Origin of the sequence: Enterococcus sp. DIV1224 (assembly GCF_050555455.1) — a bacterium.
GTDB lineage: Bacteria > Bacillota > Bacilli > Lactobacillales > Enterococcaceae > Enterococcus_B > Enterococcus_B lactis.
Genome location: NZ_CP187859.1, coordinates 2,402,501 through 2,567,500 on the forward strand (window position 1 = coordinate 2,402,501; position 165,000 = coordinate 2,567,500).

The window sequence follows — 165,000 nt, forward strand, 5'->3', positions numbered from 1 at the left end:
ATTCGACTATCTGAAAGAACGACCATATTGGAGTCCTACAACCCCAACAAGCAAGCTTGTTGGTTTGGGCTTTTCCCGTTTCGCTCGCCGCTACTCAGGGAATCGAATTTTCTTTCTCTTCCTGCAGGTACTTAGATGTTTCAGTTCTCTGCGTCTACCTCGAATGTGCTATGTATTCACACAATCGTAACATCCTATTAAAGATGCTGGGTTCCCCCATTCGGAAATCTCTGGATCATAGCTTACGTACAGCTCCCCAAAGCATATCGGTGTTAGTCCCGTCCTTCATCGGCTCCTAGTGCCAAGGCATCCACCGTGCGCCCTTATTCACTTAACCTTATCAACCTTACGGTTGGGTTTTGATCCTTCTTCTAGCGATAGAAGTTAGATCAAGAAAATAAGCAATTGAACTTATTAAAAAACTCATTCAACGCGGTGTTCTCGGTTTGTATTACTTACATTTACTTCAAATATCCAGTTTTCAATGAACAAATTTAACAACTAATGTTGTTAATGGAGCCTAGCGGGATCGAACCGCTGACCTCCTGCGTGCAAAGCAGGCGCTCTCCCAGCTGAGCTAAGGCCCCGTTTTAAATTGAGAGTAAACCTCTCAAAACTGAACAAAGTAAAAACAAATTGTGTAGTCTCCGTAATATTCCTTAGAAAGGAGGTGATCCAGCCGCACCTTCCGATACGGCTACCTTGTTACGACTTCACCCCAATCATCTATCCCACCTTAGGCGGCTGGCTCCAAAAAGGTTACCTCACCGACTTCGGGTGTTACAAACTCTCGTGGTGTGACGGGCGGTGTGTACAAGGCCCGGGAACGTATTCACCGCGGCGTGCTGATCCGCGATTACTAGCGATTCCGGCTTCATGCAGGCGAGTTGCAGCCTGCAATCCGAACTGAGAGAAGCTTTAAGAGATTAGCTTAGCCTCGCGACTTCGCAACTCGTTGTACTTCCCATTGTAGCACGTGTGTAGCCCAGGTCATAAGGGGCATGATGATTTGACGTCATCCCCACCTTCCTCCGGTTTGTCACCGGCAGTCTTGCTAGAGTGCCCAACTGAATGATGGCAACTAACAATAAGGGTTGCGCTCGTTGCGGGACTTAACCCAACATCTCACGACACGAGCTGACGACAACCATGCACCACCTGTCACTTTGCCCCCGAAGGGGAAGCTCTATCTCTAGAGTGGTCAAAGGATGTCAAGACCTGGTAAGGTTCTTCGCGTTGCTTCGAATTAAACCACATGCTCCACCGCTTGTGCGGGCCCCCGTCAATTCCTTTGAGTTTCAACCTTGCGGTCGTACTCCCCAGGCGGAGTGCTTAATGCGTTAGCTGCAGCACTGAAGGGCGGAAACCCTCCAACACTTAGCACTCATCGTTTACGGCGTGGACTACCAGGGTATCTAATCCTGTTTGCTCCCCACGCTTTCGAGCCTCAGCGTCAGTTACAGACCAGAGAGCCGCCTTCGCCACTGGTGTTCCTCCATATATCTACGCATTTCACCGCTACACATGGAATTCCACTCTCCTCTTCTGCACTCAAGTCTCCCAGTTTCCAATGACCCTCCCCGGTTGAGCCGGGGGCTTTCACATCAGACTTAAGAAACCGCCTGCGCTCGCTTTACGCCCAATAAATCCGGACAACGCTTGCCACCTACGTATTACCGCGGCTGCTGGCACGTAGTTAGCCGTGGCTTTCTGGTTAGATACCGTCAAGGGATGAACAGTTACTCTCATCCTTGTTCTTCTCTAACAACAGAGTTTTACGATCCGAAAACCTTCTTCACTCACGCGGCGTTGCTCGGTCAGACTTTCGTCCATTGCCGAAGATTCCCTACTGCTGCCTCCCGTAGGAGTTTGGGCCGTGTCTCAGTCCCAATGTGGCCGATCACCCTCTCAGGTCGGCTATGCATCGTGGCCTTGGTGAGCCGTTACCTCACCAACTAGCTAATGCACCGCGGGTCCATCCATCAGCGACACCCGAAAGCGCCTTTCAAATCAAAACCATGCGGTTTCGATTGTTATACGGTATTAGCACCTGTTTCCAAGTGTTATCCCCTTCTGATGGGCAGGTTACCCACGTGTTACTCACCCGTTCGCCACTCTTCTTTTTCCGGTGGAGCAAGCTCCGGTGGAAAAAGAAGCGTACGACTTGCATGTATTAGGCACGCCGCCAGCGTTCGTCCTGAGCCAGGATCAAACTCTCATAAAAAGTTCGAACAATCTTGCGATTGTTAAGCTCAATTTGTTTGCTAGCATATTGCTTGCTTGTTAAAAATGCTTGTTGTCTTGAATTGAATCAAGACGCCCTACACATTTGGTTTGTCTTACTTTGTTCAGTTTTCAAAGGTCTACTTCATCGGAAGTGTTTTTCCGATTTATTTTCGGCTGCCGTAGCAACTTTTATATCATACCAGAGCGACAAGTGATTGTCAACTCTTTTTTAAAAGTTTTTTTCGATTTCGTTTTTCAAAATCTTTCAGCAACTCATTTATCATAACTCATCGTTTGTTATTTGTCAAGAACTTTTTTGAAGTTTTTTTCGATAGAATCAAGCTTCGCAAGCTATTCTTTTTTAACGACTCAGTTATCTTATCATGTCGTTAGCAACATGTCAATAACTTTTTTGTTATGTTTTTGAAGAAATATTTCCTTCTGTCTTTTGGACAAGTAATAATATACCAACTAAATTTATCTTGGTCAACGAATTTTTTGTATTTTTTCAAGTTTTTTTCAATAAGCGATTATTCACTACTTTTCTTTCTTCATCGTTCGCTTTCGGCTCCATTAATGTCTGCAATATTTGATAACAGCTTTTGAACATTCGTTATTGTTTGTTGCTTTCTACATAGCAAAAGCTGCCTAAGGAGTCCCCTAGACAGCTTTTATTTGATTATCTCATTGTTGGGAATAGTAGAACGTCCCGAATGGATTGAGCGTCAGTTAGCAGCATCACTAATCTGTCAATCCCGATACCTAGACCACCAGTTGGTGGCATACCGTATTCTAATGCTTCCAAGAAGTCTTCGTCTACACCGTGAGCTTCATCGTTCCCTAGTTCACGTTCTTTTTCTTGTGCTTCAAATCGTTCTCTTTGATCAATTGGATCGTTTAGTTCTGTAAAGGCATTAGCAAATTCGCGTCCTACGATAAACAGTTCGAATCGGTCTGTGAATCGAGGATCTTCTGGATTTTTCTTCGCTAACGGCGAAACTTCGACTGGATGTCCGTAAACAAATGTCGGTTGTGTCAACGTTTCTTCAACAAACGTTTCAAAGAATTCATTGATAACATGTCCGACTCCCATCGCTTCTGTTACTTCTACGTTATGCTTTTCAGCTAAGGCTAATGCTTCTTCCAATGTCATTTCTTTCCAGAAATCTACACCAGTTTGTTCTTTGATTGCATCTACCATATGGATACGTTTAAAGTCGCTTTCTAAGTCAACAGCTTGTCCATCATATGTGATTTTCGCTGTCCCTAGTACTTTTTGAGCTGCGTTACGGATAATACCTTCTGTCAGATTCATTACATCATTGAAATCAGTATATGCTGTGTATGCTTCTAACATCGTAAATTCTGGATTATGCGTAGTGTCAATCCCTTCATTACGGAAAACACGACCGATTTCATAAACTTTTTCCATTCCGCCGACAATTAGTCGTTTCAAATGAAGCTCCAACGCGATACGCAAATATAAATCAATATCCAGTGCATTATGGTGCGTGATGAACGGACGAGCAGCGGCTCCACCTGCCTCATTATGCAATACTGGCGTTTCTACTTCGATATAGCCATTGCCATCTAAATAACGACGGATCTCGCTGATAATTTGGCTTCGTTTCATAAATCGGTCAAAGCTTTCGCGATTACTGATCAAATCCAAGTAGCGTTGTCTGTAGCGTTGTTCAATATTCGTCAAGCCATGGTATTTATCTGGCAGTGGACGAAGTGCTTTTGACAAAATCGTGATTTCTGAAGCTTTGATAGAAACTTCGCCTGTGTCTGTTTTCATGATTTGTCCAGTTACACCAAAGAAATCTCCAAGGTCTGCATGTTTGAATACTTCATAGGCTTCATCACCTACTTGGTCTTTTCTCACATAAATTTGAATTTGGCCTTCACGATCTTGTAGATGCGCAAATCCAGCTTTTCCTTTTCCTCGGCGAGTCATCATACGACCAGCTACACTAGCGGTCAATCCCATCTCTGCTAGTTCTTCTTTTGTTCTTGGATCAAATAGTTCATGCAATTCTTCTGAGTTGTGTGTGCGTTCAAATCTTTTTCCAAATGGATCGATTCCATCTTCACGCAATTGTTCCATTTTTTGACGACGTACAAGCATTTGATCATTTAAATCTTCTACTTGATGTTGTTGTTCCTGTGTCACAAAAGTTCCTCCATTCTCATGTTAATCTCTTTCCTATAATGCCAATGAAACACAAAAAAAGCAAGCCGAACTTGGAATTTCGGCTTGAAAATTCACGAAAAACTTAGAAATCACAACGTTTGTTTCAATAGTACTTTTTCCGTTTTTTCTACAAATTGATCCAGCAGATCATTGATTTCTTGCTGATTTTCTGTCTGATTGATTGCTACTTTCACTTTTGCTGCTCGAGGAATCCCTTTTAAATAATAAGCCGCATGTGTTCTGAATTCTCTACATGCTACTTTTTCTCCTTTGAGATCTGCTAAGCGTTGTAAATGAAGTTTAGCTGTAGCAATCTTTTCGGCTGGTGTTGGCTCAGGAATCAATTCTCCTGTTTCTAGATAATGCTGTGTACGATGAATCATCCATGGGTTTCCCAAAGCTGCCCGGCCAATCATCACACCGTCTGCACCAACATAATCAAGCATCCGTTTTGCATCTTCGGGTGTTTTGACATCCCCGTTCCCCATAAATGGGATGGTGAGATGTTTTTTTACTTCTTTTAATATTTCCCAATCTGCTTTTCCCTCATACATCTGAACCCGTGTACGCCCGTGCATAGCGATGGCACTTGCTCCAGCTGATTGTGCTGCTAATGCATTTTCTACAGCAAAGACGTGTTCTTCATCCCAACCGATACGCATCTTGACCGTTACAGGGATATCCACTGCTGAAGAAACAGCTTGGACCATTTCGTATACTTTCTCAGGATCTAAAAGCCACTTTGCCCCTGCTTCTGCTTTGATCACTTTGTTTACTGGACAGCCCATATTGATGTCTATTATATCTGCAGCTGTGTTTTCTTCGACAAATTGAGCAGCTTCAACTAGGCTGTCTTTGTTCCCGCCAAATATCTGTAAACTTAATGGATGTTCTGTTTCTTCAATGTGGAGCATCTCTAAAGTTTTTTTGTTTCTGAAATGGATACCTTGGTCACTGATCATTTCACATACGACTAAGCCTGCACCAAATTCTTTGACAGTGACTCGAAATGCTGAATTTGTTATTCCAGCCATCGGCGCAACAACGACACGATTAGGGATTTCAACATTGCCGATTTTCCATTTGTGTTCCACTTAAATTCCTCCTAAGGCTTCTTTCTTCAATCCAGCTAATTCTTCTTCACTATACTTGTATTTATTGTTACAGAAAGAGCATACCGCTTCTGCTCCATGATCTTCATCTATCATTGCTTGGATTTCTTCTGCACCTAGCGCGATAATTGCTTCTGCAAATTTTTCTTTCGAACAGTCACATTTGAATTGAATAGGCATTTTTTCTAAAACGTTCAGCTCTTCTGTATCAAGCAATCCCTTCAATATTTCTTCTGGTGTCTGTCCTTCATCTAAGAGAGTAGAGATTCTTGGTGTTGTTTTTAATTGTTCCTCAATCTTGCTGATTGTTTCTTCATCGGCACCTGGCATGATTTGAATCATGAATCCACCCGCTGTCTTGATACTGTCATCAGTATTGACCAGTACACTTAGTCCAACAGCTGAAGGGATTTGTTCTGAGATAGCGAGATAGTAAGTAAAATCTTCAGCGATTTCTCCAGAAACAATTGGCGTTTGTCCAGAAAAAGGTTCTTTTAATCCTAAATCTTTTGTGACAGTAAACATCCCTTGTGTCCCAACTGCTCCTCGCACATCGATTTTACCTTCACTATTCAAAGGAAGACTGAGATGCGGATTTTTGATGTAGCCTTTCACATCTCCCTTCCCATTTGCATCTACTACGATTCCCGCTGCTGGACCATCGCCTTGGATTCGAACAGTTAGTTTATCTTCTCCTTTAAGTGTTGCACCAAGCAGCAGACTGCCCACTAATGTTCGTCCTAAAGCAGCTGAGGACGTATGCCAAGTATCATGACGTCTTTGTGCTTCCGCTACGGTATTTGTTGCTTGAACGGCGTATGCTCGTACGAATCCGTCGTGAGCAAGTGCCTTAACCAGATAATCTTTCATTTGTTATGTACTCCTTTTTCCGTTTTTAAACTCATAGTGAATCATACTAGCAACTCCTGCTTTTTTCAACTTTGGAATGCTTCTTTTAAAAATAATTCAGAATCATCTAGAAAACAGGACATCATTCTATTTACATCTTAAATAAAGAAATCTCCCGAAAACCGGTTTTTGTTCCGGTTTTCGGGAGTCCTATCAGATCAATTGACCTATATTTTTTTATTTGTATCGATCGTCTGAATGATCATCTTCTGATTGTTGAGAATCTGAATCATGCTCTGCTTTATTTTCCTCATGCAGTTCATGTTTTGCTTCTTCAAAATCACGTTTTTCTTCTGCTTGTTTTTCAGCGTCTTTTTCTTCCAAAGCACGTTTTGCTTCTTCAAAAGTTTTCGCTTCTTTTTCGCTTGGATAATCATTTGACTCAGTACCTTCAGGCATCACACCGTGTTCGAATAACGATTTGATTGCTTTGGCATCCAATGTTTCGAATTCCAGAAGTTTTTCAGCAATCAATTTATGCTGTGCACGATGCGCTTCGATGATTTCATGAGCTTTGGCATGAGCTTCCATCAAAATCTTGCGTACTTCTTGATCAATTTCGAAAGCAACTTGTTCAGAGTAAGCTTTTGTTTGACCGTAGTCGCGGCCAACGAACACTTGATGATTGCCTTCATATTGAACGGGACCTAAACGATCGCTCATTCCATATTCTGTTACCATGCTTCGTGCTAAAGCTGTCGCTTGTTCAAAGTCATTGGAGGCACCAGTTGATTGGACATTGAAGATGATTTCTTCAGCTGTACGTCCACCAAGCAAGCCTACGATTTGTTCAAACATATCTTCTTTTGTCATCAAGAACTGATCTTCTTTTGGCAAAGCGATCATATATCCACCGGCGCGTCCGCGAGGGATAATCGTTACTTTGTGGACGACCCGAGCGCGACTTAACACTAATCCGACAATCGTATGACCAGCTTCGTGATAAGCAACCATTTCGCGTTCTTTTTTGCTGATTACACGATCTTTTTTAGCTGGACCTGCAATCACGCGATCTTCCGCTTCATCGATATCAGAAGCATCGATTTTCTTTTTATTTCTTCTAGCAGCTACTAGCGCCGCTTCGTTCAAGACGTTTTCCAAATCTGCTCCGGCAAACCCTGGAGTCTGTTGAGCAACAACTTTCAAGTCAACATCATCGGCCATCGGTTTATTCCGTGCATGGACACGTAAGATTGCTTCACGTCCTTTTACATCTGGACGGCCAACTAAAATTTGACGGTCAAAACGTCCGGGACGTAGTAACGCTGGATCTAGTACGTCAGAACGGTTAGTTGCAGCAATGACGATTACTCCTTCATTTCCGTCGAAACCATCCATTTCTACAAGCAATTGGTTCAATGTTTGTTCGCGTTCATCATGTCCGCCGCCCATACCGGCACCACGTTGACGACCTACTGCATCAATTTCATCGATGAAAATGATAGCCGGTGCGTTTTTCTTCGCTGTTTCAAACAAATCACGAACACGGCTTGCCCCGACACCGACAAACATTTCTACGAAATCAGAACCTGAGATCGAATAAAATGGTACGCCAGCTTCTCCGGCAACAGCTTTTGCTAACAAGGTTTTACCTGTTCCTGGAGGTCCTTCTAAAAGTACACCTGCCGGGATACGGGCACCTAATTCAACAAATCGGCGAGGATCTTTCAGAAATTCAACAACTTCAACTAGTTCTTGTTTTTCTTCTTCCGCACCCGCTACATCAGAAAAACGTACGCGATTAGCTTTTTTGTCTGCTTCTTTGGCTTTTGATTTACCAAAGTTCATGACACGGCCGCCACCGCCACCGCCGCCGCCTTGTTGTCCCATCATCATGTAGAAGAAAAAGATGATGATCACGATCGGCAAGAAGCTAAGCAATAACGAAACCCATACGCCGCTGCTTGATTCTTCTTTTACTGTTGTAGCAACTTTGTTTTCTTTTGCCAGTTCTGTTACTTGGCTCAATGTTGTATCATTTGGCAAAATGATTGTTGTGAAATGGGTAGTAGTCGTATCTGTTGAACCCAAGATAGCTAACCCGCCGCTGTTAGCGACTGTCTGCTGTTCCTTGTATTCACCAGTGATCTTATATACACCATTTGCAGGCTGCACTTCAAACTCTTTGATTTTGCCTGCTTGTAGTTGTTCTGTGAATTTTGAGTACTCGATATCTGACGATCGCTGGCCGTTATTACCAAAAATGAAATAAACGACCATTACCATCGCTAAGATTACGAGGACATAATACAAGGCATTTTTCATCATGCCATTGTTCTTTTTGTTCATAGTTGCCCTCCCTAAGCGTCAATTTAATTTAACAGTTTTTTATCAATCCTGACCATTCTATTGTACCATAATTTAATTGAGATACAGCATTAATTTGATTGATAAACACTAGGTTTCAATACACCGATGTACGGAAGGTTACGATATGCTTCTGCATAATCCAGGCCATAACCGACAACAAATTCATTTGGTACGTTGAACCCAACATAATCTGCTTCGATGTTTACTACTCTTCCTTCGGGTTTGTCAAGTAGTGTAACGATTTTGACTGATTTAGCTTTGCGGTATTTGAAAAGATCCACTAAATAAGCGAGTGTTCTTCCGCTGTCAATGATATCTTCAACGATCAACAGATCGCGACCTTCTACATTTGTATCCAAGTCTTTGACGATTTTTACTTCCCCTGACGAGACTGTTGCATTCCCGTAGCTTGAAACATCCATGAAATCCAATTCCAAATACGTATCGATAGAACGAACGATATCTGCCATGAATGGTACCGCTCCTTTTAAGACACCTACTACTAGGGGATTGGTGTTTTGGTAAATTTCTGTTAACTCTTTGCCTAGTTCTTTGCAACGAATTTTTATCTCTTCTTGTGAGATCAAAATTCTCTCAATATCCTTTTCCAACATCAGGTTCTCCTTCCAATTGCTTCTTTTTGATATTTGTAAAGAAGTATGTAGTGTATTTTATCAGTTTCTTCACGAATACTCAAATATGAAAAGGCAAAAGGTATCAAGCTATATATATTTCTTTTGGCATCTGTAATGATCCAAGCATGCTGCCTTTGTGAATTAGGTACTTTCTGATCGATAAAATATCTAGATACTTTTTTTGTAAGTTTCTCCGTTAATTGAATACGGTCTCCTGCTTTTCTTTTTTCGACATATAGTTGCACATCGGCGGGAACCCAAATGTCATGAGAAAACAGAGACCATGAATCTGTTGCTTTGATGTCCTCTGAATGTTCAGGTTTGAGCAGACCAATCCATTCTGTTTCGTTCAACTGTATCCCTTGTTCTGGAATAAGCAACAAGCGCTGATCTTCTGTCTGAGCAGTGGCTTGTTTTTCTTTTTTAGCGAGTACAACAAAATGGTACTCTCTTTTCAGTACCCAGTTGCTGCCGATGCTAAGCTGCCATTGACTTTTTTTCTGTTGCCACTGCTCTAAAATCGATGTCATTTGCTGCTCTTTCAAAATGACCCCTGTTTCTGAGAATACTTTGTCGAAGAAGGAGTGGAAAAAATAGTATCGTTCCGCTTCTTCCATTTTTTCTATCATTTCTGCTGAAAATTGAAATCGATCCTTTAACTGTTCGACTTCCTTTTCGATTAACTGCCCCATACATTTTTGAATGACTTGGTCTGCCCATTGAATCTGTTGCGAAAACTGCTGAAAATGTCTCATCACCTGGGTGTTTTCTTGTTTTAACTGAGGAACAACCAAATGGCGAAGCCGATTTCTTTGGACATCTAATAATTGGTTCGTCTGATCCTCAAAGTAAACAAGCTGTGATTCTGCTGCATAAGCATATAATTCTTCTTTACTGAAACTCAGCAATGGACGAACAAGCCTGCCCGTAGCAAATGGTTGTACTTCTTTGATTCCAGAAAAAGTACTTAACTGTCCTCCACGAATGATTTTCATCAACACCGTCTCGATTTGATCATCTCCATGATGAGCAGTCATCAACGTATCATATTGTTCTTCTTCCATCACGCGAGTGAATGCTTGATAACGAAAGTTACGGGCTGCTGTTTCTATGGCCGTTTTGGCCGGATCTTCCCAAACACTTACATATAAAGGGAGATTCTTCTTTTCACAATATGAGCGAAGATAAGCAGCTTCTTCTGCTGATTCTTCTCTCAATTGGTGATTGATATGGACGACGCCCAAAGAAAAACCGATTTGGCGTTGCGCTTGCAAAAGCAAATGGAGCAAAACCATCGAATCAACCCCACCTGATACCGCTGCTAAAATCCTTGATTCTTTTTGCCAGAATCTTTGTTCATTCCCGTGCCGAATAAATGACTGCTGCAATAGCGGTACTTTTTTACCGTCTTTTTCAACGCTCATTCTTTCCACACCCTTTCTTCCTAAAAAAAGAGAGCGGGAAAACGTCTAAAACGACAATTAACCTGCCCTCTGTTGATACTCTGACTAAAATAGTCGCATCATCATTATTTTCAGCTTTATTAGCTGCGGCGTCCGCCACGACCACCGCGTTTTCCTTCTGTGTTTCGCTTCAATGAAGATAAGCGGTCATCGCTATCTTTCAAAAATGAACTCATCAATGAATCGAAGTCTTCTTTTTGAGCTGAAGGCTGACTGCGAGAAAAAGATTTTTTCTGTGCTGGACGATTGCGGTTGTCACGGGAATCTTTTTGTTGAAATTTTTTAGGACGGCTTTCTTCTCCAGATTCTACAGGTTGTTCCTGCGCTTTGCGGATAGATAGTCCGATTTTCCCATCATCATTTACTGAAATAACTTTGACTGTTACTTCATCTCCTACACTTAAAACATCATGGATGTCTTTTACATATCCATTTGACACTTCGCTAATATGAACTAGACCCGTTTTTCCAGCACCTAGATCAATAAACGCACCAAAATTTGTAATTCCTGATACTTTTCCTTGCAGTTTTGCTCCTACCTCGATTGACATAAAAAAAATGTTCCTCCTAATTATTTCCCTTTTTTATATTCCTGCTTATTTTGCAGTTGTAGAACTAGTTGATTGATCTGTTTCATTTGTCGAGCTGTCTGTATTTGATTCTAATATAGGATAAACTTTTTCACCGTCTTTTGAGTAAAAGAATTTGCTTCTGGCAAGTTTAGCTACATATTCATCATCTTTCAGCAATGAAACATCTTGGTGCAGCTGATCAACGTCTGCGTTGACTTCTTTCATTTCAGCATTTGCTTCGACTCTCAATTCGTTCAATTGATGCATCCTTTGCATATCATGGAAAATCTGCACACCTATTATCGCGAAAATGACCAAAGCACCAACAAAAATTGCAGCCAGTCTGCGTCTTCGAAAAATCAGTTGTCGTTGTTGTTGCTGAAATTCAGCATACTTTTTCTTTGCATATTCCGTATCTAGCGCAGCGATTTTATTGCTTTTTTTCGTCACTTGGATTCGCTCCAATCTTTTTTGATTGTCTTTCTCATTATACCAATATCATGAAAGCTTGTCTAATCTATTTCTCTAGTGTTTCTGTGCGATTTTCAGAAATAATTTCGTACATTTTTTGTGCATCTTCTTTTTTGGTCGATTCATGTAATTCCGTAATTTTCACTTCCAATGTTTTGTTGCCGAACTGGACTTTCAAAATGTCGCCTACTTTGACGTCACTGGAAGATTTTGCCAATTTTCCGTTGATTTGGATCCTTCCTTTATCAGCCACTTCTTTTGCTACTGATCGTCTTTTGATGATTCGGGATATTTTTAAAAATTTGTCTAATCGCATATCTTATTCCTCACTTTTTGATTTTTTTGTTTAATCGTAGAATTTTCTTACCAAATGGCAACATGAGCCACTCTCTTACTGTAAACAGACGGAGACGAATCACTGCATAAATGAACACAGATGCGCCAACCCCAACGCCTATCACACTGACAAAAAAAGCAGTGGAACGATGAGTTACAGGACCAAACACTATATTCAATACACCATAATACAGCAGCAGGACTGCTGTCATACAAAGAAGGCTGATAATCAACTTCCGCCCAAAATGTCGTTCTTTCCAAAAAGCATTTAGCTCTTTCGTTTCGATTCGGACAAAATACCAAAGCGTCACACCTAATCCTAAAAGGGTAGACAGGCTTGCTCCGGCTGTTCCTAATAAACCAGTTAGAAAAGAAGTAGTCAATCCTTTTACCAAGAGCCCCCATCCTGCTCCTTTTAAAGAAGGGCGAAAAGAGTTCTTGCTTTGAGCAATACTTTGATAGGCTTGGATGACTGCAGTAAAAGCAATGGAAAAAACAAACAATACAAGCGCTGCATTTCCTGCATAATCTTTAAACAACGCATAATTGATATAAGGAAGCAGTAAGGCTAATCCTAAAGATGCAGCTAATGCCAAAGCGGTCGTCAATCTAAGATAGATTTTGGCTGTCTGCAAAAACTGACGATAGATCCGATTGGTCAAATGACGGGTCAATGCAGGCAGAAATGTCGCACTTAATGCGGTGGCAATCACTAAACCTAATTGAACCAAAGGCTGCCCTCGGTCATAGACCCCTTTTGCTATCTTCGCACCATATTCCGATAGACCGTAAACTTCCAAAGCATTTTTTACAAAGAAAGAGTCGATCAGCTGAAAAAAGATGAGTAATCCGCTATAAATCGAAACCAGACCGCCTTCTACTAGAAAGCGTCGGATCAAAGATTTTGGTGGCTGTTTGAATAATGGGAACCGGCGGAAGCTTAATACTCCTCCATGAATCTTTTGTTCATAGTAGTGAAGGATTCCATATGCGCATAACCCGCCAAAAACGGCTCCACTCATCGCTGCCGTCCCTGTTTGGTACACCGTCCATCCGAGCTTTCTAAAAGCAAATGCACTACAGACGATTACAGAAACACGAACGAACTGCTCAACTACTTGAGAAACTGCCGTTGGTTCCATCAAAAATCTTCCTTGAAAATTCCCTCGATAAAAAGATAAACCAGGCATCAGCAAAAAGGTAAAAGAAACTACTTGGATCAGTGGTTTCAATTGTATATCCCCCATCATCCAAGCAATCCAACTGCTAAATGAAAAGACAAACAGCCACAGAAAGACGCCTGTCCAAAACACCAAGGGATAAAGACTTTGCAAAGCTTGCTTTCGTTCGAAAGGATTCTTTCTTTCTGCAACGTACTTTGATATGAACTGCGGAAGACCTGATAAAGCTAAAGTCATTGCTATACCATAAATTGGATAAACTTGCTGATAAACATAAAAACCTTCGTCGCCGACTAAGTTTTGGAGGGGAATTCGGTAAAGGGCACTTAATACTTTTGCTATGAAAGAAGCAATCGTCAGTACAAATGCTCCTTGCATGACGCGCCGCATTTCTTTATGATCCAAATCGTTGCTCCTTCCTACGCTGACAGATATTTTTGCTCACGCAATGCTTTGACAAACTTTTGGATTTCCTGAAGCCACACTGCTTCTTCCATTTGGTTTGGAATCGTCAAGCGTATCACCATCTGTTCTTTTTCAACGCCTAGACTGGCTTTTAGTTTCGTCGCCGTTAGCGCTTCGAATAATTGTTCCACGCTGTAGCGTTTCGTTCCAACTTTGCTTAGAGTAAAGACGATATGCGGCTCCTGTTTCCTTATCGTTTCCAAGAGCGCTCGATCGCCATCCATTTTAATCTGTCCGATTGTCAGGAGGTGTGCTACTTCTTCTGGGTATTCTCCAAAACGGTCGAGCAGATCATCTTCCAGTTCATCTAGCATTTCTTGCGAATCAAGTTCACGAATTCGTTTATAGATCTCGATTTTCTGCCGCTGATCTGCCACGTATGTTTCAGGTAGATATGCGTCAACACCGAGGTCGATCTCAACAGTGGTCTTCTCCACTTGACTATTCTTTCCTTGTTTACGAGACACTGCTTCGCTCAGCATTTGAGAATACATATCGAAACCGACTGCATCAATAAATCCATGTTGCTGAGCACCTAAGAGATTACCTGCACCGCGAATGGAAAGATCACGCATCGCAATTTTGAATCCAGATCCCAGTTCTGTAAAATCTTTGATTGCCTGAAGACGCTTTTCACTGACTTCATTAAGGATCTTCTGCTGCTCATACATAAAGTAAGCATATGCGACGCGGCTACTTCTTCCTACCCGTCCGCGTAATTGATATAACGTGGATAAACCCATATAATCAGCGTTCTCAACAAACAATGTATTTGCGTTCGGGATATCCACTCCTGTTTCAATGATGGTCGTAGTGACAAGAACATCATACTGACCTTCAATAAATTCAAAGAGCGTATTTTCTAATTGCGCCTCTGTCATTTGTCCATGAGCATAGCCGATCCGCGCTTCCGGAACGAGTTCTTGGATTTCTTCTACTTTTTGTTCGATCGTTTCTACTCGATTATATAAATAGAATACTTGTCCACCTCGTCCCATTTCTCGATGGATTGCTTCGCGGATAGCCCCAGGATTTTTTTCCATAACATATGTTTGGATCGGATAACGATTCGCAGGCGGTGTTTCGATTACTGAAAGATCTCGCACGCCTAGCATCGACATATGCAAAGTTCTCGGAATCGGTGTTGCTGTCAGAGTCAAAACATCCACTTGTGCACGTAACTGTTTCAATCGTTCTTTATGTTTTACACCAAAACGTTGTTCTTCGTCAATGATCAATAGACCCAAATCGCTAAATTCAATATCTTTTGACAAGATTCGATGGGTTCCTACAACAATATCAACTTGACCTGTGCGCAGTTGTTCGATGGTTTCTTTTTGTTGCTTTCTTGTTCTGAAACGACTTAATAGCCCGATATTTACGGGGAAACCTTCAAATCTTTCCAGCATCGTTTCATAGTGCTGCTGTGCCAAGATCGTTGTTGGAACTAAAAAGGCTACTTGTTTGCTTTCCTTTATCGCTTTAAAGGCCGCTCGAAGCGCTACTTCTGTTTTCCCATAACCAACATCACCTACGAGTAGTCGATCCATTGGTTTTTCTTTTTCCATATCCCGCTTGATCTCCGCTGCACTTCTCAACTGGTCGTCTGTTTCAGAATAAGGGAAAGCATTTTCAAATTCTTTTTGGTAGGCGTCATCAGGACCAAAAGCATATCCTTTTTCTGATTCTCTTGCTGCGTATAGTTTGATTAAATCGTCAGCGATATCTTCGATTTTCGAAGATACTTTTCGTTTAGTTTTCGTCCATTCACTTCCGCCTAACTTATTGATGCGAGGTGCTTTGGCTTCCGAGGCGACATATTTTTGGATCAGATTCAGTTGAGTAACAGGAATAAACAGTTTGTCGTCGTTTTGATACAAAATAGTCATATAGTCTTGGTGAACGCCATCTACTTCTAGCGTTTCCATCCCAATGTATTTCCCGATACCATGATTGGCATGGACAACGTAATCTCCTGCTTTTAACTCATTATAGCTTTTCAATCGCTCTGCGTTTGTTACTGTTTGTCGTCTCGTTTGTTTTTTCGTCGTTTTTTGGAAAATTTCTTTTTCTGTGATAGCTACTATTTTTTCTTGAGGAAGTTCAAAACCAGCCTGCAAAGCTCCTTCAACTAATTGTACCTGTCCTCTGATCAATGCATTTTTTTCTGTTTCTACTACTAATATATCTTCATCTCGAAGCATTTGTTCTGCTTTACGTATTCTGTCCTTTGTCGGAATAAAGATCACAACAGTCTGTTTTTGCTTGCGCCAACGATCCATTTCTGTTTTCAGCAATGGCATTTGTCCGAAGAACTGTTGCATCGTCCGATAGTGAAAATTATGGATTGCTTGGAAACGAAGATTTCCCATCCCTTTTTGGAAGAGTGAGAAAAAGGTTGTAGTAAATTTTTCCTTTTGAACGATTCTTTGTACATCTGCTGAAAATGACTGCTCAGAAAAAACCCGCAATTCGCTGATTTTTTGAGTATGCCATTCTGCCGCTTCCCTTTCGATTTCCCGATTTGTTTCCATGATCCGCTGGTAATCATCAACGACTAGTAAACTATTTGAAGGAAAATAATCCAAGATCGTTACAAATTCTTGGTAAAGAAGATCTGAGTAGAATTTTGCTTCTTCTGTCGGGATACCTGCTTGCCAACTTGAAGTCATCTGACCGAAGTAATCTTGTAAAAACTCGCGGTCTGCTTCTTCTGTGGTCGCAGCAAGCCGTTTTTCTAGCATTTTTTGCATTTGCTCTATTCCATGTTCCAGATCCTCTGGTCCATAGACTTGTTCACTCGTTGGAGAAACCCAGATTTCTTCCGTTTTTTCGATTGAACGTTGTGTTTCTGCTTCAAAATACCGCATAGAATCTATCTCTACATCAAATAATTCTACACGAATAGGATAGTTTGTTGTTAATGGGTAAATATCGACGATGCTTCCTCGAATACTGAATTCTCCGGGTTTTGCGACCATTTCTTCTCGTACATAGCCCATCAAAGTCAATTGGCGAGGAAGATTTTCCACATCTATCTCATCACCAACATGCCAATTCAATTGCGCCTGTAGCCAAGTTTTCTTATTCGGCAGCCGCTTGTGCAAAGCTGCGACTGGCAACAAATAGATACCTGCTTTTTTTTCTTGAAGTGCGTTGAGCGTTGCGACTCTCTCGCCTCGCGCTTCTGGAGAAGAAAAGGCCATTTCAGCAGAAAGCACTTCATCCACTGGAAATAAATGGATCTGATCCTGCGGAATCACATGTTGCAGATCTTCTGCTAACTGATTGGCATAATACAAATTTGGCATCAGAATGATCATATTTTTATTTGTTTTCTTAAATGCTCGAGCAAATAGAAGCGTCTTCGCTGAGCCAGCTAATCCTGTGATTAGTTGTCTAGGCATTTTTTCTTCTAAATTGCTGATCCATTCTTTTACTTGCGGATCTTTTCCGACTAATTGAATGATATCCATTCCTTTTCCTCCTTTCTCAATTGAATTGATTCATCGCATCCACGAACGAATGCCCTTCTATGAGATATTCGACTGCTTTAACAGATTGAAATATGCTTTCTTCTATCAAAGGCTGATTTTCTTTGCTGAAAGGACTAAGCACATGCTGGACCACTGTTTTTTTTCCTTCTGGTCTGCCGATTCCCACCTTGATTCGATCAAAGACATTCGTATTCAAATGGGAAATGATACTTTTGATACCATTATGCCCGCCGGCACTCCCCTTTTGACGGAGCCGGATCTTTCCTACTGCCAGATCCAAATCATCGTAGATGACGACTAATTCTTCTGGATAAATCCCAAAATAAGTCATTAACGGTCCGACTGCACGACCAGATTCATTCATAAATGTCTGTGGTTTGACTAGAAGGATCTTTTCTCCATTATGAAAAAATTCGGCAACTTCTGCTTCGAATGGATTTTTTTTGAAAGTAGCTTGATGTTCGCGTGCAATTTGATCCACGACCATAAAGCCGATATTGTGTTTAGTATATTGGTATTTGGTACCTGGGTTTCCTAACCCGACGATCATTTTCATTTTTGTTTTTCCACCTAATTCTAAAAACAGCACAAAAGGCTGGACTGCTAATTAGCGGTCCAGTCCATCGAGCTTTTTTTCTTTTTTATACTGTCAATGTATAGTATACCACAAAACAAAGCGTTTCGGCTAAAAGAGAATCGTTAATAAATGATAAAGAAATTAAAAATTTCTTCAAAGTTTAATGAAATAATTGATTTATAAAAATAGTGAAATAACGCACATGTAAGCTTTTACATATAATACAACCTTGTTATCTGTTATATTTTATAGCCAAATAGCGTGACATGGGGCTTGAGAAATGTTAGCATAAGCATGGGAAAAAACAAATCAATGGAAGGATTGATACTAAATGACTGCAGCTGCAGAAAAAAAAGATCATCAAAAAGTTATTCTTGTTGGAGACGGCGCCGTAGGTTCTAGCTATGCCTTTGCTCTAGTTACTCAAAATATTGCTCAAGAAGTAGGTATCGTGGATATCAATACTGCTAAAACTGAAGGAGACGCAATTGACTTGTCTCACGCTTTGGCATTTACTTCACCTAAAAAAATCTACTCTGCTACTTACGCAGACGCACATGATGCTGACTTAGTTGTTATTACAGCTGGCGCACCACAAAAACCAGGTGAAACTCGTTTAGACTTAGTAAACAAAAACTTAAAAATCAACCGCGATGTTGTCACACAAATCGTTGAATCAGGATTTAACGGTATCTTTTTAGTTGCCGCTAACCCAGTAGATATTTTGACTTACTCAACTTGGAAATTCTCAGGTTTCCCTAAAGAACGCGTTATCGGTTCAGGTACGTCTCTTGACTCTGCTCGTTTCCGTCAAGCACTTGCGGAATTAGTTGACGTTGATGCACGTAACGTCCATGCTTACATCTTAGGTGAACACGGAGATTCAGAATTCCCAGTTTGGTCACATGCAAATGTTGCCGGCTTGCAAATCTATGAATGGGTGAAAAACAACCCTGAAATCGATGAAGAAGCTATGGTTAACCTATTCTTCGGCGTACGTGACGCTGCTTACACAATTATCGAGAAAAAAGGCGCTACTTTCTATGGTATCGCAGTAGCATTAGCACGTATCACTCGTGCCATCTTAGATGATGAAAATGCTGTTCTTCCTTTATCAGTCTTCATGAATGGCGAATATGGATTGAACGACATCTACATTGGTGCACCTGCTGTTATCAACCGTCAAGGTATCCAAAAAGTAATCGAAATTCCTTTAAGCGACAGCGAACAAGACCGCATGGCTGCTTCTGCTAAACAATTAAAAGAAATTCTAGATGAAGCTTTTGCTAAACTAGACGCTGAATAATTTTTGAATATGACGGAAAACATCTAAACGGTGTTTTCCGTTTTTTTATTTTATCACTCTTCTGGTTTCTAAATTTTTTCATAAAGAAGAGATAACCTTCGTCTTTTCGTCTAAATTATGCTATCATGAGACCGTTCCACCCTAAACTTTTACTTAAGGAGTTGTCGATATGACAAGATCTTCGCATCGAAAAAAATCGAAACATGTTGCTTTGCTTTCAGCTCTTGGTGTTCTCTTAGTGCTGATTAGCTTTTATACCTATCGCAGTACATACTACACAAAACATTTTTTGCCGAATACGGAAATCAACGGAATAAATGTCAGCGATCTAACAGTCGAAAAAGCAAATGAAAAATTAAAAGAAGCTTATTCCGATAAAAAATTAGCTATTAAAGAAGATGGAAAAGTCTGGCAGGAAGTACCAAAATCTGAGCTCGGCTATAAAGATGATTTCACTTCTGAGCTTTCTCCGATCCTAAATGAACAAAACGGATGGACTTGGGGAATGACTTATGTTTCAGCAGCGGAAAAACAAGAAATCGATCCTATCAGTCAAGACCACCAGAAACTGGATACTACCGTTCAGACATTGACAACTAAACTGACTGATCTGAATAAAGACCGGACACCTACAACTGATGCAACAATTGAAAAATCAGGCGACTCTTTTGTTATCAAGCCTGAAGTCAATGGAAATACCATCAACGTCGATGCTGCGGTCAAACAAATAAAAAGTGCAGTAAATTCCGGTAAAGATACGATTGAATTAACTGAGTTCAAAGAAAAACCAAAAGTAACCTCCGGAGACAGTTCACTGAAAGAACAGCTCGAATCCATGAATGCTATCGCAAAAGTAAAAGCTACTTACAGTATAAACGGTGAGACTTTCCAGATTCCATCAAGTGATATCATGAGCTGGCTGACCTACGACGGAAAAGTCGATTTAGATACAGAACAAGTACGTCAATATGTAACAGATTTAGGCACAAAGTATAACACAAGTACGAATGACACAAAATTTAAAAGTACAAAAAGAGGAGAAGTTACGGTCCCAGTTGGCACTTACAGCTGGACGATCCAAACAGATAGCGAGACAGAAGCGTTGAAAAAAGCTATTCTGACAGGCCAAGACTTTACTCGTTCTCCGATTGTGCAAGGTGGCACAACCGCTGATCATCCATTGATCGAAGATACGTATATCGAAGTTGATTTAGAGAACCAGCATATGTGGTATTATAAAGACGGAAAAGTAGCCCTTGAAACAGATATCGTTTCCGGAAAGCCATCTACACCTACACCTGCTGGGGTCTTCTATGTTTGGAATAAAGAAGAAGATGCAACTTTAAAAGGAACAAATGACGACGGAACGCCTTACGAGAGTCCAGTAAATTACTGGATGCCGATTGACTGGACAGGTGTTGGTATCCATGATTCTGACTGGCAACCTGAATACGGCGGAGATTTATGGAAAACCCGCGGTTCACATGGCTGTATCAACACTCCGCCAAGTGTAATGAAGGAATTATTCGGGATGGTCGAAAAAGGAACACCTGTATTGGTCTTCTAACAAAAAAGAATTGATAAAAAGAACGCACCAGTACGAATCGTACAGGTGCGTTCTTACTTATTATCTCAACTATGCGCTTGCTTACATTTCAGCAGCAGTAAAGACTTCTGAGACATCATCATCGTCTTCTAGCTTATCTACTAGACGTTCCAATTGCTCCCGTTGTTCCTCATTTAAATCGATCGTCGTTTGTGGGATCATCGTCAATTCTGCTTGCGCTAAAGTGAACTCTTTTTCCAGCTCATCTCGTACAGCAGCAAAATCTTCTGGTGCAGTATAAATCTCGAACACTTCAGGAGAAGTTTGCAGATCTTCTGCCCCCGCCTCTAATACATCTTCAAACATCGTCTCTTCATCCACAGCCAACCCATCGCGTTCAATGACGATATACCCTTTACGATCAAACAAGTAACTGACTGAACCCGTTTCTCCCAGTGACCCGCCGTTTCGAGTAAAAGCTACTCGGACATTTGTCGCTGTCCGATTACGATTATCCGTCAATGCATGGACTAAGATTCCTACTCCACCCGGACCATATCCTTCATACGTGATTTCATCGTAATTTGTTTCATCTACGGCACTGGTAGCCTTTTTAATCGCCCGTTCTACATTGTCGTTTGGCATATTTGCAGCTTTTGCTTTGTCCACAACAAGCCGCAGAGCTGGGTTCATGGATGGATCAGGACCGCCTGCTTTAGCTGCCATATAGATTTCACGAGAAAGTTTCTGAAAGACTTTTCCTCGTTTCGCATCTTGGGCATTTTTTCTTCCTTGGATATTATGCCACTTACTATGTCCTGACATGATTTTTCCTCCCTTGTTCTTTTGAGAATACACTTCTATTCTAGTACTATTTCACAAAAAAACAAAGCCACAGCCAATCTATAAACGCTTCTTGAATGCCGCAAAAAGCACACATAATACCACAGCAGTCAGAGCACCGATCGAATCCAACATGACATCTTGGAACATAGGTGTTCGTCCACCGGTCATCATTTGATGGAATTCGTCCAAACCTGCGTATCCTGTTGCTGAAAGCCAAGCAAGGATCGCTGTCAGCCACCAAATTTTTAGTTTAGGGAAAACACCTAAAAACAAGCTACCACCCAAAACAAAATAAGTACCAAAATGTGCGCCTTTTCTTAAAAAGAACTCTACAAATTTGGCGTAGCCCAGATGGTCGATACTCACGATACTTCCACCATAATTAAAATGTATACCTGCTAATGTGTCCTTAAATGGCTGATTAGGAAGCCAGCTTTCTAATCGCGAAACTTGTGATTGCTGTCCGTAAGTTTGAGAAGAACTGTAAAATAAGATGGCAACGACTATAAGTGCGATCACTAAATAAATATTTCCGTTTTTCAGTTGTTTTTTTGAAGAATTCATAAGTCACCTCTGTATTTATCTTAGACTTTTTTTGAAGAAACAACAATCATTTTCATAGAGACTTCTTCTATAAAAAAGTGCTATACTTAATTTTGTATTACAATATGAAGGGAGTTTTTTCATGAGTTATTCATTAAATTGGGATCTAGAATCTATTTTCCCCGGAGGAAGTCATTCTGATGCTTTGAACCAACGGATGAAGCAATTGGAAGACCAAACGAACGAATATTATCAACGTGTAACAAAATGGTCACCTAGTTCTGACAATGCAGAGCAGCTAAAAGCGGTTCTTCAATTGCAAGAAATGATTACGAACGGCTTTACCCAATGCAACAGCTATATTACTGCATTGCTTTCTGCCAATGTCAATGATTCAGATGCAAAGATCTTATCAGGTAAGCTTTACGCCTTGCTTCCTCGTCTACAATCAGCCGAAACAGTATTGTCGAAGAAATTTGCAGAAATATCTGACAATGATTGGAATCAGATGCTTTCCCATGGTTCGTTTGAAACAATCGCGTTTCGTTTAAACGAGATCCGTCGTGACGGTTCACAATTATTATCAGAAGCTGAAGAGAACATTATCAACACGCTCTCATTAGATGGTCTAAATGCCTGGAGCAGTCATTATGATACGATTGTAGCCAGCATTTCGATTCCCTTCGAACAAGATGGTCAAGTTGTCGAATTATCTGCTGGCCAAGCCTTCAATAAGATGATGGGCGATCCAGATCCAAAAGTCAGAGAAACACTTTTCGCAGCATGGGAAAAAGCATGGAAAGAAAAGGCTCCCCTCTTCACAGATACTTTGAATCATTTAGATGGTTTCAGACTTTCTAACTATGAACTTCATGGCATCACAGATTTTCTGCAAAAACCATTAGAATACAACCGTTTGAAAAAAGAAACATTGTCTGTCATGTGGGAGACGATCCAAAAAAACAAACAACCCCTTGTTGATTACTTGACTAGAAAAGCCAATCTTTTCGGTAAAGAAAAAATGGAATGGCAGGATCAAGATGCACCTATTATTTTAGGCGATTTGAAAGAAAAAACCTTTAGTTTTGACGAAGCAGCTGCATTTATTATCGAAAACTTTAATAAATTCAGTCCAAAAATGGCTAAATTCGCACAATCTGCTTTTGAAAAGAGCTGGATCGAAGCAGAAGATCGTCCTGGAAAACGTCCTGGTGGCTATTGTACTGAGTTACCAGAAACAAAAGAATCAAGGATCTTTATGACCTACAGCAATTCTGTTAATGAGGTTGCGACACTTGCTCATGAATTGGGTCATGCTTTCCATAGCAGCACGATGTGGGACTTGCCTTCTTTAAATCGCGAATACGCAATGAATGTCGCAGAAACAGCAAGTACATTCGCAGAACTGATCGTAGCCGATGCTACATTAAAAGCCGCAAAAACAAAAGAAGAAAAAATCAATTTGCTAGATACAAAACTGCAAAATGCTTTAGCTATGTTCATGAATATCCATTCTCGATTCATTTTTGAAAATCGATTCTATGAAGCACGGCAAGAAGGATTAGTCTCAGAAGATAAGATCACAGAGATGATGGTTGAAGCACAAAAAGAAGGCTACCAAGGAGCTTTAGCCACTTATCATCCATATTTCTGGGCTGCAAAATTACATTTCTTTATTGATGACGTACCGTTTTATAACTTCCCATACACCTTTGGCTACCTGTTTAGTTTAGGCATTTATGCTTACGCTAATCAAAAAGGGGCAAATTTCGAAGAAGAATATATCCATTTACTACGTGATACTGCTTCAATGACGACGGAAGAGCTTGCAAAGAAACATTTGAATGTCGATCTCACTCAACCAGATTTTTGGCAAGCAGGTATCGATATGGTGATTGAAGATATCCAAACGTTCATGGAATTGACAGAAGAATTCATCTGATTTCTATTTTCTCTCAATAAAAAAAGAGTTAGTCCAGAAAAGGGCTAACTCTTTTTGATTAATCATTCTTACATGCTGACAGCAAAGTCAGGTGCAAACCATTGAACTGAACCAACTTTTACGCTTTCGCCTGGTTGAGGAGCATGGATATATTGTCCTCCGCCTAAAGCAATCGCTACGTGGTAAGTTCCGCCTGGTGAACCCCAGAATAATAAGTCTCCAGCTTTTGCTTGAGAAACTGAGATTTTTGTTCCAGCTGATTCTTGAGGAACTGTCCAACCACCAATGTCACGACCAGTTACTTGCAAGTAAACATAGCGTGTGAATCCTGAGCAGTCAAATCCACTTGGATCTTTACCGCCCCAAACATATGGAGTACCGATATATTTGTAAGCTTCTGCTACGATTGCTGCACCATTCACACTTCCAGAAGGCGTTGGCGTTGGTGTTGGTGTTGGTGTTGTATTAGTTGTGTTATTAGTTGCATTACTACCAGTACCGTTCCCAGGATCAACACTTTGATCTGTTGATGGTGTTGTAGGCGCAGGTGTTGTTGATTCTTCTGTTGAAGATTCAGGTACAGTTGTTGACTCTTCTGTTGTTGAAGATTCAGGCACTGTTGTTGATTCTTCTGTTGTTGAAGATTCAGGCGCTGTTGTTGATTCTTCTGTTGTTGAAGATTCAGGCGCTGTTGTTGATTCTTCTGTTGTTGAAGATTCAGGCGCTGTTGTTGATTCTTCTGTTGTTGAAGATTGAGCAGCTGATGATGATTCTTCAGTCGTTGAAGATTGAGCAGCTGATGATTCTTCTGTTGCTGAGCTTTGTGCAGCTGATGAAGCTTGAGTAGCTTGTGCTTCAGCTTCTGCTTGTTCGCGTGCTTCTTTTTCAGCATTTTCTTGTGCTGCTTGTTGACGTGCTTGTTCTGCTAGACGTTGTTGTTCACGAATGCGTGCTTGTTCTGCTTCAGCTTCTGCTTTTTGGCGGTTCAAGTCAGCTTTCTTGTCTTCAGCAGTTGCTTGTTCAGCAGCTAATGAAGTTTTCAGTACGTTCAAATCAGCTTGTTTAGATAAAAGATCGCCTTTTTGAGATTCCAAAGCAGCTTGGTTTTCAGCTAATTCTTTTAGTTTAGCATCGTTTTCAGCTTTTTTGTCTTCTACAGCTTTTTTATCTTGTTTTTGTTGTTCCATCAAGTCGTTGTTTGCTTTTACCATCGTTGTCATTGCTTGAACGCGTCCGATAGCATCTGCTAATGAATCAGCATTCAATACAGCGTCAATATAGTTTGAGCTTGTATTGCTTACTTGTGCTTCACGTGCTTGTTTTTGGATTGTATCTTCACGTTTTTCAATACGTTCTTGTAAATCTGCAATATCTTTTACTAATTGTGCAGATTCTTGACGCAATGTGTCTTGTTTTGCTAATAGATCTTGTGCTTGTGTGTTGATTTCAGAAACTTGGCTTTCTAGGGCATCGATTTGTGATTGTGCATCTGCTTGTTGGTTTTTCAAGTCTGCAATCTTTTGATCTTGTTGTTGTATCTGAGAATCAAAATCGTCCGCCGCGGCAGCGATCGGTGATGCTACGGCAGTCAAGGTCATTGAACATACCATTACTGCTGATATTAAACTCTTTTTCACTCTTCATTCCTCCGACTGGCTTAATTTAATAAATATCTAAATATATTTAAGTCTTTCTTAACGATATAAAAATTGTACCATAGCAGTATGTCAGCGATATAATAGTTATGTTACAAAAATGTTTCAAAACAACCTCTAAAAATGACAAAACTGTTCGTTTCAGAAAATGATCATGAAAAAGGCATGCTAAGACGGGCTTTTTTTAAGATAACAACAATTCTTTTTTACTTTCAGAGGAAAAACAAAAAAAGAAATTATTCATCACTGAATAATTTCTTAAATGGAAAAATGAATAATACAAAAATAATCATGTTCAACAGCAGTGTAGGCCCTAAGAACCTTGTAATAAAATACGTGTTATTTACTACTGCTAGTTTAAAAATCAATTGGACCACCATCGTAAACAGTTCATACCCCGTGACAAAGATAATCATACTGAAAAATTCAGTAAAGATGTTGACGTGGATGACATCTTTCATTACATACATCAACCATACGATCAAAGGGAGAGCTACGGCATAGATACCGATAACACCGATATAGTAAACATCATAGACTGCACCGAGAACAATCGTGGTGATTAGCAAATAGCGTTTTTCAAATGCCATACTGCAACATAACAATGCCAAGATCAGAAAGTGGGCATTTGACATATAACTGCCTTTCGACCACTCTCCTAGCATTCTTGTTAAATGGCCATCTATCAACATCAAAAAGAAAAGAACGATTGGCAGATAGTACTTCATTGTTTCTTTTTTCAACATGGACTAATCCTCCGCTAGCCGTTGGACAATCGTCACAACTGACACATCATACATTTCTGCATAAGGTTTCACATAAACTTCCCGATCCAGGCCATAACTGTCTGGTTTCGTTTTGATAACCGTACCGATCGGCAAGTTAGCTGGAGAATTTCCTCCAAGACCGGATGTCTGAACAACATCCCCTTCTTTGATATCCGTATCACCAGTCAATTGGGTCACCACTAATGCATGGAGTTTTTCATCATAGTTTTTAAGCAAACCGAATGCTTCGCCATTAGCCGAAGATACCCGTACTGGAAAATGATTGGAGCTTTCGTTAGAGGATGACAGTAATTCGATTTTAGACGAAGCTGTATTGACTTCGATCACTCGGCCGATCAATCCTTTTTGCGACATGACTGCCATATTTGCTTCGATACCGTCTTTAGAACCCTTGTCTACGATCAGCATGTCCTGCCAGCTATCTGGTGAACGAGTAATGACATTTGCCGTTACTTTTTCGTAACTCGTCAGCGTCTGGTTCAAATCAAGTTCTTTTTTCAAAGATTCGATTTCTCTCTCGTAATTCTTGTTTTGCTGTGCAACGTCATCATAGCTATCGATTTTTTCTTTTAGCCGCTCATTTTCGGCATAAGTTGAAAAAAGATTATGGACAGAATCTACTCCGTTTCGCACCCACCGTACTGGGGCAGAGATTGTTTTATCAACCATTGCAACACTGTCATTAACGATGGATTGGAAGAAATTAGGCTTTCCTTCATTCGCTCGCTGTGCAGCGGTCACACTTAGTATCGTCACCACGATGATAACAATAACCAAGGTAATAATAATATTTTTATTAGGATTGAACTTCTTCACAAAGACACCTCGAATTAATTAGACTCTTGTGTTCAATTTTATCACTAAATGCTGGGAAACAAAAGGCAAGTTGCTCCTCTTAAGCTTTTTTTTAGTAAATAATAGATTCTGTCATTTTTAGCCTGAAAGACAAAACTTTTCCTTTTGTTCATTGGTCAGTCTTTGCTTTGAATAACTGCAATCATACCATCTGAAAAAGAAAATTCAGCGGTATCTGAAAGAAACTCGTTACTTGCATAAGATGTCGGGTATTCAACTGCTTTATTTTCCAATACATACTTACTGCCTTTCAATGTAAGAGCCGAGACGGGCGTCAAACAGCAATAAGCTAGATACTTCATACTTGGAACCTGTCTTACTATATGCTTTCCAGGCAAATAATAAGCCAAATAATTTTGACGATCTCTAATAATAAGCTGATGGGCAAACGGTTTGAATCGAGGTTCCAGACCTAACCAGAGATTGGCTAAAAGATGATCCAATCTTCCGCCTGTGGCGCCGATCAAAGTGACTTCAGCTTGCGGATAACGTTCAAATGTCTTTAAGATCCCCAATTGTGTATCTGTATCGTCTTTTTCTGCGGGTGAACGGGCATACTCTTTGGCTTTTGCAAATACTTCCTCCTGCTCTTCGTTCGACAATGAATCAAAATCACCTACTGCCAGATCTACTGGGTAGCCTGCTTGAAGCAGATACAGCGCACCACGATCTATTCCGACATAGGCATCGTATTTGGTCAGTAGAGGCTGCGGCCAGTTTTCCGGATTACCTCCAGCAGCTAATAAAATTTTCATTTAATTTAATGCCTCTTTTAACCGTTCGATTTGTCCGACTGGATTTTCGGCTCCATAGATATATGATCCTGCAACAAAGACATCCGCCCCTGCATCTTTACAGATTTTTGCTGTTTCTGGAACGATTCCGCCATCTACTTCGATTGCATAAGACCAATTGTTCTCTTTACGTAGATCAGCGAGTTCTGTGATTTTTTCTACCGTTTCTTCAATAAAGCTTTGTCCGCCAAACCCAGGATTGACAGTCATGACCAGCACTTGATCAGCCAAAGGCAAAACATGTTTGATCATGGAGACTGGTGTCCCCGGATTAATAACTACTCCAGCTTTGACACCTAAGCTTTTTGTCATTTGGAGTGCCCGATGGATATGAGGAGTTGCTTCTACATGAACAGTAATGATATCTGCTCCAGCTTTCGCAAATGCTGGAATGTAATTTTCCGGATCAACGATCATCAGATGGACGTCTAGCGGTAATTTAGTGACAGGTCGGATTGCCTGAACAATATTTGGCCCTAACGTGATATTTGGGACAAATTGGCCATCCATGACATCTACGTGGATGTAATCTGCGCCTCCTTTTTCTACTAACTCAATATCTCTTTGCAAATTGGCAAAATCTGCGCTCAAAATGGATGGTGCTATTTTCATTCTTGGTTCCTCCTATTTTCGTTTACCTTCTTTTTTCGTATACATGGGTTTTCTTTTCTCGATTTCTTGTAAGAATTGCAAATAATTATCGTAACGTGTCTGTGCGATACCACCTGTTTCTACTCTATGTTTCACTTCACAGCCAGGTTCTTTGGCATGCATGCACTCTCTAAATTTGCAATGGGCAGAAGCTTCCACAAATTCCGGAAATTGTCTTGGCAATTCTCCTGCTTCGATAGTCAAAAAGTCAATCGAGCTGAATCCTGGTGTGTCTGCTACTAACCCACCGTAGATAGGGAGCAGCTCCACATGCCGTGTTGTATGCCGCCCTCTTCCAAGTGCATCAGAAATCTCTCCTGTTGCTAAATTCAGTTCTGGAGATATTTGATTCAGTAGTGTTGATTTTCCTGCTCCAGACTGTCCCATGAAGACCGATAGCCGTTCTGGAAAATAACGGATCAATTCTGTCGTGTCACCCGCATGATTGGGTACAATCACTGGGTAGCCTATTTTAGTATAGATTTGCTTGATTTCTTCGATTTTTTTCGGGTCGTCTGACAAGTCGGTCTTCGTCAAAAAAATAAGCGGTTCGATTGATTCATATTCCAAGGTAACTAGAAAGCGGTCAAGCAGATTATAAGAAAATGCAGGTTCCACGATACTTGTGACAATGATTCCAAGATCAACATTTGTGACTGGCGGGCGAACTAATTGATTTTTTCTCGGCAAGATTTCCAGAAGATAGCCGTCTGTTTGATTTTCACTCTCAAAGATTACCTGATCTCCGACAAGCGGCGTGATTTTCCGATTCCGGAAATTCCCTCTTCCTCTTGTTTGATAGGTCTCTCCGTCTGCGTATACATAGTAAAAACCGCTGATTGCTTTTCTGATTTGTCCTTTGATAAGTGCCACCTCCGTTTTTGTTTATTTTACCATATGAAGAGGAAAGTAGGTGTCGTTCCACGCAAACTTCTCAAAGTAAAAGGCTTGAAAACTAATCAAAAGGGATAGAAAACACAAAAAAGGGACTGCGGCACAGTCCCTTCGAATAAACGGTGTTCCAGAAGTAGCTTCTGTCACAACCTCTTTGTTCTATTTTATTAAAAACTTATTTTGAGCTTTCTGAGGTACTATCTGATGAACTTGTAGTGCTGGAAGATTCTTCTTTGGAAGAGCTGCTCGTACTGCTAGAGCTACTTGAGCTGCTAGAACTGTCTGAAGAATCTTTCTCAGAACTAGAAGACGCTGGGTCTGGTCCTTTAGAGTAAATCACGTTTACAACCATTCCTTTGGTAATCGTCGTACCTGCCCCTGGCACTGTACGGATTACTTTGTCCTTATCCACCGTGCTTGAATATTCAGAAGTCTCATGACCGATATATTCTGCACCAATACTAGCCAAATAACTTTGTGCTTCGCTTTTTGTATAGCCGGAGATGTCATTCAGTTTAGGTTCTGTTCCTTGGCTTACGACAAAACTGATGTAAGTTTCTTCTGCTACAACTTCACCTGAGGCTGGATCCTGACTAATGATCGAACCCGATGGCACAGTGTCGCTATAGTCATAAGTAGCACTAATGTTATTGATATTGAATCCTTGTGTAACAAGCCAATTACGGACAGTTTCGTAGTTTTCTCCTACATGACTACTCAAAGTCACTGTTTCTGGTCCTTTGCTGACTGTGAAAGTAATCGTGTCTGTTTTAGGATCGACTTCTGTATCTTCTGATGGAGATTGCGAAATGATCATTCCGCTTTCTACCTCTGAACTGAATTCCTCTTCTTTTTGAATCAAATCAGCAGAAAATCCTAATTCTTTCAAACTTGCTTCAGCATCTTCATAACTTTTACCACTGTAATCATCTAATTTGATTTTTTTCGTGCCACTGCTGATATAAAGAGTGACTTCGCGTTTTTGCTTGACTGTCGTTCCCGCTGCCGGGTCTGTCTTCACCACATTGCCTTCTTCGATTTTGTCATCTGCAATTTCTTCTGTTTTTGTTGCTACTTCTAATTTCGCTTTTGCGAGTGTTTCTCTGGCAGAAGCTTCAGAAAGATCAGAAACATCAGGAACAACAACTTCTCCTCGTCCGCCAGAAGCAAAGAATACAGCTGTTCCGATTCCTAAAACAGCGAGGACAGCTAACAGAATCAGCCACCATTTTTTCTGTCCTTTCTTTTTAGGGTCAGGCAGAACTTCTTCCTCTTCCGGCAATGTTTCGTTTCTCGGTTCGTCTTTTGGCAGAGGCATAGATTTGAATGAATCCGGCATTGGTGTATCTGCCGCAAGCGGTGTGATAACTTTTGTTTCGTTATCCATCGCATGAGGTTGCCATTTTTCTTCGTTTGCACGAGCTGGTGATAATACTGTAGAAAGATCATCAGACATTTCTTCGGCTGACTTGTAACGGTCTGCAGGTTCTTTAGCCGTCGCCCGTAAAATCACATTTTCCAGTGCTTGCGGTACATTTGGATCAAGTGCCTTTATGGATGGAAGATCATCTTGGAAATGTTTTAAAGCAATCGTCACAGCAGATTCACCGTCAAACGGCACGCTACCTGTCAGCATCTCATAAAGAATGATCCCTAAAGCATAAATATCTGACTGCTTCGTTGCCATACTCCCTCTTGCTTGCTCAGGAGATAGGTAATGAACAGATCCCAACATCGTATTCGTCTGTGTGATCGATGTTTCAGATAAAGCAATAGCAATCCCGAAATCCGTGATTTTTACTACACCTTCGTTATCGATCAATACGTTTTGGGGTTTCAAATCTCGGTGGATGATTTGATGGTTATGAGCTAAAGAAATAGCAGAAAGAATCTGCTGCATAATATTTACTGCTGTTTCATAAGGAACAGGATAATGTGTTTGGATATATCGTTTCAAGTCCATTCCTTTGACGTATTCCATCACTAGGTACTGCATATTGTCTTCTTCACCAACATCGTAAACACTGACAATATTTGGATGAACGAGTTCTGTTGCTGCTAAAGCTTCTCGCTGAAATCGTCGAATCGCGGTTTGATCATTTTGAAAGTCGAATCGTAAGACTTTGACTGCTACATCTCGATCCAAGATCAAATCGTGCGCCAAAAATACATTAGCCATACCACCACTACCGATATTCCCCGTGATCTGATAACGGCCATTTAATTTTTTTCCCAACTCGATCATACACTGTCCTCCTTATATTCGATAAGAAGAACGGTGATATTATCCGCTCCGCCTGCTTCATTGGCACGATCAATCAGCTCAGTTACTTTATGGGATAACGGGCCTTCTTGATTAATGATCGTTCCTATTTCTTCTTCAGATAGCATATTCGTCAAGCCATCTGAACATAACAGCAAGCGATCTTTTAGCTGCCAAAGATGAGTAGAAACATCTACTTCGACTGTTCCTGGCATGCCGACAGAACGTGTTAAAATATTCTTTCTTGGATGGTTCACTGCCATTTCTTCGCTGATTTCCCCTGATTTGACTAGTTCGTTAACTAAAGAATGATCCTCTGTCAATTGCATGATTTTATCTTCGCGAATCAAATACGCTCTGCTGTCGCCAACATTCGCAATCGTGAACCAGTCATCTGACAGAGCTGCCGCTACGATTGTTGTTCCCATACCATTATATTCCGGCTGTTCTTGTCCTCGCTGATAAATCAGCATATTTTCCTCTTGAATCGATTGAATGAACCACTGGGCGATTTTTTCATCGTCGGCAGCTTCTTGTTCTTCCCAAGCTTCGCCTAGATTTGTTACCGCCATTTGACTAGCAATGTCTCCAGCACGGTGGCCACCCATCCCATCTGCTAATACAGCAAGCTTGAGACCTGAACGGCTAGTAAATACACTGGCATAGTCTTGATTGGTGTTACGTCGTCTTCCTACATCTGATTGATATTCAATCTGCATTTTTTCACCTCATTACTTTTTGCGCAAACAACAAATGAAAAATCCATCTGTGTAAAACTGATGCGGATACAAAGTCAACATTTTCTCTACGATTGATGATTGTAGCATAGGATCGGTCAAAACATCAATCCTCTCAAAATCAGGGTGTGTTTCCAAGAAAGCAGAAACAACGTCTTGGTTTTCTTCTTTTAAGATCGTACAAGTACTATAAGTCAGAATACCGGAAGACTTTAAAGCTGGTGCGCAGCTTTCTAAAATTTCCAATTGGATTTTTGGTAAATTCGCTAATTCATCCGGCTGTTTTTTATAACGGATATCTGGTTTTCGCCGAAGGAGCCCTAGACCTGAACAAGGCGCGTCTACTAAAATCCGATCGAACTGCTCTGGTTCAAACTGCTTGCTGACTTCTCTAGCATCCATCTTTTGAGCGTAAACAGCAGAAGAGACACCCAGACGTGTTGCATTTTCTTCAATGAGTTTGACTTTGTGTTCATGTACATCTAAAGCAATCACTTCCCCACCACATGAAGGATCCAAAAAAGAAGCAATATGTGTCGTCTTACCTCCGGGTGCTGCACAGGCATCTAAGACATGATGTTCAGGCTCGATTTGCATAGACGGCGCTACAAGCATCGAACTTTCATCTTGGATCGTCATGACGCCATCGTGGAACAATGAGCTAGAAGCTAAATGCCCTTTTTTCGCTACTATACCGTATGGACTGACTTGGCTTTTTTCAGCTGTGATCTCTTCTTCTTGCAAAACAGTGATGGCCTGATCTCTGGAAAGTCGGCGTGTATCTACTCGGGCACTAGCATGGCTAGGCTGATATAGCGATAAACCGAGCTTTTCAGTTTCTTCGTAACCGATTTGATCCACCAACCGCTTCGTCATCCATAGAGGCAGGCTGATTTTGACAGAAAGTCTTTCGATAGGATCAGTAATGCCTTGCAGATCTGGTGCTCCTTGACGCTGATAATTCCTCAAAACACCATTTACAAATTTTCCTGTCCCAGGATTTCCTTTTACTTTCGCGATTTCGACCGCCTCGTTTAAAATAGCATGTGCAGGGACTTTATCTAAAAATTCTAATTGATATACAGAAAGATAAAGAAGCGTCTTGACCCAGTCATCCACTTTTTTTGCTTTAGCGATCAATGGTGCAACGTAAAATTCCAATAGTCGCTGATGGCTAATCGTACCGTAGATCAATTCTGTAAATAGACCCACATCTTTTTGATTTAGCTCGCTTTGTTTGATCATCTCATTCAACAAAAGATTCGAGTAGGCGCCGCCCTTGTTCACTCGCTCTAATGTCAGTAATGCCATATATCGTACAGATTTTTTCATTTTTTTAGGGATTTTTTTCATTATTTCACCTGCTGACCAATCTGAACTTGCTGACCGCTTCCGTTAAGAAAATCGTGTACGGCTTGTTTTCCTTTACCAGCTGGCTGTAATTCATTGATGGCTAATACGGTCTGTTTACCGCAAGCAATCCATAGATTTTTTTTGTCTTTTCGGATGATCGTGCCTGGTGCTTCGTCTGTACTTTCTGCCAGTACTTCAACCGATAATAATTTCCAGCGTGTACCTTCATAGGTCGTGAATGCAATCGGCCAAGGACGCATCCCGCGTACTTGGTTGTCAATTTCTTCTGCAGTTTTATGCCAATCGACCGCTTCTTGTTCACGTGTGATGTTTGGCGAAAAAGTGGCTTTTGACTCGTCTTGAGGAACTGGTTTTTGTCCATTCAAAATATTAGGCAATGTTTCTAGCAATAGCTTTCTTCCTAAAAGGCTGAGCTTTTCAAACATCGTCCCCACATCATCTTGTTTAGTGATTGGCATGCTTTCTTGCGCATAGATTCCGCCTGCATCCATTTTTTTGATCATTTCCATGATCGTTACACCAGTTTCTTTCTCCCCGTTCATGATGGCATAATGAACAGGCGCACCTCCCCGATATTTAGGAAGTAAAGAAGCATGGACATTGATTGCCCCTAATTTTGGCACTTGCAATAACTTTTCAGGCAAGAATTGACCAAACGCCGCAGTGACGATCAAATCAGGCGCCAATTCAATGATTTCTTCCATTTCTGGCGAACCGGAGATTTTCTCTGGCTGCAACACACGGATACCGTGCTTTAGAGCAGCTTCTTTTACCGGTGTCGGCGTAATTACTCGTTTCCGCCCAACTGGACGGTCGGGCTGTGTGACTACTGCCTGGATCTCGTAGCCTGATTCTATCAGCCCTTCAAGAATTGGCACAGAAAAAGCAGGTGTGCCCATAAATACTAACTTAGTCATCAAGATGTTCCTCCATATATTCTTCAAGTTCTTCTTCCGGGATCTGCTGTACCATTTTCTCAATGAACAGAATACCGTCTAAGTGATCGATTTCATGCTGGAAGGCACGGGCTAAATAGCCGAAAGCTGTCACTTCTATCTCTTCTCCATCGCGGTCATAATAGCGTACAGTCACTTCATCTGCTCGCTTGACTGTTCCATAGACATGCGGAATACTGAGACAGCCTTCTACGTCCATGCTTTCACCTTTTGCTTCAATGATTTCTGGGTTTATCAGTTCGAATTTTTCGCCTTCATCTACTTCGATCAAAGCGATTCTCTTGTTTTGTCCTACTTGAGGAGCAGCAATCCCTATTCCGTCATTCGCAATCATCGTCTCATATAAGTTGTCTAACAAAGCAATCGTTTCATCCGTGATCACGTCGATTGGCTGAGCAGGTCTTTTTAATTTATCATTAGGGTGGATCAATATAGGATAGCGCATAAGTTGGTCCTTTCTTAAATAAAGTTTAATGGTTCGTTGTCAATTGCCACAAAAAGACCTTGCCGCTGTTCTTTCTGGCTTCCATTCAAGATTTCATCCAAAACATGAGGAAGATTCGGCTCATGTTTATATTTGATAATCAGTTGATAATAGTATCGATTTTTCACTCTCAAAATCATGCTGGGTGTTGGTCCTAGTAACAAACTTTGAGGACTTAATACTTCTTTTAGCTGATTGGCAATCTGAAAGATTTTCTTTGCCGCCACTTGTTCTTCAGGATGGCTGGCAGTTATTTTCACAGTAAAGTAATAAGGAGGGTAGCCTCCACGATGCCGTACATGCATTTCCTGCTGATAAAACTGTTCATAGTTTTGTTTTTTAGCCAATTCTATGGCGTAATGCTGAGGATTGAACGTTTGGATCACGACTTCGCCTGGTTTTTCCGCTCGTCCTGCTCGTCCTGAGACTTGGGTCAGCAATTGGAATGTATGCTCGCTAGAACGAAAATCCGGTAAATTCAGGGAGGTATCGGCATTCAACACGCCAACTAATGTGACTTCTGGAAAATCCAAGCCTTTAGCGATCATTTGTGTCCCTAATAAAATATCTGCTTCTTTTGCACCGAATTTTTGTAAAATCTGTTCGTGTGCCCCTTTTCTTCGGGTGGTATCTACATCCATACGCAAAATCCTAGCTTGCGGATAAAGTTCTCGGAGTTCCTCTTCTACTTTTTGGGTGCCTGTCCCATAGTAGCGGATTTTGTTGCCCCCACAATTGGGACAGCGATTAGGAATAGGTTCTTCGTGTCCGCAATAATGACAGCGCATCGAACGTGTATCCATATGCAAGGTAAGAGAGATATCGCAATTAGGGCATGGGAGAACAAATCCGCAGTCTCTGCACATCACAAAAGACGAATATCCTCGACGATTGAGCAGTAGGACAGTTTGTTCTTTTTTGTCTAACCGATCTTGTATCTTTTCCTGCAAATTAGCAGAAAAAGTAGAGGTCCGATGATTCTGAAACTCTTCACGCATGTCTACGATCTCAATAGCTGGAAGTTGTGCAGCTGCTTTGGCTCGGTGGTTCAACTGCAATAACTGATACACGCCTTTTTGAGCTCGTGCTCTTGATTCCAAAGAGGGGGTCGCACTTCCAAGGACTATTGGGCAATGATGGTATTTACTGCGCCAAATAGCTAAATCTCTCGCATGGTAACGCGGCGTCTCATCTTGTTTATAACTTGATTCATGTTCTTCATCGATAATGATCAATCCTATATTTTTCAGCGGAGCAAAAATAGCAGAGCGTGCGCCTACTACTACTTGTGCTTCTTCCCGCTCGATCTTGCGCCATTCATCATATTTTTCACCTTGGGAAAGTCCGCTATGTAAGACCGCAACTGATTCACCGAAGCGTCCTTTGAATCGCTCGACCATTTGCGGAGTCAATGCGATTTCAGGCACTAACATAATAGCCGTTTTATTTTCTGACAAAACATCAGCGATTGATTGAAGATATACTTCTGTTTTTCCGCTACCGGTGATTCCCTCTAGCAAAAAGACCTGATCTTTTTGTTGCTGACCTGCTGTGATGATTTGTTCGACAGCATTTTTTTGTTCTGCATTCAGTTCCAATGCCGTCGTTTGGTCAAATACTCGGTCTTGATAAGGGTCGCGATAACGTTCTGATTCTACAAACTCCAGCCAGCCCTTTTCTTTTCCTTGATTCAAGACAGCAGTACTGATTTCTTTATCTTTGAAATAAGCGATTGATTCTTCTTGGCTCAGTTCAGATAAACACAAAAGAAGCTCTTTTTGTTTCTTGGCATTTTGCCGTAATTTTGCCCATTCTTCTTCGATTTGTTTTTCAGTTAATAGGGAACGGACCAAACGAATCGTTTTTACTTTATTTCGTGTATGGACTTCGTATTTGATATCTACTAACTGCTCTTGGCGCCAACGAATCAACTGAGAAAGGCTGCCTTCTTCTTCTGCTTCTTTCCAGGAAATCACTTCCCGTTGACCAAACAATGCCTGAATTTCTGGTGTATCTGCCAAAGGATAGATCAATTTATCATATTCTGCTTTCATCACACTCGGAAGCATCGTTTGTAGACAAGTGATTTTGAATGCATAAGTGATCTTTTTCATATAATCAGCTAATGAAAGTAATTCTTCATTGACCACTGGGGCAAGGTCCAGCAAACGGATCACTGCCTTCAACGATGGGTTAGCTGATTCTTCTGATTTTTGGATAGCCATAACAAATCCTTGGACATGACGATTGCCATTACCAAAAGGGACCTCTACCCGCATCCCGACTTGCAAAGCTGTTTCCATTTCAGAGGGAACCAGATAGGTGAATGGCTGATCGGTCTGCATAGTAGGTACGTCCACAATGACTTCAGCTGTTAATGTCATGGTTCGTTTCCTCCTTTTTTTGTCTTTTCATATCAAGCGACAAAAAGTTCCTTGCCTATTTTACTAGAGATCGCTGGATTTGTCTTATTTTCTGCCAAATCCTAACAAAAAATTAACAGCGGATAAGAAAAAAAAGAACTGTGTCAAAAAGTTCAGACACAGCCTTTTCTACCAGACAATAAGAGGCGAATGTTTGAAAAGGAAACAGCTGGGTTTGCTTTTCTTTTTAGATGCTCGCTCTACTTTTCTTTATTACATTTTTTGCTCTTCGCGGATACGTGATTCCAATTCGTGTTGTTCACGCTCTTTTTGAGCTTGACGTTCCTCTTCTTCCATCTTCAAACGTTCACGTTTCAATTCAGGATGGGGATCATTGACTACATTCCCTGCATCGATTTCTTCTAAAGCTTGACCAACGCTTTTTACTGAATCAAAAGAATCTAGTGTAGGTTGTGCACTTGCATCCAACTCATGCGCGCGTTTGCTTGCTAAAATTACTAGAGAATATTTTGAATTTACACGATCTAATAGTGAGTCAATTGAAGGTTTTAACATCATAAGACTACATCTCCTTTAACATTTTAATATATTTACCGATTACGCGATCTACTCGAAAATGTTCACTGGCAATAATGTGTTTGATTCGTTCAACTGCTAGCGGCACTTCATCATTTACAACAGCATAGTCGTAAAGAGCCATCATTTCGATTTCTTCTTTTGCAACTTTCATTCGTTCTTCGATTACTTCATCTGCATCTGTTCCTCGGCCTACGATCCGTGATTTTAATTCCGCTAAATCTGGCGGAGTCAAAAAAATGAATACACCATCGGGCACTTTTTCTTTGACTTGTTTTGCTCCTTGGACTTCAATCTCCAAGAAAACATCTTTTCCTTCATCCAATGTCTTGTTGACATATGACAAAGGCGTTCCATAATAATTCCCGACATATTCTGCGTATTCCAGCATCTCTCCAGCTTCGATCATTGATTCAAACTCTTCTTTGCTTCGGAAAAAATAATCAACGCCTTCGACCTCCCCTTCACGCATTTTACGGGTAGTCATTGAGATTGAATACTGAAAATCATTATCCTCACTCTCAAAAATTGCTTTTCGTACTGTGCCTTTTCCTACACCGGATGGACCAGACAACACGATTAATAATCCACGCTCTGACATGACGACGTCCTTTCAACTAGTCTTTTTGTACTTATCGTTTATTTTGCACTTTTTTTCTGCAACTTTCAAGGTTATCTTTAATTATAGCTAGAAATTGGCAAAAAAGCTACCCTGCATCAAGTAATAAGAACAGCCAAATAAAAATGGCTTCTCACATTTTTGCATAAATTTGGCTTCATACCGAAAAAATGTTTTTTGAACATCACTTATTCAAAATAAAAAAAGGTTGTGACACGAATTTTGTCACAACCTTTAAATGTATTCCTAGAGCAAAGAAGCTAAGCGTAGAAATGCAATCCTGATTATTTATTGTATTTCTTTGTTCAGCATCCTTGCTAAAAGCCCATATTGGACAAAGTATTCACTACACCCATGATCTCATCTTTTCGAGAACGTGCTTTTTCTGTCGGATCTTCTACCTCTTCTGTGTCGATTCGAACAATAAATTTCCGATTCATCGTCACGTAAGCACCGTCGTTGATCAAAATAAACAGTTCGTTCTCATTATAGTCTGCACAGGCATCTTTCCATACGTCAAAGCCGTTTTTTTCAGAAGGGATATCCCGTTTAACAACAGTTTTTCCACTTAATTCGTGGAACGTTACGTCATAGTATTTCATTGTCTCTACCTCTTTCGTCATTCAATATTTTGGACCTGTTCTCTGATTTTTTCTAAGATCGTCTTGGATTGGACGACTTGATTTTTAATTTCGATTGCATTAGATTTGGAACCGATCGTGTTGATTTCCCGATTCATTTCCTGGATCAAAAAATCTAATTCTCGCCCTACAGGACATTGCGCCTCGATAAGTTCATCTAGTTTTTGGACATGGATTGCCAAACGGTCCAGTTCCTCGTGGATATCTCCACGTTCCAGCAAGATAGCCAACTCCGTCAGCAACCGTTGCTCATCCACTTTCGCTCCAAGAAATTCCTCCAGCTTTTTTTGATACCTTAATTGAAATTCCTGTTCATAGACGTCTACAAAACTATTGAGTTTTTTTAGTACTTGTTTGAATTCTTCCGTGTTCTTTTTCAGCACTGAAGCTAAGGCTTGTCCTTCTTTTTCTCGACTGGCTTCAATAGAATCAAGTGCACTTTTCAATGTATCTAGAGCTAACTGTGCCAATTCTTCCATGCTCTCTTCCGGTTTTTCTTCTACCGTTACGAAGTTTTCATCCAGCGCGAAGCGTTCCGCCAGCCGACGAATTGACACTTGATTTTGACTCCCGTATCGTTGTTGAATCCCGTCTGTCAATTGGGTGATAAGTGAATCAATCAATTCCCAGTTGATGACGATCTGCTTTTCGTTTTTGCCAATATAAGCTAGATTCACAAATACCTCGATCCGTCCGCGGCTTAACTGCTGTTTGATAAGCTGACGAAAATCGTTTTCAATAAAGTTCAGGATTTTAGGACTTCGTATTTGGACATCTAGAAAACGCTGATTGACACTTTTTATTTCGATATCCAGCTGATATGCTTTTGTTTCGCGGATGGCTTTGCCAAAACCAGTCATACTTTTCATTCGACAGGGTCCTTCCTCATTACATATTTTCTATTGCTTTTTGCAGTTGTTCAAACTCTTCGTTCGTCAGTGTCAGCCCTTTCCCCATCTTTTCATGGTCGGGTGCCCAATCTCGAAGATCGAATTTCGGCGGACGACCATTCCAGCTGACTAAGTTCAGCTCTTTACGCCATCCTTTGTTGTTTTCTGATAAAACAGCGATTTCTTCTACGATTTCATATGAAAATTCTTGTGCCATGGTTGTTCCTCCTTGAGATAATATAAATATAGGATCAGTAATGTGTCAACTGGCTGTTCAAGCAGTTCACGCTGCAAACGATCCTTACATTTTTCTTGCAGCAGTTTTTCAAAATAAACGGCTTTCGTGCGTTCATTTTGTATTTTCTGCTGATATTTTCGATACCTCCGCCATTCTTCTGTACTTAATTGACCAACTTGTGCCAATAAATCGTCTGGCATACTTTTTTTATCTTGTCGGCAGATCATTTGAAACATCCAATCTACTTCATAGACTTTGTTTGGCAATAAAAAATGTTTTTTTGCTAAAAGTTCCAGCATCGCCAGTCCGCATGTTTCTGGTTCGACCCTGTTCTTATATATATTACGCAGTTTTTGCCAAAATTTTATGGTTTTGAAAAAAGATAGCTCTAACTGAAGTTCTTTTATTAAGTAAGATAAAAATCCACGCCAGCATGTTCCTGCTTGTTTGACAGAATCAAATGTATACCAATTCCCGTAGTAACAGCCTAATCGTTTTTTCATTTCCAGATAGCCTAATTGTAAATTTAATTGGTTTCTTTGGCTATCAAAAAGCAGAAAGCTGCCAAGCGTCCACAATGTTTGACATTTCCAATGGATAAACGTATCTGGCACACGGATTCTTTTCGCTGGCCCTGGTCCTTGCACATCCACGACAAACGCCTCTGTTGCGCCTTCGTTAATCGCGATGTCAATAGGAATTTTGTTACGATATCCACCATCTGCATATTTATTTTTTCCGATCTTTCGGTAAGCCATAGCAGGATAAAATGAAGCAGAGGCAAGTATCCAATCTGGTATTTCTTCTGTTTTTGTTTGTTGGATAGCAGTCACTACTTCCGCTAGTTCTGGCAATTTAGTAGACACCGTGTATAAACGTATTTTGGAATTGTATTTGAGCAAAGACAAATCTAAATTTTCCTTGACCAGCTTTTCCAATGGCGCAGACGAAACCCCACCTTCAACTAGTGCCGTTTTCGTCATTTGGCGTCTTTCTTGATAGAAACGTTCACGCAAGTCTTCTACGTCAGCCATTTCTGGTAACGCAAGCACTTGTCTGGTTGATAGCTTTTTCCATAAACCCACAGCTTTTTCCATGTCTCCTTGTAAAATCAATGCGCCGTTCAGCGCACCTACCGAGGTCCCAGTGATGATTTCAAATTGGATGTTATGTTCCTTCAGCGCCTGCCATACACCAATCTGATAGGCACCGTGTGCTCCCCCTCCTCCTAATACAAGTGCTGTGTGATAGACCAGCTTTTTATTTAGTTGCATGGTTCCTTGATAGCCGTTTTTATGAAAAATACGCAACCATTCTTCTGATAGAGGAGATTGAAATAAAAAACAACAGTTTTCTTTAATAAAAAAACGAGCGCAAGCTTCCATATGCTGAAAAAGTTTTTGCCATTCAAAAGTTTCGCCTTCGATCAGCAAGTTATTAAAAATAACATCTTCTCTACTTTTATCAATAGTAAAATAGATGGTATATTTTTTTGATACTGCTTCAAAGGCACATTGCTTTTTTGCAGAATGCCAAAATGCTTCTCTACTTTCTTGATGGCTTTGAAAAAACGGAAGAGGTTGTTTTGCTTGGTTGATACGCGAATACAGCGACATTTTCTGTGAAAAGTAAACTTTTTTTATCTCCATCGCTTTCTCCTTTTTCTTCAAGTATACCAGTACGTCGAAAAAAGTTCATGAGTATCGTATTCGACTTTGGATATTCCATAAGAAAACAATTCATAAAACCACCTTTAAATAAAAAATACAAAAATTAATTGAAAATGAGAGTATTTTTAATGAAAACGTGATTTTGTAATGGAATTTTAAAATAAAAGAAACAAGCTTTTTTTATGCAAATGTTGTAAAATAAAAGAGATTAAGAGGAAATAAGAGGAGGAACATGATGACTGAGTCAGTTTATGTACATATTGATACCACAAGTAATGCTGTTTTAACAAAAGGACTGACTGCTACTGATTTTGCAAACAGTATCGTGCATTTTCCTCAAAACTTGCTCTTGCTTGATCCATCTGCTTCTGCTGGAGAATACGAATCTCATACAGGGCTGAAAGTAATCCGTGGTACAGAAAATATCCAGCGTTTCTTTTCCTCTTCTCGAAACAGGCGTGGATTCGATGAATTGAAGTGGATCGACTTTACTGATTTAACGATGCTGAAAGAATTGACACCTTTAGAAATTTCAGAATTGTTATATTTTGGCCATATGAAAACACACCTCCACTCACCATTTTTTTATAAGCTACAAAATAATTTCGTGTACTTCGATCTGAACGATCAATTGAACCGAATTTATTATCGCTATTTAGATGAATTTTACAGGATTTTTGCTAGTAAATTAAGTTCTATCCTGTCAGATAAGATCAATGTAAAAAAATCCTTTTTTAAAAAGGAAACACCTGTTGAAAAAATCAGTGTGGAATTATTGAAAGAAATGCGTAATTTAATGCAGGAAGGGATCATTTTTTCTTTTGATCAAGTTGGTTTGATCGATGACGAATACCGTATTCCTATTTATGTGATTGAGGACTATATTTGGAAATTGAAAGGTACTCGGTATCGGGAAGAAGAAGTCGTCGCTACTTTAATCTACTCTGTCAACGATCGGCGCTGGCAATTGGTAGAAGATGCCGGTCTTTCTTATCTGCCATTGAAGTGAATCTATTTCTTACCGAAAAACAAAAAGGAAACAAGAAACTAGGACATGATTTTGTCTCAAGCTTTTTGTTTCCTTTTTTATTTAAAGATTCTGTCGTTTATCTGGCACAAAAAGCGATGGAATCGTTTGTTGGATCCCTAATAAAACGATCATCGTCACAATCGCTGTGCTCAACCCACTAGCACCATTCATTACGAAAGAAAAGAGCCAAGGATTCATCCCCCATAGTGCATAGGCTCCCCAGAAAACAACTCCCGCAATAAAATGCCAAAAATATCTGGAAAGTGCGCCAATCAATGCACCAAACACTATGTTTTTTCTGATTTGTTTCGTATTTCCATCTGCATAGCTTTTTTGGACATTTGAAGCCATGAGCCCTGCTGCACCTGCAAAAGTATAAGCAATCGGATACTCAATCAACACTTGAACGACACTTAAATAATAAACTTGTCCCAACGGAAAGTGTAAGATCCCCCAAATGAAACCTGCCAGCATCCCTGCCTTTGTCCCTCTTCTTAACGCAAAAAGCGTCAACGGAATCTGCCCTAATGAAATAGAAAAGCTGCTGCCGATCTGGATTGGTATCAATGACAGCACCATCGCTAACGCTGCAACAATCGTTCCTTCTACCCAAACTCTATTTTTTCCCATAAAAAAACTTCCTCCTTTGAATAAAAAAGTCACAAAGGATGGAGCAGCTTTCGAAAAATTTCAAACAGCTGTTTTTTCACAATTCCTACGCTCGCATAACCGAAACAGGTACGAAGGGTTTAGAAATAGATTCAATCTCAGCCCAATTGGACTCCCCTTTGTGAGTTTATTTATTATTTATTTTTTGTTTCAAATAATGGACTAACTGGTTTGTTTTCATGGATACGTTTGATTGCATCTCCCATTAGTCCGCCAACACTTACTTCATCGATTTTATCGATTTTACGATCTTCTGGAAGATAGATCGAGTCTGTGACAACTAGTCGCTCGATAGCTGAATCTTCTATTCTTTGTAAAGCAGGACCAGATAATACTGGATGGGTACATGAAGCATACACACTTGTTGCACCAGCTTCTTTCAAAGCATTGGCAGCCAATGTGATCGTACCTGCTGTATCGATCATATCGTCGATCAGTACACAAGTTTTGCCTTTGACTTGTCCAATGATGTTCATTACTTCTGCAACATTTGCTTTTGGACGGCGTTTGTCGATGATCGCAATCGGAGATTTCAAGAATTCCGCTAATTTACGTGCTCGTGTAACGCCACCGTGGTCTGGTGAAACAACGACAACATCGTCGCCTTTGATTCCTTTTTCCAAGAAATAATTAGCAATAAGTGGCGCACCCATCAAATGATCGACGGGAATATCAAAGAAACCTTGGATTTGGACTGCATGAAGGTCCAAAGTCAGCATTCGTGTTGCACCGGCTTTTTGAATCATGTTTGCTACTAATTTCGCTGTGATTGGTTCCCGTGCACGTGCTTTACGATCTTGACGCGCATAACCATAATAAGGCATGACTACGTTGATTGTTTTTGCACTTGCTCGTTTCAGTGCATCAATCATGATCAGCAACTCCATCAAGTTATCATTGACTGGGCTGCTCGTTGATTGGATCACATAGACATGCGATCCACGAATACTTTCTTCAATGTTTACTTGAATTTCTCCATCACTAAATTGAGTAACAGATGATTTTCCTAACTCGACACCGACTGCTGCTGCAATTTTCTCTGCTAATGGGCGATTGGAATTTAACGCAAAAATTTTTAATCTTGGGTCAAAGTAATGTTTTGACATGGGGACCTCCACTTTCTTTTTCACAACTCTAGAATTCTACCTAATAAATAGTAGTCATATTTTTTAAATAAATCAAGTGATTTTGCAAAAGTCTTAGTTTAGATAAGGGAGTTTTTTGGCATATCCTTCTTTATTGACTTGTCTTGCTCTCGCAATTGCCAGCGCATATTCTGGAATATTGTCTGTAATTGTTGACCCGGCAGCAATCGAACTGTTTTTAGCTACCTCGACAGGTCCGATGATATTCGTGCTAGAACCAATAAAGCTGTGGTCGCCGACAGTCGTATGATGCTTGTTCTTTCCATCATAGTTGACGAAGACAACACCACATCCGACATTGATCTCTTCTCCCAACGTAGCATCACCAACATAAGTCAAGTGACCGACTTTCGTTCCTTTGCCGATTTGAGCATTTTTCACTTCCACAAAGTTTCCGATATGGACGTTTTCGCCAATTTCAGCTTTTGGTCGTAAATGTGCATAAGGTCCCACATCTGCATGTTTCTTGACATGGCTGCTTTCAATGACTGAGTTTTCAATGACGACGTGATCCTCAATCATACTGTCTACGATTTTTGAATGTGCCCCGATGACACAATCAGAACCGATGACTGTATTGCCTTGGATTTGTACACCTGCTTCGATCAATGTGTCTGGACCAATCTCTACGCCTGCATCGATGTATGTCGTTGCTGAATCGACAAAGCTTACGCCATTGACCATATGCATCTGGTTGATCCGCTTTCTCATGATCTCATTTGCTTTAGCTAACGCGATCCGATCATTGACTCCCATTGATTCTTCGAAATCATCTGTTTGATAAGCAGCAACTGTATTGCCTTCTTCTTTTAAGATTTCGATGATATCTGTCAGATAGTATTCACCTTGAGCATTGTTTGTTCCGACTTTGCTTAACGCATCGAATAAAGCTTCGTTGTCAAAACAGTATGTTCCTGTATTGATTTCTTGTACAAGTGCTTCTTCTGGTGTTGCGTCTTTTTGTTCCACGATTTTTTCTACGATCCCAATATGGTCACGAATGATCCGACCATATCCTGTTGGGTTTTCTGCTTGTGCCGTCAAGATCGTCGCACTTGCATTTTTTCCTTGGTGATATTCAAAAAGATTGTTCAGCGTTTCAGTAGTCAATAATGGTGTATCGCCACTGATAACTAACGTCGTTCCTTTTTTTCCTTCCAAGAAAGAAGCGGCTTGCAAAACAGCATGTCCTGTTCCCAATTGCTCCGCCTGTAACGCATATTTACTGCGTTCTCCTAGTTGTGCTTTGACTTGTTCTGCTCCGTGTCCAACGATGGTAATCACTTCATCTGGTTTCGTTTCACTGACCCGATTGATGATATGTTCTACCATAGGTTTACCAGAGACGGGATGTAAAACTTTATATAATTTTGACTTCATGCGGGTACCTTTCCCTGCCGCCAAAATAATTGCATAACGTGCGTCCAACTGCGTCACTCCTAAATATAGTTTGCTGATTTCAGTTTATCCCAGTATACCCATTTTTTCAACAAAACAAGTGATTTTCTTTCATTACGGTGTTCTTTGGATAAAAAAATAGATAGACCATAAAGGGCCTATCTATTGGGTAACCGGCGCTCTCCTACCAACCCCTCAGTCACAAGTCACACTACTCATAAAACATGAAAAGCTGTTTTTTGAAATCGTTTCTTGTGACTTAGAGTTAAACGGTAGGCTTACAACCTCTAGATAAACGGTGTTCAAAAGCCAGTTTCTCGGTATTAAGCCAAATTTATGAAAAAATGTGGAAAGCCATTTTCACAAAATTTTTCTTACTACTCGAAACTAAGCGGCTTTTTCACAACCTCTTATTCTGAAAAATAATTTCCCGGCACAACCGTGATGTTTTTCGTTTGAGTATCTACATCTTTGACATAAAGCAGTGACGTATAATCATCGATAGCGCGATGTCCGTTGAATTTCGATTCGGCAAATACAGTGATGCCAACAAGTTCTGATTCGAATTCTTCGATCAAGCTCTTCATTCCGTTGACTGTTCCGCCGCCTTTCATGAAATCATCCACTACAAGAACACGTGAACCACGTTTCAAGCTTCTCTTAGACAATTCCATTTTTTCAATTCTTTCAGAAGAACCGGACACATAGTTGACACTTACTGTTGATCCTTCTGTTATTTTTGAGTCTCGGCGTACAATAACGAATGGTGCATTCAGATAATAGGACACAGCTTGGGCAATAGGTACGCCTTTTGTGGCTACAGTCATTACAGCATCGATTTTTTCACCAAGGTATTTAGAAGCAATGATTCTCCCAACTTGACGCAGCAGTTCAGGTTCTCCTAACAAATCAGAGAGATAAACATATCCTCCTGGAAGCAGACGATCTTGTTCTGATAGACGTTCTGCTAGAGATTCAATATATTTTTTCGCCTCTTCATATGAAATTTCAGGGATGAACAATACACCACCTGCAGCACCTGGGATTGTTTCCAAGGTACCATACCCTCGTTCTTTAAATGTTTTCTTGATGATTCCCAAATCTTCACTGATGGAAGATTTAGCAGATTCATAACGTTCGGCAAAGCTTGTTAAGGAAATCAATTCATGCGGGTGATTCAATAAATACTGTGTCATGTCAACCAGACGTTCACTGCGACGTACTTTCACCTATTCCAACTCCTTTTAAGAAATTTTATCGTTTTACATTATATAAGTTTTTCTTCAAAAATTCGAGCATTTTATGAAAAAATAAGAAAATAGTTCGGTATTTATTAAAATAAAAAGAAGCCTATAAAAAATTTTTCGTTTTTATCAGGCTTCTTTTCTTTATCATTCAGTTATTTTTTCTTCTAAAGGCAACCAATATTCGTTTGATGATATTTACAATCAGGAACAAAGCAATAAAGACTAATGTGATTGTTGCTCCTGGAGGGGTATCTAGATAAAACGAGCTAGTCAATCCTGACAGCATCCCTAGAAATCCGACACAAACACTGATAGCAATCACAACATTGAAACTTTTACCTAACCGCATACCGATTGCTGCAGGAAGAACCATGATTGCGGATATCAAAAGTGCACCGGCAATCGGGATCATCACAGCAATAGCTACACCAGTAATCACATTGAACATCATTGACATCAAATGAACGGGTAATCCATCCACATGGGCGGTATCCTCATCAAAAGTCAGAACATACATCGGACGTTTGAATAAAAAAAACAATATACCGATCGCAACGAATAAGATTCCTAAAAAGATGACTTGCTCCCAAGTAATGGTCACGATCGAACCAAACAGATAAGATTGGATGCTTGTTGCAGAATTCCCGCCACTCAGATTCATTAGTACTAAAGCTAGCGCTAAACCGCCAGCCATTAAAATGGCAATGGAGATTTCCGAATAGGTTCGGTAGATCGTTCGCAGATATTCCAATATCACAGCTGCTAGCACAACGACTAGCATGGTCGTAAGTGTAGGATTAAGGTTCAAAAAGAATCCTAACGCTACCCCTGCTAAAGAGACATGGGAAAGTGTATCAGCCATCAGCGATTGTCTTCTGATCACTAAAAACACACCTAGCATCGGGGCGATCCCCGCTATGAAGATAGCCGCAAGAAAAGCTCTTCTCATGAATTCATATGAAAGCAACGCCATTGAGAATCCTCCTTTCTCACCAGTCGGATCTGTCTGTCCGCATACTGTTTGATATCTTCATGATCATGAGTGATCATTAGAACTGATTTCCCATGGACATGGGCACTATGTCGAAGAAGGCGATAAAACTCATTTCGAGACTCTTCATCCATTCCTGTTGTTGGCTCATCAAGGACAAATAAGTCAGGATCAGTAGCAAAAATACGTGCTAAGCTGATCCGCTGCTTTTGTCCGCCAGACAATTCACCTATCCGCCGGTTTCGCATATCCCACATCCCAACAGCTTCTAGAGTCCGCTGTACATGTTGATGATCTTTTTCAGAGAGACGCTTGAACCAGCGGCCTCTTGGGTATCTTCCTGATCGGACTAATTCGATCACCGTACTTGGAAAACCTGCATTGAAAGATGCAACTTGTTGGGGAATATAGCCGATACTTAATTTTTTTCCCTCTTGATTTTTCTCAGCAATCTTTATCGTTCCTTTTGAAGGTTTCAGTAATCCTAACGATGCTTTCACCAAGGTTGACTTGGCTGCTCCATTTTCTCCAGTCAAAATGACAAATTCACCCGCGTCTACATGATAGGAGACATCTTCTAGTACTGGTTCATCATCATAATAAAAGGTCAAATCAGATATTTCGATGTAACGCACCTTATAACCTCCATTCTAGACTTAATTGATACTTTCTTTTAAAGCTTCCAGATTTTTTTCCATGACAGAAATATAATTTTCGCCTGCTTTGATTTGTTCATTGGTCAAGCTTTCTAAAGGATTCAACACCTCTAACTTCACACCCGTTTCATTCGATAATGTCTCTGCCACCTTCGAAGAGGCATTTTCTTCAAAGTAAATCACTTTGATGTTGTTTTTCTTCACAAATTCTTTTAGTTCAGCTAAGCGGCTTGGTGTTGGTTCCTGATCTGGCGAAACACCTGAAATCGCCACTTGTTCTAAGTTGTATTGATTCGCTAAATAAGCAAAAGCAGCATGCTGAGTGACGAATGTGCGGTTTGTCGCATTTTTGAGTTCTTCGGAGTATTTTTGATCCAGTGCTTCAAGCTTTTTGATATAAGCATCAGCATTCTTCGTAAATATTTCCTTTTTATCTGGATATTTTTCGCCTAATTCTCCAGCAATCGTTCTGACTTCTTTTATAGCTAATACCGGATCGAGCCAAACATGGGGATCATATTCATGCGCATGATCATGTCCTTCTTCTGATTCTTCGTGTTCGTCTGCTTCTTGAGATTCTAAGCGGTCAATTCCTTTAGCTGCTTCGATCATCAAGGTCTGTTTGCTGTCCACTGAATCCTTCAACGAATCCACGAAAAATTCCATGTCTGAACTATTATACACGAAAACATCTGCATCGGAAATTTCTGCTCTTTCTTTTGCGCTTGGTTCAAAATCATGAGGCTCCGTTCCGGCAGGGATCAAAAGTTTCACGTTTCCTTCGTCCCCTACGATCTCTTTTGTAAAATCATATATCGGATAAAATGTCGTAACGATCGTCAAGTCTTCTTTTTTATCTGCTTCCTTATTCGTATTTCCACATGCTGCAAACAATAAAGCACCTATCATTACCGTAGCTGTCAAAAGATATTTTTTCATCTATATGCTCCTTTCAAATAAACAAATCGTAATTTTACGATTTATCAACGTGAATTAATGTATCAAAATAAAAAAACGCCGTCAATAGAAATCCATCAATTTCTGATTTAAACATGGATATTCTGATTAAATCGTAAAATGGATGAGTTAACACTCATGTTTAAGCTGTTCATTACAATAAAAAAACTGAAGAATCCCATTTTAGGACTCCTCAGTCTTTTCTTATCTGTTTTACTTCTTCTATTTTTATTGCAAGGTTCGTACTAAATAAACTTCTTCACAAAAACCCTTTAACCCATTATATACTCTCTGCGCTCTTGAATAATGTTGGCACAAGGCAAAAACGGTTGGTCCGCTTCCACTCATCAATGCAGCATCTGCTCCGTACTTGACCATACGCTCTTTGATTTGATGGATGACTGGATGCCGGTTTCCCGTGACATCTTCTAAACTGTTTCCCATTTTTTTGATCATCTGCTGATAATCTTGCTCTCGGATGGCTTCAACAAGTCCGTGGATATCTTGATGTTGGATAGCTTGCGTATCTACTTCCCTAAACACTGTACGTGTGGAAACACTCATTCTTGGTTTGACCAACACAACCCAGCACTGCGGCATAGAAGGTAATACTTGGATTTCTTCCCCTTTACCTCCGACAAAAGCCGTACTTCCATATACACAGTAAGGAACGTCTGTACCAACTTCCAAACCGATCTCTGCTAGCTCTTCTAATGAACAACCTAGATTCCATAATTGGTTGATCCCTCTTAAAGCAGCTGCACAGTCTGTACTTCCTCCGCCTAATCCAGCGGCTACTGGAATATTCTTCTTAACAAAGATCTTGACACCGGTTTTGATATTGTATTTGTTTTTTAATAATAAAGCAGCTTGATAAACATTGTTACGCTCATCTACCGGTAAAAATGCTTTATTTGTTTCTACAATGATTTTGTCTTCTGCTATTTCTTCAAAAAATAGATGATCTGCCAAGTCTACGCTCGACATCACCATTTCCAACTCATGATACCCATCTTGCCGTCTATATAATACATCCAGTCCTAAATTTATCTTGGCTGGCGCTTTTTCAATCAATTCCATCCTCTCACCCATTCGAAAAGTCTAAGTCGCAAGTATTCTATCATAGGGAAAAATAAAAGTATAGCTTATGTCCGCTTAGCTGTTGATTTTGTCATCGTTTCAACAGCTTTCATAGAATTTTCTCTTCATAATTCAAATAAACTCTAGTGATTCTTATAATTCTGTGAGCACTTCTTCTGCCAAACTCGGCACATTTCCTTTTTCTTTCCCTATCAGACTGAGCAGCTGCATGGTAGCAAATCCGAAATTACTTCCTTTCCGATATGCAAAGTAGCGACCTTCCCAATGATCGACATATTTTAATTTCTTTTCATAAGCAGACTGGAAGGAATAGAAAAAATTACCATAATTATATACGATATGCATGACTTTTTCTTGAAAGAAAGAAAAATCTGTTTCTCCAACATTTGCTAAAGGAGCTAATCCTAGATTTGCTTCCAGATAGCCCATTTTCTCGTATACAATGAACAAATTAGCTAATAGATAATCCGCTAATTCTTCAGGCTCTTCAGGCAAGATTCGCAGCAAATCATACCCCGCTTGTTCTTTCGTCATCGGTTGAGCGGTGATGAAGCCTACGACTTTTTGATCTTTACGGACAATACCGACGCCACTAGACAATACATAGGATTCATCAAATCGTCCCACAGAAAAGTATTTTTCTCGTGCCCCGTGAAGCCATTTTTGTGAAACTTCATTTACAGCTTGATGTAATTCTTCTGGTAGTTGGTCGTACCAAGTGAAATGGTATCCTTCTTTCATCAAACGTTGATATTCAAGTTGCTGACTCAGCCGAGACAAGTCTTCTGTCGCTAGATCAACAATTCCTGCTTCACCTACTTTCGTGAAATGAAAGCCCAATTCGTGAAGCATCACTACGTAGCTTTCTGATATCTTATAAAAAGCAAGCTGATAACCTAAACAATCTGCTCGTTTCATGAACTGATTCGTTGCTGCCCGCATCATTTTGGGATTACCAATTGGATCTCCTAAAACAAAGCATTTGTTCCCTTTGATTTGATAGCCAAAAACGACTTGGTCTTGGTCGTCTTTTTGGTAATAAAAATAACTGTATCCTGGCAAGCGAAGCTGATGGCTTGTAGCTGTGCCTCCATATGTTTCCAATAAACGGTCAAAACGTTCTTTTTCGTACTCAATGCCAAGCGTCGTAGTATCTTCTGCTAAGTATTGATAAAGCGCCACTAAAGCTAGCAATGAGATGCCCAAACCAATGAGCCCTGAGAACCACACATCATCTGAAGGAAACAAAATAAAATGGTTACCTGTTATCCGTCCAACTAAAAAGCGTCCACTATGATAACCTGCAATTGCGTAAACAATAAACAAGAAACCGAACAAGCTAGCATCAAAGAGTATAGCTCCCCAAGAATAAACGAATTTTGTTCGATAAAATTCTTTTCTAGATAACCACACAGCCAATAGAATCAAGACATATACCAATAACAATTGCCAAGATAATGTACGTGTGATCGTATTTAAAATACCAAAAGCTAGTAAAGCGATCGTAGGCAGAAATGCCTTTTTGACTTTTACTGAAAGTGCTCGAGCAAGACCGAGCAATAAAAAGCCCACTAATAGGTTCAATGTCTGGTCTAAAAAGTTGAACGAGAACGGCAATAATACCTGAAACAGCCGACTGATTGCAGACAGATTAGTGATCGTTGACAGGAGTACCATCATGATCCCTGCAAAATATACAGCACTTACGAGCACGATATGCGCAACCTTTTGGAAAAATAATCGCGGTATATTATCTAAAAATCGATTGATTTTGACTCCTGTATGTGTGATGAACAATAGAAGTCCCGTCAAAAAAGGCAGGACATAATAAAACAACCGATAATATAACAACCAAACTACTGCTACGTCTTGCCGAACAGACAATTGACTCATTCCTAAGATCATCAAAACATCAAAAGTCCCCATTCCACCTGGGACCATTGTCAACATTCCTATCAGCGTCGCAATCATGAACATAGGATAGATCGAAAACATGGAAATATCTATTCTCATCAACTTGCCGATAGTCAGAAATACTGCAAGTGCCCCCGTCCATTGTCCAAAGGATGCCAGTAGCAGACCAAGCAAGCCTTTTGGATAAAACTCAGAGAACAAGGTCTTTCTCTTTAGGTAAGCAAAAAAGAAAATGACTGGCGCTAAAAAACTACCGCCGAAAAGCCAGATCCAATAGCTCCGAAAAATACTTTCTGACTGAATAAAAAAGACATCAATAAATGTAAGAAACGACCATACAGACAAACCAGTCAGCATAAATAGTGCGACTTTTGAAACAGTCACTAAAACCATTTTCCTATTTGTCTGCTTTCCATAAAAACTAGCCCGAAGACTGGCTCCTACCAAACCACCAAAACCGGCGAGATTGTTGATCGTGTTTGTTACCCACGCAGCAAGAAGAAACTCTTTTCTTTCCATTTTTGGTTTTCCTTGTTTTTCTAAGACTCTGATCGTCACCCAATCATACAACAACATCGGAGTGACACCCAGCAGTCCAGCCAGAATCATGAGCAGGATCGTCATATGGCTTTGTTGTCCCATCCTTTGCCAAATATCTTGCCAACTCATGCCATTAGCAATATTTGCGACTTGATTTGCCACAAAGACTAACACGGAGCCGAAAAAAATCAATTTTAAAATCAGACTATGTTCCTTTATCCATTGCAGCATCAAGTATCGTTTATTTTTCACATTTTCCCATTCCTAACTTGTATACTTTTGTGTTATACCCCAATGTTATCTTATTTATTTTAATTTTTCCACTTTAGACCTGTTCTTTGCTTGCGATCACAGAAAAAGAAAGATATCCTAATGCTAAAGGAGAGGATAACATGAAAGTAGGATTTATCGGTACAGGGAATATGGCACAAGCTATTATTGATGGTTTATTGAAAACAGGAACAGTCTCGAAAGAAGAAGTGTTCGTTTCCAGTGGTCATTTTGAAAATGCACAAACATTCGCTGCTGAAACTGGCGTCCATGCGTGCAAAAGCAACCAGGAAGTTGCATCAAAATCAGATATCGTTCTTTTAGCCGTGAAACCAAAAATCATTGAAAAAGTATTGAAAGAACTAAAAGAATACAGCCAGAAGGTCTTATTCATTTCTATTGCTTCAGGAAAATCATTAACAGATTTAGAAACAGCGCTTGAAGATCCTCAGGCCTCCATCGTACGAGTGATGCCGAATGTCAATGTCAGCGTAGGAGCAGGCGTTTCTGCGATTTGCAAAAATGAAGCTGCCACGGAGGAACAGCTTCAACAAGCCACGATAATTTTTGAAGCAATCGGTAGCGTCTATCCTTTAGCAGAAGCAGATTTCAGTACATTCATCGGCCTTGCTGGCAGCTCGCCCGCATTCATTTATATGCTGATCGATGCGATGGGACGGACTGGTGTATTAAATGGTTTGTCCAAACAAACAGCAACTGAAATTGCTGCAAAAGCAATCATGGGTTCTTGTCAAAAATTCCTTTCAAGTGATAAAAATCCATGGGAACTTGTAGACCAAGTTTCTTCTCCTGGTGGTACGACCGTTGCCGGTGTAGTTGCCCTAGAAGAAGCAGGATTCATCCCAGCAATCATCAAAGGAATCAATACGACGATCGAGAAAGATCTTGAGATGTTGAATAAATACTAATAATAGCAATGTTTTTTCGTGCCTTACAAAAAAAGAAGAGCTGCGACTTTTGCCGCGACTCTTCTTTTTTGTTTACTCTTATTTAGCATAATCAGTTGCGCGAGTTTCCCGAATAACGATTACTTTGATATGTCCAGGATAATCCAGCTCTTCTTCGATTCGTTTACGGATATCGCGTACTAAACGAACAGCGTCCAGATCCGAGATTTCTTCTGGTTTGACCATTACCCGAACTTCGCGTCCAGCTTGAACTGCGTAACTTGATTCTACACCGGCGAAGCTGTTCGAAATATTTTCCAGACTTCTTAAACGACGGATGTAGTTTTCCAATGATTCACTTCGCGCACCAGGTCTTGCTGCAGAAAGCGCGTCTGCTGCAGCTACAAGGACAGAGATAACAGAAGTCGCTTCCACATCGCCATGGTGAGAAGCGATTGCGTTGATGACTACTGGGTTTTCTTTGTACTTGGCAGCTAATTCCGCACCGATCTCAACGTGAGATCCTTCAATCTCATGGTCAAGTGCTTTTCCAATATCATGGAGCAATCCGGCACGTTTTGCTAATTGGATATCTTCGCCAAGTTCTGCTGCTAAGATACCAGCTAATTTTGCAACTTCGACCGAATGCTTCAAGACGTTTTGTCCGTAACTAGTTCTGAATCTCAGACGTCCGATGATCTTGATTAAATCTGGATGAAGTGTATGGGCACCGACTTCAAATGCTGCTTCTTCCCCGTATTCACGAATACGTTCATCCATTTCTTTACGAGATTTCTCGACCATTTCTTCGATTCGTGCTGGATGGATTCGTCCATCTTGTATCAGTTTTTCCAAGGTCATTCGTGCGATTTCTCTTCGGATTGGATCAAATCCGGAAAGAACAACTGCTTCAGGTGTGTCATCGATGATCAAATCGATACCAGTCAGTGTCTCAAGCGTTCGAATATTACGACCTTCTCGTCCAATGATACGACCTTTCATTTCATCATTCGGAAGGGTAACGACTGAAACAGTCGTTTCTGAAACTTGATCTGCTGCGCAGCGTTGAATCGCTAATGATAATAAGTTTTTCGCTTTGCGATCTGCTTCTTCTTTGGCACGCTGTTCAGATTCTTTTACCATTAGAGTTAACTCATGATTCAGCTCTTCTTCAGTCGATTTCATGATGACATCTCGTGCGTCCTCTTTTGATAAACCAGCAATTTTTTCTAGTTCTTTTTGTTGATCTTCAATCATTTTTTCAACGTCTTTTTCTCGCTCTTCAATTAATTGCTGTTTTGAACTAAGTGCTTCTTCTTTACTTTCAAGTGAGTTCTCGCGTTTTTCTAACGAGTCATCTTTACGATTCAGCGTTTGTTCGCGTTGAATCAAACGATTCTCTTGAGATTTTAATTCTAACTTACTTTCTCTCAGCTCACTTTCAACTTCAGAACGGTATTTCTGATTTTCTTCCTTAGCTTCTAACAATGCTTCTTTTTTTAGAGTTTCTGCTTCTTTTTTTGCACTATCGATGATCCCAGCAGCTGATGATTGTGCACCAGCTATTTCTTTCTCGTGACGTGACTTTGCGACCATAAACCCTAAACCAAGACCGACAATTAAACCGATGATAGCGAGGAGAATGTTGAATACCATAAAATCCACCTCCATACTATCTTTTTCATTTTTATCATCTATACAGCTTCTATGATAAATTATTCTAAACTTGTCAATATGCATCTTCGCATATATGTGTACAAAAAACATGCACAACTTTATTCTAATGTTTGTACCCCGTAGTGTCAACTTTAAATAAACAAAGAAACGGCTTTCTGATTATTCATTAAACGGTGGTTTTTAGAATAAATGACATTAGTTTCATATAGGTAAACCTTTAAGTTGAGAAACTTTTTCACTAAATTACTTTTTGTAGTCGAATAGATATTTTTTATTTTATGTAGCTACTCGTATGATTAAATAACTCAAGATTTCTTTGTTCTTTATTCAATAAAAAAACGGCAGGTCAAGGAGAGTATCTACTCTTCAGACCAGCCGTTTTTATTTATGTTGTTTATTATTCTTCTTCTAAAGGTAATTCTTCTTGGCCTTTTGTATCTTCTGGGACAGCCACTTCTTCACCAATGCCATAAGCTGCTCTAACTAGAGCAGAAACTTCTGCCATCATTTCAGGATGATTAGCCATATAGATTTTAGCATTTTCTCGTCCTTGGCCAATCCGATCTTCTTTATAAGAGTACCAAGCACCGCTTTTATCAACGATGTCTTTTTCTACTGCCATATCTAGAAGTTCTCCTTCTTGTGAGATCCCTAAACCATACATGACATCTACTTCAGCGATTTTGAAAGGAGGTGCTACTTTGTTTTTTACGACTTTGATCTTTGTACGGTTACCAACAATATCTGTTCCTTGTTTCAATTGTTCTGCACGACGTACTTCTAAACGGATCGTTGCGTAGAATTTCAATGCGCGTCCTCCAGGAGTGATTTCTGGATTCCCAAACATCACGCCTACTTTTTCACGGATTTGGTTGATGAAAATAGCGATTGTTTTTGTTTTGTTGATCGAACCAGAGAGTTTACGCAATGCTTGAGACATCAAACGTGCTTGTAACCCGACATGTGAGTCACCCATTTCGCCGTCGATTTCTGCTCGTGGAACTAAAGCAGCAACTGAATCGACTACTACGATATCTACAGCCCCACTTGATACTAAAGCATCAGCGATCTCCAGACCTTGTTCTCCTGTGTCAGGCTGTGAAAGAAGTAGTTCATCGATATTCACACCTAATTTTTGTGCATATTGCGGATCTAACGCATGCTCAGCGTCAATGAAAGCGGCCGTTCCGCCATTTTTTTGTACTTCTGCAATAGCATGTAGCGCCACTGTTGTTTTACCTGAACTTTCAGGTCCATATACTTCGATGATACGTCCACGGGGGTAACCGCCGACACCTAAAGCGACATCTAACGCAAGAGAGCCACTTGGAATTGTAGAGATTTGTTGGTCGATTTTTTCGCCCAATTTCATAATAGAGCCTTTACCATAGCTCTTTTCAATTTTTTTCAGTGCAGCATCTAGGGCTGCTTTACGATCATCTGCCAATACGATAATCCTCCTTATATTTACAAATCAGAGCAACATTTCATTATCCTTATCATATCGTTTTTAGTAATAAAAAGCAAGAAAAAACCGAACAAATATTCGCATTTATCATTTTCTTAAAAGCTGTTTTCTCAAAAGATCAAATCCTTGCATAACCGCATTATATCTGATAGCCGCACGGTCTCTGGCAAAATGATATTTTTCTGAAACCACGCCATCTTTAGATGAAATAGCGATCCATACTGTTCCTGCAGGGTGACCTTCTAACATGTCCGGTCCAGCCACTCCGGTGAAAGCTACACTGTAATCTGTTCTTGCTATCTCACGTGCTTGAATGGCCATCTGCTCCACACATTCTTTGCTGACTGTTCCATATTCTGCTAATAGCTCCGGATCAATCTCCAGAAAACCAGCTTTTGTTTGGAGCGAGTAGGTAACGAAGCCGCCTGGAAATACATCAGATACACCAGCAATATCGCCCAATGCGGCTTGGAAGGCACCGGCTGTCAAGCTTTCCGCCGCTGTTACAGTCTGCTTGTTTGCTTTCAGCAGTTCCACTACGACTTTTGCTAACGAATTATCATCGCCATATCCATAAAAATATTCTCCTACTCGTTCTTGAATCTTTTCTTCCAATGCTAAAAGAGCTTGATTTCCTGCCTGAACATCCTTTGTTTTCACTGTTAGACGCAATGTCACTTCATTTGGTTTGGCATAAGGAGCGATCGTTGGATTGATCTGTGTTTCAATCAGATCTTTTAGTTCAGTGACCAGTCGCGATTCACCAATCCCATAAAAGCGCAAAACTTTAGAAATCAGTTTTTCTTCAGAAGGAAAACGTTCCTCTAGTAAAGGACGTACTTGTTCCACAAACATTGGTTTCAACTCATTAGGCGGACCGGGAAGAAGGATATATGCATGTGTATCTGTTTGATAAAAAGTCCCTAAAGCAAGCCCTGTACGATTTGGTAGAGGAACCCCGCCTTCGATGATTTGAGACTGTTGCAGATTGTTTTTGGTCATTTTTCGATGGGTTGTTTCAAAATATGCCAATAATTTTTTGTATCCTTCCGTATTTTGTATGAGAGACTTACCGAGGTGAGCCGCAGTTGCTTCTTTTGTCAGGTCATCTTCTGTCGGCCCTAATCCGCCACATAAGAGTATGAGTTCACTTCTTGTTTCAGCTAGAGCAATCAACTCTTCTAAACGCTGCTGATTATCTCCTACGACTGTCTGATAATAAACTTCGATACCTAGATCAGCTAGCTGTTCTGACAAGAAAGTGGCATTCGTATTCACGACTTGTCCTAGTAAAAGTTCTGTTCCGACAGCTATTATTTCTGCTTTCATTACTTCCCGCTCCCTTATATAGTATACGCTGTACTTATATATTTTTTTATTTAAAAAGAGGGCAAGGCTGATCCATGGACCAGCCTCTCCCCAGTTCTTTTTTCATTATATGATCAAATTATTTTCGCTTTATCAAGAACCGACGAATCTGACCATCCACAAAACAATACCTACATTGATCCTTTGAACACGCCGCTATTTTTGATGAAGTAATCCGCACCTGAATAGATAGTAAAGATCAGACAAGCATAAAGCATGATTTGGTCTACTGGAATACCGATCAGATTGAATGGGATATTATTGATAAACAGCAAGATAATAGCAACCATTTGTGTAGCCGTCTTGACTTTTCCCGGCCAAGCAGCAGCCATGACTTCTCCATGTTCGACAAGTAGTAAACGTAAGCCTGTGACGGCTAATTCGCGGCAGACAATAATCGCGACTACCCAACCTGGGGCCTTTCCCTGGTCAACCAACATGATAAAAGCGGTCATAACTAGCATTTTATCTGCCAGTGGGTCCGCAAACTTGCCAAAGTTAGTGACAAGACCTCGTGCACGGGCAATTTTTCCGTCTAACCAGTCTGTGATGCTGGCTAATGCAAAAATAACTGCGCCTACTAGCTGCGTAACAGCCAGTGTGGTGTCCCCTACGTTAAGTTGTCCCCAATCTAACGGTAATCCTACAACCAAAATGAAAATCGGGATCATACAAATTCTAAGTACAGTTAATTTATTTGGTAAATTCACATTATCGACTCCTTTCTTCCCTATTCTACGTGACTATCCGCGAAGTTTCCACCGATATTATTTACTTTTCCGAACGAATTTATTCAACGGAGCATTTTTATTGAAATTGATCTTTTGGAAATAACGAAGAAGGACCGCGACACAGATTTGTCACGATCCTTCTTTTTTATGCCTACAAGTAAATAGATGAATAAACTCATTTGTACGATCACTCTGCGTATTGGAGAGTCAGGTTCACATTTTTAGGACTCTGATTGTTTTCCCCTGGATTAACTGGTACGGATTCTCCATTCGCTTTGATCGTCGCATTGCTTGCTGCACCGATCGTAATGGTCGCATTGGCCGCTGTTTCCGGTAACACGGTACTTTGTGTTTCATTTGCTGCCAGTGTGCCTTGATAAACATAAGCATTGTCTACTAGTACACCGATCCACACACGATTGACAGCGGTAAACTCAAGAGTGACAGGCTTGGTAGCATCTGTAATATTTACTGCGATGGCACTACCGGAATCCTCTCCTGCAGCTATTGCCATTTTCTTTTCTTCACTTGATTCTGTTGTTGACTCTACTGTAGAAGACTCTTGGGTCTGCGTGCTTTGCTCTGAGGAAGAGGACTCCTCGACTGATCCTTCTACTTTGAGCGAAGAAGCTGTATCGCCGATTATTGGATCAGCTTGACGATCTTGCCAAGTCATATAGCCTACGACAACGACGATCGCCAAAGCAACCAATCCTAATAAAATGACAGGAAGACTTGTCCAAAAACGACTTGGATGCGATTCTTCTTGATGTATTGCTTTTCTGGAAGTACTTACTGTTTCAGGCTGCGGACGTTCAGGGACCGATCCTGTCAATTTGCTTTTTCCATCAAAAACATCGACTAAATGGTCTCCATCTTCTCCTACAGCTTCAGCATATTGCCTAATAAACGCCCGTACGTAAAACTTACCAGGCAATTGATCAAAATCATCATTGTCGATTGCTTCCAAATAACGTTTTTGAATTTTTGTAATCTGCTGTAATTCATCTAAAGATATCTTTTTATTCAGGCGTGCTTGCCGTAATTTTTCTCCGATGGTTTCAAAAGCCACTCGTTCATCTTCTCCAGTCTGTTTGATTCTCCGAAGCATCTGCTGTTGCAATGAAAGACGTTATGTTTGGGGGCTGTGACAAAAGTCGTGTCACAGCTCCTTTTTCCGAATAAACGGCGTTCTCCTGCCAATTCCTCGGTCAAAAGTCACAATATCCATAAAACATGAGCAGCTGTTTTGTGAACTTGTTCCTTATGACTCGGAGCTGAACGGCAGGCTCACGACCTCTTTCTTAAACGGTGTTCCAGAAGTAGCTTCTTCGGCAATAAGCCGAAATATCACAAAAATTTGAGAAGCAATTTTCGTAAATTCCTTCTTATTTCTTGAAGCTGACCACTTCTGTCACAACCTCTTTGATTACTTCGTTTGATTTTATTTTAATATAAGTTGATTAAAAGAGAGCATGATTTGTTTTATTTTCTCATTAATATTTCCAACACATCTAAGAATACCATAAAAGCTGGTTTTGGAGGAGGTTCCTGCTACAAGTCTAAAACGAAATTTAAGACTTTTCTCCATAAAATACTGGTTTATTTTGGTCTCATATAAAACTCACTGAAGGCCTCTTCACTTATAAATGCTTCTCCAGCTGCCAGTACGTCTTTCATTTGGATCGAATCGATGATTTCAGGAAGATCAAATAATGTTCGATCACCAAATAAACTTTGCGTAAATTGATTAGCAATATATTCGATTGAATTCAATGATTGGAAATATTGTCCAAGCATTTTCTTCTTCAGCAAATCGAGATTCATTTCTGACACTTCAGGATCATCAGCGAATCCAAGAATGATTTCTTTGACTTTTTCTGCTGCTTTCTCTGGTTCATCCGTATCTCCGCTGAAGTCCGCAAAGTGAAATTCACGATCCAAGCTGAATTCAAAACCAAAGCTGTCATCGATAATTCCTTGATTGTACATAGCTAGATAGTTTCGAGAAGTATTACCTAAAATCATTTGGAACAACAGATTGATAGCTGTTTTATAACGTAGTAGTTCTGTTCCTTCTTGCGGCAATGTGTCTAATCCTTTAATACCAAGTACAAATTTATCTCGTGTAATGGCTGCTTCCAATGCACTTTGTTTGATGATTTCTTTTGTGTTTTCTGGGAAATAACGTACAATTTCTTGCTTTGGCGGGAAATTTTTTGCTTCTTGGTTTTCCCGAATAAGTTTCATCAATTTCTCAGGCTCCATCTTACCAACTACAAATAAAACCATATTGCTTGGCTGATAAAACGTCCGATAGCACGTATACAAGTCTTGAGCTGTGATTTTGTCGATACTTTCAACCGTGCCCGCAATATCGATATGCAACGGGTGTGCAGGATACAAGTTATTTAGTATACCAAAAAACATCCGCCAGTTAGGGTCGTCTTCATACATTTGGATTTCCTGACCGATGATTCCTTTTTCCTTGTTTACAGTTTCTTCTGTAAAGTAAGGTGCTTGTACGAAGTCGATCAGTGTCGTCAGATTCTGTTCTACCTGATCAGTCGTAGAGAACAGGTAACTAGTTTTCGTAAAACTCGTGAAAGCATTAGCGGAAGCACCTTGCTGTCCAAATAATTGAAAAACATCGCCGTCTTCTTTTTCAAACAGCTTGTGTTCTAAGAAATGAGCGATGCCATCTGGGACTTTCACTTTTTCTTTTTCACCATAGGGAATAAATTCGTTATCGATCGAACCATAATTCGTACTGAACAAACCATATGTCTTGTGATAGTCGTTTTTAGGTAACAAATACACGGTCAAACCGTTTGGTAGTACTTCATGATAAAGCGTTTCATTGATTTGCTCATATTCTGTTTTATTCATTTGCATTTCCTCCTGCTAAAAAGAAGATTGCTTGCAATTCGATTTGCTCAGCTACTTGTTGTATCTCTTTGATCGTTACACTCTCCATACGTTTCAACCATTCTTCATCAGATAATTTTGTTTCCGGCAGCCAGCTATCCAAAAAAGAAGCTTCAATTGCCGCTTGCGGAGAGTCTAGAGAAAGCAGGTATTGGTTTCTTAGCATCGCTTTTGTCTGAGCTAGTTCCAAATCTGTTATTTCACCGTTTCGCAAGCTTTCTAATTGCTCGTGAATCAGGCGAAGTACTTGATTTCGGTTTTTTTCATCGATACCGGTCTGGACACTCATGAACCCTCGGAATGTATCCACACTGCTAGAGGCATAATAAGCTAGACTTTCTTTCTCTCTCACATTCATGAACAGTTTGGAGTGAGGAAACCCGCCAAATAAACCGTTGAAGACCATTAGCGCAAAACGTTCTGGCTCATCATAATACACATTTGTCTGATAAGCTAGATTCAGCTTTGCTTGAACGATTGGCTCACGGACTTGTCGTTCCTTGACGATATTCACTTGAGGCTGGGTATAAAACAATTCTGGATGAGCTGTTTCACGCGGCTCAAATGGTAATTGCCCCACAGCTTCGGCTGCTTTGTCCGGATCAACATCGCCGACAACAAAAATGTCAATTTGATCGTTCGCCATCATTTCTTGATAGTAAGCCGCTAGCGAACGAGCAGTGATCTTGTCTATTTCTTCCACTACGCCTAAACTTGGAATTTTTTGTTCCGGGCTGTTTTCAAAATAAAGTTCTTGCAGTGCATAGGAAGCAAAAGTTTGTTTATCTTCCTTCAAACTTTCCAAATAGAGACGCAGATTGTTCTTTTCCAAGTCAAACGTCAACTGATCAAACTGTTGATTTTTGATATTTGGATAAAATAAAACCTCTTTTAAAAAATCCACCGCTTGAGAGAAAAGGTTCGGATCATTGACATATTCGCCGTTCACAAAGCTGATTCCTACGTTTAGCCAATGCAAGTTCCCTTTTTTCCTTACTGATAGTCCGAAGCTTGCACCATAAAGCTCAGCAAGTTTCGCACTTAACTTTGTCTGATCCGGATAATTCAAACTATTTGTTTCCAGCATACTGCTGAGTAGTGAACGTTTTGTAATGACTTCTTGTTGCAGACGTGCAGTAAAACGGATAAAAATCCGAATCGTTTTGTATTGTTTTGTTGGTAAGACATGAAGATTCACGCCTTCTGCCAATTGATACACCATATTTATATGCTCCTTTTCATAGATGATTGCCTCTTACTCTTTTAGTAGGACAATCGGCCTTTTTTACTTATGCATCTGCTTGAAATATATAAGTACAGGCAATTCGCCGATTTTTCTAAATGATGTTACACTTTATAGTATAGCATAGAAGTTTTTTATCAAAAGGGACAGACGGCTAAAAGCGTATATCGTTTTTTTATTTTTTATTTTTCGATATACTAAAGACATACAAAAGAAGGGAGGGTCATTCATGATCAAAGAATTCAGAGAGTTCATCATGCGTGGTGATGTCTTGGATCTTGCTGTCGGTGTTGTTATCGGGAGTGCGTTTACAAGTATCGTAAACCAAGTGGTACAAGGATTAATCACTCCGCTAATTGGTTGGATTGTCGCTATGATCACAGGAACTTCTGATTTAGAAGGAGCACTTTCAATTCTTGACTGGTCGCCGACAAAAGGTGTCACATTTGCGTTTGGTAACGTTATTAGTGCTATCATTACATTCCTGATTACTGGTTTTGTCTTATTCTTAGTTGTCAAAGCGGCAAACCGTGCGAAGAAATTACGCGCCAAAGAAGCAGAAGAAGAAGTAGAAGAAACACCTACTGCAGAAGATTATCTTAGTGACATACGCGATCTTCTTGCCAAACAAGTGGCAGAAGACAATACGCATCCGGTAGAGCAAACAAATCTTTCAGATACTTCTAAATAATGAAGAATCTAAAAAAAAAAGAAAGCCGATTTTCAGTGTCGGCTTTCTTTTTTTAGATTCTTAACTTGTTACCTGTTCTTTTTTCATGTCGATATGCGGAATATCATCTTCCAAATACACATCTGAGATTGCCTTGAATCCAAAAGACTCATAAAAGGCCTGTAGATATTCTTGTGCACCGATCACAATTGGTTTTTCTGGAAATTTTTTCTGGATCATGTTGATCGTTTCTTGGACAATCTTTCTTCCTAAACCGTCTTTACGGTTATTTTGATGAACAAGAACGCGACCAAAATGGATGCACTCTGCTTCTTCATATACCCGCGTGTAGGCAAGGATCTTCCCATCAGTATCTTGGAAATACGTATGCCAAGCTTGTCCATCGATATCATCAACTTCTTGATAAGGGCACTGTTGCTCCACAACAAAGACTGCAATCCGTTCTTTGACGATTGCATAAAACTCTGCTGTCGACAATTCTTCAAATTTCTTTACCTGGTATTCCACTAAGTAAACGCCTCCTACTTTTTTATTATTAGCATACCGATTCATACACAAAAAAGCAAACGAACCTTACGAATCTCAGGCTCGTTTGCTTTTTAAACTGCTTCAGTTAAAAATTCGATCTCAACTGTCCGAGTAAGTACATCTGAATAGCTGTAAGATACTCGTTCAAAAGAATTTTCTTCAGGATCCAAGTCAACAACGAATACTGAAGGATAGGTTTCTGTTAAAACGCCGCGGCGTTCTGTTTGACGCTTTCTTCCTGTCTGAGCAACCAACATGATTGGGCTGCCGATACGACCTTCTAAATCTTTCTTGATTGAAGCTAAAGTTGTTGGCATACAGTTCACCTCTACTGCTAACTATACCACATATTTTTAAAATTTTCAAGTTTACCATAAAAAAAAAAGAAATGCAATAAAAATAAGTAAGAAGCTCATTAAGATTTTTCTAAATTATTCCTCATTATAAAATTTTAAGTGTTTTTTTATTTTGAGTTTTACCCTTCCATATGCACTCATCACTTGCTTGTGATCCATTGACAAACATTCAGCCATCTCCGCAAAATCAACCCCTTGCATGTAATAATGAAAAATTTGTGCTTCTTTTTTTGAAAATCGGATCTCGCAATTTTCGATTGCTTCTTTTAACAAAAGATGCTGAATCGCTAAAGGTTCCTGCAAGGTGATCTCTGCTAAAAAATCTGGTCCTTCTGTCTCTATTTTTTGGTCGATCGAGACTTCGTCTTTTTGGTCACGGCGCTTCAGCGCGTTCTGTTTTCTCAATAAAGAATAAATTTGATTGCTTATGATACTTTTATAATAACTTCCAAAGCTGACTCCTTTGCTTTTTTCGTAAGTTCTCAATGCCTGATATAAAGCGATCCTCGCTTCTTGTTCCCAATCCTCAGTAACATAATTTCTTAAATAGTAAGTGTTTTTCAAACGTAGTAAGAGTGGAAAATATTTTTGATACAGGGCAGCAAATGCTTCTTCGTCACCATTACGTGCAGCGCGCAATAACTCCTCAGACATAAAATAATTCCTCCATAAATTCGTTTATGGAGGAATCTTATCATCAATGATTCATCGAACTGATTAGAACGATATGTTATTTATTTTTTCTCATTAAATCGTCCAATTTTTGGGACAATTTTTTTAACTGCTCTTCATTCCACGGAGAATTACGTCGAAAATCAACAAAATGCATATCTTTATTTTCTTGGGCTATTGTTTTTTCCGTTTTTTTAATCGTTTTATATAACTCGTAAGCAGAAGTTCGCAACGCCCCCTGAGAAAAAATCATCCACTGTTCTGCTAGATCGCTTGTCGCCACTGTTACTTGTGTCAAACGATCATTCAGCTGCCCAGCGATTCTCTCGATATAACTGTCAGCCGTTTCATCTTCTTTCGTAAAAACAACATCCAACTGATATTTCCTATAATTTTGCTGGATGCCCGGTACTAATTGAGCATCGAAGACAACGATGACTTCCAGTCCTTCATATTTCGCATAATTTGATAAACGATGCAAAAGAGCTTCTCTTGCATCTGCCATTTTGTCCTGCTTTTTAAGCTGGACCAGTTCCGGCCACGAACCGATCATATTGTAGCCATCTACAATCAACAGCTGTTTTTTCATGACCTACTCCCCCTGACGTTGGGAAAAAGCCTGATACATCAGCAATCCAGCAGCAACACTGGCATTTAAACTTTGGACGTGCCCAGTCATTGGAATCGTCAGTAATTCATCCATTTCTTTTTTCAATCCTGGACTCATTCCTTTGCCTTCATTACCAATGACTAAAGCAATGGATCCTTTGGCATTCCATTTTTGGAAGTTTGTGCCGGTCATATCTGTGCCAAATACCCAAAATCCTATCTCTTTGAGCTGTTGCACAGCTTGTACCAAATTCGTCACACGTGCAACAGGCACATATTCCACTGCACCAGTGGAAGTCTTTGTTACGATAGGCGTGATTCCAACTGCTCGGTGTTTTGGTATGATCACACCATCAACGCCACTTGCGTCTGCTGTCCGTAAAATCGACCCAAAATTGTGTGGATCTTCGATACTATCCAAAATCAAAAAGAAGGGGTCTTCTTTTTTCTCTTTTGTTCGTTCAATCAGTTGGTCAAGGGATAAATATTCATAAGGTGTAATCGCAAGAACGACTCCTTGATGCACGCCATGATTGCTCAAAGTTTCTAATTTTTGTTTAGGGACCCATTTGACCGGTACAGCTTGCTCACGTGCGATTTCTTTCAGTTCTTCTACTTTTTCTCCTCGTGAATCTTCTTGAAGAAAGAGTTTATTCCCTCGCCCTTGTTGTAGCGCTTCTACTGCGGCATGGTGTCCAAAGACGAAATTATCTTCTAATGCTTCTTCATTTTGATCAGAAACTGACTGATTTCGTCCAGTTTGCTTTTTATTTGGATATCTATTTTGTTTTTTGTCTTCAAATCCACGTTTCGATTGATGTTTGTTTGTTCTTTCTTTACCCATTTTTTTCACCAACTTTCTGAATACACCAGCGGATCAATTCTTCCATCCGCTCGGTTTGTTTTGTCAAATGCAGATAACCCATCAGTGCTTCGAACCCTGTTGCGACCCGGTAAGTCGTAACGTCAGCATTTTTTGCACTCGTATGGCTTTTGGCATTTCTTCCTCTGCGATAATAAAGCTCTTCTTCTTCTGTCAAAAGATGTTCCTCCAGCATTTGCTGAATCAAAAAAGCTTGTGCATTCGCAGAAACATAATTCGTTGCCGCACGATGCAGCTTATTGGGTTTTGTTTCTCCTTGATCGATCAGGTGGTCGCGAACATAGATTTCGTAAATCGCATCTCCCACGTAAGCCAAGGCTAAACCGTTCAATTGTGTGTAATCTCTCATGCTTCTCTTCTCCATCGGGTTCCTTGGGGTGTATCTTCTAATAAGATCCCTTTTTCTTTCAACAAATCACGGATTTCGTCGCTTCGGGCAAAATCACGATTGCTTCTTGCTTGATTTCGTTCTTCGATCAATTGTTCAATCTCTTCATCCAATAATTCTTCTGCTGTAAATAAAATACCGAAGATCGAAAGCCATTGCGAGAATAAAGCTTCTCCCTGTGCCAAGACAGCGGCAGAAACTTCCGGCTGGTCTAGATAAGTGTTCAGCCATTTAGCAAGCTCATAGACCACTGTGATCCCATTTGCTGCATTAAAATCATCGTCCATTTCTTCGATGAATCGCTGTTCCAAATTTTCTAACAAAGCGATTTTATCCGCATCATCTGCCAAATTCTCTGAGGCAGTTTCTTGGCGGAATTTCAAATTGTCAAACGTATTCTTCAGTCGTTGTAAATTGGTGGCTGCTTCTTTCATCGTCGTTTCACTGTAACGGATCGGACGACGGTATTGTGTGGTCGCCATGAAGAAGCGCAAGACTTGTGGATCGACGTTTTGGATCATTTCATGCACAGTGATGAAATTCCCTAGAGATTTACTCATTTTTTCATCGTCTTCGCCAATCGTTACATAGCCATTGTGCATCCAGTAATTAGCGAATTTTTTCCCTGTTTTCGCTTCACTTTGTGCGATTTCATTTTCGTGATGAGGAAATTCCAAATCTTGCCCGCCACCATGGATATCGATCGTTTCGCCTAAATGTTTTGTTGCCATGACGGAACATTCGATGTGCCAACCGGGACGTCCTTTGCCCCATGGTGAATCCCAAGAAATCTCGCCTGGTTTTGCTTGTTTCCACAAAGCGAAATCTAATGGGTCTTCTTTTTGCTGCTGTTCTTCACCAGTACGCTGACTTGCGCCGACTTCCAATTCATCGATGGATTGGTCACTTAATTTCCCATAGTTTTCAAATTTACGGGTACGGTAATACACATCACCTGAAGATTCATAAGCATAGCCTTTTTCAACCAACACTTGAATAAATGCTAAAATATCTGGCATATGGTCCATGACTCTGGGATGCAGTGTAGCAGGCTCGACATTCAACGCTTTCGTATCTTCTTCAAATGCTCGGATGAAACGATCAGCGACTTCTGGTGCTGTGATGCCTAATTCGTTTGCTGTACGGATGATTTTATCGTCTACATCCGTGAAATTCGATACAAAATCGACTTTATAGCCTCGATATTCAAAATAGCGTCGAATCGTATCGAAAGCAATGGTACTACGAGCATTTCCGATATGGATATAATTATACACAGTCGGTCCGCAGACATACATACCGACATGTCCCTTTTGTATAGGAATGAATTCTTCTTTTTTTCTGGTCAATGTATTGTAGATTTTTATCATTCTGATCTCCTCACTTTTTCTCCTTTGATTCGAACGACTTTTGCTGGTACTCCTACCGCTGTAGCATCGTCTGGAACATCTTTCAACACAACGGCACCTGCACCGATTTTTGCGTTTTTTCCGATCGTTACCGGTCCTAATATCTGCGCATTCGCAGAGAGCATGGCTCCTTGTTTGACCGTTGGATGTCTTTTACCTGTTTCTTTTCCCGTACCGCCTAATGTTACGCCATGGAACAAAATCACATCATCCTCGATTTCTGCAGTTTCGCCAATGACGATTCCCATTCCATGGTCGATGAATACACCTGTTCCAATCGTTGCTCCTGGATGGATTTCAACACCTGTCAGGAAACGCCAAAATTGAGCATTGATCTTCGCCAATAAAAAGAGCCGATGCTGATATAAAAAATGAGAGAAACGATGCCAAAACAAGGCATGAAAGCCAGGATAGGTCAAAACGATCTCCGCTGTCGAACGTGCAGCCGGATCGTTTCTCTTTGCTGCATCAATCGCTCGGGCAAACCAACTCATGACTTTCCACTCCTTTCGTAAGTATTTTATGTAGGAAAACAGCTTCTTATAAAGAAAAGAAGCGCCTTTTAAATAAGTTTCCTTATCAAAAGACGCTTTCCGCGTGGTTCCACTTTTCTTCATAATCAACGATTATCTCTGACAGCTAACGCCTGTTATACGTTCTTGGCTACTTCGTTTCCTGTAAAACAGTTTCTCCTGTTTTCTGTATTTTCGCCAAGACCACTCCCAGAGGCATTTCGGCAACCATTCATTGATACCTTGCACCACCCGGTATCTCTCTTGTAATGATCAGCTGCTTACTTTTTTCTGTTCATCGTGTTTAGTTCAGTACTTGATTTAAATGTGCTAATGATTTTTCACGACCAAGCAATTCGATCGTTTCAGGCAATTCTGGGCCATGCATTTGTCCTGATACAGCTACACGGATCGGCATGAAAAGATTTTTCCCTTTTACGCCAGTTTCTTTTTGAACAGCTTTGATGGCAGCTTTTACAGTTGGAGCATCTACTACTTCCATTTGTTCTAGCTGTGCTTTAAATGCATGGAGAACAGTAGGAACTGTTTCACCAGCAAGTACTTCTTTTGCTGCTTCATTCAATACAGGATGTTCATTGAAAAATAGCGTAGACAGATCAACGATTTCTGCAGCATAGCTCATTTGAGGTTGATACAGGCTAACGATCTTCTTCACCCATTCGATTGTCTTTTCATCTGGGTTTTCTGCTACACGACCATCAGCGATTAGATAAGGCAGACACATGTCAGTAAATGCATCTAGATCCATTGCTTTGATGTAATGGTTGTTTACCCATTGCAGTTTTTTCGCATCGAAAGCTGCGGGTGATTTACTTAGGCGTTTTGGATCGAACATTTTGATCAATTCTTGGTGTTCGAAGATTTCGTCTTCGCCCACAGGTGACCAGCCCAATAATGCGATAAAGTTGAACATTGCATCTGGTAAATAACCTAATTCGCGATATTGTTCGATAAATTGTAAGATTGATTCGTCACGTTTGCTTAGTTTTTTGCCTGTTTCACTGTTGATGATCAACGTCATATGTCCGAATGTTGGTGGCGTCCAGCCAAATGCTTCATAGATCATCAGTTGTTTTGGTGTATTGGCAATATGGTCATCTCCACGTAAAACGTGAGTGATTTTCATCAAATGATCATCGACCGCAACAGCAAAGTTATAGGTTGGCATACCATCGCGTTTTTGGATGACAAAGTCGCCGCCGATATTATCGGATTCGAACGAAATAGCGCCTTTTACCATATCTGTAAATGCGTATTCTGTATTGCGAGGCACACGGAAACGTACAACAGATTCTAGACCTTGTGCTTCTTTTTCTGCTTGTTCTTCAGGTGTCAAGTTCGCACATGTTCCTGCGTAATGAGGCATTTCTCCTCTTGCGCGTTGTGCTTCCCGTTCTGCTTCTAATTCTTCTTCTGTGCAATAGCATTTGTATGCTCGATTGCTAGCAAGTAACTGATCAATCAGCGGTTGATAGATTTCTTTACGTTCAGATTGACGGTAAGGGCCGTATTCTCCAGGATTTTCAGGAGATTCATCCCAATCCATTCCCAACCAAGCAAGGTTTTCCAACTGGCTTTTTTCGCCATCTTCGATATTACGTTTTTGGTCAGTATCCTCAATACGAATAATAAAGTCTCCATCATTGTGGCGGGCAAACAAATAATTGAACAATGCAGTTCTTGCATTTCCAATATGCAGGTGCCCAGTTGGACTTGGTGCATAGCGTACGCGTACTTTCGTCATTTTCTTCCTCTTCTTTCAAACTAGACTTTGACTAACAGTAAAAATTCCGTCAGTTACGGCTTCTCAAATATCATTTATTTAAAGCCACTCAGCACAAATTTTACCTTTTCTAAGGTAAATAGTAAAGCCAACTGGTTGAATTTCCTTACCAGTTGGCTGAATTTCTTTTTTATTTTGATTGTTTTGTCTTTTTCTCTGTCTCTTTTTTATTGTCGATCCCTCGTCCTGCATGGGCAGGTTTAGCAAAGATCATGCGTCCAGCGGCTGTTTGAAGAGCGCTTGTCACAACGACTTCGATACGTTCATTCATGTAATGCTGTCCATCTTCTACGACAACCATCGTGCCGTCATCAAGGTAGGCTACCCCTTGCTGGCGTTCTGTCCCAGCTTTTACTACTAGAACATTCATCGTTTCGCCAGGAATGACGACTGGTTTCACGGCATTTGCCAACGCATTGATATTAAGAACAGGTACATTTTGGAATTCAGAGACTTTATTCAAGTTATAGTCATTGGTTACGATGACACCGTCTAAAAGCTTGGCTAATTTGATCAATTTGCTGTCTACTTCGCTGATATCTTCAAAGTCTCCATCATACATTTCGACAGATATACCTTCTTCTTTTTGCAAAGCATTCAAGATATCTAATCCGCGACGACCACGCACACGTTTCAAACTATCCCCTGAGTCCGCGATGTATTGTAGTTCGTAAAGAACAAAATTAGGGATCATCAAGGTTCCTTCTAAGAATCCAGTCTTTGTAATATCATAAATCCGACCATCAATGATCACGCTTGTATCCAAGATTTTATATTTATGGAAATTTTCTCCTGATTTTCGTTCTAACAGTTGGCTCTCCACTTGGCTAGCTGTTTCTTGCTCGATTTTTTTACTTCGTGAACCAAAGACTTTCTTCCATTCTTCGATTCGTGTCGTTCCCATTCTCAATCCCAGATAACCTAAGATGATCATCAGTAAAATCGGCAATACACTATTGACGAATGGAATTTCCATATTGTAAAGAGGGGTTGAGATCACAACGCCCAAAGTCAATCCGATGATCGCACCGATCGCACCGAAGAGAAGATAAGTCAAACTGACCTCGCTTAGTTTTTGTTCTACTTGTTTGATAATAGCTGAGATATGTTTGGCCAACAGCAAAGATAATAAAAAGAAAATAAGTGCGCCTAACAAGCTGTTGGTAAATGTATTATTCAGCCACCCATTTGACTGTTGACCAATTGCCTGCCAAGCTGAGGGTAAAAATGAAATACCCAAGCTTGCGCCGACAATGATCATCAGCAACGTAATGACACGTTTTTGCATCGTTTTTCCTCCGTTTCGACAATCATTTATTATTTAGCGGAACACACGCTTCAACGTTTCAGCCAAAGTTGCTACTCCAACGATCTCGATTCCTTTTGGCGCTTCCCAGTTGCCTAAGTTGTTTTTAGGCAGGTAAACTTTTGTGAAGCCGAGTTTTTGGACTTCTTTGACCCGTTGTTCAATATGACTGACACGTCTGATTTCTCCAGTCAGTCCGATTTCACCGATGAAACATTCCGTCGGCTGTGTTCCTTTTTCTTTGTAGCTTGAAGCAATACTGACAGCGATAGCTAAATCAATCGCTGGTTCATTTAATTTTACCCCACCTGCAGCTTTTAAGTAAGCATCTTGATTCTGAAGAAGTAGTCCAGCTCTTTTTTCCAGCACTGCCATGATCAGAGATACACGATTGAAATCAAGACCTGTTGTTGTTCGCTTAGCATTTCCGAACATAGTAGGTGTGACTAATGCTTGGATCTCTACCAAAATTGGACGTGTTCCTTCCATTGCTACAACGATAGCAGAGCCAGTCGCACCGTCTAGGCGTTCCTCTAAGAAAATCTGTGAAGGGTTAGCGACTTCTTCCAATCCATGCTCATGCATTTCAAAAATCCCAATCTCGTTCGTTGAGCCAAATCGGTTTTTTACCGCTCGTAAAATTCGGAAACTATGATGTTGTTCACCTTCAAAATATAACACTGTATCCACCATATGCTCTAACATTCTTGGACCGGCGATCGAACCTTCTTTCGTAACATGACCGACGATAAAGATGGCAATCCCATTTGTTTTAGCGATTTTGAGTAATTCTGCAGTGGTTTCTCTTACTTGGCTGACGCTTCCTGCCACACTTGTGATGTCTGGCTGCGTCATCGTTTGGATGGAATCAATAATAACATAATCAGGGGAGATATGTTCGATGGCACGACTGATTTCATTCATATCTGTTTCAGCGTATAGATAAAATTCTGTGTTGATACTTCCGAGGCGCTCCGCGCGTAATTTTATCTGTTCTGCGCTTTCTTCGCCGGATACATACAAGACTTTCCCGCCTATGGCTGCTAATTGCTGAGAAACTTGTAATAGCAAAGTGGATTTACCAATACCTGGATCACCACCGATCAAGACCATGGATCCCGGTACCACACCTCCACCTAGCACACGGTTCAGTTCTTCTAATTTCGTTTTGACCCGAGGTTCTTTTTTAGGGACGACGTCTGCTATTTTTGTTGGTTTCGCTTTTTCTCCTGTCAAACTTGTTCGCGTTCTGCGGTCTGTTGTATCTTGTTCGATTTCTTCGACCATCGTATTCCATTTTCCGCAATTTGGGCAGCGTCCCAAGAACTTAGGCGACACATACCCGCAATTTTGGCAAACAAATTGTACTTTTGATTTTTTTGCCATTGTACCGCCTCCTTTTATTCTAACCATGAGACATTAAATCAAGCTTAAATTTCTTTATCGTTTTATTTACTGGAAGAACCAAATCCGCCTTGACGTTGAGCAGTCGTTTGATCTTGATCTGCTTTTAAAAATGGCAAGAAGATCCCTTGACCGATACGCTCACCTTTTTTGATCACTACATCCTTGAAACCAAAGTTGGTGAATTGGAACATGATATGGCCTTCATTTGCCTCATTATTGTAATAATCGCTGTCAATCACACCCACGCCGTTCGTCAACACTAAAAACCGCTTCAACGGATTGCTTGAACGGTTAGCAAGCTGCAAAAATTCATCTTCTCCCATGTAGGCTTTGATCCCAGTAGGTACGAGGATCGGTTTCAACTGTTTTTCATTTTCTGATACGTCTTTTTTCAATGTATCTGCGATTGTTTCCAATCCTTTTTTCCAGCCTGCTTTCCAGATACTTGGAATCACGACCTCTTCTGCTGCTTCAAAATCATAGCCAGCAGCATGATGTGTAGCGCGCTGCGGTAGATTGATATTTTGCTCTTTATATTTAGAAATAACTTCAAATCCTCTTTTTCTCACCGGTTTTCCTCCCTAAATAAACTACTCCTATTCTAACATATTCGAGGCTATAAAAGACTCTCTTTACAAATTCTTCAAGAAATTCTGCTATCCTAAAGTCAACCATTAACGCGTTCTTTTACCGAACAACTGCAAGTTGTACAAAAAAACTATTTTTTACATGACTTTACTCGTCAAAACAAGTAGAATAGAACGAAATTAATGAGTGGATATTTGATTGAGGTGTCACATGCGTAAAGAAATAAAAAATGCAAAACGAATTATTGTCAAAGTAGGAACAAGTACATTGATCTATCCCAATGGAAACATCAATCTTGCGGCGATCGATCAGTTAGCTTTTGTCCTTTCCGATCTTAGAAATCGTGGAAAGGAAGTGATCCTAGTCTCATCGGGAGCTGTAGGCGTCGGTATGCATAAATTACATTTGTCAGAACGTCCGACTTTGATCCCTGAACAGCAAGCTGCGGCGGCTGTTGGTCAAGCCGAATTGATGAATATCTATAATCAAAGATTCAGTGTATATAATCAGCAGACAGCACAAATCCTCGTGACAAGAGACGTGGTAGATTACCCTGAAAGTCGTAAAAATGTGAGGAATACATTGGAACAGCTTTTGATCATGGATACGATTCCTATCGTGAACGAAAACGATACTGTCGCAGTAGATGAATTAGATCATCTGACAAAATTTGGCGATAATGATCAGCTGTCAGCAATCATGGCAAAACTTGTCGCGGCAGACCTTTTGATCGTTCTTTCTGATATCGACGGTTTTTATTCAGATAATCCGACTACAAATCCCGAGGCTCAGATGTATCGCTATATCGATAAAATCGATGAAAAGATTCTGGCACAAGCAGGTGGTGCAGGCAGCACCTTTGGAACAGGCGGTATGCAAAGTAAATTAAAAGCAGCTTCTAGGATATTTGAAGCAAACAGTGCAATGATTCTAGCAAATGGAAAAAATCCGGCAATCATTTTTGATATTCTTGCAGGAAAAGAAGTAGGTACTTTATTTAAGGAGGACTTGAAATGACTGATTTGATGCAATTAGGGCAACAGGCAAAAGATAGTGCGCAACAACTAGCACTTATGCCTACAAACCGTAAAAATGAGCTACTTGTTCAGATGGCGAAAACCATCAAAAAGAATCAACAAGCGATCATCGAAGCAAATCAGAAAGACTTAGAAAAAGCAGTCGAAAACAATATCAGTGAAACGATGCAAGACCGCTTGCAGCTGACACCTGAGCGAATCAATGCCATGGCTGCAGAGATCGAAAAGATTGCTTCGTTAGACGATCCTATTGGAAAAGTAGATGAGATGTGGACGAACACCGACGGATTGAGAATCGGCAAAAAGCGCGTGCCCCTCGGCGTGATCGGTATCATTTACGAATCTCGTCCAAATGTCACGACTGATGCAGCCAGTCTAGCGTTCAAATCAGGGAATGCCGTTATCCTTCGCGGTGGCAAAGAAGCATTCTTCTCGAACCAATTACTGGTCCAACTATTGCAGCAAGTACTGGTCAGTGCTGGCGAATCTCCTTATGCCATCCAGTTTGTCGATGATACTTCACACGAAACTGCAGGACAGTTAATGCGATTGACAGAATACTTAGATGTGCTGATCCCTCGAGGCGGAGCAAAATTGATCCAACGAGTCAAAGAACAGGCAACGGTACCTATCATTGAAACAGGTACAGGAAATAATCACGTATACATCGATAAAGAAGCACAGTTGTCTATGGCAGTGAAAATCATCGTCAATGCAAAAGCTTCCCGTCCTTCTGTCTGCAACGCGGCAGAAACATTACTGATCCATTCTGAGATCGCACCCTTTTTCTTACCAGCCATTGAAAAAGAACTGGTAGAACACGGCGTCTCTTTACGTGCGGATGCTCGTGCGTTAGAATATCTAGAGACAGCTGCTTTAGCAGAAGAGGCAGATTGGGATACTGAATATCTAGATTATATCCTTGCCGTCAAAGTAGTCGATTCTTTAAGTGAAGCAATTGCGCATATCAACCGACATAACACCAAGCATTCAGAAACAATCGTGACAGATAGCTATTCGGCTAGTCAGCGTTTCTTGAATGAAGTGGACGCGGCGGCTGTCTATGTCAATGCCTCCACTCGTTTTACAGACGGATCGGTATTTGGTTTTGGTGCAGAGATCGGCATCTCCACTCAAAAGCTACATGCCCGTGGTCCAATGGGGTTAAATGAATTAACTTCCACAAAATATATCATTTATGGCGATGGACAAATCCGCGAATAATGTTTCGTGTGAAACATTATTCACGCCTTTTGCCTTTTTACTGTAAAGGTTCTATCCAATTAGAAAGGTGTCAATATGTTTGAAATTTTAATGATTTTTTTTATTTACCTTATTTCTCTGAATATCGCTGCTTTTCTAGGAGTCGGTATTTTATCCCTTTTTTTTCAGTTCAAAAAACGAAGCATAGGGAGTCAACGGGAAAAATGGGCGCAGTATTTTGACAAAATTGGGCCAAAAGGTTTGGTTGCTCGCTTACACATCAGCTATATGGTTGCATTATGCCTGTTAGCTGGAGTCAATTACTATTCTTTTTTCGATCATTCAATTGCCTATACGATTACGTTGCTGATTGCTGGTATCTTTCACTTATCTTATAAATATCAGCTGAATAAAAACCACTTGAATCGGACTTTCCGCTAAAAAATATCCGTACGATAAGTAGGGTGCTTTGAACATCGGCAAAAAACTGCCGAACTTTTTAGAGCGTGGGACAAAAGTAAAGAAAAACTTTTGTCCCACGCTCTAAACATGTATAAACGGCGGGAGCAGAAGCAACTCCTTCGGAAATAAGCTGAAATTCGCAAAAATTTGAAAAGCAATTTTCGTGAATTTCTTCTTATTTCTTGGAGTTAAACGCTTCTGTCCCAGCCTCTTTCCATATAAACGGTGTTCTCCTACCAGCTGCCTGGTAAATCTGTTTCCTCTTCGTTAAGAAGTGAAAATCCGTCAAATGTTTCGCCATCATAATAACGAAGCAGCTCATCCATGGACAAGTTCATCGTTTTTTCTTCTTCCGCTGATTCTGCCAATAGCTGTTCCCGATACACCTGATACATACCAGCTATTTTTTGCTGCATCGCTTTTCTAGTTTCACCTTCCGCGTTGATCATTGGCAATTCTTTGATATAGCCACGATAAATCAACCGATCATCTGAAAATTCAATGGGTAATTCAACGAGTGTCAACCCGACTTCCTGAAAATATTCTTCCAGCATCTATTATCCCCCCATTCTTTTTCTTAAATGAATTTTAGCTTACCTACTGAAAATTTTCCAGTTTCATTATTTTGAGAAAAAAAGGGAATGTGACAAAAATCGTGTCACATTCCCTTTTTCCGAATAAACGGTGTTCAATCAGCTGTCCTTCGGTATTCGCTCAACAAATGGCAAAATATGAAGAACTACTTTTCCGTTGCTTCTCTAATACTCAGGTCAAAGCGCTGATTTCACAATCTCTTCCTTAAACAGTGTTCAAAAGCTTGCATCTGCGGTAATAAGTCCAACCAAACGAAAAATAGGAGGAGCTATTTTTGTTTGGCTGTTCTTATTACTTGATGCAGGACAGCTTTTTCACAACCTCTGATTTCTTATTCTTCTTCATTTGTAGCAAAATAATTACGGTGATAAATGATACAACATACACTGATAAGAACAATGGCCCCTGCAAAATAAAACGCATAGCTTTCACCAATATGTTCGCCGATCACACCTGCAATAAATGGTGCTAAAGCTCCACCGAAAAAGCGGACAAAACTATAGCTGGAAGAAGCAACGTTTCGTTGCAGACCGGGTATTTCCATAGCAATCGTCGTCAACAGTGTATTGATGATTCCTTGGAAAAATCCTGCTAACACAATACTGATCGGTACAAGGACTGGCATAGAAGTTCCAGCTCCTAATAACAGCAAACAAATAATGAATAAGACAAATGCAGCTAAAATCGTCCGATAAGTCGTAAACTTCCGCTCAAGAGCTGGTGCAACGAAAATCGAAGCAATAGCCAGAAGCACACCCCAGCCAAAAAATACAAAACCGACTTCTAATTCAGAATAGCCAATCAATAAAAATGGCGCATACGCAAGTAAAGTAAAGAATCCGAAATTATATAACAATGCGATCAGTCCAACTGAACGAAGTTTATGATTGCTTAACGCTTTGACACCTTCCCAAAGGCCTACTTTTCTCTTTGATTTCTCAGTTTCAGGTAAAAGTACCGCTAGGGCTATAAAACCGCAAAACATCAAAAATGCTACCCCAAAAAATGGATAACGCCATGAACCGCTGCCCAAGACCCCACCGACTAGCGGGCCAACAGCCATTCCGCAGCCAAGAGCTGCTTCATACATCATGATTGCTTTTTCTGTGTTACCGACTAAAATACTGACGATCGTTGCTAAAGCAGTAGAGACAAATAAAGCATTCCCGACTCCCCAGCCAGCACGTAACCCAATCAACATACCGATATTGCCAGATAATCCACCAAGACCAGCGAATACAACGATGATAAACAATCCGGTCATCAATGTTTTTTTCAAGCCAATCCGACTAGATAGGAAACCTGTAAATAGCATCACCACACCAGTGACTAGCATGTAACTAGTAAATAACAGGGTCGTTTCAGCTGGCGTAGCGTTTAACTGTGCAGCAATCGTTTTTAAGATCGGGTCTACTAGGCCCACTCCCATAAAAGCGATCATACAGGTAGCTGCTACAACTAGCGCCGAACTTTTCCCCTTTGTTTCTTCATTTGTTTGTTCTTGTATATCTATTTGATTCTCCAATATATCCATCCCTTTCTCTCTATTAGCATCATACATGATTTATTTTACATGTAAATATGCACATGTAAAACATGGAAATTTTACTGTGATATAATAAAGAAAATAAGACGAGAGGTAGGATTTTTATGAATACTTTAGCCTATATATTATTATGCGTGCTTTTATCCAAACCGCGTTCTGGGTATGAATTGAAGCAGCTGATCACGATTTTTTGGGAAGCTCATCACAGTCAGATTTATACGACGCTTGCCAAGTTAGACCAGCAGGGTTATGTGACCGTTTTGGACAAAGACGAGCACTCTCAAAAAAAGATCTACCACTTGACTGATGAAGGACGTGCCCTTGTGGAGGAATGGATCAAAGAGGAGACCCCAGCTCCTACACAAAAAGATGAATTTTTAGCAAAAATCTATGCTTTTTCAACACTCGACAAAACAACAGCTACTGGACTGCTATTCACTAGAGAACAACAGCTGAACAAAATCATGCAAAAAAATCAAAAAAAATTGAATGACCTCTCGCTAGACAAGAGACAAGAATTTGGGCGTTATGTTGTGATCCAGCGCCGAATCATGCTTTGTCACCAGGAACTCCAATGGTGTCAGCAAGTAAGAGAACAAATGCAGCCGTTTTTTGAGTAATGGATAAACAGAACCTTTCTAGATTTATCTATTAAGCAACGAATCCTCTTCACTAAAAGAACGATACAGCTGAAAAAGAAAAACGATCCGAAAGACAGGCAAAAACCTATCGTTCGGATCATTTTTCTTTCTAGAACTGCATTGAAGGGACTGTGACAAAAAGCAAGTCACAACCTTTTTTTCAAATAAACAGTATTCCATCATTCATTGCTTTGAATGGCTTTCAACACACTTCTTGAAAGTGGGCCAACGATGATCAACTGCAACGGTAAAGCGGCAATCACATTCATTTTCCAAGCATTCATATAAGCAGAGAATAATTGATCAGGTATTCCTTGTTCCATGATCACACCAAACAAAGACATACATGTGACCATTCCTAAAACCATCAAGCAGGAAATAGTTAAGATCATTTGGATCTTGCTTTCTGGATTTACTGGTAGTTTAAAGGCAATTTTTTTCGCCAGCACACCGATGATGAAGACATCCAAAATGAAAGCCACCACGAATCCAGGCACTAGACCAATCAACAAACTTGATAAATGAAGATCTTGATGCAGCCATAAATTATACGCGCTCATCCCCAAGACCATCAAAAAACACATCATTGTTGTAAAAATTATTCCTTCTTTTTTATTTGTAGGCAATCTGTACCACTCCTTTAAATTTGTCACGAAAATCATCGTAGCACATTTAAAAATTTCTCGTAAGTACTTTTTTTATTTTCTGCCCTTTTATTTCATAAACTTCATCAGCCGTACGTTCGACAAAGTAGGAATCATGAGAAGTAAACAAAATCGTTCCCGGATATACTTGCATCAGCTGCTCTAAAGCTTCGATCGTTGCCATATCAATGAAATTAGTCGGTTCATCTAACAGCAACACATTACTTGGCTTAGTAAAAAGCAAAGCAATCGTCAAACGGGTCGCTTCTCCCCCACTTAACGTACACAACGGTTTCGTCAGAGTTTCCTGAGCAAACCCTAAGTGATTCAGCAAACTACGGACAAGCGATTCCGAAAACTCTGTTTGTCTCATGACAAAACGAATGACGGATTCTTCAGATGTCATTTGATAATCCTTTTGCTGATAGACTTGAAAGCTTACTTTCGGCGAAAGGAGGATTCCTTCTCCTTGTTTGCGGATATGTTCCAATAAGGTTGTCTTACCTGAACCATTTTCGCCGACAATCGCGATTTTTTTACCTAAAGAAAATTGAAAATCGCTATTTATCAGTAATATTCTCCCGTTTCTTTCCAATTGGATATTTTGTCCCATGATTGGATAACGATTGTGGAGTGCAAGAGATTTTGGTACTGGAAAACGGATTTGTTTCATCTGTTGCGGCTTAGTTGTTTCTCCTATTTTTTGGAGTCTTCTCTCTAATGTTTTCGCATTCTTTTGGATGGCTTTTTGTACACTGTCTTTTTGTTTAGAGGAAGACAACCGATCCGGTCTGATTTGTTGCTTTTTCTTTTTACTAGACACTTTTTCCAACTTTTCCGCTTGTTTTTTCTTTTCTTGGATCGATTTTTCCAATCGTTTTTTCTCTTTCATGATCGACTCTGCTTCTCGTAGCTGAGTCTTTTTCTCCAATTCCTTTTGAGTGAGATAGGCACTATAATTCCCCGAAAACTCTCGGATTTCTCCGTCTTTTACTTCCCAGATTTTCGTTGCCAGCTCATCTAGAAAATAGCGGTCATGACTAACAAAAATCAGCGTGCCATAATAATAACGAAGCTCTTCAATCAGTCGATCCACACTTTTTCTATCTAGATGGGTCGTCGGCTCGTCTAGAAGCATCCCTTGTTCATAAGAAGAAAGAAGACGTATCAACTCGATCTTTCGTTCTTCCCCTCCACTCCATTTCCGTTCCGAAGTTTCTTCCAGTTTTAACTGGAAATGACTGGCTAATTCCAAATTCAGATCCTTTGTTTCAGCAAGATAGGTTAATTGAGGCAGATAGTTGAAAGTGATCTCTGTTTGGATTTTCCCTTGATTGGGGATAAGTTCTCCGGCTATCAGTTTCAGCAACGTTGATTTACCGACTCCATTTTCTCCTATGATTCCTATCCGATCTTGCTGATAGACACGAAGAGAATCAATAGATAATTCTAACTGGTTACCAAAACGAACTTGCAGGTTTGTTATATTTATTGCTAAATTTTCCATATGTTTTACACTCCTATTTCATGTAAAACAACAATTATCGATACTAAAAAAGAGCAGAAAAATCTGTTTGCAAAAAAACTGCATAACATCTTTTCCTACTCTGAACGAAATAACTATGACTAAATCATCAAATCTGTCATAGCTTTCACCTATTCTACTGTCGTTCGAAAAAATGGACATACTCCACCCATGAAATTGTTGTTTATACATGTCTTTTGAATTTATTTAGTTGTTATTCAAAAGTTCAAAACGTAATTTCATCGATGCAGTCATTTTTCCGACCTCCTTTTTTATTAGGTTACCACACACGATTCAAAAAAAGCAATAGCTACTGAATAGTAACTGAAAACCTTTTATTTGAACGTAGTGATCTTTTCTGGTGCTAAACGAACAGACTCATAACCTTCTTCTACCGCTTTTCCTATTGATAAAATAATAACTGGAACATAGCGGTCTTTATCCAAACCAAATGCCTCTGCCAACTGATCTGCTTCGAATCCACCAATTGGATTTGTTTCATAGCCATGATCACGTGCAACTAACATGAATTGCATAGCCGCTAAGCTAGAATCGACTTTGACTACATCGTTCATTTCTTCTCTTGAAAAGCTCTTGTAATAAGGAATGATCGCAGCTAATTGTTGATCTCTGACTTCTTTTGGCATCTTCCCTGATTCGTAAGCTTGGTTATAGATTTCTTCGCCATATTCGTAACATTGCATATCGCCAAAAATCATGACCATTGCAGAAGAAGTATCATTTTGTCTCGTATTGAAACGGATCAAAGGACGCAAGATTTCTTTTGCTTCCTCGCTTTCAGCGACCACAAAGCGCCATGGTTGCATGTTGACAGAAGAAGGAGCAGTCGTCGCTTCTTTGATCATTTCCAGCATTTCTTCGTGTGGGATTTTGTATGTTTCATCATATACGCGAACGGATCTTCTACCAGTCATAATTGTTGAAAAATCATTTTTTTGTTCCATTATTATTAACCTCTTTCGTTTCTGTTGTTATATTGCAAAGTTGGGTATTCAATTTATCTAAAAGTGTTAGGAATTGTTTCATTTCTGCATCGCTGAAAGCTGGGGACAGCACGGAACCTGTATCTTTATGGTCCATTTCACAATGCTCGATTTTCTGCTGGGCTTTTTCTGTCAGTGCTACGTACACTTCCCGGTTGTTCTGAGGATTTCTCTGACGCGAAACATAGCCGTTTGCTTCTAAAACCTTCAGATGACGTGTAACTGCTCCTTGATCAATCTGCAACTTTTCTTGCAAACTGCTTTGCAGCAATGGATTTTCTTCTTTCAGTCTCATCATGATCTCATATCTAGTAAGACTTATACCGATATTTTCCTCAAAGATCTGGACGATTTTTTGATCGGCTAATTTGATTTGATATAAAAGGTGGCTAATCTCTTCTAAAGACATAATTTCCTCCTCTCTAATAATTGACTAGTCAACGATTGACTTGTCAATAATAGAATAAAAAAAGAAAAAAGTCAAAGAATCAGCTGTGAAATTAAAAAACAAAGGCTTTCAATAGAAATGAGTGTAAATAAAAGAAATCTCTTGTAGAATGAAAAGAAGGAACAATAAAAAAGAAAGAGAGGATAATGATGTGAGAAAAAGAATAGTAGCCGCAGTATTTCTCTTAGTGAATGCGACGTTGTTACCTAATAGTCTCGTATTTGCTGATACCGTTTTGGCAAATGTTCAAACAACAGAAACATCTACCCTATCAGAAGATGAAAGCGCACCATCCCAATCAAGCCTATCTGGAGAGAATTCCTATCAAAATCTAGAAGACAGCTCTTCTGCAGTATAAAATTTTACACCGCCAAAAATCTCTGGAAATCCCTCTTTGCAAGGAGCAATGGTAGATTTGAACAAATGAAACCTGATAAAATCCACCTTTCAGCTTCAAAACAAACAAAGGAATCGTTCATTCAGCAGCAATCTGCTCATAGCTACATTGATACGCAAGGTGTGTATGAGATTGTCTCTACTGATGTCCAGCTATCCGATGGACAATGGGTGGATAAAGGAACGATCCAACTAGTCATACCAACAGAGCCAACAGAACAAGTCACCAATTATCTGGCCTATTATGTAGCAAAAAAAATCAAAACCTATTCTTTACCCTTGGAAAAATCAGCAGATTTCTTGATGTTTGACGATTCGATCACTCTAGACAAGGAGCATTTTCTTTCTTCCGTACGTGCGTATTACTCAGAAGTTGCAGCTGGTCCTATCATTCAAACACATATAAGTATGACAGAAACCTATACGACTCTGAATGAAACAGATATTTATCCTACCTTCTATCGCCAAGAAGAACATCAAAAAATATCTGGACCAGCCCTCATCACGGATAAAGTAGCGTTATCGGATCAAACAACTTGGGTACATATCCAAACAGCAAACTATGAAGGATGGGTAGCAGCAAACTCTGTAACTGCTCATGAGCCAAAAACAGTTCCAGTTGAAGCATCACAAGGTCAGCTTTCTGAATCAGCCGTTGCCTCTCTGTCACTTGATCAAGCTTGGTTAGAACAATCAGAGGAAACCATTTCACATTCAGAAAGTTATCACGTACAAAGAGCAGTCCAAATCAGCGATCAAGTGTTTTATGCGCTGACAGCAAAGGATTCTTCAATCGTTTTTGTCTCACAGAAAGAATTCCAACCAGAGGATCCAGTATCAGCAGAGACTGATTCCTCAAATGAACAGATAGTAACAGCTGAAAGTACAGCATCTGATTCAAAAGAAACAACTGATTCTTCTTTCCAGCCGCAAAACAAAGTGCCACAGACAGATGAATCTACCTTGCGTACTGCACATCCATCTATTACTTATAGTACACATGTCAAAAATCGTGGTTGGCTGCCAAATGTTTCTAGCGGTCAACTTTCAGGAACAACAGGTCAATCTTTACAAGTAGAAGCTTTTCGTATCCATCTTTCATCCTCCCTCTCTGGTGCTATTGAATACACCTCTTATGTCCAAGGTTCAGGATGGCAAAATTGGGTAGCTAATGGCGCTATTTCTGGAACGACTGGACAAGTCAAACAGATTGAAGGAATCAATATTCGATTAACTGGACAATTAGCAGCAACTTACAATGTTTATTATAGAGTCCATGTACGAAATTTTGGCTGGCTTCCTTGGACAATGAACGGAAATCCTTCCGGAACACTTGGGTACGGTCATCAAATCGAAGCAATTGAAATCCAATTATTGGACAAAAACAGTTCCGGCCCTGCTACTAACGGTATTTCTTATATCGAAAAGGAACCATCCGTATTGGCGAATACTCACGTAACTAACAGAGGATGGTTAGGCCAGACAGATGCTGCTACTCAAGCTGGTACGACTGGCCAACGGTTAAGTCTTCAAGCAATGCAACTGCGTTTATCTGAAAATACAATTGGTGGCGGTATCACTTATCAATCCCATATCGCTAACAAAGGTTGGGAAACCAACTGGGCACAAAATGGCACGATTTCTGGTACGACTGGACAAAATCTGCCTATTGAGGCGATCCGCATCAATCTGACTGGCACAATCAGCACCCGATATGACGTTTATTATCGTGTACATGCACAAGAATTCGGCTGGATGAACTGGGCAAAGAACGGTGAATCAGCTGGTACACAAGGCTATGCTTACCGTGCAGAAGCGATTCAAATTGTATTAGTAAGGAAAGGAGGAGCCGCACCTGGTGCAACTACTCGCGCCTTTCGTATAGCTCCACCTAGAATCACGTTGCAAGGACATGTATCGAATATTGGCTGGGTAAGCCAAACGAGCCTGAACAACTCGATCAGCTACGCAAATCAAGGAAGACAATTTGAAGCGATTCGCGCAAATTTAAGAACATCAAGGTATACTGGCGGTATCCAATATGATTCACACATAGCTGACAGCGGTTGGACCAGAACTGTATCCAATGGAGCGATCTCAGGAACGACTGGACAAAATCGCTCTCTTCAAGCCTTTTCCTTTCAGTTAACAGGAGAACTTGCTGAAAACTATGATATTTATTATCGTGCCTTTGTTCGTTCCAGAGGCTGGTTAGGCTGGGCATCAAATGGACAAAAAGCAGGCTCTGTCAGAATGAATTTGCCTGTTGAAGGTATCCAGCTAACCATTGTTGAAAACGACCGGCGGCCAAGCGGCTATCAGCCAAACCAACTGACGATTCTAGGACAAGTGAATGATCAGACACCTCAGGGAAGATTCATCAATTCTGTCAGCCAAAGTGCGAATCGTATCGCGCCTGCTCATGGCTTGTATACTTCTGTCATGTTGGCTCAAGCGATCCTAGAAACAGGATATGGCACAAGCTATCTAGCTCAGCACGCGAATAACTTCTTTGGGATGAAATTCAAAGACGGCGAAGATGAAGGAAAGTATGGCTATATCTGGCATATATCTAACGAAGTGATTAATGGTGTCGTTGTCCCTGTCAATTCAAAATTTCGGGTCTATCAGTCCACTGACCAATCCTTCTTAGATAACGCCTTAAAATTAAGATATGGTGTTTCTTGGGACCCAAACCGATATGCGGGGACATGGAAAGTCAATGCACGTTCTTATAGAGATGCTACCCGTGCATTAACAGGAACATACGCGACAGATCCTGATTACGGTCAAAAATTGAATAATCTGATCGAATATTGGAAGCTGGATCAATTTGATTGAACGGGTATAAAAAGAGGTTGTGACAAGAATGTTGTCACAACCTTTTTTGAGTAAATGGTGTTCAAAAACTTGCATCTACGGTAATAAGTCCAGCCAAACGAAAAACATGAGAAACTGCTTTTGTTTGGCTGTTCTTATTACTTGATGCAGGACAGCTTTTTCACAACCTCTTCCTTAAACGGTGTTCAATCAGCTGACCCTCGGTATTAGCTCAAAAAACGGCAAAATATGAAGAACTATTTTTCCGTTTGTTTCTCTAATACTCAGGTCAGGACGCTGATTTCACAACCTCTGATACATGGTGTTCCAGAAGTACCTTCTTCGAGAATAAGCCGAAATCTCACAAAAATTGGAGAAACAATTGTCGTCAATTCCTTCTTATTTCTTGAAGCTGACCACTTCTGTCACAACCTCTTTTTAATAACCATAAAATCCTATTCCTTCATATCTCCAGCCCATTGGCGTTAGCCAATCTCTTTCTTTCGCACTTAAGGTATAGTGATGGGTACCAGTTTTTTCATTTGGATTGAATAGTCGATAGATTGGCTTGGAACCACCAGAGTAAAAACTTAGACCTTCATAGCGCCAACCGATTTTTGTTAAGGAGTTGATCTCAGATTGCGCCATTGTGTAATGATGGTCTCCGCTGTAAGGATTGTATAAACGGTAGACAGGCTGTCCACTGTTTGGTGCTTGCCAAGCAATTCCTTCATATTCCCAGCCTACAGTTGGCAGATAATTTTTTTCACCGGCATTCAATGTATACAAATGCTCTCCTGTATGACGATTATATAAACGATACATTGGAGAAGTTGAAGTTGGTGCTGTATCATACTGCGTCAGATTGTAAGTCTCGATTACATTGTTTAGTGTAGCACCATAATTAGGCGCAGTGGCATAACGACCGGTCAACCAAGCTGTAGCATCCTTGTAAGAGTTCGTATTGCTTTTCCATGCACCAGAATAGTAATACACGCCCGGCTGGAAAGAAGTCGTCTTCAATACCGTCACATTATCTTGTAATGATTCTTTGTACGAAGGATATTTTCTAAAAGCAGCATTTACCGTAATCCATTGTCCATTGACATATTCCGAAGTAGGCATCGTAACAGATTGGCCATTATAGCTTCCTTTGATTCCAAATAGATTGTAATTAGGAGCAGAAGCCAAGGTACTGTTCCCCCAGCCGCTTTCAACGATTGCTTGTGCAATCATGACTGATGCGTATAAGTCATTGGCACTTGCCAAGCTTTGTGCAGTGGATGCAATACTATCAATGAATGCTTGTTGAGAATTAGCAGATGAGCGGGCAGAAAAAGCGTAGCCAGTATAGTTTTCGAATTCAGACAAATCTGCTTGATGGGTATGTGTCAATGTTTGTCCATCTGTCAATTGGTTCGTGATTTCTTCCGCATTCTCTGGATTTTTCTGAGCTTCTGCTGATGTGCTTTCTTCCGTTTGCGGTTGTTCTGTTGTCCCTGTTGTTGATTCTTCAGTTGAAACCGTATTTTCGGAGACAGTAGCTGACTGCAACGTACTTTCTGTATCGTTTTCAATTCCTATTTCTGAAGAACTCGTTGTCTGAGCTGTGACTGTTCCTGTCGTTTCTTCAGCTAGCACGGTTGTGTTGGCAACTGCTAGATTTCCTAAAAGAATAACGCTAAATAATAAATTTCTTGCTTTCATTCTTTTTCTCCTTTAAATATGAAACTTTACCTAAATAACAGTGTAACTAAAAAAGTAAAAGTAAGTCAATGCTCATAATTAAATAACGTACGTTTCTTTATTTTGTGCTCTCAATGATCCTCATATATTCCTTTAAATTACTATAATTATAAAAAAAGAATTGACAAAACATAACTGTCTATATAAAATGATTACGTTAACAATAATTCGTTTCATGTGACTAGATCATACTAGGCATGAAAAATCTCTGAGGAACATGGTTTCCCTAGGAGGTTTTTCGTGTCTATTTTTGTTTGGTCGCAATCAACTGGTCTAGCAGACATGAAAACCAAATCTTCAAAAAGGGTGCGCGCATGAAAATCAAAAAGATCTTTAATCAAAATGCAGTATTGGTAGATGACGGTGGGCAGGAAAAAGTAGCTATTGGAAAAGGAATTGGATTTGACAGAAAAAGAAATGATTTGATCTTTGATCGTGATATTGAGCGGATATTCGTCATGGAGCCAGAAGGACAAATCAAATTGCAAAATCTACTCAATCAGATCGATGAACGCTTTTTGTTTGCAGCAGAAACAATCATCGATCATGCGGAAACTGTCTTGATGGAGAAACTGAATGAACATGTGTTGATCGCTTTGACCGACCACATTGCTTTTTCTGCGGAGAACATCAATAACGGTATCGTCATCCGCAACAAGCTTTTGAGAGAAATCGAAGTGCTTTACAGTGATGAATTCAGTATTGCTCAATGGGCAGTAGAATATCTGACAAAAGAGCTTGGGATTCCATACACTTATGACGAAGCAGGATATATCGCAATCCATATCCACAGCGGACGAAGCGGTCGAAATAATAACCATCGCAGTATCCGTGAAGTGACGATTGTATCTGATATCATCCATTTAGTGGAATCAGAATTGGAAACAGATATCCATTCAGAACCATTTTCACTGAATTATTCAAGACTGGTGAATCATTTACGACTGCTTCTACAACGAACCCATGCACAACAATATGCTGTCTTAGATACGGAAATCGTAGAAATGGTCAAACGAAAATACCCAGAAAGCTATAAGATTTCTAAAAAAATCCGTGTGTTGCTGACCAAAGAATACCAGCTCGCGATCACGAAAGAAGAACTGGGTTACTTGGCCATCCATATCGAGCGTTTAAGAAGCGCAATCGTACAAACAAATGTTAACAATCATGAGGAGGAAAAAAATTGAAAGCATATCTACAACGAATGGGACGTTCCCTTCAACTCCCAGTTGCGGTCTTACCTGCTGCTGCTTTGCTAGTAGGGATCGGAAACTGGTGGGCATCTTATAGTAACGACATTGTCGCTCATTTTTTACAAGCTGGCGGTAACGCAGTTTTAGGTCAATTGCCTTTGCTGTTTGCTGTTGGGTTAGCACTAGGGATGTCAGTGGACAAATCAGGTGCTGCTGCCTTGGCAGGTTTGGTTGCATTTGAAGTTCCCGTAAATGTTTTAAAAACTGATTCAGTAGCCACTTTATTGAATATCAAACCAGAATCAGTTGATCCATCTTTTGCTCAGATCAGTAACGTATTTATTGGTATTATTGCCGGATTGATTGCGGCAGCTCTTTATAATCGTTTCCACGAAGCAAAATTACCGATGGCTTTATCTTTCTTTAGCGGCAAGCGTTTAGTGCCAATCTTAGCTGCCTTCGTCATGCTGCTGATCAGTGCAGTGCTACTGCTCGTATGGCCTCCGGTTTACTCTGCTTTAGTTTCTTTTGCTAAATTCATTTTGAGTTTAGGATGGGTTGGTGCAGGTCTTTATGGCTTCTTCAACCGTTTACTGATCCCTACAGGATTGCATCAAGCAATGAACTCCGTGTTCTGGTTTGACGTAGCTGGAATCAATGATATCGGTAAATTCTTGGCTTCTGAAGGAACAAAAGGCGTAACAGGAATGTATCAAGCTGGATTTTTCCCAATCATGATGTTCGGGCTTCCAGCAGGAGCATATGCTATTTACAGAAATGCACGTCCAGAAAACAAAGCAAAAACAGCTTCATTGATGTTAGCAGCAGCTTTTGCTTCATTCTTTACTGGTGTAACAGAACCACTTGAATTCTCATTTATGTTCGTTGCTTGGCCATTATATGTCTTGCATGCCATTTTCACTGGGATTTCTTTAGCAGTGAGTGCATTCTTCCATTGGACAGCAGGATTTGCCTTTAGTGCCGGATTTGTCGATTACTTCCTATCTTTGAAAAATCCGATTGCGAATCAGCCTTTGATGTTGATCGTCCAAGGGTTAGTAACAGCAGTAATTTACTACTTTGGCTTTAACTTTGCTATCAAAAAATTCCATCTGATGACTCCTGGCCGCGAGGAAGCAGATCTTTCAGATGACGATACTGCAACGACTAATTCAGACAATAAATATGCTGCACAAGCAAACAAAATCTACGCTGCATTAGGCGGAGCTGACAATGTAACTTCAATCGACAACTGTACTACACGTCTTCGTTTGCAAGTCAAAGATACAGGCCTGATCGATCAAAACAAAATCAAAGCCACTGGCGTACCTGGAATGAAAATCATTGATGGGAAAAATGCGCAAGTCATCGTAGGTACAGAAGTACAATTCGTTGCAGATGAGATGGCAAAATTGCATGGTGGCGCTGCAGCACGACCTACACAAACAAACACTGTGGTTAAAACAGAGACGTTTGCCGGTGGAACGATCGAACAAGATATTTACGCTATCGCAAATGGGAAACTGATTCCAATCACTGAAGTTTCAGATGATGTATTCGCAGAAAAAATGATGGGTGACGGCTATGCTGTATTACCAGAAAATGGAGAAATCTTCTCTCCAATCGCTGGTACGATCACAAACATTTTCCCAACGAAACATGCCGTTGGTATCCAAACTGATTCTGGTATCGAAGTCTTACTTCATATGGGCATCAACACCGTTGACTTAAAAGGCGAACCATTCACTTTATATGTAGAAGAAGGTCAAAAAGTCGCAAGAGGTCAATTGATTGCTTTAGTTGATCTTGCTGCTATTCAATCTGCAGGCAAAAACACGGATATGGTCGTTGTATTCACAAATGGCGACAAAGTCCAAAACCTAGAAATTAAACCCGCACGTGATGTAAAAGCAAATGATAAAATCGGCTCTGTTTCCAACAAAGCATGATCCATCGTCTTCCCCAGACTTTTTTATCGATAAACAAAAGCAGCTGAGACAAAAATCTTGTCTCAGCTGCTTTTTTCGAATAAAAACGGCGTTCTCCTGCCAACTCCGCGGTAATAAGTCCAGCCAAACGAAACATATGAAGAGCTATTTTTTATTTGACTCTTCTTATTACTTGATGCAGAACAGCTTTTTTACAACCTCTGGTAAACGGTGTTCAAAAACCAGTTTATCGGCATGAAGTCAAATTTATGCAAAAATGTGGAAAGCCATTTTCATAAAATTTTTCTTCATACTCAAAACTAAGCGGCTTTTTCACAACCTCTTTATATCATCCATTATTCCTGATCCAATATTTCTTTCAATGCTGCTTCAAGAGAGACTAATGGTTTTTCCAAAACTTTTTCTAAATCATCAGAAGAAACAGCTAACTGACCCTTTTTGATATCATGTTGGATCGCTAAAAACATGTCAGCTGCTTCTTGAGGGAATCCGGCTTCTTTTAGATTTTCGACAAACGCTGCATCACTTGCTTCAATAATTTCTAACTCTTTACCTGTCGCACGCTCTAATGCCTTGGCTAATTCTTCATAGTCAGTTAGATGGCCGGATAATTCTAAGATTTCTAGGGAGTCATTCTCTACTAGTACTTTTGCTGCGGCTTCTGCATATTCACGTTTCAATGCCCAACCTGTTTTTCCATTTCCTGCAGCATAAACGAATTGACCAGTTGTTAAAGCTTGCCCAATGATAGGTAATTCATTCTCTACATACCAATTGTTCCGTAAAAATGTATGGGGAATACCTGAATCCTTAATCGTTTTTTCAGTGAATTGGTGATCTGGCGCTAATACACTGATTGAGTGATCGGCATCTGCAAAACTTGTATAAGCGATATAAGATACCCCGGCTGCTTGCGCTGCTTTCACTACATTCTCATGTTCGGCTTGGCGATTTCCTGGAACGCCAGAGACAAAAAGCAATCGATCTATTCCTTTCAACGCTTCTTTCATTGAATCTAAATCATCATAATCACCAATACGTATGTTAAATCCAGCTTCTTTCAGTGCTTCTCCTTTTTCTTCACTACGTACTAGTGCATAGATTTCATTTTGTGGAACCATCTTTTTTAAGAATTCCAGCGCATAACCACCAAAACCTCCAGTTGCTCCTGTTACTAAATAATGCATCTTTCCCACTCCTTATTCCTTTTATTTGTTAAGATTTACAGCTGTACATTTATAAATTACACCTTTATCATAAAGAGTGTGGTAAGATAAGTCAAGCAAAAAAAATGAAAGGATGACAATTGATGAAGTATTCTCTGCAATTTAGTGATGCAATCCATGTACTTGCCTATATTGAAATGTTTCAAGATACCCGATTGCTTTCTAGTGAGATGATTGCCAGCAGTATCGAAACAAATGCAGCAAATGTACGTAAAATCATGAGTCAGCTCAAAAAATCCGGCTTGATCCTTACAAAAACCGGAAAACCGCAACCTTCCCTTGCCAAAAGACCAGATCAGATTTCTTTACTAGATGTCTATCGTAGCATTGAAGGTAATACACAGCTTATCCAAGTCGATCCAAAAACAAACCCAAATTGCGTCGTTGGTGCAAATATCCAGGAAGCTTTAGAAGAAAGCTACGCTCGGCTGCAGAAAAAAGCAGAAGAAGAAATGGCTAAGATCACACTTGATAGTCTGATACATAAAATAGCCGTTTTGGAAAAAGAAAAAAGACCAGAAAACACAGGCCTCGTAGAGAGATTTTTATAATTCTCTCTACTGGGCCTGCATTTTTCTGATCGGAATCGTCTACATAAATTCTTTTATTCTCCCAGGAACAAAATCCTTGTCATGCCTCTTTTTCCTCTCTAATGCTCAGGTCAAAACGCTACTTTCACGACCTCTATATTATCATGGTTTGTTGACTACCGGTATCCAGATTTCTCCAATGTATTTCCCATCGGCAACACCCATTTCAACGACAGCATTCGGTCCCCCAACATAGGCGTAATCTTCTACTTCTCTTAAAACATGTCCAAAGGCCGTATTCGTCAAATCATTTCTCAACTCTTCAGACGACTCAGCAGAAGCGCTTACAATGAGATAGGTTCCTTTTGGAAATGGGATGATTCTCGTAGTGTTAGGAATATCCTGACTCGTTTGAACACCGACATAGTACATCATTTTCCCGTCATAGGGTTCGTTGACTGTAAAGAAATAATGATTTTCAGCAGATTGTTTCAAGGTGTCTATTGTTCCGTCACTGATGACTTTTTGCTCAAAGGCTTGCTTCTCTGCTGCCAAACCGACAAAATCTGTATTGCTACTTTTCAATTCCACACCAATACCTGTCACTGCAAACTCTGGTTTTTCTTCAATCTTATACTTTGCCATTTCTCCCACCCTTTCTATTATGTTAAGTTCATCTTACATAAAATTAAAGAGAAATGACACGATTACGCTCTTCTTGTAGGGATACTTTCATTTTTTAACTATTTTTTTGCTTTCACTGCAATCCAAATTTCACTGTAAACATGACTGAAGTCCTCTCCCCATTTTGTAAAAGAGATCTCGGGAGCTTCAACTAACTCATAATCTGAAGAAGGAAGCCATTCTGCATAGATTTTCCCCCAAGTGTCTTGTAAAGTTTGGGGAAATGGTCCTTTATTAGGAAAAATGGCCCAAGTGTGTTCTTCTATAGCAAACATTTCTAAATCAGCGTACGGATTTTCTTTTGTCGTAGCAAAGCCGATCATGTGCATCAAACTACCCTTTTCTTCCAAGCGGTCTCCATCAAATCCATAAGAAGCGTTGATTACTTGATGTGGATATAAATCTCCTAACTTATGCATCTCTTCCCTTTGAGTCTCCGTGATCGTCTGCGCTAACTTTTGTATTTCTTGATTAACTCCTTCAAATTGGACAGGGACTTTTTTCGCCACACCTGCCACATAAAACTGTTCTTTCTTTTCGATACGAAATTCCATCGATTTTTTCCTTACGCGTATCATCCGTGCTTAGACCATCATAACTATCAAGGACTGTAACAACGATTGGTAATGTTATTTGCCTTTTCGTTTCATATTGTTCAAGATTTGCTACGCCGCATTCTTTGAATAACTGTTTTCTTTCTGTTAATACAAGAGAAATCCTATCCAACATTTTTTGCAGCTTTTCGTCTTCCTCCAAAGTGACAATGTCTGCTGTGTGAGGCAAATTTTTTAATGGCAATAGACCATTATTCCCAAAGTCCAATAAATGAAAGTGAATCTGATCCGGCGTGTTCTGACGTGAAAGATTCATTGTAATCGTTTGCAATATTGTTGATTTTCCGTACCCCGGACTTGCAAATATAGCAGTGTGGCTAGCTTTTACCAAATCATAATTATAGATTTCTTGTGTTTGTTTGGACGGTATGTCTACTACTCCAAGCGGGATATCCATTTTTCTTTCTTTCGTTTCTTTCACAGACGGCGTCACGATCTGGTCTTCCAGATTGGGTAACCAAGGCTTCTCGGGGAGGATATAATCCGACTGTTGAAAAATTTGATCGATCTTGTCAATCACTGCCTCTAGTTGCGTTGGTAATTCGCTAGTATCTTTTCCTTGAATCACTTCCTCACCAGGATCATAGAGCACCTCTGATTGCCCTAAATCATTGATCATAAAAATCCGTTCGTCCACATTCTCTTCGATTATTTTGTCTGGATCATATGAAACACCGGCATAACCGCTTTGGAATAATTCATATACTTCATTTTCGCCAACTTTAAGATAACCACGACCAGGATTTATGATTTGAGCAGCATCTGGGGTTTTTAGTAATTCATTCGAATCTTGGACACTAGCCATTTTAAGTGCGATTTTACTTGTACTATTTGCTTCAATCTGGTCATTTACCACACCAGATGGCTTTTGTGTGGCTAGAATCAAATGGACTCCTAGCGATCGGCCGATTCGTGCTACTGAGGTCAATTCTTCTAAGAATTCAGGAACATTTGCTTTTAATTCAGCAAATTCATCTGAAACTAAAATCAAATGTGGTAATGGTTTACTAGGATAAGTGATAGCTGGATTAGGGTTTAGACGTTGTTTATATAAACTCATGTATCCATTGATATTGTTTACTCCATATTTAGCAAACTCTCTTTGTCTTTTGTTCAGTTCTGCTTTGATACTTGCCAATGCACGAGCCGTCCCTGCACCATCTAGATTAGTAATTGCCCCCATGAAATGAGGTAATTTTTCTAATGTATTTGCAATTCCTCCACCTTTCCAGTCAATAATCAGCATTCCGATATCCTCTGGAGAAAAATTAATCGCCAAACCTAGCAAATAGGTGGTCAAAAACTCCGATTTTCCTGAACCAGTCGTTCCTCCAACGAGTGCATGTGGACCATGAACCCGCTCATGCAGATCCCAATAGACATACTCCGATTTTCCTCTCCAACCAATCAAAGAACGAATTGATTTGTTTGGTTCAGCTTTCAACCAGCGAGTCCGAATAGAAAGTTCTTCTATTTTTTTCACTTCGTATTGATCTAATAAACTAAGACTTTCCGGCACCGCATTCTTCTCCACTTCCACGTGCTGCAGGTTCGCTAAACGCTGGATGGCTTGCTCCAGTGGATAGCTAGTTGGCAGATGATTCGGCAAGAAGGTCTGATTGATGTATTCGCTGTTTTGATTGATCAGGGTAGCAGATTCACTACTTTAATATTCGATGAGCGTTGTCGTTGTCTCCGGCAGCATGTTCAAGGCTTCTTTTCCCCAAATGACTGTCACACCGTAAAGACTCATGTCTTCAGCCAGAAATTCATTCAATCCATGACCTGAAAGCCAGCTTTCATCAAGGATCGAAAAAATGTAATGCGGCTGAAAAACAACTGTTTCATTTCCGGCTTCTTTGACTTGCTGGCGTCGCTTTGTCAGCATTTGATAAAAGGAATTCAGGACCATGTCCCGTGACTGTGCGTGATGGACGATTCCCCGAAGATTCAAATGTCGGATCTTCGTATGGGGCAGCCAGCGCCAGGCACTCCACTCCTTTTGATAATCCGCTTCCGGAACCAATGTGATGAATTCGACATCTCGGTACGAATGAAGAACCGATAATTGGAAAAGGATGGTTTGGACGGCGGTTCGCAGTACAGCAGATGGTCCTGCTAATCCTAGCGTCTGATCCTTTAGCGGAACGACGATTGGCGCTTCGTCCAACTGTTTATAAGGCCAGACGAGCTGTTCTTCTGCTTCTTTGCTCAAATCATCTTCTTCTGCTGGCTGGTAGTTCGTCTTGAAACTGGAGATGATTTCTCCTGTGCCCACTCGAATATTCAAAAAATCTTCATTGCGGCTCATACGCTCATAGATCCGCGCATGATATTCTTTAGCCATCACAGCCAAATCATCTATAGAAGGATTCATATACGCTAACGCTTCTTTTTGTTTTTGCTGCAGCTTGTTCAGTTCTGATTTTTTTTGAAGCATATACTGGCGGTAGGTGGTTTCCCGTTCCTCGTTTGTTCGTTTCGTTTCTTTTTTATTGGTCAGATAACTGGAAACTGAAAAACCAGCTGTCAATAGACTCGCACCACCCATGCTCAGCATCATGATCGGGTTTCCTCCGCTAAGAAAACTTGTGGCACCGCTTAAAACGACCATACCAAGTGGTGGCACGATTGTTTTCAATAAGTCATTCCTGCCTTCTGTTTCTTTTGGTTTCGGTGCAAGGATCTCGATTTCATTCGCTGGTTCTTTCAAATGGATACGCGGGCTTCTTCTAAAAAATGGGAAATCATTCGGATATTCGGGAAGAAACGTTTCTTCTACCAGTTTCCATGGATCCAGCTGATAGTTTGTGCCCAGACTGGTGAAACGCAGCTGCTTTTCCCGGACTTCGATCACTAAACGATCGACCATCAACCGATCTCCTACGCCAAACGAAAATGTACCTTCTTGTATAAGCTGATCGTTGTAGTAAACACGTTCCTTACTCGGATAGATCTTCAGCTGATATTCTTTGGTTTTAGGATCGATAGGAATTGAGATCAATGCATCTGTTTCTAAAAAAACTGCCGATTTTTTCGCTCCGGAGATCAGAAAATCTTTTTTGGGTTTATTCGTAAAAACAGTTTCCAGCTCTTCATGTCTTAAAATCAGCAAGTGTTCATCTGACTTGATTGGTTTTCCGTCACACAATAACTTCTGGTCTTCATAAGTGAAGCTTTGACCGTTAAGTACGACTTGACGCTGTTTCTCGGTGAGTTGTTCATGGACGAACGTTTCACCAAAATAAAAAATATCAAAGAGGATCTTTACAGATGTCCGGATTTGATCACTTAATGGGACGAACCGATCAGTTGGCTTCATTTCCATCTTCTCCTCCTAACAACTTCATGTATTTATTGATCTCTTCTTCATACTTTGTGAGCAATTCTTGTTTTTTCTCACCTTTCATCTTGTTGTTGGTCTTTGTTGCATCGTATAACTTGGTATAAGTGTGTAAGATATATTGATTGTCACCAAGATTCTTAGCGACATCCAGTGCCTTATCGAAGTTCCCTTTTCCAGCATAGATCCAGTAAAGCAATGTGTTGTCGCTCGATTTAAGGGACAAGTTATTTAAAATAGCTGCCTTTTGTTCATTGGACAAATTGTCCAGTTGTACGGCACTGACTGCGGCAACATATTTAGCACCAGTGGGCAGTTTTTCAGGTTCGTCTTCTTTCAACGTATTCAAAACACCAGCGTAATCATTGGCGATATATTGTGTCTCAGCGGAACTGATACGCTCTTGTGCCGGGAGTTTATCCAGAGCATAGATCCCTGTCGCAACAGCAAATCCGATTGTCGATACCCCCAATACCAAGCTGCTCCACTTAAAAATCTGATGATTTCTTTTACTGACCACTTGTGTTTCTTTGGCTCGTTTTTGCTTTTGCTTCAGAATCTCCGTTGCTAGCAACTGATCGATGATTTCGATCGTATCTGCTTCGTTTATTTTTTTTGTAAAGGCATCTTTCAGCGTACCGCTGCCTTCGATCAGCAGTTCATAGTTTAATCTAGGATGCAGGATATAAAGGACCAATGCCCGATATTGCTTGATAAAATCATCTTCTTCATTGATATAAGGGACGATCGTTTCCATAAATCCTCGGTGCCCGATAACTAGTTCTTCTCCACGAACGAATAGATTAGCAGGATGGAGGAAAGGCTGAGCTGGACGGTGTAGAAAATCCGTTAAGAAATGGATTTTTTGTGCCAGCAGCAAACGTTGGAAAAGTTCTTCTTTTTTGACGACTTGTTCAAGCGGCAAGGTAGCCGTTTCTTTTTTATAGCGAATAACCAGCTTTTCTTCTGTTGCTTCTATAATCTCTCCTGACAGCATTCGGATACCAGGTGCTAAAAAGTGCTGATACTGTGTCAGTTTGTCCAGCCTATACTGATTGGCCTGCAGAGTCACCTCTACAGCGTTAGTCTCATTCATAAATCCAATGGTTTGGTCGATGTTCTGTATTTCTCTCACAGTGGGTTTTCCTCCCTGTTTTTTTGTCTTTCGATCACTTGTAACTGATCGCCATTGCCTAAAGAATAATCAGCTAAGATGGCCTCATTTCTCAAATGAATGGGTTTATTCAAAAGAGCCAATTCAAAATTTTCGGGAAGTCGGATATGAATGATTGGAAACGACTCTTGTAAAATTGTTTTCAGTCGTGCCACAGTGACTTGGCTTGGGACTTTCAGATCGATGATCCGATCAACTGTATGCAGACTGATACTGATTGTTGTACCTTTTTCCATGCTACACGCCACTCCTGCTCCTTTTATTTTTGTGATAAGCTAATTGTTTCCCTAAAAATAGACCGATTCCTATGCATAGGCTTCCGCCAAGAACATAGCCGCTAAAGGTAACCAGCTGATTTACTTTCCTTTGCTGCATGGTTGAAGAAGAAGTACTTTGGACTGAAGCAACAGTGTCTCCTTCTTTGAAGAGATAAGGCATTACTTTTTGGTCAAGAGCTTCTGGCTCAGTCGTTTCCTCAAAAAATATTTTTTCCTGTGCAGTTGAGACCAGTTCTTTTTGTTTTGCTTTCAATTGCTGATCTTTCGCTTCTTTCTCCGCCAAAAACAAGTCATTGATGGCAAAAGAGACCTCGTTTCCGCCTGCTTCCGTTTGCTGATCCTCATAGATTACCTGATTGTTGATTGTAAGAGACCCTTGTTCAGCATGCACACGTGTTCCGTCGAAGCTAATAGGAAAAAGAACACTCAAAATACCGATGATCCAACAGATTTTTCTTTTTTTATTCATGATTCACGCTCTTTTCTATCTTGTTCTTCAGGAAGAACAATGAGATTCAGAAACAGTCCTAAAACAAGAAGGATGGCGATCACAAGATAACTGACCCAACCGATACGGCCGCCATTCAGCAGGACTGTGAAACCATTTTGGATATTTTGGAGCGGTGACAGCCGATAGAGAAACTCGGTGAATGAACCTATTTTGACCGTCACTCCTAATAATGGTGTGAGTATGAAATACAATCCTAGAACGCTGCCGTAACCATATAAGGTAAGTTTCTTGAATTGCCGTAAACAGCCTGTGACAAGCAGCTGCATGCTGGCAAAGGTCAAAAAGGCATAGCTGAACCACAACAAGCGATTCGCCGTGCCAGCACTTGCACTGGTAGCACCAGCATAAAAACCGGCAAGTAAGATCGTCACAAACGAAAGAAGGAAGACATTAGGAACGTTCAGCCATATCCTTGTCGGCTGAACCAGCAGATTGGCTTCTGTCACTTTACGTTTTTTCATAAATCCTAGTAATGAAAGCCCTGCGACCATAAGCAGAATCGCGCCAGTTAATGTTGCGTAATAAGGAACTAACGAGATTTGTCTTGTTTGTCCGAACACACCTTTTCCTTGGATCGGCCGTGACAGAAAATGGAAAACTTGTGTATTGTCTGCTCCGCCGTTTTTCGTGTTGGACAACACTTTTTCAAAGGTCTTTGCATATTCTTCGTTTTCTTTCGTTATTTGCTTCGATTGTTGAATCGATTGATCCAGATTGGTGAGGATCGTTGTTGCATTTGTCTGAACATCAGCTGTCGTTGTTTTTAATTCTTCGATTACCGGCGCGATATCTTTGACTTCTGCAGCAGATTTCTCGGTGCTAGCAGCCGTTTCTTTGGATGATCGCATCAGTTCTTGCATCGTTTGGACTAAAGACTCTGTTTGGGTGGCAATTTGTTTCGTCTCGTTTTCTTCAGGATGCGGATTTTCTTCATTGATCACTGATGCGGCTTCGATTTTTGCTGTTTCGCCCCATGCATTGTATGAATCCTTGATTTGCCGGTTGGCATCTGTGAACCATCGATTCAATTTATCTGCTTCCTGTAGCAGTTTTTCCGGGATGGTCATCAGATTCAATGTGCCGTAAAGCGTAGGGCTGGCTTCTTCTTTATTCTGATCTGTTTCATGCCCAATGACCGCTTGCAGTCGATTGATCTGAGTCTCGGTGTCCTTGTAGATCCTGTCTCCTGATTTCTTGTATTCTTCATATAATTTATCGGTAATGACCGTTTGTTTCTCAGCATTCGTAATATTGTCATACCGACGATAGATCGATTGGTCTTTAGCTAGTTCCAGAACTGTTTTCCCTTGGTTTTCTGATGCACGGATCATGGCAGCATAAGACTGGACTGATAACGACTGGTTCGGATTACCGAAAAGAGTCGCGATTTGCTGCGCAGCAGTATCCAGTGCTTGTAAATGTGTCAGAATTTTAGGCACATCATCGATCAGCGGCTGATCCATCGGGAGATAGACGGCATACTGATGATCGCTTTGGACCGTTTCGTTCCTGCACCATGAATAGTAAAGTTCATTATAAGATGTCGCTTGTTCTATTGAGTTCAAATGCCAGATGATCGGCAGGTTGACCGTGAATGTCACCTGTTTCGGCAATTCTTTTTCTTGCGGGTCATCTGTTGAATCTTGTGTACTTTCTTCCGTTTCTTCGATTTTTTCAGGTGCTGCGAATGTAAATTGATGATCTGAATGGTCGATGATCGTAGTTTGATAGCGATAAGGATGCAGTTCATCATTCACTAACTGTTCGATTTCTTGCAGCTTGGGACCATCTAGCATCACACTGACTTGTTCTTGCGAATCAGCTGGTAATTGGATCGAATAAGTATTCTCTTTTGTCGGGTCCATGGAAAGCGTGACTGTTTGCTGCGGAATGGTGATCATTTCAGGATGTCCTTGTCTAGGATCTAAATACGTGAAATGGACCTCTTTTCCCAATGGCTTGTTCAAATCATTGGCGTATTTTCGGACGATTGCCAGTTCATCCAAGTAAAGGGAAGCTTGATCAGGTGTGATCACTTGCTGTTTTGCTAATTCGTCCACTAACTGTTCCAAGCTCTTGTCTGGGATCTGAGCCAATGAGGTCTCTAGTGTTCCTTGATACTCAGCGTTCAATTTGGGTGCGTTCCCTCCCAAATCGGAAATCAGCTGGAGGATAGCTGTTTTCACTTGCTCGGTGGTTGCTGTATCAGGAGTAGCTGCAGGATCGTTATAATAAGTCGCTGCAATCTGGCTTTTCAACTGGGTCAACTGTTCTGTCTGGGCTTGTAGCTCACCGATTTCTGACTGAAGTTCCGTGATTCTTTTTATTTGTGTCACTTGGAAAAGAACCGATTCTGATAAAAAACCGGCGTACACACCTGTGCTTTCTTGTTCATTGCTGGTATAAAAATCACCCAACTGGGACAAGATTGTTTCATTCAATTGATCATGCTGCTTTTTATAGTCTGCCGTATCTGTTTCCCATTGTTCGTTGAGCTGCTTTTTTTGCATCGCTACTTGATCATTGAATTGTCTGATCGATTCTTTCAGTTTTTCATTTGCCTGCTTCGTGTAGTCCTCGACCGATTCTTTGACTGCTTCAGTCGATTGGCTGCCTCCTTCTAATCCTTGATTGTTTCTGTCCAGCAACTCTTTGACCGACTGGACAAAGGCTTGCTGCTGGGCAGTAAAAGACTGATTGTCTGTGTCTAAAATACTGGCTGTTTCCAGCACATTCGTATAATTGCCTGGGATTTCTTTGAATGGACTGTAAATAGATGATTCCAAATTCGTCTGATAGTTTACTTGTGTTCCGGCGATTTGATTCACATTTTGCTGTGCTTCAAATAAATTCCCGACGATACTGGAAAAATACATTTGGATAATCCGCTGATTGAAGTCCGTTAAGATCGTGTTGACATTGTCTTGAATCATTTGATTCGTGATTTCATTTTGTCCATCTCGAACTTGATATTCGATCAATGCTTTTTCCGGATTGATACTTTGCAGCGAGAGCAATTTTTCAGAAAAATCTTGGGGAATGATGATTTGAGCATCAAATTGCCCGCTTTCTACACCAGCTGTAGCGATGTTTCGAGTGGTGGTTTCCCAGCGATTTTTACTGTCTTTATTGATCAATGTCACAAAATCCGAACCTAATGAATAATTTTTGCCTTCAAAGACTGCTCCTTTATCTTCGTTTACTAGTGCATATTGCATTTTCCCTGTAAGATCAGTTGTACTGATCGTGACGTTCTCATCTTTGAAACCTAAGTAAAGAAAGAAAAGCAGTAAAAATAAGCTAGCGGCAATTGTTAGAAATAATGAAATGTTCCTTCTAAAATCAGTTAACATCTAAACTCTTCCACTCCTTAAAATAAATGCGGTTAAAAACAATTGGCTCTACGCAGTAAGACAAATTTTTGCAGAAACTTCTTCAAAAGTTTGTACAAAAATTGGCCTTAGTGCAGATAGTTTCTCAGCGCACTTTTAGCCAAAAGCAGGAACAGTGAGGAGAGGCTGGAAAAATAGTGGCTCCAGCCTCTTCTTGCTCCTGAATCTGGCTTCATGTGCCGATTCAGTTTTTCAGTGAGAAGCGAACGCCATCAAAAAATGCAGAAAAACATTGTCATCCATTTTTTCTTACGATATTAAGCCGTGAGGAACGACCATGCTCGATGAGGTCATGTGTCTGCTGATCACTCAAAACTGAATAATTATTATTGCCTTATTGCTTAAAATCCAAATGAGCCAGCGTCTTGACGATCCCGCTCTGCCACAGTGTCAGCATACTTGTTCAACTGTTGATTGATGCTTTCCAATAACTGCTCCATCTGTTTGACATTTCCTTCCAGCTGATTGTATTGCTCTAAATATGCTTGGAAGGCTTGTCCTTTCCATTGTTGAGCGATTTGTTGGTTCATGGAATTGACCTTTCTGATCGCATCTTGGATTTGAGATGCTGCCTGCTGGTAGACCTTTGCCTGTGATTTAAGCTGTTCGGGTGTGACTGCAATTGCTCCTGCCATGTTTGTTCCTCCTAATAAAAAGTTATTTTTTGTTACGCGTACATCATAAACTATTTTTTGTCTCTGTGGTCAAAATGTAGCATTCACGCACATCATGTGTCGTATACGACGTGTTATTTTGCCTCCTTATTCCTCCTTTTTTGACTGGTCAAAAATCCAAGAAAAATAACTATACAAATTATTTCTAATCTCACATATTTTTCTAAGTATGACCTTTTTAAATTTATTACAAATCACTTTGAAATAATTCTTAAAAACTGGCTGATATTTTAATGTTTTATGTTCTTTCTCAAAAAAATATAAAAAAAACGGCTAATATTTACTTGACAATACTCCTCTGTCCCCCTTTTCTTTCTATCCAGAACGAATATTCCCTCTTGTAAATGCAGATGATCCTCCTTCGTTTTATATGTGGTGAATATTCTCCCATTTATTAAGTACGTAAATATTTGAAAAAATTTTTTTTGATTTGATTTTTATTGTCTCATTATCCTTTTGATATTTTTCATGCAAAAAAATACCCAAGGTATTTGATGTAACACCTCGGCTGTCTCTCTTTTTATTTGTCTACTACTAGTAATTCGTCTAATTGAAAATCGATTTCATAGATTCTTTCTACATTTCTCAAAAGTTCATGATTCATTTTATGATATTTCGTTGCACCAAGTTGCTGACAAATCTGCAACGCTTGGTTTACTTTTTGTCTTCCTTTTTCATTTCCTTTGATCATCTCCCAGATTCCAGTGAGTAGGGAATACTGATTTCGTTCAAAGAACATATCTTCTTCTAAAAAGACTGCTTCAAGTTTTGAGATATATTTCCAAATTAGTCCGCGTTGTTGCTGCTGGATAAAATGGATAATCGCGTTTGCCAGCATCCGAAAGCTCTCATTCTTTCGATCCTTGCTGTTTTGATAAGCGGAAATACTGACTAATGCTTTATCTAACACTAAATCGATAAAGAATGGATCAAAAGCATACATACAATGATTGAATAACACCAACTCATAGTTCGTCCATGTCTGTGCATAAATCAGATACTGATAAACTTCTGAATCAGCAACATCAATTGGCTCATCTACTATACGAGCAATCAGTAATTTGCATAAACTAGCTAGATGTCTCTCCTTTTGAGTGATGTCTCCTTTTTCTTCGCACAGGCTGATCAAATGTTGCAATTCTTCTTTATCTTGATTCATAAATGCTAAAACCATTTCTTTCATCATCCGGTCCATGTTTGCCACTTCCGGCGGATAATCGAATATCCTCAGTTCATCATAACCAAGATTGAGTTTTTGTAAAAAATATGAAAATTTGCTAACTGTCGTGTCTGCTTGATTTTTTACAAACCGTTCGTAAACGGATCGGCTGACTTCCTTTCCGCATAATTCTGCTACGGAGATACCTTTTTGCTTTCGAACAAATTCGATGATCTCCCATACTTCCATTTTGCCAACTCCTTTATAAATATGGCTCTCCTTCAGTTGAAAACAATCGCAACATGATTTTGTATGAAATAACATATACCAATCCATCAGATCTTCATTTTTCATTTCTAAAAATCATTTTTTCGTAAGACGTTCCTTGTTTTTCATGATATCATCGCTGTTAAAACCAATTGTTCATTTACCAGTATTTTTAAAAAAACTTAATCATAATAGTTGTTTTATAATTTTGCAATCCATTAGGGGATAAAGAATAAGCGGTAAATTAATACATATAATACGTTATTTTATTTTTGCTATATGAAAAATACTCATTTTTATTTTTTCTAGTAGAATTTTATCTTCTAAGTATGCCCCTCGTATGAACTATTTACCATTGACAAACGTTAAATAAAAATTTAGAATATTCACAAGTTTGACGACAATTATGAAAATTTATGTCGTGCTAAAGGAGTTTTGTTATTGGATGAAAAGTTAGATATAAAAACTGCGATCAAAGACACGTTACCTACCGTTTTTGGTTATATCGGTATTGGACTTGCATTTGGTATCGTTGGGAAAGCTGCCGGGTTTCATCCGCTGGTCGTCACGTTGATGTCCCTGCTGATTTATGCTGGTTCCGCCCAATTTATCACGGTTAGTATGCTTGCTAGCCACAGTCCGTTGCTTTCCATCGTTCTCTCGACCTTTCTAGTCAATTCCCGAATGATTTTGATGAGTATGACGATCGCCCCTTATTTCAAGAAAAATCGGCTGATTCAAAATCTGCTCATTGGCACATTGCTGACAGATGAAAGTTTCGCTCTGGGAATGAATAAATTGAACTATACGGGACAAAAGTTAAACTTTCGTTGGATGAATACAGCTAATTGGATTTCTTATTTGACGTGGGTGGGTTCTTCTCTTGTTGGCGCACTTTTAGGTAATTTTATTACTGATCCGAAAAAGTTTGGTTTGGATTTCGCCATCGTCGCTATGTTTATCGGCTTACTTTATCTTCAAGTCATTTCTGATAGAAACACCTCTAAACGATTACAGTTGATTCTGATTGGTCTCACTTTGATTCTGGTATATGTCGGACTGATTTTTATCCCAAGCAACTTAGTGATCGTAGTTGTAACACTGATCGGGTGCGGATTGGGGGTGTGGATCAAACATGCCTTCTTTTGAGTTTACATTGCTGACTATTTTAGGTTGTACTCTAGCGACTTGGCTTTCTAGGGTCCTACCGTTTGTCTTACTGAAAAAATTCGACTTACCGCGACCGTTGCTTGAGTATTTAAGTTTTGTCCCAATCGTCATTATGTCTGCTTTATGGTTCAGCAGTCTATTTACCCAGAACATCGGACATCTGCCGCAGATCAATCTCGAAAATGCTTTGGCTTCAGTTCCTACGCTTTTAGCTGCTATTCTTTCAAAAAGCTTATTGGTGATCGTCTTGGTAGGTATTCTTTCCCTTTCATTGATTCGCTTATTATAAATAAAAAAACAAGAGCTTATGACAAATTACTGTCATGCGCTCTTGTTTTTTATTTATAATAAGAAGAAAATCGGCGTATTATTGCTTATCCGTTGAACGGACCACTAACAACGACTTTTCCTAACATATGTCCTGTTTCTACGTCTTTGGTTGCTTGTTTCAAGTTCTTCGCATTGATCCCATCTGAATAGACCTTGCTCAATGTACTGCGGATAATCCCTTCGTTTGCTAAAGCAGCAATGTGCGCTAAAGCTTCTCCTTGCGTTTCGATTTCATAGTTATAGTCTGTTTTAGCGAACATATACTCCCAGTCGAAACTGATAGATTGGTTTTTCCAAACACCTATGTCTAACGGCTCTTTGATTCCTACGATCGTTCCCACATGTCCAAATGGTCGGACAAGGTGCTTGATTTGATCAAAATAGCGGGTAATATCGAATAATACAGCGACATACTCTACTTGATCGATTCCCAATTCACGAAAACTTTTACTTAAGTCTTGATGATAATCGATTGGATAGTCTACGCCTGTTTTTTTCAGCCATTCAAAATTCTTCGGACTTGCAGTCGCATAGACTTCTAGACCAGCCCAATGCGCTAGCTGATTCAAAATCGAACCGACGCCCCCAGCTCCGTTAATCACTAAGATTTTTTTCCCGCGGTTGGCATTTTCTTCTGGAATCAGACCAAATTTTTCAAATAACAATTCATAAGCGGTCAATGAAGTCAATGGCAACGCTGCGGCTTCTTCATCTGACAGATTTTTCGGTGCAAGAGCGGCAATACGTTCGTCAACCAGTTGGTATTCTTGATTGCTTCCTGCTCTTGTTGTTGTACCTGCATAAAACACGCGATCGCCGACAGAAAATTTTTGCACTTCATCACCTACAGCAACGACTTTCCCGACCCCATCAAACCCTAAGATACGCAAAGCATTTCTTATCCCATTATCTTGGCGAAGTTTCGTATCGACAGGATTGACAGATACTGCGTTGACTTTTACCAGAAGATCCTGTGAAGTGGGTACAGGTGCCTGTTCTTTTTCATCCATAAAGCTTTTTGGATCATCAATCGGCAACCCTTCATAAAAACCGACTACCTTCATTAATTCCTTTTCTGACATACGAATTCCTCCTTAGCTTCATCAAGTTGGAGCATCCATACAATGTTCATTTCAATATATATAGTATGTTATTTGTTCCACCTTTTTTATCCATCATAATTATTCTCTTACTTAAAGTAAACTATTTGCACTTTTTTGGTTAAAAAAGAGGTTGCGACAAGACTTTTGTCACAACCTCTGATAAACGGTGTTCTCCTACCAACTCTTCGGTCACAAGTTACAATATTCATAAAATATGAGGAGCTATTTTTGTTTGGCTGTTCTTATGACTTGATGCAGGACAGCTTTTTCACGACCTCTGATTCACGGTGTTCAAGCAAGAAATCATTGTTCACTGAAAAGTGTTGGATGTTCTTTTTCAAAGGTGTCTAAGATCTCTCGTACTTCATCGGTAGATTTCGTATTCATCAACTGAACACGCAAGTCATTTGCTCCTGGAAATCCTTTGATATAGATTTTAAAGAAACGATGCAGTCCTGTGATCGAACGTGGGATGATTTCTGAATAATGATCTTGCAGATCTAGTTGCAGACGAAGTAGGCCAATCAGTTCTTTTTCTGTATGTTCTCTCGGTTCTTTTTCAAATGCATAAGGATTTTTGAAAATCCCCCGGCCAATCATGATGCCATCTACGCCATATTTTTCAGCCAATTCTTCTCCTGTCCGGCGATCGGGGATATCTCCATTGATCGTGATTAGTGTTTGCGGAGCGATTTGGTCACGTAAAGCAATGATTTTAGGAATGACTTCCCAATGTGCATCTACTTTACTCATCTCTTTACGCGTACGCAAATGGACAGAAAGATTGGCTATATCTTGATGAAGTAGGTGACTGATCCATTCTTCCATCTCAGACATTTCCGTATAACCGATACGCGTCTTGACGCTAACAGGCAAACCGCCAGCTTTAGCTGCTTCAATCAATTGTGCCGCTACTTCTGGACGAAGGATTAAGCCACTGCCTTTTCCACGTTCTGCTACATTAGGAACTGGGCAGCCCATGTTGATATCGATTCCTTGGAAGCCCATTTCTGCCATAGCAATGCTCATTTCTCTAAAAAATTCTGGCTTGTCTCCCCAAATATGGGCAACCATCGGCTGTTCATCTTCTGTAAAGGTCAATCTTCCTCGTACACTATCTTTTCCATCTGGATGACAGAAACTGTCTGAGTTTGTAAACTCAGTAAAGAAGACATCCGGTGCTGCTGCATGCTTTACGACATGGCGAAATACAACATCTGTTACATCTTCCATTGGTGCTAAAACAAAAAAAGGCTTTGGCAGCTCTTTCCAAAAATTAGTAGTCATTTGTTTGTTACTCTCCATTCTATCAAGCAGTGAAGTCGCAATCTTTCTCAAAAACATTGTCATTATACTAGGAAACAAAAAAAGAAGCAAAGTGAACAGCTTAAAAGATGTTTCTGATTGAACAAAAAAGACTGTGACAAAAATCTTATCACAGTCCATTTTCCGGAATAAATGGTGTTCAATCAGCTGACCCTCGGTATTCGCTCAACAAGCGACAAAATATGAGGATCTATTTTCCCGTTTGTTTCTCTAATACTCAGGTCAAAACGCTGATTTCACAACCTCTTTTCTAACTTCTCAATCCTCTTCCTTTATTGATCAAATACCAAGTAACGGCGTACAAAACAACGATGAATAACACAAGTACGATCATCGATGTTGCTACTGGCACATCGATCGTTCCAAGGAATCCGTAACGGAAACCGGAGATCATATAAACGATCGGATTGACTTTCGAAACAGCTTGCCAAAAGGGCGGTAACATCGAGATGGCATAGAAAACGCCACCTAGATAAGTTAACGGCTGCAAGACAAATGTAGGCACGATCGATACATCATCATAAGACTGAGCAAAAATCCCGTTGAGCAGTCCTGCTAACGAAAACAAAATCGCTGTCATCAATAATGTAATGATGACCATGAACCATGAATACACATGAAGTGGTACAAAAAACAAGGAAATGATCGTTACGAGAGAGCCGACGAGAATACTACGACCCACTCCGCCAATCACAAAGCCCCAAATGATCACATGGGTAGGAACAGGTGCTACCAAGATTTCTTCGATGTTTTTCTGAAATTTTTGAGAGAAGAAGGACGAAGAAACGTTGGCATACGAACTAGTGATAGCAGACATCATAATCAAACCAGGCACGATGAATTCCATATATGAAAAACCACCCATGTCACCGATCCGACCACCGATCATTTTTCCGAAAATAACAAAATACAAGGATGTCGTGATCACTGGTGGAACCAGTGTTTGGACCCATATACGCAAATAGCGGTTCGTTTCCTTGATAGCTAAACTTTTTAATGCAGTAAAATAAAGATTAAACATTTTTCTCCTCCGTATGATCATTTTCTTCTGTGATTTTCAAGAACAGTTCTTCTAAACGATTCGACTTATTCCTCATAGAAAGAACTTTGATTCCTTGTCTTGTCAGCTGATCGAAGATTCCGTTCACCCCTTGATTTCGTTCAACTTCGACAGCGATTGTCTGTTCATCTTCAAATGTACAAGCGTATCCTTCAATCACAGGTTTGGTCTCATATGGCGCTAAATCAAAGATAAATGTTTCAAATTGCAGTTTGGATAGAAGCTCTTTCATACTAGTATTCTCAATCAGTTCACCTGATTGGATGATCCCGATGTTGCGACAAAGCATTTCAGCTTCTTCTAGATAATGCGTTGTCAAAATGATCGTTGTACCATGTTCGTTCAATTCTCGGAGAAACTCCCACATCTCGCGTCTCAATTCAATATCGACTCCTGCTGTTGGTTCATCCAAGATCAGCAAACGTGGTTCATGCATCAATGACCTAGCAATCATCAGTCTTCGCTTCATCCCCCCGGAAAGCATACGTGCACGGACATTTCTCTTTTCCCAAAGATTGGACTGCTTCAAATATTTTTCGCTGCGTTTCATCGCTTCTTTGCGAGACACACCGTAGTAACCTGCTTGATTCACGACGATTTGCTGGACCGTTTCAAAGGGATTGAAATTGAACTCTTGCGGGACTAATCCAATCTGTTGCTTTGCTCGGACTAGATCCGTATCCAGATCATAACCGAAGACTTTCACTTTTCCAGATGTTTTATTGACTAAAGAAGTAATGATTCCGATCGTTGTAGACTTCCCAGCTCCATTTGGTCCTAATAGCGCATAGAAATCTCCTTCTTTCACGGAAAGATCGATTCCTCGCAATGCTTCGACCCCACTTCCATAAACCTTTTTCAAATTATTTATTTCAAGCGCATTTGCCATTTATTTCCTATCTCCTTATAGACATGATTCTTTATTGTATCATGGAATACAGCAGATGAAAAAACAACTTGGTTCCAGCGAAAAATCAGGTTGCTGGGCTCAGGAAAATCTTCTAATAAAAGACATCAATCGGATGAAGTCAGACAACCTTTTCAGAAAAAACAAATCGAAGATAAAGGATTACTATTCATATGTGCAACAAAAGGAGCGTGAGACAAAAGTAAAGAACACTTTTGTCTCACGCTCTAAACACGTATAAACGGCGGAAGCAAAAGCCAAGATTTTTGATCCAATGAATACTTTCGATCACTTCGCCTATCCCAATACATGCCACTGCCGCTTTTCATCAAATGACGCGGCTTCCGTTTTTGCGGTTTCTACTAAAGTCTCTGGGTAATCCAAAACTTTCAGCAAGGCAATCGCATTTCGGGTCCTTGAAGGTCCTTCTTTTAATTTGAAATCAAAACTGATTCCTTTTCCTTCTGTTACTTGTTCTTCAAAGTGGACATTCTCACAATAATTCTTTAAAATCTCTGTCAATTCGATATCATGTGTGGCGACAAATGCTAAAGATGGATACTCCGCAAGCCACCGAACGACTGAAGCGGAAGAAGCAATCCGTTCGATCGTGTTTGTCCCTTTTAAAATCTCATCTACGAAGCAGTAACAGCGTTCTTTGGAAGCCACTTGGTCCAGCAAACGTTTGATCGATTTGATTTCTGAAACAAAATAACTATCGCCTTCAAATAAATCATCTTCGATTGCCATGGAAGTCAACACATGTCCAGGTTGCAGGATAAACTGTTCTGCAATCGCTGTTTGGATCGTCTGTGCTAGAATACAGCTGATAGCTATACTTTTGACATACGTAGATTTTCCTGATGAATTGGAACCCGTGACTAATGTATTCTTCTGCCAGTTGACTGGATTCACTACCGCTTCTTTTAACAATGGATGATAGATATCTTTCGCTGTCACACCGCCCTCAGTAAATTCCGGACGGCAAGTGATGGGCATATAAGTACGGTAATTCAATATTGCAGCAGCTACTTCTAATTCTCCCAGCAATTCCCACAGCTTGATGGCTTCAGTTGAATGTTTTTCTAATTTAGTGAGAACGAAATGATAGGAGATAAATGGCAGCATGAACATGATGTTGACATATTCAAAAATCAACTCTGCTTCACTCCCGCTCTTCATACGAAATGAAAAACCTAATTTAGGGATGTCTCTTAATGGTTTAGTTTGCTGTTTCAGCTCTTCTTGAAGTGGTGTCGGCAGTTTTGCTAACTGATTGGCGGCTGAAATCGTTGAAACCAAATAACTCATGCTATTCAGCTCTGTTTCTAGTGTTTGTTTCTTCACTAGATAATAGACCGTATTGAATACTAACCCACCGATTGCCAAATAGATTCCTAGTACTTGACCTAAAAGAAGCAAACCTACACCCACCAGCGGAAGCAAGCCAAGAAAAATAAATAAACCTACGCGTCCAATCTTTTTACTTTTTCCATCCGCTAGATATTGTTTTGCAAAATTATGATCTTTTTTTCCTAAACGAGCGAATTGATATTGGATTTTTTCTCTCAGTTGAGGATTTTCCTGATAAAAAGCAATCAGTTTTTCTAACTGCTGATCTTCGCCAAAATCAAAGCTGCGTAAACGTTGATACAACGCTTCTGAACCTACACTAGAATAGGTACTGTTGATCCCTTCGAATACTTCGAACATATCCAGGTCATACCAAGTAAGATCGTCGATTTCGCTATCCCATGAACGGAACTTCTTCTCCGTGAGCCATGCTTCCTTCAAGCTTTCTTCTTTATCAAATCTCGGTTGATAAGGAATTTTTCCCCATTTGCTACGAACTGTTTCCTTTAATTTCAAACGTGAAAAAATGTCTAAAATGACCAATAAAATAACAACTGCAATAATAATTGAAACGATAAATTCTCTTTGACCCATATCCCTCTCCGTTCCTTTATTTGTTAGCTTTAGTATAGCACTGTTGCGCTATTTGAAAAGGGGGTAAAAAAACACCTTTCAAAATAAAAGGTGTTTTTTCTTGTATATTACATATTTATCTCTCATTTATCAAAATTGACAAATAATCATAGGGAGGAATTGTTGTTAATTCTTGTTTATTCTCCAGTGCATTGACAACTGTCCCAAGGGAAAGGATAGCCTCAGGTACTATTTTTTCTTGTTCTGTTGGATTAGCTAAGCGAAGAACAAATCCTTGTTCATGAAAATAAGAAGGATAAATCGATGATACAATTAAGTCTTCAGGTAATTCAATCAATGAAAATTTACGAGGAACATCAAGTTCGTTTTGTAATGGCCAAATCTTGTTATCTAACCTGTGAATAAATACATTCAGTTTCTGCTTTTGATAAGAAATAGATTGTTCTAACCGTTTTTCTGCCTGTTTTGCCACTTTGAACTCATTAAATCTTCCTTCTTCTACATTAAATCCAAAAGTGACTTTATACTCACCTATTTCTTGAGCTAGCGGTGTTTCCATCATGACATGCCCTTCATTTGTCGTATCTCCTGAAGCTCGCCCAGGTCGCCAAGCAAGATTAGGTTTTCCAAGTTCCCCTGTTGTTGAAAATAAGGTTATGATCAATTGATTTTCTATACGTTCATACTCTTTTAAACCATCTGCATAAAAAGTAAAATAATGATCATTTTCTGCCACAGAGACACTCTTATCGAATATTTCTAAATTAACAGGTTTCTCTACCATAGTTTCTGACCAATCCGGAGGAATGACATCAGGGGTATTTTCAATAAATCCGTTTTGAATTTGTGCAATTGATTTTTCAGATTTATCTAAAACATTAATTGCTAAGCGCATACGATGCGAGTAAACAGTATTATGAATTTTGAGTGTGCCTTCAACGATTTGACTTTCTCCCAGACTGAACGATATTTCATAAGATATTTCTTCCATTTCGGGTTTTTCAGATAAACGATCTTTTAAATTTTTAGGAAGTTGAGCTTTTCCGTAAACCACTAATGTTTCTTGTAAAGAATCTTTATATACTTTAGCTGTTTCAAATTTTAGAGATAGTTCTGTATCTCCTTCTAATGGTGAATAATCATACGTATCGCCATCATTTGCTGAATCGATCAAATGAACGAAATCAAGATATTGTCTATCTCCAACTATCAAATTCAAGTGCCCATCCTTAAAAGAAAGTTTATATTTATTGTTACTTATCTCAGTTTTGTCTATCTCGATTGCTGTTTCTAATTTTTCATTATTTTTCTCAAATTCAACAACAGTGTATCCTAGCGCTGGCACATTTACATTTATTTTTATGTCAAGTTCATAATAAGCTGGTTCATCAAAATATTCGAAACCTGTAGCAATCATCCGATAAGCATTTTTCCGTTCTGGAAAATAAACTTCTTTTTCAATGATATTATAGGGACTGCCTTTGAAATGTATTTTCTTTGAATCAGCTACTACATGCACGATTTTCGATCCACTATAATTCTCAGTCGTTGTGTTGAAAACAAGGACTTCATTCGATTTTAGCTTTAATGCATCAGCCATCCGTTTTACAATAAGGTTTTCGATTCCGTCGGCTATCTCATTAGCTTCTTTGATCCGATGGAAAATATCTTCCGCAACATTATCTGAAACACAGCCACCAATACTATCATGAGCCTGGTTTTGCAAAATCTTTTTCCATAACCGACGAAGTAGGCCTTTACTGATATGGATACCATTTCTTTCTGCAATCAGCATGAGCGGCTCAACTCGTTTTAAAATTTTTTGTTCCAATTTAAAATTTTCTATTTTCATTTTTGTTCTTACTGAGCCAATCGAACGATGAACACGAGAGTAAACCGGCTGACGAAGTTCACCTTTATATTCAGGTAATTCTTTTTTATTTTTGATAACTTCTACATAAGAAGGATAATCTGAAATAATATTGTGGAATTTACTGTATTTATTCAACTTCTCTACGACTTGATCAAAATTTAAAATCATTGACTTTTGATCTACACCCGAAGGTACTAAAATATCTTTGTTTTTTCCTTGCATATGAAGCATTTCAACTGCTTCATCCAACTTTTCTTTTGCAAATTCAGGAATATCTTTAATTGCGTCTAAGGTCATCATTCCAGTCATATAACCAAATGGAAAATTCATGGCATAAACAAATTTATCTCCTAATCCTTTCCAGATAAAGTAAGGAGATGGAACCATCGTTTCAAAGTTTAATCCTCGCCAACACATGAAATTATCGATTTCTACTTGATGCAAAAGTGTAGGCAAATTCGCATTGAACCCAAACGTGTCAGGCAAATACCCTACCATCATTGGATCTCCATATTTAAGGATCGTATCACTGATCCCAATCATTAAGTTTCTTAAAATTGATTCAGCATCCACTAATAAGGCATCTGTTTGTGCATACCACGGTCCCACAAATAGTTGTCCTGTTTTCATCAGTCGTTGGATAACCTTAAGCTTTTGCGGATTGATCTCCAAATACTCATCGACGATTGAAGTTTGTCCATCTAAACAAAAGTTTACTTTAGGGTTCCTTTCCAATTCATCTAGAACTTCAGTAAAGACCTGATCAGACAATACGATGGCATCTTCATTTGTAAAATACCATTCTCTGTCCCAGTGCGTGTGTTGAATTATATGTGCATTGACCATGTCAGATTCCCCTACTTTCCTTCTTCTACTGAATTTACTTGTTGTTCTTTTTTATACTTGATGGATTTTAGTGCATTGACCATTAACGCTGTAACCACTCCCCCAATAACAATTGATACTAAATATAGAGGTATATTCGTAACAAAAGGAATTGCCATAAAGGTTGAAAGCATTGTTTCTTGAGTAACACCAAAAAATCCATTTAGACCACATGCTACTGCAGTGCCCACCACGATGCTTGGTATTACTCGTAAAGGATCTTTCACGGCAAACGGGATCGTCCCTTCAGTAATCCCAACAAGGCCCATAATCATAGCTGTCTTTGCATTATCTCGTTCTGATTCATCATAAAGTTTTTTGTTTAAAATTGTTGCTAAAAACATTCCAAATGGCGGAATAGCAATACCTAATAACATGGCTGTACTAGGTCCAAAGCTTCCGCTTGAAAAAGAAGCAACCCCAAAAGCATATGCAATTTTATTGATAGGTCCTCCCATATCAAACGCCATCATTCCTCCTAAAATAGCCGACATCAAAGCAGCATTTGCTCCTGACATGCCTTCTAGCCAATTAGTCAGTCCTGTTGTCATTGCTTGAATAGGCGTAGCTAGTACATACCATAATATGATTCCAACAACTAATGTAGTAACAAAAGGAATCAGCATAATTGATTTTAGACTAATAACTTGCATCGGTACTTTTACTTTTTTCAATGCATTAGCTAAATAGCCACAAGCTAATCCAGCAACCATTCCTCCAATAAATCCCATACCAAGATTTTGACACATCATCCCAGTGATAAAAGCTGGTGCTAGACCGGGACGGTCAGCAATTGAATATGCGATATAGGCTGAAATCATCGGTACAATAAACTGTAATCCCGTCTGACCAATCATTCGCAGGACTCCCCAGAATTATCCGTCTGGTCCCAAACACCTGTGCCACCAAAAATGACTGCAATAGAAGTTAGTAACCCTGCTGCTACGACAAGCGGGATCATATAGGAAACCCCACTTTGGAAATGATTTAAAATTTCTCTTCCTTGTTTCTTGAATTCCATTAGTAACTCCCCCACGATACATTTTTTATTTGTTAATTAATGCAATTGCTTCATCAATCGTCTCTTCACCATCTTTTACTACCTCTGAGGTTCCTACTGTTAAAATCGGTTTACCATCAAAGCGACCTCGTTCTGAAACATTTGTATCTACTGCAAATATGACAACATCTGCCTCGGAAACATCCGAAATTGAAAGTTTGTTTTCTATCCCCATAGCCCCCTGTGTTTCTACTTTAATATCTAACCCTTTCTTCTTCGCAAACTTTTCTAAATTAGCTTTTGCCATATAAGTATGGGCAATCCCTGCGATACATGCTGTTACTGCTACTATTTTTGTCATATGAAATTCCTCCTTTTAAAATGATAGAGCTTTTACCAATTCTTTTTTATTTCTCGAATCTTTTATTCTTTTAACAAACTCGTCATCCATCAATCTTCCAGATAATTCTGCTAAAATACGTAAATGATTAGTACCTTTATCAGTGTCTTTTATTGCTAACAAAAAGACGAGATCAACTGGTTGATCATCTAATGCGCCCCATTCAACAGACCGCTTTAACTTGGCTACAGCCACTGTTGATTCAATTACTGCTAGGCTTTTGCCATGAGGAATGGCGATATTTTTCCCAATTCCTGTGGTCATATGGTTTTCTCTGTCAAATACGTCTTTTTGAAATTGTTTGTGGTCAGACACAAACCCATTAGTCTCTAACAATTTCGATAATTTTTCGACTACACTTTTTTTATCAGATGCATTTAAATCTATCACTATATTATTTATATTGATTTTTTCACTGATCATTTATAAGCCTTCTTTCAATATATAAACTAATTTTTCAAACGACGAACTCGTTTTTAAATTTGCTAATAACTCATGATTCGAAGCGATTTCATTGAATGTTTCATAAATTTTATTCAATTCAGGTTTTACTTTTTCATTAAGTGCAAAAAAGAAAACAGAATGAACAAGTGTCCCATCCCAATCAATTCCTTCTGGATTAACGTAGACACAGATTACTGGTTTTTTTATAAAATCTACTTCGATATGCGGCATAGCAAAATCATTCATCGCTGTTGAAGATAGTTTTTCTCTTTTGATTGCTCCCTCTAGTATCCCTTCTTTCGCGTAATTTTCTTTTACCAATTTTTTGGTAATTATATTTAAAACGTTCACTTGATTATCCTTTATTTGGTGGGTAAAAAAGCAAAATCGTTTATCTAATAAATTTAGAAAAGCATCTTCTGTTTGTTCATTTAACTGTAGATACTGTTTTACTTTTCTGACATCTGCCCCTAACATCAAAGGACTAACAACAATAACAGGAAAATTTGTATTTTCAATCGGAATCGTGCTTATAACAAGTTCATCAGTGACTTTTCGATCTTGTAGTTCATTGATGCTTAGTACATCTTTTATCTCAACCATATCTGCAAAACCGTTATTTATTCTTTGCTCTAATAATTTTGATGTTCCATATCCGCTACTACAAACTAATATCACTTTCGTTTTGTCAGGTTTGTAACGATCCAAAAGTGATTGAACATGGAGTGTTACGTAAGCGATTTCATCTTCATTGAAATGTATACAGAATCTCTCTTCGATTTCCTCTAATAAATCCACACTTATCATAAATGACCTTTTAAAAGAATATTTGATTTTGTCCGTATAAGGATTATAGATATTTACTCCCAATTTGAGTCTTTTAACTGCTGCATTGAGATGTAATACTAGATTATTGATCAATTCTTCATCAGGATAAAATTCATTTAATTTAGTTCTTACTAGCTCTTGTAGCTCAACACCCATATCTAAATAGGAAAGCTTCGTTTGATCTAAGTCGTGATTCATAGCATTTTTTTCAATCGAAGTAATGTGGATGTCAACATAAGCTTGTTCATCTATTGGCACAATAATTGAAAATGCTTTTTCAATCATTTTGATTAAAATAAGTGTGTTCTCTGAGATTTCTTCTTCAGAATTATTACTACGTGATAAGAAATTGCTTGTTTCAATCCTTTCTATCGCAATAGCAAGGTGGATAGCTAAAGTTTGAAATTCATAATCTGTAAATTTCAATTGTGTCTTATTCATGTATCGATTAAGCAATTCGGCTACTTTTTTCAATATGTCCTTATTTAAGAAATTATTTGCTTCACCAATGAAATTAATATTCAAGTCTAAGAGATCTGTTTTACTGTTAGATGCTGTAAAGCCACCCCAATAATAGTTCACAACTTCTGACATCAACCTTCTTTTACTTTTTTCATCAGCTTTGATGCGCACGCCATTTCGATCTGAAACTAAGGACATCCCATGCTTGTTTAGTCTTTTTCTAACATCTTTCATTGTGCTTTCTACCGTCGACCTGCTCACGTATAATTCGTCAGCAAGATTTTGAATCTTTAGAGAATCATTAGTATTCAATAATTTAGCAAACACATAAGTTAGACGGTCCTCCGGAGAGTCTGCGATATTGATTTTATAACTGGATAATAAATTTCGAAGTGTTTCTTTTTTTCCAATAAGCGAAACGCCTTTTTTAGGTTGGACCAACATTTGTACATCTGGCATTTTTTGGATTATTTCTTTCAAAATTAAAATATCTTTGCTAATTGTTTTCGTAGATACATATAATTGTTCTGATAATTCTTTGTAAGTTGTGTGCTCATTTTCAATCAAAAAGTATAGTATTTTCATTTGCCGTTCGCTAAATTCGATGCCCATTATCTTCACCTCCTGAATACAGCTTAAGTGTACAATTATTATCTCTATTTTCATACAGAAGAAAGTTCTTGATTAATGTAGAAGTTTCTAATATTCTTGATTATTTCAAATCAATAAAAAAGCCTGCAATATTTATATCACAGGCTTTTTTCTCTATTAAATATATATAAGATAATACATTTTTCTACTAGTTCTCACTAATCTTGTATAATTAAACCCTCCGCAACTTGACGGAGATGGAGAAGATGCCCCCGTCTAATTTAGCGGTCATCTCTCCTCTCATTCCTTCCACCAATTTTTTTGACAGGTAAAGCCCGATTCCGCTAGATTCCGTATTTGTGCGGCTGGTATTTTCTGTATAAAAACGCTGGAAAACTTTTTTACTCTCTTCAATCTTGATAATCATAATCAATTGAATTATAGCTTCTCTTGCTAACTTTAACAACTCAATAGTTAGCTCTTCAAAATCATTAAAGCTAATATTATAGGCAAATTCATCTAATCTGCTACTTTCTTTATTTAAATTTAACTCGTAATAGTCTAAAATTTTTAGATACCTATGCTCCATAGCATTCCTTACACCAGATATTTTTTTTAATACTGGATCAATATGTTTATCACCATACACTGTTTTGTTTCTTAAATCTTTGTATATCCACCACAACCCATTCAAAGCATAATTTTCTCTTTGAATTTTTTGGATTTCCTTCCTCCTTTTTTGATTTCTCACATCTTTGTACCATAGATTTACAAAACTAATAACATCATCGGATATGCCCAATTTTAAGTACTTATTTAGAAAATAAGCAAGTTTATCAAATATTGAATATATGCTTCGATACGCAGCTTTTACTTTTTCAATTCCTATTCCATATACTGGGTAGTCAAGAGTATCCACTAAATATACATCCTTATCAGAATAATGTAGCGTTCTATCAGTCAATCCTTCATAAATCCAAAATCTTGCAGATACATATTCTTGTTTAATTTGATTAAAAATACCATGATACCTCGGAAACCACGTATTATCTATATCTTCTACTATTCCAGGTAAGTGTAATGGATCATAGCCAACTTCCATTTCCAAAAAAAGATCATTCAATTGATTGAGTGCTACTCCATTAGCCCCAACCCATGATCTATAGTTCTCTTCTTCCTCAGACATATTCTCTATAGGTTCTAAAAAGTCCGTTAAAGAAAAATCAATCTTTAAATAATCTAAACTGACACTACTTTTAATCCCATTTAAATATTTATAGAAAAGTACCTGTGCCATTTCCTTTTCAGGAAACGTTACTTTCTCATCTAAAACACTTTCCAGTAAATGAAATGCATAACAAAACATAATATGCCTATGGCTCTCATCAAAATAAGAATAGTCTACTATTTTTAAAGCTAAATTTCCAACTGCCATAGGAAAGTTCATTTCTAAAACTTCATTCAAATTATTAATTGATTTTACATATCTACCACACTGAGAAAGTATGTTTCCATAATTAACAGTTAGTTGTAGAAAGAGTCCGTCTATATAAGTTTTTGAAATTATAGAAGATTCATCGTCCATTATCAATTCATCATAGCCTAACAAACATAAATCTTTTGCTGTTCTATATAAATAAAGACACCGTTCATAAGTTTGCTCTTTAGTGTCTATATTTTCATTTTTGGGCAAAATATCCATTAAACTAGTAGCTGAACAATATAAATAACTGGCTTTTATCATCGTGTCTAGTTCTTCTTCATGACCTAAATTAAAACAAATTTCACTCAATTTTAGAGATTTATCAATATCTCCAGAATCAAGAGCTTGATCGCATTCTAATTGCATAATTCGTAATTTCTGATTTTCCCACCAATTTCCGATTTAAACCTCCTCCTTAAGATAAGATGCTATTTCTCTACTATCCTAATAATCTCTGATATATCATCAATCTCTAACGCATCCGCGATTCTTTCAATGTGTTCTAAATAAATTTTCTGTCTTTTTCCATTTGCCAAATTGCTTAAATTTGATGGCTCAATTCCCGATAATCTTGCGAGCTCTCTTAAAGACATTTGTCGTTCTGCTAATAAATCGTTGATTAGCACTTCCACTTTTCTACCACCTTCATTTTCGTTCATTTGTATTTCCTCCCCCGTGTTGTCTATATAAACATGGTATAGTATAATAATTTTAGATTGTTGTTCAAATAGACATGGGTTTTATAAAATAGCAGGAGGTACCCTTATGACATCGAAAAATGAAAATAAAGAATTACTGACAAAGAAGAATCAACCGATTAAAACCATTACTCAACAAGATATCAATGCGCTAGAAATAACGCTTGAGCAACTTCAATCATGGTCATCAATACTAGAGGTATTAAACAAATTTTTCGATTGTGAAAAAGAACCAATTAATAAGAAAAATATTATTCAGAAATACCATGCAAATGCCCAAATATTCAAAATCTTTCTCAATGACTTTCTACAACGTACTGAGAGTTTAGAAAAACAGCTTGAAAAGTTAAAAACTAGAGAAAAGGTTAAAATTTATGAAAAATGAGGTAGCTAAAAAGTATTTTTTTTTGACTATTTCGTTTCAATATTCATCTCATTTATTTGCACCTAAAAACACACAAAAAAAAGACACTTTCCAAAACTTGGAAAGTGCCAGAAAAGTTAGGATCAAGGTAACTGCGCTCAGCATTGCTTCGCCCAGTACGATTCTCGTAACTCGTGAACTCGAACGATAATCGCAATTAACGTTTTGAGAATTGTGATGCTTTACGAGCTTTTTTAAGACCTGGTTTTTTACGTTCGACCATACGTGCGTCACGTGTAAGCAAGCCAGCACGTTTAAGCGCTAAACGGAAGTCAGGATCAACTTCTAGCAATGCACGAGCGATACCATGACGGATAGCTCCTGATTGTCCAGCGTATCCTCCGCCGTTTACGTTAACAAATACGTCATATGCGCCTTTTGTTTCAGTAACAGCGAAAGGTTGATTGATTACTTCACGCAAGTCAGCATGTGGAATGTATTCTTCAACATCTTTTTTATTTACAGTAATTTTACCAGTTCCTGGTACTAGACGTACGCGAGCAACTGCGTTTTTACGACGGCCTGTGCCGATATATTGAACTTGTGCCAATGAAATTCCCTCCTATTAGATTAAGTTTGTGATGTCTAAAACTTCTGGTTGTTGTGCTGCATGTGGATGTTCTGCTCCACCGTATACGTTCAATTTTGTAAATTGTTTGCGGCCTAAAGTGTTTTTAGGAAGCATACCTTTTACAGAAGTTTCGATCAAACGACGAGAATTTTTAGCACGCAATTCGCCAGCAGTGATTGATTTCAATCCTCCTGGGTAGTTGCTGTGACGGTAATAAATTTTGTCAGTCGCTTTTTTACCTGTTAATTTCACTTTGTCTGCATTGATGACGATGACGAAATCGCCAGTATCCAAATGAGGTGTGAAAGTTGGTTTATTTTTACCACGTAGTACAGATGCAACAACTGTTGAAAGACGTCCCAATGGAACATCAGTTGCGTCTACTACATACCATTTACGTTCTACTTCGCCTGGTTTGGCCATATATGTTGTACGCACGTTATTTTCCTCCAATTTAAGTTCTGATGTTTGACATACACTTCGAGTTTCCGGGGCTCTTTGTGGGGCAAACAATACCATTTAACATATTACCCGCTAATCTAGTCAATGTCAACGTTTTTCTGCTTGATTGAAAAATTTATATGAAACTTTACTTCTTTTTCTTTCTTTTATATAAAAGGGTCGTTTCCTGCCAAAATGAAAAACAAAAAGGACGCTGAACTATCAAGTTCTGCGTCCTTTTTTCGGTCAAGTTCAACAAAGTTTTTACGCGTCGATCTCTGGCGCTTTGCCTAGATGAGCTTGGATCATCCAGATACGTTTTTCTGTGGCTGTTTTGAATTCGATAAAGATATCTTGTGTTGGATCGTCGCCTTCTTCTCCAGAAACTTCGATTCCTTTTTGGTAAAGATCTGCTAGATAACGGTAGCCTGCAACAAGTGTTTCCAAACGTTCAGGAATCGTGCGGTCCCAACGTCCTACTTCATCAGGGATTTTCGTGTTATCTGCAAATTCACGTAATGTAGAATAAGGTGAACCGTCTAATGTGATCAAGCGTTCGGATACTTCATCTAACTGAGCGTTCAAATCGTCCATGAACTCATCCATCATTGGGTGCAATGTAAGGAAACCTGGTCCTCTCATGTACCAATGTGTTTGGTGAACAACAACAGACATTTGGCTTAGATCTGCAACTAATTGATTTAATACTTCTTTGGTTTGTTGGAATTTCATCTTTCTTGCCTCCTAACATTTTCTTACACTTAAAATAATAGTAGACTTTCAATGAAAAGTACAACAAAATCCTTTACCTGAGAACGATTTTCATTTCGCTTTTTTATCCGTAAAGCCAATCATTTTTCAGAATCAGCTAATTCTTCTCGCAGTTCAGCAAATTGCTGATAAGTCTGTGCTAAATGCTTTTGTGTCGAAACAAATAATGGATAGATTTTCTGATATTTTTTATGATCGTTTTCTTGTACTCCGACTTGCGCTTTCAATTCTATCAATTCCTGTGCTTCACTGATACTTTGAATCTTTCCGATGCTTCGCCAGCCTAAAATCACAGCTCCTAATGCGGATGCTTCTGTGACAGTAGGGAAAACAAGCGGGTAACCCAGTACATCAGCCATCATCTGACGAAAAATCGGAGATTGAGCAAAACCGCCTGTAGCACGGATCTCTGTGAGCTGATTTTCTTGGCAAACTCCTTTTAAAATTCGATAAAGGTTGAGACAGATCCCTTCTAGAATCGCCTTCATCATTTCTTTTTCTGTATGTTGCCGCTGCAAGCCGATAAAACTGCCAAACGCATCTGCGTCCCAAAGCGGTGCTCGCTCGCCAAGCAAATAGGGATGAAAAATCAGACCATTGGCACCTGCTGGCACAAAAGCAATAGCCGAAAGCAGTGCATCATATGGATTTTCGCCTTTTTCTTTAGCAGATTGAACGACTTCCTGTAAAAATGTGTGCCCTGCCCAATCAAAGATGCCAGCACCATTGCTAGTCGCTCCTCCCACTACCCAATGTTTCTGATCCAGAACATAACAAAACGTCTCCATTTCTGGATGGAACTGAGGCTGAGTAGTAATAAAACGAAGTGCTCCGCTCGTTCCTACAGTCAAAGCGGCAATCGTATCACCAAAAGCGCCTAACCCTAGATTAGAAAGCGGCCCGTCTGCCCCTCCCAAAACAAATGATATATCATTTGGCAAACCTAGTTCTGCTGCTGTTTCTGACGGTAGACCTGTTACTTGATAGGTGGAAGGAAACACTTGCGGCAATTGTTCTGTTCGAATGCCCAAGTAGTCAAGCACTTCTTCTGCCCATTGGAATTCATGGATGTCAAAGTATCCAGTTCCTGAAGCTGTTCCGTAATCGCTGATGAGTTCGCCAAACAATCTATAAAAGATATAGTCTTTGATACCGGCAAAATAAGCAGTTTTTTTGAATAATTCAGGTTGGCTGTTTTGCAGCCACTTGATTTTGTTCAATGGTGTCATTGGATGGATCGGTGTCCCAGTCTGCCGATAAAATTCTTTGCCAAGCACGGTATATTTCAGTTTTTCTGCTTCGTCCGCTGCTCGGTTATCTGCCCAAGTGATCATTCGAGATAACGGTGTTTTCTCTTCATCCAACAATATCAGGCTATGCATCGCAGAGGAGAAGGAGACAAATTGAATGGTCGTGTCTGAAGGCAACTGTTTAATTACTTCTTTTATAACGGTGCAGACGCCTTGAAAGATCAATTCCTGATCTTGTTCTGCCATCCCTTGTGTTTCTTGGATCAAAGGGTAGCGAAAATAAGCGGATGCTGCTTCTTGGGCTTCATCTGTGAAAGCAACTGCTTTGGTTTGTGTGGTTCCGATATCTAATCCGATTGAAACGTTCATTTTTTCACCTCAAATTTTATGTATGTACAAAAATTTAGTTTAAGCTTGCGTATCTTGGTTTTGAAAAGGGGGAGATGGCGTGTTACTTTATTTTATCATTGGTTGCTGTATTGGGTCATTTTTATGTTTAACCGCCCAGCGGATTCCGTTAGGTCACTCTATTATTTATCCTAGATCCCATTGTGTCAAATGCTGTCGTTCGCTTTCTTGGTATGAATTGATTCCGATTCTCTCGATCATCGTCCAACGTTTTCGCTGCCGCTATTGCCGGTGTCGGTTGCCCTTCTACTATTTGCTGGCAGAAGTCTTATGTGGTGGTCTTTTTGTCTGGTTCTTTACTTTTTCTTCCGCAAGAAATTTTTCGACGTTCATTTGGGTGCTTTCGGCTTTGCTATTTTCGTTGATAGACTTGTTTTACTTCATGGTCCATTCTCACACGCTATTCTGCTCCTGGGCTGTCTTATGGATTTTTTGGTTGCAGGCCGGCGTTTTCCAATGGCACAGTATGTTGTTAACGTTCATCGTAGGCGCTGTATGCCTTCGCTATGGTCAATCCTGTCTCGGAGCTGGCGATACTCTGTTGGTGCTTTCTTGGAGTGGGGGCTTGCCTCTGGAAGAGTTGCTTCGGGTCTTGTTTCTGGCTAGCCTGTTTGGAATATCCTTTTTTTCTGTTTACTTTATCTGTCATAAAAAAAAGTTGGAAAAGCTGCCTTTCATTCCTTTTTTGAGTAGTGCCTTGCTGATCGTCCTTCATTTTAGGTATTGAAAAAAGGTTGTGACAAACGACTTGTCACAACCTCTGATATACGGTGTTCCAGAAGTAGCTTTTTCGGCTTCTTATTTTTTGCCGCCCCAATGTCGACGAATGAAACCGGCACGTCCAGAACCTTCTCGATAAAGATTGTAATGGAGCTTGTTTTTCTTGTAATAATCCTGATGGTAATCTTCTGCAGGATAAAATTCGCTTCTTGGTTCGATTTTTGTCACGATCGGCTTATCGAATCGCCCGCTGTCTTGCAATGCTTGTTTTGAACGCTCTGCAATGTTTCGTTCTTCTTCATCACTATAGTAGATCACTGGTCGATAAGAATCACCACGATCAGCGAACTGTCCTAACGCGTCAGTCGGATCGGTTTGCTGCCAATAGATTTCCACCAACTGATCATAAGAAATAACTTCTGGGTCATATTCGATCTCTACGGCTTCTGTATGCCCTGTTGTGCCTGTTGTTACTTGTTCGTAAGTTGGATTTGGTACATGCCCGCCTGTATAACCGGATGTCACAGAAATGATCCCTGGCTGCTCTTCAAATGGTTTGACCATACACCAAAAGCATCCGCCTGCGAAAACTGCTTTTTTTGTCATATAAAATCCCCCTTTTTTCTCATCATACCTGTTTTATAGATAATTAAAATTATTTTGCTTGTTTTTACCCCCTCCCGGTATTTTAGCAGATTTTTCTTCATTTTCCTTCTCTTTTAATTGGTTGTGGATAACTATAAGGTTTGTATTAAACTATTTTTTCCACAGGCAAGAAAAAGTTGTCTTTTCAGCCACGTTGTGTATAAGTTTTATATGGTATGCTTATTCCAAAATTATGTACCTTTATTTTTTCATGCGAATAAACAAATCCATGTTATCGGAGGGATAACTATGCCTAAAGCAAAAAGAAAACATTCAGATACATCCACTGACTTTATTGCATTTGATGAACTATTAACTAAAGCGAACAAAAAAATAAAAACGCCCCCTGTAACTTCCCACGAATTTGATTCTCATTCAAAGGATGATGCTCTAACTCTCCTAGAAGATGAGAAGCAACTCGTTAATGAACTAGCTTCAGTTATTCCAAATTCACCTGAACATTCGCCATTTGAGGAGTCATTTTCATCTCCACCTATTGACATCTTTGGGGAAGGTTATCGTTTCCATAACTTAATGGAGCACGAGTCTCTCACAAGAGAGGAGCGACAATTTATTGATGAACCATTGCCCGATCCAATCTTCCATCAACAAACGAACGAAGAACCCATCTCGCCTACTGAGCCAGGACCTTCCTTTGTTGTGGATGGACAAAAAACGAGCAATCTAGTAGAAGGAAATGATGGAAATAACGCTTATCAGCTTTTGTATGAGACATTTGGTCCTATTCCTTCTAGAGAAGGAAAGAATAAAAGACTATCACAAGAATTGCGTAATCAAATCGAACACGCATTAACAATGCCTGATATTAAACAAAGTCAAATTGCCACATTTTTTGGCGTATCCTCATGTTTAGTAAGCAATATATACCTCAAACAACTTGCAGAAGGTGATGCTCAAAATCATACATATCAAGTCTTATACAAGGAATTCGGCGAAATTTCCAGAAAAAGAGAAAAAAGGGGTTTATCACAGAAATTACGCGAACAGATCACACATGCATTAACATTGCCTAATCTTAGTCAAAGGCAGATTGCCGCATTTTTTGGCGTGTCTAACTTTACAGTAAATAATATATACCAAAAACATTTTGAAGAAGACTATGATGAAAAAATGACCCATCAGCTTTTTCATGGGAAATTCGGAAAAATTTCCAGAGAAAAAAATCAAAGGATACCACAAAAATTACGTAATCAAATCGAAGAAGCATTAACAATACCCTATACTAAACAAAAACATGTGGCAACATTTTTTGGCGTATCCCTAACTACAGTAAAAGAAATAAAACAAAAAGTGAAACGCAGTAAACAGTTAGCTGACATAGCAAAACCTGTAGCTTCAAGATCATCTCCTACTCTTTCTTCTAACCAAACAGATGAGAGGTAAACTACTTCATATAAGCAAAAAAAGGGAGTGTGACAAAAAACTTGTCACACTCCCTTTTTCCGAATAAACGGTGTTCAATCAGCTGACCGTCGGTATTAGCTCAACAAACGGCAAAATATGAGGAACTATTTTTTCGTTTATTTCTCTAATACTCAGGTCAAAACGCTGATTTCACAACCTCTTATACACGATGTTCCAGAAGTAACTTCTGTCACAACCTCTATTTTGTTTGATTGTTCATTGCGTCTTCTGCAGCCATTTGCGCTTCAATATCTGAAATACTGTAGACATTTTCACTTGCTACACCGACTTCTTTTGGTTCCATGTCACGGTAACGTTGCATACCAGTACCAGCTGGGATGATCTTACCGATAATAACATTTTCTTTCAAACCAAGAAGAGGATCTTTCTTACCGCGGATCGCAGCATCCGTCAAGACACGAGTTGTTTCTTGGAATGATGCAGCAGATAAGAAACTATTTGTTTCTAATGATGCTTTTGTGATACCTAGCAAGACTGGTCGAGAAGTTGCAGGAACGCCTCCTGAGACTAGCGTATTGTAGTTTTGATCTTTAAAGTCTGCGATGTCTAATAATGTACCTGGCAAGATATCTGTATCTCCTGGATCCATTACACGAACTTTACGCAGCATTTGACGAACCATTACTTCGATATGCTTGTCGCCGATTTCTACCCCTTGCATACGGTAAACACGTTGTACTTCACGAAGCAAGTAGTTTTCAACAGATAATACATCGCGGACTTGCAACAATTGTTTTGGATCGATTGATCCTTCTGTCAATGGTGCACCACGGTGGATCATATCGCCTTCTGCTACTTTCATACGTGCTGTATAAGGAACAGTATACGTACGTGTATCTGTTTTTCCTTTGATTGTTACTTCTTTGGTACGTGTTGCAGGATCTTCTGAGATATCGATGACATCCCCTGTTACTTCTGTGATCACTGCTTGCCCTTTCGGATTACGTGCTTCAAAGATTTCTTGGACACGAGGAAGACCTTGAGTGATATCGTCTCCGGCAACCCCACCCGTATGGAATGTACGCATCGTCAACTGAGTACCAGGTTCACCGATTGATTGAGCGGCGATCGTACCAACTGCTTCGCCGACTTCAACGTCAGAGCCAGTTGCAAGGTTGCGTCCGTAACAATGTTTGCAGACACCATGTTTTGTATTACATGTGAAGACAGAACGGATCGTCACTGTTTCGACACCTGCATCAACGATTTGTTTTGAGATGTCTTCGGAAATCAATTGGTTTCCTGCGATGATCAATTCATTTGTTTCAGGATGACGTACTTCTTTACGAGTGTAACGTCCCACTAAACGATCTTCTAATGATTCGATGATTTCATTTCCTTCACGGATTGCTTGGATCTCAAGACCTCGGTCAGTACCGCAATCTTCTTCACGAATGATTACATCTTGAGCCACATCAACCAGACGACGAGTCAAGTAGCCTGAATCGGCAGTCTTCAAGGCTGTATCGGTCATCCCTTTACGAGCCCCGTGAGTTGAGATAAACATTTCCAAGACAGATAGTCCTTCACGGAAGTTTGAAATGATTGGCAATTCCATGATTCGACCATTAGGAGCGGCCATCAAACCACGCATTCCGGCAAGCTGTGTAAAGTTGGAAATGTTCCCACGAGCTCCAGAATCAGACATCATGAAGATTGGGTTTTTCGCTTCCAAACCTTCCATCAGTTTTTGTTGGATGCTGTCTTTTGCAGCGTTCCAAACAGCAATGACACGTTCATAACGCTCGTCATCTGTAATCAGACCACGACGGAATTGTTTTGTAATAGTTTCAACTTGTTTATGGGCATTTTCAATAATTTCTTGTTTTTCATTCAGTACACTGATGTCAGCGATCCCTACTGTGATACCGGCATGTGTTGAATGTTTGTACCCTAAGTCTTTCATACGGTCAAGCATCTTAGAAGTTTCTGTTACTTTGAATCGTTTGAAGACTTCTGCGATGATGTTCCCTAAGTTTTTCTTCTTGAACGGTAATACTAATTCTTGCTCTTTGATATGTGCAGGAATATCCGTACCAGCTTCAACAAAGTATTTGTCCGGTGTTTGGACGGTCAAGTTGAAGTCTGTTGGTTCATTCAGATAAGGGAATTCAGGAGGCATGATCTCGTTGAAAATGATCTTACCAACTGTTGTGATCATCGTACGTTCTTTTTGCCATTCAGTAAATGGTTTTTCACCTAATGAGTTAGGGTTCACACCGATACGTGAATGTAAATGAACGTATCCGTTGCGCCATGCGATAACAGCTTCGTTTTGATCTCTGAAGACCATTCCTTCGCCTTCGCGTCCTTCTTCTTCCATTGTCAAGTAGTAGTTACCTAGAACCATATCTTGAGAAGGAGTAACAACTGGTTTACCATCTTTAGGATTCAAGATGTTTTGAGCAGCTAACATCAACATACGTGCTTCTGCTTGTGCTTCTTCATTCAATGGCACGTGGACAGCCATTTGGTCTCCATCGAAATCGGCATTATAAGCTTCACATACAAGTGGATGCAAACGGATTGCGCGTCCTTGTACTAAAACTGGTTCGAATGCTTGGATACCAAGTCGGTGAAGCGTAGGTGCCCGGTTCAGCAATACTGGGTGTTCCTTGATTACGTCTTCTAAGACATCCCATACTTCGTCTTCTTGACGTTCGATTTTACGTTTCGCATTTTTGATGTTTGAAGCTAGTTCACGTTGAACAAGCTCACGCATCACGAATGGTTTGAATAATTCGATGGCCATTTCTTTTGGAAGTCCACATTGGTACATCTTCAAGAAAGGTCCAACAACGATAACGGAACGACCGGAGTAGTCCACACGTTTACCTAGCAAGTTTTGACGGAAACGACCTTGTTTCCCTTTCAACATATGAGAAAGAGATTTCAATGGGCGGTTACCTGGTCCAGTTACTGGACGTCCGCGACGACCGTTATCGATCAATGCATCTACTGCTTCTTGCAACATGCGTTTTTCGTTTTGAACGATGATTCCAGGTGCGTTCAAGTCTAATAAACGTTTCAAACGGTTATTACGGTTGATGACACGACGGTAAAGATCATTCAAGTCACTTGTTGCAAAACGTCCACCTTCTAATTGAACCATTGGGCGCAAATCTGGTGGAATAACAGGGATAACATCCATAACCATCCAGCTTGGTTGATTTCCTGAAGCGCGGAATGCTTCTAAAATATCCAAACGGCGGATCGCACGTGTACGTTTTTGTCCTTGTGCAGATTTCAATTCTTCTTTCAATTCGGCTGCTTCTGCATCTAGATCAACATTATCAAGTAATTGTTTGATCGCTTCTGCACCCATAGCAGCTTGGAACTCTTGTCCATATTGTTCACGTTTTTCGCGGTATTCGCGTTCTGTCAACAATTGTTTTTTCTCTAAATTCGTGTTTCCTGGTTCGATAACCACATATGAAGCAAAATAAATGATTTCTTCCAAAGCGCGTGGGCTCATGTCTAATACAAGTCCCATACGTGAAGGAATCCCTTTAAAGTACCAGATATGTGAAACAGGAGCTGCTAATTCAATATGTCCCATGCGTTCACGGCGAACTTTCGAACGAGTCACTTCCACTCCGCATCGATCACAAACGATTCCTTTATAACGGATACGTTTGTATTTTCCGCAGGCACATTCCCAGTCTTTTGTAGGACCAAAAATCCGCTCACAGAACAACCCTTCGCGTTCAGGTTTTAAGGTACGATAGTTAATCGTCTCAGGTTTTTTTACTTCACCGTAAGACCAGCTTCTGATTTTTTCGGGAGAAGCCAAACCTATTTGCATACTTTCGAATTTATTTACATCGATCAAAAGGGGTTCCCTCCATTTCATTTAATGGCAAACCGCAAGACGGCTGATCTTCGACCGCCTTGCAGCTCATAGACCGGATTAGTCTAAATTATCTTCTGCGGTTTCAAAGTTTTGGATGACATCGTCTCTTTCATCTTCCACTTGTTCAGCAGCTTTCTTTTCTAATTCTTTGGCAGTTTGCTGTTCGGCAAATTTTGTCAAAGCATCAACAGTGATCAAATCGTCGTCTTCATCGTCCATGTCGCGAAGTTCGATCTCTGTCTCTTCGATATCCAAGACACGCATGTCCAGACCTAGTGATTGCAATTCTTTCACCAATACGCGGAAGGATTCCGGTACACCTGGTTTTGGAATTGGTTCACCTTTGACGATTGCTTCGTATGTTTTCACACGTCCGACTACGTCATCTGATTTGTATGTCAAGATTTCTTGTAAAGTATAAGCCGCACCGTAAGCTTCCAGTGCCCATACTTCCATTTCACCAAAACGTTGTCCACCAAATTGAGCTTTACCTCCCAATGGTTGTTGTGTAACCAATGAGTAAGGTCCTATTGAACGTGCATGCAATTTGTCATCGACCATGTGAGCAAGTTTGATCATGTACATCACACCGACAGACACACGTCCGTCAAATGGTTCACCTGTACGTCCGTCGTACAGAACAGTTTTCGCATCGCTGGCCATACCGGCTTCACGAACTGTTTCCCATACGTCTTCATCACTTGCACCATCGAATACTGGCGTTGCTACGTGGATACCTAACTGACGTGCAGCCATACCCAAGTGTAATTCCAATACTTGTCCGATGTTCATACGTGAAGGCACCCCTAAAGGATTCAGCATGATATCGATTGGTGTTCCGTCAGGTAGGAATGGCATATCTTCTTCCGGCATAATACGGGATACAACCCCTTTATTTCCGTGACGACCGGCCATTTTATCCCCTTCATGGATTTTACGTTTTTGAACGATATAAACACGAACTAACATGTTTACGCCTGGTGACAATTCATCTCCAGCTTCACGAGTAAAGATTTTCACATCGTGAACGATCCCGCCGCCGCCATGCGGTACACGTAATGATGTATCGCGGACTTCACGAGCTTTTTCGCCAAAGATCGCATGCAATAGACGTTCTTCTGCAGATAATTCTGTTACCCCTTTTGGCGTGACTTTCCCTACAAGCAAATCGCCATCTTGGACTTCTGCACCGATACGGATAATACCCATTTCGTCTAAATCTTTCAATGCGTCTTCCCCGACATTAGGGATTTCGCGTGTGATTTCTTCAGGTCCTAATTTTGTATCGCGGGCTTCTGATTCATATTCTTCAATATGAATAGAAGTGTATACGTCATCTTTTACCAAACGACGGCTCATGATGATCGCATCTTCATAGTTGTACCCTTCCCAAGTCATGAAACCAACTAAAACGTTTTGACCTAGAGCCATTTCGCCTTGTTCCATAGATGGTCCGTCTGCCAGAGTATCTCCTTTTTCGACTTTCTCACCCAAATGAACGATTGGACGTTGGTTGTAGCTTGTTCCGGAGTTTGAACGACGGAATTTTGTCACATCGTATTTATCTAATGCACCGTTGTCGCGGCGTACACGGATTTCAGAAGCATCAACGTATTCAACGACACCGTCATGTTTACATAACAAAGCAGCTCCTGAGTCATGCGCTGATTTGTATTCCATACCAGTACCAACCCATGGTGCTTGAGGATTGATCAACGGCACTGCTTGACGCTGCATGTTGGCACCCATCAAGGCACGGTTGGAGTCATCGTTTTCCAAGAAAGGAATACATGCTGTCGCAACGGCAACTACTTGTTTAGGTGATACGTCCATGTAGTCTACTTTATCAATAGATACTTCTAAGTTTTCACTTTGAGCACGCGCCATAACAACGTCTTGAGCAAATGTTCCATCTTCATTCAATGGGCTGTTTGCTTGGGCTACGATGTAATGGTCTTCGATATCTGCTGTCAAGTAGTCGATTTGGTCAGTAACCCGACCTGTTTCGCGGTCTACACGACGATAAGGTGTTTCGATAAATCCGAATTTATTTACTTTCGCATAACTGGACAAACTATTGATCAACCCGATGTTTGGGCCTTCAGGAGTTTCGATCGGACACATACGGCCATAGTGGGAGTAGTGAACGTCACGAACTTCATAACCGGCACGGTCACGAGTCAATCCGCCAGGTCCTAAGGCTGAAAGACGACGTTTGTGTGTCAATTCGCCAAGAGGATTTGTTTGATCCATGAACTGTGACAACTGAGAAGAACCAAAGAATTCTTTGATACTTGCCACAACTGGACGGATATTGATCAATTGTTGAGGTGTCAATGTTTCAGTATCTTGGATCGACATTCTTTCACGAACCACACGTTCCATACGTGCTAGCCCGATACGGAATTGGTTTTGTAAAAGTTCACCGACTGAACGGATACGACGATTTCCTAAGTGGTCGATATCATCGACATTGCCGATACCTTCCATCAAGTTCAAGAAATAGCTCATTGAAGCAATGATGTCGGCTGGACGAACTGTTTTTACAGCTGCTTCTGGATAGCCGTTTCCGATCACGTTCACTTCACGTTCAGGATCTCTTGGTGAAAATACTTTGATGACTTGGACAGTCATTGGATCTGTGACCACACCATCTTCTGATGGATAGTAAGTCACTGAATTTAGACCGTTATCAATAAAAGGAGCTAATGTTTCCATGACTTGGTGAGTCAGAACTGTTCCTTTTTCAACGATGATCTCGCCTGTTTCTGGATCAACTAATGTTTCAGCTAATGTCAGATTCAATAGACGTGTTTTCAAATCTAATTTTTTGTTTACTTTGTAACGACCAACGTTTGCTAAGTCGTAACGTTTTGGATCGAAGAAACGAGCATTCAGCAAGTTACGTGAGCTGTCTGCTGTTTTTGGTTCGCCTGGACGCAAACGTTCGTAAACGTCTTTCAAACCTTCTTCTGTTCTTGAGTCGCTTGCGTTTTTATGCAAGTCTTTTTCGACTGTATTGCGTAATGTTTCGCTGTCGCCGAAGATTTCAAAGATCGTATCATCGGAACCAAATCCTAACGCACGAACTAATACGGTTAAAGGAATCTTACGTGTACGGTCGATACGTACATAAGAGATGTCTTTTGCATCAGTTTCCATCTCTAGCCAAGCGCCACGGTTAGGGATAACAGTAGAACCGAATCCTTCTTTTCCGTTTTTATCGACTTTTCCATGGAAATAGACACCTGGTGAACGGACTAACTGAGAAACGATTACTCGCTCTGCCCCGTTGATGATGAATGTTCCTTGTTCTGTCATTAATGGGAAATCACCGAAGAATACTTCTTGTGCTTTGATTTCGCCAGTCTCGCGGTTTGTCAAACGCAATGTTACATGTAATGGTGCAGAGTAGTTTGCATCATGCGCACGAGCTTCTGCTACTGTATACTTTGGTTCTTTCAATTCATAATCTACAAATTCCAAAGATAGATTGCCATTGAAGTCATCGATTGGCAAAATGTCTTCAAACATTTCTCTAAGTCCCTCATCTAAGAACCATTGGTAAGAGTCTGTTTGAATTTCGATCAAATTTGGTAATTCCAACACTTCACTGATTCTTGCGAAACTTCTACGTTCGCGATGTTTTCCGTATTTTACTACGTGTCCAGCCAAGCTCTTCACCCCTCTAAAATGTCATTCAAAAAGACTACCCGATCAATTGTTACAATAATATTTCAAATATTATTTTTAGGCAACAACAGACATTTTTTGCGGCTTTTAGGCAAAAAAAAACCAAAAATAGAACATTCTCTTGAAACCTTACTTCGTGAGCTTCTACTTTTGTTTCCTTATATTAAAGCCGAAACGGACAATATTTCGTTTCTGCCTTTTCTTCATCAGATAGTTTTTGCAACTTCATATACTACACTTATTTTCTATAAAAGTCAACACTTCCTGGCGTTTCTTCTGCTTTTTCGCAATATTTTCTTAATGTTTTCAATTTTATGTTTTCAATTATCTGACAATTCTTAATTGACAGACCATTTTTTCTCGGTTATACTTTAGAAAATTCATTTTGTGGAGGAACTTCTATGCGAACCAATATCAAGCAAATCGTACCAACACAACTGAATAACTTTTACTTTAGCTACTTTAGATAGGTTTGTATTCATCATGATGGATACAAACGTTAAACGACAGTTTGTATCTATGATGGCTAAAGAACTTTGTATTGCAGCAAAAAGCCACGTAGACAAAATGCTAAGTGGCTGAGCAGTGAAAATACAAAGTAAAAGTATCAAGCATTCTACTTTTCAATTTATTTTCCGACTTTTCAATCCATTTGGACATTTTGTCTGAATGGATTTTTTGTTTCCCAAAATTAAGGAGGAAAAAGAAATGAAAAAAAACATATTAATTGGATTAGGCGCTGCTCTGCTACTAGCTTGAGGAGGTTGCGCACAAAAAGACAATTCCGCAGAGGCATCAGATGGACAAAAAACAATTGGCGTATTGCAACTTGTACAACATAACTCGTTAGACGCTGCCTATAAAGGATTTAAAGAAGGATTAGCAGAAGAAGGGTATAAAGAAGGCGATAATCTAACAATCGATTATCAAAATGCCCAAAACAATCAAGACAACCTGAAAAGCATGAGTGAGAAGCTCGTCAAAGAAGATCCTGATTTGCTACTTGGGATCGCCACCCCAGCAGCACAATCTTTATTAAATGAAACAACCACTATCCCGATGACTGTCACAGCGGTCACAGACTTGGAACAAGCTCATTTAGTCACATCCAATGAAAAACCTGGCGGCAATGTGACTGGCACGACAGATATGGTGCCAATCGAAAAACAAATCGGCTTACTGTTAACTATCGTGCCAGACGCCAAAACAATCGGCATCATGTATAACAACGATGAAGCAAACTCTAAGATCCAAGCTGATTTGGCAGAAAAAGAATTGAAAAAAGCGGGCGTCAAAGTCAAAGTACTGACAGCAAATTCCACAAATGATGTCCAACAAGTGACGAAAAGTCTAGCTAAAGATGTAGACGGAATCTATATTCCTACTGATAACACGTTCGCAAGTGCGGCAAGTGTTGTCGGTGAAGTCGCAAAAGAAACAAAAACACCTGTCGTTGCTGGCGCAGTTGATCAAGTCAAAGACGGCGGTCTAGCAACAGTAGGGATCGACTACGAAAGCTTGGGCAAACAAACGGGGATCATGGCAGCAAAAATCTTAGACGGCAAGAAGCCAAGTGAACTTCCTGTCGAAACAGCAAATGATTTGGAACTGTATGTCAATAAAGACATGGCCAAAGCATTAGGTATCAATCCAGACAGCATCAAAGAAGCTGAATAAAACACAGGAGGATTCTCATGACAAATCTGCTCTCTCTTTTCTTATCATCTGCATCGCAAGGGGTCTTATGGGCCCTGCTTGCGATTGGTGTGTATATCACTTTCCGTATCTTGGACATTGCCGACTTGACTGCTGAAGGAAGCTTTCCTTTAGGCGCAGGGATCGCGGCAGTAAGTATTACAAATGGCTATCACCCATTGACAGCTTGTCTTCTAGGCTTTTTAGGGGGTGCGGCAGCAGGGCTTGTTTCCGGACTGCTTCACACAAAATTAAAAATCCCCGCCCTTCTTGCAGGGATCATCACCATGACTGGTTTATACTCTGTCACATCCCGTGTGATGGGTACGCCGAACATCTCTTTATTGGGTCAGCCAACGATCTTTCATTGGGTCGAGTCATTCGGCATAACAAAAGACAACGCTGTACTGATCGTCGGTCTGCTTTTTGCTTTGATCGTTGTATGTTTACTTGTTTTGTTCTTACGTACAGAAACAGGTCTTGCCATTCGTGCAACTGGCGATAATCTGGCAATGAGCGAAGCAAACGGGATCAACACCGATAATATGAAGATCATCGGTTATATGATCTCTAATGGATGCATTGCTCTTTCTGGCTCCTTGCTTGCGCAAAACAACGGCTTTGCTGATTTGAATTCTGGTATTGGAACGATCGTGATTGGACTAGCTTCTATTATCATCGCAGAAGTTTTGTTACGTAACCAGCCACTATTGCTCCGTCTCTTGACTGTCGTTTTAGGTGCGGTCATTTACCGCTTTATTTTAGCGTTAGTCTTCGAACTGAATGTTGAACCAAGTGATTCGAAACTTGCTTCTGCTTTCGTGCTAGTGATCTGTCTTTCTTTCCCGCAGATTCAGCAAAAATTCCATTTATCTCAAAAGAAGAAAGGCGGTAGTGTCAAATGAATGACGTCTTAACATTGGAAAATCTCCATCATACCTTTGAAAAAGGAACGATCAACGAAAACTATGTCCTGAAAGGGATTAATCTTTCCTTAGAACCCGGCGACTTCGTGACGATCATCGGCGGAAATGGGGCTGGTAAATCTACTTTGCTGAACAGCATCGCCGGTACATTTTCTGTCGATCAGGGACAGATTTTATTGAATGGAAAAAATATCGCGAAAAAATCCGTTGTCGAACGTTCGAAATCCATCAGTCGCGTATTCCAAGATCCTAAACTAGGGACAGCCGTTCGTTTAACGGTAGAAGAAAATCTTGCTCTTGCTATGAAACGAGGAAAAAAGCGCGGCTTCTTCCGTGGTGTCAAACCGCAAGACCGAAAATTTTTCAAAGAACAGCTGGCTCGGCTGAATTTGGGTTTGGAAAATCGTTTATCCTCAGAAATCGGTTTGCTGTCTGGGGGACAACGTCAAGCCATCACGCTGTTAATGGCCACATTACAGCGTCCAGAACTGATCTTATTAGATGAACACACCGCAGCGCTTGACCCGGCTACTTCCAAAACTGTCATGGACTTGACAGAAAAGCTGATCACCGAGCAGAATCTCACTGCTTTCATGGTCACACATGACATGGAAGACGCGATCCGCTATGGAAATCGACTGATCATGCTTCATCAAGGAAGGATCGTCGTCGATATCCAGCAAGAGGAAAAACAGCAGCTCACAGTACCTCAACTATTGGCGTTGTTCAAACAAAACAGCGGCACGACATTGAAAGACGATCAAGTACTTTTATCTTCATAATCAGAACGAGGCTGGGACAAAAAATGAACGCCCACCCTCTTCTTTTTTCTCTTTTCTTCTTTCGTTTTTGCTTTATGTATCAACCGTTGTTTCTTCGAAAACTATTTTGTTCTCTCCTTCTTCCTGATAGAATGGATGAGAAAGGAGCTTGGTGCCATGACAACAAAAGACAAAGTACTTCATTTATTGAAAGAGACACCAGATTTTCTTTCCGGAGAAAAGTTAGCACAGCAACTGGAAGTTTCCCGGACAAGTATTTGGAAAGCCATCAAAGAATTGGAAAAGGCAGGCTATCGTTTTGAGCACGGGCCTACAGGGTATCGTTACCTGCCCTCTGACGTACTAGATGCAAAAGAAATCCAGCAAGAGCTACGGTCTTTTATTCCCGATTTGAAGGTACAAACGATGTTGACTTCTGAATCTACGATGAAAGATGCCAAATTGGCAGCAGCTCACGGAGATTCTGTTTCGAAGTTATTTGTTGCTGATACACAAGAACAAGCTCGTGGACGTTTTGGACGACCTTTTTTTGCCGAACCTGGACGAGGAATCTACATGAGTCTCTTACTCCATCCAGACAAACGGTTTGATGAACTGCCTCAATATACGATCATCGCAGCCAGTGCCTGTGTGAAAGCCATTGAATCTGTTACCGGTCGTTCTGCTTCGATCAAATGGGTCAATGACATCTACATGGATGGAAAAAAAGTCTGTGGGATTTTATCTGAAGCAGTCAGTGATATGGAAAGCGGCAGGATCAGTCATATCATCATCGGGATCGGGCTGAATTTTTCTGTTCCTCAAAATCATTTTCCAGCTGATCTCCAAGAAAAAGCCACCTCTGTCTTTCCTGATGGACAAGCGAGTATCACAAGGAATCAGCTAATCAGCAAAATCTGGCAGAAATTGTTCACCTATCTTTCTCAACCGAAAAAAGCATTGGACTTCTATAAAGAAAAATCATTCGTATTGGGAAAAACCGTGTCGTTCAATCAGAAAGGAACGACTTATGTCGGTCTTGCAAAAGAAATCGGTGATCATGGCGAACTGATCGTCCAAACAAATGAACAGGAAATGAGTTTGTCTTCTGGCGAAATCAGTCTCACATCTATCCGTACGCAATAATAGCAGATTTCACAAAAGGACACCTGATCTCATACAGTGTCCTTTTTTCTGAGTTCTCTTCAAACGACTCTCCTTATTCTCTTGACTTACCTTTTTCTATCCTCTAGAAAAAGGTGTTCTAAACGTATCAAGAAAGCATGGTACACTTTCTTTAAAGGAATCCATGCAAAAAACAGGAGAAACATGCGTTTGTACAGCAAAAAGAGATAGAGGACCGATTCCTTTTCTCGGTTTTCTATCTCTTTTCTATCAATGGTGGTAAAGCTGATTATTGTTTCTATTCAGTTTTTTTATGATACCCACACAGGACTATTTGCTAGTCCTGTGTGAAAATACTTATGCGATCATAAGTTATGTGCTTGTTTCCTAAAAAATATCTATCTTCTCATCGTTCTTTTTTATTGAGGAACGATGTCGATAGAGCCGATATAACCTGCGCGATAGTTTTCGATGACTATCAGTGGCAGGCATTGCCGATACCATCTTCTCCCCCAGGATTGAGATCGTTCACCTTTTCTTCTTGAAGCGTGCGACTGATATTGAGCACGTGATTTTCCGCTTGCAAGTCTTCATTGATGAACATATTTATCATACTCGTCAACACTAGCGTTGATAGTAATAGACTACCAATGATTTTCTTTTTCAATCCAATTACTCCCCCTTTATTATCTATGTAGCAACCAACTTACAACTAAAAAATCAACGCATCCCATCCCCCCTGTCTGACATTCTCGTGTTTCCATCTCCTATAATAAAGGACTATTTTGTTTTTTACTCTTTTTGTATGCGATTGCAACACTTTTAATAACATATTTGTTATTTTTTCCTGTTTGCTACATAGATAGAACAATAAATAGAGTGATCAAGAAAGTTCTTTTGCTTTTGGAAAGAACTTCAGCTGGTTCTCCGGTGCTTCGCACACCACTTGCATTTTGAATTTTTTCTCTGCGACAGAACGGATCAAAAATTTGTCTGCGCTCGTCAATTTTATCCCGCTTTCTTTTTCGATGTCTTCAAACGTAAATGCATGTTTCTCTCCTTTTAACCGAAGAATCAGGGGCGAAACATCTGTACGTGTTAAATTAGTGATGAGTTTTTTCAAATGCATCCTCCTCGATTTGATTTTTGTGGACAGCTGTTTTTCGCTTAGATAGACAGTAAAAATCGGCTGATTCCTCTGCCAACTTCACTTATGTTTTTACTATAACATGTTTTTTTTCATGCCTTGGGACCATAATTTCTAAAAATAAAAAAGAATGATACGAAGAAAAAAAGCCTTTGACAACAAGGATAAATGAGGATTGAAAAAAATCGGTACGAATCTTTTTTCATAAAGGAGCCCCTTGTTTTATTTTTTATGGAAAATATCAGAAAACCGTACCAGATATTTTCCACCTTAGAAAAAGACGGAACAAAAACAAAAAGAAAGCATGATAAAGTGAATACAAAGATACAAATAAAAAAAGAAAAGAGGAATTGACATGCCAAAAGAAGATATTGCAAATTCACCAGATTATAGGCAAGAAACACTATTAGATAAAATGATCAATGAGATTAAAGATCCTACAACAAAAGATCTTGTAGCACAACTCCGAGATAATATAAATGTTATGGAAAGTACACCCAAACATGGAAAACATACACCTGAATACAAAATAGTTGAAGATAACAAGGTATATGCGAAGGCAGAATTAAAAGCATCAAAATTACGAGAAGAACTGAAAACACGAGCACCAGAAATATTAAAGACCTTTGATAATACTAGAAAAACAATGGCGAAACAAAAGACACAACAGAAGCAAAAAGAACAATCATTTAAAAAACAAGAGGCAAAACAAGAGACCAGTTTAAATGATTTTAAGTCGCTGCTAGCTAAACAAACAAATAATTTAAAACAATGTAAAAAGGTAGATACATTCATGAATAGACTTTTTAACAAAAATAAGATCACAAATGCAATACAAAATTACGTAACTACTCAAGTAAAAATTGATAATGCACTCAGAGCTGATCAATCTTTAGGTTGGAATGCTAGGAAAGAGATGGCGAAACTAGAAAATCCACCTCAAAAATTACAAAAAGCAGTTGAGGACTACAAACAGAGCCTTTCTAAAAGCCTAACCTCTCATCAGGTAAAAACCAGACGAAAATCCACCCACGCAGCATTAGATAACTTAACTCAAAACGCTAGTAACAGAGCTAAGAATTCAAATCTATCAAGTCCATCGCAGTCAAAGCCTAACCCTACACGATAATACTCAAAAAGCCCATCAACTATTTGCGTCAGTCGTTCCAAAAAGCAATTTTTTAGGAATCTTGACATCGATCCATTCCGTCGAGTTCTCCACGATAAATGGTACCGTATAGTTATACGTAGCTGTGCCACCTGTCGCTAATGTTTCTTCTACTTCGATGATCCCGTTACTTGTTCCAGCTTTACTTGTGTCAGGATATTGGATGAACTTTGTCACATGGATCGTATCGAATCCGTCAGTTGACAGATAAGATTCGATATTTTGACTTAATTCCTCTTCTGTCAATCCACTTTCAATGGTTTGCGTTTCTACTTTTAATTGGTTGATACGTAGAAGATTGAACCCATTAGCTGTCAGTTCGTAAAAAGCTTGTGGATGACCGATTACTTCTTTTACTAACTGTTCATTTCTTGAGACAGCTGTTTTATTTCCAAGTAGGTTATTCCCCGCAGAATCGAAAACTTCAAAAGAAAGCACATCACCATAGGCTAATTCATTTTGTCTAAGAACATTGTTCCAATTGCTTCTCAGTGTTTGTGCGTCCACAGCCAAGTTATTGGTCAAAAGGGAGAATCTTGGTGAAGTAAGATCACCTCGATAAAATACTGCTTGTGGTGCAGAGGCTACTGGACTGAAAGAATCAAGTCCGTCTCCTTGCGTAGCTGTCAGTTTTGGCAAATTATTCTCTTCGGTCAATGACAGAACAGCTACTGTCTTATCAGAGTTTGCTGCCTGATCTTGGGCGATGATCGAGTTCCCCCACTTCACTTCATAAGGAACTGTCAGTTGTACGATACCTAGTCCATCAGTTGTACGGACTTCAATATCGATTTCACGCGTACCAATCAATGACGTATCAAGTTCTGAACGTAAGGTGACTTCATACTCGCTTGCGTCTACGACTGTGCCATTTACTCGTACATTTCTAACCAATTCCTTTAGATTGCGTTCATCGGCGCTTTCACCTAAGTTAAATGTCTGAGGAACTGCTTCGGCTTCCAACTGTTTGATTGGAACTAAGCCATTGTCAGTCACTCGATAATAAGAGAAAAGGGTGCCGAATGTATAGTTTTCCGCAACTTCATTTACCATCAGTCTGCTTCGGGTGTTGGATTCCGCATGGTAAACTTTAATGATATTCCCAGCGGAAACCTCTAACGGATCGCCTTGATTGAATCCATTGATTGCATTCCTGATAACCGCATTACCCGTGACTTCATATTGATAGGTGCTTGTTTCTCCGTCTAGTACTTCGATCGAATAATAGACACTACTTCCATAATAAGGATGAACTTGTGTATCTAAGTTCGCTCGGTTATCCCCAAAAGTTGAATACAGACGTAGTGTACCATCAACGCTTCTCGTCAAACTGTATGCTCCTGCTGTACGATCACCAAGTCCTCTCAAGGAAATCGTACTTCCCCATTTCACGTCATAAGGTACAGTGATCTGCGTCATACCTAATTACAACGACTACAAGCGATAGCTCAGATACTACTCGAACAATAAGTGACAGTACCGATACGGCAGATACAACATTTATCACAAGTGATAGTCGTCATGCAAGTGTCTCTTTCCCAAGAACAAGTTCGGATAACAAGACGAACGTCAACTTAACTAATAAAACAAGCGATGATCATTTAAACAAATCAAAAAAAGTACTTCCTAAAACTGGAAGTCAATCAAATAATTGGATAACAGTCGCAGGCGTTATATTACTTGTAATCGGTTTAAGAATCACTTTCATGAGTCATAAGAAGTCGAAAAGATAAAAAAATGATCCGAGATAAAAAATAAAGGGCAACGTCAGTTAGCGACGTTGCTCTTTATTTTTGCTTGTTAACATCAAAAAATCCATTTCAAGTGATCCAAAACACGCAGATTTCATCCTTAGGAATTTATCCACGTGTTGCACCAAATTCTATTCAGTCTTTGCGGTCTAGAATCAATTGAGTAAGGGAAAAAAGGTTTTCTCTCGTTCGAAGAGAGGTATCAGGTAATTTCTTGATTTCTTTCAACGCCTTTTCGGTGTAGGCTGCTGCTAATTTCTTAGCTTCTCCCACACCTCCTGTACGTTCAACGATTTTGCGTACGGCTTCAACATCTTCTTCTGTCATTTCCGTTTTCTTCTCTAAATAAGGCAGTAAACTCTGTTTGTTTTTTTGCAAAGAATAGATCAATGGCAAAGAATAGACTCCTTGACGCATGTCTTCTAGTACAGGTTTCCCGATTTCCTGACTCTCTTTTGTATAATCCAAAATATCATCGATAATCTGGAAGGCCATCCCGATAGAAAGTCCGATATCTCCTGCTTTTTTTGCGAAACGCTCGCTTGTTCCACTTTCAAAAGCGCCAACAGAACAACTTAGTTGGAACAATTCAGCTGTCTTACCTGAGATATTCTCCAAATATTCTTTTACAGAAAGTTCATAATTATAGCGATCATCCATCTGCCCTAATTCGCCGTTCAATACTTTTTCCATACTGCGAGAATTCAATTGAAGACTTTTCAGGGAAGTCGAGTAATCAGACAATAGTTTAAAACAGCAGACGAATAAATAATCTCCTGCATAGACAGAAACGACATTCCCAAACTGACTACGGATATTAGGCTGACCACGTCGCAGATCTGCTTCATCAACGATATCATCATGAATCAGTGTGGCCGTATGGAGCATTTCGATGGAAGCTGCCAAAGCGATGGCTTTGTCCCGGTCTTGCTCTGGTCCAAATTGTGAGAACAGTAACTGATAGGCAGGTCGCAACAGTTTTCCGCCGGCATGGATCGTTTCTTTGATTGCTTGTTCGACAGGTTTGTTTTTCAGACGGACAGTTTCTTCCATCCGTTTTAGTGTTTCTGTCAATTCTTTACTTAAAGCAGGATAGTTTTCCCACATTGGATGTAGCTTCATAAAAAAACTCCTTGTGTGACGATTATTTTTTAGTAAACATCGGGCTCCATTGTTGTTTGGTTCCCTGCTCATAATCTTTTTGGAATCGTTGCAGTGTCTGCACATGTCGTAAAAGATAATTCGCCGCGATCCCGATAGCGATTCCTGACAAGATTCCCAGAACGGAAAGGACTGGCAAGTACAGCATGACTGTACATGATTGCGCAATGAAAGAGGCCATCAAAAGCTGACCGACATTATGCATGAACCCGCCGGCCGCACTGATTCCGATGATACTGACACGTTTGGGACCTAATTGCTTGACCAATAACATCCCAAAATAACTAAGCAGCGCACCGCTCATACTATAAAGGAACGTAGAAATCGTTCCACCTAGCAAGGTAGTCAGAAATAGTCGCAGCCACAATAACAAGAAGCTGTCCCGTTTTTTCATGGTAAAAATCGCAACGATCGTGATCAGGTTGGCTAATCCCAGTTTTGCCCCAGGCGCAAAAGCAAAAGGATAAGGGATCATATTTTCCAGTAAGCCAATGATCACTCCTTGTGCAACAAGTAGCGAAATATAAATCATTTTTTGTAATTTGCTCATGGTGTGTGAAGGTCTAATAAATCAGACTGTCTTCGTCACCCCCATCTGTTGATCGGACCTCGATCACTAATTTATGTGGTAAACAAACAATGGTTTCGCCATTTTTCGTTGCCCAGCCTCGACGTACGCAGATCTGGTCATCGCAATCTGCTTCTTTTATCCGTACTCGATCGCCATCTATCTCAATCAAGTTATAATCTCCGTGTTTATCTTTGTAAGTATATGTGTAGCTCTTTTCTCCAGCCATCAAAGGGAATGTTTTGATTTCTGTGCCATCCACACGCAATACCGCTTCTTTTTCTGCTGTTGCGGTGTTTTGCTGAAGACCAAAAATCATGACTGGTAAAAAAGAAAGAACAGTCAAAAGAAAAATTATAAAAACATCCCAAGGTTTGAGCAGACTTTTTTCAGCAAATTCTTTAAGGCTCATTTTTGTTCTCCTTTTTCCAGATTAACTCACCCAATTTTAGCATAAAAACAAGAGGTTGTGACACCTGCGCCTTGCTTTGAGTAATAAGAACGAAGAATAGAAAACAGCTTTCCATGTTTTCTGATTCTTAGGGCTTATTACCGAGAAGCAGCAGGTGGAACACCATTTATATCAAGAGGTTGTGACAGAAGTGGGCAGCTTCAAGAAATAAGAAGGAATTTATGAAAATTGCTTCTCAAATTTTTGTGAAATTTCGTCTTATTTCCGAAGAAGCTACTTCTGGAATACCGTTTATCAGAGGTTGTGACACCTGCGTCTTGCTTTAAGCGTGGAGGCTTATCTCGGGCATCTTATTCCTTTATTTTACATAAAAAGGAGGCTGCGACGGTTTGCCTCAGCCCCTTTCTATTGAAATCTTGCATTCAAGTAACGTTGTTCATCTATTTTGGTCTATTTATTTCTTGCCGTATTGGGCACTTGGTCTACCGTACCACCAATTGCCTAGTGTACGTTGTAGCCATGGAATCACCCAGCGATCCAAACCAATCGCACGACCGGAACCGTTCATCAATGCGAAAGCAACAAAAATGAACCAAATGTTTACCCAGTAAAACATACCTGATAAACAGAACATGATCACTAATACGATCGTTGTCGCACTGCATAGCCATGTGAATAACCCAGCAATCAATGCTAATGCCAAGGCGATTTCAAAGAATACCATGAATTTCTGGAAGAACATTGCTACATCATTATTTGGCATGATCACTTGCATGATCTTTGTGAACCAGTCTGGTGACTTCTCAATCACAGCCATTGGTTCTTCTCCGTATGCATAACTCAAACCGAAATGTGCAGCATGAGTCGCTGCTTCTCCGGCACTTGCCCCTGCTCCACTAGCAGCTGTCGTTGCATCTCCAGCAGCAGAAGCACCACTGGCAACATCTGTTACGTTATATTCCCATGTCCAAGGGAATACACTGTTTCCAGTGAACCATGATCCTTCACCAAACCAAGTACTTGGTTTGAACACTTCACCATTCCCGATGATTTTTTTGGAAGCTTCAACGAACCAAACTAAACCATAGAAAATACGAAGTGGCACACTCCATAAAACGTTGCCGTAACGAGAAGAATGTCCTCGAGTCACGTTGCGATCGTCTTTGATATGGAAAAACTCATGCATTAAATATTGGAACATATAATAACCAGAACGAATATCAAAGAAGTATTTCAAATTCACGATATGTTTCATTACGATAGCTAAAAATCCGCTTAGATGAATCTTATCAAATAGGTTAGCTACCCCCCATTTAGCACCAATAGAAACCATAAATCCTTGATAGTTTCCTTTAAATTTATGCTTTTCTCCGCCTTTGATCGAAGCCACGATATTCGCTGCGGCTGTGTGTCCTGTTTGTTCAGCAGCTTGGACGATTTGCGGTGTCGGTGTTCCTGGAAACTCTTCATAAAAGACTAAATCACCGATGATATAGATGTTTTTATCTTCGTAGCCTTTTGCCTGCATGTATTCATTGGCGATCAACCGCTGTCCGCGTGCTGCTTCTAATCCAAAATCAGCAGCATCAGAAGTTCCTTTAACACCAGCTGTCCAAATCAGTGTGTGGGTCGGAATGTTGCGTCCGTCCTTCAGCTTGATATGATCCGCAGCCACTTCTACGATTGGTGCGTTCAATAATAATTCTACATTGTGCTTACGCAAATAGCGTTCAGCTTTTGCAGCATCATTTCGGTCTAACATATTTAAGATCGTCGGCATTGCCTCTACGACCATCAGTGTGATCTCGTTTGGATCCAACTTATAATCTTTGGCTAAGCGATTTTTCCAGTCGATCAGTTCCCCAATCATTTCAATACCGGTAAACCCAGAACCACAGACAACGAAAGTCAGCATGGCTTTACGCAACTCATCATTTGGTTCCAATGCAGCTTTTGCTACTGTTTTCTCAATATGTTCACGAATCCTTACAGAGTCTTCAAATGACCAAAGAGTGAATCCGTGTGCTTTGACACCAGGTGTACCAAAGTCATTCGGCTCTCCGCCCATTCCAAGGATCAGCTGATCAAAAGGATAGGAACCTAATTTGGTCTTGACGATTTTCTGTTCTTTATCGATACCGACAACTGTGTCTGTGACAAGCTGTACATTCTTTTGACGAGCAAACAAATGCTGCAGATCGTATTGGATTGCTTCTGGTTCTACACGTCCGCCAGCTACTTCATGCAACTCGGTCATCATAGTATGGTACGAATGACGATCGATCAGAGTAATTGCTACATCTTCTTTTTTCAGTTTCTTTGCCAAGTATTTTGTAGCTGAAACACCGGCATATCCTGCTCCTACAACGACAATATTTTGCTTTGCCATTGATCATCCGCTCCTTATAGACTATCTATATAATGAATATATGATAATTCTTTTAGTTTGATACTTATTACACAATCTCCATATATTATATAGATGTTCTGTTCTTTTGTCTAACTCCTTTTGGATTTTTTTCAAATTTTAAAATAAAGCGTTTTTTCGCGAAATTTGCTGAAAGAAAACGTTTGAAATATTACATGGGTTATTTATCGAAAATAGTTGACTTATAGGCTAAAAAGATTAGAATGTATAATGAATCACAAAGAAAAATTGTGGACTAAAAATGGAATGGTGGGGTATTAAAATGAAGAAAAAACGTTTTGTAACTGGATTTGCCGTGTTAGCATTTTCAGCTCTAGTGTTAGGCGCTTGCGGCGCAGATGACAACGGAAGTTCAAATTCTTCTTCTGAATCATCTACAGCACAATCTTCGACTGCAAAAAGCACAACAGAATCATCTGCAAAAGTTGTTGCTGGCGGAGACTTGCAAGACGGCACATATAAATTAGAAGAAAAAAATTATTCAAATGGTTACCGCGCAGTCTTTGAAATGGTTGTAAAAGACGGCAAAATCACTGAATCAAAATATGATAACGTCAATGAAAACGGCGAATCAAAAACAAAAGATGCAGAATACAACAAAAACATGGAAGCTAAATCTGGCACAAATCCAGAAAAATACATTCCTGAGTTGAATGACCAATTCTTAAAAGCACAAAGCGCAAGCGGTGTGGAAGTCGTAACTGGAGCTACTCACTCATCTGAAAGCTTCCAAAACTACGCACAACAATTGATCCAAGCTGCTCAAGCTGGTAACACAGATACAATCGAAATCGACAATGGTGCTGATTTGAAAGACGGCACTTACAAGCTAGAAGAAAAGAACTACTCTAACGGCTACCGTGTGCAATTCGAAATGACAGTTGCTGGCGGCAAAGTAACTGAATCAAACTTTGATTATATCGACAAAGACGGCAAATCAAAACAAGATGATACAGAATACAATGAAAACATGAAAGCCAAAAGCGGGACAGAACCAAAAACTTACATCCCTACTCTTAACGATGAATTCGTCAAAGCAATGGGTGAAGAAGACGGCTCACCAGCTGATGTAGAAGTTGTTACAGGTGCTACACACAGCTCACATTCATTCATCATGTATGCACAACAATTAGTGAATGCAGCTGAAAAAGGCGACACTCAAACAATCGAAGTAGATAATATCGTAACAGAAAAATAATCACATAATCATACGAATAAAAGTTGGAGGGTGGGACGATAGCCAGGTTAGGCAGTCGTCTCACCTTTCAAAATGAAGAGAGGAAAACAATGCGGAAAAAACTACTATTTTCCTTAATCACACTGAGCATCTCTTTTATGGTGCTAACTGGCTGCACTAACTCAACAAAAAATACAACCACTGAAAGTTCAGCATCTACCAAGATCTTAAAAGATCCGTACTCTGATGAACAGTTCTTGTTAGGGACTTACGTTCGTATCCGTGTGTATGATGAAGGCAAAGAATCAGCATTGAAACCTGCCTTTGATCGAGTAAAAGAACTTGGTGATAAAATCACGATCAATCAAAAAGGTTCCGAGATCGATGAAGTGAATGAACAAGCTGGTATCAAACCAGTAAAAGTTTCTGACGACGTCTACACGTTAGTCAAACGAGCCTATGAATACAGCCAAGATTCTCAAGGCGGATTCGATATGGCAATTGGTGCGATCACTCAATTATGGCGAATCGGTTTTGATGACGCCAGAAAACCTTCACAAGAAGAAATCGATCAGGCATTGAAATTAGTGGATTATCATAAGATCGAACTAAATGACAAAGAAAAAACGGTCTATCTAAAAGAAAAAGGGATGATCATCGACTTAGGTGCAATCGCCAAAGGCTACATTACGGACGAAGTAGTAAAAGTCTTGAAAAAACAAGGTGTGACTACTGCTATCGTTGACTTAGGTGGGAATGTCTATGTCTTAGGATACAGCCCAAGAGGCGAAAATCAAGACTGGACAGTTGGCATCCAAGATCCGAATATGGCTCGTGGCTCTGTTCTAGGTTCTATCAAAGAACGGAACAAAACGTTAGTTACTTCTGGAATTTACGAGCGCTATTTAGAAGTAGATGGCAAAAAATACCATCATTTGTTCGATCCAAAAACGGGTTACCCGTTCGACAACGATATCGCAAGTGTCACGATCATAACAGATAAATCGATCGATGGTGACGGTCTGTCTACAGCAGTCTTTTCAATGGGTGTGAAAAAAGGTCTGGAATATGTCGAAAGCGAATTGAACAATGGGACGGAAGCAATCTTCGTAACGAAAGATGATAAAGTATATGTGACCGATCCAATTAAAGACACTTTCAAATTATCTGAGGATTCCCATTACACGATGGGTGACCGTTCTGAATTAAAATAAGGAGCACGAACCATGACACTAAAAATCTTTTTAGAAGTAGTTGAAATACGAACAAAGGTGGCTAGTGTATTTCCTTTTGCGGTAGGGGTATTATTCTCTATCGCTTTTTTTCACGAGATACATTGGCTAAACACTTTTTTATTTTTTATTGGGATGCTAGTTTTTGATTTAGCGACTACCGCGATCAATAATTACATGGATTATGAAAAAGCTCATTCTGAAGTATATAAGTATGAAGAAAACGTCATTGGTCGCAGAAATCTATCCCCTGTATTGATCCGAAACATGATTTTAGCGATGATCGCATTTGTTTTTGTTATTGGCGTTATTTTAACGATCAATACGGGTTGGCTTTTGCTTTTGATGGGATTTATCTGTTGTTTTATCGGAGTATTCTATACATTCGGTCCAATTCCCTTGTCTCGAATGCCTTTAGGGGAAATCTTCAGCGGGGTGACTATGGGACTTGGGATTTTTGCCATGGTCGTTTATGTCAATACATTCGGTTCGGATGTCTATGATCTGACGATCAACTTTTCATCCGGGCAATTTGCTTTGGTAGGAAACCTTTGGGCTATAGCAGCAATTGTCTTAGCCTCTTTACCCCTGGTGTTTACGATTGCCAATATCATGTTAGCTAATAATTTGCGAGATCTTGACCGCGATATTGAAAATCATCGCTATACACTGGTTTTTTATATCGGACGCCCAGCAGGAACAGTCTTATTCCAGCTATTGATGTATGCTTGCTATTTTGTGATTTTGATGGGATTGTTGAGTGGTATCTATGAATGGCCGATCTTAGTCACCTTCTTGACTTTTCCAATTGTGAAGAAGCATTTAGATCAATTCAAGCAAACATTACCCCAACCTATCAGTTTCAGCTATTCCATCAAAAATATGGTCTTATTCAATGCTAGCTATGTATTGGGTTTATTACTAACGATCGTTGTACAAGCCATTTAACGACTTGAAGAGGTTGTGACAGAAGTAGTCAGCTTCAAGAAATAAGAAGGAGTTTACGAAAATTGCTTCTCAAATTTTTGTGAAATTTTGGCTTATTTCCGAAGAAGCTACTTCTGGAACACCGTTTATTCGAAAATAAGGGCTGTGACAAGACTTTTGTCACAGCCCCTTATTTTTTTTTGATTCGTATCAGCGAACTTGACGAGAATTTTCTTGAACTGATGGCTTTTGAGATATTAGCTTAGCGCTCTGGTTAATTCCTTTTAATTTAGCTGTTAAGGTTGCTTGTTCTTGGGTAAAATCGGTTCGTTTTTTAACTTATTTGTCTTGTCTGCATCCTTGGAAGCATCTGATATCCGATTGGCAATAGTCCCATATTGTCTATTGCTTTCCCTTGATGATGTAGATGAAATATTTGAAAGATTACTCTCTCTTTTGTTGGCTTTGCATTCTTTGTAACACTTGTATCCTGCGACTGGTAATAAAACAAGGGTTCTTGCCACGTAATACAATGCTTTGATCATTGAGGCCAATATTCTGAACGTAAAGGATAAAATACAAAATAAACCGATTAACTCTTTCATTTTCGTTCCTCCAGTGTTTTTGTTTTTATCTTAACGCTGAAAATTGTCTATACCACACCTACTTTTTCCGAAATAATAATTTATTGGCAACTCTTTTTTCAAGTAGAATGAAGAAACGTTTCCAAATTATGCCAGAAAGCATCCGTCGGTACTTTAGAAATTTTCAGAATGGCAGAAGATATGCGATTCAAATTCAAATTCACATCGGTCAATACTAGGTCATATTGGTTGATCAGTGTATAGTCTAAAGAAAAAACATCTTTTTCATAAATATCGACTTTCTTAAAAGAAGGGTACTTATTCAAAATCAAGTTCTTATATAAAATAGGAAGTCCCATTTCTTGTGAACTTAATAACAAAATAGACCGTTCTTTTAGTTTTGGCTCCACTCGATGCAGTAATTCATTCGAAGAGACAATCAGCTCCAACAGTAATTCTTTTAACAAAAGTTCATTTTTCCGTACAGAGGATAAGTTAGAGATGATCAATGCACTTTGATAAGCTTCCCATATCTGGACTTTTTTCTTCAGGATTTTCTTATAAAAGATATCTGCATAGCTGACTTTGAAAAAAGTCAATTCTTTATAAAAGGTAATAAAACTGGTGAAATGCAAAACCTTTTCAGTTGTGACCGTTTCATTGATATTGGAAAGATAATAGAAATGTTTAAGAAACAGTTCTACTCTTCTGAGCATATACTCATCTGTTTCAGCTGGATTGGTAAAAAGCAGACTGAGATATGGGCTCAAAATATTTTCTATATTTTCTCTACTGATCACAAATTTATAATTTTGATTGATAAGCGTGCAGAAGACGGTATCGCTCTTGATCGTTTCCATAATTGAGTCAACGACAGCTGGCCGATCTGCCAGTTCCTCTTTGGGAATCAGATGGTCGTTCCCGATTCGAATGATCGAAGTAAAAATATAATAGACTGTATAAATGATTTTAGAAGAGCTAGCATCCCGTCCTTGCTTGATCAAACAGCGTTTCAACATTTTATAAATCATTTCAAAATAAGGAAGATCTTTTTCTTTGCAGATTTCTTTGAACATACTTGAGAAAAATTTGCGAATATAGATTTCATCACCGATGATTTGTAGTCTAGTGGTTAAGATGATTTGTAGTCTGGTGGTTAAGATGATTTGTATATCTAATCTTTCTTTTGAAAAGTACGTATTTATTTTGGTAATGATTCTCCTGACACTTGTCTTACTCAAAAATAATTTAGCTGAAATCTCAGTTAAAGACGGTTCTGAAATCAGAATGTATTTTAAGACTTCTATATAGATAGAATTATTTAGGATCTTGATAAAAATATCATCTAAATTGAGGTTACTGGGTATTTTCAACGTTACTTCTTTATACTGATTGACCTCGATGTACGCAGGAAAACAAGAAGAATTAAAATTATCAATATCTGCAATAATTGTTTTATCCGTCACTTTTAGCTCTTCCGCAAGGTCGTTGATCTCAGCCATATCCATGCTTAACAAGCAGATCAGCATGATTTGTCTCTCTAGTTGTTTTTCCAAAAATCCTACCATTTTTTACTTCCCCTTTTCTCGTTTGCTATTAAATCTATCCTACAGTTATTTACGCTAGAATTTAGTATTATTTTTTTTCTATTTTGGAAAACCTGTTTCTTAAAAACTGTTTTTGTATGTTATAATTATTATTTTTGGATAAACAGTATAAATAACTATATCTAAGGGAGTATTTATCAAAAAAATAAAAGAAAACGATCTTTTATTTTCGGAAACAAAAAATCGAATGAAGAGCAACTCCCTTGAAATATCATTTTCAACCCTCGAAGATATAAATAAAAAAACAATTTTATATAAAATAATTAAAAGTATAGTTGGTTTAGTTTTCATTCAGTAGTTATATTTGCTATTTTAAATAACAATAATCTAAAGAACATAAGCATGATATTTCTATCTAAGCTTTTTATTTATGTTTTATTTTTTTACTGTAAATATAGAGAGTACAATAATGATTTATAAATACATAATTAAAAATAACAAAAATAAAAAACATCCAACTATTCATTTTATGGTTATTTAGTTATTTTAATTAACAAAAATATGAGGTCAAAGCATTCTGTTTTTGCTGTTTTTGCTGTTTATTCTGCCTGTTGCTTAAAATTGTTGAACAAACATACAAATGAATTAATTTTCTCTATAACGTGGGATAATGGTTAAGAACGACCGAAAAGAAAAGAAAGGAAGTGAAGGAGCGTTTTATCTATTATTTCTTAAAAAACGCAGATGGAAATATGACAGAAGATATAACTATGCTTGAAAAATTATCAGAAAGACAGTTAAGATTAGCCATGCTTTTGAGTATGGATTCATTTTATTTAGAAGACTTAGCGAAGAAAATTGCTGTAACAAAAAAAACACTCTTATCTGATATTGCCGCATTTAATTTTGTTCATTCTCCGGCATCTATTCATATCGACGAGCAACAGAAAGTTTCTTTGAGATTACCTTGTGAATATAATTTAGAAAGCATCACGAGTACTATCTTAAAACATTCAAGCCATATACAATTGTTGAAAATCATTTTGATGCAAGAACCTTGTATTGCTAAACTAGCTGATCAGTTATTTCTAAGTACAGCAAGTATTCGCAGAATCATTATGTTTCTGAATGAATCCTTTCAAAAGCGAGGATTTCTTTTTAGAATCCACACTACTCCATATGTACATATTCAAGGTGAGGAGAGACAAATACGTTTTTTTTACTGCAGTTTATTTGAGGAGATCTATACACCAAATCAACTTCCTCATTCCCAAATATTGTCTGCAGCTATCAAACGATACATGAAACTTTATCCTCCATTAAACAAACTATCTGGCCACAAACAGCTGTTTTTGATTTATTATTTTTTGATTTCTATTATCCGGATCGGAAAGAAACATAAATTATCCGATCAGTTGAAAAGCCAACCTCTCGAAATGGATATTGATTTATTTTTTGAGCGAACGAAAAATAACATTACATTTTGCTCCGTTATGGAGAAAAATTATCATTTCTATTTAACTAAAGAAACAGCTAGTGAACTTTTGCGTCCAATCAGCCAAATGATCCATTTTGCTTCTGTAAAGGCGCCAGCTCATGAAATCAAAAAATTAAGAAACTTGTCACAAAATTTCTATCGTTCTTTATCTACTGATACAATGTTATCTGATCAGCAATTAAATTACTTGTATCATTTGATTTCTTTCAAGAAGGAGTTTTTACCTTTTCTAACCAATTCCTTTAAACAATTCTTTGTGATCGTCTTGAAATCGGATCCACTCATTCTTTCTTTTTATGAACAAGCATTGGTGGAAGAAAATTATTCGTTTATTCTAACCAATCGTCTATTATATGAAGAATTGCTGGAAGAACTGGTTTTGCTGTCTCCAGCTCTTATTGATCGAATCATTCCAAAAAAAAAGACATATACAGTCATGATCCTTTCTTCTCAAGAACCGAAAGTTTGTTTCTTATATAAGGAATTGTTAACTAAAAAATTTCCTGAGATAAAAGAAATAAAAGAATATCAGGATAGCTTTTTTGATTTGAACTATCGGTTGATCAATCAATATGATTTGGTTTTGACTGACTTTCCTTTAGATAGGAACCAGCTGAATACGAAGATGATCAAAATATCCAACTTCCCTACTTATTCGTTTTGGGAAAATATCGAAGCAATCTTACATAAATAGTTAAAAAACAAAAAACCAGAAAATCAGTATACTGATTTTCTGGTTTTACATTGATTTATTCAATAAAAAGCTGCTGGAACTGCTAGTATTAAATTATCGCATCGTTACGAATTCTTCCGCCCCTGTTGGATGGATGGCTACTGTATTATCAAAGTCTTCTTTTGTTGCGCCCATCTTGATAGCCACAGCAAAACCTTGTAGCATTTCATCGACACCTACACCAATAGCATGCAAGCCGACAATTTTTTCTTCTTTTCCGACGCAAATCAATTTCATTTCGCATTTTTGGCGATAATCATTCAAAGCAAAGTACATTGGAGTAAAGCGTGAACGATAAACTTTCAATTCATTTTCGCCATATTTTTCCAATGCTTCTTCTTCTGTCAAACCAATCGTTGCAATTGGTGGATGCGTAAAGACAACTGTCGGAACAAGATTATAGTCCAGATAAGAATCTTTCTTCCCATTAAACAAACGTTCCGACAAACGTCGGCCAGCTGCGATTGCAACAGGAGTCAAGTCTAATTTACCGATCACATCACCAACTGCAAAAATATGTTCATCCGTTGTGTTTTGGTATTTATCTACTTTAATAAATCCTTTTTCGTCCAATTCGACATTTGTATTTTCCAGACCTAAATTTTCAGTATTCGGTACACGCCCGCCTGCAAAAAGGACACAATCGCCAGTTAAGGTTTCGCCATTTTCAAATAACACCGTGTATTCGTCATCATTTTTAGTGATTTCTTTAGCAATATGATGTGCGTAAGTCTTGATCCCAGCTTCTTGGTACATTTGGATCAGATTGTCCGAAAGCATGTTATCAAACGTTCTAAGTGGACGTTCTTTTCGGTATGCCCACATGACTTCACTACCTAAACCACGAAATACACCTGAAAGTTCAGCTGCGATGTATCCAGCACCTAAAACAATTGCTCTCTTAGGTAATTCCTTTAATTCAAAAAATCCATTTGAATCAATGGCGTACTCACCACCAGGAATGCTCATCTTGCTTGCACGGCCTCCAGTTGCAATCAAGATTTTAGGCGCATGATAAGTTTCACCGTTTACTTCGATCGTTTGACTATCGATAAAAGTAGCATATCCTTTTATAGCCTCGACATGATTGCTATCTAATCCTCTTTGGTAAGCACCGTGTAGAAAATCAATATATTTTTCTCGTCTTTCTACTAGACCGGCGAAATCGACACTTTTTAAATCTGCTTGGATGCCGTAACTTGGAGCATCACGTTCAATTGTTTCCAAAATCGTACTTGCTTGCCACATGACTTTTTTAGGTACACAACCGACATTGACACAGGTTCCGCCTAATTCATTTGCTTCAATCAGCAAAACTTTTGCGCCATGCATCCCTGCTCTGTTTGCTGAAGCAATACCGCCAGAGCCGCCACCAATTACGATGTAATCATATATTTGCATTTTGTTCCTCCTTATTGAAGAGATCAATCAAAACCTTTATTTAACGATCCTTTTTCTACAGAAAACAAGTGTAACACTTTTCTTGGATTTTGTATGCGAAGATGCTTGAAACAAGGATGTATCAGCTTTTTCTTTATTTACGTTTCCGGATCATATCTCCAGGTTTCACTGGTTGTGCGACTGGCATGGTCAAAACCATCATTGGATTTGGTGCTCGGTCAATGGATTCCCCTTCTTCATTATGCATGATTTCGACTGTTTGACTGAAATGACTGAACCCTGGACCATAAAATTCGATTTCATCCCCTACAGAGAATAAGTTTCTCTGACGTATCGTAGCAATCTGTGTTGCCTCATCATAAGATAATACTTCACCGACAAATTTATATACTGGGATTTTACGACGTTCACCAAATAATTGCTCGTTTTCAGTTGGTGTATTGTAATAAAAGCCTGTAGCTAACTCTCGTTGTGCCACTTTCCATAACTCGTCGATCCATTCTTGTTTGCAGACATAGTTTTCAGGATCTTCCATATAGCTGTCTACAGCTGCTTTATAGACGTTTGACACTGTAGATACATAATGGATCGATTTCATTCTTCCTTCGATCTTGAAGCTGTCTACGCCGTTTTCAATCAATTCTGGAATATGCTCGATCATGGACATATCAACTGCACTCATCGAGAATTCTTCTTCAATTTCTCCTGTATCAGTCAAACTATTTCGTTCTTGACCAAAAGGCATATCGAACAATCCATATTTCCAACGACAAGATTGAGAGCATCCGCCACGATTCGCATCCCGCATTGACATATGGTTGGACAATGTGCAGCGACCAGAATAAGAGATACACATGGCTCCATGAATAAATGCTTCGATTTCGATATCCGTATTTTTACGGATCTCTGCCACTTCCTCCATTGAAACTTCACGAGCTAAAACGACACGTTCCAACCCTTCCTCTTTCCAGAATTCCAATGTCTCAAAATTGGTTGCTGAAGCTTGAGTGGATAAATGGATCGGCAGACCTGGAGCTTCTGTCGCGCAAATTTCGATCAAAGCTGGATCAGAAACGATCACTGCAGAAATACCGACATCGCGCAGACTGCGGAAAAATTCCCCAGCGCCTTCTTCATTTCCTTCATGGGTGACCATATTAGCAGCCACGTACACTTTTGCATCGTGTTCTTTTGCAAAAGCAACCCCTTCAGCCATTTCTTCATAAGTAAAATTGCCTGCACGGCTTCTTAAACCATACGCATTTCCGCCAATATATACTGCATCTGCTCCATAATGGATCGCTGTTTTTAACTTTTCCAGTGTTCCTGCTGGCGCTAAGACTTCTGGACGTTTCAATTTTCTTTTTACTGTCATTTCATTCATCATACTCCTTATTTGATAGCAGAAGGATCAATATAAAAGAATCCTGTATCTAATTCACGGTTTTCAGGATGTAATTTGTTGATTTCGCTCGTCAATTTTTCTGCTTTTGCTTGATCCCAGCTACCTTCTAAAATTTGTTTTTTTGCTTCGGCGAATAGTTGAGTGATATTCACGAAATTTTCGCCTGGAGTAAATAACCCGTCCAATTTCCATGTACGGTAATGATGCTGATAAAGTTCATTCAATTCATTCGAGAGATTTAGATCATTACTGGCAAAAATATGTGTGCCATGACTATCTTCATAAATAGAATAATGTGTCTCTTCTTTTTTAGGTTCCGAGATAAAAAGACCTCTTTCACGATCTTTTTGTTCGTCTTGCTTCGTATAGTTATAGTAATTCTGTAGCAGTGGACGTTTGGATTGATGGATGCATGTAGCACCATACACAAGGATTTCTACAGGGATGTCGAGTTTTTCTTCCATCGCCTTCATCTCTTCAAAAGGAACTTCACGAGCAAGTATTGCGCCAACTGCGCCTTTTTTCGCCCAAAAATTGATTTGACGTGCACTCGTTACTAATGTTTCAGCATCATAAATATACGGTATACGCAATTCAGGATTTTTTTTCATCGTATAAATGATACCTGTATCACCAACTGTGATCACATCTACGTTTATTTCTTTTAAAAAAGCCAAATATTCAGGTACATTTTTCATTTTTTCAGGATGAATGATCCCATTTACAGCAATATTTGCTTTTTTACCATGCTTGTGTGCTAATTCTACTAATTGTCGCTGTTCTTCTCGTGTAAATGAAGCAGGCAGACGCAATCCAAATTGCTCTTCACCGAAATATAGTGTGTCTGCACCTGCAGCAAGCAACTGTTCTGCTTGTTTGATAGTCTCTACTGTGGTTATGAGTTCGATCATAATTTCCTCCTCCTACAACTTCATAATAGTAGCATAGCTCTAAAAACTTTCCAATACTTCTTCTATTTAAAGTCGGATTTTTGAAAATTATTTCACAAAAAGTCAAAATAAAGTTCGATATATTCTGTCCAAATATAAAAAGAGATTGTGACAAAAAACTTGTCACAACCTCTTAATCAAGTCTTACTATTATAAAAATTCAGCTACATAGACCAAGTACCTATAGGGAACCTACTGTTTCCTTTTTAGGTCCGCGAACATTCAATGTGATCTTTCCTTTTGAAGCACCTACTGTTACGTGGTCACCTAAACGAATCTCTCCGCCAAGCAACGCCTCGCTCAATCGATCTTCAATTTCTTTTTGAAGTGCGCGACGGATTGGACGTGCACCATATTCAGGATCAAATCCGGCTTTCCCGATCACATCGATTGCAGATGGGGTGATTTTCACTTGAATATCTTGTTCTTTCAATCGCTTGATAATCGCTTTACTCATGATTTGGACGATTGTATGGATTTCATCTTTACTCAATGAATGGAAGACGACAGTCTCATCAATTCGATTCAAGAATTCAGGTCGGAAAGCTTTCTTTAACTCTTCTAAGATACGTTTTTGCATGGCTTTGTGATCTTTCGTGACATCTTGGACATTAAATCCGACATTTTTTTCTTCTCGGATTTGTGTCGCTCCGATATTTGAAGTCATAATCATGATCGTATTTCTAAAGTCCACTTTTCTACCTTTAGAATCTGTTAAATGACCATCATCCAATACTTGCAGAAGTAAATTGAAAACATCTGGATGTGCTTTCTCCACTTCGTCTAAGAGAATCACTGAATATGGTTTTTGACGAATTTTTTCTGTCAACTGTCCACCTTCATCATACCCTACGTATCCTGGAGGAGATCCGATTAATCGGCTTGTACTGTATTTTTCCATAAATTCTGACATATCAACACGGATCAGGGCATCTTCGCTTCCAAACATGACTTCTGAAAGTGCTTTGGCCAATTCTGTTTTTCCGACACCAGTTGGTCCAAGGAACATAAATGACCCAATTGGACGGTCAGGATCTTTCAAGCCGCTTCGTGCACGACGGATGGCGCGTGAAACTGCTTTGACAGCCTCATCTTGACCAACCACACGTTCATGCAGGAGACCTTCCAATTCTAACAAACGTTCACTTTCTTTTTTCTCCAACTGCTGTAGAGGGACACCAGTCCACTCCGATACAACTGTAGCAACATCTTCTTCTGTTACACGATCAGCATATCCTTGTTCCTGTTTTGCTTCGATTGCAGAAACTTTTTGTAGCTTTTTACGTAGTGCTTTTTCTTGTCTACGTAATTGCGCAGCATTTTCAAAGTCTTGTTTTTGGATTGCTGCTTCTTTTTCTTGTACTAATTCATCAATTTCTAATTTGATTACAGTTGATTTTGTTAAGTGATCGGTTTGATCCAAACGGACTTTCGCTGCTGATTCATCAATCAAATCAATCGCTTTATCAGGTAGTTGACGAGAAGTGATATAACGAACAGAAAGATTCACTGCTGCCCGCACAGCTTCATCTGTAATCTCTACCCCGTGGTGCTCTTCATATCTTGAACGTAATCCTTGAAGAATCTCTTCCGCTTCTTCAGGAGTTGGTTCATCTACTTGAATTCGTGCAAAACGTCGCTCTAATGCAGAATCTTTTTCGATATATTTTTGATATTCATCTAGGGTCGTTGCTCCGATCGTTTGTAATTCTCCTCGAGCTAACGCCGGTTTCAAGATATTCGAAGCATCAATTGCTCCTTCTGCTCCACCTGCACCAATCAAGGTATGCAATTCATCAATGAATAAGATTACTTGACCATCATTATAGATTTCGTCGATGACTTTTTTCATTCGATCTTCAAATTCACCGCGATATTTCGTACCAGCAACCAAAGATCCCATATCAAGCATCATCAGGCGCTTTTCTTGCATGTCTTCTGGTACTTCTCCTAAAATGATTTTTTGTGCTAGTCCTTCAGCAATGGCTGTTTTACCTACACCAGGTTCGCCCACCAGTACAGGGTTGTTCTTTGTCCGTCGGCTAAGAATCTGAATAAGCCGTTTCACTTCTCTAGAACGACCAACAACTGGGTCCAACTTGTTTTCTTTTGCTAATTTCGTCAAATCACGTGCTAATGAATCCAGTGTAGGTGTTCCTTGCGGTGTTTGCCGTTTATCTTGTATATTTCTACGACGATTCATTCCCTTTCCACCCGAATCACCAGCTAGTCCCATTTTGTGTTTCAGAACTTGTCGGGCTTTTGAAAGGCTGATACCTAAGTTGATCATGATTCGAGTAGCCATGATACTTTCATCTTTTAATAAGCTCATCAAAATATGTTCTGTTCCAACTTTTTGAGAACTCGTTTTCTTTACTTCGCTGCTAGCTAAAGCAAAAACTTGTTTCATTCTTGGAGAATATGGAAGAAAGACTCCTTTAGGGTAAGAACGGATACCGCCATAACCAATCAGATGTTCAATTTCTTCATAAATTTCTGTCTCATTCAAATCCATTTCACGTAATACTTTTCCAGCAATTCCATTTTGTTCAACTACTAATGCTAGTAAAACATGCTCTGAACTAACTGATTGATGTTTTAATCGTTTTGCTTCTTCT

Annotated in this window: 134 protein-coding genes, 1 tRNA gene, 2 rRNA genes, 6 pseudogenes, 1 riboswitch and 1 other annotated feature (2 of these 145 only partly in view); of the genes and pseudogenes, 30 read left to right on the plus strand and 113 right to left on the minus strand. The window is 39.6% G+C overall.

The features are described 5' to 3' along the window. From IGK53_RS11860 to pth, 15 genes are all read right to left on the minus strand, one after another. Positions 1-337: ribosomal RNA gene (locus IGK53_RS11860) — 23S ribosomal RNA — on the minus strand (it extends 2,578 nt beyond the left edge of the window). A 177-nt stretch (positions 338-514) separates the two neighbouring features. Next, positions 515-587 (minus strand) — tRNA-Ala (locus IGK53_RS11865). A 76-nt stretch (positions 588-663) separates the two neighbouring features. Next, positions 664-2,224 (minus strand): 16S ribosomal RNA (locus IGK53_RS11870). Together the 16S and 23S rRNA genes with 1 tRNA gene alongside form the textbook arrangement of a ribosomal RNA operon. A 681-nt stretch (positions 2,225-2,905) precedes the next feature. Further along, positions 2,906-4,402 (minus strand): lysine--tRNA ligase, encoded by a 1,497-nt coding sequence (gene lysS, locus IGK53_RS11875; RefSeq protein ID WP_002290948.1) that lies wholly within the window; start codon positions 4,400-4,402, stop codon positions 2,906-2,908. A 110-nt stretch (positions 4,403-4,512) separates the two neighbouring features. Beyond that, positions 4,513-5,517: a tRNA dihydrouridine synthase DusB gene (gene dusB, locus IGK53_RS11880; RefSeq protein WP_002290947.1), complete on the minus strand. Its 1,005-nt coding sequence runs from the start codon at positions 5,515-5,517 to the stop codon at positions 4,513-4,515. After that, the gene (gene hslO, locus IGK53_RS11885) at positions 5,518-6,405 is read right to left on the minus strand and encodes an Hsp33 family molecular chaperone HslO (RefSeq protein ID WP_002290945.1); all 888 of its coding nucleotides are present in this window, start codon (positions 6,403-6,405) and stop codon (positions 5,518-5,520) included. It abuts the gene before it with no gap. A 216-nt stretch (positions 6,406-6,621) separates the two neighbouring features. Continuing rightward, the gene (gene ftsH / locus IGK53_RS11890; RefSeq protein ID WP_002290943.1) at positions 6,622-8,733 is read right to left on the minus strand and encodes an ATP-dependent zinc metalloprotease FtsH; all 2,112 of its coding nucleotides are present in this window, start codon (positions 8,731-8,733) and stop codon (positions 6,622-6,624) included. Positions 8,734-8,822: 89 nt separating this feature from the next. Beyond that, a complete protein-coding gene (hpt, locus tag IGK53_RS11895) occupies positions 8,823-9,368 on the minus strand; it encodes a hypoxanthine phosphoribosyltransferase (protein WP_002290941.1) in 546 nt (181 codons plus the stop codon). After that, positions 9,368-10,813: a tRNA lysidine(34) synthetase TilS gene (gene tilS, locus IGK53_RS11900; RefSeq protein ID WP_016629107.1), complete on the minus strand. Its 1,446-nt coding sequence runs from the start codon at positions 10,811-10,813 to the stop codon at positions 9,368-9,370. The genes hpt and tilS overlap by 1 nt, the downstream gene beginning before the upstream one ends. Positions 10,814-10,932: 119 nt before the next feature. Beyond that, on the minus strand, positions 10,933-11,403 hold the full coding sequence (locus IGK53_RS11905; RefSeq protein WP_002290937.1) for a S1 domain-containing RNA-binding protein: 471 nt from the start codon (positions 11,401-11,403) through the stop codon (positions 10,933-10,935). A 45-nt stretch (positions 11,404-11,448) separates the two neighbouring features. Next, positions 11,449-11,874, minus strand: coding sequence for an FtsB family cell division protein (locus tag IGK53_RS11910; RefSeq protein ID WP_002290936.1), 426 nt, complete (start codon positions 11,872-11,874; stop codon positions 11,449-11,451). Positions 11,875-11,941: 67 nt separating this feature from the next. Continuing rightward, complete coding sequence (locus tag IGK53_RS11915) at positions 11,942-12,211, minus strand: RNA-binding S4 domain-containing protein (protein WP_002287407.1); 270 nt, start codon at positions 12,209-12,211, stop codon at positions 11,942-11,944. Between the two features lie 10 nt (positions 12,212-12,221). Further along, positions 12,222-13,817, minus strand: a complete 1,596-nt coding sequence (locus tag IGK53_RS11920) for a putative polysaccharide biosynthesis protein (RefSeq protein WP_002290933.1) — start codon at positions 13,815-13,817, stop codon at positions 12,222-12,224. A gap of 14 nt (positions 13,818-13,831) precedes the next feature. Continuing rightward, positions 13,832-17,353: a transcription-repair coupling factor gene (gene mfd, locus IGK53_RS11925; RefSeq protein ID WP_002290931.1), complete on the minus strand. Its 3,522-nt coding sequence runs from the start codon at positions 17,351-17,353 to the stop codon at positions 13,832-13,834. Between the two features lie 16 nt (positions 17,354-17,369). Then, positions 17,370-17,930 carry an aminoacyl-tRNA hydrolase gene (pth, locus tag IGK53_RS11930; protein ID WP_002315906.1) on the minus strand — a complete coding sequence of 187 codons (561 nt, stop codon included), beginning with the start codon at positions 17,928-17,930 and terminating at the stop codon, positions 17,370-17,372. Between the two features lie 352 nt (positions 17,931-18,282). Here pth and IGK53_RS11935 point away from each other — a divergent pair, with 352 nt between their 5' ends. Both IGK53_RS11935 and IGK53_RS11940 read left to right on the plus strand, forming a co-directional pair. Beyond that, positions 18,283-19,257, plus strand: coding sequence for an L-lactate dehydrogenase (locus IGK53_RS11935; RefSeq protein WP_002287399.1), 975 nt, complete (start codon positions 18,283-18,285; stop codon positions 19,255-19,257). A gap of 169 nt (positions 19,258-19,426) precedes the next feature. Next, complete coding sequence (locus IGK53_RS11940; RefSeq protein WP_002329834.1) at positions 19,427-20,824, plus strand: L,D-transpeptidase family protein; 1,398 nt, start codon at positions 19,427-19,429, stop codon at positions 20,822-20,824. A gap of 81 nt (positions 20,825-20,905) precedes the next feature. Here the strand turns inward: IGK53_RS11940 and IGK53_RS11945 are convergent, their stop codons facing one another. Both IGK53_RS11945 and IGK53_RS11950 read right to left on the minus strand, forming a co-directional pair. Next, entirely contained in the window at positions 20,906-21,628 is a 723-nt protein-coding gene (locus tag IGK53_RS11945) for a YebC/PmpR family DNA-binding transcriptional regulator (protein ID WP_002290927.1), read from the minus strand. 78 nt (positions 21,629-21,706) lie between these two features. Continuing rightward, entirely contained in the window at positions 21,707-22,213 is a 507-nt protein-coding gene (locus tag IGK53_RS11950; RefSeq protein WP_002290921.1) for a VanZ family protein, read from the minus strand. Between the two features lie 121 nt (positions 22,214-22,334). Between IGK53_RS11950 and IGK53_RS11955 the strand changes: the two genes are divergently transcribed. Next, complete coding sequence (locus IGK53_RS11955; protein WP_002329833.1) at positions 22,335-24,134, plus strand: M3 family oligoendopeptidase; 1,800 nt, start codon at positions 22,335-22,337, stop codon at positions 24,132-24,134. Between the two features lie 68 nt (positions 24,135-24,202). On the opposite strand, the gene IGK53_RS11960 is transcribed toward IGK53_RS11955, so the two are convergent. From IGK53_RS11960 to IGK53_RS12045, 18 genes are all read right to left on the minus strand, one after another. After that, a complete protein-coding gene (locus IGK53_RS11960; RefSeq protein WP_142666921.1) occupies positions 24,203-25,771 on the minus strand; it encodes a PcsB-like coiled-coil domain-containing protein in 1,569 nt (522 codons plus the stop codon). Between the two features lie 254 nt (positions 25,772-26,025). Beyond that, the gene (gene mreD, locus IGK53_RS11965) at positions 26,026-26,535 is read right to left on the minus strand and encodes a rod shape-determining protein MreD (RefSeq protein WP_002315901.1); all 510 of its coding nucleotides are present in this window, start codon (positions 26,533-26,535) and stop codon (positions 26,026-26,028) included. 3 nt (positions 26,536-26,538) lie between these two features. Further along, a complete protein-coding gene (mreC, locus tag IGK53_RS11970; RefSeq protein ID WP_002293051.1) occupies positions 26,539-27,393 on the minus strand; it encodes a rod shape-determining protein MreC in 855 nt (284 codons plus the stop codon). A 155-nt stretch (positions 27,394-27,548) separates the two neighbouring features. Next, positions 27,549-28,187 carry a thiamine diphosphokinase gene (locus IGK53_RS11975; protein ID WP_002293052.1) on the minus strand — a complete coding sequence of 213 codons (639 nt, stop codon included), beginning with the start codon at positions 28,185-28,187 and terminating at the stop codon, positions 27,549-27,551. Then, on the minus strand, positions 28,188-28,838 hold the full coding sequence (gene rpe / locus IGK53_RS11980; RefSeq protein WP_002293053.1) for a ribulose-phosphate 3-epimerase: 651 nt from the start codon (positions 28,836-28,838) through the stop codon (positions 28,188-28,190). It lies immediately after the preceding gene. Between the two features lie 12 nt (positions 28,839-28,850). Continuing rightward, complete coding sequence (rsgA, locus tag IGK53_RS11985; protein ID WP_002293055.1) at positions 28,851-29,750, minus strand: ribosome small subunit-dependent GTPase A; 900 nt, start codon at positions 29,748-29,750, stop codon at positions 28,851-28,853. A 196-nt stretch (positions 29,751-29,946) separates the two neighbouring features. Then, positions 29,947-32,016 (minus strand): Stk1 family PASTA domain-containing Ser/Thr kinase, encoded by a 2,070-nt coding sequence (gene pknB / locus IGK53_RS11990; protein ID WP_002293056.1) that lies wholly within the window; start codon positions 32,014-32,016, stop codon positions 29,947-29,949. Continuing rightward, positions 32,013-32,753, minus strand: coding sequence for a Stp1/IreP family PP2C-type Ser/Thr phosphatase (locus IGK53_RS11995; RefSeq protein ID WP_002293057.1), 741 nt, complete (start codon positions 32,751-32,753; stop codon positions 32,013-32,015). The genes pknB and IGK53_RS11995 overlap by 4 nt, the downstream gene beginning before the upstream one ends. Positions 32,754-32,765: 12 nt before the next feature. Next, positions 32,766-34,124, minus strand: a complete 1,359-nt coding sequence (rsmB, locus tag IGK53_RS12000; RefSeq protein ID WP_002293058.1) for a 16S rRNA (cytosine(967)-C(5))-methyltransferase RsmB — start codon at positions 34,122-34,124, stop codon at positions 32,766-32,768. Continuing rightward, positions 34,124-35,062 carry a methionyl-tRNA formyltransferase gene (gene fmt, locus IGK53_RS12005; protein WP_002293059.1) on the minus strand — a complete coding sequence of 313 codons (939 nt, stop codon included), beginning with the start codon at positions 35,060-35,062 and terminating at the stop codon, positions 34,124-34,126. Before fmt ends, rsmB begins: the two co-directional genes overlap by 1 nt. Beyond that, positions 35,055-35,546: a peptide deformylase gene (gene def / locus IGK53_RS12010; protein WP_002293060.1), complete on the minus strand. Its 492-nt coding sequence runs from the start codon at positions 35,544-35,546 to the stop codon at positions 35,055-35,057. Before def ends, fmt begins: the two co-directional genes overlap by 8 nt. 14 nt (positions 35,547-35,560) lie before the next feature. Continuing rightward, on the minus strand, positions 35,561-37,969 hold the full coding sequence (gene priA / locus IGK53_RS12015) for a primosomal protein N' (RefSeq protein WP_002293061.1): 2,409 nt from the start codon (positions 37,967-37,969) through the stop codon (positions 35,561-35,563). 252 nt (positions 37,970-38,221) lie between these two features. Next, positions 38,222-38,527: a DNA-directed RNA polymerase subunit omega gene (gene rpoZ / locus IGK53_RS12020; RefSeq protein ID WP_002287365.1), complete on the minus strand. Its 306-nt coding sequence runs from the start codon at positions 38,525-38,527 to the stop codon at positions 38,222-38,224. A 4-nt stretch (positions 38,528-38,531) separates the two neighbouring features. Continuing rightward, the gene (gmk, locus tag IGK53_RS12025) at positions 38,532-39,146 is read right to left on the minus strand and encodes a guanylate kinase (protein ID WP_002293062.1); all 615 of its coding nucleotides are present in this window, start codon (positions 39,144-39,146) and stop codon (positions 38,532-38,534) included. A gap of 335 nt (positions 39,147-39,481) precedes the next feature. Continuing rightward, the gene (locus IGK53_RS12030; RefSeq protein ID WP_002287356.1) at positions 39,482-39,766 is read right to left on the minus strand and encodes a hypothetical protein; all 285 of its coding nucleotides are present in this window, start codon (positions 39,764-39,766) and stop codon (positions 39,482-39,484) included. Between the two features lie 17 nt (positions 39,767-39,783). Further along, positions 39,784-40,674 carry a YicC/YloC family endoribonuclease gene (locus IGK53_RS12035; protein WP_002293063.1) on the minus strand — a complete coding sequence of 297 codons (891 nt, stop codon included), beginning with the start codon at positions 40,672-40,674 and terminating at the stop codon, positions 39,784-39,786. A 19-nt stretch (positions 40,675-40,693) separates the two neighbouring features. Beyond that, complete coding sequence (locus tag IGK53_RS12040; protein WP_002293064.1) at positions 40,694-40,912, minus strand: YdbC family protein; 219 nt, start codon at positions 40,910-40,912, stop codon at positions 40,694-40,696. Then, the gene (locus IGK53_RS12045) at positions 40,882-42,582 is read right to left on the minus strand and encodes a patatin-like phospholipase family protein (RefSeq protein ID WP_002293065.1); all 1,701 of its coding nucleotides are present in this window, start codon (positions 42,580-42,582) and stop codon (positions 40,882-40,884) included. Before IGK53_RS12045 ends, IGK53_RS12040 begins: the two co-directional genes overlap by 31 nt. 256 nt (positions 42,583-42,838) lie before the next feature. Here IGK53_RS12045 and IGK53_RS12050 point away from each other — a divergent pair, with 256 nt between their 5' ends. Next, a complete protein-coding gene (locus tag IGK53_RS12050; protein ID WP_002293067.1) occupies positions 42,839-43,612 on the plus strand; it encodes a hypothetical protein in 774 nt (257 codons plus the stop codon). An 81-nt stretch (positions 43,613-43,693) separates the two neighbouring features. On the opposite strand, the gene thiT is transcribed toward IGK53_RS12050, so the two are convergent. From thiT to mprF, 9 genes are all read right to left on the minus strand, one after another. Further along, positions 43,694-44,263, minus strand: a complete 570-nt coding sequence (gene thiT, locus IGK53_RS12055) for an energy-coupled thiamine transporter ThiT (protein WP_002293068.1) — start codon at positions 44,261-44,263, stop codon at positions 43,694-43,696. A 65-nt stretch (positions 44,264-44,328) separates the two neighbouring features. Beyond that, a riboswitch (TPP riboswitch) is annotated at positions 44,329-44,431 on the minus strand. Between the two features lie 5 nt (positions 44,432-44,436). Continuing rightward, positions 44,437-45,408 (minus strand): ribose-phosphate diphosphokinase, encoded by a 972-nt coding sequence (locus tag IGK53_RS12060; RefSeq protein ID WP_002287347.1) that lies wholly within the window; start codon positions 45,406-45,408, stop codon positions 44,437-44,439. 93 nt (positions 45,409-45,501) lie between these two features. After that, on the minus strand, positions 45,502-46,875 hold the full coding sequence (gene glmU / locus IGK53_RS12065) for a bifunctional UDP-N-acetylglucosamine diphosphorylase/glucosamine-1-phosphate N-acetyltransferase GlmU (RefSeq protein ID WP_002293070.1): 1,374 nt from the start codon (positions 46,873-46,875) through the stop codon (positions 45,502-45,504). A gap of 380 nt (positions 46,876-47,255) precedes the next feature. Continuing rightward, complete coding sequence (purR, locus tag IGK53_RS12070; protein ID WP_002287345.1) at positions 47,256-48,074, minus strand: pur operon repressor; 819 nt, start codon at positions 48,072-48,074, stop codon at positions 47,256-47,258. Between the two features lie 166 nt (positions 48,075-48,240). Continuing rightward, a complete protein-coding gene (locus IGK53_RS12075; RefSeq protein WP_002287344.1) occupies positions 48,241-49,065 on the minus strand; it encodes a metal ABC transporter permease in 825 nt (274 codons plus the stop codon). Then, positions 49,038-49,718, minus strand: coding sequence for a metal ABC transporter ATP-binding protein (locus tag IGK53_RS12080; RefSeq protein WP_002293071.1), 681 nt, complete (start codon positions 49,716-49,718; stop codon positions 49,038-49,040). The genes IGK53_RS12075 and IGK53_RS12080 overlap by 28 nt, the downstream gene beginning before the upstream one ends. 21 nt (positions 49,719-49,739) lie before the next feature. Then, complete coding sequence (locus IGK53_RS12085) at positions 49,740-50,678, minus strand: metal ABC transporter substrate-binding protein (protein ID WP_002293072.1); 939 nt, start codon at positions 50,676-50,678, stop codon at positions 49,740-49,742. Positions 50,679-50,924: 246 nt separating this feature from the next. Further along, positions 50,925-51,776, minus strand: coding sequence for a 4-(cytidine 5'-diphospho)-2-C-methyl-D-erythritol kinase (gene ispE / locus IGK53_RS12090; protein WP_002293073.1), 852 nt, complete (start codon positions 51,774-51,776; stop codon positions 50,925-50,927). A gap of 153 nt (positions 51,777-51,929) precedes the next feature. Further along, the gene (gene mprF, locus IGK53_RS12095; RefSeq protein ID WP_002293074.1) at positions 51,930-54,503 is read right to left on the minus strand and encodes a bifunctional lysylphosphatidylglycerol flippase/synthetase MprF; all 2,574 of its coding nucleotides are present in this window, start codon (positions 54,501-54,503) and stop codon (positions 51,930-51,932) included. 140 nt (positions 54,504-54,643) lie between these two features. Here mprF and proC point away from each other — a divergent pair, with 140 nt between their 5' ends. Continuing rightward, positions 54,644-55,450: a pyrroline-5-carboxylate reductase gene (gene proC / locus IGK53_RS12100; RefSeq protein ID WP_002293075.1), complete on the plus strand. Its 807-nt coding sequence runs from the start codon at positions 54,644-54,646 to the stop codon at positions 55,448-55,450. 78 nt (positions 55,451-55,528) lie between these two features. On the opposite strand, the gene rny is transcribed toward proC, so the two are convergent. From rny to yfmF, 7 genes are all read right to left on the minus strand, one after another. After that, positions 55,529-57,085, minus strand: coding sequence for a ribonuclease Y (gene rny, locus IGK53_RS12105; RefSeq protein WP_002287336.1), 1,557 nt, complete (start codon positions 57,083-57,085; stop codon positions 55,529-55,531). Positions 57,086-57,503: 418 nt separating this feature from the next. Beyond that, a complete protein-coding gene (gene recA, locus IGK53_RS12110) occupies positions 57,504-58,553 on the minus strand; it encodes a recombinase RecA (RefSeq protein ID WP_002293077.1) in 1,050 nt (349 codons plus the stop codon). A gap of 108 nt (positions 58,554-58,661) precedes the next feature. Next, entirely contained in the window at positions 58,662-59,903 is a 1,242-nt protein-coding gene (locus tag IGK53_RS12115) for a competence/damage-inducible protein A (protein ID WP_002293079.1), read from the minus strand. A gap of 170 nt (positions 59,904-60,073) precedes the next feature. Beyond that, the gene (gene pgsA, locus IGK53_RS12120; protein WP_002293081.1) at positions 60,074-60,652 is read right to left on the minus strand and encodes a CDP-diacylglycerol--glycerol-3-phosphate 3-phosphatidyltransferase; all 579 of its coding nucleotides are present in this window, start codon (positions 60,650-60,652) and stop codon (positions 60,074-60,076) included. Positions 60,653-60,860: 208 nt separating this feature from the next. Continuing rightward, the gene (locus tag IGK53_RS12125; RefSeq protein ID WP_002310444.1) at positions 60,861-61,784 is read right to left on the minus strand and encodes a RodZ domain-containing protein; all 924 of its coding nucleotides are present in this window, start codon (positions 61,782-61,784) and stop codon (positions 60,861-60,863) included. 491 nt (positions 61,785-62,275) lie between these two features. Beyond that, the gene (yfmH, locus tag IGK53_RS12130; RefSeq protein WP_002293084.1) at positions 62,276-63,562 is read right to left on the minus strand and encodes an EF-P 5-aminopentanol modification-associated protein YfmH; all 1,287 of its coding nucleotides are present in this window, start codon (positions 63,560-63,562) and stop codon (positions 62,276-62,278) included. Then, positions 63,555-64,823 (minus strand): EF-P 5-aminopentanol modification-associated protein YfmF, encoded by a 1,269-nt coding sequence (yfmF, locus tag IGK53_RS12135; protein WP_002293085.1) that lies wholly within the window; start codon positions 64,821-64,823, stop codon positions 63,555-63,557. Before yfmF ends, yfmH begins: the two co-directional genes overlap by 8 nt. Before the next feature lie 250 nt (positions 64,824-65,073). Between yfmF and mscL the strand changes: the two genes are divergently transcribed. Then, positions 65,074-65,535 carry a large conductance mechanosensitive channel protein MscL gene (mscL, locus tag IGK53_RS12140; protein WP_002293086.1) on the plus strand — a complete coding sequence of 154 codons (462 nt, stop codon included), beginning with the start codon at positions 65,074-65,076 and terminating at the stop codon, positions 65,533-65,535. 60 nt (positions 65,536-65,595) lie between these two features. Here the strand turns inward: mscL and IGK53_RS12145 are convergent, their stop codons facing one another. The 12 genes from IGK53_RS12145 to IGK53_RS12200 all read right to left on the minus strand — a co-directional run bounded on the left by IGK53_RS12145 (position 65,596) and on the right by IGK53_RS12200 (position 75,978). Further along, complete coding sequence (locus tag IGK53_RS12145) at positions 65,596-66,042, minus strand: GNAT family N-acetyltransferase (protein WP_002293087.1); 447 nt, start codon at positions 66,040-66,042, stop codon at positions 65,596-65,598. A 92-nt stretch (positions 66,043-66,134) separates the two neighbouring features. Beyond that, positions 66,135-66,380, minus strand: a complete 246-nt coding sequence (locus tag IGK53_RS12150) for a Veg family protein (RefSeq protein ID WP_002287434.1) — start codon at positions 66,378-66,380, stop codon at positions 66,135-66,137. A gap of 114 nt (positions 66,381-66,494) precedes the next feature. Further along, positions 66,495-67,073: a sigma-70 family RNA polymerase sigma factor gene (locus IGK53_RS12155; protein WP_002293088.1), complete on the minus strand. Its 579-nt coding sequence runs from the start codon at positions 67,071-67,073 to the stop codon at positions 66,495-66,497. Between the two features lie 76 nt (positions 67,074-67,149). Further along, positions 67,150-67,680 (minus strand): NYN domain-containing protein, encoded by a 531-nt coding sequence (locus IGK53_RS12160; protein WP_002293089.1) that lies wholly within the window; start codon positions 67,678-67,680, stop codon positions 67,150-67,152. A gap of 3 nt (positions 67,681-67,683) precedes the next feature. Next, positions 67,684-68,544 carry a 23S rRNA (guanosine(2251)-2'-O)-methyltransferase RlmB gene (gene rlmB / locus IGK53_RS12165; protein ID WP_002293090.1) on the minus strand — a complete coding sequence of 287 codons (861 nt, stop codon included), beginning with the start codon at positions 68,542-68,544 and terminating at the stop codon, positions 67,684-67,686. Then, positions 68,537-68,932 (minus strand): Mini-ribonuclease 3, encoded by a 396-nt coding sequence (locus IGK53_RS12170; protein ID WP_002293091.1) that lies wholly within the window; start codon positions 68,930-68,932, stop codon positions 68,537-68,539. Before IGK53_RS12170 ends, rlmB begins: the two co-directional genes overlap by 8 nt. Beyond that, positions 68,929-70,341 (minus strand): cysteine--tRNA ligase, encoded by a 1,413-nt coding sequence (gene cysS, locus IGK53_RS12175; protein ID WP_002293093.1) that lies wholly within the window; start codon positions 70,339-70,341, stop codon positions 68,929-68,931. Before cysS ends, IGK53_RS12170 begins: the two co-directional genes overlap by 4 nt. Then, entirely contained in the window at positions 70,338-70,874 is a 537-nt protein-coding gene (gene epsC / locus IGK53_RS12180; protein WP_002293094.1) for a serine O-acetyltransferase EpsC, read from the minus strand. The genes cysS and epsC overlap by 4 nt, the downstream gene beginning before the upstream one ends. Positions 70,875-70,959: 85 nt before the next feature. Then, positions 70,960-71,200, minus strand: a binding site (T-box leader). Then, entirely contained in the window at positions 71,197-72,657 is a 1,461-nt protein-coding gene (gene gltX / locus IGK53_RS12185; protein WP_002293095.1) for a glutamate--tRNA ligase, read from the minus strand. (Overlaps the previous feature by 4 nt.) Positions 72,658-72,826: 169 nt before the next feature. Then, positions 72,827-73,984 carry a PIN/TRAM domain-containing protein gene (locus IGK53_RS12190; protein ID WP_002287448.1) on the minus strand — a complete coding sequence of 386 codons (1,158 nt, stop codon included), beginning with the start codon at positions 73,982-73,984 and terminating at the stop codon, positions 72,827-72,829. Positions 73,985-74,017: 33 nt separating this feature from the next. Next, the gene (gene radA, locus IGK53_RS12195) at positions 74,018-75,388 is read right to left on the minus strand and encodes a DNA repair protein RadA (RefSeq protein ID WP_002293096.1); all 1,371 of its coding nucleotides are present in this window, start codon (positions 75,386-75,388) and stop codon (positions 74,018-74,020) included. Positions 75,389-75,450: 62 nt separating this feature from the next. Further along, the gene (locus tag IGK53_RS12200) at positions 75,451-75,978 is read right to left on the minus strand and encodes a dUTP diphosphatase (protein ID WP_002293097.1); all 528 of its coding nucleotides are present in this window, start codon (positions 75,976-75,978) and stop codon (positions 75,451-75,453) included. 229 nt (positions 75,979-76,207) lie between these two features. On the opposite strand from IGK53_RS12200, the gene proB reads away from it, so the two are divergent. The 3 genes from proB (at position 76,208) to IGK53_RS12215 (ending at position 78,678) form a co-directional block, all read left to right on the plus strand. Continuing rightward, on the plus strand, positions 76,208-77,014 hold the full coding sequence (proB, locus tag IGK53_RS12205) for a glutamate 5-kinase (RefSeq protein ID WP_002287451.1): 807 nt from the start codon (positions 76,208-76,210) through the stop codon (positions 77,012-77,014). Then, entirely contained in the window at positions 77,011-78,258 is a 1,248-nt protein-coding gene (locus IGK53_RS12210) for a glutamate-5-semialdehyde dehydrogenase (RefSeq protein WP_002329828.1), read from the plus strand. Before proB ends, IGK53_RS12210 begins: the two co-directional genes overlap by 4 nt. 75 nt (positions 78,259-78,333) lie before the next feature. Next, positions 78,334-78,678, plus strand: coding sequence for a hypothetical protein (locus IGK53_RS12215; protein WP_002293100.1), 345 nt, complete (start codon positions 78,334-78,336; stop codon positions 78,676-78,678). 254 nt (positions 78,679-78,932) lie between these two features. Here IGK53_RS12215 and IGK53_RS12220 read toward each other — a convergent pair whose 3' ends face one another. Both IGK53_RS12220 and IGK53_RS12225 read right to left on the minus strand, forming a co-directional pair. Further along, entirely contained in the window at positions 78,933-79,253 is a 321-nt protein-coding gene (locus tag IGK53_RS12220; RefSeq protein WP_002293149.1) for a hypothetical protein, read from the minus strand. A gap of 371 nt (positions 79,254-79,624) precedes the next feature. Next, complete coding sequence (locus IGK53_RS12225) at positions 79,625-80,827, minus strand: MFS transporter (protein ID WP_002329827.1); 1,203 nt, start codon at positions 80,825-80,827, stop codon at positions 79,625-79,627. Between the two features lie 116 nt (positions 80,828-80,943). On the opposite strand from IGK53_RS12225, the gene IGK53_RS12230 reads away from it, so the two are divergent. Further along, positions 80,944-81,459 carry a PadR family transcriptional regulator gene (locus tag IGK53_RS12230; RefSeq protein ID WP_430604818.1) on the plus strand — a complete coding sequence of 172 codons (516 nt, stop codon included), beginning with the start codon at positions 80,944-80,946 and terminating at the stop codon, positions 81,457-81,459. Between the two features lie 200 nt (positions 81,460-81,659). Here IGK53_RS12230 and IGK53_RS12235 read toward each other — a convergent pair whose 3' ends face one another. From IGK53_RS12235 to IGK53_RS12250, 4 genes are all read right to left on the minus strand, one after another. Beyond that, on the minus strand, positions 81,660-82,106 hold the full coding sequence (locus IGK53_RS12235; protein ID WP_002310470.1) for a DUF2798 domain-containing protein: 447 nt from the start codon (positions 82,104-82,106) through the stop codon (positions 81,660-81,662). Positions 82,107-82,152: 46 nt separating this feature from the next. Next, complete coding sequence (msr(C), locus tag IGK53_RS12240; RefSeq protein WP_002329826.1) at positions 82,153-83,631, minus strand: ABC-F type ribosomal protection protein Msr(C); 1,479 nt, start codon at positions 83,629-83,631, stop codon at positions 82,153-82,155. A gap of 353 nt (positions 83,632-83,984) precedes the next feature. After that, positions 83,985-84,614, minus strand: coding sequence for a nitroreductase family protein (locus IGK53_RS12245; protein ID WP_002310475.1), 630 nt, complete (start codon positions 84,612-84,614; stop codon positions 83,985-83,987). After that, positions 84,598-85,062, minus strand: coding sequence for a MarR family winged helix-turn-helix transcriptional regulator (locus IGK53_RS12250; protein WP_002315865.1), 465 nt, complete (start codon positions 85,060-85,062; stop codon positions 84,598-84,600). Before IGK53_RS12250 ends, IGK53_RS12245 begins: the two co-directional genes overlap by 17 nt. A gap of 190 nt (positions 85,063-85,252) precedes the next feature. Between IGK53_RS12250 and IGK53_RS12255 the strand changes: the two genes are divergently transcribed. Together IGK53_RS12255 and IGK53_RS12260 are read left to right on the plus strand one after the other, a co-directional pair. Beyond that, positions 85,253-85,459, plus strand: a complete 207-nt coding sequence (locus tag IGK53_RS12255; RefSeq protein ID WP_002329825.1) for a hypothetical protein — start codon at positions 85,253-85,255, stop codon at positions 85,457-85,459. 65 nt (positions 85,460-85,524) lie between these two features. Beyond that, positions 85,525-88,338 (plus strand): glucosaminidase domain-containing protein, encoded by a 2,814-nt coding sequence (locus tag IGK53_RS12260; RefSeq protein ID WP_002329824.1) that lies wholly within the window; start codon positions 85,525-85,527, stop codon positions 88,336-88,338. A gap of 417 nt (positions 88,339-88,755) precedes the next feature. Here the strand turns inward: IGK53_RS12260 and IGK53_RS12265 are convergent, their stop codons facing one another. Then, positions 88,756-90,024: a glycoside hydrolase family 73 protein gene (locus IGK53_RS12265; protein ID WP_002329823.1), complete on the minus strand. Its 1,269-nt coding sequence runs from the start codon at positions 90,022-90,024 to the stop codon at positions 88,756-88,758. Positions 90,025-90,377: 353 nt separating this feature from the next. On the opposite strand from IGK53_RS12265, the gene IGK53_RS12270 reads away from it, so the two are divergent. Beyond that, entirely contained in the window at positions 90,378-91,250 is an 873-nt protein-coding gene (locus IGK53_RS12270; protein ID WP_002310480.1) for a PRD domain-containing protein, read from the plus strand. Then, positions 91,247-93,205 (plus strand): N-acetylglucosamine-specific PTS transporter subunit IIBC, encoded by a 1,959-nt coding sequence (gene nagE, locus IGK53_RS12275; protein WP_002329822.1) that lies wholly within the window; start codon positions 91,247-91,249, stop codon positions 93,203-93,205. The genes IGK53_RS12270 and nagE overlap by 4 nt, the downstream gene beginning before the upstream one ends. 335 nt (positions 93,206-93,540) lie before the next feature. Here the strand turns inward: nagE and IGK53_RS12280 are convergent, their stop codons facing one another. After that, on the minus strand, positions 93,541-94,392 hold the full coding sequence (locus IGK53_RS12280; protein ID WP_002329821.1) for an SDR family oxidoreductase: 852 nt from the start codon (positions 94,390-94,392) through the stop codon (positions 93,541-93,543). A gap of 122 nt (positions 94,393-94,514) precedes the next feature. On the opposite strand from IGK53_RS12280, the gene IGK53_RS12285 reads away from it, so the two are divergent. Then, the gene (locus IGK53_RS12285) at positions 94,515-94,982 is read left to right on the plus strand and encodes an Rrf2 family transcriptional regulator (RefSeq protein WP_002314309.1); all 468 of its coding nucleotides are present in this window, start codon (positions 94,515-94,517) and stop codon (positions 94,980-94,982) included. A gap of 141 nt (positions 94,983-95,123) precedes the next feature. Here IGK53_RS12285 and IGK53_RS12290 read toward each other — a convergent pair whose 3' ends face one another. The 9 genes and pseudogenes from IGK53_RS12290 to IGK53_RS12330 all read right to left on the minus strand — a co-directional run bounded on the left by IGK53_RS12290 (position 95,124) and on the right by IGK53_RS12330 (position 107,039). Beyond that, positions 95,124-95,606, minus strand: coding sequence for a GyrI-like domain-containing protein (locus IGK53_RS12290; protein WP_002329820.1), 483 nt, complete (start codon positions 95,604-95,606; stop codon positions 95,124-95,126). A gap of 98 nt (positions 95,607-95,704) precedes the next feature. Continuing rightward, a pseudogene (locus IGK53_RS12295) lies at positions 95,705-96,205 on the minus strand (GyrI-like domain-containing protein); the annotation flags it as partial. Next, positions 96,198-99,587: pseudogene (gene essC / locus IGK53_RS12300) on the minus strand (type VII secretion protein EssC); the annotation flags it as partial. The pseudogenes essC and IGK53_RS12295, both read right to left, overlap by 8 nt. Further along, positions 99,568-100,737: a type VII secretion protein EssB gene (essB, locus tag IGK53_RS12305; RefSeq protein WP_002329816.1), complete on the minus strand. Its 1,170-nt coding sequence runs from the start codon at positions 100,735-100,737 to the stop codon at positions 99,568-99,570. The pseudogene essC and the gene essB, both read right to left, overlap by 20 nt. Then, entirely contained in the window at positions 100,734-101,012 is a 279-nt protein-coding gene (locus IGK53_RS12310) for an EsaB/YukD family protein (protein ID WP_002329815.1), read from the minus strand. Before IGK53_RS12310 ends, essB begins: the two co-directional genes overlap by 4 nt. Position 101,013: 1 nt before the next feature. Next, the gene (locus tag IGK53_RS12315; RefSeq protein ID WP_002329814.1) at positions 101,014-101,523 is read right to left on the minus strand and encodes a hypothetical protein; all 510 of its coding nucleotides are present in this window, start codon (positions 101,521-101,523) and stop codon (positions 101,014-101,016) included. After that, entirely contained in the window at positions 101,520-104,918 is a 3,399-nt protein-coding gene (esaA, locus tag IGK53_RS12320; protein WP_002336179.1) for a type VII secretion protein EsaA, read from the minus strand. The genes IGK53_RS12315 and esaA overlap by 4 nt, the downstream gene beginning before the upstream one ends. A 380-nt stretch (positions 104,919-105,298) precedes the next feature. Then, on the minus strand, positions 105,299-105,592 hold the full coding sequence (locus tag IGK53_RS12325; protein WP_002310516.1) for a WXG100 family type VII secretion target: 294 nt from the start codon (positions 105,590-105,592) through the stop codon (positions 105,299-105,301). 559 nt (positions 105,593-106,151) lie between these two features. Further along, positions 106,152-107,039, minus strand: coding sequence for a transcriptional regulator (locus tag IGK53_RS12330; RefSeq protein ID WP_002329812.1), 888 nt, complete (start codon positions 107,037-107,039; stop codon positions 106,152-106,154). A gap of 459 nt (positions 107,040-107,498) precedes the next feature. Between IGK53_RS12330 and IGK53_RS12335 the strand changes: the two genes are divergently transcribed. After that, complete coding sequence (locus tag IGK53_RS12335) at positions 107,499-108,206, plus strand: AzlC family ABC transporter permease (RefSeq protein ID WP_002315845.1); 708 nt, start codon at positions 107,499-107,501, stop codon at positions 108,204-108,206. Next, positions 108,193-108,516 (plus strand): AzlD domain-containing protein, encoded by a 324-nt coding sequence (locus IGK53_RS12340; protein ID WP_002310520.1) that lies wholly within the window; start codon positions 108,193-108,195, stop codon positions 108,514-108,516. The genes IGK53_RS12335 and IGK53_RS12340 overlap by 14 nt, the downstream gene beginning before the upstream one ends. A gap of 85 nt (positions 108,517-108,601) precedes the next feature. On the opposite strand, the gene IGK53_RS12345 is transcribed toward IGK53_RS12340, so the two are convergent. From IGK53_RS12345 to IGK53_RS12405, 13 genes and pseudogenes are all read right to left on the minus strand, one after another. Continuing rightward, positions 108,602-109,639 carry a zinc-binding alcohol dehydrogenase family protein gene (locus IGK53_RS12345; RefSeq protein ID WP_002329811.1) on the minus strand — a complete coding sequence of 346 codons (1,038 nt, stop codon included), beginning with the start codon at positions 109,637-109,639 and terminating at the stop codon, positions 108,602-108,604. 324 nt (positions 109,640-109,963) lie between these two features. Continuing rightward, positions 109,964-110,947 (minus strand): tRNA dihydrouridine synthase, encoded by a 984-nt coding sequence (locus IGK53_RS12350; RefSeq protein WP_002329810.1) that lies wholly within the window; start codon positions 110,945-110,947, stop codon positions 109,964-109,966. Between the two features lie 289 nt (positions 110,948-111,236). After that, entirely contained in the window at positions 111,237-112,007 is a 771-nt protein-coding gene (locus tag IGK53_RS12355; RefSeq protein ID WP_002287492.1) for an ABC transporter permease, read from the minus strand. Continuing rightward, a complete protein-coding gene (locus IGK53_RS12360; RefSeq protein ID WP_002329808.1) occupies positions 112,000-112,935 on the minus strand; it encodes an ABC transporter ATP-binding protein in 936 nt (311 codons plus the stop codon). Before IGK53_RS12360 ends, IGK53_RS12355 begins: the two co-directional genes overlap by 8 nt. Before the next feature lie 315 nt (positions 112,936-113,250). Further along, positions 113,251-114,900 carry a MutS-related protein gene (locus IGK53_RS12365; RefSeq protein ID WP_002329807.1) on the minus strand — a complete coding sequence of 550 codons (1,650 nt, stop codon included), beginning with the start codon at positions 114,898-114,900 and terminating at the stop codon, positions 113,251-113,253. A gap of 115 nt (positions 114,901-115,015) precedes the next feature. Continuing rightward, on the minus strand, positions 115,016-117,619 hold the full coding sequence (locus IGK53_RS12370; protein WP_002329806.1) for a hypothetical protein: 2,604 nt from the start codon (positions 117,617-117,619) through the stop codon (positions 115,016-115,018). A gap of 11 nt (positions 117,620-117,630) precedes the next feature. Then, positions 117,631-118,679 (minus strand): annotated as a pseudogene (locus tag IGK53_RS12375) (PTS fructose transporter subunit IIC). A gap of 25 nt (positions 118,680-118,704) precedes the next feature. Then, entirely contained in the window at positions 118,705-119,019 is a 315-nt protein-coding gene (locus tag IGK53_RS12380) for a PTS fructose transporter subunit IIB (RefSeq protein WP_002302516.1), read from the minus strand. Between the two features lie 15 nt (positions 119,020-119,034). Next, positions 119,035-119,481, minus strand: coding sequence for a PTS sugar transporter subunit IIA (locus tag IGK53_RS12385; RefSeq protein ID WP_002302514.1), 447 nt, complete (start codon positions 119,479-119,481; stop codon positions 119,035-119,037). Further along, positions 119,482-121,404: a BglG family transcription antiterminator gene (locus IGK53_RS12390; RefSeq protein ID WP_002329805.1), complete on the minus strand. Its 1,923-nt coding sequence runs from the start codon at positions 121,402-121,404 to the stop codon at positions 119,482-119,484. Positions 121,405-121,615: 211 nt separating this feature from the next. Beyond that, positions 121,616-121,786 (minus strand): annotated as a pseudogene (locus tag IGK53_RS12395) (ATP-binding protein); the annotation flags it as partial. An 18-nt stretch (positions 121,787-121,804) separates the two neighbouring features. Continuing rightward, a pseudogene (locus tag IGK53_RS12400) lies at positions 121,805-123,232 on the minus strand (LA2681 family HEPN domain-containing protein); the annotation flags it as partial. 62 nt (positions 123,233-123,294) lie between these two features. Further along, positions 123,295-123,525: a helix-turn-helix domain-containing protein gene (locus IGK53_RS12405; RefSeq protein ID WP_002329803.1), complete on the minus strand. Its 231-nt coding sequence runs from the start codon at positions 123,523-123,525 to the stop codon at positions 123,295-123,297. A 106-nt stretch (positions 123,526-123,631) separates the two neighbouring features. Between IGK53_RS12405 and IGK53_RS12410 the strand changes: the two genes are divergently transcribed. After that, positions 123,632-123,949, plus strand: coding sequence for a hypothetical protein (locus tag IGK53_RS12410; protein WP_002329802.1), 318 nt, complete (start codon positions 123,632-123,634; stop codon positions 123,947-123,949). A gap of 196 nt (positions 123,950-124,145) precedes the next feature. Here the strand turns inward: IGK53_RS12410 and rpsI are convergent, their stop codons facing one another. From rpsI to IGK53_RS12430, 4 genes are all read right to left on the minus strand, one after another. Then, positions 124,146-124,538, minus strand: coding sequence for a 30S ribosomal protein S9 (gene rpsI, locus IGK53_RS12415; protein ID WP_002287505.1), 393 nt, complete (start codon positions 124,536-124,538; stop codon positions 124,146-124,148). A 15-nt stretch (positions 124,539-124,553) separates the two neighbouring features. Next, entirely contained in the window at positions 124,554-124,982 is a 429-nt protein-coding gene (gene rplM / locus IGK53_RS12420; protein ID WP_002323724.1) for a 50S ribosomal protein L13, read from the minus strand. 282 nt (positions 124,983-125,264) lie between these two features. Further along, complete coding sequence (locus tag IGK53_RS12425; protein WP_002310545.1) at positions 125,265-125,732, minus strand: Dps family protein; 468 nt, start codon at positions 125,730-125,732, stop codon at positions 125,265-125,267. A gap of 119 nt (positions 125,733-125,851) precedes the next feature. Next, a complete protein-coding gene (locus tag IGK53_RS12430) occupies positions 125,852-127,390 on the minus strand; it encodes a gluconokinase (RefSeq protein ID WP_002329800.1) in 1,539 nt (512 codons plus the stop codon). A 79-nt stretch (positions 127,391-127,469) separates the two neighbouring features. Between IGK53_RS12430 and IGK53_RS12435 the strand changes: the two genes are divergently transcribed. Continuing rightward, positions 127,470-128,156: a prepilin peptidase gene (locus IGK53_RS12435; protein ID WP_430604824.1), complete on the plus strand. Its 687-nt coding sequence runs from the start codon at positions 127,470-127,472 to the stop codon at positions 128,154-128,156. Positions 128,157-128,227: 71 nt separating this feature from the next. Here IGK53_RS12435 and msrA read toward each other — a convergent pair whose 3' ends face one another. Further along, entirely contained in the window at positions 128,228-128,755 is a 528-nt protein-coding gene (gene msrA, locus IGK53_RS12440) for a peptide-methionine (S)-S-oxide reductase MsrA (protein ID WP_002329798.1), read from the minus strand. A 288-nt stretch (positions 128,756-129,043) separates the two neighbouring features. On the opposite strand from msrA, the gene IGK53_RS12445 reads away from it, so the two are divergent. Next, positions 129,044-130,198 (plus strand): hypothetical protein, encoded by a 1,155-nt coding sequence (locus tag IGK53_RS12445; protein WP_002329797.1) that lies wholly within the window; start codon positions 129,044-129,046, stop codon positions 130,196-130,198. Positions 130,199-130,418: 220 nt separating this feature from the next. Here IGK53_RS12445 and rpoC read toward each other — a convergent pair whose 3' ends face one another. Both rpoC and rpoB read right to left on the minus strand, forming a co-directional pair. Next, positions 130,419-134,072 carry a DNA-directed RNA polymerase subunit beta' gene (gene rpoC, locus IGK53_RS12450; protein ID WP_002329796.1) on the minus strand — a complete coding sequence of 1,218 codons (3,654 nt, stop codon included), beginning with the start codon at positions 134,070-134,072 and terminating at the stop codon, positions 130,419-130,421. A gap of 78 nt (positions 134,073-134,150) precedes the next feature. After that, positions 134,151-137,768, minus strand: coding sequence for a DNA-directed RNA polymerase subunit beta (rpoB, locus tag IGK53_RS12455; RefSeq protein WP_002310550.1), 3,618 nt, complete (start codon positions 137,766-137,768; stop codon positions 134,151-134,153). 726 nt (positions 137,769-138,494) lie between these two features. Between rpoB and IGK53_RS12460 the strand changes: the two are divergent. The 4 genes and pseudogenes from IGK53_RS12460 (at position 138,495) to IGK53_RS12475 (ending at position 142,314) form a co-directional block, all read left to right on the plus strand. Further along, positions 138,495-139,463, plus strand: a pseudogene (locus IGK53_RS12460) (ABC transporter substrate-binding protein). Between the two features lie 17 nt (positions 139,464-139,480). Then, positions 139,481-140,386, plus strand: a complete 906-nt coding sequence (locus IGK53_RS12465; RefSeq protein WP_430604826.1) for an ABC transporter permease — start codon at positions 139,481-139,483, stop codon at positions 140,384-140,386. Continuing rightward, positions 140,383-141,189 carry an ABC transporter ATP-binding protein gene (locus IGK53_RS12470; RefSeq protein ID WP_002329793.1) on the plus strand — a complete coding sequence of 269 codons (807 nt, stop codon included), beginning with the start codon at positions 140,383-140,385 and terminating at the stop codon, positions 141,187-141,189. Before IGK53_RS12465 ends, IGK53_RS12470 begins: the two co-directional genes overlap by 4 nt. A 156-nt stretch (positions 141,190-141,345) precedes the next feature. Further along, entirely contained in the window at positions 141,346-142,314 is a 969-nt protein-coding gene (locus IGK53_RS12475; protein WP_002329792.1) for a biotin--[acetyl-CoA-carboxylase] ligase, read from the plus strand. Between the two features lie 457 nt (positions 142,315-142,771). Here the strand turns inward: IGK53_RS12475 and IGK53_RS12480 are convergent, their stop codons facing one another. Continuing rightward, positions 142,772-142,960: a hypothetical protein gene (locus IGK53_RS12480; RefSeq protein ID WP_002315817.1), complete on the minus strand. Its 189-nt coding sequence runs from the start codon at positions 142,958-142,960 to the stop codon at positions 142,772-142,774. A 216-nt stretch (positions 142,961-143,176) separates the two neighbouring features. After that, positions 143,177-143,422, minus strand: a complete 246-nt coding sequence (locus IGK53_RS12485; RefSeq protein ID WP_016629240.1) for a hypothetical protein — start codon at positions 143,420-143,422, stop codon at positions 143,177-143,179. 373 nt (positions 143,423-143,795) lie between these two features. On the opposite strand from IGK53_RS12485, the gene IGK53_RS12490 reads away from it, so the two are divergent. Then, positions 143,796-144,569: a hypothetical protein gene (locus IGK53_RS12490; RefSeq protein ID WP_002329790.1), complete on the plus strand. Its 774-nt coding sequence runs from the start codon at positions 143,796-143,798 to the stop codon at positions 144,567-144,569. 15 nt (positions 144,570-144,584) lie between these two features. Here the strand turns inward: IGK53_RS12490 and IGK53_RS12495 are convergent, their stop codons facing one another. Continuing rightward, on the minus strand, positions 144,585-146,027 hold the full coding sequence (locus IGK53_RS12495) for a putative mucin/carbohydrate-binding domain-containing protein (RefSeq protein WP_002329789.1): 1,443 nt from the start codon (positions 146,025-146,027) through the stop codon (positions 144,585-144,587). A gap of 83 nt (positions 146,028-146,110) precedes the next feature. Between IGK53_RS12495 and IGK53_RS12500 the strand changes: the two genes are divergently transcribed. Further along, on the plus strand, positions 146,111-146,341 hold the full coding sequence (locus IGK53_RS12500) for an LPXTG cell wall anchor domain-containing protein (protein ID WP_269202445.1): 231 nt from the start codon (positions 146,111-146,113) through the stop codon (positions 146,339-146,341). A gap of 153 nt (positions 146,342-146,494) precedes the next feature. Here IGK53_RS12500 and IGK53_RS12505 read toward each other — a convergent pair whose 3' ends face one another. From IGK53_RS12505 to IGK53_RS12520, 4 genes are all read right to left on the minus strand, one after another. Further along, positions 146,495-147,481 carry a polyprenyl synthetase family protein gene (locus IGK53_RS12505; RefSeq protein ID WP_002329788.1) on the minus strand — a complete coding sequence of 329 codons (987 nt, stop codon included), beginning with the start codon at positions 147,479-147,481 and terminating at the stop codon, positions 146,495-146,497. A 22-nt stretch (positions 147,482-147,503) separates the two neighbouring features. After that, positions 147,504-148,070, minus strand: a complete 567-nt coding sequence (locus IGK53_RS12510; protein ID WP_002329787.1) for a Gx transporter family protein — start codon at positions 148,068-148,070, stop codon at positions 147,504-147,506. 13 nt (positions 148,071-148,083) lie between these two features. Next, a complete protein-coding gene (locus IGK53_RS12515; RefSeq protein WP_002315806.1) occupies positions 148,084-148,500 on the minus strand; it encodes a NusG domain II-containing protein in 417 nt (138 codons plus the stop codon). A gap of 454 nt (positions 148,501-148,954) precedes the next feature. Beyond that, entirely contained in the window at positions 148,955-150,889 is a 1,935-nt protein-coding gene (locus IGK53_RS12520) for an NAD(P)/FAD-dependent oxidoreductase (RefSeq protein ID WP_002329786.1), read from the minus strand. Between the two features lie 301 nt (positions 150,890-151,190). Here IGK53_RS12520 and pplA point away from each other — a divergent pair, with 301 nt between their 5' ends. The 3 genes from pplA (at position 151,191) to menA (ending at position 154,285) form a co-directional block, all read left to right on the plus strand. After that, entirely contained in the window at positions 151,191-152,126 is a 936-nt protein-coding gene (gene pplA / locus IGK53_RS12525) for an extracellular electron transfer flavoprotein PplA (protein WP_002307821.1), read from the plus strand. An 89-nt stretch (positions 152,127-152,215) separates the two neighbouring features. After that, positions 152,216-153,319 (plus strand): FAD:protein FMN transferase, encoded by a 1,104-nt coding sequence (locus tag IGK53_RS12530; RefSeq protein ID WP_002329785.1) that lies wholly within the window; start codon positions 152,216-152,218, stop codon positions 153,317-153,319. Between the two features lie 12 nt (positions 153,320-153,331). After that, entirely contained in the window at positions 153,332-154,285 is a 954-nt protein-coding gene (gene menA / locus IGK53_RS12535; RefSeq protein ID WP_002329784.1) for a 1,4-dihydroxy-2-naphthoate polyprenyltransferase, read from the plus strand. 275 nt (positions 154,286-154,560) lie between these two features. Here menA and IGK53_RS12540 read toward each other — a convergent pair whose 3' ends face one another. Together IGK53_RS12540 and IGK53_RS12545 are read right to left on the minus strand one after the other, a co-directional pair. Continuing rightward, the gene (locus IGK53_RS12540; RefSeq protein ID WP_002329783.1) at positions 154,561-154,869 is read right to left on the minus strand and encodes a hypothetical protein; all 309 of its coding nucleotides are present in this window, start codon (positions 154,867-154,869) and stop codon (positions 154,561-154,563) included. A gap of 98 nt (positions 154,870-154,967) precedes the next feature. Continuing rightward, on the minus strand, positions 154,968-156,416 hold the full coding sequence (locus IGK53_RS12545) for a helix-turn-helix domain-containing protein (RefSeq protein WP_002342321.1): 1,449 nt from the start codon (positions 156,414-156,416) through the stop codon (positions 154,968-154,970). A gap of 731 nt (positions 156,417-157,147) precedes the next feature. Here IGK53_RS12545 and IGK53_RS12550 point away from each other — a divergent pair. Further along, positions 157,148-158,587, plus strand: coding sequence for a helix-turn-helix domain-containing protein (locus IGK53_RS12550; protein ID WP_411213387.1), 1,440 nt, complete (start codon positions 157,148-157,150; stop codon positions 158,585-158,587). 93 nt (positions 158,588-158,680) lie between these two features. On the opposite strand, the gene gor is transcribed toward IGK53_RS12550, so the two are convergent. The 4 genes from gor to IGK53_RS12570 all read right to left on the minus strand — a co-directional run. After that, positions 158,681-160,027, minus strand: coding sequence for a glutathione-disulfide reductase (gene gor / locus IGK53_RS12555; protein WP_002329780.1), 1,347 nt, complete (start codon positions 160,025-160,027; stop codon positions 158,681-158,683). Between the two features lie 133 nt (positions 160,028-160,160). Beyond that, entirely contained in the window at positions 160,161-161,414 is a 1,254-nt protein-coding gene (locus IGK53_RS12560) for a peptidase U32 family protein (protein WP_016629233.1), read from the minus strand. Between the two features lie 5 nt (positions 161,415-161,419). Further along, positions 161,420-162,343, minus strand: coding sequence for a peptidase U32 family protein (locus IGK53_RS12565; RefSeq protein WP_002315795.1), 924 nt, complete (start codon positions 162,341-162,343; stop codon positions 161,420-161,422). A 220-nt stretch (positions 162,344-162,563) separates the two neighbouring features. Next, positions 162,564-165,000 carry the 3' portion of an ATP-dependent Clp protease ATP-binding subunit gene (locus IGK53_RS12570; protein WP_002329778.1) on the minus strand. It continues 50 nt past the right edge of the window, so the window shows 2,437 of its 2,487 coding nt (coding positions 51-2,487); the start codon falls outside the window, past its right edge; it ends in the stop codon at positions 162,564-162,566.

What these genes read in the sequence shown, in the direction of transcription:
- IGK53_RS12390 (WP_002329805.1), bottom strand. Translation starts at nt 121,404, where the DNA reads ATGGGCATCGAATTTAGCGAACGGCAAATGAAAATACTATACTTTTTG.
- rsmB (WP_002293058.1), bottom strand. Translation starts at nt 34,124, where the DNA reads ATGAAAAAAATCCCTAAAAAAATGAAAAAATCTGTACGATATATGGCA.
- IGK53_RS12250 (WP_002315865.1), bottom strand. Translation starts at nt 85,062, where the DNA reads ATGTCTTTAGAAGAGATTAGCCACCTTTTATATCAAATCAAATTAGCC.
- IGK53_RS12035 (WP_002293063.1), bottom strand. Translation starts at nt 40,674, where the DNA reads ATGAAAAGTATGACTGGTTTTGGCAAAGCCATCCGCGAAACAAAAGCA.
- gltX (WP_002293095.1), bottom strand. Translation starts at nt 72,657, where the DNA reads ATGACGAAAGTACGCGTACGCTATGCACCAAGTCCAACTGGGCACCTG.
- IGK53_RS12210 (WP_002329828.1), top strand. Translation starts at nt 77,011, where the DNA reads ATGACTGATTTGATGCAATTAGGGCAACAGGCAAAAGATAGTGCGCAA.
- IGK53_RS12265 (WP_002329823.1), bottom strand. Translation starts at nt 90,024, where the DNA reads ATGAAAGCAAGAAATTTATTATTTAGCGTTATTCTTTTAGGAAATCTA.
- IGK53_RS12445 (WP_002329797.1), top strand. Translation starts at nt 129,044, where the DNA reads ATGCCTAAAGCAAAAAGAAAACATTCAGATACATCCACTGACTTTATT.
- IGK53_RS12345 (WP_002329811.1), bottom strand. Translation starts at nt 109,639, where the DNA reads ATGTCAGAAAAGGAATTAATGAAGGTAGTCGGTTTTTATGAAGGGTTG.
- IGK53_RS12520 (WP_002329786.1), bottom strand. Translation starts at nt 150,889, where the DNA reads ATGGCAAAGCAAAATATTGTCGTTGTAGGAGCAGGATATGCCGGTGTT.
- IGK53_RS12230 (WP_430604818.1), top strand. Translation starts at nt 80,944, where the DNA reads ATGAATACTTTAGCCTATATATTATTATGCGTGCTTTTATCCAAACCG.
- IGK53_RS12425 (WP_002310545.1), bottom strand. Translation starts at nt 125,732, where the DNA reads ATGAAATTCCAACAAACCAAAGAAGTATTAAATCAATTAGTTGCAGAT.
- IGK53_RS12470 (WP_002329793.1), top strand. Translation starts at nt 140,383, where the DNA reads ATGAATGACGTCTTAACATTGGAAAATCTCCATCATACCTTTGAAAAA.
- def (WP_002293060.1), bottom strand. Translation starts at nt 35,546, where the DNA reads ATGCGCTATCCTATATTGATCCACCCTAATGATAAATTAAAAAGACCT.
- thiT (WP_002293068.1), bottom strand. Translation starts at nt 44,263, where the DNA reads ATGGGAAAAAATAGAGTTTGGGTAGAAGGAACGATTGTTGCAGCGTTA.
- IGK53_RS12290 (WP_002329820.1), bottom strand. Translation starts at nt 95,606, where the DNA reads ATGGCAAAGTATAAGATTGAAGAAAAACCAGAGTTTGCAGTGACAGGT.
- IGK53_RS12365 (WP_002329807.1), bottom strand. Translation starts at nt 114,900, where the DNA reads ATGGGTCAAAGAGAATTTATCGTTTCAATTATTATTGCAGTTGTTATT.
- rny (WP_002287336.1), bottom strand. Translation starts at nt 57,085, where the DNA reads ATGGTATTCAACATTCTCCTCGCTATCATCGGTTTAATTGTCGGTCTT.
- IGK53_RS11940 (WP_002329834.1), top strand. Translation starts at nt 19,427, where the DNA reads ATGACAAGATCTTCGCATCGAAAAAAATCGAAACATGTTGCTTTGCTT.
- mscL (WP_002293086.1), top strand. Translation starts at nt 65,074, where the DNA reads ATGATCAAAGAATTCAGAGAGTTCATCATGCGTGGTGATGTCTTGGAT.
- IGK53_RS11905 (WP_002290937.1), bottom strand. Translation starts at nt 11,403, where the DNA reads ATGTCAATCGAGGTAGGAGCAAAACTGCAAGGAAAAGTATCAGGAATT.
- IGK53_RS12370 (WP_002329806.1), bottom strand. Translation starts at nt 117,619, where the DNA reads ATGGTCAATGCACATATAATTCAACACACGCACTGGGACAGAGAATGG.
- ftsH (WP_002290943.1), bottom strand. Translation starts at nt 8,733, where the DNA reads ATGAACAAAAAGAACAATGGCATGATGAAAAATGCCTTGTATTATGTC.
- IGK53_RS12540 (WP_002329783.1), bottom strand. Translation starts at nt 154,869, where the DNA reads ATGAAAGAGTTAATCGGTTTATTTTGTATTTTATCCTTTACGTTCAGA.
- mfd (WP_002290931.1), bottom strand. Translation starts at nt 17,353, where the DNA reads ATGGATATCATTCAATTAGTCGGAAAAGATCCGCAAGTAAAAGAATGG.
- IGK53_RS12125 (WP_002310444.1), bottom strand. Translation starts at nt 61,784, where the DNA reads ATGCTTCGGAGAATCAAACAGACTGGAGAAGATGAACGAGTGGCTTTT.
- IGK53_RS12475 (WP_002329792.1), top strand. Translation starts at nt 141,346, where the DNA reads ATGACAACAAAAGACAAAGTACTTCATTTATTGAAAGAGACACCAGAT.
- esaA (WP_002336179.1), bottom strand. Translation starts at nt 104,918, where the DNA reads ATGTTAACTGATTTTAGAAGGAACATTTCATTATTTCTAACAATTGCC.
- gmk (WP_002293062.1), bottom strand. Translation starts at nt 39,146, where the DNA reads ATGTCAGAGCGTGGATTATTAATCGTGTTGTCTGGTCCATCCGGTGTA.
- radA (WP_002293096.1), bottom strand. Translation starts at nt 75,388, where the DNA reads ATGGCAAAAAAATCAAAAGTACAATTTGTTTGCCAAAATTGCGGGTAT.
- IGK53_RS12270 (WP_002310480.1), top strand. Translation starts at nt 90,378, where the DNA reads ATGAAAATCAAAAAGATCTTTAATCAAAATGCAGTATTGGTAGATGAC.
- IGK53_RS11945 (WP_002290927.1), bottom strand. Translation starts at nt 21,628, where the DNA reads ATGTCAGGACATAGTAAGTGGCATAATATCCAAGGAAGAAAAAATGCC.
- IGK53_RS12085 (WP_002293072.1), bottom strand. Translation starts at nt 50,678, where the DNA reads ATGAAAAAATATCTTTTGACAGCTACGGTAATGATAGGTGCTTTATTG.
- tilS (WP_016629107.1), bottom strand. Translation starts at nt 10,813, where the DNA reads ATGAGCGTTGAAAAAGACGGTAAAAAAGTACCGCTATTGCAGCAGTCA.
- rlmB (WP_002293090.1), bottom strand. Translation starts at nt 68,544, where the DNA reads ATGGGTAAAGAAAGAACAAACAAACATCAATCGAAACGTGGATTTGAA.
- mreD (WP_002315901.1), bottom strand. Translation starts at nt 26,535, where the DNA reads ATGTTGAAAAAAGAAACAATGAAGTACTATCTGCCAATCGTTCTTTTC.
- epsC (WP_002293094.1), bottom strand. Translation starts at nt 70,874, where the DNA reads ATGAGTTGGTTTGCCCGAGCGATTGATGCAGCAAAGAGAAACGATCCG.
- IGK53_RS12245 (WP_002310475.1), bottom strand. Translation starts at nt 84,614, where the DNA reads ATGGAACAAAAAAATGATTTTTCAACAATTATGACTGGTAGAAGATCC.
- IGK53_RS11955 (WP_002329833.1), top strand. Translation starts at nt 22,335, where the DNA reads ATGAGTTATTCATTAAATTGGGATCTAGAATCTATTTTCCCCGGAGGA.
- IGK53_RS12410 (WP_002329802.1), top strand. Translation starts at nt 123,632, where the DNA reads ATGACATCGAAAAATGAAAATAAAGAATTACTGACAAAGAAGAATCAA.
- IGK53_RS12560 (WP_016629233.1), bottom strand. Translation starts at nt 161,414, where the DNA reads ATGATGAATGAAATGACAGTAAAAAGAAAATTGAAACGTCCAGAAGTC.
- rpe (WP_002293053.1), bottom strand. Translation starts at nt 28,838, where the DNA reads ATGAAAATAGCACCATCCATTTTGAGCGCAGATTTTGCCAATTTGCAA.
- IGK53_RS12045 (WP_002293065.1), bottom strand. Translation starts at nt 42,582, where the DNA reads ATGGAGATAAAAAAAGTTTACTTTTCACAGAAAATGTCGCTGTATTCG.
- IGK53_RS12155 (WP_002293088.1), bottom strand. Translation starts at nt 67,073, where the DNA reads ATGTCTGAGGAGTTATTGCGCGCTGCACGTAATGGTGACGAAGAAGCA.
- IGK53_RS12485 (WP_016629240.1), bottom strand. Translation starts at nt 143,422, where the DNA reads ATGCATTTGAAAAAACTCATCACTAATTTAACACGTACAGATGTTTCG.
- IGK53_RS12150 (WP_002287434.1), bottom strand. Translation starts at nt 66,380, where the DNA reads ATGCCAACAACTTTAGCTTCAATCAAGAAAGATTTAGAAGGTCGTATC.
- IGK53_RS12030 (WP_002287356.1), bottom strand. Translation starts at nt 39,766, where the DNA reads ATGAAATACTATGACGTAACGTTCCACGAATTAAGTGGAAAAACTGTT.
- IGK53_RS12350 (WP_002329810.1), bottom strand. Translation starts at nt 110,947, where the DNA reads ATGACTACTAATTTTTGGAAAGAGCTGCCAAAGCCTTTTTTTGTTTTA.
- IGK53_RS12340 (WP_002310520.1), top strand. Translation starts at nt 108,193, where the DNA reads ATGCCTTCTTTTGAGTTTACATTGCTGACTATTTTAGGTTGTACTCTA.
- pth (WP_002315906.1), bottom strand. Translation starts at nt 17,930, where the DNA reads ATGAAAATGATCGTCGGGTTAGGAAACCCAGGTACCAAATACCAATAT.
- IGK53_RS12190 (WP_002287448.1), bottom strand. Translation starts at nt 73,984, where the DNA reads ATGCAAAAACGTGTCATTACGTTGCTGATGATCATTGTCGGCGCAAGC.
- rpoZ (WP_002287365.1), bottom strand. Translation starts at nt 38,527, where the DNA reads ATGATGTTAAAACCTTCAATTGACTCACTATTAGATCGTGTAAATTCA.
- IGK53_RS12260 (WP_002329824.1), top strand. Translation starts at nt 85,525, where the DNA reads ATGAAACCTGATAAAATCCACCTTTCAGCTTCAAAACAAACAAAGGAA.
- IGK53_RS12060 (WP_002287347.1), bottom strand. Translation starts at nt 45,408, where the DNA reads ATGTCAAAACATTACTTTGACCCAAGATTAAAAATTTTTGCGTTAAAT.
- IGK53_RS12330 (WP_002329812.1), bottom strand. Translation starts at nt 107,039, where the DNA reads ATGGAAGTATGGGAGATCATCGAATTTGTTCGAAAGCAAAAAGGTATC.
- IGK53_RS12160 (WP_002293089.1), bottom strand. Translation starts at nt 67,680, where the DNA reads ATGAAAAAACAGCTGTTGATTGTAGATGGCTACAATATGATCGGTTCG.
- yfmF (WP_002293085.1), bottom strand. Translation starts at nt 64,823, where the DNA reads ATGGTGTATCAATTGGCAGAAGGCGTGAATCTTCATGTCTTACCAACA.
- IGK53_RS12170 (WP_002293091.1), bottom strand. Translation starts at nt 68,932, where the DNA reads ATGAGAGATTACACACAATTGAACGGTTTAGCCTTGGCTTACGTGGGA.
- IGK53_RS12515 (WP_002315806.1), bottom strand. Translation starts at nt 148,500, where the DNA reads ATGAGCCTTAAAGAATTTGCTGAAAAAAGTCTGCTCAAACCTTGGGAT.
- IGK53_RS12385 (WP_002302514.1), bottom strand. Translation starts at nt 119,481, where the DNA reads ATGATCAGTGAAAAAATCAATATAAATAATATAGTGATAGATTTAAAT.
- menA (WP_002329784.1), top strand. Translation starts at nt 153,332, where the DNA reads ATGACACTAAAAATCTTTTTAGAAGTAGTTGAAATACGAACAAAGGTG.
- hslO (WP_002290945.1), bottom strand. Translation starts at nt 6,405, where the DNA reads ATGAAAGATTATCTGGTTAAGGCACTTGCTCACGACGGATTCGTACGA.
- IGK53_RS12225 (WP_002329827.1), bottom strand. Translation starts at nt 80,827, where the DNA reads ATGGATATATTGGAGAATCAAATAGATATACAAGAACAAACAAATGAA.
- IGK53_RS12360 (WP_002329808.1), bottom strand. Translation starts at nt 112,935, where the DNA reads ATGGCAAATGCGCTTGAAATAAATAATTTGAAAAAGGTTTATGGAAGT.
- IGK53_RS12545 (WP_002342321.1), bottom strand. Translation starts at nt 156,416, where the DNA reads ATGGTAGGATTTTTGGAAAAACAACTAGAGAGACAAATCATGCTGATC.
- IGK53_RS12315 (WP_002329814.1), bottom strand. Translation starts at nt 101,523, where the DNA reads ATGAATAAAAAAAGAAAAATCTGTTGGATCATCGGTATTTTGAGTGTT.
- proC (WP_002293075.1), top strand. Translation starts at nt 54,644, where the DNA reads ATGAAAGTAGGATTTATCGGTACAGGGAATATGGCACAAGCTATTATT.
- IGK53_RS12530 (WP_002329785.1), top strand. Translation starts at nt 152,216, where the DNA reads ATGCGGAAAAAACTACTATTTTCCTTAATCACACTGAGCATCTCTTTT.
- IGK53_RS12380 (WP_002302516.1), bottom strand. Translation starts at nt 119,019, where the DNA reads ATGACAAAAATAGTAGCAGTAACAGCATGTATCGCAGGGATTGCCCAT.
- IGK53_RS12505 (WP_002329788.1), bottom strand. Translation starts at nt 147,481, where the DNA reads ATGAAGCTACATCCAATGTGGGAAAACTATCCTGCTTTAAGTAAAGAA.
- IGK53_RS12115 (WP_002293079.1), bottom strand. Translation starts at nt 59,903, where the DNA reads ATGAAAGCAGAAATAATAGCTGTCGGAACAGAACTTTTACTAGGACAA.
- IGK53_RS12405 (WP_002329803.1), bottom strand. Translation starts at nt 123,525, where the DNA reads ATGAACGAAAATGAAGGTGGTAGAAAAGTGGAAGTGCTAATCAACGAT.
- IGK53_RS12040 (WP_002293064.1), bottom strand. Translation starts at nt 40,912, where the DNA reads ATGGCACAAGAATTTTCATATGAAATCGTAGAAGAAATCGCTGTTTTA.
- IGK53_RS11950 (WP_002290921.1), bottom strand. Translation starts at nt 22,213, where the DNA reads ATGAATTCTTCAAAAAAACAACTGAAAAACGGAAATATTTATTTAGTG.
- ispE (WP_002293073.1), bottom strand. Translation starts at nt 51,776, where the DNA reads ATGGAATTGATTGAAAAAGCGCCAGCCAAGATAAATTTAGGACTGGAT.
- priA (WP_002293061.1), bottom strand. Translation starts at nt 37,969, where the DNA reads ATGACATTAACAGCTGAAGTCATTGTGGACGTACCTACTATGCAGACC.
- IGK53_RS12465 (WP_430604826.1), top strand. Translation starts at nt 139,481, where the DNA reads ATGACAAATCTGCTCTCTCTTTTCTTATCATCTGCATCGCAAGGGGTC.
- IGK53_RS12550 (WP_411213387.1), top strand. Translation starts at nt 157,148, where the DNA reads ATGACAGAAGATATAACTATGCTTGAAAAATTATCAGAAAGACAGTTA.
- yfmH (WP_002293084.1), bottom strand. Translation starts at nt 63,562, where the DNA reads ATGAATAAAACAGAATATGAGCAAATCAATGAAACGCTTTATCATGAA.
- cysS (WP_002293093.1), bottom strand. Translation starts at nt 70,341, where the DNA reads ATGATAAAAATCTACAATACATTGACCAGAAAAAAAGAAGAATTCATT.
- hpt (WP_002290941.1), bottom strand. Translation starts at nt 9,368, where the DNA reads ATGTTGGAAAAGGATATTGAGAGAATTTTGATCTCACAAGAAGAGATA.
- IGK53_RS11995 (WP_002293057.1), bottom strand. Translation starts at nt 32,753, where the DNA reads ATGCAGATTGAATATCAATCAGATGTAGGAAGACGACGTAACACCAAT.
- IGK53_RS12075 (WP_002287344.1), bottom strand. Translation starts at nt 49,065, where the DNA reads ATGGCGTTGCTTTCATATGAATTCATGAGAAGAGCTTTTCTTGCGGCT.
- IGK53_RS11915 (WP_002287407.1), bottom strand. Translation starts at nt 12,211, where the DNA reads ATGCGATTAGACAAATTTTTAAAAATATCCCGAATCATCAAAAGACGA.
- IGK53_RS12215 (WP_002293100.1), top strand. Translation starts at nt 78,334, where the DNA reads ATGTTTGAAATTTTAATGATTTTTTTTATTTACCTTATTTCTCTGAAT.
- fmt (WP_002293059.1), bottom strand. Translation starts at nt 35,062, where the DNA reads ATGACTAAGTTAGTATTTATGGGCACACCTGCTTTTTCTGTGCCAATT.
- IGK53_RS12495 (WP_002329789.1), bottom strand. Translation starts at nt 146,027, where the DNA reads ATGACGCAGATCACTGTACCTTATGACGTGAAATGGGGAAGTACGATT.
- IGK53_RS12285 (WP_002314309.1), top strand. Translation starts at nt 94,515, where the DNA reads ATGAAGTATTCTCTGCAATTTAGTGATGCAATCCATGTACTTGCCTAT.
- IGK53_RS12280 (WP_002329821.1), bottom strand. Translation starts at nt 94,392, where the DNA reads ATGCATTATTTAGTAACAGGAGCAACTGGAGGTTTTGGTGGTTATGCG.
- IGK53_RS12220 (WP_002293149.1), bottom strand. Translation starts at nt 79,253, where the DNA reads ATGCTGGAAGAATATTTTCAGGAAGTCGGGTTGACACTCGTTGAATTA.
- IGK53_RS12050 (WP_002293067.1), top strand. Translation starts at nt 42,839, where the DNA reads ATGACTGAGTCAGTTTATGTACATATTGATACCACAAGTAATGCTGTT.
- msrA (WP_002329798.1), bottom strand. Translation starts at nt 128,755, where the DNA reads ATGACAAAAAAAGCAGTTTTCGCAGGCGGATGCTTTTGGTGTATGGTC.
- IGK53_RS12565 (WP_002315795.1), bottom strand. Translation starts at nt 162,343, where the DNA reads ATGATCGAACTCATAACCACAGTAGAGACTATCAAACAAGCAGAACAG.
- IGK53_RS12490 (WP_002329790.1), top strand. Translation starts at nt 143,796, where the DNA reads ATGCCAAAAGAAGATATTGCAAATTCACCAGATTATAGGCAAGAAACA.
- IGK53_RS12355 (WP_002287492.1), bottom strand. Translation starts at nt 112,007, where the DNA reads ATGTTTAATCTTTATTTTACTGCATTAAAAAGTTTAGCTATCAAGGAA.
- IGK53_RS11975 (WP_002293052.1), bottom strand. Translation starts at nt 28,187, where the DNA reads ATGAAAATTTTATTAGCTGCTGGAGGTAATCCGGAAAACTGGCCGCAG.
- pknB (WP_002293056.1), bottom strand. Translation starts at nt 32,016, where the DNA reads ATGATCGAGTTGGGAAAAAAATTAAATGGCCGTTATCAGATCACGGGG.
- pplA (WP_002307821.1), top strand. Translation starts at nt 151,191, where the DNA reads ATGAAGAAAAAACGTTTTGTAACTGGATTTGCCGTGTTAGCATTTTCA.
- gor (WP_002329780.1), bottom strand. Translation starts at nt 160,027, where the DNA reads ATGCAAATATATGATTACATCGTAATTGGTGGCGGCTCTGGCGGTATT.
- proB (WP_002287451.1), top strand. Translation starts at nt 76,208, where the DNA reads ATGCGTAAAGAAATAAAAAATGCAAAACGAATTATTGTCAAAGTAGGA.
- rplM (WP_002323724.1), bottom strand. Translation starts at nt 124,982, where the DNA reads ATGGCCAAACCAGGCGAAGTAGAACGTAAATGGTATGTAGTAGACGCA.
- IGK53_RS12310 (WP_002329815.1), bottom strand. Translation starts at nt 101,012, where the DNA reads ATGGAAAAAGGTACAACAATCAGTATCAGTCTGCATACAGTTGATCGG.
- IGK53_RS12510 (WP_002329787.1), bottom strand. Translation starts at nt 148,070, where the DNA reads ATGAGCAAATTACAAAAAATGATTTATATTTCGCTACTTGTTGCACAA.
- IGK53_RS12430 (WP_002329800.1), bottom strand. Translation starts at nt 127,390, where the DNA reads ATGAACGTTTCAATCGGATTAGATATCGGAACCACACAAACCAAAGCA.
- IGK53_RS12325 (WP_002310516.1), bottom strand. Translation starts at nt 105,592, where the DNA reads ATGGCAGGAGCAATTGCAGTCACACCCGAACAGCTTAAATCACAGGCA.
- IGK53_RS11935 (WP_002287399.1), top strand. Translation starts at nt 18,283, where the DNA reads ATGACTGCAGCTGCAGAAAAAAAAGATCATCAAAAAGTTATTCTTGTT.